Below are 224,209 nucleotides of genomic sequence, written 5' to 3'. Positions count from 1 at the left end.
CGGCTCGCACGTGTTGCTGTGATGCCTGCCTTATCCCATGGGCAACTCACCTTGCGCAATCGCTGGGCTAGCATGGAATATGGCCGCTGTGATTCCTGCGAGATGCCCGTGACCTACCTGATCTATGCCCTTGCCGCCCTCTTCGAAATTGCAGGCTGCTTTGCCTTCTGGGCCTGGCTGCGGCTGGCAAAGCCCGTCTGGTGGCTGGCGCCCGGCATGGTGTCGCTGGCGCTGTTTGCCTGGCTGCTGACGCTGGTGCCGAGCGAGGCCGCCGGACACACCTTCGCCGCCTATGGAGGCATTTACATTGTTGCCTCGCTGTTGTGGCTCTGGCTGGCGGAGAACCGCGTTCCCGACCGCTGGGATATCGGCGGCGCGCTGATCTGCCTTGCCGGCACGGCGGTCATCCTCTTCGCACCACGCAGTTAGAGCCTTTCTGCGAAAGATGTGCAGCGGCTCTCCATTGGGAATTGCTTGTGGACAAAGCGCCTTGACCGATGCGGGGCAGGGTGCAAAGACATTCGCATGTGTGGACGTTTTGCCCTGACAGAAGTGGTCAAGGATATAGCCGAAGCTTTCAGCCTTGCCGAGCTGGAAGGCTTTCCGGCACGTTACAACATCGCGCCGACGCAGCCGATTCTCGTCGTCATATCAGGCGAAGGGCAGGAGCCGGGCAGCAACCTGCCGGATCGCCGCGCCCTGCTGGTGCGCTGGGGCTTCACGCCCGGCTGGGTCAAGGATCCCAAGGAATTCCCACTGCTGATCAATGCGCGCTCTGAAACCGCAATCGGCAAGGCATCCTTCCGCGCCGCCATGCGCCATCGCCGCATCCTCATCCCGGCTTCCGGCTTCTACGAATGGCATCGCCCGTCGAAGGAAAGCGGAGAGAAGGCGCAGGCCTATTGGATCCGGCCGCGCCGCGGCGGCGTCATCGCCTTTGCCGGGCTCATGGAAACATGGTCCTCAGCCGATGGTTCGGAAGTAGATACCGGCGCCATCCTGACGACCAGGGCCAACAGCGCGATCTCCTCGATCCATGACCGCATGCCGGTCGTCATCCAGCCGGAGGATTTTCCCCGCTGGCTCGACTGCAAGACGCAGGAGCCGCGCGAGGTCGTCGGCCTCATGCAGCCGGTCCAGGAGGATTTCTTCGAGGCGATCCCAGTTTCCGACAAGGTCAACAAGGTTGCAAACATGGGACCGGATCTTCAAGATCCGGTACCGCTCGAGAAGGTGTCGAAGCCGCCCCAGAAGAAAACGCCTGACAATGGCCAGCTCAGTTTCTTTTGAAACCCGAACCCGCCGTCCTGCAACTTCAGCAGGACGTGTACCATGTTCTCTCCAATCGAGATTCATGCCTCCGAACCAAGTTAAAAACAGGTTGAAGGGCGCTGATTGCTTTCCGTACGAAGCGATTTTTTTGTGCGGCAGAGACAACTGGTTGACGCGAGAAAGCAGGCACGACCCACGACACATATTAACGAGGTAATCGAGATGGACGCCAGCCATTCAATTCTCCTCAAGCTGGTTATAGCTTTGCTGCTCGGAACGCTGATCGGCGCCGAGAGACATTTGAAGCAGCGCAACTCAAATCTCGTCACACACGCGCTGGTTTCCCTCGGCGCCGCGTCCTATGCGTCGCTTCCAAGTGCTATGGGTTTGGAGTTTGATTTACGTATGGGCGCTCAAGTGATCACAGGCATCGGCTTCCTAGGCGCTGGCCTCATTATCCGCGACGGCACCAACATCAAAGGATTGAGCACGGCTGCGACGGTCTGGAGCACTGGCGCGGTGGGCGTCTTTGCTGGCTACGGGCAACTTCTGCTGGCCGTCGAGGCGGCGTTGTTTATCGTTGCCTTCAACTTTACGCTTCCCAAGCTTGGACGATATATTGAAACTTGGTCTGTGGTCGCGTCAGAACAGGACCGTATATATGACATAAGGCTGACGTGCCCGCTGGAGGACGAGGTCGCAATCCGGGCGGCGCTCCTGCAATCACTAAACGCCAACAAACTCCAGTTCCGATCGATTAAAAGCCGCCTTGACGAAGGCGACGGCAGCATGGAGATCGAAGCGATCGTTTTCAGCAAGAGTGATGAAGACAGCGTTGTCGAACAACTCGTGGCCCAGTTGAGCTTGAGATCGCAAGTGGCAAAAACCAGCTGGTCGAAAATTATCGACGACACTCAATGAACATGCAAGCGGCGGGCGGTGCTCAGTCTGTGATCGATGGATTATTGAGGATAACAGCCTCTGATTGCAAATGTTGCCTACCGAGCGAGCAGCCATCCTTCTGATCAGCGGGGCGGCCTAAAAAGCATTTCCTGCGGATCCGACGAAGTGCGCGTGACCTGACGGCTTGCCGCCGCCCAGTCAAGGGCATGAAACGACAGGCGGCGCTTTTTTGAAAGACGCATCCGAAACGGTCACGCAGGTGTAGTCCAGACTTCCGGTATCCGGCCCACATCTGCAAAAGATCCAGCTGTAACAAGAGTACTATCACTGACGGCTTGCCGATTTTAACGACTAGCAGTAGTATTTGAGCATATACGAATTTGCCGCTGTAGACTGCTTCCATACGTTTTGACTTGAGAAATTATCTCGGCTCTGATGGAGACTGGTCGATGAAATTGGGACGTCGAGTTCCGTCGGCATGCCTCATAATATTGTCGGCAACGTTAATGTCCGCACCGGAGAACGCCGCGGCGCAGGCTGAGCCTTCCGTCGGCGTCTTCAGCATACCGGTTCAAGATGTCTCGCCGAAGCACGAATTCGTCGGTCGCGTGGAGGCGGTCAATGCCGTCGATATCCGTTCGCGGATCGAAGGCTTTCTGGACGAACGCCTTTTTGACGAGGGCCAACTGGTCAAGAAGGATCAGGATCTTTTCCTGATCGACAAACGATCCCTTCAGATATCGTTAGCGGATGCCAAGGCAGCGCTTGCGAGCGCCCAGGCGAGCTTGGATGATGCCCAACGCCGCGTTGCGCGAAATCAGTCGCTGACCGGCCAGACCGTATCGCGCGCGACGCTGGAGGAAAGCCAAGCGGCGCTGGAGACCGGACAGGCAAACCTGTTGTCGGCGCAAGCACGCGTGGCCCAGGCCGAGCTCAATCTCAGCTACACGAGGATTACCTCGCCGATTGACGGCCGCATCGGGGCAGCGGAACTGTCTGTGGGAAGCTTCGTCAGCGGCAGTTCGATGGCGCTTGCACGCGTCGTGGAAATGGATCCAATCCGCGTGGTATTCTCCGTGAGCGACCGATCCATCCTCGAACTACGCGCAGCCGCCGGCGATATCGGCAAGGAAGAACTCGCCAGGCGCTACCAGCCCAGCCTGCGGCTCTCAAACGACCAAGCATACAGGGAGCCTGGAAAGATCGAATTCTTCGGCAACGAAATCGACCCGGCGACCGGGACGCTGGCGGTTCGAACACTGTTTTCCAATCCCGATGGCCTGCTAATTCCAGGGCAGTTCGTCACGGTCGTCATATCGGGAACGGAAAAGACACTACGCCCAGTTGTGCCCTTGGGGTCGGTGCAGCAGGACCGCGAAGGCAAGTTCGTCCTGCTGGTCAACGAGCAGAACGCTGTCGAGCTGCGGCGAATAAAGACCTCCCGGCAGATCAATGGCAACTGGGTGGTCGACGATGGTCTGAAAGGCGGCGAAAAACTCGTTGTCGAGGGGCTGCAGAACATCTCCGAAGGCGCGGCCGTCAGTCCCACGGAGGTCTCTCCAACCGATAGTAGCGTGATCTCGCTCGCTCCTGCCGCATCACAATCAGGGTCCGCGCAATGAACATATCGGCGCACTTCATCGCGAGACCGAGGTTCGCGATGGTCATCGCGATCGTGATGATGATCGCCGGAGGGGTCTCCCTCCTCTTGATACCCGTCGCGCAGTTTCCTCAAATCACACCGCCCGAAGTGCAGGTGACGGCAAGCTATCCGGGCGCGAATGCAAGCGTCATGACCGATAGTGTAGCAGCGCCGATCGAGGACCAGGTGAACGGCGTCGACGACATGCTCTACATGTCGTCATCGAGCACCAACAACGGTACCTATAGCCTGACCGTTACGTTCGCGGCCGGGACGGACCCGGCAATTGCCCAGGTCAACGTGCAAAATCGGGTGGCGATGGCAACGCCGCGGCTTCCTGCCGCCGTCACGCAGACAGGCGTCTCGGTCAGGACGCGTTCATCGAGCATGCTGCTGGGCTTTGCGGTCTACTCGCCGAAAGGCACCAGGGACGATGTGTTCATCAGCAACTACGCGATGATCAATATCCGCGATGCGATCGCCCGCCTGCCGGGCGTTGGCGAGGCGAGCGTGTTCGGTCCCGCCTACAGCATGCGCATATGGATGAACCCCGATCGCATGCAGGCCCTTGGGGTAACCGCCGCCGACCTGGCCGCCGCGATCCAGGCCCAGAACGCCCAGGCGTCCGCCGGCCAGCTCGGCTCTCCTCCCGCACCCACCGGCCAGCAGCTGCAATTGACCGTCATGGCGAGAGGAAGGCTCGCGGATGCGGACGAGTTCGGCGACATCATCATCCGCACCAACAAGGATGGCGCGATCGTCCATCTCCGCGACATCGCCCGGGTCGAACTCGGAGCAGAATCCTACGATACGGCATCGACCCTGAACGGCAAGCCCAGCGCGACCGTTGTCGTCTATCAGTCGGCGGACGCCAATGCGCTGGCGGTATCGAACGCCGTTCTGGGCGAGCTGCAGACGTTGTCGAAACAGTTTCCCGATGACATCGCATACACGGTCGTTTTCGACACCACCGCTTTCGTTCGCCAGACCATCCACGAGATTTTCGTCACGCTGGCGATCACCTTCGCGCTCGTCGTGGCCGTCGTGTTCCTTTTCCTGCAGGACTGGCGCGCGACCATCATCCCGACGCTGACAATACCGGTTTCGCTGATCGGTGGCTTTGCCGTGCTTTATCTCATGGGCTATTCGGCGAATACGATCACGCTTTTCGCGATGATACTGGCGATCAGCCTGGTCGTGGACGACGCCATCATCGTGGTGGAAAACGTCCAACGCATCATGAGCGAGGCCGGCGTTGACGTGCGCGAGGCGACGTTGCGTACTATGAGCCAGGTCACCGGTCCGATCGTCGCCACGACCTTGGTGCTGGCCGCCCTCTTCGTACCGGTTGCGTTTCTCGCCGGCATAACCGGTGAACTTTACCGGCAGTTTGCGGTGACCATCCTGGTGACGATCACCTTCTCGACGATCAATGCCCTGACGCTCAGCCCGGCGCTGTGTGTCCTGATCCTGCGCCCGGCACAGGAGAGCCGCTCGCGGATTTTCAGCAGGATAAACGGGGCGCTCGATGCGTCGAGACGATTTTACCTGCGATTGCTGGCGGTCTTTGCGCGTAAGATCGCCCTCAGCTTGCTCGTTTTTGCTGTTGTCGTGGTCGGCATCTACGGCTGCTATCGCATTTTGCCGGTTGGTTTCGTGCCCTCGGAAGACCAGGGCTACTTGTTCATGAATGTGCAATTGCCGGACTCCGCATCCCTCGAGCGCACGCAGGAAACAATCGCGACGGTGACTTCAGTGCTTCAGCGGACGCCGGGTATTGCAAACACCATTGCCATCGCTGGAACGAGCATGATCGGCGGCGGCGGCTCCAATTCAGCAATGGTCATCTCGGCACTGACGCCCTGGAGCGATCGCGGATCGGATCAAAGCGCTTTTGCGCTGATGAACCGGCTTCGCGGGGAGTTCAGCAGAATTTCGATGGCATCAGTGGTGCCGTTCAATCCGCCGGCGATACCCGGTCTCGGCACGACCGGCGGATTTGATTTCCGCCTTCAGGCTCGTGCCGGGCAAAGCCAGGAAGAACTCGCCGAAGTGATGCGCGGGCTGATCATCGCAGCAAACCGGACGAAGCAGCTGACCAGCGTCTTCAGCACGTTTTCGGCGGACGCGCCGCAAATCTATCTCACCATCGATCGGCGGCGCGCCGAGATTTTCGGCGTTTCGCCTGCTGCGATCTTCAGCACGCTGCAAGCGCATCTCGGATCGGCCTATGTCGATGACTTCAACATATTTTCCCGCGTATACCAGGTTCGCATCCAGGACGAGCCGAACTTCCGCTCCCGCATCGAGGACATCCAGCGCCTGAGGGTGCGAAGCCAATCGGGCGATCTGGTCCCGTTGCAGGGAATGCTTTCGATCTCAACCATCTATGGGCCGAACTCTGTCAACCGCTACAATCTTTTCCCGTCCGCCGCAATCAACGGACAGGCGGCGGCGGGCGCAAGTACCGGGGACGCCTTGAACGCCATGGAAGCGCTTGCCGCAGAGAAGCTGCCGCCAGGCTTCGGATACGAATGGACGGGACTGGCTCTCCAGGAAAAGCAGGCCGGCGGGCAGACGGTCATCATCCTGATCATGGGGATCATATTCACCTATCTCTTCCTCGTCGCCCAATATGAAAGCTGGAGCGTCCCGCTGGCGGTGATGATGTCCGTGACCATCGCGGTTCTTGGGGCCCTGGCGGGGCTGGTGATCGGTGGCATCGACCTTAATATCTACGCGCAGATCGGCCTGCTGCTTTTGATCGGGTTAGCGGCCAAGAACGCTATCCTCATTGTGGAGTTCGCCAAGGAGCGCCGGGAGGAAGGTTTCAGCATCACGGAAGCGGCAACCGAGGGGACCTCTCAGCGCTTCAGGCCTGTGTTGATGACAGCGATGGCGTCCATCTTGGGGGTTGTGCCGCTGGTTGTAGCATCGGGGGCCGGAGCGGGCAGCCGCCAGGCGATCGGCGTGACGGTCCTGGGTGGGCTGTTGGTCGGAACGGTTGCAGGCCTCCTCATCATTCCGTTGCTCTATGTATTCGTTCAGACAGTGAGGGAGGCCGTCAAACGACGAATGTTCAGCGGTACGCATGCAAATGGCGGCTCATCTGCGGCCGCCACTCCGGATTAGAAATACGTTCGCTCGGAACGACGCTGGGGTTGGTGAAGGCAAGTTGGTCCACGACCGTATCGATGTCTTCGGACAAATGCTGCCATTTCACTGGATCAATGGCCCGGCCGGGCGCGAGCTTGGAACCGGCGCAACCGCAGTACCGAAGCTTCTGCCAGCCCCCGACTATCCGGTTGGAATCATCGCCGGCGACATAGGTGTCAATCCAGTTTTCAGTTCCATCATAGAGGGGCCGAACGACGGGAAGGTGTCGGTCGCATCGACGAGATTGCAGGGTGCCGCCGAACATCTCGTGCTGCACACCACGCACACCTTCATGATGTTCAACCCGCGTCATCGTGCAGATCGTCAACTTCCTCGAAAGAGGCGAGTTTCTCCACGGCCTGACAATGCAGGAAGCGAGTGACACTATCGGCATCGTCACGAGCCTGCCGGCGGTCAGCCTGCTCGCGCGGTTCTTTACGCCCGCTTAGGCGAGCTTCTTGACCGGTGCCGGCTTTGCCATCATCGAAGCCGCAGCGACGGCCTTGAGGCCGAGCGGGCGGTAGTTGGTCGTGAGATCCGGCTTGGCTGTCTGCTGCTGTTCCGTTGTCTTCTTCGAGGTCACGATACTCTCCTTACGTGTTTCCTAGAATTTTATCTGTCTTGTTCTTTTGTCTTTAATAGCGACAAAAGAGAGGCATCGCCTATCAGGAAATGTAACCACGGAGCATAATTCGCGAGGCTTAACCGAAGCCTGCGTTCGTTAATACTTACTTAATAAAGTGGATGCTCAGATGTGACGACCGATGTCGTCCTCGCCGATACCGGGTTCCTCGATGGTCAGCGTGCCATATTTGCGTTTCCACTTCCGCGCTCCGAAGGGCAGCGAAATGAGGTAGGCGCAGACCGTGAAGACCATCACTTCCCAGGTAAAGCTCATCAGCATCGCGACGTAGATCACCACACCGAGCATGGCAGGCAGCACGAGATCACGGCGCATGCGGCTCTCGGATTTACCGGACCAGACAGGCAGGCGGCTGATGAGCAGGAAAGCGATGAGGACCGTGTAGCCCGAGGAGAGAAAGGCGAAGGTCCGGTCGGTGGTGAGGCCGAGAAAGCCGAGATAGACGGGCAGGAGCACCAGCATCGCGCCGGCCGGCGCCGGCACGCCGACGAAATATTCCGATTGCCAGGGCGCGCGGTTGTCGCGTTCCGACATCACATTGAAGCGTGCCAGCCTGAGGCCGGCGGCGATCGTGTAGATGAGCGCGGCGATCCAGCCTAGCGAGCGCGCCTGGTCTAGCGCATACACATAGACCACGAGGGCAGGGGCGACGCCGAAATTGACGATGTCGGCAAGCGAATCCATCTGCGCGCCGAATTTCGACGTGGCTTTCATGAGGCGCGCCACACGACCGTCGATACCGTCGAGGAAGGCGGCGACGAGCACCATGGCGACAGCCAGCTCATAGCGGCTTTCGAAGGCGAGCCGGATGCCGGTCAGGCCGGCGCAGATGGCAAGGATGGTGATGAGGTTCGGAACGACGAGCCGGATCGGAATCTCGCGCAGGCGCGGCCCGCGCGCCGAATCGTCGCTCGGGCCGTTCGGTTCGAAGGGCGGAAAGGGTGTTTCCATATCGCGCTCTCCTGAAAATTAGCTGCGGCGGCTGATGACCGGACCCTTTGCCGAGGCGAATTCCGCAATGACGGTCTCGCCGGCAACCGCCGTCTGACCGAGCGAGACGCGCGGCGCGGTATCAGCAGGCAGGAACACGTCGAGCCGCGAACCGAAGCGGATGAGGCCGATACGTTCGCCGGCATCGACAGGTTCGTTGGCATGCGAAAAGCAGAGGATGCGCCGTGCGACGAGGCCGGCAATCTGCACGACGCCGATCTGCCCGTGGCGGGTCTCGATGACGAGGCCGTTGCGCTCGTTCTCCTCGCTCGCCTTGTCGAGCTCGGCATTCACGAAGCTGCCCTTGCGATAGTTGATGCTGACGATGCGGCCGCGCATCGGGGCGCGGTTCACATGGCAGTTGAACACGTTCATGAAGACGGAGATGCGCAGCATCGGCTCGCTGCCGAGGTTCAGTTCGGCCGGCGGCGTCACCATCTGGATCGAGGAGACCTTGCCATCCGCAGGCGAGATGACGAGATCGTCGTCCTGCGGGGTGACGCGCTCGGGATCACGGAAGAAATAGGCGCACCAGAGCGTCAGGATAAGGCCGATCCAGAAGAGCGGCTTGAAGATCCAGCCCAATACGAGCGACGCGACGAAGAAGGCGGCGACGAAGGGATAACCTTCCTTGTGCACCGGGACAATCGTGTTGCGAACCGTATCGAACAAGCTCATGAATGCCGGCCTCCTGTCGTTTTTCGTATCCGCTGGTTACAGAAAAACGACCTGAGGAGCAATGGCATGGACCGCAGGCCGCTTTCGATGCGTTGGTTCTATACAACAAAACGAGCGGTTTTGCCCGTTTCCGGCGTTAGGTCGCAGGCGCCAGACGGTTGACGATGCCCAGTTCGTCGCTCTCGCGAACCTGCTTCAGGTGCTCTTCGGCCTGTGTCGCCTCGCGCTGGCGGCTCCACATCGAGGCATAGAGTCCGTTCTGTTCGAGAAGAGCGGCATGCGTGCCGCGCTCGGCGATCTCGCCGCTCTTCAAGACGATGATCTCATCGGCGCTGATGACGGTAGACAGGCGGTGGGCGATAACCAGCGTCGTGCGGTTTTTGGAAACGACGTCGAGCGCCGTCTGGATTTCCCGCTCCGTCGTCGTGTCGAGCGCCGAGGTCGCCTCGTCGAGGATGAGGATGGGCGGGGCCTTCAGGATGGTGCGGGCGATTGCCACGCGCTGCTTCTCTCCACCCGAAAGCTTCAATCCGCGCTCGCCCACCTTGGTTTCGAAACCCTCCGGCAGCGTCTCGATAAAATGCCCGATCTGGGCGATTTCGGCGGCCTGCTTCACGTCGGCTTCGCTGGCCGAAGGCCGCCCGTAGCGGATATTGTAGGCCACCGTGTCGTTGAACAGCACCGTATCCTGCGGCACCATGCCGATGACCGAGCGCAAGCTCTTCTGCGTGATGCCGCGTATATCCTGCCCATCGACAGTGATCGCGCCGCTCTGGATATCGTAGAAGCGATAGAGCAGCCGCGACAGTGTAGACTTGCCGGCTCCTGAGGGACCGACGACGGCAACCGTCTTGCCAGCGGGCACCTCGAAGGAAATGCCTTTCAGGATCGGTCGGGCCGGATCATAGAAAAAATGCACGTCCTTGAAGGAGATGGCGCCCTGGCCGATGGCAAGATCCTTCGCGTCCGGCGCGTCCAGCACCTCTGCCTTTACTTCCAGGAGATCGAACATCTGCTCAATGTCGATCAATCCCTGGCGGATTTCGCGATAGACGAAACCGATGAAGTTCAGCGGAACCGAAAGCTGCAGCAGCATGGAATTGATGAAGACGAAATCGCCGACCGTGTGCTCGCCGCTCTGCACCGACCAGGCCGAGAGAACGAGCATGATCGTCGTGCCGATGCCGAAGATCACACCCTGGCCGAAGTTCAGCCAGCCGAGTGAAGTCCAGACGTCGGTCGCCGCCTTCTCATAGCGTTCCATCGAAGTGTCGAAGCGCTTGGCCTCCATCTCCTCATTGCCGAAATATTTGACGGTTTCGAAGTTGAGGAGCGAGTCGATCGCCTTGGTGTTGGCGTCCGTATCGCTATCGTTCATCGTGCGGCGGATGGAGATGCGCCAGTCGGAAGCGCGGATTGTGAACCAGATATAGGCCCAGACGGTAAAGGCGGTGACGGCAAGATAGGAGAAGCCGTAGCCCCACCAGAAGATCGCTGCCGTCAAAAGGAATTCGATGACGGTCGGGACGGAGTTCAGGATCGTGAAGCGCACGATCGTTTCGATGCCCTTGGTGCCGCGTTCGATGATGCGCGAAAGCCCGCCTGTCTTGCGCTCCAGATGAAAGCGCAGGGAAAGCTCGTGCATATGCACGAAGGTGCGGTAGGCAAGCTGGCGCACGGCATACTGGCCGACGCTGGCAAACAGCGAATCCCGCAGCTGGTTGAGGCCGAGCTGGATGAGGCGCGTCAGGTTGTAGGCGATGACGAGTGCGGTTGCGCCGATCAGCAGCGGCGGCAGCGTGCCTTGCAGGTCCATCCTGCCGTTCAAAGCGTCGGTGGACCACTTGAAGAAATAGGGCACCAGGAGCAGGACGAATTTCGAGATCAGCAGGAAGACCGAGGCCCACACCACCCGCATCCTCAAATCCGGCCGGTCCGCCGGCCACATGTAGGGCCAGAGATTGTAGAGCGTTCCCAGCAGGTTGGTATCTGAAACTGTCTTGCCGTTAGCCATGCCTATCTCCAGCCCGGCGGGCCGCTGCTGTCGCGACCTGTCGCCGTTCCCGCGAGATATGCCACTGGCTGGCCGAATACAACATTGATGCGGATTTTATGGGCGATAGTTGCGCGTCGGCTCTAACGAAAACGGCGGCCGATGGGCCGCCGTTTCGAAGTTTTAGAGGTGGCCGCCGGAGAGCCGCTTGCGGTGCAGCTCCTCGGCATTCGGCAGCGCATCCTTCGGCAGGCCGAAGACCTGGCCCGGACGGATATGGTCCGGATTGATGATCTTGTCCTCGTTGGCGATGTAGATCGTCGTATAGCGCACACCGAGGCCATAGGTGCGGCGCGAGATCTGCCACAACGTATCGCCACGGCGGATGATGACGGCGTTGTTGTTTGCCGTCAGCGGCGCCTGCTCGATCGTCTTCGGCTGGCTGGCATCGGACACCTCGTTCGCCCGGGGAACCGTCAGCTCGGCAATGATCGCGCCGAGATTGTCGAGCGCACTGCCGACGGACTTGGCGTCCTTCGGCAGGCCCTGCAATATCCTGAGCGCGTTGCCGGCGATCTGCGATGCGGAAGCCGATGCCTGCTTGAAGGCGTCGGTCGCATCGATGCCCGGACGGAAGTCGACGAGCGAGCGCAGAGAGAATTCCGTGGCCGAGCGGGCAGCCGCTAGCTGTTCGACACCCGGCACCTTGCCGTCTGCAAACAGGCCCTTCAGCAGGCCGAACGCCTTCGCCGCGTCGCCCTTGAGCTTGCCGAGCTGGCCTTCGTCGAGTGGGAGTGCGGCTTGATTGGCATTGCTGCCGGACTGGGCGGCAACCGTGACCTGATCGCCCGCCGGGCGATTGAAATTGACGGTGGCGCGCACCAGCACCTTGCCGGCGGCATCGACGACATCGACGCGGATCTTGTGGTCGCCGACCGAAAGATCCTTCACCCCATCAATGACGAAGTGACCGTCCGGCCCTGCGGTATCCTGGCCGATCAGCGCATCATCGGCATAGCCAATGACCTTGGCGTTGGCGTGCGTCGTGCCGGCGATGAAGATCTTGTTGCCCTCGATCTCAACCGCGCTGACCATCACGTCAGCCGTGCTGGCGCCACCCAGCTGGGTGCCGGGAACCGCCGGTGCCGTCTTGGCATTGTCGCCGGCGCCGGCAGGCATATCCGGGGTCTGCATGGCGACCTGATCCTTTGCCGCGCCATCGGGAGCAGGGGCGCCGTTGCCGGCAGACGCTGCGGATGCATCATTGGCGGAAGGCGGCTGGGCGCTGGCGACCTCAGCCTTCGGCGCCGTGATGATGCGGCTTGCGGTGCCGGGCTTGGAGACCATGGCGAGCAATTCGCTGCCGCTGCCGTCCTTTGGCACGGAAACGGTCGCAACTTCTTCCGAGAGCGTGGTCTTGCCGTCCTTGCCCGTCACTTTCAGCACGAGCTGATGGTCGCCGGCGGGAAGCGGATTGTCGAGAACGACGGCAAAATCGCCGGTTCCATCGACATCGGTCGTCACGACCACCTTGTCGCCGTCAAGCACTTCCAGCTTGCCATGCGGCTCGGCCGAGCCGGCAATGACGGTCGAACCATCGGGCTCGACGCGCAGAACGTCGAAAGCAGGCACCTTCGGGCCGGTGCTGGAAGCGGTATCGGCAGCGGGAGGCGTCTGGCCATTGGCAGCAGCCGGCTGGCCGGCTGGCTCCGACGCACCGGCCAATGCGATTTCGGCCCGTGCGAGTGCAGCCAGCGCATCGGCGGCATTTTCAGGGAGATTCTGGATAATGTCGCGCGCCTTGCCCGCACCGTCCTTGGCCTTGGAGACGAGGCCTGCGGTTGTGGTGTCGAGACCTTCGGGAGCGGCGAAATCGACGATCGCGGTCAGCGCGTTCACGGCTGTAGTTTTGACGCCTGCAAGCGCATCGGCGGCTGGCACCTTGCCATCGACGAACAGCGCCTTAAGTCCCGAGAGAGATTTGCCGGCATCGGCGGTGAGGCTGCCGATCTTCTGGACGACGGGTGCTGCATCCACAACGGCGGAGCGGGAGGTCTTGGACGTTTCGTTAACCGTGTTGTGGACCTCAGTGCCGGCCTGGTTGATGGCATCACCAACCTTCGCCACATCGGAACCGAGACGAGGCATGACGAAAAACACCATCAGTATGATTGCAATTATAAGCACTGCGAGGGCCAGCAAGCCGGCACGGTTTTTCATCATTACGTCTCCCAAGGCGGCAAATTGCCGTAGTATTCAGAAATTGCTAGCGATTCCCGTTGCTTTTCACAAGCATTCAAAGCAATTACGCAAGCGCTGCACGCCGCTTTTCAGTCAATTTTCTTGACTGCATTGAAATGGAATAGTTGTTTTTCCCCTATGACCGAACAATCTGTATCGATTCGATCCATCTGCGTTTACTGCGGCTCTCGGCCGGGACGCGATCCTTCCCATATGGCTGCCGGCCGCGCACTCGGAAAGGAGATCGCGGAATATGGCCTTCGCCTCATCTACGGCGGTGGCACGAAAGGCATCATGGGTGCTGTGGCCAGCGGGACCCTATCCAACGGTGGTCAGGTGACGGGCATCATTCCCGAGTTCCTGATCGACATGGAGGCGACTCGCCATTCCCTGGGCCAACTCAACGAGCTTATTGTAACCCCTGACATGCATGCGCGCAAACACACGATGTTCGAGCGCTCTGATGCTTTCGTCGCGCTGCCCGGAGGCATCGGCACACTGGAGGAGATCGTCGAGATCATGACCTGGGCACAGCTCGGCCGTCATGAAAAGCCGATGGTCTTCGCCAACATCAATGGTTTCTGGGATCCGATGATGGAGCTCTTGCGCCACATGACGGGCGAAGGTTTCCTGCACACCGCCCACCGTGTCCAGCCGCTCGTCGTCGACGAGATCTCGGGCATCATCCCGGCCATCATGGCGCAGGCGGCAGAGCTTGCCGCCGATCGTGACGGCGAGGACGAGGTCATCTCGAAGATGTAGGTTCTCAAGCAATTCCAGCAAAGCTGTGCTACGGTTTGCGTCCGGAATTGCGTGAAAAAGGCTGCGCTCAGCGCCCGCGCGCCGTCTTCAGCATCGACCAGCTGTAGAAGAAGAGACCCGCCCAGATCAGCGGGAAGGCGATCATGCGCGCCGTGTTCATCTCTTCGTGGAAGATGAAGACGGCGATGAGGAAGATCATCGTCGGCGCGATATACTGCATGATGCCGATGGTCGACAGCTTGAGCAGCTTGGCGCCGTTGGCGTAGATCATCAAGGGCACGGCAGTAATCAGTCCGCAGCCGAGCAGCAGGGCGGTATCGGAAAGGCCCGTGCGGTATAAGTGCCCTTCGCCGCTGACGAATTCCAGGTAGAGGATGTAAAGCAGCGCCGGCAGGCTGAGAATCAGCACTTCCAGGAAGAAGCCCTGGTTGGGGCCAAGCGGCAGCGTCTTGCGAAACAGCGCATAGAAGCCCCAACTGATGGCGAGCGTCAGCGCCACCCAGGGAATGCCGCCGCTGTCGAAGGCGAGTACCACGACCGCAAGGCCGGCAAGGCAGATCGCCGCGATCTGCATCGGCTGCAGCTTTTCCTTCAGGAGCACTGCACCGAGAAAGATGCTGAAGAGCGGATTGATGAAATAGCCCATGGCCGCATCGAGCGAATGGCCGGCGCCGATCGCCCAGACATAGGTGCCCCAGTTTACGGTGATCAGCGCCGCGGTCATCATTGCCATGGCGAGCATGCGGGGAGAGCGCAGAGCAACCGCAATATCCTGCGTGCGCCCCAGCACCAGGAGCACGATGCCGGCGAGCGGCAGCGACCACAGAATGCGGTGGGCGATAACTTCGGCCGGCGAGATATGCGCCACTGCCTTCATGTAGATCGGCAGGAAGCCCCACAGAAGATAGGCCGTCAGCGCAAAGGCAAAGCCGCGTGGACTGTCTTCGTTCTTGATGAGGGGGGCGCTTGCATCGGCAGACATCCGGTGTTTCCATCTTTGTTCTGTTTCTGATCCGGATTAGCTTAAGCGGCGTGAATAAGCCAATTCATTTCGGTGAATAGACGGTCATGGCTCAGGCAGGGCTGGGGAGGCTGGATATGGGTGAAACGGAACTGGTGATCTGCCGAAAGGCCTATGCCGCCCAGATGCTGGCGAAGATGGGTATCGTGGGCGACGAGCGGCTGCGACAGACCTTTGCCACAGTTCCGCGGGAGGATTTCCTCGAACCGTCGCCGTGGCGCATGGCGAACGGGACCGGTTATCAGGACATGCCGTCCACCGATCCCGTCGTCCTTTATCAGGATGTTCTGATTGCGCTGCAGGAGGGGCGGCAGGTCAACAACGGCAGTCCCTCGCTGCATGCGCTCGGCCTTCACTGGCTGGCGCCGCAACCCGGCGATACGGCCTGCCATATCGGCGCCGGCGGTGGCTACTATACCGCCATGCTGTCCCATCTGGTTGAAAGCGGCGGCCATGTCGTGGCGATCGAATATGACCGGGAACTCGCCGCCCGCGCTAGTGCCAATCTCGCCCCCTACGGCAATGTCGAGGTCAACTGCGGCAATGGTCTGGAATGGCCGCAATCGCCGTCCGACGCGATCTACGTCAATTTCGCGGCTCACAGGCCAGCCGAAGCCTGGATCGACAATCTTGCTGTTGGCGGCAGGCTGATCTTTCCGCTCTGCGCGCCCGCGCGTGACGGCAATGACAATCTGCGGCCGCGCAGCGCCCGCGGCGGCTTCTTCCTGATCCGGCGCACGCCGGAGGACTATCGCGCCCGCCATCTCAGCCCCACCTTCTTCGTCTGGGGCCATGGCGCGACCGGTACGATCGAAACCTACAGGGCGCTGGAGTCCACTTTCCGGCAGGGTGGCATGGAGAAGGTCACGCGGCTGCGCTGGAAGGTGCCGAAGCAAGAGGACGAATGGTATTCGGAGGAGGACTGGGGCCTCCTATAGAGCATTTCCGCTTTTTCTTCGAATGACGGAAATGCTCTATATCTCTTTGTTTCCACGCAATTCCGGACGCAAAACCGCTGCATACTTTTGCTGGAAGTGCTTTAGCATTCACTCGGCGGCGATCTTGCCGGCAAGTTGCCGGTTCTTCATCAGCTTGTAGATGACCGAATCCATCAGCGCCTGGAACGAGGCGTCAATGATGTTCTCGGACACGCCGACCGTCCACCAGCGCACGCCGCTGGAATCGGTGGATTCGATGAGAACGCGGGTGATGGCCTCGGTGCCGCCATTGAGGATACGCACCTTGAAGTCGGCGAGCACGAGATCGTCGATCTCATGCTGATACTTGCCGAAATCCTTGCGCAACGCGAGATCGAGCGCGTTGACCGGGCCTTCCGCCTCCGCGACGGACATCAGCGTCTGGCCGTCGATGGCGATCTTCACCACGGCTTCGGAGACGATCTTGATGCGGCCGTGGGAATCGAAACGCCGTTCGATCATCACCCGGAAACCGTCGATCGTGAAGAAGTTCGGAATGGTGCCCATGGTGCGCCGCGCCAGAAGTTCGAAGCTCGCATCCGCACCCTCGTAGGCATAGCCGGATGCTTCGCGTTCCTTGACGATGGAGATCAGGAGGTCGAGCTTCGGATCGTCCTTGGCGACATCGATGCCGCGCCGCCTCAACGCATTGATGAAGTTTGCCTTGCCGCCCTGATCCGAGACCATGACCTTGCGGAAGTTGCCGACACTTTCCGGCGGCACGTGCTCGTAGGTGCGCGGGTCCTTCAGCAGGGCGGAGGCGTGGATGCCAGCCTTGGTGGCGAAGGCAGACGCGCCGACATAGGGCATCTGATGATCCGGCGAGCGGTTCAGCAGTTCGTCGAAAGCATGCGACAGACGGGTGAGGTTGGTCAGCCGCTCCGCGTCGATCGCCGTTTCGAAACGCGTATTATAGGTGCTTTTCAGCGCCAGCGTCGGGATCAGCGTCACCAGATTGGCGTTGCCGCAGCGCTCGCCGACACCGTTGAGCGTGCCCTGGATCTGGCGCACGCCGGCCTCGACGGCGACCAGAGAATTGGCGACTGCCTGGCCGGTATCGTTATGTGCATGGATACCGAGACAGTGGCCCGGCACGCCTGCGGCGATCGCTGCTTCGACGATGGCGCGTACTTCCGGCGGCTGCGCGCCGCCATTTGTGTCGCAGAGCACCACCCAGCGCGCGCCGTTCTCATAGGCGGTCTTGGCGCAGGCAAGCGCATATTCCGGATTGGCCTTGTAGCCGTCGAAGAAATGCTCGCAATCGACCATCGCCTCCTTGCCGGCGGCAACGGCAGCCTTGACGCTTTCGGCGATGCATTCGAGGTTTTCCTCGTTGGTGCAGCCGAGTGCGACCTGCACATGATAATCCCAGCTCTTGGCGACGAAACAGATCGCGTCGCTGCGCGCCTGCAGCAGGCCGGCAATGCCCGGATCGTTGGAGGCGGAAACACCCGGCCGCTTCGTCATGCCGAAGGCGACGAAGGAGGCCTGGTTCGTGCGTTTCTCAGCAAAGAAGGCGGTATCGGTCGGGTTCGCACCCGGATAGCCGCCCTCGACATAGTCCAGCCCGAACTCGTCCAGCATGCTCGCAATCGCAATCTTGTCCTCGACGGAAAAGTCGATGCCGGGCGTCTGCTGCCCGTCCCGGAGCGTCGTATCGAAGAGGTAGATTCTTTCGCGTGTCATGGTGGTGTTTCCTGTCGCCGCCTGCGGCTCTTATAGTTTCCCTGCAAACTTATCCGTCGCCCGGATGAGCTGGTCGAGAATCCCGGGTTCCGAGAAGGCATGACCTGCACCCTCGATCAGGTGGAAATCGGCCTTCGGCCATGCCTTATGCAGCTTCCAGGCATATTTGGCCGGGCAGGGCATGTCGTAGCGCCCATGCACGATGACACCCGGAATATCCTTGAGCTTGTGGGCATCGCGCAGCAGCTGGCCCTCGTCCATCCAGCCGGCATGGACGAAGAAGTGGTTCTCGATACGCGCGAAGGCATAGGCGAACTCGGCTTCCTCGAACTTGCCGCTGGTCGACTTCTCGGGCAGCAGCGTGATCGTCTCGCCTTCCCAGATGCTCCAGGCCTGCGCCGCTTTCAGCGCGACAGCCCTGTCCGAACCGGTGAGCCGGCGGTTATAGGCAAGCATCATCTCGTGGCGCTCTTCCGGCGGGATGGGTGCTACGAAGTGCTCCCACTTGTCCGGGAACATTTCGGAGACGCCGAACTGGTAGTACCAGTCGAGTTCGGCCCGCGTCAGCGTATAGATACCGCGCACGATGATTTCGGAAACATGTTCCGGATGCTTCTCGGCATAGGCGAGCGCCAGCGTGGAGCCCCAGGAGCCGCCGAAGACCTGCCATTTGTCGACGCCGGCCATCTCGCGCAGCCGCTCGATATCGGCAACGAGATGCCAGGTCGTGTTAGCCTCCAGGCTCGCATGCGGGGTCGACTTGCCGCAGCCGCGCTGGTCGAACAGTAGGACGTCATAAAGCTTGGGGTCGAAGACCCGGCGATGCGCCGGCGAAATGCCGCCGCCCGGGCCGCCATGTAGGAAGACCGCCGGCTTGGCGCCCGGTGTGCCACAGCGTTCCCAATAGATTACATGGCCATCGCCGACATCGAGATGGCCCGACGCATAGGGTTCGATTTCCGGATAGAGCGTGCGCAGCACTTCGGTCATATCTTCACGCCTTTTGCGGGCCAGATGGGTGTGTCATGGTCGGGATGCTGGAAGGAGATGATCGCCTCCTGCCGGGCGTAAAAATCCGGGTCCTTGTGGACAGGTGCGTCGAAGATCGTCTCGACCCAGGGCAGGCGGGCATCGTAGTTGACCTGGACCTGCGGAGCCAGATCGCTCCGGTCGTCGAACGTGCCGATTGCAAGCTCCAGGCCGCCCGGATGACGGTAGGTCATCGGCGTACCGCAATCCTGGCAGAAGCCGCGCTCGATATTGATCGAGGACTGGAAATAGGCGGGCTCGCCGCGGCTCCACTCCATGCCTTCCTCAGGCGCCGTCACCAGCGCCGAAAAAAAGCCGCCGAACTGCTTCTGGCACATGCGGCAATGGCAGATGGACGGGCGTCCGAGCTTACCTGAAATGCGGAAGCGCACGGCACCGCACTGGCAGCCGCCTGTTCTTATCGTCTCGGTCATGGATCTGCTCCGGGTGGCCAGTGGGATGTATCGTGGTCGGGATGCTGGCGATTGCTCGCCGCGATCCGGTCCTCGCGATCGGTTGTTTCCGGTTCGGGCTCGATCGGCAAGCCGTCAAGCGCATGGAACCAGACCATTTTGCTGTCGAGATTGGATTGCATGACCGGCTTTACGGCCTGCGGATCGTCAAGTGAGCCGAGCGTGATGTTGACGGAGTCGGCATCGGGAATATCGTAGAAGAGCGGCGTGCCGCATTCGCCGCAGAAGCCGCGCCGCACGAGACCCGAGGAGGAAAACCATTTTGGCTCCCCGCGCGTCAGCTCGAAATCCTTACGCATCACGCCTGCAAGCGGCAGGAAATAGTTGCCGGCGGCTTTCTGGCACATGCGGCAGTGGCAGATATGCGGATAGCCGAGTTCGCCGCGCGCCCGATAACGAACCGCGCCGCACTGGCATCCGCCGGTCTGCTCCGCCGTTTCCATCAAGCGTGATCCTCCGGCGGCCAGACCGGGGTATCATGGTCCGGATGCTGGTATGAAACGATCTCGTGGAGGAAGGAACCGGCCGCGAGATCCTCCTCGGTCCGCTCTCCGGGTAGTTCGTGCAGATGATCGACGAAGCCGATCTTGCCTTCCACGCCCCACTGAATGGTCGGCGGCAGCAGCGATGGGTCGTCGAACGCGCCCGTCGCAACCGCCATGCCGTCCGGCGCCTCGTAGGTCAAGGGCGTGCCGCAATCGCCGCAGAAGCCGCGGCTGACGAAATTCGAAGACCGAAAGGTCTTGCGCTGCCCTCTGGTCCACTCGAACTCCATCCCGCGCATGGAAACCAGCGGCGCATAGTAGGCACCGAATGCCTTCTGGCACATGCGGCAATGACAGATCGACGAATCCTGTGGGACGCCTGTGGCACGGAAGCGGATCGCCCCGCACTGGCAGCCGCCGGTATAGGTGTTCATTTCTTCACCTCCCACGTCGTCACCCGCTCGCCTGTTGCCGGGTCCTTGCCATCCTTGAGCTGGATGCCTTCGGCGGCAAGCGTATCGCGGATTTGGTCGGCTTCGGCGAAATTCTTCGCCTTCAAGAGTTCCAGCCGCGCCTTGACCCGCGCATCGATTTCCGTGGCGACAGCTTCGTCGATCTCGGTCTTCTTCGGCAGCACGCCGAGCAGCGCCGCGCTGGCGGCGAAGACGGCGGCGTTGCCGGATTGTGCTAGCGCATGCAGCGCCTGGACGGCTGCGACCGTATTGAGATCGTCGGCCAGCGCATTCAGCACCGTCGCATCTGGCTTGGCATCGCCGGGTTCGGCAGCCGGCCATTTGGCAAGCAACCGCTCGGCTTCCTCCAACCGCTTGACGGAGAAGTCGATCGGCTCGCGATAATGCGTCATCAGCATTGCAAGACGCAGCACTTCGCCCGGCCACTGGCGACCGGCGAATGTCTCCGTGTGCAACAGCTCATAGATGGTTACGAAATTGCCTTCGGATTTCGACATCTTGCGGCCTTCGACCTGCAGGAAGCCGTTATGCATCCAGACATTCGCCATCACGTCAGTACCGTGGGCGCACCGTGACTGGGCAATCTCGTTCTCGTGATGCGGGAAAATCAGGTCCAGCCCGCCGCCATGAATATCGAAGACATCGCCGAGATAACGCCCGCTCATGGCCGAGCACTCGATGTGCCAGCCAGGACGACCGCGGCCCCACGGGCTTTCCCAGCCGGGCTCGTTGTCGTCCGACAGCTTCCAGAGCACGAAGTCGCCGGGGGTCTTCTTGTGCGCATCGACGGCAACGCGGGCGCCGGCCTGCTGCTCATCGAGATTGCGCTTCGAAAGCTGGCCGTATTCGGCCATCGACTTCGTGTCGAACAGTACCTCGCCTGATGCCTGGTAGGCATGGCCCTTCGCGATCAGCCGTTCGATGATCTCGATCATCTCTGCGATATTATCGGTGGCACGCGGCTGCACCGTCGGCTCGAGCGAGCCGAGTGCCAAGGCATCGTCAAGAAACTGCGTCTCGGTCTTCTCCGTCACCGCCCGGATCGCCACATTCAGCGGCAGACCCGGATAATCCCGCAGCGCCCGGGCGTTGATCTTGTCATCGACGTCGGTGATGTTGCGGACATAGGTGACATGGCTCTCGCCATAGAGATGGCGCAGCAGGCGGAACAGCACGTCGAAGACGATGACCGGCCGCGCATTGCCGATATGGGCGTAATCGTAGACTGTCGGGCCGCACACATACATGCGGACGTTTTCGGCATCGATCGGCTTGAAGACCGATTTCTCCCGCGTCAGCGTATTGTACAGCTTCAGTTCCGGCGTGCCGCCCATTCCACTCTCCCAAGATGCATAAGCAAAAAAAACATCGCCACCGGCGGGCCGGGGCGTTTCTCATCTTGGACATTTGGGAGACGAAAACGGCCAGGCCAGCTTTGGGCTAGCGAATAATCTTCCGGCAGTTAATGCAGATAACCGTTTTCATGACGCGTTTTATGGCGTGGGATCGAAGTTTGGTCAAGGAGAATAAAGCGATCTGAATCAGCGAATTCGACCCCGCGTCACGGTGAGGCCGCTATCGATTGTTGAGATCCTGCGTCTCGGAGAAGATCGGTTGAGAACGCAATTTTTGAGTGAAGCTGGTTGCCGAAAAGCAGATCGCACCCTTGTCCAATTCGATCTCGTAATCCCAGACGAATAGTTCGCCGCTCGGAGTCGGGCGCATGTTTTTGCGCGTGACGTCCGATATGATTGTTGGAATAGTATTCTCGGGCTCGATTGCAATCTTCAAGTCGGAAACATTGTGAAAGGTTAGGTCGCATTCCGACACCCAAAAACCGGCGAAGAGATCGCCTCGTCTTTGCCATTTGAAGATGTAGTCGATATCGATTTTGAACTCGAAGTTCTCATTTGGAAGCGAGATCGAATAGAGGCGGCAATCGTGCCAGCCCATCACATCAAAATCCTCGTTGCTCCAAATCTCCCTCTCGATCACCGGATCATCCCGGCAGCTGGTAATCTACCAGCTTGTTTTCGCGCACGATGAACAGCTTGCCGGTCTCGGTCACCCCGGGGCCGAGCAAGGGAAGGATTGCCTTCGCCACCTCGGAAGGATGCGGCAGCGTCGCGGGATCCTCGCCCGGCACGGCCTGCGCGCGCATGGCGGTCCGCGTGGCGCCCGGATCGACGCTGGTGATGCGCAGTGGCGTTGTCTGCGTCTCGCCGGCCCAGGTGCGCGCCAGCGCTTCGACTGCGGCCTTGGAGGCGGAATAAGCGCTCCAGAAAGGGCGGCACTTGTGGGCGGCACCCGAGGACATGATGACGGCTCGGCCGGCATCCGAGCGCGTCAGCAGCGGATCGACCGAGCGGATGAGACGCCAGGTGGCGTTTACATTGATGTTCATCACCTTCTCGAAGACCTTGGCTTCGATATGGCCGATCGGCGAGATGACGCCGAGCACGCCGGCATTGGCGACGAGGATGTCGAGCTTGCCCCAGCGCTCGAAGATCGAGCCGCCGAGACGATCGATCGCTTCCATGTCGGCGAGATCGAAGGGGACGAGGGTCGCAGAGCCGCCCACAGCCTTGATGGCATCGTCAAGCTCTTCCAGGCCGCCGACGGTGCGGGCGCAAGCGATCACATGCGCGCCGGCCTTGGCGAGTTCGAGTGCCGTGAAATAACCGATGCCACGCGATGCGCCCGTGACCAGCGCGATCCTGCCTTCAAGATTGATGTTCATCTGTCCCGGTTCCGGATGTGCTTGAAAAGGTAAGGGGCGCAATAAGCGCCCCAGATAGGAAAGTCAAAGTGGAAGCGGCTCAGCCGTTGCTGGCAAGCATGGAAATCTTGCTGCCCATCGACTCGCCGTTCTTGTCGAGCAATCGGGTCGGATAGTCACCAGTGAAGTAGTGGTCGGTGAACTGCGGGCGTGCATTGTTGCGGTCTTCGCCGCCGACGGCGCGATAGAGCCCGTCGATCGACAGGAAGGCGAGCGAATCTGCGCCGATATATTTGGCCATGGCGTCGACATCGGCATACTGGTTTGCCAAGAGCTTGTCGGCATCAGGCGTATCGATGCCGTAGAAATCCGGGAAGAAGATCATTGGGCTGGCGACGCGGATATGCACTTCCTTGGCGCCGGCCTCACGGATCATCTGCACGATCTTCAGCGAGGTCGTGCCGCGCACGATGGAATCGTCGACCAGCACCACGCGCTTGCCTTCGATCATCGCCCGGTTGGCGGAATGCTTGAGCTTCACGCCGAAGGCGCGGATCTGCTGGGTCGGCTCGATGAAGGTGCGGCCGACATAATGGTTGCGGATGATGCCGTATTCGAAGGGAATGCCGCTCTGCTGGGCATAGCCGAGAGCAGCCGGCGTGCCACCGTCAGGCACCGGCACGATCACGTCGGCATCGATGGGCGATTCCTTGGCGAGGTTCATGCCCATGTTCTTGCGCGTCGTATAGACGTTGCGGCCGCCGACGACCGAGTCCGGTCTGGCGAAATAGACATATTCGAACAGGCAGAGGCGCTCCGGCTGCGGCTTGCTGGGCTTGCGGGCGTCGATGCTGATCGAGCCGTCAGGCTGGATTTCGCAGATGACGACCTCGCCGTTTTCCACGTCGCGGATGAACTTGGCGCCGATAATGTCGAGTGCGCAGGTTTCCGAGCAGAAGATCGGCTTGCCGTCGAGTTCGCCCATCACGAGCGGGCGGATGCCCGTGGGATCGCGCGCGGCAATCAGCTTCGTGCGCGTCATTGCGAGCATCGAATAGCCGCCTTCCATCTGGCGGATGGCGTCGATGAAGCGGTCGGATGTGGAAGCGTGGCGCGAGCGGGCGATGAGGTGAAGGACGACTTCGGTATCTGACGTCGACTGACAGATCGCGCCGGTTGCAATGATCTGGCGGCGTAGCGTCAGGCCGTTGGTGAAGTTGCCGTTATGGGCAATGGCGATGCCGCCTTCTTCCAGTTCGGCGAAGAGCGGCTGGACATTGCGCATCGCCACTTCGCCAGTTGTCGAATAGCGTGTGTGTCCCATAGATATGCTGCCGGGCAGGCGGGCGAGTGTCATCGGATTGGTATAATGGTCGCCGACGAGGCCCATATGGCGCTCTTGGTGGAAGCGCTTGCCGTCGAAGGAGACGATACCGGCCGCTTCCTGCCCTCGATGCTGCAGGGCATGGAGACCGAGCGCCGTCAGCGCCGCAGCATCGTCATGTCCCAGAATTCCGAAAACGCCGCATTCTTCATGCAGCGTATCTCCGTCGAGCGGATCGTCAATCGGGAAGGAATGGGACTGGTTCATTTCTGCGGGCCTCTGCTCTCACAAGAATGGATCGGCATTTCCAGGTGCATGATAGCGGAAAAAACGCTGCTTTCCGATAACATCATGCTGAACGGCAATTGCTTTCAGAACCAGCTTGCCGGCTCTGAAACGGCTGAGGCCCGGCAGAGCGGAATGCCCGGCCGGACCTTTGGCCTTACGTCCCGCTCAAATGGCAATTGCCAGGCCGCGGGTCAAGCTAGTGAACACTGCGTCAATTCGATGGCTGCTGTGCGCCATTGTTAGGCGCGGGTGCTGCGTCTTCCGCCGGAGCCTGATCGTTGGCCGGCGCATTTTCTTCCGTCGTGCGCGCGCCACCAAGCTTCTCGGTGATGCTCTTCTGGATCATCTGCGCGAATTCATCCGGCAAGACCGCCTGCAGGCGAACGACGAGAGAATCCAGGAACGGCTTCGATTTCGCGTTATTGACCCAGCCCGGGCGGTGATCGGTATCGACCAGCCAGTTCCAGAAGGCAACGGCGACGACAAGCAGAAGTATGCCGCGCGCAGCACCGAAGAGGAAGCCCAAAGTACGGTCGAGCGCACCGATGCGGCTGTCGATGATGAAATCGGCGACCTTCATCGTGATGAAGGAAATGACGATCAGCGCGATGAGGAAGACGACGGCGGCCGAGCCGACGATCGCGATGCGGTCGTCATCCGTGTATCGCTTCGCATAAGGCACGAGATAGGGGTAGAGGTAATAAGCGGCAGCTGCCGAGCCGCCCCAGCTCGCGATCGAGAGGATTTCACGCGAAAAGCCGCGGACCATTGCCAATACGGCGGAGAAGAGCACGACGCCGATGACAATACCGTCGAAAATCGTAATGGGCATGTAAATTCCACTCCAGACTGCCGCCTTGCGGGCCGCGTCGCGCCTTGTTTGGCTGATCCTATAGCATTCCCGTTATCGGTGATGAAGGATCAAACGTCTTCTTCCACACGCTGCAATGCCCCTTTCGACCCCGCAATGCGCGCGACCAGATCCGGCAGGCTCTCGATCTCGCTCCAGCGGCCGCTGCCCTTCGGCAGATCGACGGAACCGGACGGTAGCAGAGCCGCCGAAAACCCCAGCTTTTCGGCTTCTTTAAGGCGCTGAGCGGTTTGCGCAACAGGCCGGACGGCGCCCGACAGGCTGACTTCGCCGAAATAGACGCAATCGGCCGGAAGGGCAATACCGGCAAGCGACGAAACAAGGGCCGATGCGACGGCAAGATCCGCCGCCGGTTCCGAGATGCGAAAGCCGCCGGCAATGTTGAGATAGACGTCGTGCTGGCCGAGCCGGACGCCGCAATGCGCCTCCAGAACCGCAAGGATCATCGACAGCCGGGCGGAGTCCCAGCCGACGACCGCGCGCCGCGGCGTGCCGAGCGAAGTTGGGGCGACGAGCGCCTGCACCTCTACGAGCACGGGCCGCGTGCCCTCCATGCCGGCAAACACCGCCGCTCCCGGCGATTTCGAATTGCGCTCGCCGAGGAAGAGTTCGGATGGGTTGGCGACTTCGCGCAGGCCCTTGTCCGACATTTCGAAGACGCCGATCTCGTCGGTCGGCCCGAAGCGGTTCTTCACCGTGCGCAGGATGCGATAGTGGTGGCCGCGGTCGCCTTCGAAATAGAGGACGGCATCCACCATATGCTCGACGACACGTGGACCGGCGATCTGCCCGTCCTTGGTCACATGGCCGACGAGCACCATGGCGGCACCAGTCTGCTTGGCAAAGCGGATCATCGCCTGCACGCCGGTGCGTACCTGCGTCACCGTCCCCGGCGCGGATTCGGCCAGTTCGCTCCAGAGCGTCTGAATGGAGTCGATGATGACGAGATCGGCGCGCTTGCCCTCTGCCAGCGTCGCCAGAATATCCTCGACATTGGTTTCGGCCGCCAACATAACATCCGTATCGGCGGCGCTTAGTCGCTGGGCGCGCAGCCGCACCTGCGCCACCGCCTCTTCGCCCGAGACGTAGATGATCTTGTGGCCGCGCCGTGCAAGCGCCGCCGCCCCCTGCATCAGCAGCGTTGACTTGCCGATACCGGGATCGCCGCCGACGAGTACGGCCGAACCACGCACGAAGCCGCCGCCGGTCACCCGGTCGAGTTCGGAAATACCTGTCTGGATGCGCGGCGCTTCCTCGATCTCGCCTGAGAGGGCCGTCAATGCCACAGGCCGGCCTTTCTTCGGCGTCTTGGCAGGGCCGCCACCGATGCCGCCCATCGGGTCTTCCTCGACGATGGTGTTCCATTCGCCGCAATTTTCGCATTTGCCGGCCCAACGGTTGTGTACCGCGCCGCAGCTCTGGCAGATGAATTGTGTTCTGGCCTTGGCCATCAATGACTGCTTTCGGATAAAGGGACGCAGCAAGCGCCCGAATCGGAGTTTTGCCCTAGATAATGGCTTCCAGCACCGATCAAAACTAATGATTTTCCTATCAGCGGCCGGGCTGGCAGCATCGGCACCTGTTAAAAGGATGCCTCATGCTCGATTATTCGCTCGCTCACTGGGTCGGTTTCTTCACCGCGGCGGTTCTTTTGAACATCTCGCCCGGTCCTGACATGGCCTTCATCCTCGGCCATACGATGAAGAGCGGCACTCGGGCCGGCTTCTCGGCCGTCTTCGGCATCTGGACCGGTGCTTGCATCCATGTGCTTCTCGCCGCCTTCGGCCTGTCGGCGATCCTTGCTGCCTCGGCAATCGCCTTCTCTACCGTCAAATGGGTGGGCGCGATCTATCTCGTCTGGCTCGGCATACAGGCGCTGCGCTCGAAGGGTGAGGGCGGCTTCATGCGTGCGGCCAGCGAGACGCACGGCTGGCGGCGCATCTATCGGCAGGGCGTGCTGGTCTCGTTGCTCAATCCGAAGGTGGCGATTTTCTTCCTCGCCTTCCTGCCGCAATTCGTCGTCGAGGGTGCCGGCCCGGCATGGCTGCAGCTCTCCGTCCATGGAGGACTCATCATCGTCGTCGCCGTCTTCATCGAACCGCCGCTGATCCTCGCCGGCGGCCGACTTGCCGGTCTTTTCAAGAACAATGGGAAGATCGGCCTGTGGCTCGATCGCGGCCTCGGTGCGCTGCTCGTGGCGCTTGGCGTCCGCCTCGCGCTCACGACACGCTGAGTCCTATCCTTCTTCTTCCATCTCGTATTTGCGCTCGTGGCGCAGGCCGATGCTGGTCAATATCTCGTAGCCGATCGTGCCTGCGGCCCGTGCCGCGTCGTCTACGAGGATGTTCTTGCCGAACAGCTCGATATAGTCGCCGGCGCGCACTGCGCCCTCCGGCAGTTCGGTCACGTCAAAGATTGTCTGATCCATGGTGATGCGGCCGGCAATCGGCACCTTGTGACCGGCAACGAAGCCCTGTCCGCCCTGGGGCACCGCCTGGCGCAGCGGCACGCCGCCGCTCGACTGGCTACGCATATAGCCATCGGCATAACCGGCCGAAACGATCGCCAGCCGGCTGTCGCGTGTCAGCTGCAGCGCCTGACCATAGCTGACGGATTCGCCGGCCTTGGCCGCGCGGATCTGGATAATGCGCGCCTCGGCGGTCGCAACCGGTCGCATCGGGTTTGCCATGCCGTTGACGGCCTGCCCCCCATAGAGCGCGATGCCCGGCCGGGTGAGATCGAAGTGATAATCGTCGCCGAGGAAAATGCCGCCGGAGGCCACGAGGCTTGAATCGATACCTTCATAGGCGGCGCTAACCGTGCGGAATGATTCAAGCTGTTGCTTGTTCATGGCGGAAGAATGGTCGTCGCCGCAGGCCAGATGGCTCATGACGAGCACCGGCGCAAAGCTTGCCGGTCGCGAAACGTCGTTGGCAAGCGCAATCGCCTCGTCCATCGTCAGGCCAAGCCGGTTGAAGCCGGTGTCGACGTGGAGCGCACAAGGGTAGTCGCCATAGTCGGCAAGCACCGCCATCCAGAAGGCAAGCTGCTCTTCCGAAGAGATGATCGGCACCAGATCGTTTTCGAAGAAGCGCCGCTCGGTGCCGGGCCAGATGCCGGCAAGCACGAAGATGCGCGCCTCCGGCGCAAACATGCGCAGCGTGACACCTTCATCGACGGTAGCAACGAAGAAATCCCGCGCGCCGGCAAGGTAGAGCGCCTCTCCGGCATCTTCGATCCCCATCCCATAGGCATCCGCCTTGACGACGGCGGCCGTTCGCGCCTTTCCGGAGCGGCGCGCCATATCCCGCCAATTGTCGGTCAGCGCCGTCAGATCGACGGTCAGCCGCAGGCCGGCGGAAGCGAAAAGGTCGTCGTCTTCGAAGGGAATGGAAAAATCTGTCATGAATCGCCGCGCTGAAAGGGAAAGGAAAATCGCTGCAAATACTCTAGAGAGCATTGTGGCAAAGAGAAAGCACAGCGGGCGACATACCAGCCTTTCCCACATACGATCACTTTTGTTCAAGACGGACGGTTGGCGGCGCGCTAATCTGACCGGATGCAGAACGTTTCGCAGAAAGAGGCGGCAGACGCCATGCCGCTCGCCAAGGTGGAATCGGCCCGCTTCTGGCGGGATAGCCGCTTTCGCGACATGGAATGCCTGAGCGCCAGCTTCCTGACGCATGAATATGCCCCGCATGCGCATGACACATTCAGCATTGGCGCGATCGAAAGCGGCAGCCAGATCGCCACGCTGCGCGGAAGACGGGAGGAGACCGGTCCGGGCGACCTCTATCTGATCGATCCCGGAGTGGTGCACGATGGCACTCCTGGCGGCGAGGGGTATCGCTACCGGATGATCTATCCGGATACGAAGCTCTTCATCGATATTCTGGAGGATGTCACCGGCAAAGCCTTCAACGCAACGCCATCCTTTGCTGGGGCTCTGCCGCGCGATCCGCAGCTTGCGAAAGCCTTCCACACCGCGCACAGCACGCTTGAAAGTGGCGCCGGCGCGCTGGAATCCGATGAAAGCATGTTCTCGGTGCTGGCTGCGATCTTCGCGCGTTATGGCAGCACGGTCGTCCTGCCGGTCGATACAAAGGAGCGCGGCGCTGTGGCTCGTGCCCGCGACTACCTCATCGAGAATTTCGACAGCGATCTAGGATTGGAGGAACTGGCCAAGGTAGCGGGACTAAGCCGCGCCCATCTGATCCGCGCCTTCCGCAGGGAATATCACATCACACCGCATGCCTTCCTCACCGACCGGCGTGTGCTTGTGGCCCGGCGCTTGCTCAGGGAAGGCCGCATGCCGGCCGATGTCGCCGTTGAATGCGGCTTTGCCGACCAGGCGCACTTCACCCGCCACTTCAAATCGCGCACCGGCGTCACGCCCGGTCAGTTCCGCGTCGGCTGATCACTTTCGTTCAATACAGGCTGCCATGGCTCGGCTACCTCTCCGCCATCTTGATGTGGAGATTGCCAATGTTGCAGCGAAGCCGGCCAGCCGGCGAATTTCTTGCCGGAACCCGCGCCATTTTTCCGCTGATCGTCGCGGTCCTGCCGATCGGCCTCGTCTTCGGCGCAGTCTCGGCCACCAAGGGCCTCTCGGCCCTGGAAACGACGCTGATGAGCGCGCTCGTCTTTGCCGGCGGATCGCAATTCGTGGCGATGGATATCTGGACACATCCGGCAAGCTGGATCGGCGTCGGTTTTGCGGCCTTGCTCGTCAACATCCGTCACGTGCTGATGAGCGCCTCGATCGGCACGAAGATGCAGTCCTTCTCCAGCATCAAACGTTATATCGCCATGCTCTTCCTCGCCGATGAACTCTGGGCCATGGCGGAATTCCGCGCCGGCACGGCACGGCTCACGCCCGCATGGTACGCCGGCATCGTCACGCCTTTCTATCTCACCTGGGTCGGCTCGTCGCTGACAGGTGCGCTGCTCGGCGCCTTTCTCGGCGATCCCGCGGTCATCGGTCTCGACTTCGCGTTTCCGGCCGTTTTCATCGTGCTGGTCACGGGCTTCTGGAAGGGATCGGAAACCGGCGCTGTGCTCGTCGCAAGCGGAATTGCAGCTGTCGCGGTCCACCAGTTCGTGCCGGGTGTCTGGTATATCGCAGCCGGCGCGTTGGCCGGGCTGGCAATGGCTCTCTGGAGAGGCAGGGCGAGGGAGCAGGCGGCATGACGCTCGATGTCACGACACTGCTCGCCATTTTCGCGATGGCCGCCGCAACGATCTTCACCCGTATCAGCGGCCTCGTGCTGATCCGCTACGTGGAGATTGACGAGAACAGGAGAACGGCAATCGAAGCCATTCCGCCGGCCGTGCTGATGGCTGTCATTGCCCCGACCGCTTTTGCAACCGGCTGGGCGGAAACGCTGGCATGTGTGGTGACCGCAATCGCCGCCACCCGCTTGCCGATGCTGGCCAGCGTTGTTGTCGGCGTTGCAGCAGTGGCTTTGCTGCGAGCAGCAGGGCTCTAGAAGAAATTGACGCGGAAACCCGCGTCAATGTTCCTCATACTGCGTGAAGGATGGATCGGCGAGATCGGCAAAGCGGGTGAATTCCGCCTGGAAGGCGAGCTTGACCGTACCCGTCGGTCCGTGACGCTGCTTGGCGATGATGACGTCTGCCGTGCCCTTCACCTTGTCGAACAACGCTTCCCATTCCGGATATTTCGGATCGTGGATATCGCGCGGTTCCATGTTCTTCACGTAATATTCCTCGCGGAACACGAAGAGCACGACGTCGGCGTCCTGCTCGATCGAGCCGGATTCGCGAAGGTCGGAAAGCTGCGGGCGCTTGTCTTCGCGGCTTTCAACGGCACGGGAGAGCTGGGACAGCGCGATGATCGGTACGTTCAGTTCCTTGCCGAGCGCCTTGAGGCCGGTGGTGATCTGGGTGATTTCCTGTACACGGTTCTCGTTGGATTTGCCGGAGCCGGTCATCAGCTGCACGTAGTCGACGACAAGCACGTCGAGACCGCGCTGGCGCTTGAGGCGGCGGGCGCGCGCGGCAAGCTGGGCGATCGAGATACCACCTGTCTGGTCGATGAAGAGCGGCACTTTCTGCATCATCATCGAGCAGGCGACGAGCTTTTCGAAATCGGCATCGTTGATGTCGCCGCGGCGGATCTTCGAGGAGGAGACTTCCGTCTGCTCGGAGATGATACGCGTGGCGAGCTGTTCGGACGACATTTCGAGCGAGTAGAAGCCGACAACGCCGCCGTTCTTCGCCTTCATGCCGCCATCGGACTGCACTTCACCCTCATAGGCGGCAGCGATGTTGTAGGCGATATTGGTGGCAAGCGAGGTCTTGCCCATGCCGGGACGACCGGCGAGCACGATCAAGTCCGAACGCTGCAGGCCACCCATCTTGGAATCGAGTGAATGAATGCCTGTGGAAATGCCGGAGAGGCCGCCGTCGCGTTCCTTGGCGACTGCCGCCATGTCGATGGCGAGTGCCACTGCATCGTTGAAGGCCTGGAAGCCGCCATCGTAGCGGCCGTTTTCGGCAAGCTCGAACAGGCGGCGTTCGGTGTCTTCGATCTGTGCCTGCGGCGGCATGTCGAGCGGCGCGTCATAGGCGATGTTGACGACATCCTCGCCGATGGTGATCAGCGCGCGGCGGATCGCCAGATCGTAGATCGCCCGGCCATAATCTTCCGCGTTGATGATCGTCACCGCGCCGGTAACAAGGCTTGCGAGATACTGTGAGACGGTAATGTCGCCGACCTTCTCGTCGGCCGGCAGGAAGGTCTTGACCGTGACCGGGTTGGCGATCTTGCCCATGCGGATGATGTCGCCGGCGACCTCGTAGATCTTCCGGTGCAGCGGTTCGTAAAGATGTATGGGCTTGAGGAAATCGGATACCCGGTAATAGGCGTCGTTGTTCATCAGGATGGCGCCGAGCAGCGCCTGTTCGGCCTCGATGTTGTTCGGTGCTTCGCGATAGTGCTGCTCTGCGGGAGCAACGGCGGCAATCTTTCGTGCAGCTTCGTTCATCGTCATCCGTACTGTCTTTTCCAAAACTCGGATTTGCAGGGCGGGCCGCATAAAATCAAGTGTCGCGCGGCAATAGCTTTCAAGCGGTCGTCAAATCGGCTGCGCTTTGCACGTTGTTCGACTTCTCCACAGTCGGCGGATCCGCTGAGGAGAAAATATTCTGACTGTCACTTGCGGGACACGCCACCCGCGACGACTCACTTCGTCATTCCAGCATCCGGTTATTTTAGCGTCCTTGATTAAAAGGCGCAGCAGAAAAGCCGACTTTCTTCTCAAATCTCACAAGAACAAAAAAGCCCGGCGAGAGCCGGGCTTTCGTTCTGCATGAATACAGAAATTATGCTTCGTCTTCGTCAACGCCGTCGGCTTCCGGATCGAAGAAGTCTTCCGGACGCAGGGCATCTTCGTCAACGCCGTAGATGGCGTCGACAGAAGTGAGCTCTTCGCCCTTGGACTGACGTTCGGCTTCTTCGGCCGAACGGGCAACGTTCAGCTCGACGTTGATTTCAACTTCAGCATGGAGCTGCAGCTCGACCTTGTGCAGGCCGATCGCCTTGATCGGCGTGTTGAGGTGAACCTGGTTGCGACCAACGTTGAAGCCTTCGGCAGCAAGAACGTCGATGACGTCACGGGCAGCGACAGAGCCGTAGAGCTGGCCGGTTTCGCCGGCCGAGCGTACGACGATGAAGGACTTGCCGTCGAGAACGTCGGCAACCTTCTGGGCTTCGGACTTGCGCTCCAGGTTACGGGCTTCAAGCGTTGCACGCTCGGATTCGAAACGGGCCTTGTTGGCAGCGTTGGCGCGCAGTGCCTTGCCGAGCGGCAGGAGGTAGTTGCGTGCAAAGCCGTCGCGAACCTTCACGGTTTCGCCCATCTGGCCGAGCTTCGAGATGCGTTCGAGAAGAATGACGTCCATGGTATTTTCCTTTCTTGTTCTCAGATTTCGCTATCGGGTTGTTTGGGGGCATCAGCATCCTTGGTCGGGGTCAGGGCGATCGCCTTGCGGGTATCGGCCAGACCGAGCACGAGGATGAAAAGAGCTGGCAGCATCATGGTGGATGCCAGGTAGCAGAGGATCAGGGCCGGCAAGCGCCAGTCCTTGCCGCGGGTACGGAAATGCAGCGCGGCGAAGCCGGACATCAGGAAGCCGGCGCCGAAGGCTCCGACGACAGTGGCGCCGATCATCGCCGGAATGCCGCCCATGAAGGTGGCGGCGAGGCCGGCGAGGAAGATGAAGATCGAATTCCGGTTCATGCGCAGCGAGGAGGGAATGTCCTCGCGCGGCCGCAGGCCCTTTCCGGAAGCGGTAACGATGCGCGTCGCGATATAATAGGCGGCAAACAGCATCACCACCCAGATGCCGCCCTGCAGCGCCGGCAGCATCAGCACGACGAGCGACTTGGTCTGCGCGGTCGCGGCCGGGTCCGGAACGAATGACGGCTGCTGCTCCTGCAGCGAGCTCATCAGTACATCGACCATCTGGTCGGTGATCTCAGGCCCGTAGCCGATCATGATGCCGGTCACGATGACGGCGAAGGTGACGAGACCGCACAGATGCAGCAGGATATCCGAGAGCGGATACCAGGCGAGCAGATTGTCGGGGCCGCCGAGCTCCGAGGCCGGGCGCGCGAGATTGGCGAGATGGCTCAGCCAGCCGGCGGGCAGCAGCGTTACCAGCGTCATGACGAGCGCGAAGGATGGGGAGATGACGATCGCGCCGAGTGCGGCGGCGGTGACGACGGCCGAGATCGCGGCTGCATTGCCCCAGCCGAGGCCGACGAGCAGGATGGGAAGCGCGGAAGCGGCATAAAGCACGGCGCTGAACGACGGCTGCATGCTCGCTCCAAGCACCAGCAAGGCGGCGGTCAATCCGGCGAGTGCGCCGATCGCAAGCGTTTTTGGGTCCGGTCGTGTCAATTCGCTGTCCTGCTTCATTTAAGCAGTTAGAGGATTTCCCTGAATCACTTCGGGAGATGCCTCAACATGGGTTTTAAGGTTCCGATCCGCGCCCATCGCGGAAGGGAGGAAGCCCCGGATCCGAGGATCCGGGGCTCCGATATCAAATTAAGCTACGACGTACGGCAGCAGGCCGAGGAAGCGGGCGCGCTTGATCGCCTGGGCGAGTTCGCGCTGCTTCTTCTGGGAAACGGCGGTGATGCGGGACGGAACGATCTTGCCGCGCTCGGAAATGTAGCGCTGCAGGAGACGGACGTCTTTGTAGTCGATGCGCGGAGCGTTTGCACCGGAGAACGGGCAGGTCTTGCGACGACGATGGAACGGACGACGGACCGGAGCGGAGGAAGATTCAGACATTCTTAGATCTCCTTATACACGGTCTTCGCGGGGAGCGCGGTCAGGGCGCGGGCCACGCTGGAAGTCGCCGTCACGGCGCGGCGGACGATCGCCGAATTCGCGGCGCGGGCCACGGTCGCCGCCTTCACGCGGGCCGCGATCGTCGCGGTCGCGCTTCTGCATCATGGCAGACGGGCCGTCTTCGTGCTTTTCGACAGCGATGGTCATGTAGCGAAGAACGTCTTCGCTGATGCGCATCTGGCGTTCCATTTCCTGGATCGCAGCTGCTGGTGCATCAATGTCCATCAGGGCGTAATGAGCCTTGCGGTTCTTCTTGATGCGATAGGTGAGGGACTTGAGGCCCCAGTTTTCGATACGCCCGACTTTACCGCCGTTTGCTTCGATCACGCCCTTGTACTGTTCTACGAGGGCATCGACCTGCTGCGACGTGATATCCTGTCGGGCAAGGAATACATGTTCATAAAGAGCCATGACAGCTTTGCCTTTCTTGCGTTTGATCAGAACCCGGCATTCGGCGGCTAAGCCTCAACGACTGCTCCTGAGAGGCGACAGGCGCCTGGCAAGAAAAGCGTTTCCGAGACGGTCGAGAGCGGAGACACGGGAGGCTGGAACGCTTCCGTTCCGAACGATTTGCAAAATGCAAACCGGCCCTCCGTTCAGCCACCAGCCAGAAGACCGGGTTAACGAACAGGCGCGCTTATACGGACTTTTGAGCGAAAGGCAAGCGCATATGGCAGAAAAGCCGGTCATGCGCTTGCGAGCCAGAAGCGTCAAGACGCGGAGCGCTCACGTGATGACGCCTTTAAAGCGGCATCGGATACTGCCGGTGCACCTTCTCGATTTCGTCAAGCACATCACTGCTGAGCGCCACGTTCGTCGATCCGATATCCGTTCTCAGCTGCGCCATCGAGGTTGCGCCAATAATAACAGAAGTCATGAAGCGGCGGGTCAGGCAGAAGGCGAGCGCCATCTGGGCCGGGTCGAGGCCGTGGCGGGCGGCAATCTCCAGATAGGCCTTAGTCGGTGCTTCTTGAAGCGGCTGCAGGCGGCCGCCGAGGTCGCCGTTGATCGAGGCGCGTGTGCCCTCGGGCTTCGCACCGTTGATGTACTTGCCGCTGAGAATACCCGCAGCGAGTGGCGAATAGGCGAGCAACCCGACGTCTTCGTGATGGGATAGTTCCGCCATGTCGAGATCGAAGTGACGATAGAGGAGATTGTATTCGTTCTGGACGCTGGCGACGCGCGGCAGGTTCAGTTGCTCGGACAGCGTCACATATTTCTGCGTGCCCCAGGTCGTCTCGTTGGAGAGGCCGAAGGCGCGGATCTTGCCTTCCTTCACCAATCCGCCCACCGTTTCCAGGATATCGGTCATGTTGGCGACGGCTTTGGCGCGGTCCTGCTTAAAAGGATCGTAGTGCCAGCTCTGGCGGAAATGGAAATGGCCGCGGTTCGGCCAGTGGATCTGGTAGAGATCGACATAGTCGGTCTTCAGCCGCTTCAGACTGGCCTCAAGCGCCATACGAATGTTCTTGGCATCGGCGCCTTCGCCGCCGCGCAAATAGGAGCGGCCAGTTCCTGCAACCTTGGTGGCAAGCACGATATCCTTCCGCTTGCCGGTCTTCTCGAACCAGCTGCCGATATAGTCTTCCGTCCGGCCCTGCGTTTCGGCCGAAACCGGCGTGGTCGGATAAAGCTCGGCAGTATCGAAGAAATTGACGCCCTCCTGGACGGCGTAGTCCATCTGCTCATGGGCTTCCGCTTCGCTGTTCTGTGTGCCCCAGGTCATGGTGCCAAGGCAAATCTCGGAAACGGAAATATCTGTGCGGCCTAATTTATTGTATTTCATTGGGAACCTTGGGGGTGGGCTTGAAAAGGAAAGGCTTGGAAAGAGCTGCGCAAACTTAGGCTGGATTTGATGAAGCGCAAGAGGAAAAACCGGGCTTTAGCGCTGGTGCGAAAGGCTTTGGAGAGAATGGGCCGCCACTTGACTCTGAAAGAAAGAATGTCAATTGGAGGCGAAATGGCCCGATGGGCACTATCGAGGGACAGAATATGACCATTGCTTTCACTTTTCCCGGCCAGGGCAGCCAGGCCGTCGGCATGGGCAAAGATCTCGCCGAGAATTTCGCGGAAGCCCGCGCCGTGTTTGACGAAGTCGATGAAGCGCTCGGTGAAAAGCTTTCGGACGTGATGTTCAACGGTCCCGAGGACAAGCTGACGCTGACGGCGAATGCCCAGCCGGCGCTGATGGCCGTCTCCATGGCCGTCATCCGTGTTCTGGAAGCCAAGGGCCTCGATCTGAAGGCGAAGGTCACCTACGTCGCCGGCCATTCGCTCGGCGAATATTCCGCCCTCTGTGCCGCCGGCACTTTCTCGATATCAGACACAGCCCGCCTTCTGCGCATCCGCGGCAATGCTATGCAGGCAGCCGTACCTGTCGGCGTCGGCGCCATGGCCGCCATCATCGGCCTCCAACATGCCGACGTTCAGGCCCTCTGCGAGGAAGCTTCAGCCATCGGCTCCTGTCAGATCGCCAATGACAATGGCGGCGGTCAGCTCGTCATATCAGGCGAGAAGTCGGCTGTCGAAAAGGCCGCGGGCCTTGCGACCGACAAGGGCGCCAAGCGCGCCATCCTGCTGCCGGTCTCCGCTCCCTTCCATTCGAAGCTGATGGCGCCTGCCGCAGACGCCATGCGCGAGGCACTCGCCGGTGTGAAGAAGACCAATCCGGTCGTGCCCGTCATCGCTAATGTCCGCGCCGCTCCCGTCACTGACGCTGAGGAGATCGCCGCACTTCTCGTCGAGCAGGTCACCGGACAGGTGCGCTGGCGCGAAACGGTGGAATGGTTCGCCGCAAATGGCGTCACCACGCTCTATGAACTCGGTGCCGGCAAGGTGCTGACCGGCCTTGCGCGCCGCATCGACAAGAATATCAATGGTGTTTCTGTAAACGGCCCTGCCGATATCGACGCTGCCATTGCCGCTCTCACGGCCTGATTGCCCCACTTCATATAAGGAACGTTCCCATGTTCGATCTTTCCGGCCGCAAGGCTCTCGTCACCGGCGCATCGGGCGGCATTGGCGAAGAAATCGCCCGCCTTCTCCATAAGCAGGGCGCCATTGTCGGCCTGCACGGTACCCGCGTCGAAAAGCTCGAGGCTTTGGCAAACGAACTCGGTGACCGCGTGAAGATCTTCCCGGCGAACCTGTCGGATCGCGACGAGGTCAAGGCTCTCGGCCAGAAGGCGGAAGCCGATCTCGAAGGTGTCGATATCCTGGTCAACAACGCCGGCATCACCAAGGACGGTCTCTTCGTGCGCATGAGCGACGAGGACTGGGATGCCGTTCTCGAAGTGAACCTGACGGCGACCTTCCGCCTGACGCGAGAGCTCACCCATCCGATGATGCGCCGCCGTTACGGCCGCATCATCAACATCACCTCAATCGTTGGCGTGACCGGCAATCCGGGACAGGCGAACTACTGCGCTTCCAAGGCCGGCATGATCGGTTTCTCTAAGTCGCTGGCCCAGGAAATCGCCACCCGCAACGTGACAGTCAACTGCGTCGCTCCGGGCTTTATCGAAAGCGCCATGACCGGCAAGCTGAACGATAAGCAGAAGGAAACGATCATGGGTGCGATCCCCATGAAGCGCATGGGAACCGGCGCCGAAGTGGCCTCTGCCGTCGTCTATCTGGCCTCCTCGGAAGCGGCCTATATGACGGGCCAGACGCTGCACGTAAACGGCGGCATGGCCATGATCTGAAACGATTAGCTGCCGCGGCCGCCAATTTCACCCAATAGCGTGTTGAGCAATCACGAACGGTTGATTTTCTGGCTTTGCGGCAGACTTAAAGCATGTTAAGCGGGCCATGACTGTCAACAGTCGTCCCGAAAAAAGCAGACGGACCGGCGGGCTTTTCGCAAGCCTGGGACTTCTCTAAAGCCGGGTAAACGAGTTTGCCGAGGATGTCTGAAAGCATCGCAGGCTGAAACAGGGTGGGGTGTCAGAAAGACATTCCGATCAGGACATAAGGTCGAGGAAACCGACATGAGCGATATCGCAGAACGCGTAAAGAAAATTGTTATTGATCATCTTGGCGTCGATGCCGACAAGGTTGTCGAGAGCGCCAGCTTTATCGACGATCTGGGCGCTGACTCGCTCGACACGGTCGAACTGGTCATGGCTTTCGAAGAAGAATTCGGCGTCGAAATTCCCGACGATGCCGCTGACTCGATCCTGACGGTCGGCGATGCCGTGAAGTTTATTGAGAAGGCTCAGGCCTGATTCTGTGCATTCGAGAAAGGGCGGGCCAAGAGTCCGCCCTTTTCTTTTGAGCATGTTTCTCCATAAAACATAATAGACGGGGGAAAGCAGTCGATGAGAAGGGTCGTCATTACAGGTACCGGCATGGTATCGCCCTTGGGGTGCGGAACGGAAATTACCTGGTCCCGCCTGCTTGCGAGCGTAAACGGTGCCCGCCTCGTGACCGAGTTCGAGGTCGAAGATCTCCCCGCAAAGATTGCTTGCCGCATTCCCGTCGGTGACGGTTCCGAAGGCACGTTCAATGCCGACGACTGGATGGAGCCGAAGGAACAGCGCAAGGTCGATCCCTTCATCATTTACGGCATGGCAGCAGCCGAAATGGCGCTGAACGACGCAAATTGGCACCCTGAGGCAGATGAAGATCAGATCGCCACCGGCGTGCTGATCGGCTCGGGCATCGGCGGCATCGAAGGCATTGTCGAAGCCGGCTATACGCTGCGCGACAAGGGCCCGCGCCGCATCTCTCCATTCTTCATTCCTGGCCGTCTGATCAATCTCGTGTCCGGGCAGGTTTCCATTCGCCACAAGCTGCGCGGTCCCAATCATTCGGTCGTCACTGCCTGTTCTACCGGCGCGCATGCGATCGGCGATGCAGCTCGGCTGATCGCACTCGGCGATGCCGATGTCATGGTTGCCGGGGGCACGGAATCGCCCGTCAGCCGCATCTCGCTTGCCGGTTTTGCCGCCTGCAAGGCGTTATCGACGCAGCACAATGACGACCCGCAGAAGGCGTCGCGCCCCTACGACAAGGACCGTGACGGTTTCGTCATGGGCGAGGGCGCCGGCATCGTGGTTCTCGAAGAGCTGGACCATGCGCTGGCACGCGGCGCCAAGATCTACGCCGAAGTGGTCGGCTACGGCCTTTCCGGCGATGCCTTCCACATCACCGCGCCGTCGGAAGACGGCGACGGCGCGTTCCGCTGCATGACCATGGCACTTAAGCGCGCCGGCTTGACGCCTGCCGATGTCGACTACATCAACGCCCATGGCACTTCGACCATGGCTGACACGATCGAACTTGGTGCTGTCGAGCGTCTCGTCGGCAATGCGGCGTCAAAGATCTCCATGTCGTCGACCAAATCTGCGACCGGCCATCTCTTGGGTGCTGCCGGTGCCATCGAGGCGATCTTCACGACCCTCGCAATCCGGGATAACATCGCCCCTCCGACGCTCAATCTCGACAATCCTGAGCGGGAGACCGCAATCGATCTTGTTCCGCACAAGGCTCGTGAGCGAGAAATTAACGTGGCGCTATCCAACTCGTTCGGATTCGGCGGCACGAATGCATCGCTCGTGCTGCGCCGCTACGTCGGGTAACAGGCGGTTCACGAGCACGGGCGAACGTCAAACGGCGCCATGACGCGCGGCAGAACCTGTTTTTGCCGCATTACTTCGCGAAATAGCGAAGCGGGGGCCAAGTTTTAGAGGATTGCCGGTGAGCGATACGACCAACCAGAGCAGCGACAACGGCCAGCCGGCGCAGAAGGGACCGATCATCCCGAAGTCGCCGAGCGAAGCCCTGCGGCCGGAACGTGTTCCCGAGCCGCCGAAGCGCTCCAGGAATGCCCGCAGCCAGGTCATCCTCTTCCTGAATTTCGTGATGACCATGGCCGTGGTCGTCTGCATCGCCGGCCTCATCGGCTTCTACTACGCCATCACGGCTTATCAGAGCCCCGGTCCGCTGCAGACGAACACCAACTTCATCATCCGCAACGGCGCAGGCCTTGCGGAAATCGCCACGAACCTCGAGCGCAATCTCATCATTTCGGATGCCCGCGTCTTTCGTTATCTGACGGCGACCCATCTCAACGCCGGCGAGAGCCTCAAGGCCGGTGAATACGAGATCAAGGCGCATGCATCCATGAACGAGATCATGGAGCTCCTGAAATCTGGAAAATCCATCCTCTATTCCGTCTCCTTCCCCGAGGGGCTGACGGTGCGGCAGATGTTCGATCGCATGCTGGATGATCCGGTCCTCGAAGGCGACCTGCCGGCGGCTCTTCCTTCGGAAGGCAGCCTGCGGCCCGATACCTACAAGTTCTCGCGCGGCACCAAGCGTTCCGAGATCATCGACCAGATGGCCGCCGCCCAGCAGAAGCTGGTCGACCAGATTTGGGAACGGCGCGATCCTTCCCCGCTCCTGAAGAGCAAGGAAGAATTCGTCACCCTCGCCTCGATCGTCGAGAAGGAGACAGGTGTGCCGGATGAGCGCGCCCATGTCGCTTCCGTCTTCCTGAACCGTCTCGGCAAGGGCATGCGCCTGCAGTCCGATCCGACGATCATCTATGGTCTCTTCGGCGGCGAGGGCAAACCTTCCGACCGGCCGATTTACCAATCCGATCTGAAGAAAGAGACGCCGTACAACACTTACGTCATCAAGGGCCTGCCGCCGACGCCGATCGCTAATCCAGGCAAGGACGCGCTGGAAGCCGTCGCCAATCCCTGGAAGACGCAGGACCTCTATTTCGTCGCCGATGGCACCGGCGGTCACGTTTTCGCGGCGACGCTCGATGATCACAACGCCAACGTCAAGCGCTGGCGCAAGCTGGAGGCGGACAAGGGCGCGGATCCCGAAATTGCCGTTGACGGTCAGCCGGAAGACCAGCCTGCGGACAATACATCGGTGGTTCCGCCGAAGAAAAAGAAGATCAACTGATATCGGGAGGCCCTTCGATGGCATTGCAGTCCATGACCGGTTTTGCGCGGCGCGAGGGAACGACCGGCCGCTGGCGCTGGGCATGGGAACTGCGTTCGGTCAACGGCAAGGGGCTCGATCTCCGCCTTCGTCTGCCACCCGGCCTGGAGCGCCTCGAACCGGATGTTCGCCGCATTGCAGGCGAGAATTTCAGCCGCGGCAATCTGCAGGCCACACTGTCCCTGAATTCAGGTGAAGGCCAGCTTGAAGCCGTGCTCAATCAGGACGCCTTTGCTGCCGTTCTCGCCATGCGCGACAAGCTGGAGGGTCTGATCGATCCGGCGCCGCTGAGGCTCGACACGCTGCTTTCCATCCGTGGTCTTGTCGATTTCCGCGAGACGCAGGACAGCGAAGAGACGGTTGCCGCCCGCGACGCCGATATCCTGGCAGGAGTGACGGCTGCTCTTGCCGATCTCAAGACCATGCGTGAGCAGGAGGGAGCAGCACTCACACGCGTGCTTCTCGGCCATATCGCGACGATCGAAGGGCTGACGAGCACGATCGAGGCCGATCCCTCCCGCTCGCCGCAGGAGATCGCGGCAAGGCTCTCCGCACAGGTCGCGCTGCTCATGGAAGGCACCGGCGCGCTTGACCGCGACCGACTGCACGCCGAAGCAGCGCTGCTCGCCACCAAGGCGGATCTGCGCGAAGAGATCGACCGGCTGAAGGCTCATGTCGCCGCCGCCCGCGATCTTTTGGCGAAGGGCGGCCCCGTCGGACGAAAGCTCGATTTCCTTGCACAGGAATTTAACCGAGAATCGAATACCATCTGCTCGAAGTCGAACGCTTCGGCCGTCACCGCGGCAGGAATTGAGCTGAAGGTGGTGATCGATCAGTTCCGCGAGCAGGTCCAGAATTTGGAGTAGGACATGAGCCCGGCGAAAACCTCGCCCATCCAGATCGCCCGTCGCGGTCTGATGCTGGTCATCTCGTCGCCTTCGGGTGCCGGTAAATCCACCATCGCGCGTACGCTCTTGGAAACGGACAGGCAGATCGGTCTTTCCGTCAGCGTCACGACCCGCCAGCGTCGTCCGAGCGAAGTGGAAGGCGTGCACTATCATTTCAAGAGCGTGCGTGAATTCGAGCGGCTGCGCGATTCTGATTCCCTGCTGGAATGGGCCGAGGTTCACGGCAATTTCTACGGCACGCCTCGCGAGCCCGTCGAGCAGGCCATGTCCGAAGGCCGCGATATGCTGTTCGATATCGACTGGCAGGGTGCCCAACAATTGCAGCAGAAGATGCAGGCTGACGTCGTGTCGATATTCGTGCTGCCGCCGACTATGACCGAGTTGCAGTCTCGCCTTCATCGCCGCGCTGAGGATTCCGAGGAGGTCATCCAGACGCGCCTCGCAAACTCCCGCGCTGAGATCGCCCACTGGCGCGAATATGACTACGTCATCATCAATGACGACCTGAACGCCGCATTCGACGCTGTGCAGTCGATCGTCAAGGCCGAGCGGCTGCGCCGCGACCGCCGCCATGGCATGTTCGATTTCGTCCGCGAATTGCTGGAAGAGACGCCGGTTCTTTAGAGCAATCCCAGCAAAAGTGTGAAGCGGTTTTGCGTCCGGAATTGCGTGAAATGCTCTAAAGACTGTTCGCCAAGCGGCAGAATTCTTCCACGGATAGGGTCTCCGCGCGTCGAGCCGGATCGATACCAGCTTTGTTAAGCAGAGTTTCGCCGCCGATCGGCTTCAGGCTCTGGCGCAGCATCTTGCGGCGCTGGCCGAAGGCGGCTTGCGTCACCTTCTCCAGATTGGCGACAGAGCAGGGGATGGGTTTCTCGATCGGCGTCAGGTGGACCACCGTCGACGTGACCTTCGGCGGCGGCGTGAAAGCCTGTGGCGGAATATCGAATGCCATACGGGCATCGGTGCGCCAGCCCGCGAGCACGCCGAGACGGCCATAGTGATCGTCGTCCTCCGAAGCGACGATCCGCTCGCCGACTTCTTTCTGGAACATCAGTGTCAGAGATTGCCAGAAGGGCGGCCATGCCTTCGGCAGCAGCCAGTTCACAAGCAATTGCGTACCGACATTGTAGGGCAGGTTAGAGATGATCTTGACGGGGCCTTCCGGCGCCATTCCTTCGAAATCCGTCTTCAGCGCATCGCCTTCGATGACCTCCAGCCGACCGGGATAATGGTCGGCGATCTCAGCGAGAGCCGGCAGGCAGCGTGCATCGCGCTCGACCGCGATGACCTTCTTCGCACCGAGCGCCAGGATGGCGCGCGTCAAGCCACCGGGCCCGGGGCCGACTTCGAAGACGGTCGTATTTTCAAGCGCACCTGCAGTGCGAGCGACCTTCTGCGTCAGGTTGAGATCAAGCAGGAAGTTCTGCCCGAGCGCCTTGCGCGCATCGAGCCCATGACGCTGGATAACCTCGCGAAGCGGCGGCAGACCGTCGAGTGCAGCCATCAAAGATGGCTTTCCGCAGTACGTCCAAGCTGAGCGCCGAGCTTGAGCGCAGCAACGAGGCTCGTCTCGCGTGCAAGCCCCTTGCCGGCAACGCCGAAGGCGGTGCCGTGGTCGGGAGAGCTGCGCACGAAAGGAAGGCCGAGCGTCACATTTACGGAATCGTCGAAGCCGAGCGCCTTGGCCGGGATCAGCGCCTGATCGTGATACATGCAGACGGCAACGTCATAACGCGTGCGCGCCTCGTCATGGAACATCGTGTCGGCGGGGAGGGGCCCAATCGCATCGATACCTTCGTCACGAAGGACCTGAACCGCCGGATGGATGATGGTCTCATCCTCGTTGCCGATCGCACCGCCTTCGCCCGCATGCGGATTGAGCCCAGCAATGGCCAGGCGTGGAGAGTCGATTCCGAACCGCTGCTTCAGATCCCTGTCTGCGATCCGGCAGGTTTCAACGATCAGGCCGAGCGTCAACGCCTGTGGCACATCCTTGAGCGGAATGTGGATCGTGACAGGAATAGCGCGCAGTTTCGGTCCGGCGAGCATCATGACCGGCATGATCGACTGACCGGTCGCATGCATGGCGAGATCGGCAAGAAATTCCGTATGACCTGGAAACTTGAACCCCGCCTCGTAGAGCACCGACTTGGCGATTGGATTGGTGACGACCGCAAGCGCCTCGCCCTGCATGACGAGCGCTACAGCGGCTTCGATCGAGGCGATCGTGCCCTTTGCCGTTGCGACATGCGGCTCTCCGGCGGCAACATCGATGCCAGCCGGTATCGGTATGACCGGTAGCGCGTCCACAAATGCACCGAGACTTTCGGCTGTGTTGTCGATGCTGCGCAGGGGAACATCAAGGCCGAGTTTTCGTGCCCGAATCGCAAGCACATCGGGATCGCCGATCAGGAAGAATGGCGGCAATCCAAGCTCGCGTCTGCGAAGCCAGGCCATGAGGGTGATATCAGGCCCAACGCCGGCGGGGTCGCCCTGCGTCAGTGCAAGCGGTCGCGAAAACGGTGTCGCCATGAAAAGATCAACGGTAGATGATCTGCGCGTTTTTACGCAGTTCATCCAGATACTTGGAGGCGTTTTCATTTTCCGGCGCCGCGGATTTGTCCGATTTGGCCTTGTCCAGGTCTTCCTGACGGAACACCATTTCGGCCGCCTGGTCGTCCGAAACCTGGCGCTGGCTGCAGATCGCGAGATATTCCACGCCCTTGTCGGTCACACGCGTAGCCGTGGTATTGCCTTTGGCCCCTATGACCAGATCCTTCCAGTCCGCCGGAATTTCCGGGGCCAGCATGCGGCCGAGATCGCGGATCGAAACGTCCCGCATTGTGGCGGCGAAAGTCTTTGCCTGATCGCAGCCCGGATATTTGGAGCGTGACGCTTCGGCCTCGCTCTTGCGCTTGCCGGTGATCGCGTTGCGCTTGGATGCGGGAACAACGAAGATGACCTGCTGCAGCATATATTCTGTCGTCACCGGCTTCTGCTTGTTGTTCTGCATCATGCGGTTGACCAGGTCGAAATTCGATAGGCGCGCACTGGAGCCGTAACGCGCGTTGACGACGCGCGGCCAGCTCATCTGCACGGCAATGAAGCTCTTGAAATGATCGACACCGACGCCGGCACGGTCGAGGATCTGCCCCATCTGCTCGACGGAAAGCTTGTTGCTGGAGGCAAACCGGGCGAAGGAAGCGTTGACGTCGTCCTGCGAGACGGACATGCGCACGCGGGAGACTTCCTGCCGCTTTAACGCCTCGTCGACAAGCTGTTCTTCCGCGGCCTTCGCATCGGGTTTCTGGCGCTGCAGGCGCATGAAGGCCTGTCGCTTGGCAACGTCGCCGCTGGTGATGGCGGTACCGTTTACCACCGCCTTAACTTCGCTGGCGGCGAAGACAGGGGTGCTGAAGGCAGCAAGCATGAAGGCTGCGCCTGCAATAAGCGTGGTTACGGTTTTCTTCGCGTCAATCATCTGTTGACCTCCCGATAGCGCCGCACGGTCCAGCGCGCGGCGTTCTTACCATATACACTGAGACCAGCGGAAATCGCATCTCTTGCTCCGCGACTCCCTATGCCTCACATAACGACTGGTCGCAATGTCCTGCACAGGCTTACGGCGAAAGAATGGCCCGGCCGGAGATTTCCGGCCGTCCATCTTTCATCAGAGGCTGTTTGCAGAGTCACCGGTGCCAAGCCTGATATCGCCGAGCGTGCGGAAGGTCAGGCGGGCAGCGATTGTCCAGTCGCTTGCCGTTTGATCCGTCGTATCACGCCTATCCACATAGGCGATCGTGAAGATCGTGCACTCGTCCTCATAGGAAATGCCGAGCGTACGTCTGGTGACGACATCATTGTTCAGATCCCAGGCAATGCCGCCGAAGATCGACCAGTAATCCTTGAACTTGACCCTGGCGCTTGTCTGAATCTCGTCATTGTCTTCGGCAAAGCCATATTCCGGCTGGGCGGTAACGTGCGTATAGGTGACCTGGCCCGAGAAGGTATCGTTCTGATAGGCCGTGGTCAGATCGCCGCGATTGAACGAGAAATCCTTCTCGTCCAACCGGTAAGATGCCGCAACGGAAAGACCGAAAGGCATTTCGATGCCGCCGAGGCCGACATAGTCGGAACGGTCGGTCTCAAGGCCCGACTCGGCTCCGACATTCACGAGGTCGTCGGTCGCAAACGAGTTCTGACCCGCGAGCTGATAGGACTGTCCGAAGATGCCGTGCAGCTTATAGCCGCTGTCGAAGGTGCCGGTGTACTGGAAGCCGAGATTCGCTCGCGTCCCGCCTTCGATACGGTCGTAGCCGGAGAATCGGTCGCGGTCGAAAAGATTGGTCGCATCGAAAACGAAGCTTTGGGCGTCTTCGTTCGGCAGGCGGCCGGCGAGCGGTTCATCCGGTCGTGCATAGATCTGGGCGATCGGCTCCAGAACATGCGTGCTGTTGCTGGTTGTGAACAGGATCGGATAGCGCATTTCCAGCCCAGCCGTGACCATTCCGCGCGTTGCCGCATTATCGTCGAGATAATTGCCGGCATACGGAATGCCGTTGGCGTCGACAGGACTGTCCATGTTGAGCGCGAAGGCATCGCCGCGTGCTGCGAGCAACGGTGTGATCAACAGGCCGGTCGGCGTAACGTAGGTGCGCTTCCACTGCACTTCCGTGGTCAAGCGGGTCGTCTGACCCTCCAGGCCGCGGAAGCGGTCGAAACCTGCGACATTATAAAAGTCGTCGTGGGTGCGCGAAATGTTGGTGAGATTGACATCCGCGGAAAGCTCGCCGCCTGCAAGTGGCTGCGGCGCGACATAGTGATAGTCGAGCGTCGGGTAGACGATCGCCTGCTGCTTTTCCGCCGTGTCGTGGCGATCGGCATCCTGTACGTCGAAATAGAAGGCTCTCAGGTCGAAGTAGTTCCGTTTACCGAGACCCGTTAAGTACACGTTATTCGCGTAGGGCGTCCCGGAATAACCCTGGATCCTGTAAGTGCGCGAGAAGTTGTTGTCGCTCTGCGCCATCACATCCCAGCCGAATGTCCAGCGGGGATTGATGCTGAAGTTTGCTCTCGAGGCGACCATGCCGCGCTGTTCGGCTTCGGCATCACTTGTGCCGGTGCTGAAGTTGCCGGGGTTCATCTGGTCGATGCCGGCAATGTGCATGGTCAGCGTGCCGTTTTCAAAGCGCCGGCGATATTCACCCTCAAGCATGAAGCCCTGAGACGTATAGCCGGTGCCCGTAACGGTGAAATCCGAGCTCGGAGAAATGACGTAATAGTATGGAACGGAAAGACCGTAGCCGAGATTTTGCGAAACGCTCATGGACGGGAACAGAAAGCCCGACTTGCGCTTCACGGTATTGTCAGGGACCGTGATCCACGGAACGTAGGCGATCGGCTGTCCGAGCAGTTCGAAACGGGCATGTTCCAGCCGGATCGTGTGCTTCTCGCCGTCCTGAATGACGCGCTTTGCCTTGACCTGCCAGAAGGGCGCGCGATCGGGCTTTTCGGCGCAAGGCAAACAGGCGGTATAGACGCCTTTGTTCAGAATCATCTGCGTGCCGCCGACTCTCTGGCCGGTTTCGGCAACAAGCCGCGTATTGTCGCTCGTCTCGATTCGCAGCGCGTTCATGAAGCCGTCTGCGAAATTGTCGGTCACATCGAGGCTGTCGGCATAGATACGGTTACCGTCAGGGGTCGCCAGTTCGATGTTACCGGTCGCCATCATGCGGCCGGTCTTCTGGTTATAGTCGACCTTCTGGGCTACCATCCGGTAACCACCGTAATTGATCTGCACGCCGCCGATGACAGAGACGATCTCCTGGTCCTTGTCATAGACCAGTTCGTTTGCCGACAGCATCAGTTTTGCGTCCGGCGAGATATTCTGGCCGATCGCAGGCATACCTGTAGTGTTCTCCTGGGCATACGCCAGAGGAGCGCTCTCAAAATAGGAACACAGAGCCGCACCTAGAAGCAGGGCAACCAACTGTTTACTAAACTGCTTGCGGTCGCCTACCGCCACTAGCCATCCTCCTGATGAAGCAGGATCGTCGCTCCTAAAGCGAGCGCCACGATCACTGGTATCCAAGTCGCCACAAACGGCGGCACGACACCGCTGCTTCCGAATGCTTTCACAAGCACGGTGACGACATAAAGCATGAAGCCTGAAAGGATTCCACCCAGAATCACTGAGCGTGATTGGTTGAACCGGCTAAATTTTAAAGACACTGTTGCAGCAATGAGAGTCATGGCCACCAAGAGCAGCGGCTGCGACAGCAGAGAGTTGAATTGAGTCTCAAGCGCCTTCGTGGATATCCCGAAGGATTTGGCAGCAGCGATACGGTTGGAAAGGTCAAAAAAACCAATTGTTTCCGGCGCTGTCAGCCGCTCCTTGATGAAGTCCTGCTTCAGATTGGTACGAAGCCGCTCCGTAGCCTTACGCACCGGGATTTCCCCAGGCTTGCGTTCCACGACGTTGTTAAGCTGCCAGTAACCATCTTCCAATTTGGCGGACGTGGCGTCCTGCCTCAGAATGACCTGACCGGTGGAATCGAAGTGGACAAGCACCGCGTCCACGAGCAGCGTGCCGTTCTCCAGAACGGTCTTGGCGCCGATGATGACATCGTCCCGGCCGCTGATCTGGCGCAGCCACGGAACCTGCAGCGCCTTGATCATGGCATTGTCCTGACCGCGCCAGGCCGTTTCGAATTGCGTTGCCTGCCTCTGCCCCCAGGCGGCGAGCGGATTGAGCGCGACCACCGTCAGCACGCCGAGAATCAGCGAGCCGACGATAAAGGGCAGCATGAACTGCCAGACCGAGATGCCGGCCGCACGGGTGACGACGAGTTCATATTTCCGGTTGAGCCCGATCAGCACGGTAATACCGACGAACAGCGCCACGAAGGGGATCGTTTGCTGCAGGATCAGTGGCAGTCGAACGGCGGTGAGGAGCACAGCACCACCCAGCGTGTAGCCGGGAAAGTTGGAGATGCGGCTTGCCGTCTCGCTGAAGTCGAGCAGAAAAGTGATGGCGCTCATGCCGAGCAGGAACCACATGGTGGTCACGACATACCGGCGGAAAAAATAGCGCGACAATGTCCCGAAAATCATCGCGCCGTACCTCCGCCGGTCCGGCTCGTCGCGGCAAGTACCCGCTTCTGCGCGCGCTTCCAGATCGTTGAGGTGCGATTTCTGACGACAAGCGGCATGGCGAGCCGCTTATGCATGTTCAGGAAAATAATCGAAACAAGGCTGGTCACGATCGGAATCGCATAGAGGATCGGGATATAGATCGTGCTCTTGTCGATCTGGTTGGCAACGTAAAATGCGGCCCAGCGCAATACGAATGCGAGGCCTAGAGCGCCGATCATTGGATGCATGCGTGCCTCGCGATGCGATCGCGCATCCCCGGCGATGGCAAGCGAGAACAGCGCGAAAACGAAAGGAAGCATCCAGTCGGTCAGGCGGCGATGCAGCTCGGCGGTATAGCTGTCGGGCTTGGCGATGTAGTCAGGGTCTTTCGGATCGGGGTTGAGCAGGAAGGCGAGATCGCGATCGCTGGCGCGAAGCGTCGCCTGTCCATTATTTCCCGTCATGTCCGAAAGGTCGAAGGAATAGGAATCGAACTTGATGACCGAGACGTTGCCATCGGGCGTTTTGCGATGGACTTCGCCGTCATGCATGATCAGCGACGTGCCAATATCATCCACGGCGCCCTCTCGCGCATAGTAGATGAGCTCGTAATTCGGGTCGCGCTCGTCGGCGACGAAGAGGCCTTTGAGCATGCGGCCGGCGAGCCGCTGCGAGATCTGCACATAGAGGCCTTCGTCGATCTTGCGGAAGGTCTTTTCCTCGATCACGGATGAAAGAAGATCGGCATAGGTCGCGGCGATCATCTGCCGCACAACCGTTTTCGCACGCGGCTCGACGACATTGTCGACGAAGAACGAGAAGACGCTGACGAGGATTGCGAGCAGCAGGATCGGCCGCGCCAGGATGCTCCGGCGGGCGCCTGCCGCATCGATCACGGTCAGCTCGGAATCGTTGTTCATCGTCGTCAGCGTCTGGGTAATACCGATGACAAGGGCGAAAGGCAGCACGATGGGAATGATCGATGGCAGGATCAGCGTCGCAAGCGTGGCGAAGGAGCCGATCGACTGGCCGCTATCGGTCACCAGGTTGATTCGCTGCAGAACCTGGGTGGTCCAGATGATCGCGAGCACCGGGAGCAGGGCCACAAGAAACATCTGGCCAACACGCCGCAATATATATGTCTCAAGTAGTTTCATGCCCGCCCTTGAACGCACCTGCAGGCCGATTTGGCCGACAGGAGATTCCCTCTACGCTGTTTGTCTCGGTTTTGCGACAAGTCAGTGTCAAAAATTCATTCAAATTTCAGAATTTTTTTTGGCGCTGTGGCGACTCAGCGAGTGCCATCAACGCTGCGAATATAACGACTGAGGACAGCCACCCCAGCACGACGTCGGAAAGATAATGTGCGCCGAATGAAAGCCGCATCGCCGGGGTCAGGATCGAAACGGCGGCAACGGGCGCCACAAGCGCATAACGTACCGATTTCGGAACGAAGATCAGCAGGCAGAACAACCAGCCCGCGCTAGCAGCCTCGCCGGAAATGAAGGAACAGTTCGAGACGCACTTGCCGGCCAATGAACCGGCCTCGGCAAAGTGCAGCGTACCGCCGAAAAAATCCGTCTGGACTGGCCGTGGCCTTCCCCAATGTTCCTTGAGGATCACATTGACGAGGAGAACGGGACCGATCAGCAGCGTGCCAAGCGCAACCTTCAGATCACGGGCGCGGGGCGCGTTGAACGTCGCGCCATGCTGCTGGTAGCACTCCGCCAGTTTCCACAGCATCACCGCGGTCACGACATATGGAACGTAGAAGAAGAGCGTGCGCAAGAGGCCGAGGATAGCCTCGCTCCGGTAGGGGAAGGAGCCGCAGATCTCGGTTGCGGGGGCCGATGCATCACAGACCGCCTGCACGAAAAAAAGCTGGGAAAAATAAATGTCTATCTCGGGAAAGGCGCGGAAGAGAGCAAGCAGCAGCCACCACACCCAGAAGAGCAGCACGAACACGCCGAATGCCGTTTGCGGCAGGCGAACTGCCAGGCCCCGCCATCGATTTTTCGAAAAAACTGTCAACGCAAACATCTACGAAACTGACGAAAACCATTTGGCCGGGTGGCCGCGCGGAACATAACAACTGTCGCCGGCCATTGACAGACCCGGCAAACGCGAAATTATCCCTCTGGAACGGATTTCATGAATCCCATCGGAGAACACATGTCTGCAAAATTCGAAATTTCATTCTCAAAATCGGCAAAGCTGAGTGGCGGCCTCGCGATTCTTCTGAAGACTTCCGAAGCGGAGACAGCGGCCGGAGCTGAGATCGCCGATCCGGCGGGTGTGATCGCCAAGGCGTCGAAGATTGCGCGTTTCTCGGCAAAATCGATGGCCGCTCTCGACCTGGTGGCGCCGGAAGGCGCGCCCGTCGAACGCATCATCGTCATCGGTCTCGGCAAAGGAGCCGAGCTTACCGGTCATGACTGGCTGAAGGCCGGCGGCAGTGCGGCCTCGCGGATCAAGAATACCGAGAAGGCGACGGTTTTCATCGATGCGCCAGGCGTGGAAGTCAGCACCAAGGCTGCGGCGGATTTCGCTCTCGGCATGCTGCTGCGCGCCTACAGCTTCGATACCTATAAGACGAAGAAGAATGACGACGAGGAGAAGCAGGGCAAGTCGGTCAAGGTGACGATCGTCACGGCCGACGCGGCTGCGGTCAAGAAGGCCTTTGCAGATGCCGAGGCTGTCGCCGACGGCGTCAATCTCGCCCGCGACCTGGTCAACGAACCGCCGAATGTTCTCGGCCCTGTTGAATTTGCTGCCAAGGCCAAGGAGTTGGAAAAGCTGGGCGTCGAGGTGGAAATCCTGACCGAGCGCGAAATGCGCCGTCTGGGCATGGGCGCGCTGCTCGGCGTTGCCCAAGGTTCCGTCCGTCCGCCGCGCCTTGCGGTCATGCAGTGGAAGGGCGGTAAGAGCAAGGATCGGCCGATCGCCTTCATCGGCAAGGGCGTGGTCTTCGATACAGGCGGCATCTCGATCAAGCCGGCCGCCAACATGGAGGACATGAAGGGCGACATGGGCGGTGCGGCAGCCGTCACCGGCCTGATGCACACGCTTGCCGCTCGTAAAGCAGCGGTCAATGCTGTCGGCATCATCGGCCTTGTGGAAAACATGCCCGATGGCAACGCCCAGCGTCCGGGCGACATCGTCACTTCGATGTCCGGCCAGACAATCGAGGTGATCAACACCGATGCCGAAGGCCGTCTGGTGCTTTGCGATGCGCTCTGGTACTGCAACGACCGCTTCAAGCCGCAATTCATGATCAATCTCGCGACGCTGACAGGCGCGATCCTGGTCGCCCTCGGCAATAGCCATGCGGGCCTCTTCTCAAATGACGATCCTTTGTCGGCGCAACTGACCTCGGCCGGTCTCGTGACGAACGAGAAGCTGTGGCGCATGCCGCTCGGCAAGGAATATGACAAGATGATCGACAGCAAGTTCGCCGACATGAAGAATACCGGCGGCCGCCTTGCCGGCTCCATCACCGCAGCGCATTTCCTCAAGCGATTCGTGCAGGATACGCCCTGGGCGCATCTCGATATCGCCGGCACGGCCATGGGCTCGGTGCAGGACGAGATCAACCAGTCCTGGGGCTCCGGCTATGGCGTACGCCTGCTCGACGAGCTGGTCCGCACCAGCTACGAAGCACGATGACGGAAATCCTCTTCTACCATCTGACCGAATCGAAACTGGAAGACGCGCTTCCGCCGTTGCTCGACAAGAGTGTCGAGCGCGGCTGGCGCGTTGCCGTCCAGATGAAGGAGGCCGCGCGGCGTGACACGCTGGATGCGCATCTGTGGACCTATCGGGAGGACAGTTTCCTGCCGCATGGTACGGACGAGGCCGATTTCGCCGAGGATCAGCCCGTTCTCCTGACCGTTTCGCCTGACAATCCGAATGCCGCCACCGTCCGCTTCATCGTCGACGGTGCCGAGCCGCCGGCCGTCGCGGATTATGAGCGCATCGTCTTCATGTTCGACGGTTACGATCCGGAGCAACTTGAAGGCGCGCGCGCCCAGTGGAAGAAGCTGAAAGGCGAGGGGCATAACCTCACCTATTGGCAGCAGACGCCGGAAGGGCGGTGGGAGAAGAAGGCCTGACTAGAGCATGTCGCGCAAAAGTGTGCCGCGGTTTTGCGATAACGACATGCAAAAACAAAGGCCTGAAGCGTGGCAAGCGCGTCTGAAAGATCGCGACACGCTTTAGGCCCTCAGGCGAGGCCCGCTTCCGCCAGAACCCTGTCGATGAAATCCTTCTTCGCTCCGGTATAGGCGGCGCGGCTCTCGGCATATTTCTGCGCCAGGCCGATCTTCAACTCCTCATAGGCAAGCGCGAGAGCCGGATCCTTTTGCAGCCTGTCGCGGAAGAAGACGTTCCGCCTCCAGTTGAAGCCCCGATATTCGACGACATGGGCGAGATGCGTGCGCGTCTCGCCTGTGATGCCGCGGCCGAAGAGATGGTCGTCGGGCACGATGTCGGCACCGGCATAGTCGTAGCCGATCGCTTCCATAGGCTTGATGCAGGCAAGCCCGTCATCAAGGCGCCGAACGCCGATCAGGATATCGATGATCGGTTTCGCCTTGATGCCTGGAATGGCGGTGCTGCCGAAGTGCTGGATGTCGATTGCCAGAGGGCCAAGCGCGTCGCGAATCCTGGCCTCCTCCAGCAGATAGGCCTCCCGCCACTTGGCATTGGGGTCGGCAAGCCTCACCGCCAGATGCGGGACGCCCAACCCAAACGATTCATCCTGCTCCTGCTGCATGGAAAACGTCCCTCACGTTTCGTTTTCCTATCCTAGCATTCTGCAGGCGCAATGGCATCTGCCTGCGAAATCCGATCAGTCGCGGAACGCCTCGACGAATTTGCGCTTGCCGAGCATGAAGGCATCGGCGACATGGCGCAGCGGCGCCAGATCGACATCCGACTTGCCGGCCTTGATGAGTTCGGCAAAACGGCGGTAGAGCGAAGGATATTCGGCTTCAGGTGCTGAGAATGTTAGCACGCCATTGACCGAGAGCTTCGAGCCGCCTTCGGAAAGAACCATCTGTCCGGCCGCCGTTTCGGCGATGATGTCCCAGCTCTGCTTGCCCGTCTGGCGCCAGTCGAATTCGGCATGAACGGGAACGTAGTCGACATTGCGGAAATGCAGATCGGCAGCAATCGGCGAGTCGCGGTTTTCAGGGAATTCCAGCGTGCCGGCGCTGAGGAACATTGCCTTGGGCAGAATATGCGTGACGATCGAGAGCGCATTGATACCTGGATCGAAAACGCCGAGGCCTCCGGCCTGCCAGATCCATTCCTGGTTCGGATGCCAGTGACGCACGTCTTCCTTCCAGATGACGTGCATGCTCTTTATCTCGGTCGAGGCAAGGAACGACTTTGCGGCTTCGACGGCGGCTGCATAACGCGAATGCCAGCTTGCAAACAGCGTCGCACCCTGCTTGGTCGCGAGGTCTTCCAGATCTGCGACTTCGCTCAGTGTTGCGCCCGGCGGCTTTTCGAGGAAAACGTGCTTCCCGGCGGCCAGCGCCTTGTAGGCAGCTTCGTAGCGATACTGCGGCGGCATGCAGAGCGAAACGGCATCGATCGAAGGTTCCGCTGCCAGCATGTCTTCGATCGACGTGTAGGCGGCAACGCCGTCTACCGTGCCGTTGCGGCTTGCCGTCGCCACCAGCTTGAAGTCGGCATTGGCGGCAATGGAGGGGAGATGCTGGTCGCGGACGATCTTGCCGACGCCGACGATGGCGAGGTTGATGGCTGACATGGTGAAGCTCGCGTTCGGTGTTTCGCTAAAAGTATGACTTATTGCGCGCCGTTTTATCAGAAAGCGGTCCGTGGGCAAGTCATCGCAATCAGAGCGAAGCCATTTCCACCGGCGCGGAGCTCTTCCTGAATTTCAGCGTCACTACCTTGTAACCCTCCGCCTCGAGTTTCGAAAGCAGTGTTGGCAATATCGTGGCGGTGCGTTTGTGAATGTCATGCATCAGGATGATGCCGCGGCCGCGCTTGTGCAGAAGGTCCATCGTCAGTTTGATGACAGCAACCGGCGTCGTATTGAAATAATTCTTGCTGTCGATTTCCACATCCATGACCACCATGTCGCGCATGGCAACGGCAGCCCGGAGCTTGTGGTTCTCGGCGAGATAAGGGAAGCGGAAGAAGTTCAGGTTGCCTTCGGCCGACCCGGCTTCAAAAATGGTGGTCGGGAGATGACGCCTCAGTTGGCCATCGCTTCCTCATATTCGGCGGAAAGTTCCAGCCATTGCTCTTCGGCGGCGGCGAGCTTCGCGGCAGCTTCGCCGCGCTGCTTGGCTTTTTCGGCGGCTTTGGCGGGCGCTTTTTCGTACAGCACTGGGTCTGCAAGCTCCACATCAAGTCCCTGAATCAGTTTCTCCAGCTTGCCCGTCAAGGATTCGATTTCGTTGATCTTTTTCTTGAGAGGGGCAAGCGAGGCGCGCTTGTCGGCATTCAGCTTGCGCTGATCGGCCCTCGATGCCTGGTCTTCAGACTGTTTCTGCTTTTCGTCGTCTTTTTTTTTGCCCGAAGCGACGATCAGGTCGCGATATTCTTCCATATCGCCTTCGAAACTCGTCACCGTGCCGTTGTTGACCAGCCAGAGGCGGTCGACGGTTGCCTCGATCAGGTGCCGGTCGTGCGAGATCAGGATGACCGCGCCGTCATAATCGTTCAGCGCTTCGATCAGCGCGCGGCGACTGTCGATGTCGAGATGGTTGGTCGGCTCGTCGAGGATCAGGAGGTTCGGCGCATGGAAGGCAGCAAGCCCCATCAGCAGGCGTGCCTTTTCGCCGCCCGAGAGATCCTTGGCCGCCGTCGCCATCTTTTCGGTCGCAAGGCCCATCTGTGCCACGCGGGAGCGCACCTTGGCTTCCGGCTCGGTTGGCATCAGCCGGCGCACATGCTCGACAGGTGTTTCGTTGGGCACGAGGTCGTCGAGTTGGTGTTGGGCAAAGAAGCCGATCTTCAGGCTCGGCGCCAGGCGTAAGTCGCCGCTCTCCGGCGCCAGCCGTCCCGAAATGAATTTCGCGAAAGTCGACTTGCCGTTGCCGTTCGAACCAAGAAGAGCGATGCGGTCGTCATTGTCGATACGCAGGTTAAGCCCCTTGAGGATCGGCTTGCCCGGCTCGTAGCCGACGGCGCCGCCGCTGATCGCGACGATCGGTGAGGCCGGTTGCTTTTCCGGCTCCGGGAAGGTGATCGGCTGGACGTGATCCTCGATGACGGCCGCAACCGTGCCCATGCGCTCCAGCGCCTTGACGCGCGACTGGGCCTGCTTTGCCTTAGAGGCCTTGGCCTTGAAGCGGTCGATGAAGCTCTGCAGGTGCTTGCGTGCGGCGTCGTTCTTCGCCTTGGCCTTCATCTGCAGCTCGTCGGCTTCCGCCTTCTGCCGTTCGAACTGGTCGTAATTGCCGCGGTAGAAGGTCAGTTTCTTCTGGTCGAGGTGAACGATCGAATTGACCGCGTTATTGAGCATATCCCGGTCATGGCTGATGATGATGACAGTATGCGGATAGCGGCGGATATACTCCTCCAGCCACATCGTGCCTTCGAGGTCGAGATAGTTGGTCGGCTCGTCGAGCAGCAGCAGGTCCGGCTCGGTGAAGAGCACGGAGGCGAGCGCCACGCGCATGCGCCAGCCACCGGAGAAGGACGAGGCGGGCCGTGCCTGCGCTTCCTGATCGAAGCCGAGGCCCGAAAGAATGCTGGCGGCGCGTGCCTCCGCCGAATGGGCGTCGATATCGACGAGGCGCATCTGGATCTCGGCGATACGATGCGGATCGGTTGCGGTCTCCGCCTCGGCAAGCAGTGCCGCGCGCTCCTTGTCGGCAGAAAGCACGATCGTGATCAGCGAATCCTCTGTTCCCGGCGCTTCCTGCTTCACCTGACCCATGCGCGCATTCTTCGGGATCGATATTGTCCCGCTTTCCGCTCCCAGATCGCCGGTTATGACGCGAAAGAGAGTGGACTTGCCGGCGCCATTGCGCCCCACGAGCCCGGCTTTCGTGCCTGACGGCAGCGAGACGCTGGCATGGTCGAGAAGCAGGCGGCCGGCGATGCGGGCAGAAATATCTGAAATCGTGATCATGGGCGCGGTTTTGGCCGAAAGCCGCCGCCAAGGCAAGATGGGAGCGACGAGCTTTGATGATCGGCCCATCCGCTGCGCCAGATGCCGCGTGGTTGTTGCTTCAGAGCGTCAGCGCCCGAAAGCCTGCACCGGCTGGCGCGGATTGGTCCGGGCGGCGAGCAGCGCCACGCGGGCATTGGCCTGGAGCTGGCCTGATGTTGCGGCATCGCCGCTCAGCGCCACGCCGACCGAAATCGTCAGGCCGCCCGCTTCCGACGTGTCGGACGCCGCGAAGATGAGATTGTCTTCGACCGAACTGCGCAGACGCTCGGCGATCGCCAGCGCATCCTGCATGCCGACATTGGCGAAGAGGCAGGCGAATTCGTCGGCTTCCGTGCGGGCAATGAAATCGTTCTTCTTCACCGTCTTGCGGAAGAGGCTGGCGAGCTTCTTCAGAAGCTTGTTGCCGGTCTGCGTGCCGTAGCGGGCATTCAGCCCCTTGAAATCGTTGATGTCGATCATGACCAGCGCGCTGCCGGCAGCCCCTTCTTCCTGGCCATAGAGATTATCGAGCGCCCGATTGAGGCCGATGCGGTTCGGCAGGCCGGTGATCTTGTCGGTGACAGCAGCAGCCTGTACCGCCGAAATGCCGCGCTCCAGTGTCGTCAGCCGCTCGATATCCTCTTCCAGCCTGGTGCCGATCGTCTGTTCTGCTGCAAGGACGGCGGAAAGCGAGGAGGCGAGATATTCGACCTCTGCCATGAAATCGGCAAGGCTCTGGTGATCCTGCTGACCCGAGACGGACCTGAGGACGGTTTCGCAGGCACGCGTGAAGGCCCGGTGATGCAGGCGACCCTCGGCCAGCCGTTCCGCCGTCTCCTTGAGTATTCGGCTCGCCTCGTTACGCGAGCGGTCGCCCGCCAGCCCGTAGTGGCCGACGAGCCGGTAACGCAGGCCGAGTTCGTCCAAGGCCTCCTGCTGCGGATGCGGGCCAAGGGCGGCGATATCCTGCGCCAGCCCGGCATTCAGGCCGATCAGCGCTTCGTAGAACAATTCGTAATTGCGTGGCAGGCCCGCCACATTGAGCCGCATCATGTGCTGAGCGACTTTCTGGATATCGGTCACCGACGCCGGTCGGGCGGTCTCGCGTGCATTCAACGCATTTGCAACGGCAGTCGGCATGACGATCCCCTCATTGCCATCGGCTCCTATACTTCCGCTATGCAGGTAAGCTTTTAAGAGACATTGAATTTTCAAACTTTCTCGGGCGGGAAGCAGCAAAACCGGTTAACGCGGTCTTGCTGTGTTCCGGTCGGGAGTGGCCGAATCCATTTCAGCAGCGGACGCGATGGGCGCCATGAAAATTCCTGATTTGATCGCATCGGCTTTTGGGCGTGGAATGAAACAATTGCGATTGCGAAAGGACGGTCATGACCAGAGCTCTCTATTCCCTGTGCGGCGCCGATGAGCGTCACTTCTTCTCGCCGCATTGCTGGAAGGCGGTGATGGCGTTGGCCCACAAGGGCCTCGATTTCGAGGAAGTTCCAACGACATACGGCCGCATTGCCGATATCGGCGGCGGCTTCTCCAAGACCGTACCTGTCCTTGATGACAATGGCCGTCTGATTTCCGACAGCTTCGATATCGCCCTTTATCTGGAGGAGGCCTATCCGGACCGTCCGTCGCTTTTCGGCGGCGAGGGCGGCAAGGCCCTGTCGCGCATGGTCGAGGGCTATTCGCAGATGGTCGTCCACCCGGCGATCATGCGGATTGCGCTTCTTGATATTCATTCGATCCTCGATGAGGGCGACAAGGTCTATTTCCGCCTCAGTCGCGAAGACCGCCTGGGCAAGCCGCTGGAGGAATTCGCTGCCGGCCGCGAGACGGAGAGGGAGGTTTTTGCCGCCAAGCTGGAGCCGATGCGTCACATGCTCCGGTTCCAGCCCTTCATCGGCGGCGCCAGCCCGCTCTTTGCCGATTACATCGTCTTCGGTGCGCTGCAATGGCTGCGCATCGCCGCCGGCCTTGCCATGCTGGCTTCCGACGACCCCGTCATGGGCTGGTTCGAACGCTGCCTCGATCTTCATGAGAGCCGGGGCCGGACTGTGACAGCGGCGTGAAATTGCCGGAGACCCCTTGTTTTCGGGCGGTGAGGCGGTTAAAGACCGCCCACTTTTCCCCGATGAGTATGAGGATCCGACATATGGCGATTGAACGCACCTTCTCGATGATCAAGCCGGACGCAACGAAGCGCAACCTGACGGGCGCTATCACCAAGATGCTCGAAGATGCCGGCCTGCGCGTCGTCGCCTCCAAGCGCGTCTGGATGAGCAAGCGCGAAGCCGAAGGCTTCTACGCCGTTCACAAGGAACGTCCTTTCTTCGGCGAACTCGTCGAAGGCATGACCTCCGGCCCGACCATCGTTCAGGTTCTGGAAGGCGAAGGTGCCATCCTGAAGAACCGCGAAATCATGGGCGCAACCAACCCGGCAAACGCTGACGAAGGCACGATCCGCAAGGTCCATGCTCTCTCGATCGGTGAAAACTCGGTTCATGGTTCCGACGCTCCGGAAACGGCTGCCCAGGAAATCAAGTACTGGTTCTCCGACACCGAAATCGTCGGCTGATTCAGCCGCAGAGCATTTCCTCGGAATGCATTGAATTAACTTATGAAAGCCGGGCTTCGTCCCGGCTTTTTATTTTCAGTCCGGACATTTGTCAGTGTTCGAAAAATCCGTGGTCCCGTCCGGTTTGAAAACTTCAGGGTTTTTCTCATAACCCGCCCCGAGTACCAGCGGCTTGCTCGGCAGCACGGTCTGGTCGAGATCGGATTTGAACTGCGTCTTCAGTTCCTGCAGCAGCTTGCCGTCCTTGTCGACCAGCTTGACGGTGACCGCATAGGGCCTGTCCTTGTGTACGCAATGCAGGTTCTCGCTTTGGACCGAGATTTTGTCCTCCATCGGAAACACCTTCTGGTTCAGCACCAGCGGCGCGCCGCCCTGGGGGTTTTCGAATTCAGCGACGATGGTCGAGCCGTCGGGAATGGGCGCCGTCTTCTTCAGCGTCAGCAGATAGGTGGCGCTGGCGACGCGGTAGTTGAAGACGAACAGATGCCCTGTCACTTCCAGCATGCTTTCGGCCTCGCGCTGGCAGGCGGAGAGCAGAAGCCCTGTTGTGGCTAGAGCCGTGATGATCGAGCGCCGCTTCATTTCGTCTCCTCCTCCTTTTTCCGCCGGTAGTGCCTGTTAGCCTTGGCGCGGTTGCCACAGACGGCCATGTCGCACCAGGCCCGACTCTTGTTCTTGCTGCGGTCGATGAACAGCCAGCCGCAATTGCCGCAAATCTTCATCCGCTCCGGATCGGACATGGCGATCAGCCGCAGAACCGAATGGGCCGTCGCCGCATCGAGACCCTTTTCCGCAGCACCCCGCAGCGTGCGCGCCAGCGCTTCCAGCAGTTCGGCAAGAAGCCGGTCGTCATTGCCCCCGACCACGCGCTGGCGGAAATAACGGTCAGTCGCTTCGCGCAGTTCGATGAAGTTCGCTCTATTCTGCGCTCCAACCGGCACTATGTCGCCGAAAAGTGCCCGTTCGGCGCAGAATTCCTGCGCCGCCTCGGGGAAACGCTCCATTTGCTCTTCGGCCGCGAAGCGGTCGATGCGGCGCGCAGTATCGTGACGCAGGATGACGCTGTTGGCGACATCAAGCGCCAGTGCGCCGCCGGAAAAACGGTGAGAGGTCCAGGAAAAGCTCATGGGAAAAATATAACTGGTAAAACACATTTTGCCAGTTATTATTTTAAGTCGATCTGGAGTGACGGAATGGCCTATCTTCTGCAGCAACTGGCGAATGCGGTGCCGCTCGCAGCGCTCTACGCTGCGCTTGCCTTCGGCTATTCGATCGCCTTCGGTGTCACGAAGCGGGCCGACATCACCTATGGGGCGATCATCGCCTTCGCCGGCCAGATGCTGCTCTTGTTCACGGACATGGCCTACAATCGCCTGTGGCTGGTGCTGCCGGCAGCAATATCGATCGGCATCTGCGCCTCGCTGATCTATTCGGTGGGCGCAGGGGTCTGGATTGGCCGCTTCGTCATGCAACCGCTCGCCAGCAAATCGCCGAACACGGTCATCGTCGCCGCACTCGGCATGATGATCGTGCTGATGGAGACGGCGCGCCTTGCCGCCAACACCCGCGCCATCTGGTTACCACCGCTCCTGAATGACAACGTCACCTTCTGGAGCAATGGCACCTTCAGAGTGACGCTCACCTATATCCAGCTGCTGAATACGATCTTGATGTGCGCGATCATCGTGATCGGCGCGCTGATCCTGAAGCGCACGGCCTGGGGCCGCCTGTGGCGCGCCGTCATCGACGATCCGCTCGCCGCCGAGCTCTGCGGCACCAGCGCCAGTCGCGTCTTCCTGGTGTCTTATGGGGCCGCGGCACTCGTCGCCACCTGCTGCGGCATCCTCGCGACCTTCTATTATGGCTCGATGGATTTCGGTGCCGGGTTGATGTTTGGCCTCAAGGTGCTGATGATATCAGCCGTCGGCGGCTATTCCGATCCGCTGCGTTCGGCGGGCGGCGCTGCCGGCCTGGCACTCGTCGAGACGCTCTGGGGCGCCTACGGCTCCTTCATCTGGCGCGATCTTGCCATCTTCTCGCTGCTGGTTTTCCTGCTGGTGTTGAGCCGGCGGGAGCGCGTCGTGCTCTGATTATTTCCAGCGGTCGCGCGCCGTGTCGTCGGCATCCTTCGCCGCGATCCAGTCGCCGGTGCGACCGTCCTTGCCGTGTTCCTTCTTCCAGAAGGGAGCCGATGTTTTCAGGAAATCCATGACGAAGCTCGCACCGTCGAAAGCTGCCTGCCGGTGCGGTGCAGCGGCGGCGACCAGCACGATATTCTCGCCGGCGGCGATCTTGCCGAAGCGGTGGATGGCCGTGAGGCCGCTGAGCCCGAAGCGCTCTACGGCGAGTTCGCCGATGCGGGTCATCTCGGCCTCGGCCATGCCGGGATAATGTTCGAGTTCCAGCGCCGAGAGGATGCCGCCTTCATCGCGGCAGAGGCCGGAGAAGGTCACGACCGCGCCGATGCCGGGTTTGCCCTTGGAGAGCCGGTTGACTTCCGCCTGAAGGTCGAAATCGTCGCGCTGGACGCGGATTGTGGGGGTAATGGTCACAGCAGGCTCCTCGGCCCGATGGTACGGCTGTTCTCAGCCGCCCGTCATCGGCGGGAAGATACCGATCTCTTTGGCGCCGCCGATCGGCTCGTCATGTTCCACATGTTCCTGGTCGATCGCCACGCGGATCACATCGGGGTATTGAAGGGCCATCTCATATTCTTCGCCCAGGCCCTTCAAATGATTCAGAAGATCGGAAACGCTGACGACGGAGGAGGGGAGTTCGATCTCCTCCTCGCCCTTGCCGATGCGCTCGCGTACCCAGGCGAAATAGACAAGCCGTGTCATTCTTCGTCGTCCACCACGTGTTTCAGTCCGGCGCGGAAATAATCGTAGCCGGTATAGATCGTCAGAAGTGCGGCGATCCAAAGCAGCGCAATCCCCGTCCAGGTCGTGTAGGGGAAAATGGTGTCGCCCGCCGGGCCGGCAAGCAGGAACGCGATGGCTACGAGTTGCAACGTCGTCTTCCACTTGGCGATGCGCGTTACCGGCACGCTGACCTTCAGTCCCGCCAGATATTCGCGCAGCCCCGAAACCAGGATTTCGCGGCAAAGAATGATGATCGCCGCCCAGAGCGACCAGCCGGCGATCGTTCCGTCGGCAGCGACCAAAAGCAGGATGGCGGAAACCAGCAGCTTGTCGGCGATCGGGTCCAGCATGCGGCCGATATTCGACGTCTGGTTCCAGATGCGCGCGAGATAACCGTCGAGGAAATCGGTAAGCGACGCAATGACGAAGATCCACAGCGCCACCCAGCGCGCCGTATCGCTGCTGTTTAGCCGTCCTTCGATGAAAAAGCAGACGACGATCAGCGGTACCGCCAGGATGCGGCCGTAGGTGAGGAGATTGGGGATACTATACGCACGCGATGCCATGATGCGGTTCTCTTTGATAATGCGGCGGTAGATGACGGCTTTGCTCCTCGACCGTCAACATTCTTTCTGTTTTTTCGCTGCCTTTGCGTGGAATTTGCGACCGGCACCGCTTATTTCGCGGCGTCGTCGTGAAAATGATTATAGACTTGCTTTGCGACGGTCTCGGAAATCCCTTCCACCGCCATGAGATCGGAAAGGGCGGCGCGCGACACCGCCTTTGCCGTTCCGAAGTGCTGCAGCAATGCTCTTTTGCGCGAAGGCCCGATGCCGCCGATCTCGTCGAGCGGGTTCTTGACCATCTCTTTCTTGCGACGTGCCCGGTGCGAGCCGATCGCGAACCGGTGCGCCTCGTCGCGCATGCGCTGGATGAAGTAGAGAACCGGATCGCGCGGCGGCAGCGTGAAGCTTCCCTTGCCGGGCGCAAAGAAACGCTCGCGGCCGGCCTCGCGATCCACACCCTTGGCGACGCCGATGGCGATTACGCTGTCGGTTATGCCGAGCTCTTTGAGGATTGCCCGCACCGCCGTCATCTGGCCCTGGCCGCCGTCGATGAGGATCACGTCCGGCCAGGCAGGGAAGGGCAGGTCGGCCGCGTCTGCGACGGAGACCTGCGCGCTGCGATCCGGAATGCCTTCTTCCTTCAGCAGCCGGGAGAAGCGCCGCGTCATCACCTCGCGCATCATGCCGAAGTCGTCGCCCGGGGTGATCTCGGTCGATTTGATGTTGAACTTGCGATACTGGTTCTTCACGAAGCCTTCCGGCCCTGCAACGACCATGCCGCCGACCGCATTCGTGCCCATGATATGCGAGTTGTCGTAGATCTCGACACGCTGCGGCACATAGGGCAGGGCGAATGTGTCCTTGAAGCCTTCGAGCAGGCGCGATTGCGAGGCGGTTTCTGCGAGCTTGCGCCCATGCGCCTCGCGAGCGTTGGCGATGACGTGCTCGACGAGATCGCGCTTTTCACCCCGCTGCGGAACGAGGATCGAAACCTTGTGCCCGGCCTTTTCGCCGAGTGCGGCGGCCAGCAGTTCGAGTTCCTCCACCGTTTCCGACAGCATGATCTGCCGCGGCACCGGCTTGTCGTCGTAGAACTGCGCGAGGAACGCGTTCAGCACCTCGGCGCCGGAAAGCTGCGGGTCGGCCTTCGGGAAATAGGCGCGGTTGCCCCAGTTCTGCCCGGTGCGGAAGAAGAAGACCTGGATGCAGGAAATCCCGCCTTCGTGATGAATGGCGAAAACGTCCGCCTCTTCGACGCCGGCCGGATTGATGCCCTGATGGCTTTGCACGTGCGAAAGCGCGGCGAGCCGGTCGCGGTAGATGGCGGCCCGTTCGAAATCGAGATCTTCGGCGGCAGCGTTCATCGCCTCCGCTATATGCGCCTTCACGTTCTGGCTCTTGCCGGAGAGGAAGTCCTTGGCCTCCTGCACCAGCTCTGCATAGCCTGCGTCGCTGACCTCATGAGTGCAAGGCCCGGAACAGCGCTTGATCTGGTAGAGCAGGCATGGCCGCGTGCGGGTTTCGAAGACGCTGTCCGTACAGGTGCGGATCAGGAAGGCGCGCTGCAGCGAATTGATGGTGCGGCCGACGGCGCCGGCCGAGGCGAAGGGGCCGAAATAATCGCCCTTGCGGGCGCGGGCGCCGCGATGTTTGAAGATGGCGGGCGCGCGGTGGTCGCCTGTTATGAGAATATAGGGAAACGACTTGTCGTCGCGCAGCAGCACGTTAAAGCGCGGTCGCAAGCGCTTGATCAGATTGGCTTCCAGCAGCAGCGCCTCGGTCTCCGTCCGCGTCGTGACGAATTCCATATTGGCTGTCTGGCGAACCATCTGGGCGATGCGGTTGGAGTGCACGCGGCCGACAGCATAGTTGCCGACGCGCTTCTTCAGGCTGCGGGCCTTGCCGACATAGAGCACGTCGCCCGCCTCGTTGAACATGCGGTAGACGCCGGGGCTGTTCGGCAGGCGCTTGACGAATTCGGCGATCAGCTCTGCGCCGATGAGGCCGGTTTCGTTGATGCTGCCGGCATTCCAGTCGACCGACGCAGAAATCGGCGCGGCAGAGGCGTCGCCTTCCACCTCGACGATGTCATCGTCATTTTCATCGGTCTCGTCGTAAAGAACACCACCATCAGGCAGCTTCTTGGCATTCATTCCTTGATCTCCAGCACGTCAGGCGTCTGCCACGCAAGATGCTGGCCGCCGTCGAGTGCAATCATCTGACCCGTAATCGAAGGGGTCTCGAACAGAAAACGAATCGTTCGGCCGAATTCATCGAGCTCAGGTCCCCGCTTCAAGATAAGGGCTGCGACCTGCGCTTGGAAGTCTTCCTGCAATTGCCGTTCGCTCGGCATCGAAGGGCCGGGGCCGATCGCATTGACGCGGATGCGCGGCGCTAAGGCCTGCGCCATGGTCTGCGTCGCCGTCCACAGTGCCGATTTCGAAAGGGTATAGGAATAGAAGCTCGGCCGCAGCGCCCAGACGCGCTGGTCGATGATGTTGACAACCAGTCCTTCGGCCGTCTCCGGCAACTGTTCCGCAAATTTGGCAGTCAGTATCGAAGGCGCCCGCACATGGACGGCGAAATGCCGATCCCACACCTGCGCATCGAACTTGCGCACAGAGTCCTCAAGAAAAATCGACGCGTTGTTGACGAGCAGGTCGATCGGCCCCAGCGCTTCGCAGGCCTTCCCGACAAGGCCGCCGACCTCATCGAATTTGGCAAGATCGGCCTTGATCGCAACTGCTCGGTGGCCCTTTTGCCGCAATTCCGCCACAAAATCTTCAGCCTCGGCCAGCGCGCCGTTGGCGTGGATTGCAACCGAAAATCCATCAGCAACAAGGTCTTCGGCGATTGCCCGGCCTATTCTTTTGGCGGCACCAGTCACGAGCGCCGCGCGAAGTCTTTTCTGGGTCAAGATCCTGCCTTTTGGTCCTTCGAGTCTGGTGCTGACTATATAAGGGCAGGTCCCGATTATATAAATAGGCCGAAAGCATTGCCTGTGAGGCTCGGATATTCTATGTATTATTTGCGATCGCGATTTATTAAAATAGGTATTGTAAGTTTAACTGAATATTATCCTTAATAAATGGTATGTTGCAGTCAAGCAACATCGAATTTTCGCCGCTGCAGAGCCACAATGATATCACAATTTGGCTCTTTCAAATCCGCATTTGCATTCCAATTTCACTCTCGAACCGGAAGGGACATTTAGTAATCCCCCGTGAATGCTTCGCCGAAGTTTAAGTTGACGAGCGCGCGGGACTGAAAGGAGACAAGTATGCGTATACTCTTTGCTGGCCTCATGGCTTCCGCTCTCGCCGTTGGCGGTTTCTCGGTAGCCCAGGCAGCCGATGCCGTGGATCAGATCCCGCAGGCACCGGTCGCTGAGGACACCCCAGCTCCGGTCAACAACTGGCAGGGCTTCTACCTCGGTGGCGCCGCGACCTATAACGCGGGCAGCTTCGGTTCCGACCGCAACACCTATGATTGGGGCGGTCAGCTCTTCACCGGTTACAATTTCCAGCAGGGTCAGATCGTTTACGGCGCTGAAGCCGATCTCGGTTATGGCGATGCAGACGTCACCCAGGGCGGCATCAAGAACAAGACCGGCTGGAACGGCTCCGTCCGCGGCCGCGTCGGTTATGACCTGAACCCGTTCCTGCTCTATGGTACCGCAGGTCTCGCGCTCGCCGATACCAAAGTTTCCGACGGCACATCTTCCGACAGCAAGACAGCCTATGGCTATACGGTCGGCGCCGGTGTGGAAGCCTTCGTGACCAACAACATCACGACGCGCCTCGAATACCGCTACACCGACTATCAGGACAAGGACTACAACCTCAACTCCGGTAGCGTTTCGCGCGGTTTCGACGAAAACAGCGTCAAGGTCGGTATCGGCGTCAAGTTCTGATACGGACATACCGAACACGAAAAAAGCCGGGCACAAAGCCCGGCTTTTTGTCTGGGTCGATCGCAGGCCTCTCAGGTCCTGCAGATTTCTCAGCTGTGCGGCTTCAGCTGTTCGTAGCCGTCGAACTTCTTTTCGAATTCTCTCAGCCAGCCGATCAGCTCGGCATGGTCTTCTTCCCACTGGCCCTTGAAGCGCAGGTCGAGGTAGCCGACCGTGGCGGCGAGCGCGAAATGCCCGCCATGCAGCCTCTTGCCAAGCTTCGGCGTATTGGCCGCCAGGTAGTTCAGCGCAGTAGCGACCTTCTTCCATTGACGGTCGATCCAGGGCTGATGCACCTTTTCTTCATCGCGGAAGCGACGTTCGTAGACGATCGCCAGCAGGCAGTCGCAGACGCCGTCGCATAGCGCTTCCAGCACTTCGGCATCGGTGCGCTTGCCCTTCTTGGAAGGATAGAGCGCGCCCTTCGTCAGCCGGTCGAAATAATGCATGATGGCGATGCTGTCGAAGATGGAAACGCCGTCATCCGTCAGCAGTGTCGGGATCTTGCCGAGCGGATTGTTGTCCACGAGAATCGCCGGTCCCGCATTCGTATCAACCCGGATCTCCGTAATCCCAAGGTCGAGATGGCGCGCTGCCATGCACACCTTGCTGGAGAAAGGGGAGGTCGGGGAGCAGAGAAGCTTCATGAGGCACCTTTTGGAAATGCAGATGGCGCCGGACTATCCCGAGCGCCGGGGAACGGGTCAGTCGGCCTTGGCGGGCTTCGTTTCACCGCGCAGCCAGAAGGCACGCTGCGAGGCGAAACGGTCCTGCGCCAGATGGTCTTTCAGGGCCGGCAGCAACTGGTGCAGCTCGTCCTTCAGCGTGAATGGCGGATTGACGACGATGAGGCCCGATCCGGTCAAGCCCGTCGTCTCGCGATCACTGCGCACGGCAAGTTCGGCGCAGAGGATCTTCGGAATGTCTGTCGCCTGCAGAGCCTCGTGGAATTCCTTGATCGGCGCGCCCTTCTTCAGCGGATACCAGAGGCAATAGGTGCCGCCAGGAAAACGCCGGTAGGCCCTGGCGAAGCCATCCACCAGTCGTTCATATTCGCCATCCTCCTCGAAAGGGGGATCGACGAGCACGATGCCGCGCTTTTCCTTGGGCGGCAGATGCGCGCCGAGCGCCAGCCAGCCGTCGAGTTCGGTGATGCGCGCATGATGATCGCCTTCGAAGACGCGATGCAGCCGGACAAAATCTTCCGGGTGTAGCTCCATCGCCGAAAGCCGGTCCTGCGGGCGAAAGAGCATGCGCGCGAGCTTCGGCGAGCCGGGGTAGAAGCGCAGGCCACCCTGCGGGTTCAGTTCGCGGACTGCAGAGAGATAGGGCTCCAGAAGCTCCGAGACCTGCGGCCCGAGATCGGTTTCCAGGAGCTTGCCGATGCCATCATGCCATTCGCCTGTCTTCTGCGCTTCCTCGGAGGAGAGATCGTAGAGGCCGATGCCGGCATGCGTGTCGAGCACCCGGAAGCCAGCGTCCTTTTTCTGCATGTAACGGATCAGCCGCGCCAGCACTGCATGCTTCAGGACATCGGCAAAATTGCCTGCATGGTAGATGTGGCGATAGTTCATTTTCGCTGATGCCTGTTATGAATTCGGATCATTGGGAGTTTTTGTGCCTTTTGGGCGGTCGAGCCTTGGCATATAGAAATCGCATGAACATTGCGACCCCCATCCACGCCAAATCCCGGATCGGTCACACGGCCTGTCCGCACGACTGTCCCTCCACCTGCGCACTGGAGATAGACCTTACGGAAGACGGCCGCATCGGCCGTATCAGGGGCGCCAACGATCATTCTTATACGTCAGGTGTCATCTGCGCCAAGGTCGCCCGTTACGCCGAGCGGCTCTACCATCCGGATCGTCTCATGCATCCGCTGCGGCGCACCGGCGCCAAGGGGGCAGGGCAGTGGCAGCAGATCTCCTGGGACGACGCGCTGGACGAGATTGCCGAAGCCTTCGTGAAGTCCGAGGCGAAGGACGGCAGCGAAGCCATCTGGCCCTATTTCTATGCCGGCACCATGGGCTGGGTGCAGCGCGACTCGATCGAGCGCCTGCGCCACGCCAAGCGCTATTCCGGCTTCTTCTCCTCGATCTGCACCAACCCCGCCTGGACCGGCTTCACCATGGCGACCGGCATGTTGCGTGGGCCCGACCCTCGCGAGATGGCGCGCACCGACTGCGTGGTCATCTGGGGCACCAATGCGGTCGCCACGCAGGTCAATGTGATGACCCACGCAATCAAATCGCGCAAGGAACGCGGCGCGAAGATCGTCGTCATCGACATCTACGACAATCCGACGATGAAACAGGCCGACATGGCCCTGATCGTCAAGCCCGGTACCGATGCAGCACTTGCCTGCGCCGTCATGCACATTGCCTTCCGCGACGGTTATGCCGACCGCGATTACATGGCGAAATATGCCGACGATCCCGCCGGCCTCGAAGCGCATCTGCAAACAAAGACGCCGGAATGGGCGGCCGCGATAACAGGTCTTTCGGTCGATGAAATCGAAGTCTTCGCCAAGCTCGTCGGCACGACCAAGAAGACGTTTTTCCGTCTCGGCTACGGATTCACCCGCCAGCGCAATGGCGCGGTCGCCATGCATGCGGCTGCCTCCGTCGCCACAGTGCTCGGCTCCTGGCAATATGAGGGCGGCGGCGCCTTCCATTCCAACAGCGATATCTTCCGCATGAACAATGCGGAGCTGACCGGCAAGTCGATGAAGGATGCCGATATCCGCATGATCGACCAGTCGCAGATCGGCCGTGCGCTGACCGGCGATGCCGTCGCACTCCGCCATCGCGGACCGGTGACGGCCATGCTGATCCAGAACACCAATCCCGTGAATATCGCCCCGGAACAGCGGCTGGTAAAGCGCGGTTTTGCGCGCGACGACCTCTTCGTCGCCGTCCACGAGCAGTTCATGACCGAGACGGCCGAAATGGCCGATATCGTCATTCCCGCCACCATGTTCGTCGAGCATGACGACATCTACCGCGCCGGCGGCCAGAACCACATCCTGCTCGGCCCCAAACTCGTCGAACCGCCACCGACCGTGCGCACCAACCTCTTCGTCATCGAGGAACTGGCAAAACGCCTCGGTGTCGCCGATCGCCCCGGCTTCGGCTTCACGGCGCGCGAGATGGTCGACCGCGTCCTGGCCGCGAGCAACCTGCCGGACTACGACCATTTCCTCGAACATAAATGGTTCGACCGCCAGCCGGCCTTCGAGGAAGCACACTATCTTGATGGTTTCGCTCATCCCGACGGCAAGTTTCATTTCCGGCCGGACTGGGTGAACGGTCCCGCCCCGAACAAGCCGCCGGCTTCCGTCGGTACGCTCGGCCCCTATGCAGAGCTCCCGCCGTTCCCGGATCAGGTCGACGTCATCGAGCTCGCCGATCCCGAGCATCCTTTCCGCCTGGCGACTTCGCCGGCGCGCAACTTCCTGAATTCAAGCTTTTCGGAAACCAAGACGTCGCGCCAGAAGGAAGGTCGCCCGGAAGTGATGATCAATCCCGCCGATGCCGAAGCCAATGGCATCGACAATGGCGATCTCGTCCATATCGGCAATGTGCGCGGCGACCTGCGCATTCATGCCCGCGTGACAACAGAGGTTAAACCTGGCGTCCTGATTGCCGAGGGTCTCTGGCCCAACAAGGCGCATGTCGATGGCGAAGGCATCAACGTTCTCACCGGCGCCGATCCCGTGGCGCCCTATGGCGGCGCTGCCGTCCACGACAACAAGGTCTGGCTTCGCAAGGACGTCATATGACGCAATCTAAGGCAAAAGTGGAAATCGTCGGCAAGGAAATCCTGTCCGACGGCTGGACGAAGCTGGTCGGCTATCAGCTCGACTATACCGACCGGAAGGGTGAGACCCATCGCCTTCCGCGTGAGGTCTATCACCGCACGCCGGCCGCCTGCATCCTGCTCTACGATCCCAAGCGCGATATCGTCGTTCTGGTGAAGCAGTTTCGCCTGCCGGCCCACGTGAATGGCGACCCAGCGTGGATGATCGAAGTCCCGGCCGGCCTGCTCGACGGAGACGAACCCGAAGCCGCCATCCGCCGCGAGGCGATGGAAGAGACCGGCTATACGATTCGTGACGTCCGCTTCCTGTTCAAATCTTACACGGCTCCAGGCTCCATCACCGAGGTCGTGCATTTCTTTGCAGCGGCAATCGATACCGCCGACCGCACATCCGACGGCGGCGGTTTGGCGGAGGAGCACGAGGATATCGAGGTGTTGGAAATACCGCTGCCGGAGGCTGTCGCGATGATCGAAAAGGGCGAGATCATCGATCTCAAGACGATCATGCTGCTGCAGTGGATTCTGTCGAACAAGGGCCTGCTTTCCGGCTGATCGCTCGGCGTGCAACGCGATGTCTGCCCGTCCATTCGCCTTGGCTGAGTTTCTGGGAATTCTTCATGCAATTGTCATGATGCGGGACTAAGCGCTGCCCTTTAACAATCATCGGATGCGGTCAGGAGAAAGCCCATGTGGCTCGGTAATTTCACCCTCGTTTTGCCCAGCGAGGTTGTGAGCGAAGGTTCTGTGCGGATCGAAGACGGTGTGATCGTCGAGATCCGGCCAGAGCCGGTCACCGATGCCGTGATCGACGGCGGCGGACGTCTGCTGATGCCGGGTTTCGTCGATCTGCACGGCGACATGATCGAGCGCGAGATTGCGCCGCGCCCGAACGCCCATATGCCGATCGATTTCGGCATCCACGAACTGGACAAGAAGCTCGCGGCTGCCGGCGTGACCACGGCCTTCGCCGCCGTCTCCTTTGCGACGGAAAGCGTCTACGGCCACGTCCGCTCGCTGGAGACGACATCGGCCGTCATCGAAGGCATCAACACGCTACGCGACAATCTGCTGATCGATCACCGCGTCCATGCCCGCTACGAGATTACCAATATCGGTGCGGCGCCGACTCTGGAGCGCCTGCTGGAAGCCGGCCATATCGACATGGTCTCGCTGACCGACCACACGCCGGGGCAGGGCCAGTACAATGACATCAAGAGCTATATCCAGAGCATTTCCGAGCGCCGCGCCATATCCGAGGAAATGGCCGCCGAAGTTGTCGCCAAGCGCATCGCCATGCGTGACAATCCCGAGATCGACGCCAAGCTGAAGGACATCGTCGCGCTTGCGAAGAAGCATGGCCTCTCGCTCGCCTCGCACGACGATGACAGCGTCGAGAAGGTCATCGAAATGTTCGATCTCGGCGTCACGATCAGCGAATTCCCGGTAACGCTGCCGGCGGCCGAGGAAGCCCGCCGCCGTGGTCTCTGGACGCTGATGGGTGCGCCGAACGCACTGCGCGGCAAGTCCATGTCCGGCAATCTGAGCGCGCTCGATGCCGCAAAGGCCGGTCTGTTGACCGTGATTGCCGCCGACTATCATCCAGCGGCTTTCGTGCCCGGCATCTTCAAGCTGGCAGAAACCGTCGAGGGCGGTCTTCCGGCCGCGGTCGCGATGGCGACATCAAACGCGGCGCGTTCCGCCGGCCTGATGGATCGCGGCGAGATCGCCATCGGCCAGCGCGCCGATATGGTTGTGATCGAGCCGGGCGACGTGCATCGCATCCGCGCCACGTTCCGCGGCGGCCAGTTCGTCTACAGCGACGGCACCCTGCATCCGCTTCAGGCCCTCGCGGCCTGAAGTTGAAGCGTCAGTCGGCGATCAGCGAAATGAGCTGGGATTTGGGGGCGGCGGCGGAAGCTGTCGCCCCGATTGCTTTGCCGCCTTCCATCTTCACTTTGCCTTCGGCAAAGAGCTTGAGCGCCTGCGGATAAAGCTGGTGCTCGATGGTCAGCACGCGTCCGGCCAGCGCATCGGCGGTATCGCCTGTCAGTATCGGTACGGCCGCCTGGCCGATGACAGGGCCTTCATCCATGCCTTCGGTGACGAAATGCACGGTGCAGCCGGCGATCCGCATGCCGGCGTCGATCGCCCGCTGATGCGTATGCAGTCCCGGAAAAAGCGGCAGCAGGGAAGGGTGGATATTGATGATCCGGCCTTCATGACGCTGGATGAAGGCGCCAGTAAGCAGCCGCATATAACCGGCAAGGCAGATGATGTCGGGCGAAAGCGCGTCGAGCGCGGCAAGGATCGCCGCCTCGTGTTCGTCCTTGCTCGCATAGTCCTTGCGCACGAAGGCGAAGGTGGGAATACCCTCGGCGGCCGCCTTGGCAAGCCCGCCCGCATCTGCCTTATCGGAGATCACGCCAACGATCTCGGCCGGATAATCGGCCGATTTTGCCGCCTGCACCAGCGCCATCATGTTGGAGCCGCTGCCGGAAATGAAGACGACAGTGCGTTTGCGCGGCGAACTCATAGGGCGAGCGTGCCCTTGTAGATCGTGCCGGCTGCGCCCTCGGCCCGGGCGACCATGCGGCCGAGCGTGACGACCGTCTCGCCTTCGGCTTCAAGCGCCTTGGAAACGGCGGCAATATTCTCTTCGGCAACGACGACGATCATACCGATGCCACAGTTGAAAGTTCGCAGCATTTCCGTGGCCTCGACGCCACCGGTCTTGGCAAGCCATGAGAAGACGGCGGGCGCCTTGACGGCCGAGAGATCGATTTCGGCTGCAAGATGCTTCGGCAGCACGCGCGGAATATTCTCCGGGAAGCCGCCGCCGGTGATATGCGCCAGCGCCTTCAGCGCGCCCGTCTCACGGATCGCCTTCAGAAGCGGCTTCACATAGATGCGGGTCGGCGTCAGCAGTGCTTCGCCGAGCTTCTTGCCTTCGGCAAACGGTGCCGGTGCATCCCAGCCGAGGCCGGAAAGCGAAACGATCTTGCGCACCAGCGAGAAGCCGTTGGAGTGGACGCCGGATGAGGAAAGGCCAAGAATGACGTCGCCCTCGTCGATATCGCCCGACGGCAACAGCTTGCCGCGTTCGGCCGCACCCACTGCAAAGCCGGCGAGATCATAATCGCCCGAGGAATACATGCCCGGCATTTCGGCCGTCTCGCCGCCGATCAGCGCGCAGCCCGCCTCGCGGCAGCCGGCAGCAATGCCACCGACGATCGCGGCACCCTGATCGGGATCGAGCTTGCCGGTCGCGAAATAGTCGAGGAAGAACAGCGGCTCTGCGCCCTGCACGACGAGATCGTTGACGCACATGGCGACGAGATCGATGCCAACAGTGTCATGATAGTCGGCATCGATGGCGATTTTCAGTTTCGTGCCGACGCCGTCATTGGCGGCGACCAGCACGGGATCCGTGAAACCGGCAGCCTTGAGGTCGAAGAGACCGCCGAAGCCGCCGATCTCTCCGTCTGCGCCCGGCCGGCGCGTCGAGCGCACGGCTGGCTTGATCTTTTCCACCATCAAGTTGCCGGCATCGATGTCGACGCCTGCGTCGCTATAGGTCAGGCCGTTTTTTCCAGACTGGCTCATGCTGATCTCCGGAGGGTTTTTAACGCTGCGGACGAGACCGCGTCACATGCCGGTCGCAATTGCATGAGAGGGCGCTTTATGCAAGCGTTGCATGGGAAAAGCCCCCAATTTCCAGTTCTTCCCAGCACGCTTTCCGGATTCGGTGCAATAGGGTTGACCATCTTTGCGCCTCCATCCTATGTGCTGGAGCGGCCAGGGTCGTTCTAAAGCGGCATGGGCAGGGGCGAGCGAGCAGCGGGGAAGCGATGCCACAACAGGTCAGCGGAACGATATTGAAGCGCCAGGTCATCTTCTGGGCGACGGTTCTGCTCTTCTTCGTCGCCTTCCTTTACATCTTCAGCTCGATCCTGCTGCCCTTCATTGCCGGCATGACGATCGCCTATTTTCTCGATCCGGTGGCCGACAGGCTGGAGCGGCTGGGCTTGAGCCGCCTGATGGCGACCATCGTCATCCTGGTAGCCTTCGTCATCGTCTTTGCGTTGGCGCTGATGATCCTCATTCCCGTGCTCATCAACCAGTTCAACGATTTCGCCCAGCGCCTGCCGGGCTACATCACCCAGTTGCAGCAATTCATCGCGGACTATCAGGATTCTGTGTTGCCCGGCTGGATCAAAAGCCAGCTTGGCACCATCAAGAATAATTTCTCGACCATCCTGTCGGAAGGCATGGGTTTCCTGACGGGGCTCTTCGGCCAGATATGGAATTCCGGCAAGGCGATCGTCGACGTCATCTCGCTGCTCGTCATCACCCCGGTTGTCGCCTTCTATATATTGCTCGATTGGGACCGCATGGTCTCCAAGGTCGATGAATGGGTTCCGCGCAATTATGTGAAAGACGTCCGCCAGATCGCCAGGGAGATGGATCAGGCGATTGCCGGCTTTATCAGAGGGCAGGGTTCGCTCTGCCTCATCCTCGGCATCTATTACGCTGCTGGCCTCTCGATCGTCGGCCTGAATTTCGGCCTGCTTATCGGCCTTTTCGTCGGCATGATAAGCTTCATCCCTTATGTTGGTTCGATGGTTGGGCTTGTGCTGGCAATCGGTGTGGCGATCGTCCAGTTCTGGCCGGATTATATCTGGATCATCGCTGTTCTTGCCGTCTTCTTCAGCGGCCAGTTCCTGGAAGGTAACATCCTCCAGCCGAAGCTCGTCGGCTCGAGCGTCGGCCTGCATCCCGTCTGGCTGATGTTCGCGCTCTTTGCCTTCGGCGCGCTCTTTGGTTTCGTCGGCCTGCTGATCGCGGTGCCGGCCGCTGCTGCCGTCGGCGTTCTTGTCCGCTTTGCGCTTTCGCGCTACCTTCAAAGCGATCTCTACTATGGCAGGTTGCCGAGCGGCCGGGCCGGGAAGACGAACTCTGTTTCCGATGAATGACGTGAAGAACGCTGATCCGAAGCGCAAGGCCGGAGAACAGCTTCCCTTGGCCTTTTCGCATGACGCTGCTACCGGCCGCGACGACCTCCTGATGTCGGAGCGCCTCGCTGCCGCGATTTCGATCGTCGATGCCTGGCCGAACTGGCCATCGCCGGTCGTCATCCTTGCGGGTCCCGTCGGCTCCGGCAAATCGCATCTCGCCGGCATCTGGAGGGAACTGAGCGGGGCAGAACTCATCCATCCCACCGCTGGTTCCGAAGCAGCAGTTGCGGCCGCCAACGGCCCCGTGTTGTTCGAGGATGTCGACCGGACAGGCTTCGATGACGCCTCGCTCTTCCATGTCATCAACAGCGTGCGGGAAAACGGCACCAGCCTTTTGATGACAAGCCGCCTCTGGCCCATGTCCTGGTCGGTCACGCTGCCCGATCTGCGCTCGCGCCTGAAGGCCGCGACGGTCGTGGAGATCGGCGAACCCGACGAAGAATTGCTGTCGCAGGTCATCGTCAAGCTCTTTGCCGACCGGCAGCTTTATATAGATGACAAACTCGTCCTTTATATCGTCAATCGCATGGAGCGGTCGCTCAACGCCGCCCAGACGATTGTCGAAAGGCTCGATCGGCTGGCGCTTTCCAGAGGCACAAGAATTACCCGTACTCTCGCTGCCGAAGTATTGAATGAATTGGGTAATTCCGGCTCCGGCGATTGACTGTCACAGTTCCGTCGTGAAACTGATATATTCGCCAAAAGCGATTGCAAGCGGGGTGAGTGGACCATGGACAGCGCATATCAGGAACATCAGGAACCCACTCCGGACAACAATGCAGACCTGCCGCCGCTGGAGCAGCTTCTCTCCAGCCCCGAGCGCTTCATCAACAGAGAATTCTCTTGGCTGCAGTTCAACCGACGTGTCCTTGAAGAGACGCTGAATACTGAGCATCCGCTCCTTGAGCGCGTGCGCTTCCTGTCGATCTCGGCCGCCAACCTTGACGAATTTTTCATGGTGCGCGTTGCCGGCCTCGAAGGCCAGGTGCGCCAGAGCATCGTCGTCAAGAGCCCGGATGGCCGTACGCCCGCAGAGCAGCTCGACTCGATCCTCAGCGAAATCGACCATCTGCAGATGGAGCAGCAGGCCTCGCTTGCCGTCCTGCAACAATACCTCGCCAAGGAAGACATCCTGATCGTGCGTCCCGGTGCGTTGAGCGATGCCGATCGCCAGTGGCTGGCAAACGAGTTCGAGCAATCGATCTTCCCGGTGCTGACGCCGCTGTCCATCGATCCGGCCCATCCGTTCCCGTTCATTCCGAACCTCGGCTTCTCGATCGGCCTGCAACTCATCAGCCGAAGCGGCCGTGAGCCGATGACGGCGCTGCTGCGCCTGCCGCCGGCGCTCGATCGCTTCGTTCGCCTGCCCGATGACCGCAACACGATCCGCTATATTACGTTGGAAGACGTCGCCAACATCTTCATCCACCGGCTCTATCCAGGTTACGAGGTGCAGGGCTCGGGCACCTTCCGCGTTATCAGAGACAGCGATATCGAAGTCGAAGAAGAGGCCGAAGATCTCGTCCGCTTCTTTGAAACCGCACTGAAGCGCCGCCGTCGCGGCAAGGTCATCCGCATCGAGACGGATTCCGAAATGCCGGCCTCGCTGCGCCAGTTCGTGGTCCAGGCGCTCAGCATTCCGGACAATCGCGTTGCCGTTCTGCCGGGCTTGCTGGCGCTGAACACGCTCTCTGAAATCACCAAGGCGCCGCGCGACGATCTGCGTTTTCCGCCTTATAACGCCCGATTTCCGGAACGCGTCCGTGAACACGCCGGTGATTGCTTCGCCGCCATCCGAGAAAAGGACATGGTGGTCCACCATCCCTACGAATCTTTCGACGTGGTGGTGCAGTTCCTTATCCAGGCTGCGCATGATCCTGACGTCCTGGCGATAAAACAGACGCTTTACCGTACATCGAACGACAGTCCGATCGTGCGTGCTCTTGTCGATGCCGCAGAGGCCGGAAAGTCGGTGACGGCGCTGGTCGAGCTCAAGGCGCGTTTCGACGAAGAGGCCAATATCCGCTGGGCGCGCGACCTTGAACGGGCCGGCGTGCAGGTCGTCTTCGGCTTTATCGAGCTCAAGACCCACGCCAAGATGTCGCTTGTGGTGCGCCGTGAAGAAGGCAAGCTGCGAACCTACTGCCACCTTGGCACCGGCAACTACCATCCGATCACAGCGAAGATCTATACCGACCTGTCCTTCTTCACCTGCAACCCTGTCATCGCCCACGACATGGCGAACATCTTCAACTTCATCACCGGTTACGGTGAGCCGGAAGAGGGGATGCAGCTTGCCGTGTCGCCTTACACGCTGCGTTCGCGCATCATTCGACACATCAATGAAGAGATCGAACATGCCCGCAGCGGTCGCCCGGCGGCGATCTGGATGAAGATGAATTCGCTTGTCGACCCCGATATCATCGACGCGCTCTATACGGCTAGCCGTGCCGGCGTCGAGATCGATCTCGTCGTGCGCGGTATCTGCTGCCTGCGCCCTCTGGTGCCTGGTCTTTCCGACAGGATCCGCGTGAAATCGATCATCGGTCGTTTCCTCGAGCATAGCCGCATCTTCTGCTTCGGCAATGGTTATGGCCTGCCGTCCGATAAGGCTCTGGTCTATATCGGCTCGGCGGACATGATGCCGAGAAACCTCGATCGCCGTGTCGAAACGCTCGTTCCGCTGACGAATCCGACCGTTCACGAGCAGGTTTTGTCACAGATTATGCTCGGCAACGTGATTGACAATCAACAAAGCTACGAGATATTGCCCGACGGTACGTCACGGCGCATGGAAGTGCGTAAGGGCGAAGAACCGTTTAATGCGCAGCAGTATTTCATGACCAATCCCAGCCTGTCCGGCCGTGGTGAAGCTCTGAAATCGAGTGCGCCGAAGCTGATCGCCGGTCTGCTTGAAGGCCGGAACAACAAGTAAACTGGACCTAATGGTTGAATCTGAAGCCCAGGGGCGACTTCCGGGTATCGCCCCGGTCTCCGTTGTCGATATCGGATCGAACTCCATCCGTCTGGTCGTCTACGAAGGCTTGTCTCGTTCGCCGACCATTCTCTTCAATGAAAAGGTTCTCTGCGGTCTCGGCAAGGGCATAGCCCTCACGGGCAAGATGGATGAGGAAAGCGTCGCACGGGCGCTTCAGGCCCTTCATCGTTTCAAGGCTCTCTCCGATCAGGCGCGCGCCGCCACCATGTATGTGTTGGCGACGGCTGCCGCGCGCGAGGCGAGCAACGGGCCTGATTTTATCCATCAGGCCGAAACGATCCTGCAGCGGCACATCCGTATACTATCCGGCGAGGAAGAAGCACGTTTCGCTTCGCTCGGCATTATCAGCGGTTTCTACAAAGCCGATGGCATTGCTGGCGACCTCGGCGGCGGCTCTCTGGAACTGATAGATATCAGGGGCAAGGATGTCAGCGGCGGTATTACCCTGCCGCTTGGCGGCCTGCGCCTGTCCGAATATGCCGGTGGCTCGCTCGCCAAGGCGCGCGCTTTTGCCCGCAAGCAGGTCAAGACTGCCAAGCTTCTCTCCAAGGGGGAAGGGCGAACCTTCTATGCTGTCGGCGGCACCTGGCGAAATATCGCCAAGCTGCACATGGAGATTACCCGTTATCCACTGCACATGATGCAGGGCTACGAGGTCTCCCTCGAGGGCATGACGCAATTCCTGGATCAGGTCGTCATGGCCAAGGATTCCAAGGAACCGGCTCTGCAGGCCGTTTCCAAGCACCGCCGTTCGCTGCTGCCCTTCGGCGCCATCGCCATGAAGGAAGTGCTGAATGCCATGAAGCCTTCGGTGATCTCCTTCTCCGCGCAGGGTGTGCGCGAAGGTTATCTCTATTCGTTGCTGTCCGAATCCGAACGCCGCACCGATCCGTTGCTGGCCGCTGCGGGCGAGCTTGCCATCCTGCGCGCCCGCTCTCCGGAACATGCCCGCGAGCTGGCCGATTGGACCGGCCGTATGATGCCGTTCTTCGGCGTTCAGGAAACCGACGAGGAAAGCCGCTACCGTCAGGCAGCCTGCCTGCTTGCCGATATCAGCTGGCGCGCCCATCCCGACTATCGCGGCGCTCAGGCGCTGAACGTCATTGCCCACTCGTCCTTCGTCGGCATCAGCCACCCCGGCCGTGCCTTCATTGCCCTGACTAATTACTATCGCTTCGAAGGCCTGCACGACGATGGCTCCACGGCGCCGCTCGCTTCGATCGCCGGTCCGCAATTTGTCGATCGCGCCAAGCTGCTCGGCGGCATACTGCGCGTCGTCTACCTGTTCTCGGCCTCCATGCCGGGCATCGTGCGCAACCTGACCTTCCGCAAGGCTTTGTCATCTGATCTCGATCTGGAATTCGTGGTGCCGCACGAGTACCACGACTTCGCCGGCGAGCGGCTGGATGGCCGCCTGCAGCAATTGTCGAAGCTGACAAACAAGCGGCTGGCGTTCCGGTTCGAATAGGCCTTCTCTGGCATCGGGAAACAAAAAAGGGCGGCGCTTTCGCACCACCCTCTCAATCTCACACCAAAACCGAATTACTTCGCGTTCAGGAACTCGCCAACTTCGAGGATGCTGAACTCGTTGTTGTCGGCCTTGTTGACGGTGCGGCCGGCCGAGAACGGCAGGTTGTTGTCGTTGCCGATGATGATGTGGGTGGCGTCGACGCGGTCGACGTTTTCGATCGTCACGAACGGCATGTTGTAAACGCCAGCGATATCGCCGGCCTTTTTCTTGTTGTCCGGATCCTGGATGTTCAGGAGGTCGATATAGCCGATCTTGCGGACTGCCTTGCCGACGTTGGCGTCGTTGAACTCGATCTTGTAGACGCGCTTCAGCTCGGCCGGAGCTTCGAAGCAATCCGGCTTCGGCTGCTTGGGATCGGCGCAAGCCTTGTCCTTCGTACCGGCGCCGTTGTCGCGCTCGATGACGAGAGCGGTGGATTCGTCGAGCATATTGAAGTCGCCGATCGAAGCACCCTTGTCTTCAAACGGATAGAGCCAGCTGCGGCCCGTCCACTTCTTGGAGGCGACGTCGAATTCGATGACGCGGATGGCAGTGTGGCCGTCAACTGTTTCCATCTGGCCGTCATTGTAGATGGCGCCTTCGAGCAGGCCGTAGAGCTTGGAGCCGTCCTTCGACATGGCCAGGCCCTCGAAGCCGCCGGAGCGCTTCAGGTTGAAGACCGGGTTCTTGGCGGCCGGATTGCCCGGGAGCTGGATCAGCGGATTGTCGGGGGACAGGACCGGCTTGCCATCGAGCGTGGTGGGGATCACGTCGGTCAGGCGGCCTTCGGTATCGATCTTCAGCAAATAGGGACCGAATTCGTCGCCGAGCCAGAAGCCGTCGGCAACCGGCTGTACGGATTCGATGTCGAAGTCAGCGCCGGTGAGATAACGGGTGTCGGAGGCTTCCGTGACGATCGGGAACGGAGCGATCTTGTTCGGGTCGGACAGGAAGATGTTCTTGACGACGTCAACCTTGTTGGCGTTCCAGTCGAACTTCAGCTGATGCAGGAACAGCATGGAGTCGGAGGAAGTGAACTTCGAGCCGAAGCCGTTGTCGGAGAGCGTCCAGAAGGTGCCGTCGGGCATGGTCTTGATGCCGGAAAAGCCCTGGATCGGCTGACCGTCGAGCGGCAGCTTGACGTCGGTGACGCGGGCGCCGTCCTTGCCGTCGACAGTGCCAAGCTTTTCGGTGCGCTTGCGGTCGGGAGTGGTGAACTTGCCCGAGGTCTTCAGGAAGGCCGGTGCATCGGCCGGAGCCGGGGTCAGCGTGTTGGCAGGCAGGATGGCCTGGCCGGCGAGCTTCGCCGGGAAAAGCTGCTGGTCGGCGGAGGCAGAGCCTGCGGCGAGCATGAAAAGTGATACGGAAGCAAAAAGAACGTTCTTCATGATGTCCCCATAGAACGGAGTGCAAAAGCGCCATCCGCTTAGCAGGGCATTCATGTCGGCACATTGACGATTGGGTGAAGCTTTGGTGACGGGTGAATAAAGCCCGGGCTCAACCGCGCCTGAGGGTGGCAGGCTGCTTGAGGACGGTCACCGCGCGAGAGGAAAGCGCAACTACATCCAGCCCCTGGCCGCGGCCGCGCACGGCGTGATTGCCGAGGTTTTCGCCGACGATCTCCTCAGGCAGCGTCATGCGCTGGGCAAGCTCGGCGGAGATCAGCACCGGCCGGTTCAGCGTCCGGCAGAGCGACTCCAGCCGCGAGGTAGTGTTCACCGTATCGCCGAAGAAGCTGATCTTGTGATGATCGACGCCGACTTCGGCTGTAATGATGAAGCCGCCGTGAAGTGCCGCCCTCAGTTTCGGCACATGGCCATAGCTCTTCTTCCAGCTTGCCGCATTGGCTTCGATGTCGGCGAGAATATCGAAGAGGCAGCGTACGCAGCGCGCATCCTTGACGCCGCGCGCTAAGGGCCAGGTGATAATCGCAGCATCGCCGACATAATCGTTGATCAGGCCCTTGTGACGCCGCACCGGCTCGGCGAAGGCGGCAAACAGCGAACTTAGAAGCTGCTGCGCGCGCAGGTCACCATACTTTTCCGCAAAGGCGGTGGACTCGGCGAGATCGATGAACAGGAAGACGCGTTCTTCCTTCACCGGTCTGCGGTAGCGGCTGATCAGCATGCTGACGAAGACTTCGCGCCCCAGCAATTCGCGCACCCTGAGCAGGAAGATCAGCGTGGCGCAGACGGCAAGTGCGTAGAGGAAAACATCGAACGGCATGATCAGCACGTCGATCATTTTCGGCGGCTTCAGCACGCCGAGCACTGCGAGGAGGAAACCGGCCGCCGCAAAGCCGATGCTCATCAGGATTTCATAGATCACGAGCTCGGAGATAATGAAGAGAAGGGTCGGCAGCCTCTGAATGCGCCGATAGAGGCCGCGTAGAAACACCTTACGCTCGAAGGTGAGGATCGGCATGCCGATGAAAAGCGCGAAGATCGCTCCGATAACGGGTGTCTGTCCCGTAAAGAAGTACAAATCATAGACCACGCCGCTGAGTGCCAGGACGAGTGTAATCAGGATCCAGTTCTGCGCCGAGGATATCTCTCTCATTCCGCCCTTTCGCAGAAGCACTTCATTCGGCTATTGTTTCCGGCGCGGGGCGGTGGTCAAGAGATTTCGGATTCACTCCTGCAGAGCGACGGTCTCGACCTTGCGGCCGGCAAAGCGCAGGGCGATCTCGCCGCGGATGAGCTGCAGCGCCGGCTCGCCGAAAAGATCGCGCCGCCAACCGTTCATGGCCGCGACATCGGCCGTTTCGCCCTCAGCCGCAATCCTGTCCAGGTCGTCGCTGTTGGCGATCACCTTGGGCGCTACGCCGTGCTTTTCGGAAATCAGCTTGAGCAGCACCTTGAGAAGCTCGACGGCCGCCGCAGCGCCTTCCGGCGGTTGCGCCTGGCGCGGCACATGCGGCATTTCGGAGCGTGGCAGGGCAAGCGCGGTATTGACCGCTTCGAGCACCGCCCCTCCGGTAGCCGAACGCTCCCAGCCCTTCGGGATCGTGCGCAGGCGACCGAGCGCCTCGGTATCCTTCGGCTGCTGCTGGGCGATCTCGTAGATCGCATCGTCCTTCAGCACCCGCGAGCGCGGCACGTTGCGCGACCGCGCCTCGCGCTCCCTCCAGGCGGCGACATATTTCAGGATCGCCAGTTCCTGGGGCTTGCGCAGCCGCAGCTTCAGCCGCTGCCAGGCGTCGTCGGGATGGATGTCGTAGGTCTCGCGCGATTCCAGAACGTCCATTTCCTCGCGCAGCCAGGAGGCGCGGCCCTCGCGCTCCAGTTCCGCCTTGAGGTAGAGATAGGCGTCGCGCAGATGGGTGACGTCGGCCAGCGCATATTCGAGCTGCTTGTCGGACAGCGGCCGGCGGCTCCAGTCGGTAAAGCGCGAAGACTTGTCGATATGGACGTTCTTGGTGCGGCTGATCAGCTGATCGTAGGAAACGCTGTCGCCGAAACCGCAGACCATGGCGGCGACCTGCGTATCGAAGATCGGGTGAGGGATCAGGTTTCCGCGATTGAAGATGATTTCAATGTCCTGTCGCGCAGCATGAAATACCTTCAGCACATCAGGATTGGCCATCAGCTCGAAGAAGGGCGCAAGATCGATATCCTTCGCCAGCGGATCGACCAGCACTTCCACCGTCGGGCTCGCCATCTGGATCAGGCACAGCTCCGGCCAGAAGGTCGTCTCACGCAGGAATTCCGTATCGATGGTAATGAAATCGGACTTGGCCAGCTCTTTGCAGGCGGCCGCCAGATCGGCGGTGGTTTCGATCATATCAATTCATTCGCAAGGAAGAGGTCGGTTAGTCTTCCTTCCCCTTTCGAACGGAGATGTCAATACGGCGAGCGAGCTTAGCCTTCGTCAAGCTTGCTCATGCGACGTCAAACTACTCGCACATAGCTCGTCATGCCGGTCTTCTGGTGCTCGATGATATGGCAATGCAGCATCCAGTCGCCGGGATTGTCGGCGACGAAGGCAAGCTGCACCTTTTCATCCGGCTGGATGAGGTAGGTGTCCGAAACGAGCGGCATCACCTCGCGCGTCGAGGATGAAATGACGGTGAAGCTCATGCCGTGCAGATGGATCGGGTGCGTGTGAGGTGTGACGTTTTCCAGGTTGAAGACGTAGCTCTTGCCGAGCTTCAATTCGGCGAGCGGCGCCGTCGGGTCGGGCGTATCGCCCGGCCACGGCACCTTGTTGATGGCCCAGAAACTGTAGCCGAGCGTGCCGCATATGCTTTCGACGGCGGCGTTCTCTGCGGTGGCGGACAACATGAGCGGGATTGTTTCCGCAGAAGAGAGATCGGCCTTGGGCACCGGATTTTCCGCGAGCGCGCCGAGATCGCCGATATTGCGCTTCAACGATTGCCCGGTGGCGCTGAGGCTAGCGACCACCTTCGGCGTCGTGCCGCGAATGTCTTCCAGCGTTGCAACCGCGCCTTCGCTGTCCGGCATTCGAACGGCGAGGTCGAGCCGCTGCCCCGGTCCGATCTGCAGGAGATCCAGCGGGAAGCGCTTCGGCACCGGATTGCCGTCGATGGCGATGACTGTCGCATCGGCGCCTTCCATCTTCAGCTGGAGGATGCGGGTCACATCGGTGACGGCGATGCGAAGGCGGATCAGCCCGCCCGCAGGCGCATCATATTTCGGCTCCTGATGCCAGTTTGCGGTGCGCACCGTGCCATATGTGCCGGCCTTTGCCGCATCGCGTGGCCGGAAGGGAGCGATGAATTGCCCGTCACCGCCGAGCCGCCAGTCGCGCAGGTTGAGCACGACTTCCGCATCGAAGACGGGATCGGACGGGTCTTCGACGACAAGCACACCCGTCATGCCGTGGCCCATCTGGGTCAGCGTGTTGCAGTGCGGGTGATACCAGAAGGTGCCGGCATCGGGCGGCGTGAAGAGATAGTCGAAATTGTCGCCCGTATAGACATAGGGCTGCGTCATGAAGGGCACGCCGTCCATCTTGTTGTCGATGCGCAGTCCATGCCAGTGGATTGTCGTCGGCTCATCGAGGCTGTTGGTCAACCGCGCCGCATAGGGCTTGCCGCGCGGCATGCGCAGCACCGGCGGCAGGCCGTCATCGCCCCATGTCATGATGTCCCGCGTTGGCGCGCCATCAATGATCTGCGCCCCGGTCTTCCGCGCCGTCAGCACACGCAGCTCCGGTGCTGCTTCCGCCAGTCCGAACCGCCCGGCAATCGCCATGCCCGCGCCATAGGCACCGGCGACGGCGGAAGCTTTGAGCAGATTGCGGCGTGTGAGGAGGGGCATCGGCAGGCTCCGTCTTGGATGATGTCCCCTTTTAAAGTTGACTATCGTCTTCATCAATATGCCGCGTTCGGCCAAACTGCCGCAGCGGGAGCCCCCAACTCCTTCGGAAACGAGGGAGCAAACGGCCCGTAGGCTGCGCCAAGCCTTGACAAATCAGAGCGTCCATGCGCTTTTCCGCCCGATTTTCTTGTCGGCGCTGCAGGTCTTCGGCCATGCCGCCGTCTTAAGCCAAATGCCAGGAATTGAGATCATGCACCGCTACCGCAGCCACACATGCGCCGCTCTTCGCAAGTCGGACGTCGGCTCGAATGTCCGTATTTCCGGCTGGGTCCATCGTGTTCGAGATCATGGCGGCTTGCTGTTCATCGACCTTCGCGACCACTACGGCACGACGCAGATCGTTGCCGACCCGGATTCGCCTGCCTTCAAACAGGCAGAGACCGTTCGCGGCGAATGGGTCATCCGCATCGACGGCCTCGTGAAGGCCCGCACAGAAGATACCGTCAACAAGAACATGCCGACCGGCGAAATCGAGCTATACGCGCAGGAGATCGAAGTCCTCTCCGCCGCCAAGGAACTGCCGCTGCCGGTCTTCGGCGAGCCGGACTATCCGGAAGACGTTCGCCTCAAGTACCGCTTCCTCGATCTTCGCCGCGAAACGCTGCACAAGAACATCGTCAAGCGCACGCAGGTGATTTCCGCCATGCGCCGCGAAATGGGCAATGTCGGCTTCACCGAATATACGACACCGATCCTGACAGCGTCTTCGCCGGAAGGCGCGCGCGACTTCCTCGTGCCGAGCCGCATTCATCCCGGCACCTTCTACGCGCTGCCGCAGGCTCCGCAGCAGTACAAGCAGCTGCTGATGGTCGCCGGCTTCGACCGCTACTTCCAGATCGCGCCCTGCTTCCGCGACGAAGACCCGCGCGCAGACCGCCTGCCGGGCGAATTCTACCAGCTCGACCTCGAAATGAGCTTCGTAGAGCAGGAGGACGTCTGGAACACGATGGGTCCGCTGATGACCTCGATCTTCGAGGAGTTCGCGGAAGGCAAGCCAGTCACCAAGGAATGGCCGCGCATCCCCTATGACGAAGCGATCCGTAAGTACGGCTCCGACAAACCGGACCTGCGCAACCCGATCGTCATGCAGGCCGTGACCGAGCATTTCGCCGGCTCCGGCTTCAAGGTTTTCGCAGGCATGATCGCCTCCAACCCAAAGGTCGAGATCTGGGCTATTCCGGCCAAGACCGGCGGCTCCAGAGCCTTCTGCGACCGTATGAACGCCTGGGCGCAATCGACGGGCCAGCCAGGCCTCGGCTACATCTTCTGGCGCAAAGAAGGCGAAAAGCTCGAGGGCGCAGGTCCGCTTGCCAAGAACATTGGCGAGGAGCGTACCGACGCGATCCGCACGCAGCTCGGCCTCGATGACGGCGACGCCTGCTTCTTCGTTGCCGGCGATCCCGCCAAATTCTACAAGTTTGCCGGTGAAGCCCGCACCAAGGCTGGCGAGGAGCTTAACCTTGTCGACCGCGACCGCTTCGAACTGTGCTGGATCGTCGACTTCCCGTTCTTCGAATGGAGCGAGGAAGAGAAGAAGGTCGATTTCGCCCACAACCCGTTCTCGATGCCGCAGGGCGGCCTCGATGCGCTCACGAACCAGGATCCGTTGACGATCAAGGCGTTCCAGTACGATGCCGTCTGCAACGGTTTCGAAATCGCCTCGGGCTCGATCCGTAACCAGTCGCCGGAAACCATGGTCGCCGCTTTCGAAAAGGTGGGCTTGAGCCAGCAGGACGTCGAGGACCGTTTCGGTGGCCTCTACCGCGCCTTCCAGTATGGAGCGCCTCCGCATGGCGGTGCAGCCTTCGGTATCGACCGTATTGTCATGCTGCTCGTCGGCGCAAAGAACCTGCGCGAGATTTCGCTCTTCCCGATGAACCAGCAGGCTCAGGACCTCTTGATGGGCGCACCGACCCCGGCAACGCCCGCTCAGCTGCGCGAACTGGCGATCCGCCCGATCCCGCCGCAGAAGAAAGACTGAGGCGGAAGTCACTCAACAAAAAAGCCCGGCGATATCTCGCCGGGCTTTTTTGTTGGCTGGAACCGAATTTAGTCGTTCGCCGAAACTTTCACGCCGAGCATCTGCGGCACCGTGTTCGGTGCGCCCATGGCCGCGCCGACGATCATCGGGAAGGCGACTGGCTTGTCGGGTGTGGCCTTCACGGTCAGGCTCTTCGGATTGTCGAGGAAGCTGCTGACGGCAGCTGCGATCGCATTCTGCAGTTCCGGAATGTTGAGTTGCGCGAGCATGATCGGCGCCATGGCCTTCAGCGAATCCGCCATCTGCTGTCCGGAGACGTTCTGCTTCGAGCCGGCATAATCCAGCGCGCGCTTGGTAATCGATGCATCCTCGAAACGGATCTGGGCGGAATCGAAGGTTAGCTGCTGGGCAAGGCCGAGCATTGCGAGGCCGAGCGCCTGCTGTGCTTCTTCCTTGTTCGGGTTGGCTTCGGACTGAGTAATTGCGTCTTGCATCGACTTTACGAACGCCATCGTATAGCCGGAGATTTTGAAGCCAAAATTCAGCTTGCCGATATTGGTGAAGTCGAACGAAAGTTCGGAGAGATCGATCGTGCCAGGCTCGAGATCCCAGCCGCCCTTCATGGAGACGTCACCCTGGACATGCTGAAGGGCGAGCTTCTCGATAGCTTCCTTGCTCGCCGGATCATCGCCGGCCTGGCTGAGATCGGCCTTCAGGCTCTTGAAGGCGCCGTCGAAATCGAAGCCGGATTCATCTTCTCGCAGAACAGCGTTCATGTCGCTTTCGAGCACGGAGAACACTTCTGTGCCATCCTTGACCACCTTGATCGCGCCGGTATGGCCGCTCTCGGCAAACAGCATCGAATTGATGGTATCGCCGGGTTGGGCGGGAACGGAAATGCCGCCAAGCGTTAGTTCCACGGCGCTCACCGTTACGCCGTCCTTGGACGAGTTGATGTCGGGGAATGCTGCCTCTTCGATATAGTAGCTGCCGTCATCCTGCTCTTCCACGCCTGACAGCGTGACCTCGCCGATGGAGACCGCTTCGCCGCCGGCCGGCTTGACGCTGAAGTTCTTGAGCGTGACGGTCGTGCCGTCGATATCGACGCCGTCTGCGGCGATGACCATCCCGCCCTGTTGGCTATAGGCAGCATTGATCTTTTTCAGGAGGTCGTCGCCGTCGAGCGCGAAAGCGGAGCTCGCGAATGAAAGGATGGCTGCGCTCGACAGCATCAGCCGCGTTGTGCGGTAAAAAGTCATGAGAAGGCCCCCTGATGGCGTGCGCCGTTGAATATTGCAATGAAGCTACTGCGTAACGGTCGGCTTATATTTGCAGACCCCTAAATTTCTGTTGAAAGGATCAGCAAACAAAGTCCAAATTCAGGCGATACTTTTGTTGCTTTTCATGTCAGCAGGAAGACGTCATCCACAGCCGGAATGCCCGGATTCCTTGCCCCTCAAGGGTTTCTGAGCTAGTCAGGACCTATGGGACAAGAGATTTTACCGCCTTCTGGCGGAGACGGCGACAATATTCAACCGGTCGACCTGAAGGCGGCACTCGAAGAGCGCTACCTTCGCTATGCATTGTCGACCATCATGCACCGGGCGCTGCCGGATGTGCGTGACGGCCTGAAGCCGGTCCATCGCCGCATCGTCTATGCGATGCACGACATGGGCCTGCGGCCGAATGCGGCCTTCAGGAAATGCGCAAAGATCGTCGGCGAAGTGATGGGTAATTACCACCCGCACGGAGACCAGTCGATTTATGATGCGCTGGCACGCTTGGCGCAGGATTTTTCGCAGCGCTACACGCTGGTGAACGGGCAGGGCAACTTCGGCAATATCGACGGCGATAGTCCCGCCGCCATGCGATACACCGAATCGAAGATGACCGCGGTCTCCGAGCTGCTGCTCGAAGGTATCGACCAGGATGCCGTCGATTTCCGTGATACCTACGACGAGTCCAATTCCGAGCCGATCGTTCTTCCCGGCGCCTTCCCGAACCTTCTGGCGAACGGTTCCTCGGGCATCGCAGTCGGCATGGCGACATCCATTCCCTCGCACAATGTGCATGAGATCTGCGATGCCGCACTGCACCTGATCAAGCATCCCGATGCCACGATCGAGAAGCTCGTCGAATTCATCCCCGGCCCGGATTTCCCGACGGGCGGCATCATCATCGATAATAAAGAAAGCATCATCGAGAGCTACCGCACCGGCCGCGGCGGTTTTCGCGTGCGTGCGAAATGGGAGACGGAAGATCTCGGCCGCGGTGGCTACCAGATCATCGTCACCGAAATTCCTTTCCAGGTGCAGAAGTCGCGCCTGATCGAAAAGATCGCCGAGCTCCTGATCGCCCGCAAGCTGCCGCTGCTGGAAGATATCAGGGACGAATCGGCCGAGGACATCCGCGTCGTCCTAGTGCCGAAGAGCCGCACCGTCGATCCGACCATTCTCATGGAATCCATGTTCAAGCTGACTGAGCTTGAAAGCCGTTTCCCGCTGAACATGAACGTCCTGTCGATGGGCGTGATCCCGCGCGTCATGGCGCTGAACGAAGTGCTCAAGGAATGGCTGGCGCACCGCCGCGAGGTCCTGCAGCGCCGCTCGCGCTTCCGTCTTGCGGCCATCGACCGGCGCCTCGAAATCCTCGGCGGTTTGCTGATTGCTTACCTCAACATCGATGAGGTGATCCGCATCATCCGCGAGGAGGATGAGCCCAAGCCGGTGATGATGGCCCGCTGGGACCTGACGGACAATCAGGTCGAGGCGATCCTCAACATGCGGCTGCGTGCCCTGCGCAAGCTCGAAGAATTCGAGATCCGCAAGGAGCACGACGAACTCACCAGGGAAAAGACCGATATCGAAGCGCTGCTCGCCTCCGACGAGAAGCAGTGGCAGACGGTCGCCTGGGAAATCGGTGAGGTGAAGAAGAAATTCGCCAAGGCCACAGAGGTCGGCCGTCGCCGCACGCAGTTTGCCGAAGCCCCTGATGCTGACGAGGAAGCCATTCAGCACGCGATGATCGAGAAGGAACCGATCACCGTCGTCGTCTCGGACAAGGGCTGGATCCGCGCTCTGAAAGGCCACATCTCTGATACTTCGACCCTGACCTTCAAGGAAGGTGACGGCCTGAAGGTGGCCTTCCCGGCACAGACGACGGACAAGATCCTGATCGTCACGACCGGTGGCAAGGTCTTCACGCTCGGCGGCGACAAGCTGCCCGGCGGCCGCGGCCACGGCGAACCATTGCGTATCATGATCGACATGGAAAACGATCAGGATGTTCTGACCGCCTTCGTCCACGATCAGACGCGCAAGATGCTGATCGTCTCCACGGAAGGAAATGGTTTCGTGGTTCCGGAAACGGAAATGGTCGCCAATACCCGCAAGGGCAAGCAGATCATGAACGTCTCGATGCCTCACGAGACCAAGCTTCTCGTTCCGGTGAGCGGCGATCATGTCGCGGTCGTCGGCGAAAACCGCAAGATGCTGGTCTTCCCGCTGAGCCAAGTGCCGGAAATGACGCGTGGCAAGGGCGTGCGCCTGCAGCGCTACAAGGACGGCGGCATTTCTGACGTTCGCTGCTTTGCCATCGCCGATGGCCTGAACTGGGAAGATAGCGCAGGCCGCACTTTCACGAAGAACAAGGACGAGCTTGCCGAATGGCTGGCCGACCGCGCCACCGCCGGCCGCACCGTGCCGAAGGGCTTCCCACGCAGCGGTAAATTCGCCGGCTGATCCCGGAATTTTGATGCTCCGCCCTTGGCAGGCGGAGCAATTCCGCTATCTCAGTCCTGTCACCAAAAAGAAGGGCCAACAAGAAGGGCAACGTCGTTCCGCGGGCGGGCGGGATGGCCATAGCCGTACGCTTGTGAGCGCGCGCGAACAATGGAGGCCCCGACAACGGAGGCCCACCACCGGAGGAACGCCGATGCCTGCCGCCAATACCATCAAACTGCACGTAGCCCACAGTTACAGGGCGCCGCCTGCCACGGTCTATGATGCCTGGCTCAATCCCGAAATCGCCCGCCGCTTTTTATTTGCGACCGATGACGGCCACGTCATTCGCGCCGATATCGATCCGCGCGTCGGCGGCCGCTTCTTCATCGTCGACCGCCGCCCGACCGGCGACGCCTTTCATCACGGCGTATTCCTGGAGTTGAAGCGCCCCAGACACATCGTCTTCTGCTTTTCGGTCGAGGAGCACGACCACAATTGCGATCGCGTCGAGATCGATATCGAACCGCTCGGCAGCGGCAGTCGCCTGACCATCACGCATGAAATGTGCGCCGAATGGGCGGAATATGAGGAAAAGACCCGCCAGGGCTGGACGCATATTGTCGAAGGGCTGGATCGAGAACTGGAGCTTTCCACTGGTTCGAAGCGATCGAACTCCGAGGTAGGTCAGTCCGCCGGTGCTATGATGTGAGGGGGCCGATCAAGCGGACTGAGCGCTCTTGCCTCTCGCCATCCAGACGGAATGCGCGGCAATCGCTGCAACCAGTATCGCGCCGCCGATGAGCGTCATGGTAGCGGGCGTTTCGGCGAAGATCATCCAGACCCAGATCGGCGCAAGCACTGTCTCCAAGAGATAAAACATGCCGACCTCGGGCGCGGAGAGGTAACGCGGTCCCGTCGCCAGGCACCAGAAGGCGACCGGCATCAGGATGGCACCATTGAAGAGGATCCAGCCGGGATGGGTGATTGACAGCCCGGATGGCAGGATCTGTGTTAGGCCGAGTGCTGCCGGCAGGATGGCGGCAAGCAGTGGCACGAAGCCCATCTCCCGGCGCGAGGCACGCCCAACTGTGATGGCCGCGGCGAGGATAAGCGCGCTGAGCAGCGCCATGACGTCCCCGAAGACGTGGCCGCTCGAAAGCCCTTCGTTCACGATCAGTCCGACGCCGAAGATCATGAACAGCATGGCGATTAGCGTCGCTGGCTGTGGCCTCTCCTTTAGGAACAGCCAGGAAAGTAATGCCCCGAACATCGGGTTGAAAGCGACGATGAAGACAACATTGGCCGTGGCTGTATTGAAGACCGCCAGCACGAAGGTGAGGGAGGAGATGCCGTAGAGCAGACCGGCCACCACACCGGGCCGTCCCAGAATGAGCACCGGCCACTTGCCGGAGAAAAGGCGGATACCGATCAGGATGATGAGTGCGGCGAGAACCGTGGCCACGCTTCGCATGCCGAGGATCGACCATATATCGCCCTCGGCAAGACGGACGAGCGGAATGTCCATGGAAAGTGCCAGACCGCCGATTGCCGTCAGCAGCAGGCCTTTCCGGTGATCGGAAAGGTGGGCAAGGGGCATCAGTCCTGCGGATCGTCCTCGAGAGAAGAGGGATCGAAGCGTTCCCAACCGCGCGGGGTCAGATGCTCCTGCGGCTGGAAGCGTGTCTTGTAATCCATCTTCCGCGACCCTTGAACCCAGTAGCCGAGATAGACATGCGGCAGGCCGAGCGCTCTCGTGCGGCGCACGTGATCGAGGATCATGAAGGTTCCGAGCGAGCGCCGGTCGAGATCCGGATTGAAGTAGGAATAGACCATCGAAAGGCCGTCGCTCATCGTATCGGTCAGGGCGGCGGCGAGCAGTTCACCCTTCGGTCGCGTCTCCAGCCCTGAACCTTCCTCGCGTCGGCGATACTCGATGATCTTGGTGTTTACATGCGTGTCTTCCACCATGATCGCATAGTCGAGCACGGTCATGTCGGACATGCCGCCCTGCTGGTGGCGAAAATCGAGATAACGGCGGAACAGGGAATATTGCTCGCTCGACGGCTGAGCCGGAAATTCCGTGGCGATGATATCGGAATTGCCAGTCAGTACCCGCTTCATTGATTTGGTGGGCTCGAATTCCTGCGCCAGGATACGTACAGACACGCAGGCGCGGCAGGCCTCGCAGGCGGGACGATAAGCGATGTTCTGCGAGCGGCGGAAACCGCCCTGGGTCAGGATATCGTTCATCTCCGCCGCACGGGGGCCGACGAGATGAGTGAAGACCTTGCGCTCCATCTCATGCGGCAGATACGGACAGGTAGCCGGAGCCGTCAGATAAAACTGAGGGGATGGCGTGGTCTGCGTATTCATCTCTCGCGGAGATTTCCTTTCGGGGCGCCTGTCGATGCGGACAGCATGACGCAAGAATAAAAAACGTCAACCGCACGGCATTCAGTGCCGCGCAATCGAATATTCGATTTCTTGGATATGGCGTCCTTTTATGGCCGGCAAAGGGCGGGCGGAGACTTTATTTCGTCCCCGCCGGGACTGAATCAGTTGGTGCGGACAGTCGCCGTGCCGACGAGGAAATCGTGCAGCAGGCGCGAGCGCTCTGTGAACAGGCCGACCAGCAGAATGAGCGGCGTCAGCACCGAGTTCAGGATCCAGAATAGCGCCAGGTGAACGATCGCCGTCAGGAAGTCCATCTGCCGCCCGTCGACGCGCACGATCGCGATGCCCATCGCGCGCATGCCGAGGGAGGCTTGTAACGGACCGCCGACACTCAGGCCGAAGTAGATGCCCGCGACGATGACGAACAGCGCCGGATAAAGAAAGAAGCCGAGCCCCAGTGTCACGATTCCCAGGAAGAACACCACGATCGCCGCCGGAATGCAGAGCAGGGCGACGATGACATAGTCGAGGATGAAAGCGAGGACGCGACGGCTCAGCACACCGCTATAGGCGCGCCAGTCCTCCGGTGCGGCATAAAGCGGGTTGGGATCGTAGCTCATCCATATCTCCCTTCGAAAAACGATGCCGCTGATATGGTATCGTCAGGGGGAAATACAATAATTCGCCCCAAAATCACCTTTTGGCGAGGATTTTCGCCACTTCCGGCGCAAAATAAGTGAGGATGCCGTCGCAGCCCGCGCGCTTGAAGGCGAGCAGCGTCTCCATCATGATCCGCTCGCCGTCGATCCAGCCGTTCATCGCCGCAGCCTTGATCTGCGAATATTCGCCCGAGACCTGATAGGCGAAAGTCGGCAGGCCGAACGCCTCCTTCACCCGCCAGCAGATATCGATATAGGCAAGGCCCGGCTTGACCATCAGCATGTCGGCGCCTTCCTCGACATCGAGGGCGGCATCGCGGATCGCTTCGGTGCCGTTGGCCGGATTGATATAGTAGCTGTTCTTGTCGCCCTTCAGCAGGCCCTTGGTGTTGATCGCCTCGCGATAGGGACCGTAGAAGCCGGAGGAGAACTTCGTCGCATAGGACATGATGCCGACGCTCTGATGCCCGGCGGCATCGAGCCCGCGGCGGATCGCGCCGATGCGCCCGTCCATCATTTCCGAGGGGGCGATGATGTCGGCGCCGGCATCGGCCTGCAGGATCGCGGCCCGGACGACCTGATCGACCGTCTCGTCATTGACGATCTCACCGTCGCGCAGGATGCCGTCATGCCCGTGGCTGGTGAATGGGTCGAGCGCCACATCGGTAATAATGCCGATATTAGGCACCGCCTTTTTGATGGCCGCCGTCGTCTGATTGATGAGGTTATTGGCAACCAGGCTGTTGGAGCCCGTTTCGTCGCGCAATTCCATCTCGATATCAGGGAAGGTGGCAAGCGCCGGGATGCCGAGATCGGCCGCTTCCCTGGCCGCCTCGACCGCCTTGTCGACGCTCATGCGGTTCACGCCGGGCATCGCCGCGATCGGATCGACGATGCCGGTTCCCGGAACGATGAAGATCGGCCAGATCAGATCGTCAACCGTCAGGCGGTTTTCCTGCACCAGCCGGCGCGTCCAGTCCGCCTTGCGGTTGCGCCGCATGCGGCGGTGACCGGTGATTTCATCGACGAGATGCGTCTTGTCCTGCATGATATCTGTCCCTGGGCCATTCCATTTATCGGAGCGGTCATTATCATGCGCCCCGGGAAATCCAAACCGGACGATTGGCCGCGGCGGATGAAACCCGAAAAATCGAAGCCGCGACTTGGAACGTGAGGTCTCGCCATGGAAACCGATTCTCCGACGATACCGAAACGGACGCTGACGGATATCCTCTTTATCTTCTTCCTGCGGCTCGTCGCCGTTTCCTGTTTCTGGTTCGGCCTGCAATATTGGGCGATGCTCGTCGGCTACTCGCTGGTCGGCGCCGGCCGCTTCGATCTGTTGAGCCTGCCATGGAAGGTCGCAAGCACCTGCCTTGCCGTTCTTTTCCCTGTCGCCTCGCTCGGCCTTTGGCTTACAGTTTCCTGGGGACCGGTGATCTGGGTGCTTGCCGCCGGCGGCCAGATCCTCATGTACGGCCTGCTTCCGCAGACCTTCGGGGCCAACCAGCTGATCATCCTGCTCCATGTGATCGTGGCCGTCATCTACTGGATTTTCAGGCTTTCCCTGTGGCTGGAGCGACGCCGCCAGCGTCGCCAGGTAAGCGTTGATTTACCCTGATACAGCAAGAGGTTTTCGTAAGCCTCTGTTAAGCCTGCGGTTTAAGTCGAATTTTATATGTATTCGATAGGGTCTCACTCAAGGCGGGAAGAAAACGACACCGCCAAACAAAACAGTGAGGCAGTCAAATGAACACGAAAATCAAGCCGCAGGCGGTATCGACTTTCCATGCACACGAACAGGGCATCCGTGATCTTTACATGGAATCCCTTCACCTTGTTGAACGTCTTCATCGTCGTCTTCTCGACGTGATCAAGGACGAGTTCGACCGTCAGGGCCGCAGCGACGTCAACGCCATCCAGGCGCTCCTGCTTTTCAACATCGGCAATTCCGAGCTGACCGCCGGCGAACTGCGTTCCCGCGGCTACTACCTCGGCTCGAACGTCTCCTACAACGTCAAGAAACTGGTCGACCTTGGTTTCATCAACCACCAGCGCTCGCGCATCGACCGCCGCTCGGTCCGCATCAGCCTGACCGAAACCGGCCAGGACATCGCCGAAACGGTCGCCAAACTCTACGAACGCCACATCGCCTCGATCGACAAGGTCGGCGGCATCGGCACCGACGAGTTTACGCAGATGAACAAGCTCCTGCAGCGTCTCGATCGCTTCTGGAACGATCAGATTTTGTACCGTCTGTAATCCAGTACGACGCTGTAACTGGTTCAATATTAGAATACTCCAACTGGCGCGCAAGTGCACTAAAAGGCACGAGATGGTACAGGGTGGCGCTCGTTTGCGTGCCACTTGCATGCCAGTAAATCCGACCTCCAATCGGCAATTGAACGCATCACGGCTTCCCTCCGTGGTGCGCTTTTCGTTAGAAGGGAATGTCGTCGTCCAAATCCCGTGAGAAGTTGCCTTCGGAAGGGCCGGTAATCTGCTTCGGGGGAGGCGGCAGCTTCCTGCGCTCGGGAGGGGGCGGCAGCTGATTCTGCTCGGGCTCTTCATCCTTGGCGTTGCCCATGATGGCCTGAATACGCCGCAGAAGCTCATTGATGGGCTTGAGGGTGTTCGTCCCTTTGTCCACGACGCCGACAATGTCGATTGCCATTAGGGTGGCGTTCTCGAATCTTGTCCGTACCCTGTCCACATCCGCTTCGAACGCGTTAAGCTTGCTGAACAGCGAATTGCGTTTGCGGTCCTGCAGGTCGGCAGTCGTCAGAACGTCCCGGATCTCTCGAATGAGATTGTGGATGCGCTCCTTGTCCTCTGGGCTGAGCTGGACCGAATAGACCTTTGTGACGCGAGACTTCCGGACCTTCACTTCCATCACGTAGCGCTTCAGCGCGCGGTCGAAGTTTGTGAAAACGGGGTAGATGTCGTCCCAGTCCTCGGGAATAGTCCAGTTCTCAAATCCGAGGATTTCGAGACCCTGTGCGACGCCCAGCATGGTGTTCATGAACTCGACGGCCGCTGAGCGGGTGTCTTGCACGCCGTGGGTCTGCTCCTGATATTCTTGGTTATGCCGCTCGTACAGTCGGACGAACGCAACTTCGGGGTCGTCCGGAAGGTCATCATATTCAGGAAAGTCGTTCATCTTACCCCTCTTGCTGGAGAGAAAGTAAGTAACGGAAGTTGTGCGCACAATACCGTAAACCGCAAACCCACAGGGCAACTGAAGCCTCCGGGCTGGGTGCTCGATTGTGAAAGCATAGTTGCGGGGAGAATTAAGTGGCTGGCAGCACCTCGATGGGGAGGGCGCGGATGGTGACGTGACAGCTTGCGGAAACTCGCCTTTCCGGCCTTTGATTTAACTGTGTGAGCGTGATTCGGGGAGGCAGGAATGGACCAAGGGCTCTGGAGGAGATCGTTCTCGTCGTTTCCCGGCTACGGTTGCCCGAGATGCACGCGGGGCTCTCTCGGGCTGGTCTCTAAGACCATGAGTACTGTACAGGCCACCTATGCCGATCGCCAGCATAGGGAGGAAGGCTACCATCCATACAACGACGTGACGCGGTTCGCCTGCCTGTTGCAATGTGACGCGTTTTCCTGCGGAGAAGTTGTCGCAGTCAGCGGTGACATCACGCATGATGTCGATATCCAATACGATGAGGATGGTGCTCAAGAGCATTACCGGCCCGAGTACCTTCCCCGGAGCATGTTCCCGGCACCTCCAGTGTTTCGCCTGTCCGACCAGTTACCGAAACATTGCGCTGAGCATTTGAGCGCGGCTTTCGGTTTGATGTGGGGCGATACCGGCGCCTGCGCAAATCGCATCCGCGTCTTCGTTGAGGCGCTGCTTGACCACTACGGCATTCCGAGAGAGGGAATGACCAAGAAATCCAAGCCGACGCGTTACGATCTTAGCAAGCGGATCGACCTGTTCGAGGACCAAAAGCCGGGCCATAAAACGCTTTTTGATGCTCTCCGATGGGTCGGGAATCTCGGCAGTCATGCAGGCCCGATGAAATGGGACACCATTCTCAAGTGCTTCCAGATCGTTGAGCACCTAATTGAAATCCTGATTGATGACAAAGCGGGGGCTATCAAGGCGCTTGCACAGGAAATTGTGGACAAGAAGGGCAAAATCTAGCACTTGCAATTCGCGAGCATATGATGAACGGACGGCGTCATGTCCAGCCGTAAAGGCGAGCCCACACCGGCCGAAATAGACCGGACCCACCCCATCAAATTGCGCTGCTGGCTGAGTGTCCCTCGGTAAGTTAGGCGCCGAGCAGGCGGCGTTCTGCCACGGAAGCCGGCTGCTCATCTGCTCACGCGGCCATCAGGTTAGATGTTGACGAAAACCGGCTGCGTTCTCAGCGCGCCCAGTTTGGCCATTCACCTCTGCGTGGCATCTTTGCAACGCACGGCAACCAAGCACAAAGCCCGGTATTCAAGCCGTTTTTTAGTCGTTATTAACCGGCACGGTTTACCCGTCTTATGGTTCGTGGCATGCGGTTCCCGGCAACCGGCAGTCTGTCTTCCGGCCCGGCAACACGAATTGGCCATATTGATGTGACAGCGGAATATTCGATAGCCGGCGTCCTCGATGGACCATTGGCACCATCCAGGTTGCTCGCAATCTTGTGATGGGACTGGCGGAATTTCCTGCTGCGCCGGAAGAACGAACGGATAGGGATCTGCGTTAAAGCGCGGTGATATCGCAAATGGCTGCGGCTTCCTCCACCGCGGCATTGAGTGGTTGGGACGAATGTCTAAGAAGAACGGAATTGAAGCTCTCTCCCGCCGCGCCTTCTTGGCGTCGGCGGCAACGGTTGGTGCCGGCGCGCTTGCCGGACCCGCATTCGCGCAATCGGCGCTGGATGGGCTCCTGAATGCCCCCAAGCGCGGTAACTGGGACGACCAGTTCGATGCCAAGGCCGCCTCGCGCACGGCGACTGCCGTTCTCTCCAATACTCCGATCCTCAGCCCGCAGTCGGTGCCGAGCACCCAGCAGGCGATCATGCAGTATCAGCAGATCGCTTCCGCCGGCGGCTGGCCTGAGGTCAATCCTGGCGATCAGCGCCTGCAGCTCGGTGTTAGCTCCCCCACCGTCCAGGCGCTGCGCCAGCGTCTCGCGATCACCGGCGATCTGCCGCGTGAAGCCGGCCTGTCCAACGCCTTCGATTCCTATGTCGACGGCGCCGTCAAGCGCTTCCAGGCCCGTCACGGCTTGCCCGCCGATGGTGTGCTCGGCGAATTCACGCTGAAGGCGATGAACATTCCCGCCGATGTGCGCCTGCAGCAGTTGAACACCAACCTCATCCGCCTGCAGACCTTCCCGGAAGACCTGGGACGCCGCCACCTGATGGTCAACATTCCGGCTGCCTATGTGGAAGCCGTTGAAGACGGCAGCGTTGCGACGCGCCATACCGCGGTTGTCGGCCGCCTGAGCCGCCCGACGCATCTCGTCAACTCGAAGGTCTACGAGGTCATCCTCAACCCCTACTGGACGGCACCCCGCTCGATCGTCGAGAAGGACATCGTGCCGCTGATGCGCAAGGATCCGACCTATCTCGAAAAGAACGCGATCCGCCTGATCGACGGCAAGGGCAACGAAGTCCCCCCCGAGACCGTCGACTGGAACGGCGAGGCGCCGAACCTGATGTTCCGTCAGGACCCCGGCAAGATCAACGCCATGGCGTCCACGAAAATCAACTTCTACAACAAGAACGGCGAGTACATGCACGACACGCCGCAGCAGGGCCTGTTCAACAAGCTCATGCGCTTCGAATCGTCGGGCTGCGTGCGCGTCCAGAACGTCCGCGACCTGTCGAACTGGCTGCTGCGCGAAACGCCCGGCTGGAACCGCCAGCAGATGGAGCAGGTGATCGCAAGCGGCACCAACACGCCGATCAAGCTCGCGACCGAAGTTCCCGTTTATTTCGTCTATATCTCGGCCTGGGGCATGCCCGACGGCGTCGTTCAGTTCCGCGACGACATCTACGAGATGGATGGCAATGCCGAACTGGCGCTCGACACTACCTCGGGTATGGAGCAGCCGGTCCAGTAATCCGGACATCAAACGATCCTCAAAAGCCGCGCCATTTGCGCGGCTTTTTTGTTTCTGCGGCCCCCACTTCAATCAAAGTGATCGGCCCGCGCGCTTAGCCCAGCAAATGTCGTTCTTCGTATTGCCCTCGCATCGGCGGAAGGCTAATACCTTGCCGCATTCCACCGTAGGAGCCCGCCATGACCAATGCTTCCACCGAATCCTTCTTCAATCGCTCGCTTGCGGACGTCGATCCGGAAATCTTTGGCGCGATCGGAAAGGAACTCGGTCGTCAACGGCATGAGATCGAATTGATCGCATCCGAGAACATCGTTTCCCGCGCCGTTCTGGAAGCCCAGGGCTCCATCATGACCAACAAATATGCCGAGGGTTATCCGGGCAAGCGCTACTACGGTGGCTGCCAGTTCGTCGATATCGCCGAGGAATTGGCCATCGAGCGCGCCAAGAAGCTCTTCGGCGTCAATTTTGCCAACGTTCAGCCGAACTCCGGTTCGCAGATGAACCAGGCGGTATTCCTGGCGCTGCTGCAGCCGGGCGATACCTTCATGGGCCTCGACCTGAACTCCGGCGGTCACCTGACGCACGGTTCGCCGGTCAACATGTCCGGCAAGTGGTTCAACGTCGTGTCTTACGGTGTGCGCGAAGGCGACAACCTGCTCGATATGGATGAAGTCGAGCGCAAGGCCAAGGAAACCAAGCCGAAGCTGATCATCGCCGGTGGCACCGCCTATTCGCGTATCTGGGACTGGAAGCGCTTCCGCGAGATCGCTGACAGCGTCGGCGCTTACCTCATGGTCGACATGGCCCACATTGCCGGTCTCGTTGCCGGTGGCGTACATCCGTCGCCGTTCCCGCACTGCCATGTTGCGACGACGACGACCCACAAATCTCTGCGTGGTCCGCGCGGCGGCGTCATCCTGACGAATGACGAGGATCTGGCCAAGAAGTTCAACTCGGCTGTCTTCCCCGGTCTCCAGGGCGGCCCGCTGATGCACATCATCGCCGCCAAGGCTGTCGCATTCGGCGAAGCCCTGCAGCCGGAATTCAAGGATTATGCTGCGCAGATCGTCAAGAACGCCAAGGCGCTCTCCGAAACGCTCATCGCTGGCGGCCTCGATGTCGTCTCCGGCGGCACGGACAACCACCTGATGCTGGTTGACCTGCGCAAGAAGAACGCCACCGGCAAGCGCGCCGAAGCAGCGCTCGGCCGCGCCTACGTCACCTGCAACAAGAATGGGATTCCCTTCGATCCTGAAAAGCCCTTTGTCACCTCGGGTGTGCGCCTCGGCGCTCCGGCCGGCACGACGCGCGGCTTCAAGGAAGCGGAATTCCGCGAAATCGGTAACCTCATCGTCGAGGTTCTCGATGGCCTGAAGGTTGCTAATTCCGACGAGGGCAATGCCGCCGTCGAGGCTGCCGTCCGCGGCAAGGTGGTGAACCTGACCGATCGCTTTCCCATGTATGATTACATGGGCTAGAGCGCCATGCGCCCGTTCGGGCGCACGAAGGACGCTCTAACTCTTTGAATCTACGCATCAGGCTTTCCGAAAATCGATTTCGATTTTCGGGCCGATGCTAAGGAGAAGGCATGCGCTGCCCCTATTGCGGTTCGGAAGACACTCAGGTCAAGGATTCACGCCCGGCGGAGGATAACACCTCCATCCGCCGGCGCCGCATCTGCCCGGATTGCGGCGGCCGCTTCACGACCTTCGAGCGCGTGCAGTTGCGCGAACTGATGGTCACCAAGAAGACCGGCAGGAAAGTTCCCTTCGATCGTGACAAGCTGGTCCGTTCCTTCGACGTGGCGCTGCGCAAGCGCCCTGTCGATCGCGACCGCATCGAGCGCGCCGTTTCCGGCATCGTGCGCCGGCTGGAAAGCTCGGGCGAGACGGAAATCTCCTCCGAACAGATAGGCTTGCAGGTTCTCGAAGCCATGAAGAGCCTCGATGATGTCGGCTTCGTCCGCTACGCTTCGGTCTATCGCGATTTCTCGCATGCCGAGGATTTCGAAAAACTGATCGCCGAGATCAACGCCAAGATCGGCCGCGATCCGCTGGACGTCTGACCATGGGCGAGGGGATCGCGCAGCCTGAGGATGAACGCTTCATGGCAGCCGCGATCCGCCTGTCGCGCTGGCATACGGGCCAGACTTCCACGAACCCATCCGTCGGCTGCGTCATCGTCCGTGATGGTGTGATCGTCGGCCGTGCCGTGACCGCGCTCGTCGGCCGCCCGCATGCCGAGCCGCAGGCGCTGGCCGAAGCCGGTGAACTCGCCCGCGGTGCGACGGCCTATGTCACGCTTGAACCGTGCTCGCATCACGGCAAGACACCGCCCTGCGCCGAGGCTCTGATCGCTTATGGCGTCGGCCGCGTCGTCATCAGCGTCACCGATCCTGATGTCAGAGTGTCCGGCCGCGGCATTGCCATGCTGCGCGATGCCGGCATCGAGGTGACGTCGGGCGTGCTGGAGGAGGAGGGCAGGCAGTCCCTGTCAGGCTATCTCACCCGCCAGACGAAGAACCGCCCCTATGTGACTCTCAAACTTGCCGTTTCAGCCGATGGCATGATCGGCCGCGAGGGGGTAGGGCAGGTGGCGATCACTGGCCCGGAAGCCCGCGCCCAGGTGCAGGCGCTGCGCGCCGAAACCGATGCGATCCTCGTTGGCATCGGCACCGCGATTGCTGACGATCCGTTGCTGACGGTGCGTGCGCCCGGGCTTGAAACGCAATCGCCTGTTCGTATCGTGCTTGATCCCACTCTTTCGCTGCCGCTGACGAGCAAGCTTGTCGAGACGGCGCGGGAGGTGCCGGTCATCGTTGTGGCGAGTGAAGAGGTTTCACCGCTAGGGTCGGAGGCGGATGGGACACCCCCCTCTGTCCTGCCGGACATCTCCTCCACAAGCGGGGAGATCGGCAAGGCGCTCGCTCCGAATTCCCAAGATGGTCGCTCGTCACCCGCAGCGGAAAATGTGGTGCAGGGAGCTGGCCTCCAGCCAATCTCCCCCCTTGTGGGGGAGATGTCCGGCAGGACAGAGGGGGGTAACACACCCACTGACCCAACCGAGATGGACTCCCGCCGCGCAGCACTCGAAGCCGCCGGCGTCGAAATCCTTTACTGCAATCCCTATCATCCCGAAGTCCTGCTGCCGGCCCTTGCCACACGCGGCATCTCCTCGCTCCTGGTCGAAGGCGGCGCGAAAACCGCGAGGCTTTTCCTCGAAGCCGGTCTCGTCGATCGTATCCAGCTTTATCAGGCGCCTCTCGTCATCGGCGAGGGCGGTATTGAATCTCCGTTGCAGGCAACCGACATACCATCCGGCTTCGCCCACAGGGGCACTTATATATTCGGCGCGGATCGCCTGGACGAATACGAAAGAGAGAATTGATGTTCACCGGAATTGTTACCGATATCGGCACGATCGAATCCGTTTCGCCGTTGAAGGAAGGCATCAAGCTTCGCGTCGCGACGAATTACGATCCGGCGACCATCGATATGGGCGCTTCCATCTCCCATTCCGGCATCTGCCTCACCGTGACCGGCCTGCCGCAGGACGGCAGCAACGGCCGCTGGTTCGAGGTCGAAGCATGGGAGGAGGCGCTGCGGCTTACCACCGTTTCCACCTGGCAGGCGGGCAACCATATCAATCTTGAGCGTTCGCTGAAGATCGGCGACGAGCTGGGCGGCCACATCGTCTCCGGCCATGTCGATGGCAAGGCCGAGATCCTGTCGGTCACGGAGGAAGGCGATGCTACGCGCTTCCGTCTGCGCGCGCCTTTCCATCTCGCGAAATTCGTGGCACCCAAGGGTTCGATTGCGCTCGACGGCACGTCGCTGACCGTGAATGCCGTCGATGGTACGGATTTCGACGTGCTGTTGATCCGCCACACGCTTGAGGTCACCACCTGGGGCGAACGCAGGGCAGGCGACTTCGTCAACTTCGAGGTCGACACGATGGCGCGTTATGCCGCCCGTCTTGCCGAATTCCCTAGCGCAAAAACTGAATGACCGGACCGCTATAGTCCGTCCGCGCTGTTTCCCTGAAGCCGAGCTTCTCGGCTACTTTCAGGGAAGGGGAATTGTCCGGGCTGATGATGCAGCTCATCGGTCGTCCCGGAAACTGCTTCTCGCCCCAGCCGATGATTGCCTTCAGCGCTTCTGTGGCATAACCCTTGCCGTGCGCGGAAGGCAGCAACGCCCAACCCACCTCCATCGTGCCTTCGATCGACGGCTGCATGTCCCGTTTGGCTTCGAGAAAACCCGCTTCGCCGATGAAACGGCCGCTTTCTTTCGCCTCGATCGCGAAGAAGCCGAAGCCCATATAGTGCCACATGCCGGCAAGGCGCAGCATGCGCGACCAGCTCTGCTCGCGGGTGGAAGGTACGCCGCTGATGAAGCGCACGACGTCCTCGTTTCGCCAGAGATCGTAATGAGCATCGAAATCATCGATGTGGTGAGGGCGTAACACGAGCCGCTCGGTCTCCAAGGTCGGAATATCGATCATGATGAGAATGCTTTAAACAAATTGTCGAGAGGTGGCCGAGGTTCAGAGGCCGGGTTCGCCGTCCCAGTAATCGAGCGCATTTTCTCCCCGGCCGATATGGTCGAAGGAGCTTCCTTCGCGGTTGGTCTTGGCGAGAAACTTGCCGGAATCGGGATATTCGCAGATCTCGGTCTTCGCCTTGGTCGACAGGCCGAAATAGATGAGCGGCGTTGATCCGGTGTTGATGATCTGATGCGCCGTTTCCGGCCCGCCTGCGGGCGCGCCCAGCACGTCGCCCTTCTTGATCGCATAGCGCTGGTCGCCGAAACGATATTCGCCCGTGCCCTCGATGATATAGAAGAGCTCGTCCTCGACATGATGATTATGGAAGGGGCAACCGGATTTGCCGGGCGGCACTTCGCTGTAGCTGATGCCGAGATTGGTGAGACCCAGGTGTTTTCCGAACGAAGTGTCGCGGCTTTCGAAAAGCCGTCCTCTCGTCCAGTGCTCAAGGGGTAGGTCGGCCGTATTGATGACCGGCTTTGCATTCATCGCCATAGGGTCCTCCGCTTTGGCGAGAAGACAACCCTATCCGGCGGAAAATGCAACAGCGATTTCGGGAAAAGGCGGCATGGGCGGTGAGGAGATCAGCCGCCCATGCCCGCCTTCCGTGGCAGCCTCAGCGAACGTAGAACGTAATGCTGCCGTCGGCTGCCTGTTCGGCGTTCACGACATTGCGGATATTGACACCATCACTGTTCAGCCTGTGTGCTAGCGACCTGTTGGCGTCGATGGAGGCCTGTATGGCGTGGACAGCACTCTGGGAGCGCTGGAGGACGGAGCGCGGACCGGTGCTTTCGTCGTCGAGGTTGTGCCAGTCGTAGACGGGCTGGATGTCGAAGTCGTTGCCCTGGAAGGTGCGAAGGGTCTGTTCGATACCTTGGGCGGTATTCATGCCGAGGCTTTCAGCCCGGCTGACGCCGGCAAATGCAAGGGAGGAGAAAGCGGCGGCAATAGCGATTTTAGCAACGCGGTTCATGATAGTATCCTTTCGTCAGCTGGGACGGTCGGCTGTCGTTGCAGGGGATCGTCGGCGTTACGACAGGGATTTGGCGCTGCAGCATCGGCGTTTCAATGGCCTAAGCTACTGAAAACAAATTACAAATTGTTCATGAAATCTGCCTTGGAATTGCCGTTATTCCGGCACCCGGCTAAGCATGTTTTTTGCGTCGTTGCGCCTGACAATGCCTGCCTCTGCTATCCCATTGCAGATATTTCGTCTTTCCTTTAGAGCGCCACCCGAATTTGCTTGCCATTCGGACGAAGGCATGTTTTGACCGCGGCCTGCCCGAGTGGAAAATGCCCCTCCAAACGAAGGTGAACCATGCCGAAAGAGACCGCTCCCCATATTTTGATCGTCGAAGCACGCTTCTATGACGACATGGCTGATGCTCTTCTGGAAGGCGCGACCTTCGCGCTGGAAGAGGCGGGCGCTACTTGCGACGTCGTCACCGTGCCCGGCGCGCTGGAAATTCCGGCGGCGATTGCCATGGCGCTCGATGGCGCGGATAATGACGGCACGCAGTATGATGGTTTCGTTGCCCTCGGCATGGTCATCCGCGGCGAGACCTATCATTTCGACATCGTGTCGAACGAGTCCTCGCGCGCTCTTATGGATCTCGCTGTCAGCGAGTCCCTTGCCATTGGCAACGGTATCCTGACCGTCGAGAATGATGAACAGGCCTGGGTGCGCGTGCGCCGCTCGGAAAAGGACAAGGGCGGTTTCGCTGCCCGTGCAGCTCTCACCATGATCGAGCTGAAGAAGAAGTTGGGTGCATAAGAATGACTGACGAAAATACCGAACGACCGGTCAAGGCTGCCAATCAGCGGGGCGCTGCGCGTCTTGCGGCTGTGCAGGCGCTTTATCAGATGGATATCGGCGGCACCGGCGTTCTGGAAATCGTGGCGGAATACGAGGCCCACCGCCTTGGACAGGAAATCGACGGCGCAACCTATCTGAAGGCTGACGCCGGCTGGTTCCGCTCGATCGTTTCTGGCGTCGTGCGCGACCAGCTTCGTCTGGATCCGCTGATCGCCTCCGCCTTGCAGGACGACTGGGCGCTATCGCGTCTGGACAGCACCGTCCGCGCCATCCTGCGCGCCGGCGTCTTCGAACTCGTCGACCGCAAGGACGTGCCCGTCGCTGTCATCGTTACCGAATATGTCGAGATCGCCCGGGCCTTCTTCGACGATGATGAGCCGAAGCTCGTCAATGCTGTTCTGGACCGCATCGCCAAGCAGGTGCGCGGCGACCAGAAGAAATAGGCACTTAGCCGCCAAACGATCCCTCCCTTTGTTTCTGCGGAACTGCAAGGCTTTTGAAGTTTTGCAGTCTTGACGCGACGTTATCGACCACGCAATCTCCGCTCGCCTGCTGGGCGTTTCTATGGAGAGGAGTCGATTCAGCAGCATTCGTCGCCGGAGAAGGAGTGAGCTCCGGCTTATGGGAGGAAAGAGCGAATGACCATTCTTTTATTGGTAATCGCATGTGGCCTGCTCTCGGTGGTCTATGCCATCTGGGCAACCCGGTCGGTACTTGCTGCCGACCAGGGCAACAGCCGCATGCAGGAGATCGCGGGCTATATCCGCGAGGGCGCACAGGCTTATCTGACGCGTCAGTATAGAACCATTGCCATTGTAGGCATTGTTGTTTTCATTGCAGCATGGCTGCTCCTTTCCGCCACGGCCGCGATCGGTTTCCTGATCGGCGCCGTCCTCTCGGGTGCCGCCGGCTTCATCGGCATGCACGTCTCCGTCCGCGCCAACGTGCGCACCGCCCAGGCAGCATCCACCAGCCTCTCGGCCGGCCTGGACATCGCCTTCAAGTCGGGCGCGATTACCGGCCTTCTGGTTGCCGGCCTCGCGCTGCTTGGTGTTTCCATCTATTATTATGTGCTGACTATCGTGCTCGGCCATGAGGCCGGCTCGCGTGAAGTCATCGACGCCCTTGTGTCGCTCGGCTTCGGCGCCTCGCTGATCTCGATCTTCGCCCGTCTCGGTGGCGGCATCTTCACCAAGGGTGCCGACGTCGGCGGCGATCTCGTCGGCAAGGTCGAAGCCGGTATTCCGGAAGACGATCCGCGCAACCCGGCAACCATTGCTGACAACGTCGGTGACAATGTCGGCGATTGCGCCGGCATGGCGGCCGACCTGTTCGAGACCTATGCAGTCTCCGTCGTCGCCACAATGGTTCTCGCGGCAATCTTCTTTGCCGGTGCACCCATACTGCAGTCGGCTATGATCTATCCGCTGGCAATCTGCGGCGCCTGCATCATCACGTCGATCATCGGCACCTTCTTCGTCAAGCTCGGCTCGAACGGCTCGATCATGGGCGCCCTGTACAAGGGCCTTATCGTGACGGGCCTCTTGTCGATCATTGGTCTCGGCGCAGCAACCTCGCTGACAGTCGGTTGGGGTTCGCTTGGCCAGGTAGCAGGTTTCGACATTACCGGAACGAAGCTCTTCTTCTGCGGTCTCGTCGGCCTCGTCGTCACAGCGCTGATCGTCGTCATCACTGAATACTATACCGGCACCGGCAAGCGCCCGGTCGTCTCGATCGCCCAGGCATCGGTCACCGGCCACGGCACCAACGTCATCCAGGGCCTTGCGGTATCCCTGGAATCGACGGCCCTGCCGGCAATCGTCATCGTCGGCGGCATTATCGCCACCTATCAGCTCGGCGGCCTGTTCGGCACCGGCATTGCGGTCACCGCCATGCTCGGCATTGCCGGCATGATCGTCGCACTCGATGCCTTCGGTCCGGTCACTGATAATGCCGGTGGTATCGCCGAAATGGCCCATCTGCCGCCGGAAGTGCGCAAGTCCACGGATGCGCTCGATGCCGTCGGCAACACGACGAAGGCCGTCACCAAGGGTTACGCGATCGGTTCGGCCGGTCTCGGTGCGCTGGTGCTCTTTGCCGCATACGCGAACGACCTGCAATATTTTGCAGCGCATCCTGACCAGTATCCCTATTTCCAGAATATCGGCCCGATCTCGTTTGATCTGTCGAACCCTTACGTGGTTGCCGGTCTGCTGTTCGGCGGACTGATTCCTTATCTCTTCGGTGGCATCGCGATGACCGCCGTCGGGCGTGCTGCCAGCGCGATCGTCGAGGAAGTGCGTCGGCAGTTCAAGGAAAAGCCCGGCATCATGCAGGGCACGGAGAAGCCTGATTACGGCAGAGCCGTCGATCTTCTGACCAAGGCAGCGATCCGCGAGATGATCATACCGTCGCTGCTGCCGGTGCTGGCACCTATCGTTGTCTATTTCGGCGTGCTCGTCATCTCCGGCTCGAAGGCCTCAGCCTTTGCAGCACTTGGCGCATCGCTGCTTGGCGTCATCATCAACGGTCTCTTCGTGGCGATCTCGATGACGTCGGGAGGCGGCGCATGGGACAATGCTAAGAAGAGCTTCGAGGACGGCTTCGTCGACAAGGACGGCGTGCGCCACATGAAGGGCTCGGAGGCTCACAAGGCGTCGGTGACAGGCGACACCGTCGGCGATCCCTACAAGGATACGGCCGGTCCCGCCGTCAATCCGGCGATCAAGATCACCAACATCGTGGCGCTGCTGCTGCTGGCGGTTCTCGCAAGCTGACGCATGTCGCGCAAAACTGTTCAGCAGTTTTGCGATGACGACATGCGGAAAACGAGGACTTGAAACGTGGCAAGTGAATCTTAAAGATCGCGACGTGCTTCAAGACGCTTCAAGCGAATGAAATAAAACCCGCCGGATCGCTCCGGCGGGTTTTTTGTGTGGAAAACAGTTTGCGTCAGCGCAGGCTGGACGGGTTCTGCGGCGTGCCGCCGGCACCGCCACCGAACAGGCTCTTGGCCGCATTCGCCGCGCTGCCGCCGGACAGCATCTGCTGCAGGAAGGTGAGTTCGCGGCCACCGGTCGGCGTGACGCGGGCAATCGTGTCGAATACCTTGCCGTCCTGCAGAGTATAGTTGGCGCGGCGGGTCACGACGCCGTCCTTGTCGAAATAGATGGCGAGAATGCTCTGCTCGGTGACGCGCAGCTTCTGGTAGGCCATCGAGCGCTGTCGGCGCTGCGAGATGTAATAGAAGACTTCGCCGTCGAAGGTTGCCGTCGTGGATGGCGTACCGAGCGACAGCAGCACCTGCTCGCGGCTGGAACCCTCGGGCACCAGCGCCAGCGACTGCTCATCGACAATATAGCCCCCGTTCAGCACGGTGCTCGTCTGGCAGCTTGAGAGGGCGGTGGCGGAGGCGATTACGATGGCAATGGCCGCATTGCTGAAGAATTTCACGTCTGACTTGAAATACCGTTTCTTCAACGACATCTACTCCCTTGAGTATCGATAGCAGCCATTCCAAACACTGCGTGCTTCCTCCTGCAAAACCATTGTGGCCATTCCGGGGTCGAATTTTCCCGATCCGCCTCTTTGTCCACCGAAGCGCAGCTGTCCCGAAACCAGCCACGAACAGCATTGCAATTCGCGCCTGCTTCGGTAAACCAGCTTTCGAAATCATGCAACAAGGCCCGGTGCCGCTCGGCGCCAAGAATGCGGCATTTCCGGAAAAAACAAATGATCTTCGGGCTCTTCGGTAAGAGAAACAGCAACCAGGCCATCGTCGAGCGGCAATACGCGGCTCTGACGGCCGCTGCCCGCATGCCGGAGCTCTATGAACGCCTTGACGTGCCCGATACCGTCATGGGCCGCTTCGAGATGCTGTCGATTGCCATGATCCTGTTTTTCCGCCGCACCCGCGCATCGGGGACGAGCGGCCAGGAGATCGCCCAGGAAATCGTCGATGCATTCTTTCAGGATATCGACTATTCGATTCGCGAACTCGGTATCGGCGACAATAGCGTGCCGAAGCGCATGAAGAAGCTCGCGGGCATGTTCTATGGCCGGCTTGAAGCCTATTCGAAGGCGATGGATGCCGGTGATGTCGCGGCTCTTTCCGCGGCACTCCAGCGCAATATCTATCCCGAAACCGCTGGGGCTGCCGACATGAGCGGGCTGGCGCATTGGATGATGGCGGCGGAAGCCCACCTGTCGGCCATTCCCGAAGAGGCGATCTCCACCGGCTCGGCGACGATTCCGCAGGTCGCCTGAGGAGCAAGACCATGAAGAACGATCACAACGAGATTCCTTTTTCCTATCCTGTAAAGGTCGGCCACATTTCCGCTAACCCGGTTGAGGTCCGCGTGAGCGCCGACAAGGACGAGCTGAAGGCCTTGGCCGAAAGCTGGAACGTCGTGTCGGTGGACGATCTCCACGCGGATCTGCAGATCAACAGGTGGAAGCGCGACGGCATACGCGTCAAGGGACGCGTGCAGGCGAAGATCGTTCAGTCCTGCATCGTTACCCTCGAGCCGGTCGAATCCAGGATCGATGAGACGTTTGAGCAGATCTTCGTTCCGGAAAATTCCAAGCTCGCGCGCCATCCGGCCAATGATGCCGGTGAAATGATACTGGATCCTGACGGTCCGGATCTTCCGCAGACCTTCGTCGGCGATACGATCGATGTCGGCGAGATCGTTGCGGAATTCGCCGCACTCGCCATCGATCCTTATCCGCGCAAGGAAGGCGTGGAGTTCGAGGGTCATATCGAGGACACCGGTGAAAATGACCGGAAGCCTTCCGCATTTGCCGCGCTTAAGGACTGGAAAAAGGACTGAAGCATCCCCGGCATTTGCCACAATTCAGTTGTAAGCGACGCCAAAACCGGTATTTTGGCCGAAATTTCGTCCTGGAGGCGAAAGAGAAGGATCAGGGACGCGTGATCAGAATATCTCTCGACCTCATGGGTGGCGACTTTGGTCCCCAGGTTGTCATCCCTGGCGCCGCCAAGGCGCTGGACAGGCACCCGGATATTTCCTTCGTCTTCTACGGTATCAAGGAACAGTGCGAGCCGGTTCTGGCGAAGTTTCCCAAGCTCAGGGAAAAGTCGACTTTTCATGATTGCGAGCTTGCCGTCAGCATGGAGGAGAAGCCCAGCCAGGCGCTTCGCCGCGGCCGCTATATCTCCAGCATGTGGCGCACTATCGAAGCGGTGAAGTCGGGCGAGGCCGATGTCGCCGTTTCCGCCGGCAACACCGGCGCGCTCATGGCCATGGCAAAGTTTTGTCTTCGCACGATGGCCAATATAGAACGCCCGGCGATCGCCGCCATCTGGCCGACGATGAAGGGCGAAAGCATCGTGCTCGACGTTGGCGCCACGATCGGCGCCGATTCGCAGCAGTTGATGGATTTCGCGCTCATGGGCGGCGCGATGGCACGCGCGCTCTTCGAGTTGGAGCGCCCGACCGTCGGCCTGCTGAATGTCGGCGTCGAGGAAATCAAGGGCCAGGAAGAGGTCAAGGAGGCCGGTCGCCTGCTGCGCGAAGCCAATCTCGATTCGCTCGAATATTCCGGCTTCGTCGAAGGTGACGATCTTGGCAAGGGCACAGTCGACGTCGTGGTGGTGGAAGGCTTTTCGGGCAATATCGCGCTGAAGGCCGCCGAAGGCACAGCCCGGCAGATTGGCGCCTATCTGCGTGCTGCAATGTCGCGCACGCTGCTTGCCCGCATCGGCTATCTCTTCGCCAAGAGCGCTTTCGACATGCTGCGCGAGAAGCTCGATCCGAGCAAGGTCAACGGCGGCGTCTTCCTTGGCCTGAACGGCATCGTCATCAAGAGCCATGGCGGAGCGAATGCCGAAGGCATAGCCGCGGCCATCGAAGTCGGCTATGACATGGCCAAGAATGGCCTGACCCAGAAAATAGAAAACGATCTCAAAAAATATCATGCCAAGCGGCTGCCCCCTATGGGGCCGGAAGCCGCGTGAGCGACGGGGTTCAAGCAATATGATCCGATCAGTGGTTCGTGGCTTCGGAGCTGCACTGCCGAAACGCGTGATGACCAATCGCGAAATGGAAGGTGTCGTCGACACGTCGGACGAATGGATCGTCCAGCGTACCGGCATCCGGCAGCGTTACATTGCCGGAGATGACGAAACGACGGCGTCGCTCGGCGAGGCGGCAGCGCGTGCCGCGCTCGCAAATGGCGGGCTGACGCCTGGTGATATCGATATGATCATCTGTGCCACCTCGACGCCTGATAACACCTTCCCGGCGACATCAGTCAACATCCAGAATCGTCTCGGCATGGCGCATGGCTTTGCCTTCGACGTTCAGGCCGTCTGCACGGGTTTCGTCTATGCGGTGACGACGGCCGACGCCTATATCCGTGGCGGTCTTGCCAAGCGCGTACTCGTCATCGGTGCTGAGACCTTCTCCCGCATCCTCGACTGGAATGACCGCACGACATGCGTGCTTTTCGGAGACGGCGCAGGCGCGATCGTGCTGGAAGCAGCCGAAGGCGAGGGGACGACGGCAGACCGCGGCGTGCTGACCGCGCATCTGCGCTCCGACGGTTCGCATAAGGAAAAACTCTACGTCGATGGCGGTCCTTCCTCGACGGGTACGGTCGGCAAGCTGCGCATGGAGGGCCGCGAGGTCTTCAAATATGCCGTGGGCATGATTACCGACGTCATCCAGGCGGCCTTCGATTCGACCGGAACGACCTCTGATGATCTCGACTGGCTGGTCCCCCACCAGGCCAATCGCCGCATCATCGACGGTTCGGCGAAGAAGCTGAACATTGCCCCGGAAAAGGTTGTCATTACCGTCGATCTTCACGGCAATACGTCCGCTGCCTCCATTCCGCTGGCGCTTGCGACGGCTGCAGGCGACGGACGCATCAAGAAGGGCGACCTCGTGATGCTGGAAGCCATGGGCGGCGGTTTCACCTGGGGCGCCGTTTTGCTGCGCTGGTAGGCACAAATCCTAAAAAACTGGCGGCGAACAAGAGCTTGACCGTAAGGCGCAAGACAAATACTCTTTGCTCGCTTTCACAAAATAATTTCTATTGGGCGGGGAAACCATGACCGGAAAGACAGTGACGCGAGCAGACCTGGCGGAATCCGTTTTTCGCAAGGTCGGTCTCTCCCGGACAGAATCTGCTGAGCTGGTCGAAACGGTTATCGACGAGATTTGCAACGCCATCGTGCGCGGCGAAACCGTCAAACTTTCCTCCTTCGCGACCTTCCAGGTGCGTGACAAGAACGAGCGTATCGGGCGCAACCCGAAGACCGGCGAGGAAGTTCCGATTTCGCCCCGCCGCGTCATGACCTTCAAGGCTTCGAATGTGCTTAAGACGCGCATTCTCAAGTCCCATGTTGCCCGGAAGGGCAAAACCAAGCCGCAGAACCCGGCTGCCTGATCATCTTTTCCCGCCGAACGGAACCTTTTTTTGCCGCGTAGCTCCTCCTGCTGTGCGCAACGCGAAGACGTGACTTGAATTCTCGGCTCCAAACCGTTGAAATGTGATGAGTCGCCGTTTGGATCGATCCGCGAGGTCGCGTAGCAGTATGACGTTGGACAAGAGCCCGGATGCCTTTCGCACCATCAGCGAAGTTGCTGATGATCTCGACTTGCCGCAGCATGTGCTGCGCTTTTGGGAAACCCGCTTTCCACAGATAAAGCCGATGAAGCGTGGCGGTGGCCGGCGTTATTACCGGCCGGAGGATGTCGATCTTTTGAAAGGCATCCGCCATCTGCTCTACGATCACGGTTATACGATCAAGGGTGTACAGAAGCTCTTAAAGACCAACGGCAACAAGTTTGTCGTTGCGGTCGGTCACGGCGATCTTGCAAGCGTCGAATCACTCTCGGCCGGCGTGAACGATACCGCCGCAGGGGAACCGCGCATCGCCATGGCGGAAGAGGACCAGATCGTTGGCCGCGCCAAGCCGCCGATCACGCGCCGCTTCTTCAATTTCGTCAGCGGCGAGGACGATCAGCCGGAAATCTCGGTCGGCAAGTCGAGTGTCGGCAAGGAGGATCGTGCGCTTCTCCAGGAGGCGCTTTACGATCTTCTGGAATGCAAGCGTCTGCTCGATCAGGTGCGTTAGAGCCTTTCCTGGTCAGAATGCTTGAGGCTGGCTCTGGCAGCCGCTAGGCCTGCATGCCTTTCAGCGCTTTTTCGAGATCGGAGAGCCGGAACGGTTTTTGCAGGACAGGCTGGCTTGAATTGCTGCCTTCGGGCGCGCTGCCATATCCCGTCGCAAAGACATAGGGCTTGCCGAGCGCCTCAAGCAGCTTTGCGATCGGTAGCGAGCTCTTTCCAGCCAACGAGACGTCGAGGATAGCCGCGTCGAATTCCTTGTTCTGGACCGCATCGAGCGCCTGCTCCAGATCCGGAACGCTGGCGCTGACGCGGTAGCCGAGATCCTCAAGCATCTCCTCAAGCAGCATGGCGATCAGCGCGTCGTCTTCGACGATGAATATGTCTTTCATGGTCCCGTCCACCCTTTACCCTTGCGTAGGCCCGTGTCAGGCCCCTTGCGGGGGATCACGGCTTATCTGTCCCGAGCCGGCTGCTCGTCAAGGCTGGGGAGCCAGCGATGCGAGAAACAGCGTATTGCCCGGCCGGATTCGATATGCAAAAGCTGGAGTACCGTTTTCGTAACGGAGGGGAAGAGGCTGGAAAATGGATTTGTTGAGCACCACGGACTGGCTGCGTCAAAGGCCGGGCTTGACCTATCCGCTCGCCGTCGCCGTTGTCGCGCTCACCTTCCTGACGCGTCTTGCCGCCGGCGATTATCTCTCCGGCTTTCCCTTTCTAAGCTTCCTGCCGGCCGTCCTGATCGCAAGCTTCATCGGCGGCGCCGGGCCAGGTGCGGTTGCTGCTGTCCTGGCGGGCTTCCTTGTCCAGCAGTTCTTCGTCGTGCCGCATAACGTCTTCTGGCCCGTCACCTTTGGCCAATGGATCGGTCTGTCCACCTTCATCGTCAACGCATTCATCATCGTCGGACTGATGCAGGCGATCATCGTCTCGCATGGCCGGCAGGGGCATCTGCGGGAAGCGCTCAACAATTTCAATACAAGGCTGGAAGAGACAGTCACTCAGCGCACCGCCGAACTCAAGCGCGAGATGGAGGAGCATGCCGCTGCCCAGGCGCAAGTGCGCCAGTTGCAGAAGATGGAAACTATCGGCCAGCTGACCGGCGGCGTTGCCCACGATTTCAACAACATGCTGGCGATCATCATCGGCAGCCTCGATCTTGCTCAGCGCCGGTTGAACGGCAAGGAGGATCCACGCCTCCTGAATTCGATCCAGAGTGCCAGGGACGGCGCGCAGCGGGCGGCGGTGCTGACCGCGCGCCTGCTCGCCTTTTCGCGCCGGCAGCCGCTGGCCCCCGAGGTGACAGACGCCAATAAGCTGGTCGGTGGCATGTCGGAACTGCTGCGCCCGACGCTGGGCGAGCAGATCAGGATTGAGACGGTTCTAGCCGGTGGCCTCTGGCCGACATTTGCGGATTTGAGCCAGCTCGAAAACGCCATCCTCACTCTCTCGGTCAATGCCCGCGACGCCATGTCTGATGGCGGACATCTGACGATCGAAACGGCCAATACCGAACTGGACGACCGCTACGCCCGTACGCACCACGAGGTCGAGGCCGGCCAATATGTGATGATCAGCATCACCGATACCGGCACCGGCATGTCGCCCGAGGTCCTGGAACGCGCCTTCGATCCCTTCTACACGACGAAAGGTCCGGGAAAAGGGACTGGGCTCGGCCTCAGCCAAGTCTATGGCTACGTCAAGCAGAGCAAGGGACACATCAAGATCTATTCCGAGATCGATCGCGGCACGACGGTGAAGATCTATCTCCCGCGCTATGTCGGTTCCGGTGACGCACGTTTTGCGGCGACATCGATGGCGCCGATCCCGCAGGGAAGCGTCGAGGATACCGTCCTTGTCGTGGAGGATGACGAGAGCGTGCGGGAGATGACGGCCGAAAGCCTGCGCGAGCTCGGTTATAGCGTGCTGCAGGCTGCCGGCGGCCCCGAGGCGTTGGAGATTCTGGAGACCGAGCGCGTCGATCTCATCTTCACCGATATCGTGATGCCGCAGATGAACGGCCGCCAGCTTGCCGATACCGTCATGGAAAAGTGGCCGGATATCCGGATACTCTACACGACCGGCTATACCCGCAACGCCATTGTTCATAATGGTGTACTGGACCATGGCGTCTCGCTGCTTGCCAAACCCTTCAGCCTGGAGCAGCTCGCGCACAAGGTACGCGAGGTGCTGAACAGCAAGCCTCCCGCAGAACAGGCGTGAGGCCCGGGAAGAACCTCACGCCTTGCCGATAGCCTATTCCAGAACCTGAATGATACGGTGTGTCTGCGGCTCGACGATCACCCGGCGTTCGTTGATGACGGTATAGCCATAGCCGTCGATATTCGGCACGGTGTGGACTTCCACGGTGTTGGGAAGCGTCGCGCCGACGGCTATGTCGCCGTCATAGACGACGGAGGGAGCGCTCTGTTCCATCACATAGGTGCGTACTTCGCCCGGAAGAACGACGGTCGAACCGGTCGGCGCCGGATCGGTTACGATGACGCTGCTCTGCGCGAAGGCGGCAGAGCTTACGGTTAGCATGAGGGCGGCCGCGGCCAGCGTGGTTTTGCGCATGGATATTCTCCTTTTCCTACCCAGACATCGGAGAGAACGCCTACCATGCTTCATGGTTCCGACCGCGAAACGCGGCGCGTAGAGGCGGGGCAAGGTCGAAGTTACGCTCGCAGAGGTAGAGTTTTCGTAAGCTCTACCCGACAAAACTGTTGGCGAGCTGTTGACCATTTGTTAACCATAAGCATCGTTTATTCCTAATGAACGACATAGGGGTTGTTGATTCGCAAATTCGTCGCGCTTTGTCCCTTCAGACAAAGATTAAAAATACGATAGCAACGGCCAGGACATGCATTTTCCGAAGACGATATCGGTGGTGGCCATTGCGGCCATGATAGCCGGCTGCACGTCGACAGGTGGAGTGCGTCGGCCGGCCGGGCCTGAGACCGTGGAGCCGGAAAAGGCACTTGTCCTGCCGCCTCCTGGCGGTCCGTCGATCGTCAGCGTCGTTGAGCGAAAGCGCGGAAATGGCGTGGAGCAGACGATATCGCTCTTCACCTCGTCGTCGGTTCAGGGCCAGAATTTCCTGAAAGCGCAGTTTCTCGGCGCGTCCGGCGCCAATCCCGGCGTCAGCAGCGATTCCTACCGGATGATCCGGGAGGGGGATATCGCCCGTGAGACGGCGCGCTCGGTTCCCGGCGTTCCGATGGCAACGTCAGCCACCTTCCTGCAGAACAGCTACGGCCCCTTCGGTTACGCCTCTGGTCAGAGTCGCGGCGGCGATACCTGCATTTACGCCTGGCAGCAGATCCGCTCAAGCCAGGCGGCGCACACGCAGGCGCGCAACTTCGGCATGATCCAGCTCCGCCTGCGACTTTGTGATGCGCGCGCCACCGAGCGCCAGCTTCTCGCAATCGTCTACGGCTACACCGTTACCGGCACTTTCGATGGTGATATCTGGAATCCCTACGGCGCTCCGCCGCCGGCCAATCCGGCACTCGGTCAGACCGGCGCGCCGATCTATCCGGACGAGGGTGGTTATCGCCCGAACTCCATGCCGATCGGCTACGAGCCCGCTCCGGCCGCGATCCGCCAGCCACGGGCCGTAACCGTACGCCGCGTGCAGGGCCAGCCATCACATGCCGCCCCGGTTCTGCAGCCGCCCGTTGGTCCCCGCGTGCCGCTGCCGACTGACGACACGCAAACGAATGCGATAGAGCCGCCGGCAGAGGCGCCGGCACCGATCGAACAAACGGCAAGGCCGATCGGTGTGACCGTGCCTTCGCCTGATTGTATAGGCGATGCGGCCATGACGGTCGCCTGCCGGAAATAGCAACATGCCCGATGCGCCGATGCGCAGCGGTCGTGTCATTTCGAAGGAACGTCCATGCGTAAGGCTGGCAGTATTGTCATATGGGCTGTGGTGTCGCTTTGTGTGATCGCCTTGGTCACATTGCCCGTCAATCTGCAGACCCAGCTCATCGCCAGCATCACCGTCGTCACGGTCATGGCGCTCATCAAGGTGTTGAAGGGGGAGGGCACATGGCGCCTCGTGGCGCTTGCCTTCGGTACGTCCATCGTGCTGCGCTATGTCTACTGGCGCACGACCAATACGCTGCCGCCGGTCAACCAGCTCGCAAACTTCATTCCCGGTCTGCTGCTCTATCTCGCTGAAATGTACAGCGTGATGATGTTGGCGCTGTCGCTCTTCATTGTCGCGACCCCGCTGCCGTCGCGTCCCTCGCGCGCCGGCAAGCTCGAGCGCTTCCCCCATGTCGATGTCTTCGTACCGTCCTATAACGAGGATGCCGGCCTGCTTGCCAATACACTTGCCGCCGCCAAGGCGATGGATTATCCGGCCGATAAGCTGCACGTCTGGTTGCTGGACGACGGCGGCACACTGCAGAAGCGCAATTCCGGCAAGCTGATCGAAGCCCAGGCCGCTGCGGCCCGCCATTCCGAGCTCAAGCAGCTCTGCATCGATCTCGACGTCAATTACCTGACGCGCGACCGCAACGAACACGCCAAGGCCGGCAACCTCAACAACGGCATGCAGCATTCGAACGGCGAGCTGATCGCCGTTTTCGACGCCGACCATGCGCCGGCGCGCGACTTCCTGCTGGAGACGGTCGGCTATTTCGACGACGACCCGAAGCTTTTCCTCGTCCAGACGCCGCACTTCTTCATCAATCCGGACCCGCTGGAACGCAATCTGCGCACCTTCGACAAGATGCCGAGCGAGAATGAGATGTTCTACGGCATCATCCAGCGCGGCCTCGACAAATGGAACGCCGCCTTCTTCTGCGGCTCGGCAGCGGTATTGAGCCGCCGCGCACTGCAATCCACCAACGGCTTCAGCGGCATCAGCATCACCGAGGATTGCGAAACAGCACTTGCCCTTCACGGCGCCGGCTGGAACAGCATCTATCTCGACAAGCCGCTGATCGCCGGCCTGCAGCCGGCAACCTTCGCAAGCTTCATCGGCCAGCGCAGTCGCTGGGCGCAGGGCATGATGCAGATCCTGCGCTTCCGCTTCCCGCTGCTCAAGCGCGGTCTCACCCTGCCGCAGCGCTTCTGCTACATGTCCTCGTCGCTGTTCTGGCTGTTCCCGTTCCCGCGCACGATCTTCCTCTTCGCGCCGCTCTTCTATCTCTTCTTCGACCTGGAAATCTTCACGGCTTCCGGTGGCGAGTTCCTGGCCTATACGCTCGCTTACATGATCGTGAACCTGATGATGCAGAACTATCTCTATGGATCGTTCCGCTGGCCGTGGATTTCCGAACTCTACGAATATGTGCAGACGGTGCACCTGTTGCCGGCCGTCGTCTCGGTCATGCTCAATCCGCGCAAGCCCACTTTCAAGGTTACCGCCAAGGACGAATCCATCGCCGTCAGCCGCCTGTCGGAAATCAGCAGGCCCTTCTTCGTCATCTTTGCAGTGCAGATCATCGCCGTCGCGATCACCATCTACAAGATCTATGCCGAGCCCTATAAGGCGGACGTCACCCTCGTCGTCGGCGGCTGGAACATCATCAACCTCATCCTTGCCGGCTGCGCGCTCGGTGTGGTCTCGGAGCGCGGGGAGAGGGCATCTTCCCGTCGCGTGCGCGTCAATCGCCGCTGCGAATTCGGCGTCAACGACCAGTGGTACCCGGCCTCCATCGAGGACGTCTCTGTCCATGGCGCGCGCCTGCACATCTTCAACAAGCATTTCGATGCGGTGCAGGTCGGTGCGCTTGGCGAGATCCGCTTCCGGCCCTATAGCGGTGCCGATCTCGAAACCCTGCCGCTCATCGTGCGCAACATCGAACCGTCGGGCGATATCACCAATCTCGGCTGTCAGTACCAGCCGAAGAGCGCGCTGGATCACCGCCTGATCGCAGACCTGATCTTCGCCAACTCCGATCAGTGGACGCAGTTCCAGGCTTCTCGCCGTCGCAATCCCGGCCTCATCAGGGGCACCATCTGGTTCCTCGGCCTCTCGCTCTACCAGACGAGCCGTGGTCTGGTTTATTTCTTCCGAAGCATGCGGCCGGAGCGTGAAGAGCATCGACAGCAGCAGGCGGCAAAGGTGAACGCCGGATGAGAAAGCTCCTCGCCGCTTCCTTTCTTCTGGTCGGCACGTCTGTTCTCGCCTATGCGCAGACCGCGCCCTTCGATATGTCCGGCGAGCGTCCGGCGGGCACGGCGCCGGTCGTTCCGCGCCTGACCCTGCCTGCTCATCCTGTTCAACCGGCGCCGCCTCCCGCGCAGACGCAGCCACCTGCGCCGGCAACGCCTTCCGTCCCGGCGCAGGCCCAGCCGCAACCCTCCACGCCGCCTGCCGTCCGTCCCGTCGCGGCGGCTCCGCAGACCGGCGATTTCAAGCGCTATATCGTGCCCTTCTCCGAACTCGGCCTGAGTGGGGAATACGACCGCAGATCGTGGTCGATCTATCTGACGACGGAGGAGGCGGCGGCGAAAGCGCGGTTCACCTTCACCTATCAGAATGCCATCGTCGTCGCTCCCGAGGCGTCGCAGCTGACCGTGTTCATCAATAACCGTGCCATCGGCCAGCAGCAGGTTGGTTCGCCCGATAGCCCGTCGGCCGTCAGCTTCGAGGTTCCTGCGGACCTGCTGCAGCCCGGCGCCAACCTCATCACCTTCGAGGCCAACCAGCGCCACCGCACGGATTGCAGCGTCGATTCCACCTATGAGCTCTGGTCGAACATCGATCCGGCCGGCACCTATCTGAGCTTTGCCGGCCGCGATGCCAGCCAGCTTTCCGGCACCGATGCTATCCGCGCCATCGGCGTCGATGGCACCGGGAAGACGCAATTCGATCTGGTGGTTCCGGCGATGGAACAGCCCGGTACCACCAAACCGCTTCTGCGTCTGGCGCAGGGCCTGTCGCTTCTGAGCGGCATGCCGAATCAGATCTTTGCCTTCAGCACCGGTGCGCTGCCGGCAGGCGGTCCCGGCAAAATGTCGGTGCTCGTCGGCACCGCGGCGGAGCTGCGGCCGATCTTCCCCGGCCTTCCCCAGAGCGCTGAAAGCGCGCCATTTGCCGCCTTTGTGACCGACCCGGGCAGTGGTTCGCCTGTCCTGCTGATCAGCGGTCCATCCTGGCAGGCGGTTTCGACAGCGATCGATACCATCGTTTCTCCAACCGACCGTGCCCCTGAAATACGCCGCGACGTGCTGACCACGCAGCGCTGGACGGCGCCCGACGCGCCGCTGCTCTTTGCCGACACGCGCATTCCGCTTTCGCAGCTTGGAATACGCACCGTCGACTTTTCCGGCCGCCGCTTCCGCACCGGCTTCAATATCGCCGTGCCGGCCGATTTCTATGCCAATGCCTATGGCGAGGCGAAAATCCTGCTCGATGCCGCCTATTCCAGCAAAGTGCTCCCCGGCAGCCATATCGACATCTATGTGAACGGCAACATCGCCTCCACCGTGCCGATCGCCACGACCAACGGCGGCATTTTCCGCCAGCTTCCGATCCGCGTAACCATGCGGCACTTCAAGCCTGGCCTGAATTCCATCGCCATCGAGGCAGTTTTGATGACCGAGGACGATGCCGCCTGCGTCCCCGGCGCGACGGCCTCGCAGGCGCCGCGCTTTGCACTTTTTGACACGTCCGAATTTCATATGCCGGATTTCGCCCGCGTCGGGCAGCGTCCGAATCTGGCGGCCATGACCGGCACCTCCTATCCCTACGGGCGCAATCCCGATCCGACGCCACTGTTTATCGACCGTACCGATGCCGACACGCTCTCGGCCGCGGCGACCCTGCTTGGTCAGCTCGCCATCATGGCCGGCCACCCGATCGCAATCGAAACCGTCGCCTCGCCGAGCGTGATCGGCGATCGCAACGCCATTTTCATCGGCTCGATTTCGCAGATGCCGGCAACGGCGCTCACGCAGGTCAATGTCGCAACGGCCAGCCAGGCTTCGTGGCGGCCGGTCACCGACCCGCAGCCGACCGAAATCGATAACGGCACGGCGCTGGAGGAATGGCGCTCACGCATCACCGGCGGCGCGCTGCAGGGCCACATAGAGGCGTTCCGCGAATGGCTGCGCCGCAACTTCGACATCACTGGCAGCTCACTGCAATTCATCCCAAATGCCGAACAGGTATTCACGCCGTCGGATGCGGCTACCTTGATGATCGCCCAGGGCAAGAGCCCGGACGGCGGCGGCGCCTGGACCGTCGTCACGGCGCCCTCGGCCAAAGATCTGCGCGAGGGGCTGAATGCGCTCACCGCCCAGATAAACTGGCCGCAGATATCGGGCCATATCACCACTTATTCCAGCCGCACCGGCAAGATCGAGAGCGTGCCGGTTACGCGCTTCGATTTCGTACCCACTGGGGGTTTGTCGATCGCCAACTATCGCCTGATCGCTGCCAACTGGTTGTCGACGAACATTCTTTCCTATTCCTTCCTGCTGGTGGTCCTGTCGCTTCTGATCGGCCTGGTCACATCAAGAATGCTCTTCAGGCTCGGCAGGTCGAAATGAGGGGCTGGGTCGTCACATTGCTGGCAGGCACGATGATGCTGGCGCTCGCCGGTGAACGGGCCTTTGCCCAGCAGCCGCGGATCAGCGGTGAGGCGTGGGCCGCCTACAAGGCGAAGTTCCTCGATCCGAGCGGCCGCATCGTCGATAACGGCAACGGCAATATCAGCCATAGTGAAGGGCAGGGCTACGGCCTGCTGCTTGCCTATCTGGCCGGTAGCCCCGCCGATTTCGAGCAGATCTGGTACTTCACCCGTACCGAGCTGCTGCTGCGCGATGACGGCCTTGCCGTGTGGAAATGGGATCCGTCCGCCACGCCGCACGTGACAGACACCAACAATGCTTCTGATGGCGACATATTGATCGCCTATGCGCTTGCGCTGGCGGGTTCGGCCTGGAACCGGAGCGATTATATCACTGCCGCTACCCGTATGGCACAATCGACGCTATCAGAAACCGTGGTCGATTTTGCCGGTCGCACGCTGCTGATGCCCGGTGCGGAAGGCTTCTCCGGCGCGGATCGCGACGACGGCCCCGTCATCAATCCGTCCTATTGGGTCTATGAAGCACTTCCCGTCATGGCAGCGCTTGCGCCGTCCGATCAATGGCAGAAACTCGCGGATGATGGCCTCTCGCTGCTCAAGTCCATGCAGTTTGGCCCGCGCAAGCTGCCCGCCGAATGGGTGAGCCTGAAGCGCCAGCCGCAGCCGGCCGAAGGTTTCGACGCCGATTTCGGCTACAACGCGATCCGCATCCCGCTCTATCTCGCACGAGGCGGCGTGACGGACAGGGCGCTGCTGACGCGCCTCAAAGAAGGCATTACCGTAAACGGTGTGCCCGCCACTATCGACCTGACCACCGGGCGGCCGAAGACGTCGCTCTCTGATCCTGGTTATGAAATTGTTAACCACGTTGTGGCCTGTGTATTAGACGGAACGAAACTTCCTGCCGAAGCGCTGCAGTTTGCGCCCGCCTATTATTATCCATCAACGCTTCAGCTTCTGGGGCTGGCCTATGTCGGGGAGAAGCATCCAGAGTGTCTGTGAAATCTTCTCTCGTAGCGATCACGGCAGCAGCTTTGGTAGCGACACTGATCGCGGGGCTGAAAGACCGCGAAGCATTGCAGGAGCGTTTCGGCTTCGGTGGCAAAACCCCCCAACTCATGATGATGGGTCGCATCAAAGGGCCGGATACCCCCTCCAATCCTCCGATCGACGTGCAGACCGTGGCGGAGCGAATCCAGGCCGCGACACAGGATAATTCCGCCGATCAGCCCCAGAGCTCATCCCAGACAAACCTGGCCCAAACGGCTCCGTCGCAGACAGCCCCGGCCCAGCAGCCGGCTCCGGTTCCGGTGGTCCCGCAGACCGCACCACCCGCAGCCCCTGCCAGTGCCACACCGGCCAATCCGCCGCCGACAGGCACGGCAGCAAGCCAGCAGCCGGTCGTCGATGAAAGCGCCCTTCGTTATTTTGCAAGCCGCGGCGACAAGGTTCGCCTGCAGGCGGAAATCTCCCGCCTTCAGGCGCTCTATCCGAACTGGGTGCCGCCCGCCGATCCGCTCGCCATTCCGCAAAATGGCGACCGGCAGCTCGAAAATATGTGGCAGCTCTATTCGGAAGGCCGCTACGCCGAGCTGCGCAGGGCGATTGCCGATCGTCAGACCACCGAAAGCGGCTGGCAGCCGCCCGCCGACCTGCTTGACCGCCTCGATGTCGCCGAATCCCGCGCCCGGCTGGTCAATGCCTCCGATCTCAAACAATATGCGACGGTCATCGATATCGCTGCCCAAACGCCGAGCCTGCTGACCTGCGCCGAGATAGACATGCTCTGGCGCGTTGCCGAAGCGTTCGTTGAGACAAACAGGCAGCAGCGTGGGCAGGATGCCTATACCTACATCCTGAAGAACTGCACCGACCCGGCCGAACGTGTGGCGACTATCCAGAAGGCTGCCGCTCTTTTGCCATACGGTTCGATGCAGGCGCTGCTTTCCCTCGAAAAACCTGCGGATGCCAATGGTGTCAGAGAATTCGACAGCCTGCGTGACGATCTTGCCCGCCGCTTTGTTGCCGATGGCAACGACGATGCCAAGCTGGAAGTCGCTGCCGATTATGTCTCCCGCGTCGAGAAGCTTGCCGGGCAACAAGGGCTGGCCTCGGACGCACTGCTGCTCGGCTGGTATCACCTTCGCCGTAACAATGAGGCGGATGCCGAAAAATGGTTCCGCATGGCCCATGATAAACAGGATTCGGCCGTCGCTTCGCAGGGTCTGGCGCTGGCGCTCATCGCCCGCAAGTCACCGCAGGAAGCCGAGGACGTCATGTACAAATGGCGTGACGATTCCAAGGATGCGACCGCCACTTATCTAGCCGCAACCGCCAACCTGATGGCTTTGCAGCCGCCGGCCGATCTGAGCGAGGACGTGCTCGGCCGTATCGCTGCTGCGATCATCGAGCAGAAATATGTGCCGACGGCACAGCAGTTCGGCTGGTATGCCCGCTCTCTGAACCAGTTCCAGACGGCCGCTCGCTGGTTCGAGACGGGGCTGCGCTGGAAGCCGGATGACGAACCCTCAGCCTACGGCCTTGCCGTTACCCGCCAGCAGTTGAACGATCGTGCCGGCGTTGCCGAGATCCAGCGTCTCTGGGCCGGTCGTTCGACCCGTATCGCCACGCTGAACGATACGTCTGACGTCCCCCGTAGCAACGCTCCGTTACCGGCTCCTGGCTCTGCGACCGAGCCGGCGCCTGCAGTTCTGCCTGCTGCACCGCAGGTCCAGTCCGCGCCGAGCGAACGCAACATGGCCCTCCAGCCGCAGACCGTTGCGCCGGCAAGGTCGACGCGAGTCATGCAGACGGTAGCGGTTGAGCGTGGTCCTCGCCAGCTACGCGGTTGCTCCACGACCATTGATCCGACCCGCCTCAGCCCCGGCGACGCGCTGACACGCGGCTGGTGCCTGATGGACATCAACAGGCCGATGGAAGCGGTGAAGGCTTTCGAAGCAGCGCTGGCAAGCCCTGTGCGCAAGGAGCGTGAGGATGCCGCTTACGGCCAGAGCCTTGCCTATCTGCGCGCCGGCCTTTCCAACAGTGCTGCAGTCGCGGCGACCAAGGCGCCGCAGAACCGCGACCGCGCTTCCGAACTGCAGGTGGCGATCCTTGCCGATCGCGCGCTTGCGGCCTTCGAAGGCCGCCGCTATCGCGAAGCGCTCATTTTTCTCGACCAGCGCGCCCAGTTGCAGCAGGAGCGCGTCGATCTCATGGTACTGCGTGGCTACAGCTACATGAACCTGAAGATGTATGGTGACGCCACGCGGATTTTCGAGGCTGCGGCTGCCACCGGCAATCGCGATGCCACACGCGGCCTTGCGGATGTGAGGAGCATTACCCATCCCGAAGTCAACGACTAAGGCGCGTCACGACCTTTTTCGATTCGCTTGCCCCGCTTTACGTCCTTGTTTTCCGCATGTCGTTGTCGCAAAACCGCTGCATACTTTTGCGCGGCATGCTTTAGGTTGACGCCGCTCCTGCGCTCGGCTAGTCGCGGGGCAACCGACGGCTTTCCGCATCGCAAGGAAACTTCCTTTGTCCACTTCCCATCGCGTTCTCGACAAGACCTACGATGCCTTCCTCTTCGATATGGACGGCACGGTGCTGAACTCCATCGCGGTCGTCGAGCGCGTCTGGAGCGAGTGGGCTCTCCGCCACGGCTTTGAGCCCGAAGTCCTCCTCAAGACCATCCACGGTGTTCGGGCATCCGACGCCATCCGCCAGCTCGGCCTTCCCGGTGTCGATCCTGTTGCTGAGGCCAAGCAGCTTCTGAAGGAGGAGATGGAGGATTTCGGGGGCATCGTCGAGATCCCGGGCTCCATCCGTTTCCTGAATGCACTGCCTGGGGATCGTTGGGGGATCGTCACCTCGGCGCCGATCGAGCTTGCTCGCCGCCGCATGGCAGCTGCAGGCATTCCCATGCCGAAAATGATCGTCAGCGGCGAGGAAGTCTCGTCAGGCAAGCCGAGCCCGGAATGCTATCTGCTCGGCGCAAGTCGCCTCGGCGTCGATCCCGCCCGCTGCCTGGTATTTGAGGATGCCGTGGCAGGCATTCTCGCCGGCGAGGGCGCCGGAGCCGATGTCACTGTTATCACCGAAACCCATGCGACGCCCTTCGAGACACCGCACCTCACCATCGCCAACTATGCCGCGTGGCAGCCGCGTGTGACGGCGGACGACAAGCTCGCGCTCTCGGCCATATAGTCTTGCAGTCTGAATAGTCTTGAAGGCAGAGGGCTTCAGAATTTGTAGCCCACGCCGATCATCACGACATGCTGGTCGATGTCGCCGTCGAGTCCGAGAAGATCGGCGCTACCGTAGTCATTGTAGCGATATTCCAGCCGGCCGAAGACATTTTTGGTGAAGGCGTAGTCGACACCTGCGCCGATCGTCCAGCCTGACAGCGTATCGCTGTCGTCGCCTGCAGGACCGTCGATATGGGCCTGCGCACCCGTCCAGCCTGCTGCGCCATAGATCAGCGCACGATCGATTGCATAGCCGAGCCGGGCGCGGACGGAGCCGGCGGTCTCGAGGCCGACTTCAAACGGACCGACATCGGCCTTGTCCCAGTTATAGGAAACGTCACCTTCGATACCGAAGACGAAATTATTGTCGAGCTGCCAGTTGTAGCCGACGAAGCCGGTGATCAGGCCGCCATTCATGTCTTCGGAAAAGACGTCAAAATCGCCATTGGCCCAGGTCGGCCCGCCGCCGAGACCGGCATAGAAGCCCGTCCATGTGAAGACCGGAGCGATCTCGGCTGCCGGTGCAGCCGGAACCTCATCGACGGCGTCAGCCGCCATGGCTGAGCCGGCGACAAGGCCGGCAATAATGAAGGTGGCGGCTCTGGCGGATACGAAACGAAGTTTCATGACTTCCCTTTGCCGAAAAGCCCGGCCAAAGCTCGTTTAAGATCCGACTGCTTCGGACTGAAACCGCATCGGCACACAGCACATCGCAGCTGCGGGCGAGCGACCCGCAAATCACGCTTTTCTAACGCCGCTTCGGGGGGAAGGTTCCGTGGGGAGAAATCGCAGCCAGACCGGATGGAATCCGGCCGCCCGGTAGGACCAGAGGCAGGCGAGGCTCAGAGCCTGATGCGATTGCCCTTGTTGTCGATCATCTGCAGCACATCGCCATCCGTCTTGATCGAGATGCAGTCCGTCTGCTTGTTGGGGAAAAGAACGCAGATCTGGCCGTCTGAAATCTTGTAGCCGTTCTGATTGCCCTTACGGTATTCGTAACCATTCGGGGCCTTCCGCAAATCGCCGGCGCCCTTCAGAAGCTGCCGGATTTCTTTTTCCTTGGCGTTCCGGAACTGGACGTTTTCTGCCAATGCGATATGCGAGGAGGCCAGCGTCACGATCACGCCGATGAGAAGTGAGCGGCTTGGCAGCATGTGATAAACTCCAGGCAATGGTCTGCAGGAAAATGAAGAGAGTGAAATGATCAGGATCGTTCTTGCCTTAGCTTTAGCAATGCTTGCCGGTAATGCAATGGCTGTCGATCCGAGAAATCCGCGCGTCGACCGGCAAACCTACCAGGATTGCCGCCGCTTTCCCGAGCGTTGCGCCGGCGACGACCGCAACCGCAATCGCCGCGACTATTACCGTGACAATACCCGCCAAGGCTCGGGCCAGTACATCTACCGCGGCCAGCGCCGCATATGGACGGATCAATCGCGCTAGAGCGCCGTGCGTCCATTCGGACGTACAAAGGACGCTCTAACTCTTTGAATCTACGCATCAGGCTTGCCGAAAGTTGATTCCGATTTTCGCGCCGATGCTGTAGGCACGCGCCGCGCCCTCACTCTTGTGAGTGTGAAAAGACTGAGATTTCAAGGGATTAAATGGTCGGGGCGACTGGACTCGAACCAGCGACCCCTTGACCCCCAGTCAAGTGCGCTACCGGGCTGCGCTACGCCCCGACCTGCCGAAACGGCTTGCTCCTGTTAGACTTTTCGGTTTTTGGACGCAAGGGAAAAATGCCGCCACGATCATAAAACGGAACTTGTCCAAGGGAATGTCTGCCGGGGAGCTTCTGGCCCGCCTCTTCAGCACCGCCTGGAGGCCTCTCAACCTGCCGATGAATGCCGAAAAAAGTCTGCGCAAAGCAGCAAAAATCCTTACATATGCCTGTGTGGCATGGAAATCCTCCCGCCCGTGAGCAATATCGTACCAAGCTGGTCCGGGACTTTATCGAAATAATATACAGTTTCGGTTGTATTTTTTTGGCACTAAATTTTCAGTAAAATATTTCATCAATATTTCTGTCAATATCCCCGCTTAGGAGATGTAATTTATTTTGCGTTCAGCTGAATATGCCTGTGATCGAAGCTGATATGTGCGCTCTTTCCAATTTTTGATTGTTTGAAATTGAAATTTATTCGCAATTTTGCTGCTAAGCGTGTAAAGAAGAGAAATCGTGGAAAAGCATAGTTTGGGCTTATGACGATCGACAATAACAGGCAGGATTGCCGGCAGACCCTCGCCGCCGCATTTAAGGCCCTTTCCGATGACGCTGTGAAAGCCGGCTGGTCGGAGTGCGACGTTGCCCTTGCGCTTGCGGAGCTTGCCGAAGCGCACGTGGCCGAGGTCGGCGCCAAGGTGATCGTCGAAGGCTTTAGCCAGTCGCAGCTTTATGCAGCGAGCGCCCGGCTGAAATTCTGAGCTGAAAGTCTGACTGGCCCTCAATCCTCATATCAATAGCCCGGCTGTCCTGGCAGCCATTACGAAAGATGCCTGCGCTGCGCGCGGGCTTCTCAGCCCATCCATTGCATCAAGGCAGTGCTGGAGCGCGACACGGTATTCGCGTCCCGGTTTCGCCGGCCAGCGTTTGAGATATTCCACGGCTTCCCAGACGGTTGCGACAATGAAGCTGCTGCTTGGAGACTTGACCCTTACAGACGAGGGGAAGCGTTTTTCGCTCACGGCTCTCTCATTCCAATGTTCCAAACGGCCCCGTAACGCACGAGACACGACATTGTTCCCGAGATTTTGATTGCACGGTTGCTAAAATTTTGGGCTACGCGCATAATGCGAATAAAGCTGGCAGGGAGGGCGTCGGCTGCGCAGCGATGATGCGTTGTGCCCTCTAAGGGAAATGTGGCGCGATGTTGAAATCGTCAGTTCACCCCCAGGATTTACCGCTCTTTTCGGAAGATATCGACTTGTTGTCGCAGGTTCTGAGCCAGGTTTGCGATGACAGCGGCATCGCTCCTCGCACGCCGGAGGCAGACCGCATCGGGGCGGCCCTCATCCAGCTTTACAGGCAGGGCGTGAAGGACAGCGGCAAGCTGACCGTTCTCGCAAAGACCTATCTCTGAAACTCAGTTCTCCTCGATCGAGACACCGTTCTTGCCGATGCTCATCTCGATGCCTTCGGGTTTGCTTTCCTCATGGAAGATATACGCGCCGAGGCCGATGACCACGACGACAAGCGCACCGATGACAAGATAAAGACCGTTGTTCCGATTCAAGACAGGCCACCCCAACACGTTGACAGGACAGCCGAAACGCCTGGGGCGACGCTTGGTTCCGTCAATCGTCGTTGGCGGCGTTGAGGTTTTCCGGCCTGATGCCGTCATCGCTGGAACTGCGGGCGCGCAAGCGTATGCCAGGGCCGCCTTCATCCTGATTGCCGCTGGCGATGAAGATGATGCCGTGGGCTTCCAGCGTGTTGCGCACGTCGATCGTGGCTCGCGTCTCGCCCGCCCATTCACCGTTTTCCAGCGCCTGGACTGTTTCGATGGAAAGCCCTGCATGAGCGGCGAGGTCCTCGATGCTCATGCCGATCATGGCGCGTGCGCCGCGTATCTGTGTCCCTGTAATCATGCCGGAAATCTAACGCTTTTGTCGAACTTCTCAAGTGTTTGTGAGCGGACTGAACGCTTGTGGCGAACTTCAAGCGCCGCGCAGCCCCAGACGATGCCGAACAACAGGTAAACGTGCCGCCAATGGTCGATGTCGATCACGTTGCCGATCGCTGCATGGCCGAGAACGGAGATCCAGGCGACCATGAGGAAAGGCTGCCATGGCCGGTCGAGCAGCATGTTTCGGAAGCCGAGATAGAGTGTCCAGCACAGCATGCCGATGTAGCTGATGAAGCCCAGCCAGCCGTAGGTGGTCAGCGATTTCAGCCAGATATTGTGCTCGTCTTCCGGAAACATGGTGCCGAAGACCAGCGGCCCTATGCCGAGCGGCCTTTCCATCATCATCTGGAAGCCGATGCGATGGCGGTCGAAACGGCCGAGATGCTCGCCGTCATATTGTTGCACGAGCTGGGCGCGGGCGGAAAAGAGCTGGCTGACCTTGGGAACCTGCAGCGCGACCAGCAGCGAGGCCGCCATCAGGATGACAGCGCCCAGCGAGAGGATCAGCACCCGCAGCCGGAAGGCGCCGCTTCGTTCCTTCAGCAGCATGACGAAGATCAACACCGCCACGGCAAAGGCGAAGAGACCCCAAGCCGCGCGCGAGAAGGAGAGGAAGATGCCGAGCGCCAGGCTGAGCAGCGCTCCCGCCTTGATCGGCGAGCTTCTGAGATTCCCGGCGAGAATGCCGTGGACGAGGTAAAGCGCCGGCGGCACGAGGAAGGGGCCGAAAACGTTCGGATCCTGGAAGGCGCCCTTGGCGCGGTCGTAAAGCGTGAAGACTTCAGAGCCCGGAAAGGCATGGAAATAGCCGAGAATGCCGAGCAGGGACGTGATAACAGCCGCAAAGCTCCAGGCATTGAAGATCAGCGGCAGCCGCTTGTGGCTGTCTTCGATGATCGCGGCATAGAAGATGGAGGTCAGCGCCAGGAAAGTGGAGACGGCAACATACATTGGACCGGTTGCCAGGTCCCGCATCTGGGTGAGCGACAGCATTCCGCCGATGTTGAAGGTCAGGAGCAATGCCATCAGCGGCGCGGTGGTGCGGGATATTTTCAGGCCGAGGATGAACCAGAGGCCGATCAGCCCTGCCATCCACAATTCATAAGGCGCAGGCTCGTCGATGACGAAGCCGGAGAGAAAGACCCCGAATGCGACCGCCGCCGAGCCGATGAGGCGCAGCGTCAGCCGTTGCGGCTGGGCCACGCGCACACGGGTGGCGTCGATCGCGCTCAATAGGCGTTTTCCGTGTTGAGCAGCCGGACCGGCGTCAGGAACAGGATCTTGAGGTCGAACCAGAGCGACCAGTTCTCAATGTAATAGAGGTCGTAGGCCGTGCGGAACTTGATCTTCTCATCATTGTCCACTTCGCCGCGCCAGCCATTGATCTGCGCCCATCCGGTGACGCCGGGCTTGACGCGGTGGCGTGCGAAATAGCCATCGACAATATCGGCAAAAGCGCGGTCGTGCGCCTGGGCAAGCACGGCGTGCGGACGCGGGCCGACCAGCGAAAGCTCGCCCTTCAGCACGTTGAAGAGCTGTGGCAACTCGTCGATCGAGGTCTTGCGGATGAAACGGCCGACGCGGGTGACGCGCGGATCGCCCTTGGTGACGGCTGCCTTTGCCGTCGGATCACTCATGTTGGTGTACATGGAGCGGAACTTGAAGACATTGATGACTTCATTGTTGAAGCCGTGACGCTTCTGCTTGAAGAAGACCGGTCCTTCCGAAGTCGCCTTCACGGCAATCGCTGTCGCCACCATGACAGGCCAGAGCAGGCAGAGCGCGACGATGGTGAAGAAGATATCGAACACGCGCTTGGCGACGGAATCCCAGTCGCGGATCGGCTTCTTGAAGATGTCGAGCATCGGTACCGAGCCGACATGTGAATAGGCACGCGGGCGAAAACGCAGGCGATTGGCATGTGCGGCAAGGCGGATGTCGACCGGCAGCACCCAGAGCTTCTTCAAAAGCGCGAAGATGCGCGCTTCGGCAGAGAGCGGCAGTGCGATGATCAGCATGTCGATGCGCGTCATCCGCACGAATTCCACGAGTTCGCTCACCGTGCCGAGCTTCGGATAGCCGGCGACCATGATCGGCGAGCGCTTCTCGCCACGGTCGTCGAAGATGCCGCAGATACGGATGTCGTTATCCGCCTGCTGCTCCAGCATCCGGATAAGTTCCTTGGCCGGCTCGCCGCCGCCGACGATGACGGCGCGGCGCTCCATGATGCCGTTGCGTGCCCAGTTGCGCACGCCCTGCGCCACGAGGAAACGCTCGATGACCAGGAAGAGCGCGCCCACAATAAACCAGATGCCGTAGGATTCCGCGGTCGCGGCGCTCAGACCGCGCAAGAGCGAGCAAGCGCCTGTTATCAGCACGAAGACGATGGCGAATGCTGCGAAGGCGCGCGGCAAATACCGCACGCGGGCTCTGAGAGCCGGAATGGAGTAGGTATCGGCCACCTGAAGCGCTACCACGGTCAATGCCGAAATGATCGCCGCCATGACAGCCCGCATCAGGATACTGTCGCTGCCGTCGCCGGGTGCGAAATAAAAGGCGACAAGGCCGATGACGAACTGTGTCAGGAATTCCAGCAGCCGCAACTGGCCGATGATGATGACAGGCGAATAGGTTCCATCACGGAACTGCTCTGCGATCTGACGGGCATAGGAATTGATGGGCGGCGTCTCGCCGTCCGCATGCGTAGAGGCGTCGCCGCGCGTCTCCGTATCAGAGACCTGCTTGCGCAGGGCTTCCACGTCGAACTGTCCGCTCTTTTCCAGCTTGTTCATGGGGCTTCATCGCTCGTTGATGTGAGCGGGATAACAGAAAGCCCCTAAGAAACTTTTACGAGGCGGCCTTAATTGCCTGTCCCGCAGCGGGATTGACGAGCTCGCTATAGAGTTTCAGCACCTCATGGGCCATGACCGGTGCGGAAAAGACGGACTTGACCGTGTCGGGAGAAGGCATGACCTTGTCGTGCCAGTCGGGCACTGTCAGTGCTTCCGCCATCACCCGCGCCAGATCGTCGGAATCTCCGGGTGTAACCAGTGCGGGACTGTCTGCGCCAAGCACCTCTGGAATGCCGCCGACGCGCGAGGCGATGACCGTCTTGCCGGCGCCGAGCCCTTCCAGAACGATGTAGGGCATGGCTTCGGCGCGGGAGGGAACGACGAGATTCTGCGCCATGGAGAAGGCGTCCTTGACGCGCATCGCCGGCAGCATGCCGATGCGCTTGCCGAGGCCACGCTCCACCATCATCTCGCGGTAGCGGTCGCGCTCCGGCCCGTCGCCGATCATCAGCGCCGAAAGTGGCCGGCCGAGCAGGCGCTCGGTCTTGGCGAAGGCATCGATGAAGAGATCCGGACCTTTGAGGTCGCGCAGCATGCCGACATAGATGAAGTGAACCGCATCGGAGCGGGTCGGAATGTCGGAAAAATCCCGCACGCCGATGCCGTTGTAGATCAGCCGGTTCTTGACTCTCGGCCGACCCACCTTGCTCGCATAGGTTTGCCGCTCGTATTCGCAGATGAAGACCAGCGCATCGGTGAAATATTCCTGCAGCCGCTCCATGCGCAGCACGAACTGGCCGAGCAGGGAGGCGCGGGAATAATGCAGGCTTCCGCCATGCGCGGTATAGAGGCGGGCTACGCGATACCTGTTGACCCGCAGGGCTGAGCCGGCAAGCCGCGCGAGCACACCGCCCTTGGCGCCGTGCCCGTGCAGCACATCCGGCCGCAAGCTCCTGATTTCCTTGAATGTGTTCCAGAGCACCATGGCATCGGACGGGCTGATGGAGCGCCGTATCGGAACGCGCGTCAGACCGAGCGAAAGATAAGGACGGATATCGTCGAAGAGACGGTCCTCATATTCGCCGCCGGTCGAGCTGTCGCAGATGATGCCGATTTCGTGACCCGCCCGGCTATGTTCCTCCACGAGATCGCGGACATGACGGAAAATTCCGCCGACTGGCGATCTGAAGCAATGGAGGATACGGAGAGGCCTCTGCTCTGCCATCGACTAGAAGAGCCGTTCGCGGACATAGATCGTGTCGCCAGCGATGATCGGGCCTGAAATATTGACGCGGCCCGTCAGCACCTGCCCGTTGATCTTGCGCGTAACGTCGACCATGCTCTGGTTAGCGCGGTTGGTAAAGCCGCCGGCGACTGCGATGGCGTTCTGCACGGTCATGCCGGGCACATAGGCATACTGGCCGGGCTGGCCGACTTCGCCCATGATGAAGACGGAGCGATAGCGGTCGACATCGATGGTGACATCAGGGTCGCGAAGATAGCCCTGCTGCAGCTTCTGCGCGATCTGGCCGGAGAGCTGTTGCAGGGTGCGGCCGCGGGCAGGGACCTGGCCGATAAGGGGGAATGCGATATAGCCGGCCTGATCCACCGTATAGGTATTGGTCAGGGTTGCCTGATCGAAGACGGTGATGCGCAACCGGTCGCCACTGTCGAGCGAATAGGGCTGGATCGTCGCTTGGTTGAAGGCCTTTGGCGCCGGCCGATAGGTGGTGCAGCCCGCCAACGCAGCCATCACGGCGGCGAGGCTCATAGCCATCAAGGTCTTGGGCTGGACGAAGGGCATCCGCTCGCTCACAGGAAGATAATTCGGTCGAGCCGTTATCGATCTATTAGGGTTAATGCCCGGTAAAAAAACCGCCGATTTCCGCAATTCCTTTGTCAGGAGCGTGTTGTTTGCGCGGGAATTGCCATTAACCGTTGAGTTACCATGGTCGTTTACGCTTGGGGCAGTTCGTATTGGAGTAATGAGTATGTCCCGCGTAGCGAGTGATCAGGATGTGGACATCGACCTCGGCCAGCTTGTGCGCGCGGTCTGGGCCCGTCGTCTGAGAATATTGACGATCACCGCATTGGGTGCGGCTGTAGCTTTTGCCGGCGCCAAGATGGTTTCGCCGCAATATCGCAGCGAGACGCGCGTCCTCATCGAACCTCGCGCTCCGGCCTTTGCCAGCACCCAGACGAACGACGCCAGTGCCGGGCCGCTGCTCGACGAGCTGAATATCGCCAGCCAGGTGCAGATCCTGCAGTCGGCGGATCTCATCAAACAGGTCATCAACAATCTGAAGCTCTACAATCTGCCGGAATTCGATGCAGCCGCGAACGGCTCCGCGCTCACCGATATTCTGGTGTCGCTGCATCTGAAGAAGAATCCGCTGGAAAATCCGCCGGAAGAGCGTGTCATCGACGCCTTCACCCAGCGCCTGCAGGTTTACCAGGTGCCGGGCTCGCGCGTTATCGGCATTACCTTTACCTCCAAGGATCCGAAGCTCGCTGCCAGCATTCCGAACGCCATGGCGCAAGTCTATCTGGCGATCCAGAGCGGCGCCAAGCTCGACTCCAACACGGAAGCCACGCGCTGGCTCGAGCCGGAGATCGACAGCCTGCGCGAGAAGGTGAGCGAGGCCGAGAGGAAGGTCGCCGATTACCGCACCACCCATGGCCTGCTGCAGACCAACGGCACGACGACCTTCACTGCGCAGCAACTCAACGACATCTCCGTCGAGCTGACCCGCGTGCGCACGGACAAGGCGAATGCCGAGGCGAGAGCGCAGGCCGTGCGCAACGCGCTCTCTTCCGGCGAAGCCTCCGACACGCTGAGCGATATTATGTCGTCGCAGTCGATCCAGCGGCTGAAGGCGACGGAGTCCGGCCTCCAATCGCAGATATCAGACCTGCAGACGAGCCTGCTCAACAACCATCCGAGGCTGAAGAGCCTGCGCGCTCAGCTTGCCGATATCCGCACGCAAATCCGCCAGGAAACGCAGAAGATTCTCGCCAGCATCGAGAACGAGACGAAGGTTGCCGATCTGCGCGAACAGGAATTGGAACAGCAGTCCGATCAGCTGCAGGCCAACAGTGCGAAGGCGGGCGAGGACGGAGTGGGTCTCAACGCATTGGAGCGGGAGGCGAACGCCCAGCGCCAGCTTCTGGAGACCTACCTCGTTCGCTACCGCGAAGCCGCTTCCCGTGCCGACCGGAATTCCAGCCCCGCGGATGCCCGCATTGTTTCGAAAGCGATCGAGCAGGTCGATCCCTATTTCCCGAAAGTCGTGCCGATTGTCATCGTTGCCGCGGTCGCAATACTCATCATGAGCGCGATCGTCATCATGCTCTCCGAACTCTTCAGCGGCCGCGCGCTGCGCCCGGTCGAATCTGTGGGTGCCGAACCCCGCATCATCGAAGACAGGGCCGAGGAGGGGGGGCCGGATGAAGGGCAGGACGAAGTGCGGCCCATTTCCCCGGCGAAGATTGCCAGGCCCAGCATGCTGACGGCAGCCGTCGAAGACGACGAGGAGCCAGAAGCCGAGCCTGTCACGGAAGCACCCGCCGACGACAATGAATTCTCCGTATCGTCAGTCGCGAGCTATCTCATCGACTGCCGCGCACCGCTTGCCGTTTCGATATCTCCGACCGGTGACAATGGCTCCGCCGCAACCGTTGCCCTGGCGCGCAGACTGGCCGACGACGGACGCCGCGTGATCGTGATCGACATGACAGGCTCGGGCTATCCGACCGAACTGATGGCCGAAAACCCCGAGGCATTGGGCGTTACCGACCTTCTCTGCGGCGAGGCTGCCTTTGGCGAAACGATCCACGGCGACCGGATGTCAGATGCGCATCTGATCCCGCAGGGTGCGAGCGATGTGCGCCGCGCCATGCGGGGCGTCGACAGGCTTTCGCTGCTGCTCGATGCCCTGTCATCGGCCTATGATATCGTCCTGGTGGAATGCGGCGCAGCCGATGTCGCCGGCGTTTCGCGGCTGACGCGCAGCAAGGAAATCGAGATTATCTTGTCGCTGCCGGAGATAGATGAGGCTGCTTTCGTCGGCCTGATGCAGGATTTCCAGAGCGCCGGCTATGAGCGCGTCGTCCTGATGTCGGGCGGCGAAGAGGCTGCCATGTACACCCCCGCGCGGCACGCGGCCTGATCTTTAAAGCGTGTCACTTTAAATCTTTGTTTTACGCATGTCGCTGTCGCAAAACCGCTGGGCACTTTTGCGCGACATGCTTACCCAATCTTGGCCCGAATGCTCTGGGCGAATTTATACAGACCGGGGCGGGCCTTGATGAAGGCCTTGCCGCGGGTGATCGCCCGATGCGCCGTGCCGGCCGCGATGCCGATGCCGGAGATCGGCAGAACCACATCATAATGGTCCGTTTCGACGGGCGCCCAGGAGCGCTTGTAGGTCTGGTCGCCGAGACCGAAATCGAAGAGAGCGACTCCCTTGCCGTGCAGACCCGATATCATCTGCCAGAAGAGGAATTCACCGGGGCTTGCATCCGCAATGAGATCCTCGTCGATCGCGCCGAACTGGCAGATGACGTGGTCACCCTTGCGGGAAATGCCTGATAGGGCAGCGATGCGCCCGTCATATTCGCCCTTCAGGCGCAGGCCCCGCATCTGCAGGCAGAAGCTGTCGCCACTCCGCCTGTCGATCAGCCCGTGCAGGAACGTTTTGGTCTCGGTATCCGCGAAGACATCGGGCAGGCCCAGCGAGGCGAAACGCGCGCTTTTCAAGCGGAAGAAAGTGTCGAGCAGTTCGTGCTGTTCGGTCAGGTCGTCCGGCGCGATATAGTCGAAACCACCAACCGCCTCCAGCCGCCGGCTCTGCACACGGAATTTCTTGCGCCGGTTCTTGGCATTCAACTGCTGCAGCGTCTTGTCGAATGTATCGAAGAGCGGAAGCTGATAGGCGTGGTTCTGGTTCTGGACCATGGGCAGGCCGGCAAGCATGCTGCGGCGGCTGCGCCATTCCAGCGGGATATTCTGCAAGAGAAGCAGATCGGCCTTGCCGGCGAGCGCTGCACGAAGGCGAGCGGCAAGGTGATGGCTATCAACCGTATCGCTGTCTTCGGCAAAAGCCGGCGAAAACAGGCCGGTATTGATGTTGCTGTGGTCGGCGCCGATGAATTTGGCGATCCGCATGCCGCGCGAGGCGAAGATTTCCACCGGCAGGATGAAGGCGGTATGGCCACCACTCCTGCCACGCAGGATGGCGAGCGGCCGGCGAAAGGCCGTTACCCAGGCCGCGCACCAATCGTAGCTCTGATGCAGCGAGGAAAGGTTATCGCGCTCCAGCGCGCGCCATTCCTCCTCCAAAGGCTCCATCCTGTCGAAAAGCTGGATGTCGAGTTCGGCCATTGCGAGTTTCACGCTGAGCTGCCGCAGCCGGGAAATGCCGGCATCGGCTTGCGCCGCAGCGTCGAACTTTTGTTCAGGAACATCGAGCCTCTGCGTCTGCACTTTCTTTCTCCGGTCGAGAGATCGCTGCAGAGGAAGGTAGAGCGGGCAGACGTATATTTGGTTTAACCGCCGCGCCGGAGCGAGGTTTTCCGCAGATCAGGGTTATCCCGCCGTTAATCGGGCCCTACTGCTGTTTCGGACCGGCCATCCACTTGATGATCACCATCGCCGGCAGCACCCAGAGCAGGCCGGTGAGCGCGAAGTAAAGCAGGTGTCCCCACCAGGGCGCATTGCCGAGCGTCGCGACCGCGATCGTATTCGCCACAATCGCATAGAAAAGCACGAGGATGATGATCAGGATCGTGCCGATGAATTTGCGAAGGCGGATGGGCATCGTATAACTTTCGAACGGATGGGACTGAGCCGGCGCGACGGCATGCCGCAAAGGTTCGGGGCTTGTTTTGCATCAGCCGGTGGGGCAAATCAACTGCCGGATAAAAGGAGAGATCATGGCCGTCGCGAACCTGAACCCGGAGCAGGCGATCCGCACCGAAGTACGCAGGCAGGACAACAACCGCCGCGCCGTGCGTATCTGGCTGGGTTTCGTGTTGCTGGCGCTCTTCTGTCTTGTGCTCGTCGGCGGCGCGACGCGGCTCACCAATTCCGGCCTCTCCATCACCGAATGGAAACCGATCCATGGCGTCATCCCGCCACTGAATGCCGCCGAGTGGGAAGAGGAATTCAAGCTCTACCAGCGCATTCCCGAGTTCCAGCAATTGAACAGCGACATGACGGTCGATCAGTTCAAGGGCATCTTCTGGTGGGAATGGGCGCACCGGCTGATCGCGCGCGGCATCGGCGTGATCTTCGCGCTGCCGCTCATCTTTTTCTGGGCGACGGGCAGGATCGAGAAGCGCCTGCGCTGGCCACTTGCCGGCATCCTGGCGCTGGGCGGCCTGCAGGGCTTCATCGGCTGGTGGATGGTCTCCTCCGGCCTGTCTGCGCGCACGGATGTCAGCCAGTACCGACTTGCCACCCATCTCGTCATGGCCTGTCTGATCTTCGCCTCCTGCATGTGGATCATGCGCGGGCTCTCGCCGCATTCCGAGGATGCGGCTCCGACGAGGAATTCCCACCGCTGGGCGGCGGTGATCGCCATCTTCTCGCTCTTCCAGATCTATCTCGGCGCGCTGGTCGCCGGCCTCGATGCCGGCTTCACCTATAATACCTGGCCGCTGATGGATGGCGCCGTCGTGCCCTCCGACCTCTTCATTCAGCAGCCCTTCTGGATCAATCTCTTCGAAAACCCGAAGACGGTGCAGTTCATCCACCGCTTCGGCGCCTACACGCTCTTCGCTCTGGCGCTCGTCAATATGGTGATCGCATTGCGCGCCGCATCCTGGACCACCCATGCGCGCCGGGCCGTGGTACTCTTCGCCCTCATCACGATCCAGGCGGCAATCGGCATCACCACGCTCTTGCTTGAAGTGCCGCTGCACTGGGGCCTGCTGCATCAGGCAGGTGCGTTGGTGGTATTCGGTTTCGCCGTCGCCAACTGGCGCGGCTATTACGGCGAATATCCCCGCGCAACTGTTATCGCCGAACGCGATTGAGCAGTGTAGCGACGTCTTTCTCCCCCTAGCTCGCGGAAGAGTGAATGGGATCAATGCGATAAGTCCTCGCATGGATTTGCCGTGACATGCTAGATTGTCAGCTTGGCGTTTGGGCGATCCTATGAAGGGGGATGTTCACATGAACAGATTTCGCACATTCGTGATGGCCGGCGCTCTGATCACGCTTTCGGCGATCGCTTCGGGCTGTACATCGACGGGGAGATACGACTATGGCGAGGATACATCCCTGAATCCGGCCTGTGCCGGCGGTTTCCGTCCCAGCGATAATCGGCCCTGCTCTTATTGAGCCAAAGCCAATAGGGCTCACCAAGTTCCGGTAAGCGCAGAGGCCGCAAGCAATAGCCCGGTCAGAATATTTGCCAGGAACAGACGATAATTCACCTCCGGACGAGAAAGGTCGATCCGCCGGGTTTGCCAGGCAAGGTGCGCGGCTATAGCGAGCATTCCAAACGCATAGGGCAGAGACATGCCCAACAGCCAGCCTCCGACAGACCACGCAACGATCGTCAAGGCGTAAAACAGGCCGATGATCAGCTTGCCATGCCGGCCGAACAGGATTGCCGTCGATTTCAGGCCGAGGCTTCTGTCGTCTTTCGCATCGACATAGGCATAGACGGTATCGTAGCCGATCTGCCAGGAGATGGCTCCCGCCCACATGAGGACGGCACCGGCAGGAATATGGCCGGCTATTTCGGCCCAGGCCATGAGCATGCCCCAGTTGAAGGCCGCGCCCAGCACCGCCTGCGGCCAATGGGTGAAGCGTTTGCAGAGCGGATAGATGAACACAAGGGGCAGGACGCATAGGGCGACGAGCCGCGTGTAGGGCGTCAGAAACAACAGGAGAGACGCCGCCAGGGCGAGTTCGATGCCCAGAAAGGTCAACGCCTGGCCTACGCCGATCTGCCCGCTCGCCAGAGGCCGAAAACGGGTTCGCTCGACATGGCCGTCAAATTTCCGGTCCGCGATATCGTTGATCGTGGAACCGGCGCTTCTCATCAGCAGGGCGCCGAGCGTGAAGACGACCATTTGTTTGATATCGGGCAGGCCATGAGACGCCTGAAACAGCGCCGCCCAGCATGGAAAAAGCGTCAGCCATATTCCGACAGGACGATCCAGCCGTGCTAGCCTCGTGTAAGGCCGCCACGTGATTGGCAACCAACGATCCACCCAGTCACCCCGGTGAATATCGCTCAAATCCGGGCGGCTTAACGCGCTCATGGCATGATCCAAAATTCTTAATGAAAGCAGTTATTTCGTATCTGGGATTAGCGGCTGCAGAATAGGGGCTTTCGCAGTCATTGCAATGATCGCCCTGCGCCAATGACCCATTCAGCCTGTGTGGGAGAGAACATTCAGCAGCTTTCCGCTGGGGTCGCGAATATAGAAGCGACGAACGCCCCAAGGCTCGTCTGCTGGCCCATAGAGGATCGCATGACCGACCTTCGTCACGCGTCGATAGACCTCGTCCACATCGTCGACCTCGATCGAAATGTCAGGCACTGCGGTTCCCGAACCGCCTTCCGTCGCAATCCCGATCTGAGTGATTACTCGCCTGTCGGAGGCAAGGGTGACGATCCAGCCATGGTCCATGACGACATCAAGGTCGAACAGCTCGGAATAGAAGTTTCGCACCTCTTCAATGGAAGGGGTGGCGATATTCGGGACGATGCGCAGCACTGTCATGGTGTTCCTCCCTGCAGCATCGGCCCGAACACCGAAATCGATTTTCGGAAAGCCTGACGCGTAGAGTTAAAGAGTTAGAGCATCCTTTGTGCGTCCGAATGGACACACGGCGCTCTTCGCGTGAAAGGGAAATAGCATTTGGTCGATCAGCGGAACAGTTCAGGCTCTGTCTGCCGAACTGTTCCGCATGTCGTCGTCAGCGGACCTCAGATGCTCGCCTGCAGTCCATAGAGATTGGCATAGATGCCACCGCTTGCCATCAGCCTGTCATGATTGCCTTCTTCGACGATGCCGTCGCCGGTGAGCACCAGAATGCGGTCGGCATGGCGGATCGTCGAAAGGCGATGGGCGATGACGAGCGTCGTACGCCCCCTGGCAAGTGTCAGGAAGGCCTGCTGCACGGCCCGCTCGCTTTCATTGTCGAGCGCGCTCGTCGCCTCATCGAAGATGAGGATGGCAGGGTTCTTGAGGAAAGCGCGAGCGATCGTCAGCCGCTGGCGCTGTCCGCCCGACAGTTTTACGCCGCGCTGGCCGATGTCGGTCTGATAGCCCTGCGGCAATGCCATGATGAAATCATGCGCATGGGCAGCGCGTGCGGCGGCTTCCACCTCCTCGTCTGTCGCATCCGGGCGACCGTAACGCAGGTTGTCCGCCACGGTGCCGGCGAAGAGATAGACATCCTGCTGCACGACGCCGAGATGCCGGCGCAGCGAGGCGAGCGTCACATCGCGGATATCGGTGCCATCGATTTCGATCGATCCATCCGTGACATCATAGAAACGGGGAAGCAGCGCGCAGAGCGTGCTTTTCCCCACGCCGGATGGGCCGACGAGCGCCACGAATTCTCCAGGCTGGATGGTGAGCGACAGGTTGCTGAGCACGTCCGTCCCGTCGTCATAGCTGAAATCGACATTCGAAAGCCGGATCTCACCCTTCGGGGTGCTCAACGCACGGGCCGAGGGGCGATCCACAACGTCGGGGTCGATCTCCAATATCTCCATCGCCCGCACGAAGCCCGTATAACCCTCCTGCCAAAGCCGGGCGAGGTTCGCCATCCGCTTGACCGGATCAACGAGTACCCCGACGCACAGCAGGAAGGTCAGGAGATCGGCAATGGTGAGTTCCGCCGCAAGGATGCGCAATCCGCCGAGGATGACGACCAGAAGCGTAATGATCTGGGCGAATGTCTCGGCACCGGCGGAAAACCAGGCCTCGCTGCGATATCCATCGGCGCGGCTTTCGAGGAAGCGTCTGTTCAGCGCCGCAAAGCGTTTCCGCTCCAGGTCTTCATTGGCAAAGGACTGGACGACCCGAATGCCCGCCAACGCGTCTTCCACCCTTTCGTTGACGGCGGCGATCTCCTGCTTGCTCGCCTCAAGCGCACGGTTCATACGCCGGTTGAAGTGCAGCGCGTAAGCTACTGCAAACGGTGTCAGAAAAAGGATCAGAAAGGCTAGCTGCGGATCGATGAAGAACAGCACTGCCATCGCCCCGCTATATTTGAGGATGGCGATCAGCAGGTCTTCCGGACCGTGATGGAAAAGTTCACCCAGCCAGAAGGAGTCGCCGACGATGCGGCTCATCAACTGGCCGGTGCGGTGCCGGTCGTAGAAGCCGAAGGATAGCTTCTGGCAGTGATCGAACAATTCCTGCCGGATATGCGCCTCGATATGCGCGCCCATCATGTGGCCGCGATAATCGACGAAGAAGATGGCAGCCGTCTCGACCGCCACGATCGCCAACATGACGCCGCCAATGCCGAGAATCTGCCAATAGGCCGAAGCCGTGTCGGTGAGCTCGATGAGATGGTTCATGACGATGTTGGCGCAGAGCGGAAGGGCTACTGCGGCGGCAGCGACGACGACTGCACAGGCGATGTCCGCCATGAGCAGGGGAAGATGCGGCCGGAAATAGGACAGGAACTTGCGCAGGCGCATCTGGCGCCAGTCGCGGGTTTTCGATGCGGTTGAGAAGGTGCGATTATGACGCTGCGGTTTTTTCTCCGCGCGTGGAAGCAAACTGGACATGAAGACGGATATCCTGAGTGTTGATCTTGTTGTTCTGGTTGATCAGGATCGTTTTCATAGGTGCCTCCCATCGGCGTGAAACAGGGGCTGCGCACCTTTCAGGCAGCGCGGCCTTGCTGATAGCGTGCCGCTTTTAACGCAAAACGCCGCGAAAGGCGACTGTCTTTTGCTTTGGCGCATGACGGCGGCAGGTTTGTGCAGGAGCTCCGGACCATTTCCGCTTACGGATCCGGCCCGCTGATCTCTTCCTGCAAGCGCTCGAAAGCCGTTGGAAACAACGTGGCAGGTGGGCTGTAAGGATTGGAGAAGGCGTAGATGAAGAAGAGAATGATGCCGGTAAAAACGCCGAAGATCGACAGCAGCAGCAAGTTGCGGCCGTCAGGCGGGTAGGGGTAATAACCGATGGCGGTAAAGATAACGCCGGAAACCGCGGCAAACCAGAAGATCAGGCTGATGGAGTCGGTGCCGCTGTTTTCCCTCCGGTCGCGGGATTCCGAAATCATATGGATTTCTTCGAGCATGTGGCCGCGCAGGCTCTCCTGCTTGGCATTGACGGGAGCCAGTTCGAGAATTCTGAGATAAGCGTTGTTCCATTGATCCCAGGCCGCCGAAGAGAGTTCGCCGGTGCGCCCGAGTTCGCCCCATTCCTGCTCGATGACGATGCGGACATAATCTTTCAGCGCCTTCTGGATTGGCGCCTGTGCTTCCGGGCCATAGCGTTCAGCATCATAGAAGACATCGCCGACCGCATTGCTTTCCACTGTGCTTTCCGTTCGCAGCGCTTGGTATTCGATCATTTCCTGCGCAAAAACGAGGGCGAGGATGAGAGCATGCAGGCTGGCGATGCGAGTGATGACTGAACTTGCCAGTTCCCTGTCGCGCCCGCCCGGGTCACCGCCCATAAGCAGATGCATGAAATAATAGGCCGCAAGCACCGTTGCGGTCGTGCCTCCAATGATGGCAATGCCGATCAGAACCGACGCCATTTAGCTCCCCTCACATGGGAGAGTGTAAGGCTTTCATAGCAGGCGGGCAATCGTATTGGGTACTAACGAAGCAGACTGTCGAAGACAGGCATGCCGCCGATCGCCGAGGCTGCGATCAGAATGTAGCAGGTCATGCGGAAGGTGCTTTCCTTGGCGAACCCGAACAGCTTCGAGCCACCGTAGAGGCCGAGCGCATAGGCGGGCAGCGTGACGATGGTGAGCGCAAAGACCGTGGAGACGAACAGCCCACCGAAATAATAGCTGACGAAGCTGAAGACCGTGGAGATCGAAAAGTACAGGATGACGTTCGAGCGCACACGCGTGAAGTTACTGCTGCCGCCTAGCCAGTAGGCGACAACAGGCGGCCCGCCGAGTTGTGCCGCGCCGCTGAAGAGACCGGCAATAAGGCCGATCGCCGCGCTGAGCGGAGCGACCGGCTTGCCATGATAGCGCCAGCCGGAGACAAGCAGCGCCAGCAGGCAGATGGCGATCGCCGAGATGATCCAGCGCAGCAAAAGCGGGTCCATGAGCGCCAAAACCGCCGTTCCGGCTGGAACACCGAGGGCGGCACCTGCTGCCATCGTGAAGACCTCGCGCCTGTCCGCCCCGCGCCATGCGGCCGGGATCATGCCGAGCGTCGCGAGCCCGTCGATGACGAGCAGTACAGGCGAGGTGAGCTTCGGCCCGATGACGGCGCCGGCAAGCGGGATGAAGATGAGCGCTGCGCCGAAACCGGAAAAGCCGCGGGCAAGCCCGGCGACCAAGGCAAAGACGATAAGCGCGTAAATGCCGTGATCGGGCAGCGCGGCATCAAACCAGGCCCGCAGGCCGGTCACCAGCGCTTCCAGCGTCATCGATCAGGCTCCATAATTTGGATTGGGAGACAGGGCGGAGGCCCTGTCGTCGCACTCATCTGACAACAGGCAAATGCCCGATGTCACGCGCCCAGCATCAGATCCATGTTCTGGACAGCGGCACCCGATGCGCCCTTGCCGAGATTGTCGTAGACGGCGACGAGAAGCGCCTGGGCCGTATCGTCATTGGCAAAGACGTGCAGGCGCATACGGTTGGTGTCGTTGTAGATTTCGGGGTTGAGCTCCGCAGTGCGCTCTGTCGTCTCGAAGGCAGCGACTTCGACGAAGCCCCTGATACCGGCATAATAGTCGGCGATCGCGGCATGCAGCTCGGCACCCTTCGGCACCTTGGGCAGATGCGAGAGCTGAAGCGGTACGGTCACGACCATGCCCTGCGCGAAATTGCCCACCACCGGCTGGAAAAACGGCACGCCCGAGAGCTTGGCGTAGCGCTGCAGTTCCGGCAGGTGCTTGTGCTTGAAGCTCAGGCCGTAGGGCATGTACTCAGGCGCATCCTCGCCCCTGGCGACATAATCCTCGATCATGGAGCGGCCGCCGCCGGTATAACCGGAGATGCCGTTGACCGTGACCGGGAAATCGGCCGGGACGAGGCCTGCCTCGATCAACGGGCGTAGCGTGGCGATCGGTCCCTGCGGCCAGCAGCCGGGATTGGCGACACGCTTTGCCGAGGCGATGATGCCGGCCTGCTCCTTGCTCATTTCCGGGAAACCATAGGCCCAGCCTTCGGCGACGCGATGCGCCGTCGAAGCGTCGATCACCTTGGTGCGGTCGTTCTCGATCAGGCTGACGCTTTCCTTGGCGGCATCGTCGGGCAGGCACAGGATGGCGATATCGGCCTCGTTGAGGAGGGCGGCGCGCACCGACTTGTCCTTGCGGCTCTCGGTCGGGATGGACAGCAGTTCAATATCGCGGCGCTCGGCCAGACGTTCGCGGATCTGCAGACCCGTCGTTCCAGCCTCGCCATCGATGAAGATCTTTGCTGCCATGATTATCCTGCACTTTCAGTGGTTTGTAATTGCTTCCGGAATCAGTTTGCCATGAAGTTGATTCAGTTTGATAACGGCATTCATCCTGCCGTCGCGCGCCGTTCGGCGTGGAGGCCCAGCATATACATCGCGACCGTCGCCCCCGCAATGGCGGTGATATCGGCGTGGTCATAGGCCGGAGAGACTTCGACGACGTCGGCGCCTCTGACATCGAGCTGCTTCAGCCGCTGCAGCACGGAGAGGATCTTCGCGCTGGAGGGGCCGCCCGCAACCGGCGTCCCGGTGCCCGGCGCAAAGGCCGGGTCCAGGCAGTCGATATCGAAGGTGAGATAAACGGGCGAACCTTTCGTATGGCTGATGATCGCGGAAGCGACTTCCGTCGCGCTCATCTCCTCGACCTGATGGCCGTAGAGCAGATGGATGCCGAAATCGTCAGGCGCATGCGTGCGGATGCCGATCTGGATCGAGCGATCAGGATCGATGAGGCCGGCCCGGACTGCGCGCGCCACGAAGGAGCCGTGGTCGATGCGGCGCTCGTCGTCCAACCAGGTGTCCTGATGCGCGTCGAACTGCACGAGCGCCAGCGGGCCATGACGTTCGACATGCGCCTTCAGCAATGGCCAGGTGACATAGTGGTCACCGCCGAGGGTCAGCAGGAAGGCGCCGCTGTCGAGGATGGCGCTTGCCTGCCGCTCGATGGCTGCGGGCGTGTCCTGATGATTGCCGTAGTCGAGCAGGCAGTCGCCATAGTCGATGACGGCCATTTCGGCGAAGAGATCGCGCTGGAATGGATATTGCGGATCATTGTCGAAGATCGCCGATGCGCGGCGGATCGCCTGTGGCCCGAAGCGCGTACCCGGCCGGTTGGAGGTCGCAGCATCGAAGGGAATGCCCCAGACGACGGCATCGGCTCCGGTCAGATCCTTGGTGAAGCGGCGGCGCATGAAGGAAAGCGCGCCGGCAAAGGTCGGGTCGGAGGCAGCCGATGTCAGGCTCTGTGCCGTGAAGGCATGGTCGATGGTTCTATTCGCCATGGGAGGCTCCTTCCTCGGCGGTAAAGTCATAGGCGCGTTCTACCCGCGCAATGCGAACCTTATATTGCTTGTACCAGCGCTTACGGCCGAGGTGCTGGGCGGCGAGATGGTTTGCCACCTGTTTCCATGCCTTCAGGCTGTCTTCGTCGGCCCAGTAGGAATTGGTGATGCCGAAGCCATCGGCATCCCGCGCGCTTTCGGCCCCAAGACAGCCCGGCTGCTGCAGCGCCAGTTCCGCCATTCGGTCTGCCATCGCGCCGTAACCATCGTCGCCGTCGGTACGAACAGAGGAGAAGGTCACGACGTAATAGGGCGGCTCGGGCGTGGTGGCGAAGGGTGAGGGCTGGGTGGAGGACATGATCGGGTTCCTTGTCTCTAAAGGAAGGGGTAGGCGAGCTTCCGCCAGATTTCAAGGAAACCCATTTCAAGCTAGGGGGCGGATCTTGTCCGCCGCCCCTTTGATCTTAGCCGCGAGCGCGGATATGGCGCAGCGCAAGCAGGGTGATGATACCCATCACCGTGCAATAGCCGGCGAGCGGCCATGCCGTATTGCCGTCCAGCAGCAGCACGAAGAGCGTGCCGATGCAGCCGACAACAAGGCTTTCGACGCAGAAATAGAGCGCAACCGCCGTTCCGGCTGTTTGGCCAAAGGCCGCCAGCGCACCGTTCGCTGTGACGGCGGTCGTCAGCACGATACCGACGGCAATCACCCACATCGGCAGGACGAAGCTGGCGAATGAGGGGGCAAACAACACCTCGCCCACGCCGAGGAGCAATGCGCCCACAAGAAGCAGGCCCATACCGCGGGCAAGGCTGCCGGCCATTCCCCATCGCACGACGAAACGGCCGGCGAAGCGTGCGGATATGATCATCACCGCTGCCGCCGTCGCGAAGGAAAGGCTGAATGCGAAGCCCGAAAAGCCTGCATGATCGATCAGAACACGAGGTGCGGTGGAAAAGAATACGAAGAAGGCTCCCATCGCCGCGCTGAAGCCCATCGTGTAGGTCCAGAAATGCGCATTCGCTAGGATTGCGCGCATGCTGATCGTTGTATTGGCTGATGCCGCAGGTCTCGTTTCGTGCCAGCCCCGCAGCGCATTGAGGATCGCCGCAATCATCAGTCCGCCGAGCAGCAGGAAGATGGCACGCCATCCGGCATGATCGGCCATCAGTGTGCCGGCGATCGGTCCGAGCGCCGGCACGAAGGAGAGGATCGCGCCAAGCAGGCTGTAGATGACTGCGCCTTCCGGCCTCACGGCATAAACATCGCGCACCGTTGCAAACGTCGCCACAAGTGCCGCCGACGCGCCGGCCGCCTGGAGCAGACGCAGCACGACGAACAATGTGGCCGATGAAGTGGCTGCGAGCAGCAGCGAAGAGGCCGCAAACAGCAGCGCGCCGCCAAGCAGCACCGGGCGCCGGCCGATCCGGTCCGACAGAGGGCCGAAGAGCATCTGTCCGGCGCCGAGTATCAGCATATAGAGGCTCAGCGTCAGTTGAACGACTGTCGCCGATGTGCCGAGGGCTTCAGGCATCGTCGGAACGACGGGGAGGTAGATGTCCATGGCAAGCGAGGCCAGGATATCGAAGGGTGCCAGAAGCAGCATCGCTGCCGGCAGGGAGCAAGTCCAGTTCCTGTTTTGGGAAGGCATAGGTATTCATCCGCTCGAATGAGTTCATCCGGTGGCGATCTGCCTTCTCATCGCAGTCTGGATTGATCGGACAGATGCCGCAACAACATCAAAAGGTTGCTGCGGCCTATCTGTCTGCGGACGGGGTGGCTCCCATGTCAGGTCCTGTCTTGTCCGGTTTGAAACCTGGCGTCGATTTAGCAGCCGGGTTCTGCGCCGGCAATAGATGAATGCTGCGCGTTGACTTCACAAATCGCTTCCAAGAAGCTGCGGCACCAAACAGCAAGGAGCTACATCCAATGTTCGATCACGTATCAATCGGCGTCAAAAGCCTGGACAGATCACGCCAGTTTTACGATGCGGCGCTGGCGCCGCTGGGTTACGAGCGGCTGTCGAATTTCGACGGGACGATGGGGTATGGCGCCGAACGCCCTGCTTTTTGGGTCAGCGAAGTTGAGCGGCCGGTGCCCGCCGATCGCGGGTCGGGGCTGCATTTCTGCTTCGTCGCCACGAGCGAAGAAGCCGTCGATGCCTTCTATGCTGCCGCTTTGGCCAATGGCGGCGAGGATAATGGTCCGCCCGGCATCCGTCCGGATTACAGCCAGTTCTATTATGCCGCCTTCATCATCGATCCTGATGGATATCGGCTGGAAGCCTTCTTCAACAAGCCCGAATAAACGAAAAGGCCGGGCGCGAGCCCGGCCTTTCCATGAAAGCATATCCAGAAAGCGATTAGCGCTTCGAGAACTGGAACGAACGGCGGGCCTTGGCCTTACCGTACTTCTTACGTTCGACGACGCGGCTGTCGCGGGTCAGGAAGCCACCCTTCTTCAGGACCGGGCGCAGGCCCGGTTCGAAGTAGGTGAGGGCCTTCGACAGACCGTGGCGAACGGCACCGGCCTGGCCGGAAAGACCGCCGCCGGCAACCGTAGCGATGATGTCGAACTGGCCGTCGCGGGCAACAGCTACGATCGGCTGGCGCAGGATCATCTGCAGAACCGGACGTGCGAAATATTCCGCGAATTCCTTGCCGTTGACGATGATCTTGCCGGAGCCCGGCTTGACCCACACGCGGGCAACAGCGTTCTTGCGCTTGCCGGTCGCGTAGGAACGGCCAAGCGAGTCGACCTTGCGGACGTGAGCGGGAGCAGCAGCGGCTACTTCCGACGACGTGCCGAGATCCTTCAGGGAAGAGAGGTCAGCCACTATCAGGCGCTCCTTACGTTCTTCTTGTTCAGCGAGGCGACGTCGAGGACGGACGGCTGCTGGGCTTCATGGGGATGGTTCGGGCCGGAATAGACGCGCAGGTTCTTCATCTGGCGACGGCCGAGCGGCCCGCGCGGAACCATGCGCTCAACAGCCTTCTCGAGGACGCGCTCCGGGAAGCGGCCTTCGATGATCTGGCGAGCGGTACGCTCCTTGATGCCGCCGGCATAACCGGTGTGCCAGTAGTAAACCTTGTCGGAATACTTCTTGCCGGTGAAAACGACCTTGTCAGCATTGATGACGATGACATTGTCGCCGTCGTCAACGTGAGGCGTAAAGGTTGCCTTGTGCTTGCCGCGCAGGCGCATGGCGATGACGGAAGCGAGACGGCCAACGACGAGCCCTTCGGCGTCGATGACAACCCACTTCTTCTCCACCTCTGCAGGCTTCTGGGAGAAGGTTACCATAATTGTTACTCTCTCTTGGATCCCCGTGCCCGAAGGCGAGGGGCGTTTCTTGTTGCTTGGTTTGGCTGGCTGAAAGACAGGCCAAAAAGAAAACGGCCCCGAAAGGCTGCATTTCCGGCGCGGCTTATAGCGGCAATCGAATAGCCGGTCAATATAAGCCGTTCCGAGCGCTGGAAAAATAAGGCAATGAAAACAACGGTTTATCTGTGTGGTATATAAATACCTCACATTAACAGGTCTGGAAAGGCCGAAGTTTTGCACTTTGGCCCGTGGCGGCGCCGTATTCGGCTCGAAATTGCCCCACCCTTGTGGCAAAAGGGCAGGACATAGACAGCACACAGGAATATCCCATGGCCGAGATCGTATCCTTCCGCAAGGACAACAACAATTCGGGCGATGGCGCCCTTGTGCTCCGCCAGCTGTCCGGCGGGATATTGCGCCTGACGCTCAACAACCCGCCGGCCAATGCCCTGTCGATATCGACAATGGAAACGCTGATGGGCGAGCTGCAGGGGGCGGCCGACGACGAGGACGTGCGCATCGTCGTCATCGCTTCGAACGGCAATGTCTTTTCCGCCGGTCACGACCTCAAGGAACTGACCGCTCATCGCGCCGACGAGGACGATGGCGTCGCCTTCTTCGAGGAGACCTTTGCGCTGGCCGCCGACCTGATGCTGGAGATCACGCGCCTTCCGAAACCAGTCATCGCCGAGATCGACGGGCTCGCGACCGCAGCGGGCTGCCAGCTCGTCGCAAGCTGCGATCTTGCTATCTGTACGGATACGTCCACCTTCTGTACGCCGGGCGTCAATATCGGCCTTTTCTGCTCGACACCGGCTGTCGCCGTCTCCCGCGCCGCCCACCGCAAGCAGGCAATGGAAATGCTGCTGACGGGCGAGACGATCGACGCCTCGACTGCCAAGGATTTCGGCCTGATCAACCGTATCGTACCGAAACAATACCTCACGCAGGTCGTCAGCAAATACGCTTCCGTCATCGCCTCGAAGTCGCCTCAGGCATTGAAGATCGGCAAGGAAGCCTTCTACCGGCAATTGGAGATGCCCATTGTGGAAGCCTACGACTATGCCGCAAACGTGATGGTCGACAGCATGCTGACCGGCGATGCGCACGAGGGCATCGGCGCCTTCCTCGGCAAACGCACGCCCGAATGGAAGGGCGAGTGATCAGGCGAGCTTCAGGATCAGGCCGCCGAGCGCGATGATGATGCCGGCGAGGTAACGCCAGACGCTGGCCTTTTCCTTCAGCACCACAACCGAGATGACAAGCGCAAACAGGATGGCGGTTTCCCGTAGTGCTGCCACCGTCGCAACCGGCGCCTTCGTCATCGCCCAGAGCGCCAGCCCGTAGGAGGCGATCGAACCGGCGCCGCCGATCAGCCCGCGCGCCCAGTTGCGCTTGACGTGAGTGGCGACAGCCACCAGACCGCGCTGCGACAGCGCCCAGGCGAAGAGCAGAACCGGCGGCAGAAGCGACATCCACAAAGTGTAGGAAACCGCATTGCCGGAAAGCCGGGCGCCGATGCCGTCCACATAGGTATAGGTGGCGATGACGCAGGCGTTGATGAGCGCCAGCATGATCGCGCGGCGGCTTCCGTGGCGGGCTTCGAAGGCGAGCGTAAGGATACCAGCGCAGATCGTCATAGTGCCGGCAAGCGCCCCGCCCGTCAGGTTCTCTCCCAGGATGAAGCCGCTGGTGGCGACGATGAGCAGGGGGGCGGCGCCACGCATCAACGGATAGACCAGACCGATATCGCCGGCCCTATAGGCGGCGGCGACCAGCTGGAAATAGGCAAATTGCAGGATGGCGGAGGCCCCGATGAAGGGCCAGGCCTGCGGCTGCGGCAGGGGAAGCAGGGGAAGGAAGGGCAGTGAGGCGACCGCGCCGCCGGCAGAGATCAGCGCCGCATCGAGCGACTTATCCGTGCCGGCTTTGATGATGGCATTCCATGTCGCATGCAGAAGAGCACCGAAAAGGACGAGGAGAACGACGTCGAGGGGCAAGATGGCTGATCCGGGAGCAGTGCAACAAAATATGGGAAAACGTCACAGCTTTCCCGTTTAAACCTGCTGTGAAATAACAACCTGCGTTTGTTCTGTTTGATCTGAAGGTGTGTTCCGCATGTCCGAATTTTCAATAGCATGGATTGACCAGCTGAACAATTGCCCACCGTTGTAGCAATTTTTGCGTGCGCTCGAAATACGTTCAATTATGCTCACCTTACTCAACTATGAGATGTTCCTAATGGACGCGTGAACATATAGTGATCAAATTATGCATGAAAGGTGAAGCTCTTCCGAAGCAGGAGATTGTCGACAATCCTATGATGCTGAAATGTAGATATTATTCTATAACTTTGAAATGATTATAAATTTGCAACTTAAGAAAATAAGCCTGGAATTTTTGTATCCTTGAATTGAACATCGATCCTTTCGCGCATGCGAAAGGATCGATAATATTCAAAATTCCGAATGAACGCGGGTTAGAGACTATAGTGTGGGATGAAGAGCATCCCGTCCTGGTTGTCTATGTTCTGGCAGTTCAGCACCTTGCACTTGGGGTTGTCCTTGGAGGGAATGCTCGTCCATTCCGCATAATCGGTCGCATCGCAGTAGTTGCTGTTGCGGACATAGCGGTCGTAGAGGGGAAGACCGCGCGGCGAGGTGTAGCGAAAGATGACGGCGCCTTCACTGTGGATCGCCGCCCGCACGCTCTGGCAGGTCATGGCAAGCGGATTGTAGCGCGAGATCGCAAGCGCCGGCGAGGCGGTCAGCACGAGCGCGAGGGCAAGGGCGATTTTTTTCATGGCACAATTTCTCCCTGATATTCCGGCACCTATATATACGTCCAAAACTGGCCGACGGTTTCAATGAATCGCGACTGTGAAATCCGCCCCTGGTGACACCAGACTGGAGAACCCTGATGAACTATGATTCCTATGCCGACGACTATCTCTCCGGCATTCTGAAATCCGTGAGAACCATCGCTCTGACAGGGGCTTCGCCCAATCCGGCCCGACCGAGCAATGGTGTCATGGGCTACCTCCTGTCGCGTGGCTATAAGGTCATTCCCGTCAATCCGGGGCAGGCGGGCAAGCAGATCCATGGGCAGACCGTTTATGCCCGCCTTGCCGACATTCCCGAACCGGTCGACATGGTCGATGTGTTCCGCGCATCCGAATATCTTGATGGAGTGGTGGATGAGGCCCTGGCACTCGATCCCCGCCCGCAGGTTGTGTGGGCGCAACTCGGCGTCAGCGACGATGCGGCCGCCGCCAAGGCAGAGGCCGGCGGCATCAAGGTCGTCATGAACCGATGCCCGGCGATCGAATATCCGCGTCTTTTCGGCTGACGCCATCAGGCAGGACGGATTTTCCCCGGAACGTGCTGCGGTTGAAAAAGATCGCGGTTAACTTTCGCAGTCGAGCGGCTATGATCGCGCCCGTCAACAACAGTACGGGAGGACGAAATGGCCAAAAACGATCCGGGATTCAACACGCTGGCGATCCATGCGGGCGCTCAGCCCGATCCGGCGACCGGCGCGCGGATAACACCGATCTACCAGACGACGGCCTTCGTCTTCAACGATTCCGATCATGCCGCAGCCCTGTTTGGCCTGCAGCAGTTCGGCAATATCTACTCGCGCATCATGAACCCTACCCAGGCGGTTCTGGAGGAGCGTGTCGCGGCGCTTGAGGGCGGCACGGCAGCACTCGCCGTCGCCTCCGGCCATGCGGCGCAGATGATCGTCTTCCACACGCTGATGCGCCCCGGCGAGAATTTCGTCGCCGCCCGCCGCCTCTACGGTGGTTCGATCAACCAGTTCGGCCATGCTTTCGAGAATTTCGGCTGGCAGGTGCGCTGGGCCGATTCCGACGACCCGGATGATTTCGAGAGCAAGATCGATGACAAGACGCGGGCGATCTTCATCGAGAGTCTTGCCAATCCCGGCGGTACCTTTGTCGATATTGCCGCGATCGCCGAAATCGCCCATCGCCACGATCTGCCGCTGATCGTCGACAACACCATGGCAACACCCTATCTCATCCGGCCGATCGAGCACGGCGCCGATATCGTCGTCCACTCGCTGACCAAGTTCCTCGGCGGTCATGGCAATTCCATGGGCGGCATCATCGTCGATGGCGGCACATTCGACTGGTCGAAGACCGGCAACTATCCGATGCTGTCCAGCCCGCGGCCGGAATATAATGGCGTCGTCCTGCACCAGACCTTCGGTAATTTCGCCTTCGCCATCGCCTGCCGCGTGCTCGGCCTGCGCGACCTCGGCCCGGCAATCTCGCCCTTCAATTCCTTCCTGATCCTGACCGGCATCGAGACGCTGCCGCTGCGCATGCAGCGCCATAGTGACAATGCGCTCGCCGTTGCCAAATGGTTGAAGGCTCATTCCAAGATCGCCTGGGTGAACTATGCCGGCCTGGAGGATGACCCCAACTACGCCTTGCAGCAGCGGTATTCTCCGAAGGGGGCGGGCTCCGTCTTCACCTTCGGTGTCAAAGGCGGCTATGAGGCGGGCAAGGCGCTGGTCGAAGGACTGGAACTCTTTTCGCATCTCGCCAATATCGGCGATACGCGCTCGCTGGTGATCCATCCGGCTTCTACCACGCACCGGCAGCTGACCGACGAGCAGAGGGTCGCAGCAGGCGCTGGACCTGACGTGGTGCGCCTCTCCGTTGGCATCGAGGATGTGAAGGACATCATCGCCGATCTCGAACAGTCGCTGTCGAAGATCTGATGCAGTTCGGGAAAGACAGGGGCTCTTTCGAGCCCCTGTAACCTCATGACGACGCATTGCCACAAAGGTCAATGTCGATGCCATGGGTGTCGAACCACCATTCTTTCGATTTGTCCGGATGCTTGTGGCGGAGGCGTTCGAACTTTTCGGCAATCCGCTTCTGTCGATCGGCTTCCTCGGCAAAGAAATGATGATCCACCTTGCCGCCCATAATCTGGATGCGTCTCAGCAATTTGCGCAGGACGTAACCCTGTTCCTTGTTGCCCGGAACATAGCCAGAGCGGATGATCATCATCGCCGTCGAAACCAGCGTTTCAAGCGCGGACTCCGGTGGCGTTCCATTGATCAACATGTCGAGGCGTTCGAGGCCAAACCCCACGTCGATACAAGTCCCGAGCGGGTTGACGATGTTCCCGATCTCGATTCCGTCCCTGTAGAATTCGGTACAGTATCCCGTCACATTGCCGTCGCTCCAGGTGCATTCCGGGTCAGAGATGATCGGTACCCGTCCGCTATAGAGCGGGGACCACTCGTCGACCTTGTCGGGATGAATGGTGGCGTGATCCGGCGTCAGGCCGAGCGATCCGAGAAAGCCCAGCCAAAAGTCGATAGCCTCGCCGACCGTCATCTCGCGAAACGAGAACAGCCCAAGCATGGTGAAGTAGAGGAAGTGCGTCCCGTCTCCGATCTCTTCCAAGTCGCCCATGCGCAGGCAAGCCTGGCTGTTTGCGACGGTTCCCATGTGGGATGGACTGGAGAAGAGGGGCTTGTACTGCTGCATTCCAGCGCTGCAGAAGAGCGTGGTATCGTCGTGCGGCCGTACGGATTCAATGCGTGAGAATGCAATGCCTCTGGAGAGGCAGTAGTTCTGGTATTCCTGGTTCAGGCGTCCCGCTGTGACATAGGCAACCTCCTTTGCTGTTGTTTGCCTGCGATTCATATACGGTCATGTGCAGCGTCAAACAATATGCGGCTGCCAGAGACCGGCCAGTTCATTGCGCAGATGCGCGGTGCGTGCCACCTTCGGATCATGGAAAACGAACAACATGATCCGCCCCATGGAGCGGAAATCCACCTCTCTCCCAATGAAGCGCTGGTTCTTTTCGAACTTTTGTCACGCTGGTGCGAACAGAGCAGTGCTGCGACTCCCAACGCGGAGTGCTTCGAAAGCACCGCTGAGGGGGCGGTGCTGCACAGGCTGTTGGCAGACCTTGAAAAGCAATTGGTATCGCCATTCAGGGCGGACTATGTTGCTCTCCTAAAAGAAGCTCGCGGCCGTCTGGCTGGAGGGTGGGATTATCCTACTCTCAGGGGGTGATTGCCCCAGTGTCGGATGTCTGCTTAGACGTCGGCGCTGCCGTGTGAAAAGGCGGACGATTTTATTGCGGTTCGTGCAGAGGTTTGCTGCAAAGAATAGAAAGGCTTTCATGTTCCTGCTTTCCGTTGCAGCCATCTGGGCGGTGGCCGCCATTACGCCGGGTCCGAACTTTTTCATTGTCGTCAGAACGGCGCTGGAGGGGTCGCGAAGCGCGGCGGTTGCCGTCATCGCCGGTGTCATCCTCGGTACTTTCTGCTGGGGGCTGGCCGGCTGGCTCGGCATCAGCGCGCTCTTTGCCGCTGTGCCCTTCGCCTATCTGTTCCTGAAGGTCGCAGGCGGGCTTTATCTTTGCTTCCTCGGCGCGAAGCTCGTCTGGAACAGCTGGCGCAAGGTAAGCGGCAGTGAGCCGAATGCCGCGCCGGCAGGGATTGGTCCGAAGCAGGCCTTCTATTCGGGGCTCGCGACCAATCTCGCCAATCCGAAATCGGCCTTTTTCGTCGCCTCCCTCTTTGCAGCGACACTTCCGGTCGAGCACAGCTGGATACAGGGTGCTTCGGCTGTCGCCACGATGGTTCTGGTCTCCTCGCTCTGGTACTCCTTCGTGTTGACGGTGCTGCGCAATCCGGCCGTTGCCGGCGCCTATGCGCGCGGCCGCAAGACACTCGATGCCGCGGCCGGCGTCATCTTCATGGGCTTCGGCCTGAAACTTCTGACCTCGGCGCGGTGACCATGGCAAACGTTATCCCCTTCGATATCGACAGCATCGAACCGGAAGTCGGCGCTCCCGCCGCCGAACGCATTATCTCCGGCGATCCGCAATTCCGCACCTGGAACCTGGAGGAGGCCGAGGGCGGCCTTTATGCCGGCATCTGGGAGGCGACGCCAGGCAAGTGGCGTATCGTCTATGAGGAATGGGAATATTTCAGCATCCTCTCCGGCCATTCCATCGTGACCGAAGACGGCGGCGAGGCCATTCACCTCAAAGCCGGCGACCGCCTCATCCTCAGACCGGGCTTCAACGGAACCTGGGAAGTGATTGAAACGACTCGCAAGGATTATGTGATCCGCCTCTGACGTCGCGGATCAGCCTTTGTTTTCGCCAGCCCGGAAGCGGCTGGCGAAATCCTTCGAGGCAATCAGGTTCAGCGTGTCGCGCAGGGCCTTTGCCTGTTCTTGGCCCAAGAGATGCTCGAAGCGTTGATGCGCTTCCCGCCAGAGTCGGGTCGCTTCCTGCCATTTGTCGATGCCGGCTTCCGTCAGCCTGGTGCGCTTGACGCGGCGGTCCTTCTCGTCGGGCACGAGTTCCACCAGCCCGTCCCGGATCAGCGGCTTGAGCGTGTGGCCGAGCGCTGAAAGATCCATCACCATGTTTTCGGCCAGAACCTTCAGCGATGAGCCGGAATTCATATGGATCTGCGTCATCAGCGTATATTGCGTGCCTCTGAGGCCGCTCGCATCGATGACGTCATCATAGAGCTGGCCGAGCTGGCGAGTCGCTCTCTTCAGCGCGCTGTTGCTGCAGATCTGCCAGCCCTCGAAGAGCTTCGCCCGTTCATTCATCATCATTCTCCTGCGGCGGATGTCTCTAGCATATTGATGACGCGCCAAACGCCGCTACGTTTATTTTTCGTCGCGCCCCTTGCGTAAATTCGGGTTCGCTCCTCATATGGTGGCATATACCTCTAATTTCCAATCACGAAAGGATGGAACCATGTCTGCCTCCACTCTCGGAACTGCTCTCGTCACCGGCGCCTCTTCGGGCATCGGCGCAACCTATGCCGACCGGCTTGCCAAGCGCGGCTACGATCTTCTGCTCGTCGCCCGTGACGCCAGTCGCCTGAATGCGCTCTCGGAAAAGCTCTCGGCAGAGCAGGGCATCAAGGTGGACGTGCTGCCCGCTGACCTCACCAAGCGCGAGGACGTGCGCAAGGTCGAGCAGCGCCTGCGCGACGACAAGGCCATCACGCTCCTCGTCAACAATGCCGGCATCGGCCCGAAGGGCACGCTGCTCGAAGATGACATCGACTATCTCGAAACCATGATCGAACTGAACGTCGTCGCAGCAAACCGGCTTGCCGTTGCCGCCGCCCAGACTTTCGCCGAACGCGGCAAGGGCGCAGTCATCAACATCGCCTCCGTCGTCGCCTTCATCCCCGAGCGTTTCAACGGCACTTACAGCGCCACCAAGGCTTTCGTGTTGAACCTCACCCATGCGCTGAATGCCGAAGCCGGTCCGAAGGGCGTCAAGATCCAGGCTGTGTTGCCGGGCCTGACCCGCACCGAGATCTTCGAGCGTGTCGGCGGTTCCTTCGACAGCTTCCCACCATCCATGGTGATGGACGTGGCCGACATGGTGGATGCCGCTCTCGCGGGTTTCGATCAGGGCGAGGTGATCACCATCCCTTCGCTGCCTGATATCACCGATTTTGACGCCTATACGGCCGCTCGTCATGGGCTTGGCCCGAACCTTTCTCTCGACAGGCCTGCCGCGCGCTACGGGATTTCCAAGGTCTGATTGCGACATTTTCGAACTGGGCTGCGGCAATCGACCGCAGCCCTGCGGCAATAGGGCCGCACCTCCTTCGCTAGGGCTTTGTTGATGCGCGATTTATTAGGAAAGTCAGTGGCTTCAGTGGCTTATGCACAGCTTTGCATTTCATGTCACCCGTCACAAACTGTCATCAAACTGTAATAATAGACGCCTAGCCGCCTTCCCGTGACGAGGAAATTCAGCGCCCCTGACAGTGGACACCCCCTCCATGGCGCCGAGCCTCGTCGTCCTCTAGTTCCATCAGGGAAGAGTCGCAAATGCTCACCAAGAAACTCCTTTCGGCCTGCCTCGGCGCCGGCCTGGTTGCCGCTCTGGCAGTCTCGGCTTCCGCTGCCGACATTACCGGCGCTGGCTCCACCTTCGTCTACCCGGTTCTTTCGAAGTGGTCGGCAGACTACAACAAGGAAACCGGCGACAAGCTGAATTACCAGTCGATCGGTTCGGGCGGTGGTATCGCCCAGATCAAGGCTGCAACGGTTGACTTCGGCGCTTCTGACGCCCCGCTCAAGCCGGAAGATCTGACGGCTGGCGGCTTTGGCCAGTTTCCGCTCGTTGTCGGCGGCATCGTTCCCGTCATCAACGTCAAGGGCATCAAATCAGGCGAACTGAAGCTCTCGGGCAAGGTTCTCGCCGACATCTACCTCGGCAACGTCACCAAGTGGAACGACAAGGCCATCGCCGATCTGAACCCGGGCCTGAAGCTGCCCGACAGCCAGATCGCCGTCGTTCACCGTTCGGACGGTTCGGGCACCTCTTTCAACTGGACGAACTTCTTCTCCAAGGTAAACCCGGACTGGAAGTCGAAGGTCGGTGAAGGCACTGCCGTCAATTGGCCGGTCGGCATCGGCGGCAAAGGCAACGAAGGCGTTGCTGCTTACGTCACCCGCGTCAAGGACTCGATCGGCTACGTCGAATACGCCTACGCCCTGCAGAACAAGCTGCCCTACGTTCTCATCCAGAACGCTTCCGGCCAGTATCCGAAGCCGAATGCTGAAAGCTTCTCGGCTGCCGCTGCAAGCGCAGAATGGGGCAAGGCTCAGGACTTCTACCTGATCATGACCAACGCTCCGGGCGAAAAGGCCTGGCCGATCACGGCGACCACCTGGGCAATCATGTACAAGGAGCCAAAGGACGCTGCTCGCTCCAAGGCTGCTTTTGCCTTCTTCAAGTGGGCTCTCGAAAAGGGCCAGAAGGAAGCTTCCTCGCTCGACTACGTTCCGCTTCCGGACACGCTCGTGAAGCAGATCGAAGGTTACTGGACGGCCTCCTTCAAGGGCTGATCCTGACGAAACTGCAGTCGGGGCGGAAAGCCAAGCTTTCCGCCCCTGATACCTTTGATACCCCCTCAAAGCAGCAGAGCGTACGGATATGAGCGAAGCATTGGCATCGCTGCCCGCCGACACCGCGGGCGTGAAGCGCCGCGACGGCGCCGCAGGCGATCGTATTTTTTACTGGATAGTTTTGGGCTGTGGCCTGTTCGTTCTCGCCGCCCTGCTGGCCGCGGCGATCTCCATGGCCCTGAGCGGGCTTCTCGCGTTCCGGACCTTCGGCTTCGGCTTCCTGACCGGCACGGAATGGGATCCGGTTGCCGAGAAATTCGCAGGCCTTGTGCCGATCTACGGTACGCTGGTCACCTCGGCGCTCGCCATGATCATCGGCGTTCCCGTCAGCCTCGGTATTGCGGTTTTCATCACCGAAGTTGCGCCGCGCTCCATTCGCGGGCCGATCGGCGGCGCAGTCGAGCTTCTCGCCGGCATCCCCTCGATCATTTACGGCATGTGGGGTCTCTTTACGTTTGCTCCCTTCATGTCGGATTACATCCAGCCGGTTCTGATCGACTGGCTCGGCCCGATCCCGGTGATCGGCGCGCTGTTCTCGGGCGCTCCGCTCGGCATCGGCATGCTGACGTCAGGCATCGTGCTGGCGATCATGATCATCCCTTTCATCTCCTCGGTCATGCGCGACGTCTTCTTGGTCGTCCCTGCGCAGCTCAAGGAATCGGCCTATGCGCTGGGTTCGACCAAGTGGGAAGTGGTGCGTGACATCGTCATCCCGCACACGCGCACTGCTGTCGTCGGCGGCATCTTCCTGGGTCTCGGCCGTGCGCTCGGTGAGACCATGGCGGTGACATTCGTCCTCGGCAACACCCACAATATCGCGGTGTCGCTGATGGAGCCCGGCACTTCGATCGCGGCGACCCTCGCCAACGAGTTTGCCGAGGCTTCGGACGACCTCTACAGGTCGTCGCTCGCAGCCCTCGGCCTCATCCTCTTCGTCGTCACCTTCATCGTTCTGGCCGCCGCCAAGCTCATGCTCGCGCGCATGGCAAAGCAGAGGGGAGAGTAATCGTGGCTACCTATTCGGGTTCCCTCTACCGCCGTCGCCAGATCGGCAGCACGATCGCGCTGACGCTTTGCGGCCTCGCGACCATGCTCGGCCTGTTCTTCCTGGTGTGGATCCTCTGGACGACGCTGATCCACGGCTTGTCCGCGCTCAGCCCCAGCCTTCTTACGGAAATGACGCCGCCGCCCGGCGAAGACGGAGGCGGTCTCGCCAATGCCTTCATGGGCAGCCTGCTGATGGTCGTTCTGGCCGTTATCATCGGCACGCCGATCGGCGTGCTGGCCGGCACCTACCTGTCGGAATTCGCGCGCGGCAAGAAACTCGGCGAGGCCATCCGATTCGTCAACGACATCCTGCTCTCGGCGCCGTCAATCATCATCGGTCTGTTCGTCTATGAAGTGGTCGTCCGCCCGACGTCACGCTTCTCGGGTTTCGCAGGCGGCATCGCGCTCGCCTTCATCTTCCTGCCGGTCGTGGTTCGCACGACCGACGAGATGCTGCGGCTGGTTCCCGATGTCATGCGTGAGGCAGCCCTTTCGCTCGGCATCCCGCGCTGGAAGGTCACGGTCAATGTCCTCTATCGCGCCGCCTCCACGGGCATCCTCACCGGTATCCTGCTCGCCATCGCCCGCATTTCGGGCGAAACCGCGCCGCTCCTCTTCACCGCTCTGAACAACCAGTATTGGAGCTTGAACATGTCCCAGCCGATGGCGAACATTCCGGTCGTCATCTTCCAGTTCGCCATGAGCCCCTATGAGCAATGGCAGAATCTTGCATGGGCCGGTGCCTTCGTGATGACGGCCTTCGTTCTAATCCTGAGCGTCGTATCGCGCTCCGTCCTGAACCGAAAAGGTGGGAAATGATGCTTCAGTCCCCAGACACTTTCGACACCACCAGCACGTCGCGAAAGCCGATGGCCAAAGACAAGATCTCCCTCGAGAAAGTCAATTTCTATTATGGCGATTCTCATGCGATCAAGGATGTGAGCCTGAGCTTCCCGGAACGTCAGGTCTCCGCCCTGATCGGTCCCTCCGGCTGCGGCAAGTCCACGCTGCTGCGCATCCTGAACCGCATCTACATGCTGTATCCGAAGATGCGCGCCAGCGGCTCGATCAAGCTTGACGGGAAGAACATTCTCGACCCGAGCTTCTCGATGAACGAGCTGCGCGCCCGAGTCGGCATGGTGTTCCAAAAGCCGGTGCCGTTCCCGATGTCGATCTATGACAACATTGCCTACGGCATTCGCCACCATGAGCGCCTCAACAAGGCCGACATGGATGTCCGCGTCGAGCAGGCGCTCCGGCAGGCTGCCCTCTGGGATGAGGTCAAGGACAAGCTGAAGGGCAGCGGCCTTGGCCTTTCCGGCGGCCAGCAGCAGCGTCTCTGCATCGCCCGCGGCGTGGCGCTGCGCCCGGAAGTCCTGCTTCTCGATGAGCCGACCTCGGCCCTTGACCCGATCTCGACCGCCAAGGTCGAAGAACTGATCTCGCAGTTGAAGGGCGAGTTCACGATCGTCATCGTCACCCACAACATGCAGCAGGCAAGCCGCATCTCCGACAACACCGCCTTCATGTATCTCGGTGAGCTGATCGAATACGGCCCGACCGCGCAGATCTTCCAGTCGCCGAAGGTCAAGCGCACGGAAGACTACATCACCGGCCGTTACGGCTGATACGACATTCTTTTGCTGAAAAGGACGGCCGGCGTGCGATGAGCATGCCGGCCGTTTTCGGTTCCGGATTTCGGAAAGATGGCTTAGCAGACGAGATCCAGGCGATCGAGGCCGTGGAAGTGGTAGACGTCCTTGACGACGGGCGTCTTCGCAAGCTTGAGCCCCGGCAGGCGTCTGAAAAGGATCGGAAGCACGACATTGAGCTCCAGCCGCGCCAGCGGTGCGCCGATGCAGAAATGGATGCCGGCGCCGAAGGAGAGATTGGGCGCCTCGTTGCGGTCGGGCTTGAAGGTGAGGGGATCGGAAAACTTCGCCGGATCGAGATTGGCGGCGGCGAGGAGCATGCTGACCTTGTCGCCGCGCTTGAACTCTACGCCGTCGATCTCGGCGGGCTCGAGCGCCCAGCGCTGGAAGATGTGGACGGGCGCGCAGATGCGCAGCGTCTCCTCGACCGTCCGCTCGGTGGCGGTCTCGTCGCGGAAGAGATCGGCGGGATCGTAGCCGCTATCCAGAATGATGCGCACCGAATTGCCGATCTGGTGGACCGTCGCCTCATGGCCGGCATTGAGCAGCACGATGGTCGTCGAAACGAGCTCATCTTCCGTCAGGTACTGGCCCTTGTGTTCGGTATGGATCATGTGCGTCAGCAGGTCGTCACGCGGCTCTGCCCGGCGCTCGGTAATGACTGTTTTCACGTAATCGGAAAATTCCCTGGCAGCCTGCTCGGCGGCATCCTCGTCCGCACGGGTGCGGCCGAACATATACATGCGCACATAGGCATGCGACCATTTCAGCAGCTGCGGCCCCATCTCCTCGGGAATGCCGATCATGCGGGCGATCATCGTCACCGGGATGACATCGGCAAAGGCCGAAAGAAGCTCGACTTCGCCCTTGTCGGCAAAGCCGTCGATCAGTCTATTTGCGAGCTCTTCCAGCTCCGGCTTCATCTTCTCGACATGGCGAGACACGAAGGCGCGGTTGACGAGGGTACGCAGCCGCGTGTGTTCCGGCGGCTCCAACTCCAGCAGCGAATAGCGTTCGGCGAGATCGAAGGCGGCGATATGCGGCTCCGGTTCGGGCAGGCCAAGCTCCTCGCGGCTGGCAATATGCAGGATCTGCCGGCCGAAGCGGCGGTCGCGCAGCAGTCCGTTCACATGATCATAGCCGGTGACGAACCACTGCTTCTGCTGTTCCCAATAGAAGGTGGGACAATGGGCATGAAGCGCGGCATAGACCGCGTTCGGATCGCCGTAGAAGGCCGGGTCGCTGCCATCGAGCGACACGCGGCGGGTTGCTGGATCGATCTTGAGGAAGGGCGGTATCATCATGGGCAGAGGCTTAGCGGATTTGCCAAGCCTCGAAAAGATGGTCGCTTGAAGCAGTTCGAGCAAAACTGTGCAGCGGTTTTGCGTCCGGAATTGCGTAAAAACAAAAGGCTAGAGCTTTTCCGTTGCTTGAAGAAGCGGAAATGCTCTAGCCGGCGCGAGAGAGCACACCCATGCGGCGCAGTGCTTCCACCTGATCGTCGACGGTCGGCACGAGTTCGCCTGCATTGGTGTTCGGTTCGCCAGGCGCTGGTGCTGCAGCCTCCTCCTCGCCGAAGACGACCGTGCAGTTGCGGCCGGCAGCCTTCGCCGAATAGAGCGCCCGGTCGGCGGCCGACACCAGCCGGTCGATATTGGCCTCGATCGCCGAGGATAGTGCGATGCCGACGCTGACGGTGGCGGGAACCAGTGCCTCGCCTGTGTTGACCGGCAGGCGGCAGAATTCGGCGCGGATCGATTCCGCCAGCGCTTCTGCTTCGGTCTGGTCTCGGACGGTGACGAAGGCTGCGAATTCCTCGCCGCCCATGCGGCCGAAGATATTGTTCGGGATATATTGGCGGGCGAGGCGGGCAAAGGCGGTCAGGACCGCATCGCCAGACTGATGGCCGAAGCGGTCGTTGACGCGCTTGAAATGGTCGAGGTCGAAGAGGATGACGCCGACCTGATGCTGATCGTCATGCGCTTTCTCTTGGATCTTGCCGAAATAGCCGAGCAGGCCGCGGCGGTTCAGCACGCCCGTCAGCGAATCCGTGAGCGTCAGGAGGCGCAGATGGCGTTCCGATCGCTCCATGATGAGGCGGCAGGTGAGCGCGAAGGCGATGGTGAGCAGGAAGGCGCTGGCCATGGCGGCCGCTCCGCTGAAATTCGTCGCTTCCCCATCCGAAGGCAGAATAAGCGCCATTGCCAGCGCCACGCCGAAGCAGAGGAAGGCCTGCAGCACGAAGATCGCCATCAGCTTGATGCGGGTACGCTCGCGATGGATGTCGCCGGCGGCGACCGCCATGGCAAGCGCAGTGGCGCCAGTCGCAGAGGAGAGATTGTAGAGAATGACGCGGTTGGAATAATCCTCGTTGATCCATGGAAGGAAAACGCCCGCAAGCCAGATTGCCGGCGGCAGCAGCGCCCACCATTCCATCTTCTTGCGGTCGAGCGCCAGGAAGCCGGCGACCCAGGCGCTCTGGCCGAGCAGGGCAATGGCATTGCCGATTTCGATGGAAAGCAGGTCGGGGATTCCGCCGCGGGCCGCAACGAGCGCAAAGCCGATGCCACTGAACAGGAAGCCGAGCGCCCAATAAAGGTAGGCGCCGCTCTTCTGGTTGTGGCGCCAGGCCACGCACAGAACCAGAGCGAGCGTAAGGGCTTCGGAGCACCAGATGGACAGACCTGTAGTGACATTGAACACGGCATCAACCCCTTGAGTGTTGGCCGCATCCTTGCCGAAGAAGCTCGCTGTTTGATTAATGGCACAAATCTGGGACCGGCAATTTCGGCGATATCTGCCGATAAGCTTTCCGCCCGGTAAATACCCGTGAGATCCGTCGAGCCCGGTAAGCCTTCCTTCATCTTGTCACAGAGAAAAACTGTGAGAGGCAAAGGTAAGGCCTCGCCGTTAACAGGCGTTTGGGAGAAACGGAATAGTGAAATGCCAAAGTCATATGCCGCGCACCCTTCTTAACGTTATCCTTATGCGTGTCTTGAAGAGGGGGGCGGGGACACTCTATGTAGGGACAAGGCATTTTTCTTTGATTCCCGGCTTTCGCCGGAAAGACGTTAAAAGGACGCACATGAGAAACCCAGTCGATACCGCTATGGCACTCGTGCCGATGGTTGTGGAACAGACCAATCGCGGTGAACGCTCCTACGACATCTATTCCCGCCTGCTCAAGGAACGCATCATCTTCCTGACAGGCCCTGTCGAGGATCATATGGCGACGCTCGTCTGCGCCCAGCTTCTCTTCCTCGAGGCGGAAAACCCGAAGAAGGAAATCGCGCTCTATATCAATTCGCCGGGCGGCGTCGTCACTGCCGGCATGGCGATCTACGACACCATGCAGTTCATCAAGCCGGCTGTCTCGACGCTTTGCATCGGCCAGGCCGCTTCCATGGGCTCGCTGCTCCTGGCTGCCGGTCACAAGGACATGCGTTTCGCCACGCCGAATTCCCGCATCATGGTTCATCAGCCCTCGGGCGGTTTCCAGGGCCAGGCTTCGGACATCGAACGCCATGCCCGCGACATCATCAAGATGAAGCGCCGCCTCAACGAGGTCTACGTGAAGCACACGGGCCGTACCCTCGAAGAAGTTGAAAAGACCCTCGACCGTGACCATTTCATGGATGCGGACGAGGCCCAGACCTGGGGCGTCATCGACAAGGTTCTGACATCGCGCGTCGAAATGGAAGGCGAGCAGGCCTAGTAATTAATAGGGATGGTGTTTTCGCCGCCACAGTTCTATCCCATTTGTGATTGAACAAGGGGTTTCATCTGGCGGCGGAGACGCTAATAGTAACTATTAATGCTATGTTGAATTTTTATGACATAGCATTCGGCATTCGAAGGGGAATTCGTTGCCGCCGGTACCCGGACATGATTGATTGGGCCCGGTTCGTACCCCCTGAAGCCCTTGTCGGCAGGAACTCCGGGTAGGGAGTGCTGCCAGGGAGCTGATTGAGTGGACCGCGATTTCGCGTTCGAAATGCGGCGTGCTGGAAGGAAAGTGATATGAGCAAGGTCAGCGGCAGCAACGGCGGCGACAGTAAGAACACCCTCTATTGTTCTTTCTGCGGAAAGAGCCAGCATGAAGTCCGGAAGCTTATTGCCGGACCGACCGTGTTCATCTGCGATGAATGCGTCGAATTGTGCATGGACATCATCCGTGAGGAGAACAAGTCCTCGATGGTCAAGTCCCGTGACGGCGTTCCCACGCCCCAGGACATCATCAAGGTTCTCGACGAATATGTCATCGGCCAGCGTCAGGCGAAGAAGATCCTGTCGGTCGCCGTTCACAATCACTACAAGCGTCTCGCGCACGCCTCCAAGAACGGCGATGTCGAACTGGCGAAGTCGAACATCATGCTGGTTGGCCCGACCGGCTGCGGCAAGACCTATCTCGCCCAGACGCTCGCCCGCATCATCGACGTTCCCTTCACGATGGCCGACGCGACCACGCTGACGGAAGCCGGCTATGTCGGCGAAGACGTCGAAAACATCATTCTGAAGCTTCTTCAGGCTGCGGATTACAATGTCGAGCGCGCCCAGCGCGGCATCGTCTACATCGACGAAGTCGACAAGATCTCCCGGAAGTCCGACAACCCGTCCATAACCCGCGACGTGTCGGGTGAGGGCGTGCAGCAGGCGCTTCTGAAGATCATGGAAGGCACGGTTGCTTCCGTACCGCCGCAGGGCGGCCGCAAGCATCCGCAGCAGGAATTCCTGCAGGTCGACACGACGAACATCCTGTTCATCTGCGGCGGCGCCTTCGCTGGTCTCGACAAGATCATTTCGGCCCGTGGCGAGAAGACCTCGATCGGCTTCGGCGCGAGTGTCAAGGCGCAGGACGACCGCCGCGTCGGCGAAGTGCTGCGCGAACTGGAGCCGGAAGATCTGGTCAAGTTCGGCCTCATCCCGGAATTCATCGGCCGTCTGCCGGTCCTGGCAACGCTGGAAGACCTCGATGAGGATGCGCTGATCCAGATCCTGTCCGAGCCGAAAAACGCGCTCATCAAGCAGTATCAACGCTTGTTCGAGATGGAAGACGTAGAGCTGAGCTTCCACGAGGATGCACTGCGCGAAATCGCCCGCAAGGCGATTGTCCGCAAGACCGGCGCCCGCGGCCTGCGTTCGATCATGGAAAAGATCCTGCTCGACACGATGTTCGAATTGCCGGCTCTGGAAGGTGTGCGCGAAGTCGTCATCTCCGAAGAGGTCGCGCGCGGCTCGGCTCGTCCGCTCTATATCTACGCCGACCGCCAGGACGAGAAGGCAAACGTTTCGGCCTGAAGCTCGAATTGAGAACCGTTATTTTAAGGGGCTTGCCTTGTGCAGGCCCCTTTCTATTTGAAAACAGGTGCCGCGCCCTGATAATAGTTGCGGGCAAGGTTGAAAACAGCCGTTGCCGATGTTGCGCAAACGATGACCCTTGGCAATGATGCTGTGATTCCGTAGCGTGTTGCTGGCGTTGTTATTTTAGGCGGATCGGAAATGGTAAGCGTCGCTCCAGTCAGGCGCTTCATTGTGGTGGCGTTCCAGTGTAATAAAGCTGTCACAACCGTGGAACGCGGGCGTTAACGTGGCTTGAAAAGCGTAGTCAGAACCTCCACTTGTAACAACAAGTGAGAGTGCCGGCCGGTTCCCAAGCGGCCGCGCCAAAGAGCCCGGTAACGGGACGATGGAAAGGAATAAAAATGACGAAGAAAACGTCTGTAGCGAGCAGCACCGCCTATCCTGTTCTGCCTCTGCGCGACATCGTGGTTTTCCCCCATATGATCGTGCCGCTGTTCGTCGGGCGGGAAAAGTCTATCCGCGCGCTCGAAGAGGTCATGGGTTCCGACAAGCAGATCATGCTGGTCACCCAGATCAACGCCAGCGACGACGATCCGGACCCGTCGGCGATCCACCGCGTTGGTACGGTCGCGAATGTGCTGCAACTCTTGAAGCTGCCTGACGGCACCGTCAAGGTTTTGGTCGAAGGCCGCGCCCGCGCCGAGATCGACAGCTACACAGGCCGCGAAGATTTCTACGAGGCCCTTGGCCATGTGCTCGAAGAGCCGCATGACGATCCGGTCGAGCTGGAAGCGCTCTCCCGCTCCGTCGTGTCGGAATTCGAGAGCTACGTGAAGCTCAACAAGAAGATTTCGCCCGAGGTTGTCGGTGCGGCCAGCCAGATCGACGACTATTCCAAGCTCGCCGATACGGTCGCCTCGCATCTGTCGATCAAGATCACCGAGAAGCAGGAGATGCTGGAAACCACCAGCGTCAAGGGCCGCCTCGAAAAGGCCCTCGGCTTCATGGAAGGCGAGATCTCGGTCCTGCAGGTCGAAAAGCGCATCCGCTCTCGCGTCAAGCGTCAGATGGAGAAGACCCAGCGCGAATACTATCTGAATGAGCAGATGAAGGCGATCCAGAAGGAACTCGGCGATGGCGAGGAAGGCCGCGACGAGATGAGCGAACTGGAAGAGCGCATCGCCAAGACGAAGCTCTCCAAGGAAGCCCGTGAGAAGGCTGACGCTGAACTGAAGAAGCTGCGCCAGATGAGCCCGATGTCGGCTGAAGCCACCGTCGTGCGCAATTATCTGGACTGGCTGCTCGGTATACCCTGGGGCAAGAAGTCGAAAATCAAGTCCGATCTCAATAATGCCGAGAAGATCCTCGAAGCCGATCACTTCGGTCTCGACAAGGTCAAGGAGCGCATCGTCGAGTATCTGGCGGTTCAGGCTCGCGCTACCAAGATCAAGGGCCCGATCCTGTGCCTCGTCGGCCCTCCGGGTGTCGGCAAGACCTCGCTTGCCCAGTCGATCGCCAAGGCGACCGGCCGCGAGTACATTCGCATGGCTCTCGGCGGCGTTCGTGACGAAGCTGAAATCCGCGGTCACCGCCGTACCTATATCGGCTCGATGCCCGGCAAGGTCATCCAGTCGATGAAGAAGGCGAAGAAGTCGAACCCACTCTTCCTTCTGGATGAGATCGACAAGCTTGGCCAGGACTATCGCGGCGATCCGTCTTCCGCTCTGCTCGAGGTGCTGGACCCGGCTCAGAACTCGACCTTCATGGACCACTACCTGGAAGTCGAATACGACCTGTCTGACGTGATGTTCATCACCACGGCGAATACGCTGAACATTCCGGCTCCGCTGATGGACCGCATGGAAGTCATCCGTATCGCCGGCTACACCGAAGACGAAAAGCGCGAGATCGCCAAGCGACATCTGCTGCCGAAGGCCATCAAGGAACATGCGCTGCAGCCGAACGAATTCTCGGTCAGCGACGATGCCCTGATGGCGATCAGCCAGCAGTACACCCGCGAAGCCGGTGTCCGTAACTTCGAACGCGAACTGATGAAGCTCGCCCGCAAGGCGGTCACCGAGATCATCAAGGGCAAGACGAAGGCGGTTCATGTCACGGCGGCGAACATCGACGACTATCTCGGCGTTCCGCGCTTCCGCCACGGCGAAGCCGAACGCGAAGATCAGGTTGGTGTTGTCACGGGTCTTGCCTGGACGGAAGTCGGCGGCGAACTGCTGACGATCGAAGGCGTCATGATGCCCGGCAAGGGCCGCATGACCGTCACCGGCAACCTGAAGGAAGTGATGAAGGAATCGATCTCGGCAGCGGCATCTTATGTCCGCTCGCGCGCCGTCGATTTCGGCATCGAGCCGCCGCGCTTCGACAAGAGCGACATTCACGTGCACGTGCCGGAAGGCGCGACGCCGAAGGATGGTCCGTCGGCCGGTGTCGCCATGGCAACCGCGATCGTCTCGATCATGACTGGCATTCCGGTCAACAAGGATGTGGCAATGACGGGTGAAATCACCCTGCGCGGTCGCATTCTGCCGATCGGCGGCCTGAAGGAAAAGCTGCTCGCTGCGCTTCGCGGCGGCATCAAGAAGGTGCTGATTCCGGAAGAGAATGCCAAGGATCTGGCCGAGATTCCGGACAATGTGAAGAACAACATGGAGATCATTCCGGTCTCCCGCATGGGCGAAGTGATCAAGCATGCGCTGCTGCGTCGTCCCGAGCCGATCGAGTGGGATGGCACGGTGGAAACGCCCGTCATTGCGACGGTCGAAGGGCTTGATGATGCAGGTGCGACCATAGCTCATTGAGCCTTGGCCGCCACATTTATGCCCAATTGTTACAAATCTTGAAAAAGGCCGGCGGTAACGCCGGCCTTTTTTTGTGAAAACGTCATGTAGGCGCTTGCTTTTCCTTGATTTGCAGGGTTTTTGGGTTCCCGGCGGGCCTGATAAAAGCGATTTCTGCGCCTAGCTTACAGATTGAGTTGTTTCAAACCATAGAGAAAGGGGTGGAAACATGAACAAGAATGAACTCGTGTCCGCAGTAGCCGAAAAGGCTGGACTCACGAAGTCTGACGCAGCATCTGCCGTCGACGCAGTTTTTGATGTTGTGCAGGCTGAACTGAAGAACAAGGGCGACATCCGTCTTGCTGGCTTCGGCAGCTTCACGGTTTCTCATCGCGCTGCCACGAAGGGTCGCAACCCGTCGACCGGCGCCGAAGTCGACATCCCGGCACGCAACGTGCCGAAGTTCACGCCCGGCAAGGGCCTGAAGGACGCCGTCAACGGCTGATACGAGATTGTCCGCTGGCCGTAAACGAGAACGGCCGTGCAGGATTTTGAGGGGGTTCGGCATCGCCGGACCCCTTTTTGTTTTCGCCGCTTGCGGCACTCGGTACTTTGTCTTACGACGACAATGTTCTCAGGGCGGGGTGAAAGTCCCCACCGGCGGTAAGGGCTAAGGCCTGAGCCCGCGAGCGCCTTCTCAAGCCTCGGCTTGGAAAGGGTCAGCAGATCCGGTGTGATTCCGGAGCCGACGGTTAAAGTCCGGATGAAAGAGAATGAGCATGGCCGCGCGCGGGCAGGGATCTGCAGGCGTCTGCGTGCCGTCGCCTCATGCGTCCTGATTTATGTTTGGTCTCCTGCATAATTCCCCAAGTCGGAATCGATTTAGGGGCGAAATTATGCAGCAATTCAAAGTTCGACAGCGTCCTTTGCGCGTCTGAAAAGACGCGCGGCGCTGTAGTCCGGATGGAAGACATGAATCAGAATTCCCTTGCAGTCTCGCATTCCCGCGCCGTTGCCGGTGCAGCCTTCATGGTGCTTGGAGGCGTCGTCTTCTCGCTCCTCAATGTCGTCACCCAGTGGCTCACGATGACGCTTGCCTTCCCGGCGACTTCCGCAGCCTTCTGGCAATACGGCTTCGCCTTTCTTTTTTCGTTGCCCTTCCTGCGCAAGGTCGGTCTTTCCGCCATGCGCACGGACTATCCCTGGCGGCATGTCGTGCGCGTCGTCTTTGCCGCGCTCGGCGTCGAGGCCTGGGTTTCCGGCCTTGCCTCGGTGCCGATCTGGCAGGCGATCGCGCTCGTCATGACCTCGCCCTTCTTCATCATTCTCGGCGCGCGCCTGTTCCTCGGCGAACGGGTCGGACCTGCTCGCTGGATGGCGACGGGAACAGGCTTTGTCGGAGCGATGATCATCCTTCAGCCTTGGTCGGACAGCTTCACCTGGGCGGCACTTCTACCTGTTATCTCGGCCCCGCTTTGGGGCGCCTCCTCGCTCATCACCAAGAGCCTGACCGGCATCGAGAAGCCGGAGACGATCACCGTCTGGCTGCTAGTGCTGCTGACGCCGATCAATGGCGGCCTGGCGCTCGCAGCGGGCTTCGCAGTGCCGACGGGCGCAGCGCTTGCGCTTTTCCTTCTGGCAGGCCTCCTGACGGTCGTGGCGCAATATCTGCTGACCCTTGCCTATGCGAGTGCCGACGCCGCCTATGTGCAGCCCTTCGATGACCTGAAGCTGCCGTTGAACGTGCTCGCGGGTTGGCTTTTCTTCGGCTATGCGCCGGCTGGTTATCTGTGGCTCGGGGCAGCGCTCATTCTCGCCGCGTCGCTCTTCATCATGCGCATCGAGATGCTTCGCGAACGGCAGGCGGCCTGACGCGAACTGTACAAATGTCGCAGGCTGTCATGTGTCTGTCATGGCAGTCCCGCAAAAAACCTCTGTTCGATTTTTTCGGCATTGGGGGATTTTCAATGACATCGTCTTCGCGCAAGGCAGCGATTGCTGCCGTGCTTTTCGCGTCCGTTGCCTTCCCGGCAGCGGCTGAGCCGGTTTTCAACCGCATCGCCTCTTTCCCGGTCGCGACCAACCTGCCGGCCGACAAGGACAAGCTTTCGACCACCTCGGCCGAAATCATCACCGCCTCGCAGGATGGCAACACGCTGATCTACAGCGATAGCCCGCTCGGCGCGATCGGCTTCATCGACATCACAGATGCCAAGGCACCCAAGGCCGGCGGCGCGCTGATGATGGACGGCGAGCCGACCTCGGTCACATCAGCAGCCGGCAAGGCGCTCGTCGCAGTCAACACCAGCGAGAGCAAGCAGAAGCCGTCCGGTCGTCTGGCGATCGTCGATATCGCCAGCAAGAAGATCGACGCGACCTGCGATCTCGGCGGTCAGCCTGATTCGATCGCCCTCAACAAGGACAGGACGCTCGGCACCATTGCCATCGAAAATGAGCGCGACGAAGAGGTCAACGACGGCAAGATCCCGCAGATGCCGGCTGGCGACCTCGTCGTCTTCCAGGTCAAGACCGACGGCACCGTCGATTGCGGCACGATCAAGCATGTCGCCCTGACCGGTCTCACAGGCGTTGCCCCGGAAGATCCGGAGCCGGAATTCGTTGCCTTCAACAGCCAGAACGAAATTGCGCTCACGCTGCAGGAAAACAACGAGATCATCATTCTCGACGGCACGACCGGCACGGTGAAGACACACTTCACCGCCGGCAGCACCGATCTTTCGGGCATCGACACCAAGCGTGACGGCGCCTTGAAGTTCACCGGCGAGAAGAAGGGCGTCCTGCGCGAGCCGGACGCCGTGAAGTGGCTGGACGACAACCGTCTCGTCGTCGCCAACGAAGGCGACTATGAAGGCGGCTCGCGCGGCTTCACCATCTTCGACAAGACCGGCAAGGTTCTCTACGAATCGGGTAGCTCTTTCGAGCGCGCCGTAGCGGCCCTCGGCCATTATCCGGAAAGCCGCTCCTCGTCGAAGGGCGTCGAACCGGAGGGTCTCGAAGCCGCCAAGTTCGGCGATGACAATCTGTTCTTCGTGCTCGCCGAGCGCGCTTCCGTCGTCGGCGTCTACAAGGATACGGGTGCTGATCCGGAACTGCTGCAGATTTTGCCGTCAGGCATTTCCCCGGAAGGCGCGATTGCCATTCCGCAGCGTAACCTGTTTGCCACCGCCAACGAACTCGACCTCGGCAAAGATGGGGGCACGCGTTCGCACGTCATGATCTATGAGCGCGGCGAAGGCGAAAAGGCCTATCCGCACATCGTCTCCGCCGAGAAAGACGGCAACCCGATCGGCTTTGCAGCCCTTTCGGGACTCGCCGCCGTCCCGGGCAAGCCGGGCATGCTCTACGCCGTCAGCGACAGCGTCCTGGGCTCGCAGCCGACGATCTACACGATCGATGCCACCAAGAAGCCGGCCGTCATCACCGATGCACTTGTCGTCAAGCGTGACGGTGCTCCGGCTCAGAAGCTCGATATCGAAGGCATCGCTGTTGCTGCCGACGGTTCCTTCTGGCTGGCTTCGGAAGGCTATACCGAGCGTCTCGTGCCGCACGCCCTCTACAACGTGACCGCCAAGGGCGACATCAAGACCGAGATCGCCCTGCCGAAGGAACTGCTCGCCAACGAAATCCGCTATGGCTTCGAAGGTGTAACGATCATCGGCACTGGCGACGATGCAACGCTCTGGATGGCCGTTCAGCGCGAGTGGAACGACGATCAGAAGGGCTTCGTGAAGCTTCTCTCCTATAACCCGAAGAAGAAGGAATGGGGCGGCGTTCGCTACCCGCTCGACAAGAGCGAAGGCGGCTGGGTCGGCCTCTCCGAAATTACCGCCCAGGGCGACAGCGTCTACATCATCGAACGCGACAACCTCGTCGGCGATGCAGCCAAGCTGAAGAAGCTCTACAAGGTCGCAATCTCCGACCTGAAGCCGGGCAAGCTCGGCGGCGAACTGCCTGTCGTCAAGAAAACGGAAGCCCATGACTTCATCGGCGACCTGAAGTCGGCCACCAACGGCTATGTTCTCGACAAGCTGGAAGGCTTCGCCTTCGACGCATCGGGCAAGGCCTTTGCCGTGACCGACAACGACGGCGTCAGCGATTCTTCGGGCGAGACCCTCTTCTTCCCTGTCAACCTGACCGCCACGAACTGAGTTCGCATTTCCACGAGATGGAAAGGCCGGGTTTTCGCCCGGCCTTTTTTCTTTGGTCCAATCGTGTCGGGCGATCTGGCGTGCCTAGGTCATGAATCTGGGAAGGGCAGCCGCCAAGGCGTCGAAGGCAAGGCGGACTTTGAGCGGCAAATGCGGTGTCTGTAGCCAAAGGGCATGGCAGTCGTAGAGAAACGCCGGCTGCTCCGACAGCAGCACGTCGAGCGTTCCTGCCTGTACGCGGTCGCGAATCAGCCAATAGGGTAGCCAGGCAAGCCCCATGCCGGCCACCGCCGCGTCGGCAATCGCATCGAGATCATCGAGCCGCAGCCGGCTGTTCGGCCGGATTTCCAGGGGAGGGTGGTCGATGCGCGGAAAGAGCCAGGGGCGAAAGCGAGCCGAGCGCGCGTAAATTATCGCGTCATGCCTGCCGAGATCCTCCAGTTGCTGCGGCCTGCCGTGTACCTCGAGATAGGCCCGCGAGGCGCAGACCACCATGCGCTGACGCGCCAGGCGACGAGCGATGACGTGCGACCGGTCCTCGAGTTCTCCGGTGCGGATCGCGAGATCATAGCCGTCTTCTGCAAGATCGACGATGGGATCGCCGAGCGACAGGTTGAGTTCTAGATTTGGATATCGCCGGGCGAGTTCGAGCAGAACCGGGAGCACGCAGTGCCGGCCGAAATGCGCTGGCATGGCGACACGCAGCTTTCCGCAGGGTTCGGAAAGGTGATCGATTGCGAGTGCGTCTGCCGCCTCCGTCTCGGCAAGGATCATCCGGCAGCGTTCGTAATAGGCACGCCCAAAATCCGTCAGGCTCTGGCGGCGCGTCGTGCGATTGAGCAAGCTGACACCCAGCCGCTCCTCTAGAAACCGAATGTGCTTGCCGACCATCGGCCCGGACAGGCCAAGCGCGGTCGCCGCTGCGGCAAAGGAGCCGAGATCGACGGCCTTCACAAAAACGGTCATGCTGGTGAGGTGATCCATATTACAAACTCATGGTTTCTTCTGTCTTGCTCTTCGGCCAATTTATCTTCAACTGCTCAGTCGTCATAGCTCATTCGTTTCAATCGTTTTGGAGTTGATGGCAAATGGCACGCATAATCCGCTTTCACGAACTCGGCGGTCCCGAGGTTCTTCGCATTGAACATGTTGATGTGACACCACCCGGGCCGGGGCAGGTTCAAATCCGGGTCAAGGCGCTGGGCATCAACAGGGCCGAGGCGCTGCTGCGGTCCGGCGCCTACATCGAGATGGCACCTCTGCCGTCTGGCCTGGGTCTGGAGGCGGCCGGCATCGTCGAAGCGGTAGGCGAGGGCGTGGAGAGTGTTGCGCCGGGTGACGGCGTCAGCATCATTCCGCCGACCTCCATGGTGCGCACGCCCGCTTATGGTGAACTCGTCACATTCAACGCCGAATCCGTCGTCAGGCATCCGCCGTCTCTCTCCTGGGTGACGGCGGCCGCGACCTGGATGCAGTATCTCACCGCCTATGGCGCGCTCATCGATATTGCTCGGCTGCAGAAGGGGGATTTCATTGCGGTTACTGCGGCATCGAGCAGCGTGGGGATTGCCGCGATCCAGATCGCCAACATGGTGGGCGCCACGCCGATCGCGATCACCAGGACCGGGAAAAAACGTCAGTCACTACAGGATGTCGGTGCTGCGCACGTGATTGCATCGCAGGAAGAGGACATTGAGGCAAGACTGAGTGAAATCGCCGGGCCGGAAGGCGTCCGCGTCGTCTTCGATGCCGTGGCAGGCCCGATCTTCGGACCGCTGACGGCAGCAATGTCCTTGGGCGGCATTCTGATCGAATATGGTGGACTGAGCACGGCGCCAACACCTTTTCCGCTGCCCGCCGTACTCGGCAAATTCCTGACGCTGCGGGGCTATCTCGTTCATGAGATCACGCGCGATCCGGCCCGACTGGAAGCGGCAAAGCGCTTCATACTGGAAGGGCTAGAATCCGGGGCTCTCGAACCCGTCATAGCGAGGACATTCCCGTTCGAGCAGATCGTTGAGGCGCATCGCTTCCTGGAATCGAACGAGCAGTTCGGCAAGATTGTCCTGACGGTTTGATCCGGTTCGCGCCGAACGAATATCTCAGGCCCGGCCGATTCAGCCGGTCGGGCCTGAAGAGCAGTCAGTGCCTACCAGCGCTGATGCACATGCGGTGCGATCAGACGCTCGTAGATCTCGCGCGTCGCGGCCATGACATCGGCAGAGAGCGGCGCAAGATCGGCAGCGCCTGCGTTCGCCTTGGCCTGCTCGGCATTGCGTGCACCAGGGATGACGACGGTGACGGCTTCCGCCATCAGGATCCAGCGCAGCGCAAAGGCGGCCATGCTGGCACCTGCCGGCACGAGCTTGCGCACTTCCTCGACTGCCCGCAGGCCGACCTCGAAAGGCACGCCCGAGAAGGTCTCACCGACATCGAAGGCCTCGCCGTTGCGGTTGAAGTTGCGATGGTCATCGCTTGCGAACTTCGTGTCGCGGGTGATCTTGCCGGAGAGCAGGCCGCTTGCAAGCGGCACGCGCGCGATGATCGCCACGTTCTTGCGACGGGCTTCACCGAAGAACAGGTGATCGGGACGCTGGCGGAAGATATTGTAGATGATCTGGATGCTGACGACGCCGGGATATTCGATCGCCTTCAGCGCTTCCTCGACCTTTTCGACACTGACGCCGTAGCCCCGGATCTTGCCGGCCTTCTGCAACTCGTCCAGACCTGCGAAGGCCTCGGGGCGATAGAGCACCTCCGTCGGCGGGCAGTGAAGCTGTACGAGGTCGAGGCTGTCCACCTGCAGGTTTTTCAGGCTGCGATCGATGAAGCCTTCCAGATTGGCTTTGGTGTAGCCCTCAGTGACGTGCGGATTGAGACGGCGGCCGGCTTTGGTCGCGACCATCGGGCGTTCGCCACCGCGCGCCGTCAGCACGTCGGCGATGATCTTTTCGGAGCGGCCGTCGCCGTAGACATCGGCGGTGTCGATAAACGTCATGCCGGCGTCGAGCGCGGCATTCAGAGCGGCGCGGCCGTCCGCTTCGCTGACATCGCCCCAGGAGCCACCGATCTGCCAGGCGCCGAAGCCGACATCAGTGACGGTGAAGGGCAGGCGGCCGAAAGCATGATGTTTCATGGAAATCCTCCGTTCGTGATGAAAGGCCTTCGCAGTAGCAGCCGCCGGGTGGGGCGGCAATTGCCGATGCCGCTTGGATCGCCTGCTGCGATCAAATATCCTTGTCCACGACGGCTTTAATCGCAGACGACGGAAGAACAGGAGAGATCATGGATATCAAGACCGCAGGCTCACGCCCCTCCACAAAAGGTCAGGCCGATTATTTCACCGGCTCCGTCCGCCTCGATCCGCTCGTCGAGGCGCCGGAGCCGGCGCGCGTGCGGGCATCTCACGTAACCTTCGAGCCTGGCGCGCGCACCGCCTGGCATACCCATCCCCTGGGTCAGACGCTGATCGTTACGTCAGGCAGAGGTCTCGCCCAGACATGGGGTGGGGAAATCAGGGAAATCCGCCCGGGTGATGTCGTGTGGTTCCCGCCGGGCGAGAAACATTGGCATGGCGCAAGCCCCGAGAGCGCGGTGAGCCATATCGCCATCCAGGAGGCATTGAATGGCAGCGTTGCGGACTGGCTAGAGCAGGTCAGCAACGAAGAATATGCCGGCAAGGCCTGATGTGCGTTTAGCCTCTAAGAGACACGTGCATGCTATCCGGACATCCGTTTCGGATATTTGTCGCAGGAGAGGAGGGTGTTTCAGGCGCCTGCGCTCTATCCGCGCTGACCGATTGTGGAAAACGCGGCGCAGCGGATCAGCGTGAGGGGTGACACGGAACGCATGGCCAAGCGCTTCGGCGGCAAGCTCGTGCGGGCAAAGCGGAATTGCCGACTTGCCGGGGATCGGCGCAACTTTCCGAAACAATTTCAGGACTGTCATGGTTTTGTCTCCAAACCTGCTTGACACTAAAAGGCGAACCCCTTAGTTAGCCGCTCATCCCAACGGCCAGCCCGTTCGGAGAGGGTGCTCAGGCACCGGATTGCTTGAAAGAATGCGGGTGTAGCTCAGTCGGTTAGAGTGCCGGCCTGTCACGCCGGAGGTCGCGGGTTCGAGCCCCGTCACTCGCGCCATTTCAAGCAGGCGGCAAATCGTCGCCTCTGTCCGGTTTCGTGGTATCTTCACGGTCCGAAAGGTCCAATGCGCGGGTGTAGCTCAGTCGGTTAGAGTGCCGGCCTGTCACGCCGGAGGTCGCGGGTTCGAGCCCCGTCACTCGCGCCATTTTCTTCCTGAAAGCCATGCAGTTTCCGAGGGTCAGCCATGCGGCCTTCCGCAACTTTTACGGATTTGTCGCGACATCGTTGCATCTGCTTGATAATGTCCTTCTCACGCTGTTCGAATAGCTTCTGTAAAAGTCTTGCGCCGGGGCTCCGGCTGCGCTAACCACGGCTTGTTGCAACGCACGTTCGCTTGCCGGGCATTTGCCCAGTTGCGCCGCCAGGCGCCGCCCGCAAGCAGGGATGAACATGATGACTGAACTGCTCAGTTCCTATATTCCGATCGCTATTTTCATCGGCATCGCGCTCGTAATTGGCCTGGCGCTTCTCATTGCGCCGTTTGCCGTTGCCTTCAAGGCGCCCGATTCGGAAAAGCTTTCGGCTTACGAATGCGGCTTCAACGCATTCGACGACGCTCGTATGAAGTTCGATATCCGCTTCTACCTCGTGTCGATTCTCTTCATCATCTTCGACCTTGAGGTCGCCTTCCTCTTTCCGTGGGCCGTTTCCTTCGGCGCCATCGGCTGGTTCGGCTTCTGGTCCATGATGGTCTTCCTCCTCGTGCTGACCATCGGCTTTATCTATGAATGGAAGAAGGGAGCCCTGGAATGGGAGTAGCCCCCGCTGGCAATCAGACGCTTGTCGCGCAGCAGCCGAAGGGGATCATTGATCCCTCGACCGGTAAGCCGATCGGCAGCAACGACGCATTCTTCGGTGAGATCAACAATGAGCTCGCCGACAAGGGTTTCCTCGTCACCTCGACCGATGAGCTGATCAACTGGGCTCGTACCGGCTCGCTGATGTGGATGACCTTCGGTCTCGCATGCTGCGCCGTCGAGATGATGCAGCTCTCCATGCCGCGTTACGACGTCGAGCGCTTCGGTTTTGCGCCGCGCGCCTCGCCGCGCCAGTCGGACGTCATGATCGTCGCCGGCACGTTGACCAACAAGATGGCCCCCGCGCTCCGCAAGGTCTACGACCAGATGCCCGAGCCGCGTTACGTTATCTCGATGGGCTCCTGCGCCAATGGCGGCGGCTACTATCACTATTCCTATTCGGTGGTTCGTGGTTGCGACCGCGTCGTGCCGATCGACATCTACGTGCCGGGCTGTCCCCCCACGGCGGAAGCACTGCTTTACGGCGTGCTACTGCTGCAGAAGAAGATCCGCCGCACCGGCACGATCGAACGCTAAGGGCAAGGACAGGAAATTATGAGCGAAGCCCTCACTGAGCTTTCGTCCTACGTTTCGGAAGCGCGCGGCAATCTGATTGCCGCCTCGCAGCTCAAATACGGCGAGCTGACGCTGACGACGACTGGCGACAATTTGATTCCGTTGCTGACCTTCCTGCGCGATGATGCCAAATGTGGCTTCATCAACATGATTGACATTTGTGGTGTCGACTGGCCGCAGCGCGAGCTGCGCTTCGATGTCGTTTATCATCTCTTGTCTCCGAAGCAGAACCTGCGCATCCGGGTGAAGGTGGCGACCGACGAGGATACGCCGGTTCCGTCCGCTTGCGCCGTCTATCCGGGCGCCGACTGGTTCGAGCGCGAGACCTGGGACATGTACGGCGTCCTCTTCACCGGCCATCCGGACCTGCGCCGCATCCTGACCGACTACGGTTTCGAGGGTCATCCGCTGCGCAAGGACTTCCCGACGACCGGTTTCGTCGAGGTTCGCTACGACGATGCGGCAAAGCGCGTCGTTTACGAACCTGTCGAACTGAAGCAGGAATTCCGCAATTTCGATTTCTTGTCCCCCTGGGAAGGCACGGAATACGTGCTGCCGGGCGACGAAAAGGCGAAGCAGTAAGTTTGAGGCGTGTGGCGGGCTTTCGCCCGCTGTTCACTGACTACCTGAAAAAGCGAGCCCATCGCCATGACCGAACATAACGTCCGTAACTTCAACATCAATTTCGGGCCGCAGCATCCGGCAGCACACGGCGTTCTGCGTCTTGTGCTGGAGCTTGACGGCGAAATCGTGGAGCGCGTCGATCCGCATATCGGCCTGCTGCACCGCGGTACCGAAAAGCTGATCGAGACCAAGACCTACCTGCAGGCCGTTCCCTATTTCGACCGCCTCGACTACGTGGCGCCGATGAACCAGGAACATGCCTATGCGATGGCGGTCGAAAAGCTGCTGGGCATCGAAATCCCGATTCGCGGCCAGCTCATCCGCGTTCTCTATTCGGAAATCGGCCGTATCCTGTCGCATCTTCTGAACGTCACGACGCAGGCCATGGACGTCGGCGCGTTGACGCCGCCGCTCTGGGGCTTCGAAGAGCGCGAAAAGCTGATGGTGTTCTACGAGCGTGCTTCCGGCTCCCGCATGCATGCCGCCTATTTCCGTCCGGGTGGCGTCCACCAGGACCTGCCGGAAGATCTGGTGCAGGATATCGGCAAGTGGTGCGACCAATTCCCGGGCAAGCTCGATGATATCGACGATCTTCTGACCGGCAACCGCATCTTCAAGCAGCGTAACGTCGATATCGGCGTGGTTTCGCTGGAGGATTGCTGGGCCTGGGGCTTCTCTGGCGTGATGGTACGCGGTTCGGGCGCCGCCTGGGACCTGCGTCGCGCGCAGCCCTATGAATGCTATTCGGATCTTGAGTTCGACATTCCGATCGGCAAGAACGGCGACAACTACGATCGTTACCTGATCCGCATGATCGAGATGCGCGAATCGGTGAAGATCATGAAGCAGTGCGTCAATCGCCTGCTCGGTGATGCCAAGGCAGGGCCCTTCTCCTCCATAGACGGGAAGGTCGTTCCGCCGAAGCGCGGCGAGATGAAGCGCTCGATGGAAGCGTTGATCCACCACTTCAAGCTCTACACCGAAGGCTATCACGTTCCGGCCGGCGAAGTTTACGCTGCCGTCGAGGCGCCGAAGGGCGAGTTCGGCGTCTACCTCGTCTCCGACGGTACCAACAAGCCTTACCGTTGCAAGATCCGCGCCCCGGGTTATGCGCACCTGCAGGCAATGGACTTCATGTGCCGTGGCCACCAGCTTGCCGACGTCGCGGCCGTTCTCGGCTCGCTCGACATCGTGTTCGGCGAGGTGGATCGCTGATGCAGGCTCTGCCGCTCGCAGCTGCACTTCTTCTTTCGGCTTCCTCCGCCTTTGCGCAGGAGGCCGGAAAGCTCGGCACGCCGCTGGGCCACGAGGAAGCACAGCCGCCGGCGGAGCAATCGTCCATGGGCGAGCTTTTGTCCAAGGGCTATCAAATCAAGGCCGCCGTGCCGAATGGCGGCAAGTTCGTGGTATTTATGCAAAAAGACCAGTCGGCCTATGCCTGTGAAATGCAGTCTTTGACTGCTTCGCGGTGTGGAACGCTAAACTGACAAGGCGTGAGGAAGAATGTCCGTTCGTCGATTAGCCGAAGATCAATTCCAGCCGGCCGCATTCGCTTTCAGCGATGAAAATGCGGTCTGGGCGGAAAAGACGATTCAGAAATATCCCGCAGGCCGTCAGCAGTCAGCGGTCATTCCGCTGTTGATGCGTGCGCAGGAGCAGGATGGTTGGGTCACCCGTCCGGCGATCGAAAAGATCGCCGACATGCTGGACATGGCCTATATCCGTGTTCTCGAGGTAGCGACCTTCTACACCCAGTTCCAGCTTCATCCTGTCGGCACCCGCGCTCACGTGCAGGTTTGCGGCACGACGCCCTGCATGCTGCGCGGCTCGGAAAAGCTGATGGGCGTCTGCCGCAGCAAGATCCACCAGCATCCCTTCGAACGTAACGCCGAAGGCACGCTCTCTTGGGAAGAGGTCGAATGTCTCGGGGCTTGCGTCAACGCGCCCATGGTGATGATCGGCAAGGACACCTATGAGGATCTGACGCCGGAGCGCCTGGAAGAGATCATCGATACATTCGGGGCTGGCAACGGCGCGAGCATCAAGGTCGGTCCGCAGATCGATCGTCATCTGTCCTCGCCTGAGGGCGGTCCGACGACGCTTCTGGACGCCGTCGCCGTCAGCCGCACCCGGATCGAAGATACCCCGGCAATCGCCCCCGCCGACGGTGCGCCGGTTCCGCCCTCCGAGGCCGCTCGCCCAAAGAGCACCGATGCCGAGACCAATGCGTCGCTGAAGACGCCTGCGACGGCGCCGAAGGCGTCGGCGAAGAATGCGAAGGCTGCCGAAGTTCAGCCTCTTTCCGGAACGGCTGCTTCCGAGCCGGCTCCGGTGGTCGCAGTTACAGCTGCAGCGGCTGCAAAGCCATTGCTGACGGACAAGAATCGCCCGGCCGGCATCGAAAAGCCCGCCGCTCCCGACGATCTCAAGATGATCTCCGGCGTCGGTCCGAAGATCGAAGCAACGTTGAACGAAATCGGCATCTTCACTTTCTCGCAGATCGCGGGCTGGAAGAAGGCCGAACGCGAATGGGTCGATGGTTTCCTGAATTTCCGCGGCCGCATCGAGCGCGACGACTGGGTCAAGCAGGCCAAGGCGCTCGCCAAGGGCGGCGAAGCGGAATATATCAAGGTCTTCGGCAAGAAGCCGCGGTAAGAGGTGTGAAGCATGTTACAAGATAAGGACCGCATCTTTACCAACATCTACGGCCTCAAGGACAAATCCCTGAAGGGCGCGATGAGCCGCGGCAACTGGGATGGCACCAAGCAGATCCTGGAAAAGGGCCGTGACTGGATCATCGACGAGATGAAGGCTTCCGGCCTTCGGGGTCGCGGCGGTGCAGGCTTCCCGACGGGTCTCAAATGGTCGTTCATGCCGAAGCAGAGCGACGGCCGTCCGCATTACCTCGTCGTCAACGCCGACGAATCGGAGCCCGGCACCTGCAAGGACCGCGACATCATGCGCAACGATCCGCATACGCTGATCGAGGGCTGCGTGATCGCGAGCTTCGCCATGGGTGCGAATGCTGCCTATATCTATGTACGCGGCGAATATATCCGCGAGCGCGAAGCCCTGCAGGCTGCGATCGACGAATGTTATGATGCCGGCCTGCTTGGCAAGAACAACAAGCTCGGCTGGGATATCGAAATCTTCGTTCATCACGGTGCCGGCGCCTACATTTGCGGCGAAGAAACCGCGCTGCTCGAAAGCCTTGAAGGCAAGAAGGGCCAGCCGCGCCTGAAGCCGCCGTTCCCGGCAAACATGGGTCTCTACGGCTGCCCGACGACGGTCAACAACGTCGAATCGATCGCCGTCGCCCCGACGATCCTGCGCCGCGGTGCCGGCTGGTTCTCGGCCATCGGTCGGCCGAACAATGTCGGCACCAAGCTGTTCATGCTCTCCGGCCACGTCAACAAACCGTGCACCGTCGAAGAAGAAATGGGCATCACCTTCCGCGAACTGGTCGATAGGCACGCCGGCGGCATCCGCGGCGGCTGGGATAACCTGCTCGCCGTCATTCCAGGCGGCGCGTCGTGCCCGATCGTTCCGGCCAAGGACATCATCGACTGCCCAATGGATTTCGACGGCCTGCGCGCGGTCGGCTCCTCCTTCGGTACGGCTGCCTCGATCGTCATGGATAAGTCCACCGACGTCATCAAGGCGATCGCCCGTATCTCGGCCTTCTTCAAGCATGAGAGCTGCGGCCAGTGCACGCCGTGCCGTGAAGGCACGGGCTGGATGTGGCGCGTGATGGAGCGTATGGCGCGCGGCAACGCGCAGAAGCGCGAAATCGACATGCTGTTCCAGGTCACCAAGCAGATCGAAGGCCACACCATCTGCGCGCTCGGCGATGCCGCCGCATGGCCGGTGCAGGGTCTGATCCGTAACTTCCGTCCGGAAATCGAAGCCCGCATCGACCAGTATACGGCCAATGCCCTTGATCACGGTGCGGTTCTGGAGGCGGCTGAGTAAGCGATGACATCAAAGACATCCGACAGCAAGGTGAGGGAAGGGGCAGCCGATTTTGCGGCCGACTTCGGGCGTCTTGCTGCCGATGTTCTGGAGAACGCGCGTGCCATGCCTGTTCACCCGATGATGCTACATCCGGCCGCGGCTTTCGCCGCTGCCACAGCGATCGGTTTCGGTCTTTCCACACATATGGCCGGCGTCATCTTCGGTGCTTGGCAAGGTGTCCTCGAAACGGCGAACAAGGCGGCAGCGGCGCTCGACGAGACGCCGCCGGATGAGAAGACGCCCGAGATGGACATTCGTCCGGAGAATATTCGCCCGCCTGTTCAAAAGACCGAGTCGGTTCGCAGGGTGGCCAGGCCGAAACTGACGGTGGTTTCCGCCGAGGCTCCGGCGGAAGAAGCCGTAAAGCTGGTCGCGCCCAAGGCGAAACCAGCCGCAAGGTCCAGGAAGGTTGACGACCTCAAGCTGGTGGCTGGCATCGGCCCGAAGCTCGAGCAGGTGCTGAAACAAAAAGGCATCCGAACATTTGCCGATGTCGCGGCATGGAGCGAGGACGATGTCGCTCGCTTCGACGCCGAACTCGGGGTCGATGGCCGTATCCTGCGTGACGACTGGGTCGGTCAGGCCAAGGTGCTGGCGACGCGGGGCCGCAGGAAGAAATAAATTTCCAGCCGAATGCGATGGCTGGAGGACGGGCGGATCGATCGACGGGGCAGGGGGCTCCGGGTCGGGATGCCGATGGCAGGTTCCGGGTCTCGGAGCTTGCGCAAGAGAATTTGGGCAATGCCGCCGCCAGAACGGACGAAATATCCGGCTTGGCAATATGGATGTTGCAAAAATAGGTTTGTTTGCCGGTGCCCGGCGAATGGGAAACAGGACTGAGTGACGATGGCAAAACTGAAGATTGACGGTAACGAGATCGAAGTTCCGGATCATTACACGCTGATTCAGGCGTGCGAAGAGGCCGGTGCTGAAGTTCCGCGCTTCTGCTTCCATGAGCGTCTGTCGGTTGCCGGCAATTGCCGTATGTGCCTCGTCGAGGTCAAGGGCGGTCCGCCGAAGCCGCAGGCTTCTTGCGCCATGGGCGTGCGCGATATCCGCGGCGGCCCGAACGGCGAACTGCCTGAAGTCTTCACCAACACGCCGATGGTCAAGAAGGCCCGCGAAGGCGTGATGGAATTCCTCCTGATCAACCATCCGCTCGATTGCCCGATCTGCGACCAGGGCGGCGAATGCGACCTGCAGGACCAGGCCATGGCCTTCGGTATCGACACCTCGCGCTATCAGGAAGACAAGCGCGCCGTCGAAGACAAGTACATTGGCCCGCTCGTCAAGACGGTCATGAACCGCTGCATTCACTGCACGCGCTGCGTCCGGTTCACGACAGAAGTCGCCGGCATTTCCGAGCTCGGCCTGATCGGCCGCGGCGAGGATGCCGAGATCACCACCTATCTCGAGCAGGCAATGACCTCCGAGCTGCAGGGCAACGTCGTTGACCTCTGCCCGGTCGGCGCTCTGACCTCCAAGCCCTTCGCCTTCACGGCTCGTCCGTGGGAATTGAACAAGACCGAATCGATCGACGTCATGGACGCCGTCGGCTCCGCGATCCGCGTCGATACCCGCGGCCGCGAAGTCATGCGCATCCTGCCTCGCGTCAATGAAGCCGTGAACGAGGAGTGGATCTCCGACAAGACCCGCCACGTCTGGGACGGCCTGAAGACGCAGCGCCTCGACCGCCCTTACGTCCGCAAGGACGGTCGCCTGCAGCCGGCGAGCTGGGGCGAAGCCTTCGGCGCCATCAAGGCTGCCGTATCGGCGACATCGGGCGACAAGATCGGTGCGATCGCCGGGGATCTCGCTTCTGTCGAAGAAATGTATGCGCTGTCCGAACTGGTGAAATCGCTTGGTTCCGAGAACCTGGACTGTCGCCAGGATGGGACGGCACTTGATCCGTCGCTCGGCCGCGCAAGTTACCTCTTCAACCCGACCATATCAGGTATTGAACAGGCCGACGCGCTGCTCATCGTCGGCGCGAACCCGCGCTTCGAAGCCGCGATCCTCAACGCCCGCATCCGCAAGCGCTTCCGCCGCGGCGGCTTCCCGATCGGCGTGATCGGTGAAGGCGGCGAACTGCGCTACAAGTATGACTATCTCGGCTCGGGTCCGGATACGCTGAAGGACATCCTCGACGGCGGCCACGCCTTCGCCGAAGTCCTTTCCAAGGCGTCCAAGCCGATGATCATTATCGGTCAGGGCGCTCTGACCCGTACGGATGGCGCTGGCGTTCTCGCAACGGCTGCCAAGCTCGCCGTCAATGTCGGCGCAATCGCTGAAGGCTGGAACGGCTTTGCCGTGCTGCACACAGCAGCATCACGCGTCGGCGGCCTCGACCTCGGCTTCGTGCCGGGCGCCAAGGGCGCCAATGCTGCAGAGATGCTGAAGGCCATGGACGTGCTCTTCCTGCTCGGAGCCGACGAGTTCGATGTCTCCGCCAAGACGGCGAAGTTCACGGTCTATATCGGTTCGCATGGCGATAACGGCGCACATGGTGCTGACGTCATTCTGCCGGCTGCCGCCTATACGGAAAAGTCGGGCACCTGGGTCAACACCGAAGGCCGCGTCCAGATCGGCAACCGCGCCGGCTTCGCGCCGGGCGACGCTCGCGAAGACTGGGCGATCATTCGCGCTCTTTCCGACGTGCTCGGCAAGAAGCTTCCCTTTGATTCGCTCGGTGAATTGCGCAGCAAGCTCTATGCGGCGTTCCCGCATTTCGCGGCCGTTGACGAGATCGCCGCAGGTGAAAGCGCCCAAATTGCCGCACTGGCGAAAAAAGCCGGTAAGATGAACAAATCCGGGTTTGCGTCGCCGGTCAAAGACTTCTATTTGACGAACCCGATAGCGCGCGCCTCGGCTGTCATGGCCGAGTGCTCGGCATTGGCCCGCAACAATTTTAAAGTCGCGGCAGAGTAAGGGCAGGAACTCATGGATTCTTTCTTCTCGACCTATGTCTGGCCGGCGATCATCATGATCGGTCAGTCGTTGCTGCTGCTCGTCTGCCTGCTGGTCTTCATCGCTTACGTTCTTCTTGCCGACCGCAAGATCTGGGCTGCCGTCCAGCTTCGCCGCGGCCCGAACGTCGTCGGCCCCTTTGGCCTGTTCCAGTCCTTCGCCGACCTTCTGAAGTTCGTCTTCAAGGAGCCGGTCATTCCGGCTGGCGCCAACAAGGCTGTCTTCCTGCTGGCTCCGCTCGTCACCGTGCTTCTGGCGCTGTCGACCTGGGCGGTCGTGCCGCTCGCCGATGGCTGGGTGATTGCTAACATCAATGTCGGCATCCTCTACATTCTGGCGATCTCCTCGCTCGAAGTTTACGGCATCATCATGGGCGGCTGGGCTTCGAACTCGAAGTATCCGTTCCTCGGCGCACTGCGCTCCGCCGCGCAGATGGTGTCCTACGAAGTCTCGATCGGCTTCGTCATCGTCACCGTTCTTCTCTGCGTCGGTTCGCTGAACCTGACGGATATCGTCAACGCCCAGCGCACCGGTCTCGGTACGATGATCGGCCTGCCGAACTCGTTCCTCGACTGGCACTGGCTGGCGCTGTTCCCGATGTTCGTCATCTTCTTCATCTCGGCGCTCGCCGAGACGAACCGCCCGCCCTTCGACCTTCCGGAAGCGGAATCGGAACTCGTCGCCGGCTTCATGGTCGAGTACGGCTCGGCTCCGTACATGATGTTCATGCTCGGCGAATATGCGGCCGTCGTGCTGATGTGCTCGCTGACGACGATCCTCTTCCTCGGTGGCTGGCTGCCGCCGGTCGATTTCTGGCTCATCAACTGGGTGCCGGGCATTATCTGGTTCCTGCTGAAGTCCTGCCTGGTGTTCTTCATGTTCGCCATGGTCAAGGCTTTCGTGCCGCGCTACCGCTACGACCAGCTCATGCGTCTCGGCTGGAAGGTTTTCCTTCCGCTGTCGCTCGCCATGGTCGTCATCGTTGCATTCGTGCTGAAACTGATGGGATGGGCCTGATGTCCAACCTCGTTTCCGGCAAAATTGGAGATTGAAGATGGCAAGCCTGTCCGCCTCCATCAACTCGCTGTTCCTCAAGGAATTCGTCGGCGCGTTCTTCCTGTCGATGCGTTACTTCTTCAAGCAGAAGGCAACGATCAACTACCCCTTCGAAAAGGGTCCGGTCAGCCCGCGCTTCCGCGGCGAACATGCGCTACGCCGTTATCCGAACGGTGAAGAGCGGTGCATCGCCTGCAAGCTGTGCGAGGCGATCTGTCCTGCCCAGGCGATCACCATCGAAGCCGGCCCGCGCCGCAACGACGGCACGCGCCGCACGGTGCGTTACGACATCGACATGGTGAAGTGCATCTATTGCGGCTTCTGCCAGGAAGCTTGCCCTGTTGATGCGATCGTCGAAGGTCCGAATTTCGAATTCGCCACCGAAACCCGTGAAGAGCTCTATTTCGACAAGCAGAGGCTCCTCGAAAACGGCGACCGGTGGGAGCGTGAAATCGCCCGCAACATGGCGATCGACGCGCCGTACCGCTGATTGAGATTTGAAATGCCGCGGGAAGGGTACTCTTGCCCGCCGCGGTCAACATGCACCGGGGCTTTGCCGGCGAAAGCTGCGCCAGGTCCTATCGGGCAGGGAAACTCCCGGCTGCCCGGGGGAAGATGAAAAAGGCACCAACATGGGTCTGCAGGCTCTATTTTTCTATCTTTTCGCCTTTATCGCGATAGCGTCGGCGTTCATGGTCATCTGGGCGAAGAACCCGGTTCACTCGGTTCTGTTCCTGATCCTGGTGTTCTTCAATGCAGCTGGTCTCTTCCTGCTGCTGGGTGCCGAATTCCTGGCGATGATCCTGCTCGTCGTCTATGTCGGCGCGGTCGCTGTTCTCTTCCTCTTCGTGGTGATGATGCTCGATATCGACTTCACCGAGCTTCGAGCCGGTGTTCTCGAATATGCGCCGATCGGCGCGCTGATCGGCCTGATCCTCGCCGCCGAACTGATCGTCGTGGTCGGCGGCAGCGTGATCTCGCCCGAGATCGCCAAGACCGTCGCCATGCCGATCCCGGCTCCGACCGTGCGCACCAACACGGCCGCCCTCGGCGACGTGCTCTATACGAACTACGTCTATTTCTTCGAGATCGCTGGTTTGATCCTGCTGGTCGCCATGATCGGCGCAATCGTGCTGACGCTGAAGCATCGCACCCACATCAAGCGGCAGAATATTTCCCGCCAGGTTGCCCGCACGCCCGCGACTGCCGTCGAGGTGATCAAGGTCAAGCCGGGGCAGGGCGTGAACTGAACCGAGAGGTCAAGGAACAAAGAACATGGTCATCGGACTTTCCCACTATCTCACGGTCAGCGCCATCCTCTTCACCATCGGCGTCTTCGGCATCTTCCTGAACCGGAAGAACATCATCGTCATCCTGATGTCCGTCGAATTGATCCTGCTGTCGGTCAATATCAATATGGTCGCCTTCTCGTCGTTCCTCAACGACATCGTCGGCCAGGTCTTCGCACTGTTCATTCTGACCGTTGCTGCTGCCGAAGCGGCGATCGGTCTCGCAATTCTCGTTGTCTTCTACCGCAACCGCGGTTCGATCGCGGTCGAAGACGTCAATATGATGAAGGGCTGAGCGGCTCATGTTCCTCTACAAGGCTATCGTCTTCCTTCCCCTGATCGGCGCGATCATTGCCGGCCTCTTCGGCCGCGCGATCGGCGCCAAGGCGTCGGAATATGTCACCAGCGGCCTGATGATCATCGCCGCCGTCCTGTCCTGGGTCGTCTTCTTCACGGTTGCGCTCGGCCATCCGGAAGGCGCGATCAAGGTCGAAGTTCTGCGCTGGATCCAGTCCGGCGGCATCGATGTATCCTGGTCGCTGCGTGTCGATACGCTGACCTCGGTCATGCTGATCGTCGTCAACACGGTCTCGACCCTGGTGCATGTCTATTCGATCGGTTACATGCATACCGATCCGCACCGCCCGCGCTTCTTCGCCTATCTCTCGCTCTTTACCTTCGCCATGCTCATGCTGGTGACGTCCGACAACCTGGCCCAGATGTTCTTCGGCTGGGAAGGCGTCGGTCTGGCCTCGTATCTGCTGATCGGCTTCTGGTACAAGAAGCCGTCTGCGTCGGCAGCCGCGATGAAGGCCTTTATCGTCAACCGTGTCGGCGACTTCGGCTTCGTGCTCGGCATCGCCACGGTCTTCGTGCTGTTCGGCTCGATCAACCTCGACACGATCTTCGCCAATGCTTCGACCTTCGCTCCGGCTGAAGGCGGCGGCGAGGCTGGTGAAGTGATCCTGAACCTTTTCGGCATGCATCTCGACAAGGCGCATGCGCTGACCGGCGCCTGCCTGCTGCTCTTCATGGGCGCTATGGGCAAGTCGGCGCAGTTCCTGCTGCACACCTGGCTGCCGGACGCCATGGAAGGCCCGACGCCGGTTTCGGCCCTCATCCATGCTGCGACCATGGTGACCGCCGGCGTCTTTCTCGTCGCCCGTATGTCGCCGATCTTCGAACACTCGCCGGATGCGCTCGTCGTCGTCACCGTGATCGGCGCGATTACCGCCTTCTTCGCGGCCACTGTCGGCCTCGTGCAGAACGACATCAAGCGTGTCATCGCCTACTCGACCTGCTCGCAGCTCGGCTACATGTTCGTGGCGCTCGGCGTCGGTGCCTATGGCGCGGCAATCTTCCACCTCTTCACGCACGCCTTTTTCAAGGCTCTGCTCTTCCTCTGCGCCGGCTCGGTCATCCACGCCGTCGATGGCGAGCAGGACATGCGCTACATGGGTGGTCTGCGTCCGCACATCAAGTGGACGTTCCGTATGATGATCATTGGCACGCTGGCGATCACCGGTGTCGGCATTCCCTTTACCCCGTTCGGCTTAGCCGGCTTCTTCTCGAAGGACGTCATCATCGAGGCTGCCTATGCGTCGCATTCGCCGGTCGCGGGCTTCGCCTTCACACTGCTGGTCATTGCCGCTCTCTTCACGAGCTTCTATTCCTGGCGCCTGATCTTCATGACCTTCTACGGCAAGCCACGTGCTTCGCACGAAGTCATGCATCACGTCCATGAATCGCCGCAGGTCATGCTGGTGCCGCTCTATCTCCTCGCGCTCGGCGCGGTATTTGCCGGCTACTTCTTCGAGGGCCGCTTCTACGGCGAGGAATATGCCGAGTTCTGGAAGGGTGCGCTCTTTACCGGCGCCGAAAACGAACTGGTGGAAGAATTCCATCACGTTCCGGTCTGGGTTGGCCTCAGCCCATTCATCGCCATGCTGCTCGGCTTCGTGATTGCCTGGTATATGTACATCAGGTCGCCGTCGACGCCGCGCAAACTCGCTCAGCAGCACCGCGTTCTGTACCAGTTCCTGCTCAACAAGTGGTACTTCGACGAACTCTACGACTTCCTCTTCGTCCGGAGCGCCAAGGCTCTTGGCAACTTCCTGTGGAAGAAGGGTGATGTCGGCGTTATCGATACCTACGGTCCGAACGGCATTGCCGCCCGCGTGGTCAGCGTGACCGACCGCGTCGTGCGCCTGCAGACCGGCTACCTCTATCACTATGCCTTCGCGATGCTGATCGGCGTTGCGGCGCTCGTTACCTGGATGATGCTCGGGAGTTCCTTCTGATGACCGATTGGCCTATTCTTTCAACGGTCACCTTCCTGCCGCTCGTCGGCGTGGTGCTCCTGTTGCTGATGAACGGCGAAACCGAGAACGGCCGCAAGAACGTGCTGTGGATCTCCTTGATCACCACGGTCTTCACCTTCATCCTTTCGCTTTTCATCTGGATCGGCTTCGACAACGCCAATCCGGGCTTCCAGATGATCGAGCAGCATAGCTGGCTCGGCACGGGCATCGGCTACCATGTCGGCGTCGACGGCATCTCGATGCTGTTCATCATCCTCTCGACCTTCCTGATGCCCTTCTGTGTGCTCGCAAGCTGGCTTTCGGTCGAGAAGCGCCTGAAGGAATACATGATCGCCTTCCTCATCCTCGAAGTGATGATGGTCGGTGTCTTCGTCTCGCTCGATATCGTTCTCTTCTACGTCTTCTTCGAAGGCGGCCTCATCCCGATGTTCCTCATCATCGGTGTCTGGGGTGGCGCGAACCGCGTCTATGCGAGCTACAAGTTCTTCCTCTATACGCTGCTCGGCTCGGTGCTGATGTTGCTCGCCATCATGGCCATGTACTGGCAGGCCGGCACGACCGATATCGCCCAGCTTCTGAACTACCAGTTCCCGCCGGCGATGCAGACCTGGCTGTGGCTTGCCTTCTTTGCCTCCTTTGCGGTGAAGATGCCGATGTGGCCGGTCCACACCTGGCTCCCGGACGCACACGTCCAGGCGCCGACGGCCGGTTCCGTCATCTTGGCAGGCGTGCTCCTGAAGCTCGGCGGCTACGGCCTGATCCGCTTCTCGATCGGCATGTTCCCGGTCGCTTCGGACTATTTCGCGCCGCTCGTCTTCGCGATGTCCGTGATCGCCATCATCTACACCTCGCTGGTCGCGATGATGCAGGACGACATCAAGAAGCTGATTGCCTATTCCTCGGTTGCCCACATGGGCTACGTGACGATGGGCATCTTCGCGGCGAACGCGCAGGGCCTGCAGGGTTCGATCTTCCAGATGCTGTCACACGGCATCGTCTCCGGCGCGCTCTTCCTCTGCGTCGGCGTCATCTATGATCGCACCCACACCCGCGAGATCGCGGCCTATGGCGGCCTGGTCAATAACATGCCGAAATATGCGGTCGCCTTCATGGTCTTCACCATGGCCAATGTCGGCCTGCCGGGCACCTCCGGCTTCATCGGCGAGTTCCTGACGCTGATCGGCGTCTTCCGTGCCAACACCTGGGTTGCGCTCTTTGCCGCCACCGGTGTCATCCTCTCGGCCGCCTATGCGCTCTGGCTCTATCGCAGGGTCATCTTCGGCGCGCTGGAGAAGGAAAAGCTGAAGGCTCTGCTCGACCTTTCGCCGCGTGAAAAGGTCATCCTTTATCCGCTGGTCGCACTTACCATCTTCTTCGGCGTCTACCCGGCTCCGGTCTTCGATGCGACCGCTGCTTCAGTAGACCATCTGATCAACAGCTATTCGGCCGCAGTGCAGGCAGCGCAGAATGTTGCGCTGTCGATGAAATGACGGGACTTTAGGACATGACCGCTGAAACAATCTCCCTAAGCCTGTACCTGTCCGCGCCGGAAATTATCCTCGCGATCGGTGCCCTAGTGCTGCTCATGATCGGCGTCTTCTCGGGCGAGCGGTCGGGTCCGCTCGTCAGCGTGCTGGCGATGATCTTGATTGCCATCTCCGGCCTCTGGCTGATCTTCGTTCCTGGTGACGGCCTTGCCTATGGCGGCGTCTACCTCGCGGATGGCTTCGCACGCTTCATGAAGGTGCTGGCGCTGATCGGTTCTCTGGTTGCACTGTTCATGTCGATTGGTCATGCGCGGGAAAACCAGCTCGACAAGTTCGAGTTTCCGGTTCTCCTGGTACTGTGCACGCTCGGTATCATGCTGATGATTTCGGCAAACGACCTGATCGCGCTCTATCTCGGCCTCGAGCTGCAGTCGCTGGCGATTTACGTCATCGCTGCGATCAACCGCGACAGCCTGAAGTCGACGGAAGCCGGCCTGAAGTATTTTGTCCTCGGTGCACTTTCCTCGGGCATGCTGCTCTATGGCATGTCGCTGGTCTACGGCTTTACGGGTCACACGCACTTTGCCGAGGTTGCCCAGGCTCTGACAGTCGAGGGCGCTCGCTCGCTCGGCCTGATCTTCGGCCTCGTGTTCATCCTCGCCGGCATTGCCTTCAAGATCTCGGCCGTTCCGTTCCACATGTGGACGCCGGATGTTTATGAAGGCGCACCGACTCCGGTCACTGCCTTCCTTGCGAGCGCACCGAAGGTTGCCGCCATGGCGATGATGACCCGTATCGTCATCACCGCCTTCGAGCCGGTGCTATCAGACTGGCAGCAGGTCATCGTCTTCATCTCGATCGCCTCCATGCTGCTCGGCTCGTTTGCGGCTATCGGCCAGAAGAACATCAAGCGACTGATGGCCTATTCCTCGATCGGTCACATGGGTTATGCGCTGGTTGGTCTGGCAGCCGGTAGTCAGACTGGTGTCACCGGCGTCATACTCTACATGGCGATCTACATGGTCATGACGCTCGGCTCCTTCGCGATCATCATGTCGATGCGCCGCAAGGACGGCACGGTTGTCGAGAACGTCAACGATCTCGCTGGCCTGTCGACGACGAACCCCTTCATGGCTGTCGTGTTGACCGCGCTGATGTTCTCTCTCGCCGGCATTCCGCCGCTTGCCGGCTTCTTCGCGAAGTACTTCGTCTTCGTCGCCGCCATCGAGGCAAAGCTCTATGCGCTTGCCGTCATCGGTGTTTTGGCTTCGGTCGTCGGCGCTTATTACTACCTGCGTGTCATCAAGCTGATGTGGTTCGATGAGGCGACCGGCGAATTCGCCCGCGTCTCCGGCTCGCTGCGTCTCGTCTTCGGTCTCTCCGGCCTCTTCGTCGCCGCCTATGTTCTCATCGGCGGTCCGATCGGCGGCGCGGCTGAACTCGCTGCGGCGACGCTGTTCTGATGGCTTCCGACAAGCGGCGCCGGATATCGCTCGGCGATATCAGGCACGAGGCTTTGTCGGATACGTCGTCGACCAACACGGAATGCCTTGCCCGGGCTCGGGCAGGGGATAGCGGTCTGCTCTGGGTGACCGCGGAACGACAGACCGGCGGCCGCGGCCGTCGGGGCCGTCCGTGGGTTTCCGAGCGTGGCAACCTCTACGCCTCCCTTCTTCTGATCGATCCGGCGCCGATGGAGCGCCTTGCCTCGCTGCCACTGGCAATTGCCGTCGCCGTGCATCAGGCGATCCGAAGCGTGTTGCCGCCGGGCGCGGAGCCGCTGGAGGTGAAGTGGCCAAACGATATCTTGATCGGCCGCAAGAAGACCTGTGGCATCCTCGTGGAAGGCGAACGGCTGGCGGACGGACGCCACGCGGTGGTGATCGGCATCGGCATCAATGTGTCCGTCATGCCGGACAACCCCATCTATCCGGTCACCTGCCTGCGTGATCAGGGAAGTGCTGCTTCGCCCGAAGAACTCTTCGCCCATCTCTTTGCGTCGATGGCCGAGGTGCTGGATATCTGGAACGAAGGGCTGGGCATAAGCGAGGTCACGGCGCTATGGCGTGCGGTTGCCTGCGGCATTGGCGAAAAGATAACTGTGAATCTGCCCGACAGGTCGATTTCCGGATATTTCGCCGGGATTGATGATAATGGCCTGTTGATGCTCGATATCGGCACAGGCAGGATGATGCCGATTGCGGCCGGCGATGTATTCTTTAGATAGTGGAAAAAACAAACATTATGGCGAAACAGGACGAACTGGTATTTCTGCCTCTGGGCGGGGTCGGCGAGATCGGCATGAATCTCGCGCTGTACGGCTACGGCCCGGCGGACCATCGCCAGTGGATCATGGTGGATTGCGGCGTCACCTTTCCGGGACCGGATCTGCCGGGTGTCGATCTCGTCCTGCCGGATATCCGCTTCCTCGCCAACGAGCGCAAGAACCTCAAGGCTATCATCATCACCCACGCCCATGAGGACCATTACGGCGCGCTCGCCGACCTCTGGCCGGGTCTGAACGTGCCGGTTTATGCCTCGCCCTTCACGGCCGGCCTGCTGGAAGCCAAGCGTAGTTTCGAGAAGGATGCGATCGGCGAAGTACCGATAACGATCTTCAAGGCGGGCGATAGGATCAATGTCGGCCCCTTCAGCATCGAGGGTGTTGCCGTCAATCACTCCATCCCCGAGCCGATGTCGCTGATGATCCGCACGCCGCTCGGCAATGTCATCCACACCGGTGACTGGAAGATCGATCACGAGCCGTCGCTCGGGCCGCTGACCGACGAGACGCGCTTCCGCCAACTGGGCGATGAGGGTGTGCTGGCGCTGCTCTGCGACTCCACCAACGCATTGCGCGACGGCGTCTCGCCCTCGGAAAAGGATGTCTCCGAAAGCCTGCGCAAGATCATCGAGAATGCAGAGGGACGTGTGGCGATCACCACCTTCTCCTCGAATGTCGGCCGTATCCGTACCGTCGCAGAAGCCGCCGAAGCCGCGGGTCGTGAAGTGCTGCTGCTCGGAAGCTCGTTGAAGCGCGTCTGCGACGTCGCTCAGGATATCGGCCTGCTGGAAGGCGTAAAGCCGTTCATCTCCGAAGAGGATTACGGCTTCATTCCGCGCGACAAGGTCGTGGTCATCCTGACCGGCAGCCAGGGCGAGCCGCGCGCTGCCCTTGCCAAGCTCTCCCGTGACGAGATGCGCAACGTGGCGTTTGCCGCCGGCGATATCGTCGTCTTCTCCTCGCGTGCCATCCCCGGTAACGAGAAGGCGATCCAGGACATCAAGAATGGTCTCGTCGAGCAGGGTGTCCACATCATCACCGACACCGAGGCGCTGGTGCATGTCTCCGGCCATCCCCGCCGTAACGAGTTGCAGAAGATGTACGAGTGGACACGGCCGAAGGTCGTCGTGCCCGTGCATGGTGAGGCAACGCATCTGACGGCACACAAGGAGCTTGCCGAGCAGTCCGGCATTCCGACGGTGCCGCGTGTGCGCAATGGTGATGTGCTGCGGCTCGCTCCGGGTCCGGTCGAGGTCATCGACGAGGCGCCGCATGGCCGCATCTACAAGGACGGGTCACTGATCGGTGACTTCGACGAGATGGGCATCGGCGAGCGCAAGAAGCTTTCCTATGTCGGCCATGTCGCCGTCAGTATCGTGCTCGACAGCCGCTATGACATCATCGGCGAACCTGATCTCGTGGCGATCGGCCTGCCGGTCTATGACGACGAGGGCGAGGATATGGAGGATGGGCTGTTCGACGCCGCGATCGGCGCCTTCGAGAGCATTCCACGCGCCCGCCGCAAGGATATCGACATGGTACAGGAGGCCCTGCGCCGCGCCGTGCGCGCTGCCGCCAATCATACCTGGGGCAAGAAGCCTCTCGTCACGGTCTTCATCACCAGGGTCTGATGATGCTTGGCCGGGTGAACCATATCGCCATCGCCGTGCCTGATCTGGCTGCCGCAGTCGCGAGCTATCGCGATACTCTGGGGGCCGCGGTCTCGCAGCCGCAAGCCCTGCCGGCGCATGGCGTCACGGTCGTTTTCGTGGAACTGCCGAACACCAAGGTTGAGTTGCTGGAGCCGCTTGGCGAGGCGTCGCCGATTGCGGCCTTTCTTGAAAAGAATCCCGCTGGCGGCATGCACCACATCTGCTACGAGGTCGATGATATCCTTGCAGTTCGAGACCGGCTGACGGCATCTGGGGCAAGGGTGCTTGGCAATGGTGAGCCGAAGATTGGTGCCCATGGAAAGCCGGTGCTTTTCCTCCATCCGAAGGACTTCTTCGGTACGCTGATCGAGCTGGAGCAGGTCTGATCGCGGTGCGTCAGAGTGACCTAAACTGTCCACCGCCTTTGAACTGGCCGCCATTCCGGCTTATAAGCACCCAAAACCAGCCGCCAAGGCGCTAATCGACGGGAACCAAGATGTTTCAGGCCTTCCTCCAGGGATTTGCAGTCTATTTCATCATCTGGTGGATCACGCTTTTCGCCGTGTTGCCGATCGGCCTGCGCACTCAAGCCGAAGATAATGACATCGTGCTTGGCACGGTGCCGAGCGCGCCGAGCCGTTTCCGCCCGCTTTTCGTCTTCTCGCTGACGACGTGCATCTCCGGCGCCATCTACGGTATCTGGTACATCGGCTCGACCTATTTCGGCCTCGGCTTCGACGCGCTTCCACAAATAGGGCCTAGCTTCTATTAAGGATGGCTTTTGCTCAAACTTTGAGCAGATGTAAATGCAACCGCGAAAAACCTGTCATACGCGCGTCATGCAAGTGAGGCAAAGAGCTTTCGTAACGGAAAGCGGGCTCACCTAGCGAAAGGGAGGTTTGGTTTTTCGGTGTAATTGGGAGCCGAAAAGCAAAAAAAAACAAGGCTAAAAGCCTTGTTTTAAGTATCGCGTGATCCTTAACCGTTACCGGGGCAGCGACAAGCGCGCCTAAGATCTGATCCTCCCAAGACTTGACCGCGAATTCGGCAAGAATTTAACCTTCTTGCCTGTTTTGTGAGCTAAAGCTAGCTCAAAGATTGTGCTTTGTCATTAGCTTTTTTTGCATTTTTGCTACACTCGCGCAAAATTTTTCTGTTGACAAGATTTACCTTCAAACCCTTATAAACACGCGTTTTTTCACGCCTGCTGAATTTGTAGGCGCTAACATGCGTCTGCGGGAGGCTGCTCGCACCGGTCGCGGGTTTCTTTCCTGCTGCGAAGCGGCTATGAACGCTCCCATCTTTAACAAATACCGTCGATTCCGCTTGGGTAAGCGGCATCTCAACTGTACCGGAATCCGCCATGCGTCTGTCCCGCTTTTTCATACCCATCCTGAAGGAAAACCCCAAGGAGGCGGAAATCGTCTCTCATCGGCTGATGCTGCGCTCCGGCATGGTCCGTCAGCAGTCGCAGGGCATCTATTCCTGGCTGCCGCTCGGCAAGAAGGTGCTGGACAAGGTCAACAACATCATCCGCGAGGAGCAGAACCGCGCCGGCGCCATCGAGCTTCTGATGCCGACCCTGCAGTCGGCCGAGCTCTGGCAGGAAAGCGGCCGTTATGACGCCTATGGCAAGGAGATGCTGCGCATCAAGGACCGCCAGGATCGGCCCATGCTCTACGGTCCGACCAACGAAGAAATGGTGACGGATATCTTCCGCTCCTTCGTGAAGTCCTACAAGGACCTGCCGCTCAATCTCTATCACATCCAGCTGAAGTTCCGTGACGAGATCCGTCCGCGCTTCGGCACGATGCGCTCGCGCGAGTTCATGATGAAGGATGCCTATTCCTTCGATCTCACGCGCGAAGGGGCGGAGCATTCCTACAACAAGATGTTCACAGCCTATCTGCGCACCTTCGATCGTCTCGGCCTGCGCGCCATTCCGATGCGCGCCGATACCGGCCCCATTGGCGGGAATCTGAGCCATGAGTTCATCATTCTCGCTGATACCGGTGAGTCCGAAGTCTTCTGCCACAAGGATTTCGTCAATTTCGACATCCCCGCCGAAAGCACGGATTTCGACAGTGTCGACGGTCTGAAGGGGATCTTCGACAAGTGGACGTCGCTCTATGCCGCGACATCCGAAATGCACGACGAGGCAGCTTTCAACGCGGTTCCGGAAGGCGAGCGTCTTTCTGCGCGCGGCATCGAAGTCGGCCATATTTTCTACTTCGGTACGAAGTATTCCGAACCGATGGGTGCAAAGGTGCAGGGTCCTGACGGTAAGGAACACTTCGTTCACATGGGTTCCTACGGTATCGGCCCGACACGCCTTGTTCCCGCCATCATCGAAGCATCGCATGATGAGAACGGAATCATCTGGCCGGAGTCGGTCGCGCCCTTCGATGTCGTGGTCATCAACATGAAGGCCGGCGACGAAGCCTGCGACGGCACTTGCGAGCTGATCTACGCAGCGCTGACCAAGGCCGGCAAGGACGTGCTCTATGACGACACGGACGACCGCGCAGGCACCAAGTTTGCGACCGCCGACCTGATCGGCGTGCCGTACCAGATCATTGCCGGTCCGCGCGCGGTCGCGAATGGCGAAGTGGAAGTGAAGGACCGCAGGACCGGCGCCCGCGAGACGATGACAATCGAGGCGGCGATCAACAGGTTCGTGGCTTAAAGAAAGACGGAGGCGAAATGGCAGAGGCAGCATTGGACCGGAGTTCCAAATCCGGCTTGGGTCCGGCTGGCAAGCCATTTTCTACCTTCGAACGCCTGGTGGCGTGGCGCTATCTGCGCGCCCGCCGAAAGGAGGCGTTCATCTCCGTCATTGCCGGCTTCTCATTCGTCGGCATCATGCTGGGCGTCGCGACGCTGATTATCGTCATGGCCGTGATGAACGGGTTCCGCACGGAACTCGTCTCCCGCATCCTCGGCATCAACGGCCACATGATCATCCAGCCGATCGATGGTCCCTTTACCGACTATGCCGACCTCGTGAAGAAATTCGAGGCGGTGCCCGGTATCAAGATGGCGCTGCCGCTGGTCGAAGGCCAGGTGCTCGCTTCCTCGCGGACGGGCGGCAGTACAGGCGCGCTGGTGCGTGGCACGCGGGCCGAAGACCTGACCAAGCTCAAGGCCGTCTCCGACAACATCAAGTCCGGCGATATGGTGGGTTTTGCTGCAGGCGACAGCGTATTGATGGGCACGCGCATGGCCGACCAGCTTGGCCTGCGAGTTGGTGACCTGATTACGATGACGTCACCGGAGGGTGACGTGACGCCGATGGGCGTCAATCCGCGCATCAAATCCTACAAGATTTCCGGCCTCTTCGAGATCGGCATGTCGGAATACGATTCCTCGATCATCTATATGCCGCTGGAGGAATCTCAGCTTTATTTCAATGCCGACGGGCTGGTGCAGTCGATTGAGCTCTTCGTCGACAACCCCGACGATATAGACAATCTGAGGCCCAAGGTCGAAGAGGCGGCCGGACGGCAGATCGCCATCACCGACTGGCGCCAGCGCAACCAGACCTTCTTCTCCGCCCTGGAGGTGGAGCGCAACGTCATGTTCATGATCCTGACACTGATCGTGCTGGTCGCCGCGCTCAACATCATCTCCGGCCTCATCATGCTGGTGAAGGACAAGGGCAGCGATATCGCCATCCTGCGCACCATGGGTGCGAGCGCCGGCGCCATCATGCGCATCTTCTTCATGACCGGGGCGGCGATCGGTATTGTCGGCACGATCGCCGGCGTGCTGCTCGGCGTGCTCGTCTGCGTTAACATCGAGTCGATCCGCCAGTTCTTCTCCTGGGTATTGGGCACGGTGCTTTTCGATCCGGAGCTTTATTTCCTGAGCCAGCTGCCGGCGAAAATGGATGTGAGCGAAACGGTGTCCGTCGTCATCATGGCGCTGACGCTCTCCTTCATCGCGACGATCTTCCCCGCCTGGCGCGCCTCCCGCCTCGACCCCGTCCAGGCCCTTCGTTACGAATAAGGCTGAGATTCAAGGTCATGCATGATCCAAGGCCCAATCCAAGGAATGCCGCATTCATGAAACGCAATGTCGTTCTCAAGCTTTCGGGCGTCGAGCGCCACTATGGCCAGGGCGAAACGCTGCTGACCATCCTCAAGGGTGCGGATTTCACCCTGTCGAGCGGTGAGATGGTGGCGCTGGTGGCGCCGTCGGGCACCGGCAAGTCGACGCTGCTGCATGTGGCAGGGCTGCTGGAGCATCCTGACGGCGGCGAGGTAATGGTCAACGGTCGCCCATGTGATGGCCTCTCCGATGACAAGCGCACGGCTATCCGCCGCGGCGAGATCGGCTTCGTTTATCAGTTTCATCACCTGCTGCCGGAATTCTCTGCGCAGGAAAATATCATGATGCCACAGCTCATCGCCGGCCTCTCATGGAAAGAAGCGGGCGAGCGGGCAAAGATGCTTCTGGATTACATGCGCATCGGCCACCGCGGTACGCATCGCCCGGGCGAGCTTTCCGGCGGCGAGCAGCAGCGCGTGGCAATCGCTCGCGCCGTTGCCAATGCGCCGAGCCTGCTTCTGGCCGACGAGCCCACCGGCAATCTCGACCCGGAAACCGCCAGCTATGTCTTCGATGCTCTGGAGGCTCTGGTGCGCCAGTCGGGCCTTGCCGCGCTGATCGCCACACACAACCACGAGCTTGCCCGGCGCATGGACCGGCGCGTAACGATCTCCGACGGCAAGGTCGTGGATTTCTGATTATCAGGGGATAATCAGCCCGCCGCGATAATCGAGCTCATAGGCCCTTTGACCATCGACAAGGATGAATTCGTGGCCGCGGAAATGCGTGCAGTCGCCTTCGCTCGTATCGACATAGCGCCCCAGCGAATGATCGAAGACCATGCCGCCGAGGAAGCGGCCTTGTTTGTAAAGCTGTGACAGCGCGGCGCTAATGATCGTGCCGGCGACAGTTCCGTCGATGATCCCGGGCTCGATGATCCGCCCAAAATAGTTCATCGCCCACACCGGCTTTTCCTCCAGCCAGACCACTTCCTGACCGGCAAAATCCGTGCCGCCGAAATAGCTGTCGAGGTAGCGCCAGATCCCGCGCTTGTAGCCGATATCATGGGCGCCGATCCGATAAGAGGGCTGCGGCTTCGCGCCGGCGACATAAGTCTGCGATTTGGCTTCGACAATGAAGCCGTTGAGTTCCTGCGTGTCCATCGTCCCGCTGCTCCGACGTTAACCATGTCCCGCGAGAGCGGGAGGGAATCCTGTTGACAACAGAACATACATGGAACAAATTAAAAACATAAGAGCACAGGAGAGCCAAATGACTGACATGATCCGTGATATCGCAGCATTCACCTCCATCGCAATGTTCATTGCCAGCTTTTCGCTGATTGTCATGGCAATGTAAGAATTCAGGGGATCGCATGGCTGCCATGCGGTCCCGAAGCGGGACTTTTTCTGGACAGAATCGCCTTGATTGCCGACAATGCGCGCTCTTCAGTGAGGCGGTTCGAAAGGCAGATCATGGCGGATGCGGAAAAAGGTGCTGCTGGCGCAGTCGTCGGCGGAAAACCGGGCTTCGTCCATCTGAGGGTCCACTCCGCCTATTCGTTGCTCGAAGGCGCGTTGCCCCTCAAAAAGATCCTCTACAAGGCGTCGGGCGACAGCCAGCCGGCGATCGCCATTACCGATACCAACAATCTCTTCGTCGCTCTGGAGTTTTCCCAGAAGGCGATGGAAGACGGTCTGCAGCCGATCATCGGCTGCCAGGTATCGATCGACATGGAAGACGGCCTCGAAACCGAAAAGCGGGGCGGACACCAGACGCTGGTCAAGTTGCCCTCGATCGTACTTTTGTCCGCCACGGACGCAGGCTATGAACGGCTGGTCGATCTCGTCAGCCGCGCCTATCTCGGCGGCGAGAACAATCAGGCCATCAATATCCGCTCCTCCTGGCTGGAGGAAATCGGCACCGAAGGGCTGATCGCATTGACGGGTGCCTCGACCGGCCCCGTCGACATGCCGCTCAAGGACGGCCATACCACCCAGGCGGAGACTCGTCTGCTGGCGCTGAAGCGCATCTTCGGTGACAGGCTCTATGTCGAACTGCAGCGGCACGGCACCTACGACAAGCGGCACGAACAGAAGATTATCGGCCTTGCTTATAAGCACGACCTGCCGCTGGTGGCGACCAACGAAGCCTTCTTCCCGACGCGCGACGATTACGATGCGCATGACGCGCTGATGGCGGTGGCCCACAACGCCATCGTTTCCGACGACAGCCGCTTCCGCCTCTCCCCGGATCATTATTTGAAAAGCCGCGCGGAGATGGAAAAGCTCTTCGCCGATCTGCCCGAGGCGCTGGAGAATACCGTCGAGATCGCAAGGCGCTGCTCCTTCGTGCTGAAGACCCGCAAGCCGATCCTGCCGCGCTTCACGGGTGCGACTGACGATGCCGAAGAGGCCGAGCGCGCAGAATCGCTCGAACTTCGCCGCCAGGCGGAGGAGGGGCTGGATATGCGCCTTGCCGAGCTTGGAATGTCCGCCGGCTACGAGGAGAAGGATTACCGCGAGCGGCTGGAATTCGAGCTCAGTGTTATCGAGCGAATGAAGTTCCCCGGCTACTTCCTGATCGTTGCGGACTTCATCAAATGGGCCAAGCAGCATGATATCCCGGTTGGCCCAGGCCGCGGTTCGGGCGCAGGCTCGCTGGTCGCCTATGCGCTGACGATCACCGACGTCGATCCGCTGCGCTTCTCGCTTCTCTTCGAACGCTTCCTCAATCCCGAACGCGTCTCGATGCCCGACTTCGATATCGACTTCTGCCAGGACCGCCGTGAAGAGGTGATCCGCTATGTGCAGCAGAAATACGGTCGCGAGCAGGTGGCGCAGATTATCACCTTCGGTTCGCTGCAGGCGCGCGCCGCATTGCGCGACGTTGGCCGCGTGTTGGAAATGCCTTACGGCCAGGTCGACAAGATCTGCAAGCTGGTGCCGAACAATCCCGCAAACCCGACGCCGCTTTCGAAGGCGATCGAGGAAGAGCCGAAGCTGCAGGAGGAGGCCGCCAAGGAACCCGTCGTCGCGCGCCTCCTGGATATCGCCCAGAAGATCGAAGGCCTCTACCGCCACGCCTCAACCCACGCCGCCGGTATCGTGATCGGCGATCGCCCGCTGTCGAAACTGGTGCCGATGTATCGCGATCCGCGATCCGACATGCCGGTCACCCAGTTCAACATGAAGTGGGTAGAGCAGGCCGGCCTCGTCAAGTTCGACTTCCTCGGCCTGAAGACGCTGACCGTGCTCAAGGTGGCCGTCGATTTCTGCAGGAAGCGCGGCATCGAGGTCGATCTTCCGAAGATCCCGCTCGACGACAAGAAGACCTACGAGATGCTTTCGCGCGGCGAAACGGTCGGCGTGTTCCAGGTTGAAAGTGCCGGCATGCGCAAGGCGCTGATCGGCATGAAGCCTGACTGCATCGAGGATATCATCGCACTGGTGGCGCTCTATCGTCCCGGCCCGATGGAAAACATCCCGACCTACAATGCCCGCAAGCACGGCGAAGAAGAGCTTGAATCGATCCATCCGACGATCGACCATCTGCTCAAGGAAACGCAGGGCGTTATCGTTTACCAGGAACAGGTGATGCAGATCGCCCAGGTCCTGTCAGGCTATTCGCTCGGCGAAGCCGATCTTCTGCGCCGTGCCATGGGTAAGAAGATCAAGGCTGAGATGGATCAGCAGCGCGAGCGCTTCGTCGATGGCGCGGTCAAGAACGGCGTGTCGAAGCCGCAGGCCGATAACATTTTCGAACTCCTGGCGAAGTTCGCAAACTACGGCTTCAACAAGTCGCATGCGGCCGCCTACGCCATCGTCTCCTATCAGACGGCCTTTATGAAGGCGCACTATCCGGTCGAATTCCTGGCTGCTTCGATGACGCTCGATATGTCGAACACCGAAAAGGTCAATGACTTCCGCCAGGATGCGAAGCGTCTCGGCATCGAAGTCATCGCGCCCTCCGTCCAGACCTCCTTCCGACAGTTCGAGACCGGCGACAACCGCATCTATTATGCGCTCGCGGCCCTCAAAGGGGTCGGCGAATCCGCCGTCGATCACATCGTCGACATGCGCGGCGACAAGCCCTTCGCCAGCATCGAGGATTTCTGCCTGCGCATCGATCCACGCCAGGTAAACCGCCGTGTGCTGGAAAGCCTGATCTATGCGGGCGCTTTCGATTGCTTCAATCTGGACCGTGCCCAGCTTTCAGCCGGCCTCGACCGTGTGCTCGGCTATGCGCAGCGCGCGCAGGAAAACAAGCTGAGCGGCCAGTCGGATATTTTCGGTGGTGCGCTGTCGTCAGGCCCGGAAAAGATCGCCCTGCCACCATTCTCGCCCTGGCTTGCCTCTGAGCGGCTGCTCAAGGAATTCCAGGTGCTGGGCTTCTATCTCACCGCCCATCCGCTCGACAGCTACAACAACCTCCTCCAGAAGATGCGCGTGCAAACCTTCCAGGATTTCTCGACGGCGGTGAAGCAGGGCGCTGCAAACGGGCGGCTGGCCGGCACGGTCATTTCCAAGCAGGAGCGCAAGACGCGCACCGGTAACAAGATGGGCATCATCGTCTTCTCGGATTCCTCCGGCCAGTACGAAGCCGTGCTCTTCTCCGAAATGCTGAACCAGTATCGCGACGTGCTGGAGCCCGGAAAATCCTTCGTCATCACCGCGATCGGCGAAGAGCGGCCGGAAGGTGTGAGCCTGCGGCTGCAGACCATTCAGTCGCTGGAGGAAAAGTCGCTGCAGATGCAGAAGGCTCTGCGTGTCTATGTCCGCGACTCCGGCCCGTTGCGCGCCGTCGCAGCACACCTGAATGCCAGGGGCGATGGCCTCGTCTCCTTTATCGTCATCAAGGAAGAGGGCAAGCGCGAAGTCGAGGTCGTTTTATCGGACAAATACCGGATCACGCCCGAGATCGCAGCCGCCTTGCGGGCTGCTCCCGGCGTCGTCGACGTCGAACTCGTCTGAAGAAAAGAGCGGCCGGCGTTGCGCCGGCCGCATTTGTTTTTCAGCCCGCCTGCAGCCGGCAGGATGCATCCGTGCAGCGGCCCCTGCCGAAGCCCATAATGAACGTGCCGATCAGCGTGGCCATGACAGGCACCAGCAAGGCGGCACGCAACGCCTCCAGCCGTTCGGACGGGCTTTCTCCGTCGCCGAGAGCAAGTGTGCCGACGGCACTGACGGCGGAGAGGCCTAGTGCTGCGCCGAACTGGAACGACGTATTCACCAGCCCGCTCGCCAGCCCCTGTTCGTTGTCGGCAATACCATCAGTCGCAATAATCGTCAGCGGGCCGTAGCCGAGGGAAAAGGCAAGGCCGAGCAGGATCGTCGACGGCAGCATCGCCGCATAGGTCCAGTCGAGCCCCATGCCCAGGAAGAGCACATAGCCAGCGGCAGCGAGTGCAAAACCGCCAAGCACCACGCGTCCATTGCCGAAGCGCTCGACGAGCAGGGGCGTCAGCAGCGGTGCCAGAATGGCGTCCATGCCGATGACGATCAGGGCAAGGCTGGTTTCGAACGAGGACCAGCCCAGCAGTTCCTGCAGATAGAGCGAGACGATGAACTGGAAGCCGAAGAACGCGCCGGTGAAAAGCATCGCTCCGAGGTTCGATTGTACCAGTCCGGCAGACCGGAATATCCCGAGACGCACGAGCGGTGCACGTGACTTGCGTTCTATGAGTATGAAGGCAAGCCAGAGAACCGCGCTCGCCCCAGCCGCCGCGATTGTCCAGGTCAGGTCGTTGGTCATATGCTCCAGCCGTGTCAGCGCATAGACGGCAAGCAGCATGGCACCCGTCAGGGTCAGTGCGCCGGCAATGTCGAATTTCTGGCGTGGGGCGGCGTCTTCCTTGTTTTCCACGATCAGCTTCATACCGGCAAGCAGTAGGATGGCCGAAAAGATGACCGGCGCGAAGAACACCCAGCGCCAATCGATGGCGGACAGAAGCCCGCCGATGACGAGGCCGAGCGAAAAGCCCGCCGATGCCGTGCCGGCATAGATCAGGACAGCCCTGTTGCGCTGCGGCCCCTCGGGAAAGCTGCCATTGATAAGAGCAAGACCGGCTGGCGTCATGAAGGCGGCCGCTGCTCCGGTGACGAAGCGGGCCGTCAGCAGCATCCAGCCTTCGGTTGCAAAGCCGCCGAGACCGGAGAAAAGCAGGAATACGGTCAGCGCCGTCAGGAAGACTTTGCGCTTGCCATACATGTCGGCGACGCGGCCGCCGAGCAACATCAGCCCGGCATAGGCAAGCACATAGGCCGAGACGACGGCGCTGAGCGTCGTGGTCGAAAGGCCGAGTTCAGCGCGGATAGAGGGGAGAGCGATGTTGAGCATGGCTGCATCGACGCCTTCGAGAAAGATCGCGCCGCAGAGAACGGCGAGCATGCCGGCAGCACTGCGGCTCATTCTTCCGCTACCCAGTGCCAGAGGAGGACTTGTAGACATTCTGATTTCCTTGTCAGTGAAGCAGGGAAGAGCGAGAATGGTTATATTTTGATCCTCGGTTCCCTATTGTAACCAAGGCTGACATAAGGCATGGTTCCAACCCATGGAAGAAGGCACTTCAAACTCACCGAGTGACTGCTGCAGCACCGACCGCGATTACGATATCCACCAGTGGGATGCGCGGGAGGACTGCGAGGTGCGCCAGATCCTCGATCGCATCGCCGACAAGTGGTCGCTGCTGGTCATTGCCCTGCTCGAAAAACGCACGTTACGCTTTACTGAGTTGCGCAAGAGCATCGATGGCATCAGCCAGCGCATGCTGACGACGACGTTGCGCCAGCTCGAGCGTGACGGGCTGATCGAGCGGACAGTCTATCCAGTGGTGCCGCCAAGGGTCGATTATGCTCTGACGGAGCTCGGCTGCACGTTGCATGAGACCATCAAGGCGCTCGTCGTCTGGACCGAGACGAACCAGGCAAAGATCATCTCCGCCCGCCGAAGTTACGACGAGCGTGCCAGCGAGAAGCTTTGGTAGGCCTCAGCTCTCGCGAGTGATGGTAATGAATTCCGTGCCTTCGCCGGTTTCGGAACCGAGACCGGTATCTGTGATCGTCAGCGTCGAGCCGGGCGAGATCAGCGCATCAATCCGGTGACGGGTTTCTTCTGACATCGAGATACGGCTGAGCGCTCTGGCGATTGGACGGCCGCTGATGATGGAGCTTTCCTGATTGGCGATGCCGAGCCGCTTCACCGTCTCGCGGGAGAGATTGTTCTCCAGCGTGACGCCCAGCCAATCCGCCGTGCCGGCCGCCTCATCAACTGCGTGCAGCGAGAAGAAGTGTGTGCCGAGCGCAAGTCCTGGATCGGCAATCGTGATCGGCGCCTCGAAGAGCGGCCTGAAATCCTTGCGTACCATGATGACGCCATTCGGAGGCTCGCCTCTGCCTGCTGCAGCGTAAACTTCCCTTAGGAGAGTATCCGTGATCAGACCCTTGTCACGGGCAAATTCCGTTGGCCGCAGCGCCTTGAAGGCATTGATGGCCTGAACGGTCGCAGGACCGGCCAGCCCGTCAGGTTCGCCGGCGGCAAAGCCGAGCTGGTTTAGCAGGGTCTGAATATCGATGACGTTTTCACGCAGCGTCCGGCGCGTAATCAGCATGCTGATCGGCGCGGTATCCGCAGCGGGCGCTTGCAGCTGGAACTGCGGCATCGGCAGGGCAGCCGTCGTCTCGTTCATGGCGACCTGCACCTGCGTCTTCGCATCGCCGATGGATGGTCGCAGCTCGACGTCCGAGAGCAGTGGCGACGGCTCGGGCCGCTCCGGGTGGAACAGGGTCGGATGGTCGATCGGCTGCGGTGTCAGCTCGCTGTCGGTAATAATGACGGGCACGCCCATCTCGGTCATTTTGTAGAGTGATTTCGCAAAGGCGTCGGGCATGCGCACGCAGCCGTGCGACGCCGGATAGCGCGGTACGGAATTGGACTCGTGCAACGCGATGCCGGACCAGGTCAGCCGCTGCATGAAGGGCATCGGCGCATTCGAATAGATGTTGGATTCGTGGTACTTCTGCTTCTCGATGACGGAGAAGATGCCGCTCGGCGTCGTATGACCGTCCTTGCCGCTCGAGATCTTGGAGGTCGCCACGACCTCCGTACCGTCATAGACGGCCAGCGACTGCTGGTCCTTGGACACGAATATCTGCAGCGTACGCGCATCGGCTGCAAAAGCCGGATCGACAAGAGCGGTCGCCGACAGCAACCCGATAAGGACACCTACACGCACAGACATGACGCAATACACCACATGCACAAAAACGACGCGAGTTAAGCACGCGAAGTTTAACGAAGGCTTGAATACGCCGGTGCGCTTTGATCACGAGATTGTGGGATATTCAATTTTATGCAAATCTAAAAAAGGAGAAGTCTTGGGGGAGACTTGGAAATGCATGTCGATATTGTTTCTGCGTTCGATGATCTGCATGCCCTGAAAGATAACTGGAACGAGGTCTATGCCGCCGATCCGGAAGGGCACTATTTCCTTTCCTGGCACTGGATCGCCCGATGGCTGGAGCGGCGGACATTATGGTTCGTTCTGGCCGCCAGACGGCAGGGGGACGAGCGCTATGTGGCTTTCCTTCCCATTCAGCTTCATGTGGATTTCGAGGAATGGCAGGGCCTTGGCAATGTCGTACGCCTAGGTGGCACGCCCTATGCCGGCTGCAACGGTGTTCTGACGCGTCCCGAGGATGCAGAGGCGGCGCTGAGCGCTTTCGCCGATTGCCTGCAAAGCTTCAACTGGAAGCATCTCGATCTCGACGATATCTATATGCCCGAGGCGAGGCTGAAGACGTTTCTGGCCGCCTTTCAGCCTTCCGAGTTCTCAAGGAGGAAGGTTCCGCGCCGGCCGCATATCACCGCTGACGGCGAAAATATTGACCACGACGTCTATGTTTACATCCCCCTCGGCGAGGATTTCGAAACTTTCCTGCATGAGCGCATCGGCGCCAAGACGCGGCGCAACGCCCGCAAGGCGCTGCGCGATCTCGTCGACCCGGAAAACGAGTTGCGCATCACGCATGTGACGCCGGAGACGATGGAGCGCGATCTCGAGATCTTCTACGAGATGTGGAACGTGCAGTGGGGTAAGCGTCAGCCGCGCTACGGCAAGTTCATCCTCGACAACAGCCGGCACATGCTGCCGGCCTGCATAAAGGATGGCACGGTCTTCATGCCGATCCTCTGGGACAAGGACAAGCCGGTCGGCACCTTCATCGTCTTCCTGGATCCCTATCGCAAGTCGATGGTGTGCTTCCTTGGAAGCCGCGACTTGACCTTCCGCCGCTCGATCAGCCCAGGCTTCATGCTGCATTGCTACAACATGCGCTGGGGCATCGAGAACGGCTATCGGACCTACGACCTCGGCACTGGCAACTATGGCTACAAGGACCTCTTTGGCTCAAAACACCATATCGTGGAGAAGCTGCAGATATCCACGCTCTCCGGCCGCAATATCGGCGATCGCCTCGATCCGCGCTCGCTGGATATCGCCATGCATCAGGCGGTGCATTTCTTCAGGAGCGGAAACCCGGACGCTGCAGAACTCTGCTGCCGGCAGATCCTTGTCGTCGATGATGCGCGTGCACCCGCAATCTCGCTGCTGGCGGAAATCGAAGCAGCGCAGCGGCCGAGGCTGGTAAGCGATCCCGCAGCCCATTTCAGTGCCGCCACCGAACGGCACCGCGCCGGCGATCTTGCCGCAGCGGAATCGGGCTACCGCGAGGTGATCTCGGTCGTGCCGGAGCATTTCGATGCCCTGCAGCATCTGGCGTTGCTACTGTTGCAGAAGGGCGATTTCAGCGCAGCCAGAGACTGTGTCGACAAGGCGATCGGGGTGAAACCGGCCTCCGCCTCGGCCTATTGCAATCGCGGCAATATTCTCGCGCGGCTTTCAAATTTCGAAGAGGCGCTTGGAAGTTACGACCGAGCCATCGCGCTGGACGCCGGCCATGCCATCGCCTTCAACAATCGTGGCAACGTACTGCGAAGGCTGGGCCGCCATGACGAGGCGGTAGAGAGCTACGACCGCGCCATCGCGCTCGATCCGGGTTATGCCCAGGCGCTGAAGAACCGCGATGCCGCTTTGCAGGAAGTGGCCACGGTGCAAGCCTAGCCTACCGGTCGCCCTTGCCGCCGAACGTATAGCCGGTTTCGACTGTGCCCTTGCCGAACTTGTCGCGCAGCTTGTCCATCGCTGCCTCCGCCGCCGCACGCCGGCCGGACTGCTGATCGATGAGATCGGGCGGATCGGCCCGGCCGGCATCGCCGAGATCGGTGACGCCGATGCCGATCAGGCGGAATTTCGTGCCGTCCGTTTCCTTCTCCAGAAGGTCGAGGCCGGTACGGAAGATCTTGTCGGCAAGCTGTGTCGAATCCTCGAGCCGCCGGTTGCGGGTTCGTGATTTGAAATCGGCTGTCTTCATCTTCAGCACGACCGTCTGGCCGGCAATGCCGTTCTTCTTCAGTCGCCAGGAAACTTTCTCCGAGAGATTGCGCAGGATCGGTACCAGATCGTCATGGCGCGAAATATCGTCGAAGAAAGTGGTCTCAGCCGAAACGCTCTTGGCGGCATCGTTGAGATGCACCTCCCGGTCGTCGATGCCGCGCGACAGGCGAGAAAGCCGTTGGCCGATGCTGCCATAGCGGCGCATCAGGTCGTTCTCCTGCATTTCCTGGAGTTGGCCGATCGTGCGGATGCCATCGGCTTCGAGCGTCGCAGCGAAGGCCTTGCCGACGCCCCAGATGGTCGTTACCGGGCGAGGCGCCAGGAACTCGACAGCTTCCTCCCGCCCGATAACCGAAAAGCCGCGCGGCTTCTGTAAATCGGAGGCGACCTTGGCGAGGAACTTGCAGTAGGAGAGCCCGACCGAGACGGTGATGCCGATCTCCTTTTCGATGCGACGGGCGAACTTTGCCAGCGTGCGGGCTGGCGGATCGTGATGCAGCCGTTCGGTGCCTTCGAGTTCCAGGAAGGCCTCGTCGATAGACAGGGGCTGCACGAGTGGCGTCAGCTCCTGCATCAGCGCGCGGACCTGCCGCCCGACTTGAACATATTTCTCCATATCAGGGCGGATGACGATCGCCTGCGGGCAGGCCTCGAGCGCCTTGAACATCGGCATGGCCGAGCGTACGCCGTGGATGCGTGCGATATAGCAGGCGGTGGAGACCACGCCTCGCTTGCCACCGCCGATAATCACAGGCTTGTCGGCGAGTTCCGGATTGTCGCGCTTCTCGACTGCGGCATAGAAAGCGTCGCAATCGATATGCGCGAGCGTCAGGTCATAGAGTTCTTTGTGACGTACGAGACGCGGGCTGCCGCAGGCATGGCAGCGGCGCACGTCTCCCTTCTGCTCGGCAAGGCAGTCGCGACAGAAGCCGGGTGTCTTGTCAGATGCAGGCGCCATGGTGGGAACAAAGGTTGAACATCGCAACATTACGCCCTAAGCTTTCGAGTCTCAAGAGAGGAGGAGAGCTTGGCCGTGGATATCGATCTTCGTTTCGACCCTGTCACGGCCGAACGCTGGGGCGACTTTGAAAAGCTGTTCGGCCCACAGGGTGCCTTTTATAATTGCTGGTGTGTGGCGCTACGCCTGCCGCATGCCGTCCGCACGAAGATGGAGTCTTTGGAGCGCAAGGCCCATATGCAGGGTCGAATCGCGGCCGGACCGCCGCCGGGCATCCTCTGTTATGTCGAAGGCGAGCCGGTGGCCTGGGTGCAGGTCGGACCGCGCCATGATGTGCCGCAGTTCAATTCGCCGCGCACGGTCTCGCGGCCGTTGGAGGAGGACGATGCGCATGATCCCTCTATCTGGGCAGTCAGCTGTTTCTTCCTGCTGCCGAAGCTGCGCGGCAAAGGGCTGAGCCACAGATTGCTTGCCGGAGCCATCGATTATGCCCGCAGCCAGGGCGCGCGATTGCTGGAGGCCTGTCCGATCGACCATGTGAAGCAGTCGAAATCCGTCACGCTTTGCATCGGTTCGACGGCGATTTTCGATACGGCCGGTTTCGAGACGATCGCGCGGCGCAAGGACGGCCGGCCGCTCATGCGGCTGGATTTGTGCGTTTGACGAGGCCTGCCGCGAGATGCTGGTCGATGAGTTCTGAGGCATGCGGCCAGTCTCGCGCCCGCATAATATCCTCGGCGGCCACCGGCGCGAAGCGGTGGACGGGCGAGTCCGGCATGAGATGGATGAGCAGACAATCGGCCACATGCTCCTTCACGGAATGCAGGTTCCGCGCCATATCGTCGATAAAGATGACAGGAAGGTCGCGGCCGCCATGCAGTGCCTGCACAATCGGTCCCTTCGGCTGCTCGCTGGCCAACAGCGGGAAGTTCAGACCGGTGCTGTCGAGAAGGCGGCGGCGATGCGCGGAAAATTGCGGCGGCATCGCGGTGAGGAACAGGACGTCGGCGTCATCAGACAGGCGTTCGAGTGTCGAAACGACCGGATCGAACGGCGTCTGCCAGCTTTCCTGGGCCTCGAAGAATTCGAGGATCAGCCGGCTGACATGCTGATCCTCGAGCGCAAGCCCGTCGGCGAGCGAGACGATGTTGCCGTGGAGGCGGAAGGAACGCGGCAGGAATTCGTGGCCGAGGCTTTTGAGGTACTGTTGAAAAGGATCGATGAATTGCAGCACCACATCATCGACATCGCAGACGATGAGCGGCCTGTCGCCAAGGCGGATATGCGAGATGTCGAGTTCGGCGCTCACCATCAGTATTCTCCGGAATCGAGACCGGGCGGCGAGAAGTGGCGCCATGCCGCCGTCAGCGCCTCCGGTGTCGTGCCTGTCGCCTCGCAGAAGGCGATCGCCGTCGGCTCGTGGTTCATGAGGAAATCGAGCATGCCGGCCAAAAAGCCGGGATCGTTGATGGCACTACGCACCTGCTGCGGCTCGACGCCGGTCAGTGCCAGGAAGCGGCCGAAGAGATCTGGGTCGTTCGCCAGCCAGCCGAGCACGGCAATGGCCGTTTCTTGCGGAGCGGCTGCCGCCGCAAGTTGTTTCGAAGTCTTGAAGTTGCTTTGCATTGCGGCGGTCAAGTTACCTTTTTTTCAACCAAATACCGGTAGTTTGCGCTATCGGTTTCATGGAGCCATTTGTCAGCTAATGTCTTTTCAAGAGACATCTGGCTTCAAGAACGGACGTAAGGACAGCTTGTCATGCCCAAACAGGTGATGATTGTAGAAGATAACGAGCTCAACATGAAGCTCTTTCGCGACCTCATCGAGGCCTCGGGCTATACCACGATACAGACCCGTAATGGCATGGAAGCGCTTGATCTTGCTCGCAAACATCGCCCTGATCTTATTCTTATGGATATTCAGCTTCCGGAAGTGTCCGGTCTTGAAGTGACAAAATGGCTGAAGGAAGACGACGAACTCCACGTGATCCCGGTCATTGCCGTCACCGCATTCGCCATGAAGGGCGACGAGGAACGGATTCGTCAGGGCGGCTGTGAGGCCTATGTCTCAAAGCCGATCTCCGTTCCAAAATTCATTGAAACGATCAAAACTTATTTGGGCGACGCCTGAGGCATCGGAAAAGATTCATGACTGCGCGAATACTGGTGGTTGACGATATTCCGGCGAATGTGAAGCTGCTCGAAGCGCGGCTGCTGGCCGAATATTTCGACGTACTGACCGCAGCCGACGGCCACGAGGCGCTGGCGATCTGCGACCGCAACCAGGTCGATCTCATCCTGCTCGACATCATGATGCCCGGCATCGACGGCTTCGAAGTCTGCGAGCGGCTGAAGGCCAATCCGAAGACTGCCCATATTCCCGTCGTCATGGTCACCGCGCTGGACCAGCCGGCCGACCGTGTGCGTGGCCTGAAGGTCGGCGCCGACGACTTCCTGACCAAGCCGGTCAACGACCTGCAGCTGATCTCCCGGGTGAAGAGCCTGCTGCGCCTGAAGACGTTGAGCGACGAACTTCGTATGCGCGCCGAGACGGCCCATACGATGGGCTTGGATGAACTGATGCGAGCCGGCGACGGTCGCTACGACGAGGCGGGACAGATATTATTGGTCGACAGCCGCGCCAACTCGCAGGAACGCATTATCAGGGCGCTGAAGCCCGTCGCCGATGTTGTCGCCATTTCCGATCCGCAGGCTGCCCTTTTCGAAGCGGCCGAGAGCGCCTTCGAACTTGTCATCGTCAACGCCAATTTCGATGACTACGACCCGCTGCGACTCTGCTCGCAATTTCGCTCGCTGGAGCGGACCCGTTTCCTGCCGATCCTGATCATCACGGAGCAGGGCTCCGATGAAATGGTGATCCGCGCGCTCGATCTCGGCGTTAACGACTATATCGTCCGCCCCGTCGATCCGAACGAGCTGGTCGCCCGCAGCCTGACGCAGATCCGCCGCAAGCGCTACAACGACCGCCTGCGCGCCAGCGTCAAGCAGACGATCGAGCTCGCCGTCACCGATCCGCTGACCGGCCTCAACAACCGCCGTTATCTCGACAACCATCTCAACGTGCTCTTCAACCGTTCGATGGCCCGCGGCCGGCCGCTCTCGGTGCTGATCACCGATATCGACAGGTTCAAGCACGTCAACGATACCTATGGCCATGACGGTGGCGACCAGGTGCTGAAGGAATTTGCAAACCGCGTGCGCTCGACCGTTCGTGGCGCTGATCTCGCCTGCCGTTATGGCGGGGAGGAATTTGTCGTTGTCATGCCGGACACCTCGCCGGAAGTCGCCGCGGCCGTTGCCGAGCGGCTGCGCGCGGCGATCGAAAGCACGCCGTTCCTGCTGAGGTCGTCGGGCGAAACGCTGAGTATTACGGCCTCTTTCGGCATATCCTCGCGTATCGCCTCGGTCATAACGCCCGACCAGCTCATGAAGCAGGCAGACCTTGCGCTCTATGAGGCGAAGAACACCGGGCGCAACCGCGTCGTGGCCTCAGCCGCCTGACGATACGGCGCTCCGTAACGCGTCGCTTTCGATTATCCACTGGGGGTAGCTGGACCTTACGAATATTTAATGTTGATGGCTGCAACGAGGAGGCTTGCTTTTCAAGCCGATAGCGAAAAAATGAACTTTAAAGCCTGTTTCTTCCGATGACGTACCTCGCCTGCGCCCGAAAGATAGAGGCAATGAATGAAGAAAGAAGAGCGAACTATAACCACCTCATGGACAGCTTGTCCGCGTAAGTCGTATTTCGGAACACGTAACGCCGGCGCCTTACGTAAGGGTAGGGGCGACCGTGTTATTGTGATATATTTATCGAATTCTTGGCAGGGGCAAATATTGTCCTTTTGGTAAAAGAGAACTGGATGTTTCTTTACATGTACCAAAACTGGACTTTTAACCATAGAATCATGCCTTGAAATTTTACCATTAAGAATTTGTTGATTTTCTTTCATTTTTGCGCAAATTATCGACTTAGAACAGAAAACGCTCCCATGGAGGAGCCGTCGATACCCCATGATGCTCAGGTCCGCCGCATCTCCTGGGTCGTGGGGTCGGTCGGCTGGTACGCAATTTAAACGGTTCCTCGTGCCGTTTTGCATGCTGGCCGACCCCCTTTTCGTAAAAACGCCGTCACTTCCCGAAGATGGAAGGGCGGCGTTTTTCTTGTTTGCGCTAACATTGCCTCATGCGAGCCCAGTACAAACAAAAAGCGCGCAACCCGAGGGCGCGCGCTTTTTTGAAAAAACCGTGAGATCAGGTAAATTACTTGATCTTGGTTTCCTTGAACTCGACATGCTTCTTAGCAACCGGGTCGTACTTGGTCTTCGTCATCTTGTCCGTCATCGTACGGCTGTTCTTCGTCGTGACGTAGAAGAAACCAGTGTCGGCCGTCGACAGAAGCTTGATCTTGATAGTGGTAGCCTTGGCCATGGTCGTCCTGCCTTTAAGAAAATGAAAGCCGTGGAAAGCCGGATAGGCTCCACGGCAAATTCTGGCGCGAAACTACGAATCTAGCCCGAAAAGTCAAGCCCGCTTTCCGAGGAAAAGCAGTCTTATGCCGGCGAGCAGGGCATAAAGCCCGAAGAAGCAGGCAATTGCCCAGGCAAAACCGTTGTTTCCGGCAACATCGATGGCCGCGCCGATCGCCTGCGGACCGGCAACGGTGCCGACCGCATAACAGAAAACGAAGGCCGCATTGGCTGCCGCAAGGTCCGAGCCTGTCAGTCGCGAGCCGAGATGGCTGAGTCCGACTGTGTAGAGACCGGAGACGCAACCGCCCCAGAAAACCAGAAGCCCGGCCATGAGAAGCCAGTTATCGACGAGGATCGGCAGCATCATCGTGCCGATGAAACCGGTGAACGCCATCAGAACGAGCAGGGGACGCTTGTCCTTGATGCGGTCCGAAAGCAACCCGAGCGGGATCTGGAAGATGACGTTGCCGACACCCATCATGGTGAGCAGCAGGGCCGCCTGCGATTCCGTGAAATGTGCACGCACCGCGAAGATCGGAAAGAGCGAGAGGCCGCCGGCTTCGACCGCACCGAAAATGAAGACGGCTGCGGTCGCGGTCGGCACCAGGAAGACGTAGCGCATGAAATGCAGCTCCGGCTTCTCGTCCAGGACAGGGCTTTCATGTCGGGCGATGAAAATCGGGATCGCAGCCAAGAGGATCGCAAAGGCACCGACCAGGAAGGGCAGGATGCCGTCGCTGCCGAGCAGCGAGAAGATCAGCGGGCCGGCTGCAAAACCGAGTGAAAGGACGGTCGCGTAGATGCCGAGCACGAAGCCGCGTTTGGAAGGTGGCGAGGCCGCGTTGATCCAGAATTCAGAGAGGATGAAGAGTGTGGTCGTGGCGCCGTGGAAGGCGAAGCGCAGCGGAAACCACATCCAGAAGTCCTGCGCGTAGTAGAAGCCGAGCGCGCTGAATGCCGAGATCAGCACCGCCCACAGCATGGTGGGCGCCACCCCGTATTTATGCGCCAGCTTGGTGGTGATCGGCGCTGCTACCATCGCTGCTACGCCGGCCATGGCCGTATTGAGACCGATAAGGGTGGAGGAGATGCCGCGCTTTTCGAGAATGATGCTCAGAAGAGGAAGTCCCAGGCCGATCGCGATGCCAACGGCGGAAATGGACGAGACGGCTGCCACCAGAGAAGGCCAATGGATTTCCTCGACATCGCCCGGTGTGCCGTTTCTCGGCTGAGACATTTATCCATCCTTAGAGAAGTACGCGGACGAATCGTCCGTCTGGTGTCACATAGAAAGACATAGACATGCCAAATCCGAGTGACGGGCAGGGTTCATAATATTTCGGGCGTTCGTCGGCAATTCCTGGAGTGTAAGCCTTCCCCGCACAAGAAATGATTACCGCTTCGATCTGCTGCAGATAGTCGGCTACAGGCCGTGGCGCTTAGGTCGCTGCCACTACACGCGAAATATGTCTGTAAGGTGAAGGTGTTCAAGCTTGCCGGCCGGGTATGTCGTATTCATCATGTTCGTCGTCGCCGCCGCCGAAACCATGCATCCTCAGCGCCCACTGCAGGCCTATGACGCCGCCCTTGATCGGCTGGATCGAGACGAGTGCGGTGATGATGGTGATCGGCGCCCAGATGGCGAGATGTGCCCAGACCGGTAGCACGAAGGCCATGTCCGTCAGCATGAAGCCACCGATCACGACGTGGCCGATCACGAAGATGACAAGATAAGGCGGCAGGTCGTCGGCGCGCTGGTGGTACATAGCCTCGCCGCAGGCGGCGCAATGATCGACGGGTTTGAGGAAGGCTCTGAACAGCTTGCCGACGCCGCAGGCCGGACAGCGGTTGAGCATGCCGCGCATGATGGAGCGTCCGAGCGGGCGCTCTGCATCGGGCGTATCCCCGTAGCGGACGACCTCGTCTGTCGGTGTGCTCATAGGTCTTTCCTTTCCGGAACTAGCGCCGCCCGCGCGGCGGCCTTGTTCCGACCTTCTTGCGTGCGCGATTTGCATCGCGTCGTCCGGCCTTGTGGAAGGAGCGCACCGCCGTCGGCATGTTGCGTCCCTCGCTCAGCATTTCAAAACGCAGGGCGCCTGCAAGCGGTATCGCCTCTGCCAGCCGCACCGTCACATTATCGCCGAGACGATAGCCAAGGCCGGTTTTTTCACCGCTTAGGGCCTGATGAGCCTCGTCATAGATGAAGTAGTCGGTGCCGAGCGTAGATATAGGGATGAAACCATCAGCGCCATAGTCCGGCAGCATGATAAACAGGCCGGATTTGGTGACACCCGAAACGCGCCCTTCGAATTCCTGGCCGATACGGCCGGCAAGATGATGGGCAATGAGACGGTCGACTGTCTCGCGCTCGGCGGCCATGGCGCGTCGCTCGAAGGTCGAGATTTCGGCGGCGATATCGTCGAGTGTTGCCTCTTCATCCGGCGTGATGCCGCCTTCGCCGAAGCCGAGCGAGCCGACCAGCGCGCGATGCACGATGAGGTCGGCATAACGGCGGATCGGCGAGGTGAAGTGTGCGTACTTCATCAGGTTCAGGCCGAAATGGCCGATGTTTTCAGGACTGTAGATTGCCTGGCTCTGCGACCGCAACACCATCTCGTTGACCATGGTCTGATGCGCCGTGCCGTCCGCCTTGGCGAGAATGCCGTTGAAATTGTTGGCCCGCATATTGCCGCCTTTGGCAAGCGAGATGCCGAGCGTGGCGAGGAATTCGCGCAGGATTTCCTGCTTGGCGAGCGTCGGTCCATCGTGAATGCGATAGATCAGCGGCTGGCGTTTCTTTTCGAGTGTCTCGGCGGCGCAGACA

The 224,209-nt window shown here is 60.2% G+C and carries 213 protein-coding genes, 3 tRNA genes, 4 pseudogenes and 1 riboswitch; of the genes and pseudogenes, 114 read left to right on the top strand and 106 right to left on the bottom strand.

Annotated elements, in window-relative coordinates:
* Positions 1–108 precede the first annotated feature (108 nt).
* From AC1DNW_RS02795 to AC1DNW_RS02775, 5 genes are all read left to right on the top strand, one after another.
* Positions 109–429 (top strand): YnfA family protein, encoded by a 321-nt coding sequence (locus tag AC1DNW_RS02795; RefSeq protein ID WP_113311501.1) that lies wholly within the window; start codon positions 109–111, stop codon positions 427–429.
* Between the two features lie 96 nt (positions 430–525).
* Positions 526–1,290, top strand: a complete 765-nt coding sequence (locus AC1DNW_RS02790; protein WP_477851836.1) for an SOS response-associated peptidase — start codon at positions 526–528, stop codon at positions 1,288–1,290.
* Between the two features lie 204 nt (positions 1,291–1,494).
* Positions 1,495–2,193 (top strand): MgtC/SapB family protein, encoded by a 699-nt coding sequence (locus tag AC1DNW_RS02785; protein ID WP_113311500.1) that lies wholly within the window; start codon positions 1,495–1,497, stop codon positions 2,191–2,193.
* A 431-nt stretch (positions 2,194–2,624) separates the two neighbouring features.
* Positions 2,625–3,797: an efflux RND transporter periplasmic adaptor subunit gene (locus tag AC1DNW_RS02780; RefSeq protein WP_477851835.1), complete on the top strand. Its 1,173-nt coding sequence runs from the start codon at positions 2,625–2,627 to the stop codon at positions 3,795–3,797.
* Complete coding sequence (locus tag AC1DNW_RS02775; RefSeq protein WP_477851834.1) at positions 3,794–6,949, top strand: efflux RND transporter permease subunit; 3,156 nt, start codon at positions 3,794–3,796, stop codon at positions 6,947–6,949. The genes AC1DNW_RS02780 and AC1DNW_RS02775 overlap by 4 nt, the downstream gene beginning before the upstream one ends.
* Here the strand turns inward: AC1DNW_RS02775 and AC1DNW_RS02770 are convergent.
* On the bottom strand, positions 6,897–7,286 hold the full coding sequence (locus AC1DNW_RS02770) for a hypothetical protein (RefSeq protein ID WP_477851833.1): 390 nt from the start codon (positions 7,284–7,286) through the stop codon (positions 6,897–6,899). The genes AC1DNW_RS02775 and AC1DNW_RS02770 overlap by 53 nt on opposite strands.
* Before the next feature lies 1 nt (position 7,287).
* On the opposite strand from AC1DNW_RS02770, the gene AC1DNW_RS02765 reads away from it, so the two are divergent.
* The gene (locus tag AC1DNW_RS02765) at positions 7,288–7,422 is read left to right on the top strand and encodes a hypothetical protein (RefSeq protein ID WP_477851831.1); all 135 of its coding nucleotides are present in this window, start codon (positions 7,288–7,290) and stop codon (positions 7,420–7,422) included.
* Here the strand turns inward: AC1DNW_RS02765 and AC1DNW_RS02760 are convergent.
* From AC1DNW_RS02760 to AC1DNW_RS02740, 5 genes and pseudogenes are all read right to left on the bottom strand, one after another.
* Positions 7,419–7,556 carry a hypothetical protein gene (locus tag AC1DNW_RS02760; RefSeq protein WP_477832832.1) on the bottom strand — a complete coding sequence of 46 codons (138 nt, stop codon included), beginning with the start codon at positions 7,554–7,556 and terminating at the stop codon, positions 7,419–7,421. The two genes, AC1DNW_RS02765 and AC1DNW_RS02760, sit on opposite strands and share 4 nt — an antisense overlap.
* Positions 7,557–7,721: 165 nt before the next feature.
* Complete coding sequence (pssA, locus tag AC1DNW_RS02755; protein WP_113311445.1) at positions 7,722–8,567, bottom strand: CDP-diacylglycerol--serine O-phosphatidyltransferase; 846 nt, start codon at positions 8,565–8,567, stop codon at positions 7,722–7,724.
* An 18-nt stretch (positions 8,568–8,585) separates the two neighbouring features.
* Positions 8,586–9,287, bottom strand: a pseudogene (locus AC1DNW_RS02750) (phosphatidylserine decarboxylase); the annotation flags it as partial.
* Between the two features lie 133 nt (positions 9,288–9,420).
* Positions 9,421–11,298, bottom strand: a complete 1,878-nt coding sequence (locus AC1DNW_RS02745) for an ABCB family ABC transporter ATP-binding protein/permease (protein WP_477851830.1) — start codon at positions 11,296–11,298, stop codon at positions 9,421–9,423.
* Between the two features lie 162 nt (positions 11,299–11,460).
* Positions 11,461–13,500 carry a LysM peptidoglycan-binding domain-containing protein gene (locus AC1DNW_RS02740; RefSeq protein WP_113311442.1) on the bottom strand — a complete coding sequence of 680 codons (2,040 nt, stop codon included), beginning with the start codon at positions 13,498–13,500 and terminating at the stop codon, positions 11,461–11,463.
* 156 nt (positions 13,501–13,656) lie between these two features.
* Between AC1DNW_RS02740 and AC1DNW_RS02735 the strand changes: the two genes are divergently transcribed.
* Entirely contained in the window at positions 13,657–14,280 is a 624-nt protein-coding gene (locus tag AC1DNW_RS02735; RefSeq protein ID WP_113295216.1) for an LOG family protein, read from the top strand.
* A gap of 67 nt (positions 14,281–14,347) precedes the next feature.
* Here the strand turns inward: AC1DNW_RS02735 and rarD are convergent, their stop codons facing one another.
* Positions 14,348–15,262 (bottom strand): EamA family transporter RarD, encoded by a 915-nt coding sequence (gene rarD, locus AC1DNW_RS02730; protein WP_477832830.1) that lies wholly within the window; start codon positions 15,260–15,262, stop codon positions 14,348–14,350.
* 116 nt (positions 15,263–15,378) lie between these two features.
* Here rarD and AC1DNW_RS02725 point away from each other — a divergent pair, with 116 nt between their 5' ends.
* Complete coding sequence (locus AC1DNW_RS02725; protein ID WP_113312262.1) at positions 15,379–16,239, top strand: protein-L-isoaspartate carboxylmethyltransferase; 861 nt, start codon at positions 15,379–15,381, stop codon at positions 16,237–16,239.
* A gap of 108 nt (positions 16,240–16,347) precedes the next feature.
* Here the strand turns inward: AC1DNW_RS02725 and cimA are convergent, their stop codons facing one another.
* From cimA to radA, 11 genes are all read right to left on the bottom strand, one after another.
* Positions 16,348–17,964 (bottom strand): citramalate synthase, encoded by a 1,617-nt coding sequence (gene cimA / locus AC1DNW_RS02720; RefSeq protein ID WP_113312263.1) that lies wholly within the window; start codon positions 17,962–17,964, stop codon positions 16,348–16,350.
* Positions 17,965–17,994: 30 nt separating this feature from the next.
* Entirely contained in the window at positions 17,995–18,954 is a 960-nt protein-coding gene (gene pip, locus AC1DNW_RS02715; RefSeq protein ID WP_115035401.1) for a prolyl aminopeptidase, read from the bottom strand.
* Positions 18,951–19,427, bottom strand: coding sequence for a GFA family protein (locus AC1DNW_RS02710; protein WP_113295221.1), 477 nt, complete (start codon positions 19,425–19,427; stop codon positions 18,951–18,953). Before AC1DNW_RS02710 ends, pip begins: the two co-directional genes overlap by 4 nt.
* Positions 19,424–19,909, bottom strand: a complete 486-nt coding sequence (locus tag AC1DNW_RS02705; RefSeq protein WP_477851829.1) for a GFA family protein — start codon at positions 19,907–19,909, stop codon at positions 19,424–19,426. Before AC1DNW_RS02705 ends, AC1DNW_RS02710 begins: the two co-directional genes overlap by 4 nt.
* Positions 19,909–20,385, bottom strand: coding sequence for a GFA family protein (locus tag AC1DNW_RS02700; protein ID WP_113311649.1), 477 nt, complete (start codon positions 20,383–20,385; stop codon positions 19,909–19,911). The genes AC1DNW_RS02705 and AC1DNW_RS02700 overlap by 1 nt, the downstream gene beginning before the upstream one ends.
* A complete protein-coding gene (cysS, locus tag AC1DNW_RS02695) occupies positions 20,382–21,758 on the bottom strand; it encodes a cysteine--tRNA ligase (protein WP_113311648.1) in 1,377 nt (458 codons plus the stop codon). Before cysS ends, AC1DNW_RS02700 begins: the two co-directional genes overlap by 4 nt.
* A gap of 241 nt (positions 21,759–21,999) precedes the next feature.
* Positions 22,000–22,419 carry a hypothetical protein gene (locus AC1DNW_RS02690; RefSeq protein WP_113311647.1) on the bottom strand — a complete coding sequence of 140 codons (420 nt, stop codon included), beginning with the start codon at positions 22,417–22,419 and terminating at the stop codon, positions 22,000–22,002.
* Positions 22,420–22,423: 4 nt separating this feature from the next.
* Entirely contained in the window at positions 22,424–23,164 is a 741-nt protein-coding gene (locus AC1DNW_RS02685; RefSeq protein WP_113311646.1) for an SDR family NAD(P)-dependent oxidoreductase, read from the bottom strand.
* Positions 23,165–23,243: 79 nt separating this feature from the next.
* Positions 23,244–24,734, bottom strand: coding sequence for an amidophosphoribosyltransferase (gene purF, locus AC1DNW_RS02680; RefSeq protein ID WP_113311645.1), 1,491 nt, complete (start codon positions 24,732–24,734; stop codon positions 23,244–23,246).
* 232 nt (positions 24,735–24,966) lie between these two features.
* The gene (locus tag AC1DNW_RS02675) at positions 24,967–25,587 is read right to left on the bottom strand and encodes a CvpA family protein (RefSeq protein WP_113295228.1); all 621 of its coding nucleotides are present in this window, start codon (positions 25,585–25,587) and stop codon (positions 24,967–24,969) included.
* An 89-nt stretch (positions 25,588–25,676) separates the two neighbouring features.
* Entirely contained in the window at positions 25,677–27,077 is a 1,401-nt protein-coding gene (radA, locus tag AC1DNW_RS02670) for a DNA repair protein RadA (RefSeq protein WP_113295229.1), read from the bottom strand.
* 146 nt (positions 27,078–27,223) lie between these two features.
* Here radA and AC1DNW_RS02665 point away from each other — a divergent pair, with 146 nt between their 5' ends.
* On the top strand, positions 27,224–27,859 hold the full coding sequence (locus AC1DNW_RS02665) for a LysE family translocator (RefSeq protein ID WP_113311644.1): 636 nt from the start codon (positions 27,224–27,226) through the stop codon (positions 27,857–27,859).
* Positions 27,860–27,862: 3 nt separating this feature from the next.
* Here the strand turns inward: AC1DNW_RS02665 and alr are convergent, their stop codons facing one another.
* Entirely contained in the window at positions 27,863–29,032 is a 1,170-nt protein-coding gene (gene alr, locus AC1DNW_RS02660; RefSeq protein ID WP_477851826.1) for an alanine racemase, read from the bottom strand.
* A gap of 189 nt (positions 29,033–29,221) precedes the next feature.
* Here alr and AC1DNW_RS02655 point away from each other — a divergent pair, with 189 nt between their 5' ends.
* The 3 genes from AC1DNW_RS02655 (at position 29,222) to AC1DNW_RS02645 (ending at position 31,115) form a co-directional block, all read left to right on the top strand.
* Positions 29,222–30,043 carry an AraC family transcriptional regulator gene (locus AC1DNW_RS02655; RefSeq protein ID WP_113311656.1) on the top strand — a complete coding sequence of 274 codons (822 nt, stop codon included), beginning with the start codon at positions 29,222–29,224 and terminating at the stop codon, positions 30,041–30,043.
* A 68-nt stretch (positions 30,044–30,111) separates the two neighbouring features.
* Entirely contained in the window at positions 30,112–30,816 is a 705-nt protein-coding gene (locus AC1DNW_RS02650; protein ID WP_113311643.1) for an AzlC family ABC transporter permease, read from the top strand.
* Entirely contained in the window at positions 30,813–31,115 is a 303-nt protein-coding gene (locus AC1DNW_RS02645) for an AzlD domain-containing protein (protein WP_113311642.1), read from the top strand. The genes AC1DNW_RS02650 and AC1DNW_RS02645 overlap by 4 nt, the downstream gene beginning before the upstream one ends.
* 24 nt (positions 31,116–31,139) lie before the next feature.
* On the opposite strand, the gene AC1DNW_RS02640 is transcribed toward AC1DNW_RS02645, so the two are convergent.
* The 6 genes from AC1DNW_RS02640 to AC1DNW_RS02615 form a co-directional block, all read right to left on the bottom strand.
* On the bottom strand, positions 31,140–32,636 hold the full coding sequence (locus AC1DNW_RS02640; RefSeq protein ID WP_113295337.1) for a replicative DNA helicase: 1,497 nt from the start codon (positions 32,634–32,636) through the stop codon (positions 31,140–31,142).
* 337 nt (positions 32,637–32,973) lie between these two features.
* Positions 32,974–33,552 carry a 50S ribosomal protein L9 gene (rplI, locus tag AC1DNW_RS02635; protein WP_113311641.1) on the bottom strand — a complete coding sequence of 193 codons (579 nt, stop codon included), beginning with the start codon at positions 33,550–33,552 and terminating at the stop codon, positions 32,974–32,976.
* Positions 33,553–33,572: 20 nt separating this feature from the next.
* Positions 33,573–34,553, bottom strand: coding sequence for a DUF2232 domain-containing protein (locus tag AC1DNW_RS02630; RefSeq protein WP_113509187.1), 981 nt, complete (start codon positions 34,551–34,553; stop codon positions 33,573–33,575).
* Positions 34,554–34,700: 147 nt separating this feature from the next.
* Complete coding sequence (gene rpsR / locus AC1DNW_RS02625) at positions 34,701–34,949, bottom strand: 30S ribosomal protein S18 (protein ID WP_007531286.1); 249 nt, start codon at positions 34,947–34,949, stop codon at positions 34,701–34,703.
* Between the two features lie 12 nt (positions 34,950–34,961).
* Positions 34,962–35,420, bottom strand: a complete 459-nt coding sequence (rpsF, locus tag AC1DNW_RS02620; RefSeq protein ID WP_113295235.1) for a 30S ribosomal protein S6 — start codon at positions 35,418–35,420, stop codon at positions 34,962–34,964.
* A 331-nt stretch (positions 35,421–35,751) separates the two neighbouring features.
* Positions 35,752–36,795, bottom strand: coding sequence for an aldo/keto reductase (locus AC1DNW_RS02615; RefSeq protein ID WP_477851822.1), 1,044 nt, complete (start codon positions 36,793–36,795; stop codon positions 35,752–35,754).
* A 206-nt stretch (positions 36,796–37,001) separates the two neighbouring features.
* Between AC1DNW_RS02615 and fabD the strand changes: the two genes are divergently transcribed.
* The 7 genes from fabD to gmk all read left to right on the top strand — a co-directional run bounded on the left by fabD (position 37,002) and on the right by gmk (position 43,501).
* Positions 37,002–37,946: an ACP S-malonyltransferase gene (fabD, locus tag AC1DNW_RS02610; RefSeq protein ID WP_113311653.1), complete on the top strand. Its 945-nt coding sequence runs from the start codon at positions 37,002–37,004 to the stop codon at positions 37,944–37,946.
* A 29-nt stretch (positions 37,947–37,975) separates the two neighbouring features.
* Positions 37,976–38,713, top strand: coding sequence for a 3-oxoacyl-[acyl-carrier-protein] reductase (gene fabG, locus AC1DNW_RS02605; protein WP_113311640.1), 738 nt, complete (start codon positions 37,976–37,978; stop codon positions 38,711–38,713).
* Between the two features lie 285 nt (positions 38,714–38,998).
* A complete protein-coding gene (locus AC1DNW_RS02600) occupies positions 38,999–39,235 on the top strand; it encodes an acyl carrier protein (RefSeq protein WP_003547058.1) in 237 nt (78 codons plus the stop codon).
* 93 nt (positions 39,236–39,328) lie between these two features.
* Positions 39,329–40,591 (top strand): beta-ketoacyl-ACP synthase II, encoded by a 1,263-nt coding sequence (gene fabF, locus AC1DNW_RS02595; protein ID WP_113509083.1) that lies wholly within the window; start codon positions 39,329–39,331, stop codon positions 40,589–40,591.
* A 118-nt stretch (positions 40,592–40,709) separates the two neighbouring features.
* Positions 40,710–41,930: an endolytic transglycosylase MltG gene (gene mltG / locus AC1DNW_RS02590; protein WP_113311652.1), complete on the top strand. Its 1,221-nt coding sequence runs from the start codon at positions 40,710–40,712 to the stop codon at positions 41,928–41,930.
* 17 nt (positions 41,931–41,947) lie between these two features.
* A complete protein-coding gene (locus AC1DNW_RS02585; RefSeq protein WP_113311639.1) occupies positions 41,948–42,835 on the top strand; it encodes a YicC/YloC family endoribonuclease in 888 nt (295 codons plus the stop codon).
* 3 nt (positions 42,836–42,838) lie between these two features.
* Positions 42,839–43,501: a guanylate kinase gene (gene gmk / locus AC1DNW_RS02580; RefSeq protein ID WP_113295241.1), complete on the top strand. Its 663-nt coding sequence runs from the start codon at positions 42,839–42,841 to the stop codon at positions 43,499–43,501.
* A 55-nt stretch (positions 43,502–43,556) separates the two neighbouring features.
* Here the strand turns inward: gmk and rsmA are convergent, their stop codons facing one another.
* From rsmA to AC1DNW_RS02545, 7 genes and pseudogenes are all read right to left on the bottom strand, one after another.
* Positions 43,557–44,384: a 16S rRNA (adenine(1518)-N(6)/adenine(1519)-N(6))-dimethyltransferase RsmA gene (gene rsmA / locus AC1DNW_RS02575; RefSeq protein WP_113311638.1), complete on the bottom strand. Its 828-nt coding sequence runs from the start codon at positions 44,382–44,384 to the stop codon at positions 43,557–43,559.
* Positions 44,384–45,412, bottom strand: coding sequence for a 4-hydroxythreonine-4-phosphate dehydrogenase PdxA (pdxA, locus tag AC1DNW_RS02570; RefSeq protein WP_113311637.1), 1,029 nt, complete (start codon positions 45,410–45,412; stop codon positions 44,384–44,386). The genes rsmA and pdxA overlap by 1 nt, the downstream gene beginning before the upstream one ends.
* A gap of 7 nt (positions 45,413–45,419) precedes the next feature.
* Entirely contained in the window at positions 45,420–46,361 is a 942-nt protein-coding gene (locus AC1DNW_RS02565) for a peptidylprolyl isomerase (RefSeq protein ID WP_113295244.1), read from the bottom strand.
* A 189-nt stretch (positions 46,362–46,550) separates the two neighbouring features.
* Entirely contained in the window at positions 46,551–48,905 is a 2,355-nt protein-coding gene (locus AC1DNW_RS02560) for an LPS-assembly protein LptD (RefSeq protein WP_113311636.1), read from the bottom strand.
* Entirely contained in the window at positions 48,905–49,993 is a 1,089-nt protein-coding gene (gene lptG, locus AC1DNW_RS02555; RefSeq protein ID WP_113311635.1) for an LPS export ABC transporter permease LptG, read from the bottom strand. Before lptG ends, AC1DNW_RS02560 begins: the two co-directional genes overlap by 1 nt.
* The gene (locus AC1DNW_RS02550; RefSeq protein WP_113311634.1) at positions 49,990–51,171 is read right to left on the bottom strand and encodes an LptF/LptG family permease; all 1,182 of its coding nucleotides are present in this window, start codon (positions 51,169–51,171) and stop codon (positions 49,990–49,992) included. Before AC1DNW_RS02550 ends, lptG begins: the two co-directional genes overlap by 4 nt.
* Positions 51,172–51,270: 99 nt before the next feature.
* Positions 51,271–52,045: pseudogene (locus tag AC1DNW_RS02545) on the bottom strand (phosphatase PAP2 family protein).
* Positions 52,046–52,186: 141 nt separating this feature from the next.
* On the opposite strand from AC1DNW_RS02545, the gene AC1DNW_RS02540 reads away from it, so the two are divergent.
* Together AC1DNW_RS02540 and AC1DNW_RS02535 are read left to right on the top strand one after the other, a co-directional pair.
* Entirely contained in the window at positions 52,187–53,680 is a 1,494-nt protein-coding gene (locus AC1DNW_RS02540; protein ID WP_113311632.1) for a leucyl aminopeptidase, read from the top strand.
* Positions 53,677–54,126 carry a DNA polymerase III subunit chi gene (locus AC1DNW_RS02535; RefSeq protein ID WP_113311631.1) on the top strand — a complete coding sequence of 150 codons (450 nt, stop codon included), beginning with the start codon at positions 53,677–53,679 and terminating at the stop codon, positions 54,124–54,126. Before AC1DNW_RS02540 ends, AC1DNW_RS02535 begins: the two co-directional genes overlap by 4 nt.
* A 110-nt stretch (positions 54,127–54,236) precedes the next feature.
* Here AC1DNW_RS02535 and AC1DNW_RS02530 read toward each other — a convergent pair whose 3' ends face one another.
* The 5 genes and pseudogenes from AC1DNW_RS02530 to AC1DNW_RS02510 all read right to left on the bottom strand — a co-directional run bounded on the left by AC1DNW_RS02530 (position 54,237) and on the right by AC1DNW_RS02510 (position 59,291).
* On the bottom strand, positions 54,237–54,788 hold the full coding sequence (locus AC1DNW_RS02530; RefSeq protein ID WP_113311630.1) for a GrpB family protein: 552 nt from the start codon (positions 54,786–54,788) through the stop codon (positions 54,237–54,239).
* Between the two features lie 75 nt (positions 54,789–54,863).
* The gene (locus AC1DNW_RS02525) at positions 54,864–55,790 is read right to left on the bottom strand and encodes a Gfo/Idh/MocA family protein (RefSeq protein ID WP_477851821.1); all 927 of its coding nucleotides are present in this window, start codon (positions 55,788–55,790) and stop codon (positions 54,864–54,866) included.
* A gap of 88 nt (positions 55,791–55,878) precedes the next feature.
* A pseudogene (locus AC1DNW_RS02520) lies at positions 55,879–56,196 on the bottom strand (polysaccharide deacetylase family protein); the annotation flags it as partial.
* A 47-nt stretch (positions 56,197–56,243) separates the two neighbouring features.
* Positions 56,244–58,130 carry an ABC-F family ATP-binding cassette domain-containing protein gene (locus tag AC1DNW_RS02515; RefSeq protein WP_113509190.1) on the bottom strand — a complete coding sequence of 629 codons (1,887 nt, stop codon included), beginning with the start codon at positions 58,128–58,130 and terminating at the stop codon, positions 56,244–56,246.
* A gap of 108 nt (positions 58,131–58,238) precedes the next feature.
* Positions 58,239–59,291 (bottom strand): GGDEF domain-containing protein, encoded by a 1,053-nt coding sequence (locus AC1DNW_RS02510; protein WP_477851820.1) that lies wholly within the window; start codon positions 59,289–59,291, stop codon positions 58,239–58,241.
* 248 nt (positions 59,292–59,539) lie between these two features.
* Here AC1DNW_RS02510 and AC1DNW_RS02505 point away from each other — a divergent pair, with 248 nt between their 5' ends.
* Positions 59,540–60,229, top strand: a complete 690-nt coding sequence (locus tag AC1DNW_RS02505) for a glutathione S-transferase family protein (RefSeq protein WP_113295255.1) — start codon at positions 59,540–59,542, stop codon at positions 60,227–60,229.
* An 83-nt stretch (positions 60,230–60,312) separates the two neighbouring features.
* Positions 60,313–60,735 (top strand): nucleoside-diphosphate kinase, encoded by a 423-nt coding sequence (gene ndk / locus AC1DNW_RS02500; RefSeq protein ID WP_016553456.1) that lies wholly within the window; start codon positions 60,313–60,315, stop codon positions 60,733–60,735.
* 75 nt (positions 60,736–60,810) lie between these two features.
* Here the strand turns inward: ndk and AC1DNW_RS02495 are convergent, their stop codons facing one another.
* Positions 60,811–61,317: a hypothetical protein gene (locus AC1DNW_RS02495; protein WP_113312283.1), complete on the bottom strand. Its 507-nt coding sequence runs from the start codon at positions 61,315–61,317 to the stop codon at positions 60,811–60,813.
* Complete coding sequence (locus tag AC1DNW_RS02490; protein WP_113312282.1) at positions 61,314–61,862, bottom strand: CGNR zinc finger domain-containing protein; 549 nt, start codon at positions 61,860–61,862, stop codon at positions 61,314–61,316. The genes AC1DNW_RS02495 and AC1DNW_RS02490 overlap by 4 nt, the downstream gene beginning before the upstream one ends.
* 66 nt (positions 61,863–61,928) lie before the next feature.
* Here AC1DNW_RS02490 and AC1DNW_RS02485 point away from each other — a divergent pair, with 66 nt between their 5' ends.
* Complete coding sequence (locus tag AC1DNW_RS02485; RefSeq protein ID WP_115035379.1) at positions 61,929–62,825, top strand: branched-chain amino acid ABC transporter permease; 897 nt, start codon at positions 61,929–61,931, stop codon at positions 62,823–62,825.
* Here the strand turns inward: AC1DNW_RS02485 and AC1DNW_RS02480 are convergent, their stop codons facing one another.
* The 5 genes from AC1DNW_RS02480 to AC1DNW_RS02460 all read right to left on the bottom strand — a co-directional run bounded on the left by AC1DNW_RS02480 (position 62,826) and on the right by AC1DNW_RS02460 (position 67,079).
* Entirely contained in the window at positions 62,826–63,287 is a 462-nt protein-coding gene (locus AC1DNW_RS02480; protein WP_113312281.1) for a molybdenum cofactor biosynthesis protein MoaE, read from the bottom strand.
* Between the two features lie 33 nt (positions 63,288–63,320).
* The gene (gene moaD / locus AC1DNW_RS02475; RefSeq protein WP_113295260.1) at positions 63,321–63,575 is read right to left on the bottom strand and encodes a molybdopterin converting factor subunit 1; all 255 of its coding nucleotides are present in this window, start codon (positions 63,573–63,575) and stop codon (positions 63,321–63,323) included.
* Complete coding sequence (gene pgsA, locus AC1DNW_RS02470) at positions 63,572–64,162, bottom strand: CDP-diacylglycerol--glycerol-3-phosphate 3-phosphatidyltransferase (protein WP_113295261.1); 591 nt, start codon at positions 64,160–64,162, stop codon at positions 63,572–63,574. The genes moaD and pgsA overlap by 4 nt, the downstream gene beginning before the upstream one ends.
* 110 nt (positions 64,163–64,272) lie before the next feature.
* Positions 64,273–66,315: an excinuclease ABC subunit UvrC gene (gene uvrC, locus AC1DNW_RS02465; protein ID WP_477851817.1), complete on the bottom strand. Its 2,043-nt coding sequence runs from the start codon at positions 66,313–66,315 to the stop codon at positions 64,273–64,275.
* Entirely contained in the window at positions 66,312–67,079 is a 768-nt protein-coding gene (locus AC1DNW_RS02460; RefSeq protein ID WP_113308413.1) for an SDR family oxidoreductase, read from the bottom strand. The genes uvrC and AC1DNW_RS02460 overlap by 4 nt, the downstream gene beginning before the upstream one ends.
* Before the next feature lie 363 nt (positions 67,080–67,442).
* Between AC1DNW_RS02460 and AC1DNW_RS02455 the strand changes: the two genes are divergently transcribed.
* A complete protein-coding gene (locus tag AC1DNW_RS02455) occupies positions 67,443–68,075 on the top strand; it encodes an outer membrane protein (protein ID WP_113308414.1) in 633 nt (210 codons plus the stop codon).
* Between the two features lie 89 nt (positions 68,076–68,164).
* Here AC1DNW_RS02455 and AC1DNW_RS02450 read toward each other — a convergent pair whose 3' ends face one another.
* Positions 68,165–68,761 (bottom strand): glutathione S-transferase, encoded by a 597-nt coding sequence (locus AC1DNW_RS02450; protein WP_113308415.1) that lies wholly within the window; start codon positions 68,759–68,761, stop codon positions 68,165–68,167.
* Between the two features lie 57 nt (positions 68,762–68,818).
* Entirely contained in the window at positions 68,819–69,688 is an 870-nt protein-coding gene (locus AC1DNW_RS02445) for a 23S rRNA (adenine(2030)-N(6))-methyltransferase RlmJ (protein ID WP_113308416.1), read from the bottom strand.
* A gap of 17 nt (positions 69,689–69,705) precedes the next feature.
* Here AC1DNW_RS02445 and AC1DNW_RS02440 point away from each other — a divergent pair, with 17 nt between their 5' ends.
* The 3 genes from AC1DNW_RS02440 to AC1DNW_RS02430 all read left to right on the top strand — a co-directional run bounded on the left by AC1DNW_RS02440 (position 69,706) and on the right by AC1DNW_RS02430 (position 73,790).
* A complete protein-coding gene (locus AC1DNW_RS02440) occupies positions 69,706–71,895 on the top strand; it encodes a molybdopterin oxidoreductase family protein (protein ID WP_113308417.1) in 2,190 nt (729 codons plus the stop codon).
* Entirely contained in the window at positions 71,892–72,485 is a 594-nt protein-coding gene (locus AC1DNW_RS02435) for an NUDIX domain-containing protein (RefSeq protein ID WP_113308418.1), read from the top strand. The genes AC1DNW_RS02440 and AC1DNW_RS02435 overlap by 4 nt, the downstream gene beginning before the upstream one ends.
* Positions 72,486–72,620: 135 nt before the next feature.
* Positions 72,621–73,790, top strand: coding sequence for an alpha-D-ribose 1-methylphosphonate 5-triphosphate diphosphatase (locus AC1DNW_RS02430; protein WP_113308419.1), 1,170 nt, complete (start codon positions 72,621–72,623; stop codon positions 73,788–73,790).
* Positions 73,791–73,800: 10 nt separating this feature from the next.
* Here AC1DNW_RS02430 and purN read toward each other — a convergent pair whose 3' ends face one another.
* Together purN and purM are read right to left on the bottom strand one after the other, a co-directional pair.
* Positions 73,801–74,466, bottom strand: a complete 666-nt coding sequence (gene purN / locus AC1DNW_RS02425; RefSeq protein WP_113308420.1) for a phosphoribosylglycinamide formyltransferase — start codon at positions 74,464–74,466, stop codon at positions 73,801–73,803.
* A complete protein-coding gene (purM, locus tag AC1DNW_RS02420; protein ID WP_113308421.1) occupies positions 74,463–75,536 on the bottom strand; it encodes a phosphoribosylformylglycinamidine cyclo-ligase in 1,074 nt (357 codons plus the stop codon). Before purM ends, purN begins: the two co-directional genes overlap by 4 nt.
* A 245-nt stretch (positions 75,537–75,781) precedes the next feature.
* On the opposite strand from purM, the gene AC1DNW_RS02415 reads away from it, so the two are divergent.
* From AC1DNW_RS02415 to ppx, 4 genes are all read left to right on the top strand, one after another.
* Positions 75,782–76,906, top strand: a complete 1,125-nt coding sequence (locus AC1DNW_RS02415) for an AI-2E family transporter (protein WP_113295271.1) — start codon at positions 75,782–75,784, stop codon at positions 76,904–76,906.
* On the top strand, positions 76,899–77,612 hold the full coding sequence (gene hdaA / locus AC1DNW_RS02410) for a DnaA regulatory inactivator HdaA (RefSeq protein ID WP_113308422.1): 714 nt from the start codon (positions 76,899–76,901) through the stop codon (positions 77,610–77,612). Before AC1DNW_RS02415 ends, hdaA begins: the two co-directional genes overlap by 8 nt.
* Before the next feature lie 66 nt (positions 77,613–77,678).
* A complete protein-coding gene (locus AC1DNW_RS02405; RefSeq protein WP_113295273.1) occupies positions 77,679–79,883 on the top strand; it encodes an RNA degradosome polyphosphate kinase in 2,205 nt (734 codons plus the stop codon).
* A gap of 10 nt (positions 79,884–79,893) precedes the next feature.
* The gene (gene ppx / locus AC1DNW_RS02400; protein ID WP_113295274.1) at positions 79,894–81,414 is read left to right on the top strand and encodes an exopolyphosphatase; all 1,521 of its coding nucleotides are present in this window, start codon (positions 79,894–79,896) and stop codon (positions 81,412–81,414) included.
* A gap of 74 nt (positions 81,415–81,488) precedes the next feature.
* On the opposite strand, the gene AC1DNW_RS02395 is transcribed toward ppx, so the two are convergent.
* The 4 genes from AC1DNW_RS02395 to AC1DNW_RS02380 all read right to left on the bottom strand — a co-directional run bounded on the left by AC1DNW_RS02395 (position 81,489) and on the right by AC1DNW_RS02380 (position 86,738).
* Complete coding sequence (locus AC1DNW_RS02395) at positions 81,489–82,844, bottom strand: esterase-like activity of phytase family protein (RefSeq protein ID WP_113308423.1); 1,356 nt, start codon at positions 82,842–82,844, stop codon at positions 81,489–81,491.
* Positions 82,845–82,953: 109 nt separating this feature from the next.
* Entirely contained in the window at positions 82,954–84,015 is a 1,062-nt protein-coding gene (locus AC1DNW_RS02390; RefSeq protein WP_113308424.1) for an adenylate/guanylate cyclase domain-containing protein, read from the bottom strand.
* A 72-nt stretch (positions 84,016–84,087) separates the two neighbouring features.
* A complete protein-coding gene (rnd, locus tag AC1DNW_RS02385; protein ID WP_113295277.1) occupies positions 84,088–85,239 on the bottom strand; it encodes a ribonuclease D in 1,152 nt (383 codons plus the stop codon).
* A gap of 107 nt (positions 85,240–85,346) precedes the next feature.
* Positions 85,347–86,738 carry a multicopper oxidase family protein gene (locus tag AC1DNW_RS02380; protein ID WP_113308425.1) on the bottom strand — a complete coding sequence of 464 codons (1,392 nt, stop codon included), beginning with the start codon at positions 86,736–86,738 and terminating at the stop codon, positions 85,347–85,349.
* 250 nt (positions 86,739–86,988) lie between these two features.
* On the opposite strand from AC1DNW_RS02380, the gene aspS reads away from it, so the two are divergent.
* Complete coding sequence (gene aspS, locus AC1DNW_RS02375) at positions 86,989–88,779, top strand: aspartate--tRNA ligase (protein WP_113308426.1); 1,791 nt, start codon at positions 86,989–86,991, stop codon at positions 88,777–88,779.
* Between the two features lie 68 nt (positions 88,780–88,847).
* Here the strand turns inward: aspS and AC1DNW_RS02370 are convergent, their stop codons facing one another.
* A complete protein-coding gene (locus AC1DNW_RS02370; RefSeq protein ID WP_113308427.1) occupies positions 88,848–90,038 on the bottom strand; it encodes a hypothetical protein in 1,191 nt (396 codons plus the stop codon).
* 225 nt (positions 90,039–90,263) lie between these two features.
* Here AC1DNW_RS02370 and parC point away from each other — a divergent pair, with 225 nt between their 5' ends.
* Both parC and AC1DNW_RS02360 read left to right on the top strand, forming a co-directional pair.
* On the top strand, positions 90,264–92,519 hold the full coding sequence (gene parC, locus AC1DNW_RS02365; RefSeq protein ID WP_113308428.1) for a DNA topoisomerase IV subunit A: 2,256 nt from the start codon (positions 90,264–90,266) through the stop codon (positions 92,517–92,519).
* A gap of 193 nt (positions 92,520–92,712) precedes the next feature.
* The gene (locus tag AC1DNW_RS02360) at positions 92,713–93,210 is read left to right on the top strand and encodes an SRPBCC family protein (RefSeq protein ID WP_113308429.1); all 498 of its coding nucleotides are present in this window, start codon (positions 92,713–92,715) and stop codon (positions 93,208–93,210) included.
* Between the two features lie 9 nt (positions 93,211–93,219).
* On the opposite strand, the gene AC1DNW_RS02355 is transcribed toward AC1DNW_RS02360, so the two are convergent.
* The 4 genes from AC1DNW_RS02355 to hemB form a co-directional block, all read right to left on the bottom strand.
* Complete coding sequence (locus tag AC1DNW_RS02355) at positions 93,220–94,098, bottom strand: DMT family transporter (protein ID WP_113308430.1); 879 nt, start codon at positions 94,096–94,098, stop codon at positions 93,220–93,222.
* Positions 94,098–94,874, bottom strand: a complete 777-nt coding sequence (locus tag AC1DNW_RS02350; RefSeq protein WP_113308431.1) for an arginyltransferase — start codon at positions 94,872–94,874, stop codon at positions 94,098–94,100. Before AC1DNW_RS02350 ends, AC1DNW_RS02355 begins: the two co-directional genes overlap by 1 nt.
* Positions 94,875–95,056: 182 nt before the next feature.
* Complete coding sequence (locus AC1DNW_RS02345; protein ID WP_113295286.1) at positions 95,057–95,515, bottom strand: RDD family protein; 459 nt, start codon at positions 95,513–95,515, stop codon at positions 95,057–95,059.
* Between the two features lie 73 nt (positions 95,516–95,588).
* Entirely contained in the window at positions 95,589–96,602 is a 1,014-nt protein-coding gene (hemB, locus tag AC1DNW_RS02340) for a porphobilinogen synthase (RefSeq protein WP_113295287.1), read from the bottom strand.
* A gap of 135 nt (positions 96,603–96,737) precedes the next feature.
* Here hemB and AC1DNW_RS02335 point away from each other — a divergent pair, with 135 nt between their 5' ends.
* Together AC1DNW_RS02335 and ldtR are read left to right on the top strand one after the other, a co-directional pair.
* On the top strand, positions 96,738–97,175 hold the full coding sequence (locus tag AC1DNW_RS02335) for a DUF6163 family protein (RefSeq protein WP_113308432.1): 438 nt from the start codon (positions 96,738–96,740) through the stop codon (positions 97,173–97,175).
* A gap of 128 nt (positions 97,176–97,303) precedes the next feature.
* A complete protein-coding gene (gene ldtR, locus AC1DNW_RS02330; protein WP_113295289.1) occupies positions 97,304–97,816 on the top strand; it encodes a transcriptional regulator LdtR in 513 nt (170 codons plus the stop codon).
* Positions 97,817–97,994: 178 nt separating this feature from the next.
* Here ldtR and AC1DNW_RS02325 read toward each other — a convergent pair whose 3' ends face one another.
* Positions 97,995–98,714: a hypothetical protein gene (locus tag AC1DNW_RS02325; RefSeq protein WP_113308433.1), complete on the bottom strand. Its 720-nt coding sequence runs from the start codon at positions 98,712–98,714 to the stop codon at positions 97,995–97,997.
* Between the two features lie 246 nt (positions 98,715–98,960).
* Between AC1DNW_RS02325 and AC1DNW_RS02320 the strand changes: the two genes are divergently transcribed.
* The 6 genes from AC1DNW_RS02320 (at position 98,961) to AC1DNW_RS02295 (ending at position 105,640) form a co-directional block, all read left to right on the top strand.
* A complete protein-coding gene (locus tag AC1DNW_RS02320; RefSeq protein ID WP_113308434.1) occupies positions 98,961–99,710 on the top strand; it encodes a DUF4145 domain-containing protein in 750 nt (249 codons plus the stop codon).
* A gap of 621 nt (positions 99,711–100,331) precedes the next feature.
* Positions 100,332–101,633, top strand: coding sequence for a L,D-transpeptidase family protein (locus tag AC1DNW_RS02315; RefSeq protein WP_113295292.1), 1,302 nt, complete (start codon positions 100,332–100,334; stop codon positions 101,631–101,633).
* Between the two features lie 179 nt (positions 101,634–101,812).
* Entirely contained in the window at positions 101,813–103,111 is a 1,299-nt protein-coding gene (gene glyA / locus AC1DNW_RS02310) for a serine hydroxymethyltransferase (protein ID WP_113308435.1), read from the top strand.
* A 110-nt stretch (positions 103,112–103,221) separates the two neighbouring features.
* Complete coding sequence (nrdR, locus tag AC1DNW_RS02305; RefSeq protein ID WP_113295294.1) at positions 103,222–103,698, top strand: transcriptional regulator NrdR; 477 nt, start codon at positions 103,222–103,224, stop codon at positions 103,696–103,698.
* A 2-nt stretch (positions 103,699–103,700) separates the two neighbouring features.
* Positions 103,701–105,020 (top strand): bifunctional diaminohydroxyphosphoribosylaminopyrimidine deaminase/5-amino-6-(5-phosphoribosylamino)uracil reductase RibD, encoded by a 1,320-nt coding sequence (ribD, locus tag AC1DNW_RS02300; protein WP_477851812.1) that lies wholly within the window; start codon positions 103,701–103,703, stop codon positions 105,018–105,020.
* Entirely contained in the window at positions 105,020–105,640 is a 621-nt protein-coding gene (locus AC1DNW_RS02295; protein WP_113295296.1) for a riboflavin synthase, read from the top strand. The genes ribD and AC1DNW_RS02295 overlap by 1 nt, the downstream gene beginning before the upstream one ends.
* Here AC1DNW_RS02295 and AC1DNW_RS02290 read toward each other — a convergent pair.
* The 3 genes from AC1DNW_RS02290 to AC1DNW_RS02280 all read right to left on the bottom strand — a co-directional run bounded on the left by AC1DNW_RS02290 (position 105,621) and on the right by AC1DNW_RS02280 (position 107,154).
* Entirely contained in the window at positions 105,621–106,136 is a 516-nt protein-coding gene (locus AC1DNW_RS02290) for a GNAT family N-acetyltransferase (RefSeq protein ID WP_113295297.1), read from the bottom strand. The genes AC1DNW_RS02295 and AC1DNW_RS02290 overlap by 20 nt on opposite strands.
* Before the next feature lie 42 nt (positions 106,137–106,178).
* A complete protein-coding gene (locus AC1DNW_RS02285) occupies positions 106,179–106,673 on the bottom strand; it encodes a cupin domain-containing protein (protein ID WP_113308437.1) in 495 nt (164 codons plus the stop codon).
* Between the two features lie 121 nt (positions 106,674–106,794).
* A complete protein-coding gene (locus AC1DNW_RS02280) occupies positions 106,795–107,154 on the bottom strand; it encodes a hypothetical protein (protein WP_113295299.1) in 360 nt (119 codons plus the stop codon).
* Between the two features lie 345 nt (positions 107,155–107,499).
* Between AC1DNW_RS02280 and ribH the strand changes: the two genes are divergently transcribed.
* From ribH to AC1DNW_RS02265, 3 genes are all read left to right on the top strand, one after another.
* On the top strand, positions 107,500–107,955 hold the full coding sequence (ribH, locus tag AC1DNW_RS02275) for a 6,7-dimethyl-8-ribityllumazine synthase (protein ID WP_113295300.1): 456 nt from the start codon (positions 107,500–107,502) through the stop codon (positions 107,953–107,955).
* Between the two features lie 2 nt (positions 107,956–107,957).
* Entirely contained in the window at positions 107,958–108,440 is a 483-nt protein-coding gene (gene nusB, locus AC1DNW_RS02270; RefSeq protein WP_113308438.1) for a transcription antitermination factor NusB, read from the top strand.
* 195 nt (positions 108,441–108,635) lie between these two features.
* Positions 108,636–110,774: a sodium-translocating pyrophosphatase gene (locus AC1DNW_RS02265; RefSeq protein ID WP_113308439.1), complete on the top strand. Its 2,139-nt coding sequence runs from the start codon at positions 108,636–108,638 to the stop codon at positions 110,772–110,774.
* Positions 110,775–110,949: 175 nt separating this feature from the next.
* On the opposite strand, the gene AC1DNW_RS02260 is transcribed toward AC1DNW_RS02265, so the two are convergent.
* Positions 110,950–111,483 (bottom strand): outer membrane protein assembly factor BamE, encoded by a 534-nt coding sequence (locus tag AC1DNW_RS02260; RefSeq protein WP_113295303.1) that lies wholly within the window; start codon positions 111,481–111,483, stop codon positions 110,950–110,952.
* A 188-nt stretch (positions 111,484–111,671) separates the two neighbouring features.
* Here AC1DNW_RS02260 and AC1DNW_RS02255 point away from each other — a divergent pair.
* From AC1DNW_RS02255 to AC1DNW_RS02230, 6 genes and pseudogenes are all read left to right on the top strand, one after another.
* Positions 111,672–112,263, top strand: a pseudogene (locus tag AC1DNW_RS02255) (ubiquinol-cytochrome C chaperone family protein).
* 11 nt (positions 112,264–112,274) lie between these two features.
* Positions 112,275–112,829 (top strand): DUF177 domain-containing protein, encoded by a 555-nt coding sequence (locus AC1DNW_RS02250; RefSeq protein ID WP_113308440.1) that lies wholly within the window; start codon positions 112,275–112,277, stop codon positions 112,827–112,829.
* Positions 112,830–112,930: 101 nt separating this feature from the next.
* Positions 112,931–113,977 (top strand): phosphate acyltransferase PlsX, encoded by a 1,047-nt coding sequence (gene plsX / locus AC1DNW_RS02245; RefSeq protein ID WP_113295306.1) that lies wholly within the window; start codon positions 112,931–112,933, stop codon positions 113,975–113,977.
* Between the two features lie 19 nt (positions 113,978–113,996).
* The gene (locus tag AC1DNW_RS02240; protein WP_113295307.1) at positions 113,997–114,968 is read left to right on the top strand and encodes a beta-ketoacyl-ACP synthase III; all 972 of its coding nucleotides are present in this window, start codon (positions 113,997–113,999) and stop codon (positions 114,966–114,968) included.
* 106 nt (positions 114,969–115,074) lie between these two features.
* Complete coding sequence (locus tag AC1DNW_RS02235) at positions 115,075–115,413, top strand: integration host factor subunit alpha (RefSeq protein ID WP_007819963.1); 339 nt, start codon at positions 115,075–115,077, stop codon at positions 115,411–115,413.
* Between the two features lie 148 nt (positions 115,414–115,561).
* Positions 115,562–116,104: a MerR family transcriptional regulator gene (locus AC1DNW_RS02230; protein WP_113295308.1), complete on the top strand. Its 543-nt coding sequence runs from the start codon at positions 115,562–115,564 to the stop codon at positions 116,102–116,104.
* A 43-nt stretch (positions 116,105–116,147) separates the two neighbouring features.
* Here AC1DNW_RS02230 and AC1DNW_RS02225 read toward each other — a convergent pair whose 3' ends face one another.
* Positions 116,148–116,489, bottom strand: a complete 342-nt coding sequence (locus AC1DNW_RS02225; RefSeq protein ID WP_113295309.1) for a response regulator — start codon at positions 116,487–116,489, stop codon at positions 116,148–116,150.
* A 193-nt stretch (positions 116,490–116,682) separates the two neighbouring features.
* Between AC1DNW_RS02225 and AC1DNW_RS02220 the strand changes: the two genes are divergently transcribed.
* Positions 116,683–118,320, top strand: a complete 1,638-nt coding sequence (locus AC1DNW_RS02220) for a response regulator (protein WP_113308441.1) — start codon at positions 116,683–116,685, stop codon at positions 118,318–118,320.
* A gap of 33 nt (positions 118,321–118,353) precedes the next feature.
* Here AC1DNW_RS02220 and AC1DNW_RS02215 read toward each other — a convergent pair whose 3' ends face one another.
* A complete protein-coding gene (locus AC1DNW_RS02215) occupies positions 118,354–118,674 on the bottom strand; it encodes a DUF1236 domain-containing protein (protein WP_113308442.1) in 321 nt (106 codons plus the stop codon).
* Positions 118,675–118,960: 286 nt separating this feature from the next.
* Here AC1DNW_RS02215 and bcsN point away from each other — a divergent pair, with 286 nt between their 5' ends.
* From bcsN to AC1DNW_RS02185, 6 genes are all read left to right on the top strand, one after another.
* A complete protein-coding gene (bcsN, locus tag AC1DNW_RS02210) occupies positions 118,961–119,944 on the top strand; it encodes a cellulose biosynthesis protein BcsN (RefSeq protein ID WP_113308443.1) in 984 nt (327 codons plus the stop codon).
* 54 nt (positions 119,945–119,998) lie between these two features.
* Positions 119,999–122,197 (top strand): UDP-forming cellulose synthase catalytic subunit, encoded by a 2,199-nt coding sequence (bcsA, locus tag AC1DNW_RS02205; protein ID WP_113295313.1) that lies wholly within the window; start codon positions 119,999–120,001, stop codon positions 122,195–122,197.
* Positions 122,194–124,614: a cellulose biosynthesis cyclic di-GMP-binding regulatory protein BcsB gene (locus AC1DNW_RS02200; RefSeq protein ID WP_113308444.1), complete on the top strand. Its 2,421-nt coding sequence runs from the start codon at positions 122,194–122,196 to the stop codon at positions 124,612–124,614. Before bcsA ends, AC1DNW_RS02200 begins: the two co-directional genes overlap by 4 nt.
* Positions 124,611–125,657, top strand: a complete 1,047-nt coding sequence (locus AC1DNW_RS02195) for a glycosyl hydrolase family 8 (RefSeq protein ID WP_113308445.1) — start codon at positions 124,611–124,613, stop codon at positions 125,655–125,657. Before AC1DNW_RS02200 ends, AC1DNW_RS02195 begins: the two co-directional genes overlap by 4 nt.
* Positions 125,654–128,020 carry a cellulose synthase gene (locus tag AC1DNW_RS02190; protein WP_113308446.1) on the top strand — a complete coding sequence of 789 codons (2,367 nt, stop codon included), beginning with the start codon at positions 125,654–125,656 and terminating at the stop codon, positions 128,018–128,020. Before AC1DNW_RS02195 ends, AC1DNW_RS02190 begins: the two co-directional genes overlap by 4 nt.
* Positions 128,021–128,195: 175 nt before the next feature.
* Positions 128,196–128,864, top strand: coding sequence for an HAD family hydrolase (locus AC1DNW_RS02185; RefSeq protein WP_477832779.1), 669 nt, complete (start codon positions 128,196–128,198; stop codon positions 128,862–128,864).
* Positions 128,865–128,899: 35 nt separating this feature from the next.
* Here AC1DNW_RS02185 and AC1DNW_RS02180 read toward each other — a convergent pair whose 3' ends face one another.
* Positions 128,900–129,532, bottom strand: a complete 633-nt coding sequence (locus tag AC1DNW_RS02180) for an outer membrane protein (RefSeq protein ID WP_113295317.1) — start codon at positions 129,530–129,532, stop codon at positions 128,900–128,902.
* A gap of 215 nt (positions 129,533–129,747) precedes the next feature.
* Positions 129,748–130,059: a hypothetical protein gene (locus AC1DNW_RS02175; protein WP_113295318.1), complete on the bottom strand. Its 312-nt coding sequence runs from the start codon at positions 130,057–130,059 to the stop codon at positions 129,748–129,750.
* 46 nt (positions 130,060–130,105) lie between these two features.
* On the opposite strand from AC1DNW_RS02175, the gene AC1DNW_RS02170 reads away from it, so the two are divergent.
* Entirely contained in the window at positions 130,106–130,348 is a 243-nt protein-coding gene (locus tag AC1DNW_RS02170; RefSeq protein ID WP_113295319.1) for a hypothetical protein, read from the top strand.
* Between the two features lie 162 nt (positions 130,349–130,510).
* On the opposite strand, the gene AC1DNW_RS02165 is transcribed toward AC1DNW_RS02170, so the two are convergent.
* A tRNA-Pro gene (locus tag AC1DNW_RS02165) sits at positions 130,511–130,587 on the bottom strand.
* Positions 130,588–131,107: 520 nt separating this feature from the next.
* Between AC1DNW_RS02165 and AC1DNW_RS02160 the strand changes: the two genes are divergently transcribed.
* Positions 131,108–131,329, top strand: a complete 222-nt coding sequence (locus AC1DNW_RS02160) for a hypothetical protein (RefSeq protein ID WP_113308447.1) — start codon at positions 131,108–131,110, stop codon at positions 131,327–131,329.
* 27 nt (positions 131,330–131,356) lie between these two features.
* Here AC1DNW_RS02160 and AC1DNW_RS02155 read toward each other — a convergent pair whose 3' ends face one another.
* The gene (locus AC1DNW_RS02155; RefSeq protein WP_113308448.1) at positions 131,357–131,590 is read right to left on the bottom strand and encodes a DUF982 domain-containing protein; all 234 of its coding nucleotides are present in this window, start codon (positions 131,588–131,590) and stop codon (positions 131,357–131,359) included.
* A 182-nt stretch (positions 131,591–131,772) separates the two neighbouring features.
* Between AC1DNW_RS02155 and AC1DNW_RS02150 the strand changes: the two genes are divergently transcribed.
* Positions 131,773–131,985 carry a hypothetical protein gene (locus tag AC1DNW_RS02150; RefSeq protein ID WP_113301191.1) on the top strand — a complete coding sequence of 71 codons (213 nt, stop codon included), beginning with the start codon at positions 131,773–131,775 and terminating at the stop codon, positions 131,983–131,985.
* A gap of 3 nt (positions 131,986–131,988) precedes the next feature.
* Here the strand turns inward: AC1DNW_RS02150 and AC1DNW_RS02145 are convergent, their stop codons facing one another.
* The 6 genes from AC1DNW_RS02145 to AC1DNW_RS02120 all read right to left on the bottom strand — a co-directional run bounded on the left by AC1DNW_RS02145 (position 131,989) and on the right by AC1DNW_RS02120 (position 137,127).
* Positions 131,989–132,138, bottom strand: a complete 150-nt coding sequence (locus tag AC1DNW_RS02145) for a hypothetical protein (protein ID WP_477851808.1) — start codon at positions 132,136–132,138, stop codon at positions 131,989–131,991.
* Between the two features lie 61 nt (positions 132,139–132,199).
* Complete coding sequence (locus AC1DNW_RS02140) at positions 132,200–132,493, bottom strand: DNA-binding protein (protein ID WP_113301192.1); 294 nt, start codon at positions 132,491–132,493, stop codon at positions 132,200–132,202.
* Positions 132,490–133,764: an O-antigen ligase family protein gene (locus tag AC1DNW_RS02135; RefSeq protein WP_113308449.1), complete on the bottom strand. Its 1,275-nt coding sequence runs from the start codon at positions 133,762–133,764 to the stop codon at positions 132,490–132,492. The genes AC1DNW_RS02140 and AC1DNW_RS02135 overlap by 4 nt, the downstream gene beginning before the upstream one ends.
* Entirely contained in the window at positions 133,761–135,323 is a 1,563-nt protein-coding gene (locus AC1DNW_RS02130) for an undecaprenyl-phosphate glucose phosphotransferase (protein WP_113308450.1), read from the bottom strand. The genes AC1DNW_RS02135 and AC1DNW_RS02130 overlap by 4 nt, the downstream gene beginning before the upstream one ends.
* A gap of 55 nt (positions 135,324–135,378) precedes the next feature.
* Entirely contained in the window at positions 135,379–136,548 is a 1,170-nt protein-coding gene (locus tag AC1DNW_RS02125) for a glycosyltransferase family 4 protein (protein ID WP_113308451.1), read from the bottom strand.
* Positions 136,549–136,551: 3 nt separating this feature from the next.
* Complete coding sequence (locus tag AC1DNW_RS02120; RefSeq protein ID WP_113308452.1) at positions 136,552–137,127, bottom strand: polysaccharide biosynthesis/export family protein; 576 nt, start codon at positions 137,125–137,127, stop codon at positions 136,552–136,554.
* Positions 137,128–137,314: 187 nt separating this feature from the next.
* On the opposite strand from AC1DNW_RS02120, the gene AC1DNW_RS02115 reads away from it, so the two are divergent.
* Complete coding sequence (locus AC1DNW_RS02115) at positions 137,315–139,492, top strand: GumC family protein (protein ID WP_477851807.1); 2,178 nt, start codon at positions 137,315–137,317, stop codon at positions 139,490–139,492.
* Positions 139,493–139,572: 80 nt separating this feature from the next.
* Here AC1DNW_RS02115 and AC1DNW_RS02110 read toward each other — a convergent pair whose 3' ends face one another.
* Both AC1DNW_RS02110 and AC1DNW_RS02105 read right to left on the bottom strand, forming a co-directional pair.
* The gene (locus AC1DNW_RS02110; RefSeq protein WP_113308454.1) at positions 139,573–140,808 is read right to left on the bottom strand and encodes a GNAT family N-acetyltransferase; all 1,236 of its coding nucleotides are present in this window, start codon (positions 140,806–140,808) and stop codon (positions 139,573–139,575) included.
* A 124-nt stretch (positions 140,809–140,932) separates the two neighbouring features.
* Positions 140,933–141,142, bottom strand: coding sequence for a DUF2842 domain-containing protein (locus AC1DNW_RS02105; RefSeq protein WP_029616260.1), 210 nt, complete (start codon positions 141,140–141,142; stop codon positions 140,933–140,935).
* Between the two features lie 115 nt (positions 141,143–141,257).
* Between AC1DNW_RS02105 and AC1DNW_RS02100 the strand changes: the two genes are divergently transcribed.
* The gene (locus tag AC1DNW_RS02100; RefSeq protein WP_113308455.1) at positions 141,258–142,361 is read left to right on the top strand and encodes a COX15/CtaA family protein; all 1,104 of its coding nucleotides are present in this window, start codon (positions 141,258–141,260) and stop codon (positions 142,359–142,361) included.
* A 324-nt stretch (positions 142,362–142,685) separates the two neighbouring features.
* Here the strand turns inward: AC1DNW_RS02100 and ubiA are convergent, their stop codons facing one another.
* From ubiA to cml, 9 genes are all read right to left on the bottom strand, one after another.
* Positions 142,686–143,600, bottom strand: coding sequence for a 4-hydroxybenzoate octaprenyltransferase (gene ubiA / locus AC1DNW_RS02095; protein WP_113308456.1), 915 nt, complete (start codon positions 143,598–143,600; stop codon positions 142,686–142,688).
* 111 nt (positions 143,601–143,711) lie between these two features.
* The gene (locus AC1DNW_RS02090) at positions 143,712–144,065 is read right to left on the bottom strand and encodes a VOC family protein (RefSeq protein WP_113308457.1); all 354 of its coding nucleotides are present in this window, start codon (positions 144,063–144,065) and stop codon (positions 143,712–143,714) included.
* Between the two features lie 206 nt (positions 144,066–144,271).
* Positions 144,272–146,092, bottom strand: coding sequence for an ABC transporter ATP-binding protein (locus AC1DNW_RS02085; RefSeq protein ID WP_113308458.1), 1,821 nt, complete (start codon positions 146,090–146,092; stop codon positions 144,272–144,274).
* Between the two features lie 221 nt (positions 146,093–146,313).
* Positions 146,314–147,078, bottom strand: a complete 765-nt coding sequence (locus AC1DNW_RS02080; protein WP_113308459.1) for a bestrophin-like domain — start codon at positions 147,076–147,078, stop codon at positions 146,314–146,316.
* Positions 147,079–147,140: 62 nt separating this feature from the next.
* Positions 147,141–147,932, bottom strand: a complete 792-nt coding sequence (locus AC1DNW_RS02075) for a sulfite exporter TauE/SafE family protein (protein ID WP_113308460.1) — start codon at positions 147,930–147,932, stop codon at positions 147,141–147,143.
* An 83-nt stretch (positions 147,933–148,015) separates the two neighbouring features.
* Positions 148,016–148,939, bottom strand: a complete 924-nt coding sequence (gene argC / locus AC1DNW_RS02070) for an N-acetyl-gamma-glutamyl-phosphate reductase (RefSeq protein ID WP_113308461.1) — start codon at positions 148,937–148,939, stop codon at positions 148,016–148,018.
* Between the two features lie 80 nt (positions 148,940–149,019).
* Positions 149,020–149,973 (bottom strand): agmatinase, encoded by a 954-nt coding sequence (gene speB / locus AC1DNW_RS02065; RefSeq protein ID WP_113308462.1) that lies wholly within the window; start codon positions 149,971–149,973, stop codon positions 149,020–149,022.
* On the bottom strand, positions 149,963–150,331 hold the full coding sequence (locus AC1DNW_RS02060; RefSeq protein ID WP_113301207.1) for an antibiotic biosynthesis monooxygenase family protein: 369 nt from the start codon (positions 150,329–150,331) through the stop codon (positions 149,963–149,965). Before AC1DNW_RS02060 ends, speB begins: the two co-directional genes overlap by 11 nt.
* A gap of 106 nt (positions 150,332–150,437) precedes the next feature.
* Positions 150,438–151,625 carry a CmlA/FloR family chloramphenicol efflux MFS transporter gene (cml, locus tag AC1DNW_RS02055; RefSeq protein WP_477851805.1) on the bottom strand — a complete coding sequence of 396 codons (1,188 nt, stop codon included), beginning with the start codon at positions 151,623–151,625 and terminating at the stop codon, positions 150,438–150,440.
* Positions 151,626–151,903: 278 nt separating this feature from the next.
* Between cml and AC1DNW_RS02050 the strand changes: the two genes are divergently transcribed.
* The gene (locus tag AC1DNW_RS02050; protein ID WP_113301279.1) at positions 151,904–152,281 is read left to right on the top strand and encodes a VOC family protein; all 378 of its coding nucleotides are present in this window, start codon (positions 151,904–151,906) and stop codon (positions 152,279–152,281) included.
* A gap of 55 nt (positions 152,282–152,336) precedes the next feature.
* On the opposite strand, the gene rpsI is transcribed toward AC1DNW_RS02050, so the two are convergent.
* Both rpsI and rplM read right to left on the bottom strand, forming a co-directional pair.
* A complete protein-coding gene (gene rpsI, locus AC1DNW_RS02045; RefSeq protein ID WP_113308464.1) occupies positions 152,337–152,810 on the bottom strand; it encodes a 30S ribosomal protein S9 in 474 nt (157 codons plus the stop codon).
* A 2-nt stretch (positions 152,811–152,812) separates the two neighbouring features.
* Positions 152,813–153,277 carry a 50S ribosomal protein L13 gene (gene rplM, locus AC1DNW_RS02040; protein WP_113301210.1) on the bottom strand — a complete coding sequence of 155 codons (465 nt, stop codon included), beginning with the start codon at positions 153,275–153,277 and terminating at the stop codon, positions 152,813–152,815.
* Between the two features lie 350 nt (positions 153,278–153,627).
* On the opposite strand from rplM, the gene AC1DNW_RS02035 reads away from it, so the two are divergent.
* A complete protein-coding gene (locus tag AC1DNW_RS02035) occupies positions 153,628–154,461 on the top strand; it encodes an enoyl-CoA hydratase (RefSeq protein WP_477851803.1) in 834 nt (277 codons plus the stop codon).
* On the opposite strand, the gene AC1DNW_RS02030 is transcribed toward AC1DNW_RS02035, so the two are convergent.
* Together AC1DNW_RS02030 and AC1DNW_RS02025 are read right to left on the bottom strand one after the other, a co-directional pair.
* Complete coding sequence (locus tag AC1DNW_RS02030) at positions 154,462–155,298, bottom strand: EamA family transporter (RefSeq protein WP_477851802.1); 837 nt, start codon at positions 155,296–155,298, stop codon at positions 154,462–154,464.
* A 479-nt stretch (positions 155,299–155,777) separates the two neighbouring features.
* The gene (locus AC1DNW_RS02025) at positions 155,778–156,101 is read right to left on the bottom strand and encodes a hypothetical protein (protein ID WP_113308466.1); all 324 of its coding nucleotides are present in this window, start codon (positions 156,099–156,101) and stop codon (positions 155,778–155,780) included.
* Between the two features lie 116 nt (positions 156,102–156,217).
* Here AC1DNW_RS02025 and AC1DNW_RS02020 point away from each other — a divergent pair, with 116 nt between their 5' ends.
* Both AC1DNW_RS02020 and AC1DNW_RS02015 read left to right on the top strand, forming a co-directional pair.
* Positions 156,218–156,646: a CoA-binding protein gene (locus tag AC1DNW_RS02020; protein ID WP_113510530.1), complete on the top strand. Its 429-nt coding sequence runs from the start codon at positions 156,218–156,220 to the stop codon at positions 156,644–156,646.
* Between the two features lie 117 nt (positions 156,647–156,763).
* Positions 156,764–158,047 carry an O-acetylhomoserine aminocarboxypropyltransferase gene (locus tag AC1DNW_RS02015; RefSeq protein WP_113301215.1) on the top strand — a complete coding sequence of 428 codons (1,284 nt, stop codon included), beginning with the start codon at positions 156,764–156,766 and terminating at the stop codon, positions 158,045–158,047.
* A 43-nt stretch (positions 158,048–158,090) separates the two neighbouring features.
* Here the strand turns inward: AC1DNW_RS02015 and AC1DNW_RS02010 are convergent, their stop codons facing one another.
* Positions 158,091–158,987, bottom strand: a complete 897-nt coding sequence (locus AC1DNW_RS02010) for an alanine--tRNA ligase-related protein (protein ID WP_477851800.1) — start codon at positions 158,985–158,987, stop codon at positions 158,091–158,093.
* A gap of 487 nt (positions 158,988–159,474) precedes the next feature.
* On the opposite strand from AC1DNW_RS02010, the gene AC1DNW_RS02005 reads away from it, so the two are divergent.
* Both AC1DNW_RS02005 and AC1DNW_RS02000 read left to right on the top strand, forming a co-directional pair.
* Positions 159,475–160,092 (top strand): LysE family transporter, encoded by a 618-nt coding sequence (locus tag AC1DNW_RS02005; RefSeq protein WP_477851799.1) that lies wholly within the window; start codon positions 159,475–159,477, stop codon positions 160,090–160,092.
* 2 nt (positions 160,093–160,094) lie between these two features.
* Positions 160,095–160,439, top strand: a complete 345-nt coding sequence (locus tag AC1DNW_RS02000) for a cupin domain-containing protein (protein ID WP_477851797.1) — start codon at positions 160,095–160,097, stop codon at positions 160,437–160,439.
* Between the two features lie 9 nt (positions 160,440–160,448).
* On the opposite strand, the gene AC1DNW_RS01995 is transcribed toward AC1DNW_RS02000, so the two are convergent.
* Complete coding sequence (locus tag AC1DNW_RS01995) at positions 160,449–160,931, bottom strand: MarR family winged helix-turn-helix transcriptional regulator (RefSeq protein WP_477851796.1); 483 nt, start codon at positions 160,929–160,931, stop codon at positions 160,449–160,451.
* A gap of 145 nt (positions 160,932–161,076) precedes the next feature.
* On the opposite strand from AC1DNW_RS01995, the gene AC1DNW_RS01990 reads away from it, so the two are divergent.
* From AC1DNW_RS01990 to pstB, 5 genes are all read left to right on the top strand, one after another.
* Positions 161,077–161,880, top strand: coding sequence for an SDR family NAD(P)-dependent oxidoreductase (locus tag AC1DNW_RS01990; RefSeq protein WP_477851795.1), 804 nt, complete (start codon positions 161,077–161,079; stop codon positions 161,878–161,880).
* Positions 161,881–162,173: 293 nt separating this feature from the next.
* On the top strand, positions 162,174–163,196 hold the full coding sequence (gene pstS / locus AC1DNW_RS01985) for a phosphate ABC transporter substrate-binding protein PstS (protein ID WP_113301219.1): 1,023 nt from the start codon (positions 162,174–162,176) through the stop codon (positions 163,194–163,196).
* 88 nt (positions 163,197–163,284) lie between these two features.
* Positions 163,285–164,262 carry a phosphate ABC transporter permease subunit PstC gene (gene pstC, locus AC1DNW_RS01980; protein ID WP_113308473.1) on the top strand — a complete coding sequence of 326 codons (978 nt, stop codon included), beginning with the start codon at positions 163,285–163,287 and terminating at the stop codon, positions 164,260–164,262.
* Between the two features lie 2 nt (positions 164,263–164,264).
* Positions 164,265–165,122: a phosphate ABC transporter permease PstA gene (gene pstA / locus AC1DNW_RS01975; protein WP_477851793.1), complete on the top strand. Its 858-nt coding sequence runs from the start codon at positions 164,265–164,267 to the stop codon at positions 165,120–165,122.
* 50 nt (positions 165,123–165,172) lie between these two features.
* Positions 165,173–165,931, top strand: a complete 759-nt coding sequence (pstB, locus tag AC1DNW_RS01970; RefSeq protein WP_477851857.1) for a phosphate ABC transporter ATP-binding protein PstB — start codon at positions 165,173–165,175, stop codon at positions 165,929–165,931.
* Between the two features lie 83 nt (positions 165,932–166,014).
* On the opposite strand, the gene AC1DNW_RS01965 is transcribed toward pstB, so the two are convergent.
* The gene (locus AC1DNW_RS01965; RefSeq protein ID WP_477851791.1) at positions 166,015–167,259 is read right to left on the bottom strand and encodes a cytochrome P450; all 1,245 of its coding nucleotides are present in this window, start codon (positions 167,257–167,259) and stop codon (positions 166,015–166,017) included.
* A 145-nt stretch (positions 167,260–167,404) separates the two neighbouring features.
* The gene (locus AC1DNW_RS01960) at positions 167,405–168,658 is read right to left on the bottom strand and encodes a GGDEF domain-containing protein (protein WP_113301222.1); all 1,254 of its coding nucleotides are present in this window, start codon (positions 168,656–168,658) and stop codon (positions 167,405–167,407) included.
* 382 nt (positions 168,659–169,040) lie between these two features.
* Between AC1DNW_RS01960 and clpP the strand changes: the two genes are divergently transcribed.
* The 6 genes from clpP to AC1DNW_RS01930 all read left to right on the top strand — a co-directional run bounded on the left by clpP (position 169,041) and on the right by AC1DNW_RS01930 (position 178,223).
* The gene (gene clpP / locus AC1DNW_RS01955) at positions 169,041–169,670 is read left to right on the top strand and encodes an ATP-dependent Clp endopeptidase proteolytic subunit ClpP (RefSeq protein ID WP_113301223.1); all 630 of its coding nucleotides are present in this window, start codon (positions 169,041–169,043) and stop codon (positions 169,668–169,670) included.
* A gap of 305 nt (positions 169,671–169,975) precedes the next feature.
* Positions 169,976–171,253, top strand: a complete 1,278-nt coding sequence (gene clpX, locus AC1DNW_RS01950) for an ATP-dependent Clp protease ATP-binding subunit ClpX (RefSeq protein WP_113301224.1) — start codon at positions 169,976–169,978, stop codon at positions 171,251–171,253.
* Between the two features lie 404 nt (positions 171,254–171,657).
* On the top strand, positions 171,658–174,075 hold the full coding sequence (gene lon, locus AC1DNW_RS01945) for an endopeptidase La (RefSeq protein WP_113311785.1): 2,418 nt from the start codon (positions 171,658–171,660) through the stop codon (positions 174,073–174,075).
* A 208-nt stretch (positions 174,076–174,283) separates the two neighbouring features.
* Complete coding sequence (gene hupB, locus AC1DNW_RS01940) at positions 174,284–174,559, top strand: DNA-binding protein HupB (protein WP_003558438.1); 276 nt, start codon at positions 174,284–174,286, stop codon at positions 174,557–174,559.
* A gap of 121 nt (positions 174,560–174,680) precedes the next feature.
* A riboswitch (FMN riboswitch) is annotated at positions 174,681–174,833 on the top strand.
* A 184-nt stretch (positions 174,834–175,017) separates the two neighbouring features.
* Entirely contained in the window at positions 175,018–175,926 is a 909-nt protein-coding gene (locus AC1DNW_RS01935; RefSeq protein WP_477851789.1) for a DMT family transporter, read from the top strand.
* 95 nt (positions 175,927–176,021) lie between these two features.
* Entirely contained in the window at positions 176,022–178,223 is a 2,202-nt protein-coding gene (locus AC1DNW_RS01930) for an esterase-like activity of phytase family protein (protein WP_113301285.1), read from the top strand.
* 84 nt (positions 178,224–178,307) lie between these two features.
* Here AC1DNW_RS01930 and AC1DNW_RS01925 read toward each other — a convergent pair whose 3' ends face one another.
* The gene (locus tag AC1DNW_RS01925) at positions 178,308–179,207 is read right to left on the bottom strand and encodes a LysR family transcriptional regulator (RefSeq protein ID WP_477851788.1); all 900 of its coding nucleotides are present in this window, start codon (positions 179,205–179,207) and stop codon (positions 178,308–178,310) included.
* A gap of 104 nt (positions 179,208–179,311) precedes the next feature.
* On the opposite strand from AC1DNW_RS01925, the gene AC1DNW_RS01920 reads away from it, so the two are divergent.
* Complete coding sequence (locus tag AC1DNW_RS01920; RefSeq protein ID WP_113311783.1) at positions 179,312–180,301, top strand: zinc-dependent alcohol dehydrogenase family protein; 990 nt, start codon at positions 179,312–179,314, stop codon at positions 180,299–180,301.
* A gap of 71 nt (positions 180,302–180,372) precedes the next feature.
* Here AC1DNW_RS01920 and AC1DNW_RS01915 read toward each other — a convergent pair whose 3' ends face one another.
* Positions 180,373–181,359 (bottom strand): aldo/keto reductase, encoded by a 987-nt coding sequence (locus tag AC1DNW_RS01915; protein ID WP_477851787.1) that lies wholly within the window; start codon positions 181,357–181,359, stop codon positions 180,373–180,375.
* 149 nt (positions 181,360–181,508) lie between these two features.
* On the opposite strand from AC1DNW_RS01915, the gene AC1DNW_RS01910 reads away from it, so the two are divergent.
* The 23 genes from AC1DNW_RS01910 (at position 181,509) to AC1DNW_RS01800 (ending at position 202,204) form a co-directional block, all read left to right on the top strand.
* Positions 181,509–181,910, top strand: a complete 402-nt coding sequence (locus tag AC1DNW_RS01910; RefSeq protein WP_113311782.1) for a (R)-mandelonitrile lyase — start codon at positions 181,509–181,511, stop codon at positions 181,908–181,910.
* A 375-nt stretch (positions 181,911–182,285) separates the two neighbouring features.
* Positions 182,286–182,362 (top strand) — tRNA-Asp (locus tag AC1DNW_RS01905).
* Between the two features lie 71 nt (positions 182,363–182,433).
* Positions 182,434–182,510: transfer RNA gene (locus tag AC1DNW_RS01900), tRNA-Asp, on the top strand.
* A 248-nt stretch (positions 182,511–182,758) separates the two neighbouring features.
* The gene (locus AC1DNW_RS01895; RefSeq protein WP_008521906.1) at positions 182,759–183,124 is read left to right on the top strand and encodes an NADH-quinone oxidoreductase subunit A; all 366 of its coding nucleotides are present in this window, start codon (positions 182,759–182,761) and stop codon (positions 183,122–183,124) included.
* Positions 183,115–183,699 carry a NuoB/complex I 20 kDa subunit family protein gene (locus AC1DNW_RS01890; RefSeq protein WP_113310752.1) on the top strand — a complete coding sequence of 195 codons (585 nt, stop codon included), beginning with the start codon at positions 183,115–183,117 and terminating at the stop codon, positions 183,697–183,699. The genes AC1DNW_RS01895 and AC1DNW_RS01890 overlap by 10 nt, the downstream gene beginning before the upstream one ends.
* Positions 183,700–183,717: 18 nt before the next feature.
* The gene (locus AC1DNW_RS01885) at positions 183,718–184,320 is read left to right on the top strand and encodes an NADH-quinone oxidoreductase subunit C (RefSeq protein WP_113301231.1); all 603 of its coding nucleotides are present in this window, start codon (positions 183,718–183,720) and stop codon (positions 184,318–184,320) included.
* A 66-nt stretch (positions 184,321–184,386) separates the two neighbouring features.
* On the top strand, positions 184,387–185,577 hold the full coding sequence (locus AC1DNW_RS01880; protein ID WP_113301232.1) for an NADH-quinone oxidoreductase subunit D: 1,191 nt from the start codon (positions 184,387–184,389) through the stop codon (positions 185,575–185,577).
* Positions 185,577–185,849 carry a hypothetical protein gene (locus AC1DNW_RS01875; RefSeq protein ID WP_113301233.1) on the top strand — a complete coding sequence of 91 codons (273 nt, stop codon included), beginning with the start codon at positions 185,577–185,579 and terminating at the stop codon, positions 185,847–185,849. The genes AC1DNW_RS01880 and AC1DNW_RS01875 overlap by 1 nt, the downstream gene beginning before the upstream one ends.
* A 16-nt stretch (positions 185,850–185,865) precedes the next feature.
* Positions 185,866–187,017 carry an NADH-quinone oxidoreductase subunit E gene (locus AC1DNW_RS01870; protein ID WP_113310753.1) on the top strand — a complete coding sequence of 384 codons (1,152 nt, stop codon included), beginning with the start codon at positions 185,866–185,868 and terminating at the stop codon, positions 187,015–187,017.
* A 12-nt stretch (positions 187,018–187,029) separates the two neighbouring features.
* Complete coding sequence (gene nuoF / locus AC1DNW_RS01865; protein ID WP_113301235.1) at positions 187,030–188,334, top strand: NADH-quinone oxidoreductase subunit NuoF; 1,305 nt, start codon at positions 187,030–187,032, stop codon at positions 188,332–188,334.
* Between the two features lie 3 nt (positions 188,335–188,337).
* On the top strand, positions 188,338–188,997 hold the full coding sequence (locus AC1DNW_RS01860) for a 5' DNA nuclease (protein WP_113310754.1): 660 nt from the start codon (positions 188,338–188,340) through the stop codon (positions 188,995–188,997).
* 225 nt (positions 188,998–189,222) lie between these two features.
* A complete protein-coding gene (gene nuoG, locus AC1DNW_RS01855) occupies positions 189,223–191,304 on the top strand; it encodes an NADH-quinone oxidoreductase subunit NuoG (RefSeq protein WP_113310755.1) in 2,082 nt (693 codons plus the stop codon).
* A 12-nt stretch (positions 191,305–191,316) separates the two neighbouring features.
* The gene (gene nuoH / locus AC1DNW_RS01850; RefSeq protein WP_113301238.1) at positions 191,317–192,360 is read left to right on the top strand and encodes an NADH-quinone oxidoreductase subunit NuoH; all 1,044 of its coding nucleotides are present in this window, start codon (positions 191,317–191,319) and stop codon (positions 192,358–192,360) included.
* A 37-nt stretch (positions 192,361–192,397) separates the two neighbouring features.
* Positions 192,398–192,889, top strand: coding sequence for an NADH-quinone oxidoreductase subunit NuoI (gene nuoI, locus AC1DNW_RS01845; RefSeq protein ID WP_113301239.1), 492 nt, complete (start codon positions 192,398–192,400; stop codon positions 192,887–192,889).
* 142 nt (positions 192,890–193,031) lie between these two features.
* Positions 193,032–193,649, top strand: a complete 618-nt coding sequence (locus tag AC1DNW_RS01840) for an NADH-quinone oxidoreductase subunit J (RefSeq protein WP_113301240.1) — start codon at positions 193,032–193,034, stop codon at positions 193,647–193,649.
* A gap of 25 nt (positions 193,650–193,674) precedes the next feature.
* Entirely contained in the window at positions 193,675–193,983 is a 309-nt protein-coding gene (gene nuoK, locus AC1DNW_RS01835; RefSeq protein WP_113301241.1) for an NADH-quinone oxidoreductase subunit NuoK, read from the top strand.
* 7 nt (positions 193,984–193,990) lie between these two features.
* Positions 193,991–195,988, top strand: a complete 1,998-nt coding sequence (gene nuoL, locus AC1DNW_RS01830; RefSeq protein ID WP_113301242.1) for an NADH-quinone oxidoreductase subunit L — start codon at positions 193,991–193,993, stop codon at positions 195,986–195,988.
* Entirely contained in the window at positions 195,988–197,499 is a 1,512-nt protein-coding gene (locus AC1DNW_RS01825; protein ID WP_113301243.1) for an NADH-quinone oxidoreductase subunit M, read from the top strand. The genes nuoL and AC1DNW_RS01825 overlap by 1 nt, the downstream gene beginning before the upstream one ends.
* A gap of 14 nt (positions 197,500–197,513) precedes the next feature.
* Positions 197,514–198,959: an NADH-quinone oxidoreductase subunit NuoN gene (gene nuoN / locus AC1DNW_RS01820; protein ID WP_113310756.1), complete on the top strand. Its 1,446-nt coding sequence runs from the start codon at positions 197,514–197,516 to the stop codon at positions 198,957–198,959.
* Complete coding sequence (locus AC1DNW_RS01815; RefSeq protein WP_113310757.1) at positions 198,959–199,723, top strand: biotin--[acetyl-CoA-carboxylase] ligase; 765 nt, start codon at positions 198,959–198,961, stop codon at positions 199,721–199,723. Before nuoN ends, AC1DNW_RS01815 begins: the two co-directional genes overlap by 1 nt.
* Positions 199,724–199,740: 17 nt before the next feature.
* Positions 199,741–201,411: a ribonuclease J gene (locus AC1DNW_RS01810; RefSeq protein ID WP_113310758.1), complete on the top strand. Its 1,671-nt coding sequence runs from the start codon at positions 199,741–199,743 to the stop codon at positions 201,409–201,411.
* A 2-nt stretch (positions 201,412–201,413) separates the two neighbouring features.
* Positions 201,414–201,818: a methylmalonyl-CoA epimerase gene (gene mce, locus AC1DNW_RS01805; protein WP_113301286.1), complete on the top strand. Its 405-nt coding sequence runs from the start codon at positions 201,414–201,416 to the stop codon at positions 201,816–201,818.
* Between the two features lie 110 nt (positions 201,819–201,928).
* The gene (locus AC1DNW_RS01800; protein ID WP_113310759.1) at positions 201,929–202,204 is read left to right on the top strand and encodes a DUF1467 family protein; all 276 of its coding nucleotides are present in this window, start codon (positions 201,929–201,931) and stop codon (positions 202,202–202,204) included.
* Positions 202,205–202,518: 314 nt separating this feature from the next.
* On the opposite strand, the gene AC1DNW_RS01795 is transcribed toward AC1DNW_RS01800, so the two are convergent.
* The gene (locus AC1DNW_RS01795) at positions 202,519–202,797 is read right to left on the bottom strand and encodes a hypothetical protein (RefSeq protein ID WP_477832750.1); all 279 of its coding nucleotides are present in this window, start codon (positions 202,795–202,797) and stop codon (positions 202,519–202,521) included.
* On the opposite strand from AC1DNW_RS01795, the gene proS reads away from it, so the two are divergent.
* Genes proS through AC1DNW_RS01780 form a run of 3 tightly spaced genes read left to right on the top strand, consistent with a single transcriptional unit; the run spans position 202,796 to position 206,180 of the window.
* Complete coding sequence (gene proS, locus AC1DNW_RS01790) at positions 202,796–204,118, top strand: proline--tRNA ligase (protein WP_113310760.1); 1,323 nt, start codon at positions 202,796–202,798, stop codon at positions 204,116–204,118. The genes AC1DNW_RS01795 and proS overlap by 2 nt on opposite strands.
* A 17-nt stretch (positions 204,119–204,135) precedes the next feature.
* Positions 204,136–205,440: a lipoprotein-releasing ABC transporter permease subunit gene (locus tag AC1DNW_RS01785; RefSeq protein ID WP_113310761.1), complete on the top strand. Its 1,305-nt coding sequence runs from the start codon at positions 204,136–204,138 to the stop codon at positions 205,438–205,440.
* Positions 205,441–205,496: 56 nt separating this feature from the next.
* Positions 205,497–206,180, top strand: coding sequence for an ABC transporter ATP-binding protein (locus tag AC1DNW_RS01780; protein WP_113301287.1), 684 nt, complete (start codon positions 205,497–205,499; stop codon positions 206,178–206,180).
* 3 nt (positions 206,181–206,183) lie between these two features.
* Here AC1DNW_RS01780 and AC1DNW_RS01775 read toward each other — a convergent pair whose 3' ends face one another.
* Positions 206,184–206,645: a DUF5680 domain-containing protein gene (locus tag AC1DNW_RS01775; RefSeq protein WP_113310762.1), complete on the bottom strand. Its 462-nt coding sequence runs from the start codon at positions 206,643–206,645 to the stop codon at positions 206,184–206,186.
* 312 nt (positions 206,646–206,957) lie between these two features.
* Between AC1DNW_RS01775 and dnaE the strand changes: the two genes are divergently transcribed.
* Positions 206,958–210,455, top strand: coding sequence for a DNA polymerase III subunit alpha (dnaE, locus tag AC1DNW_RS01770; RefSeq protein WP_113310763.1), 3,498 nt, complete (start codon positions 206,958–206,960; stop codon positions 210,453–210,455).
* Between the two features lie 40 nt (positions 210,456–210,495).
* Here dnaE and AC1DNW_RS01765 read toward each other — a convergent pair whose 3' ends face one another.
* Positions 210,496–211,932, bottom strand: coding sequence for an MFS transporter (locus AC1DNW_RS01765; protein ID WP_113310764.1), 1,437 nt, complete (start codon positions 211,930–211,932; stop codon positions 210,496–210,498).
* Positions 211,933–212,035: 103 nt separating this feature from the next.
* Here AC1DNW_RS01765 and AC1DNW_RS01760 point away from each other — a divergent pair, with 103 nt between their 5' ends.
* Complete coding sequence (locus tag AC1DNW_RS01760) at positions 212,036–212,467, top strand: winged helix-turn-helix transcriptional regulator (RefSeq protein ID WP_113301252.1); 432 nt, start codon at positions 212,036–212,038, stop codon at positions 212,465–212,467.
* A 3-nt stretch (positions 212,468–212,470) separates the two neighbouring features.
* Here the strand turns inward: AC1DNW_RS01760 and AC1DNW_RS01755 are convergent, their stop codons facing one another.
* Positions 212,471–213,721, bottom strand: a complete 1,251-nt coding sequence (locus AC1DNW_RS01755; RefSeq protein ID WP_113310765.1) for a L,D-transpeptidase family protein — start codon at positions 213,719–213,721, stop codon at positions 212,471–212,473.
* 153 nt (positions 213,722–213,874) lie between these two features.
* Here AC1DNW_RS01755 and AC1DNW_RS01750 point away from each other — a divergent pair, with 153 nt between their 5' ends.
* Entirely contained in the window at positions 213,875–215,602 is a 1,728-nt protein-coding gene (locus AC1DNW_RS01750) for a GNAT family N-acetyltransferase (RefSeq protein ID WP_113310766.1), read from the top strand.
* Position 215,603: 1 nt separating this feature from the next.
* Here the strand turns inward: AC1DNW_RS01750 and AC1DNW_RS01745 are convergent, their stop codons facing one another.
* Positions 215,604–216,893 (bottom strand): DNA polymerase IV, encoded by a 1,290-nt coding sequence (locus tag AC1DNW_RS01745; protein ID WP_113310767.1) that lies wholly within the window; start codon positions 216,891–216,893, stop codon positions 215,604–215,606.
* A gap of 75 nt (positions 216,894–216,968) precedes the next feature.
* Between AC1DNW_RS01745 and AC1DNW_RS01740 the strand changes: the two genes are divergently transcribed.
* Positions 216,969–217,556: a GNAT family N-acetyltransferase gene (locus AC1DNW_RS01740; RefSeq protein ID WP_113310787.1), complete on the top strand. Its 588-nt coding sequence runs from the start codon at positions 216,969–216,971 to the stop codon at positions 217,554–217,556.
* On the opposite strand, the gene AC1DNW_RS01735 is transcribed toward AC1DNW_RS01740, so the two are convergent.
* Both AC1DNW_RS01735 and AC1DNW_RS01730 read right to left on the bottom strand, forming a co-directional pair.
* Positions 217,531–218,205 (bottom strand): hypothetical protein, encoded by a 675-nt coding sequence (locus AC1DNW_RS01735; protein ID WP_113310768.1) that lies wholly within the window; start codon positions 218,203–218,205, stop codon positions 217,531–217,533. The two genes, AC1DNW_RS01740 and AC1DNW_RS01735, sit on opposite strands and share 26 nt — an antisense overlap.
* Positions 218,205–218,519, bottom strand: coding sequence for a DUF3572 domain-containing protein (locus tag AC1DNW_RS01730; RefSeq protein WP_113310769.1), 315 nt, complete (start codon positions 218,517–218,519; stop codon positions 218,205–218,207). Before AC1DNW_RS01730 ends, AC1DNW_RS01735 begins: the two co-directional genes overlap by 1 nt.
* A gap of 132 nt (positions 218,520–218,651) precedes the next feature.
* On the opposite strand from AC1DNW_RS01730, the gene AC1DNW_RS01725 reads away from it, so the two are divergent.
* A complete protein-coding gene (locus AC1DNW_RS01725) occupies positions 218,652–219,023 on the top strand; it encodes a response regulator (RefSeq protein ID WP_003547430.1) in 372 nt (123 codons plus the stop codon).
* A gap of 17 nt (positions 219,024–219,040) precedes the next feature.
* Positions 219,041–220,414 carry a PleD family two-component system response regulator gene (locus tag AC1DNW_RS01720; RefSeq protein ID WP_113301258.1) on the top strand — a complete coding sequence of 458 codons (1,374 nt, stop codon included), beginning with the start codon at positions 219,041–219,043 and terminating at the stop codon, positions 220,412–220,414.
* A gap of 762 nt (positions 220,415–221,176) precedes the next feature.
* Here the strand turns inward: AC1DNW_RS01720 and rpmG are convergent.
* The 4 genes from rpmG to AC1DNW_RS01700 form a co-directional block, all read right to left on the bottom strand.
* Positions 221,177–221,344, bottom strand: coding sequence for a 50S ribosomal protein L33 (rpmG, locus tag AC1DNW_RS01715; RefSeq protein WP_003547442.1), 168 nt, complete (start codon positions 221,342–221,344; stop codon positions 221,177–221,179).
* A 93-nt stretch (positions 221,345–221,437) separates the two neighbouring features.
* A complete protein-coding gene (locus AC1DNW_RS01710; RefSeq protein WP_113310770.1) occupies positions 221,438–222,622 on the bottom strand; it encodes an MFS transporter in 1,185 nt (394 codons plus the stop codon).
* Positions 222,623–222,872: 250 nt separating this feature from the next.
* Positions 222,873–223,325, bottom strand: a complete 453-nt coding sequence (locus tag AC1DNW_RS01705; protein WP_113310771.1) for a DUF983 domain-containing protein — start codon at positions 223,323–223,325, stop codon at positions 222,873–222,875.
* 19 nt (positions 223,326–223,344) lie between these two features.
* Positions 223,345–224,209 (bottom strand): RNB domain-containing ribonuclease (locus tag AC1DNW_RS01700; RefSeq protein WP_477851783.1); only part of this gene is annotated, 865 nt, incomplete at its 5' end.

Source organism: Rhizobium sp. 05L429, from assembly GCF_056397645.1.
Note: the sequence above shows the minus strand (reverse complement) of the source record. Positions and strands in the feature narration are given on the sequence as shown.

What these genes read in the sequence shown, in the direction of transcription:
- rpmG (WP_003547442.1), bottom strand. Translation starts at nt 221,344, where the DNA reads ATGGCCAAGGCTACCACTATCAAGATCAAGCTTCTGTCGACGGCCGAC.
- nrdR (WP_113295294.1), top strand. Translation starts at nt 103,222, where the DNA reads ATGCGCTGCCCCTATTGCGGTTCGGAAGACACTCAGGTCAAGGATTCA.
- pdxA (WP_113311637.1), bottom strand. Translation starts at nt 45,412, where the DNA reads ATGGCGACACCGTTTTCGCGACCGCTTGCACTGACGCAGGGCGACCCC.
- AC1DNW_RS02485 (WP_115035379.1), top strand. Translation starts at nt 61,929, where the DNA reads ATGGCCTATCTTCTGCAGCAACTGGCGAATGCGGTGCCGCTCGCAGCG.
- nuoK (WP_113301241.1), top strand. Translation starts at nt 193,675, where the DNA reads ATGGTCATCGGACTTTCCCACTATCTCACGGTCAGCGCCATCCTCTTC.
- AC1DNW_RS02785 (WP_113311500.1), top strand. Translation starts at nt 1,495, where the DNA reads ATGGACGCCAGCCATTCAATTCTCCTCAAGCTGGTTATAGCTTTGCTG.
- AC1DNW_RS01705 (WP_113310771.1), bottom strand. Translation starts at nt 223,325, where the DNA reads ATGAGCACACCGACAGACGAGGTCGTCCGCTACGGGGATACGCCCGAT.
- AC1DNW_RS02085 (WP_113308458.1), bottom strand. Translation starts at nt 146,092, where the DNA reads ATGTCCAGTTTGCTTCCACGCGCGGAGAAAAAACCGCAGCGTCATAAT.
- AC1DNW_RS02430 (WP_113308419.1), top strand. Translation starts at nt 72,621, where the DNA reads ATGTGGCTCGGTAATTTCACCCTCGTTTTGCCCAGCGAGGTTGTGAGC.
- AC1DNW_RS02345 (WP_113295286.1), bottom strand. Translation starts at nt 95,515, where the DNA reads ATGAGCTACGATCCCAACCCGCTTTATGCCGCACCGGAGGACTGGCGC.
- AC1DNW_RS02540 (WP_113311632.1), top strand. Translation starts at nt 52,187, where the DNA reads ATGTCTGCAAAATTCGAAATTTCATTCTCAAAATCGGCAAAGCTGAGT.
- nuoN (WP_113310756.1), top strand. Translation starts at nt 197,514, where the DNA reads ATGACCGCTGAAACAATCTCCCTAAGCCTGTACCTGTCCGCGCCGGAA.
- nusB (WP_113308438.1), top strand. Translation starts at nt 107,958, where the DNA reads ATGACTGACGAAAATACCGAACGACCGGTCAAGGCTGCCAATCAGCGG.
- AC1DNW_RS02220 (WP_113308441.1), top strand. Translation starts at nt 116,683, where the DNA reads ATGGATTTGTTGAGCACCACGGACTGGCTGCGTCAAAGGCCGGGCTTG.
- AC1DNW_RS01915 (WP_477851787.1), bottom strand. Translation starts at nt 181,359, where the DNA reads ATGAAACATCATGCTTTCGGCCGCCTGCCCTTCACCGTCACTGATGTC.
- AC1DNW_RS02350 (WP_113308431.1), bottom strand. Translation starts at nt 94,874, where the DNA reads ATGAATACGCAGACCACGCCATCCCCTCAGTTTTATCTGACGGCTCCG.
- AC1DNW_RS01935 (WP_477851789.1), top strand. Translation starts at nt 175,018, where the DNA reads ATGGAAGACATGAATCAGAATTCCCTTGCAGTCTCGCATTCCCGCGCC.
- AC1DNW_RS01780 (WP_113301287.1), top strand. Translation starts at nt 205,497, where the DNA reads ATGAAACGCAATGTCGTTCTCAAGCTTTCGGGCGTCGAGCGCCACTAT.
- gmk (WP_113295241.1), top strand. Translation starts at nt 42,839, where the DNA reads ATGAGCCCGGCGAAAACCTCGCCCATCCAGATCGCCCGTCGCGGTCTG.
- AC1DNW_RS02505 (WP_113295255.1), top strand. Translation starts at nt 59,540, where the DNA reads ATGACCAGAGCTCTCTATTCCCTGTGCGGCGCCGATGAGCGTCACTTC.
- AC1DNW_RS02435 (WP_113308418.1), top strand. Translation starts at nt 71,892, where the DNA reads ATGACGCAATCTAAGGCAAAAGTGGAAATCGTCGGCAAGGAAATCCTG.
- AC1DNW_RS02655 (WP_113311656.1), top strand. Translation starts at nt 29,222, where the DNA reads ATGCCGCTCGCCAAGGTGGAATCGGCCCGCTTCTGGCGGGATAGCCGC.
- AC1DNW_RS02440 (WP_113308417.1), top strand. Translation starts at nt 69,706, where the DNA reads ATGAATTCGGATCATTGGGAGTTTTTGTGCCTTTTGGGCGGTCGAGCC.
- rarD (WP_477832830.1), bottom strand. Translation starts at nt 15,262, where the DNA reads ATGTCTGCCGATGCAAGCGCCCCCCTCATCAAGAACGAAGACAGTCCA.
- parC (WP_113308428.1), top strand. Translation starts at nt 90,264, where the DNA reads ATGGGACAAGAGATTTTACCGCCTTCTGGCGGAGACGGCGACAATATT.
- AC1DNW_RS02090 (WP_113308457.1), bottom strand. Translation starts at nt 144,065, where the DNA reads ATGACAGTGCTGCGCATCGTCCCGAATATCGCCACCCCTTCCATTGAA.
- AC1DNW_RS02125 (WP_113308451.1), bottom strand. Translation starts at nt 136,548, where the DNA reads ATGGCAGAGCAGAGGCCTCTCCGTATCCTCCATTGCTTCAGATCGCCA.
- AC1DNW_RS02320 (WP_113308434.1), top strand. Translation starts at nt 98,961, where the DNA reads ATGGACCAAGGGCTCTGGAGGAGATCGTTCTCGTCGTTTCCCGGCTAC.
- ubiA (WP_113308456.1), bottom strand. Translation starts at nt 143,600, where the DNA reads ATGAGCGCGTTAAGCCGCCCGGATTTGAGCGATATTCACCGGGGTGAC.
- pstS (WP_113301219.1), top strand. Translation starts at nt 162,174, where the DNA reads ATGCTCACCAAGAAACTCCTTTCGGCCTGCCTCGGCGCCGGCCTGGTT.
- AC1DNW_RS01810 (WP_113310758.1), top strand. Translation starts at nt 199,741, where the DNA reads ATGGCGAAACAGGACGAACTGGTATTTCTGCCTCTGGGCGGGGTCGGC.
- AC1DNW_RS02705 (WP_477851829.1), bottom strand. Translation starts at nt 19,909, where the DNA reads ATGGAAACGGCGGAGCAGACCGGCGGATGCCAGTGCGGCGCGGTTCGT.
- radA (WP_113295229.1), bottom strand. Translation starts at nt 27,077, where the DNA reads ATGGCCAAGGCCAGAACACAATTCATCTGCCAGAGCTGCGGCGCGGTA.
- AC1DNW_RS02035 (WP_477851803.1), top strand. Translation starts at nt 153,628, where the DNA reads ATGGCCGAGATCGTATCCTTCCGCAAGGACAACAACAATTCGGGCGAT.
- AC1DNW_RS01765 (WP_113310764.1), bottom strand. Translation starts at nt 211,932, where the DNA reads ATGTCTACAAGTCCTCCTCTGGCACTGGGTAGCGGAAGAATGAGCCGC.
- AC1DNW_RS02645 (WP_113311642.1), top strand. Translation starts at nt 30,813, where the DNA reads ATGACGCTCGATGTCACGACACTGCTCGCCATTTTCGCGATGGCCGCC.
- AC1DNW_RS01995 (WP_477851796.1), bottom strand. Translation starts at nt 160,931, where the DNA reads ATGATGATGAATGAACGGGCGAAGCTCTTCGAGGGCTGGCAGATCTGC.
- AC1DNW_RS01800 (WP_113310759.1), top strand. Translation starts at nt 201,929, where the DNA reads ATGTTTCAGGCCTTCCTCCAGGGATTTGCAGTCTATTTCATCATCTGG.
- pssA (WP_113311445.1), bottom strand. Translation starts at nt 8,567, where the DNA reads ATGGAAACACCCTTTCCGCCCTTCGAACCGAACGGCCCGAGCGACGAT.
- AC1DNW_RS01840 (WP_113301240.1), top strand. Translation starts at nt 193,032, where the DNA reads ATGGGTCTGCAGGCTCTATTTTTCTATCTTTTCGCCTTTATCGCGATA.
- AC1DNW_RS02325 (WP_113308433.1), bottom strand. Translation starts at nt 98,714, where the DNA reads ATGAACGACTTTCCTGAATATGATGACCTTCCGGACGACCCCGAAGTT.
- AC1DNW_RS02020 (WP_113510530.1), top strand. Translation starts at nt 156,218, where the DNA reads ATGAACTATGATTCCTATGCCGACGACTATCTCTCCGGCATTCTGAAA.
- AC1DNW_RS01875 (WP_113301233.1), top strand. Translation starts at nt 185,577, where the DNA reads ATGCAGGCTCTGCCGCTCGCAGCTGCACTTCTTCTTTCGGCTTCCTCC.
- pip (WP_115035401.1), bottom strand. Translation starts at nt 18,954, where the DNA reads ATGACCGAAGTGCTGCGCACGCTCTATCCGGAAATCGAACCCTATGCG.
- AC1DNW_RS02390 (WP_113308424.1), bottom strand. Translation starts at nt 84,015, where the DNA reads ATGAGAGAGATATCCTCGGCGCAGAACTGGATCCTGATTACACTCGTC.
- AC1DNW_RS02370 (WP_113308427.1), bottom strand. Translation starts at nt 90,038, where the DNA reads ATGACTTTTTACCGCACAACGCGGCTGATGCTGTCGAGCGCAGCCATC.
- cysS (WP_113311648.1), bottom strand. Translation starts at nt 21,758, where the DNA reads ATGGGCGGCACGCCGGAACTGAAGCTGTACAATACGCTGACGCGGGAG.
- AC1DNW_RS02335 (WP_113308432.1), top strand. Translation starts at nt 96,738, where the DNA reads ATGGAAACCGATTCTCCGACGATACCGAAACGGACGCTGACGGATATC.
- AC1DNW_RS02105 (WP_029616260.1), bottom strand. Translation starts at nt 141,142, where the DNA reads ATGCCCATCCGCCTTCGCAAATTCATCGGCACGATCCTGATCATCATC.
- AC1DNW_RS02025 (WP_113308466.1), bottom strand. Translation starts at nt 156,101, where the DNA reads ATGAAAAAAATCGCCCTTGCCCTCGCGCTCGTGCTGACCGCCTCGCCG.
- AC1DNW_RS02450 (WP_113308415.1), bottom strand. Translation starts at nt 68,761, where the DNA reads ATGAAGCTTCTCTGCTCCCCGACCTCCCCTTTCTCCAGCAAGGTGTGC.
- rsmA (WP_113311638.1), bottom strand. Translation starts at nt 44,384, where the DNA reads ATGGCTGCACTCGACGGTCTGCCGCCGCTTCGCGAGGTTATCCAGCGT.
- AC1DNW_RS02600 (WP_003547058.1), top strand. Translation starts at nt 38,999, where the DNA reads ATGAGCGATATCGCAGAACGCGTAAAGAAAATTGTTATTGATCATCTT.
- cimA (WP_113312263.1), bottom strand. Translation starts at nt 17,964, where the DNA reads ATGACACGCGAAAGAATCTACCTCTTCGATACGACGCTCCGGGACGGG.
- ribD (WP_477851812.1), top strand. Translation starts at nt 103,701, where the DNA reads ATGGGCGAGGGGATCGCGCAGCCTGAGGATGAACGCTTCATGGCAGCC.
- hupB (WP_003558438.1), top strand. Translation starts at nt 174,284, where the DNA reads ATGAACAAGAATGAACTCGTGTCCGCAGTAGCCGAAAAGGCTGGACTC.
- pgsA (WP_113295261.1), bottom strand. Translation starts at nt 64,162, where the DNA reads ATGGCATCGCGTGCGTATAGTATCCCCAATCTCCTCACCTACGGCCGC.
- clpX (WP_113301224.1), top strand. Translation starts at nt 169,976, where the DNA reads ATGAGCAAGGTCAGCGGCAGCAACGGCGGCGACAGTAAGAACACCCTC.
- AC1DNW_RS02395 (WP_113308423.1), bottom strand. Translation starts at nt 82,844, where the DNA reads ATGAAGAACGTTCTTTTTGCTTCCGTATCACTTTTCATGCTCGCCGCA.
- nuoL (WP_113301242.1), top strand. Translation starts at nt 193,991, where the DNA reads ATGTTCCTCTACAAGGCTATCGTCTTCCTTCCCCTGATCGGCGCGATC.
- pstC (WP_113308473.1), top strand. Translation starts at nt 163,285, where the DNA reads ATGAGCGAAGCATTGGCATCGCTGCCCGCCGACACCGCGGGCGTGAAG.
- AC1DNW_RS01860 (WP_113310754.1), top strand. Translation starts at nt 188,338, where the DNA reads ATGACATCAAAGACATCCGACAGCAAGGTGAGGGAAGGGGCAGCCGAT.
- AC1DNW_RS02455 (WP_113308414.1), top strand. Translation starts at nt 67,443, where the DNA reads ATGCGTATACTCTTTGCTGGCCTCATGGCTTCCGCTCTCGCCGTTGGC.
- speB (WP_113308462.1), bottom strand. Translation starts at nt 149,973, where the DNA reads ATGGCGAATAGAACCATCGACCATGCCTTCACGGCACAGAGCCTGACA.
- AC1DNW_RS02535 (WP_113311631.1), top strand. Translation starts at nt 53,677, where the DNA reads ATGACGGAAATCCTCTTCTACCATCTGACCGAATCGAAACTGGAAGAC.
- AC1DNW_RS02735 (WP_113295216.1), top strand. Translation starts at nt 13,657, where the DNA reads ATGACCGAACAATCTGTATCGATTCGATCCATCTGCGTTTACTGCGGC.
- AC1DNW_RS02790 (WP_477851836.1), top strand. Translation starts at nt 526, where the DNA reads ATGTGTGGACGTTTTGCCCTGACAGAAGTGGTCAAGGATATAGCCGAA.
- AC1DNW_RS02015 (WP_113301215.1), top strand. Translation starts at nt 156,764, where the DNA reads ATGGCCAAAAACGATCCGGGATTCAACACGCTGGCGATCCATGCGGGC.
- AC1DNW_RS02290 (WP_113295297.1), bottom strand. Translation starts at nt 106,136, where the DNA reads ATGATCGATATTCCGACCTTGGAGACCGAGCGGCTCGTGTTACGCCCT.
- AC1DNW_RS02150 (WP_113301191.1), top strand. Translation starts at nt 131,773, where the DNA reads ATGTTGAAATCGTCAGTTCACCCCCAGGATTTACCGCTCTTTTCGGAA.
- fabF (WP_113509083.1), top strand. Translation starts at nt 39,329, where the DNA reads ATGAGAAGGGTCGTCATTACAGGTACCGGCATGGTATCGCCCTTGGGG.
- AC1DNW_RS02585 (WP_113311639.1), top strand. Translation starts at nt 41,948, where the DNA reads ATGGCATTGCAGTCCATGACCGGTTTTGCGCGGCGCGAGGGAACGACC.
- AC1DNW_RS01825 (WP_113301243.1), top strand. Translation starts at nt 195,988, where the DNA reads ATGACCGATTGGCCTATTCTTTCAACGGTCACCTTCCTGCCGCTCGTC.
- lptG (WP_113311635.1), bottom strand. Translation starts at nt 49,993, where the DNA reads ATGATTTTCGGGACATTGTCGCGCTATTTTTTCCGCCGGTATGTCGTG.
- moaD (WP_113295260.1), bottom strand. Translation starts at nt 63,575, where the DNA reads ATGACACGGCTTGTCTATTTCGCCTGGGTACGCGAGCGCATCGGCAAG.
- AC1DNW_RS02175 (WP_113295318.1), bottom strand. Translation starts at nt 130,059, where the DNA reads ATGCTGCCAAGCCGCTCACTTCTCATCGGCGTGATCGTGACGCTGGCC.
- AC1DNW_RS01720 (WP_113301258.1), top strand. Translation starts at nt 219,041, where the DNA reads ATGACTGCGCGAATACTGGTGGTTGACGATATTCCGGCGAATGTGAAG.
- AC1DNW_RS02780 (WP_477851835.1), top strand. Translation starts at nt 2,625, where the DNA reads ATGAAATTGGGACGTCGAGTTCCGTCGGCATGCCTCATAATATTGTCG.
- AC1DNW_RS02360 (WP_113308429.1), top strand. Translation starts at nt 92,713, where the DNA reads ATGCCTGCCGCCAATACCATCAAACTGCACGTAGCCCACAGTTACAGG.
- AC1DNW_RS01880 (WP_113301232.1), top strand. Translation starts at nt 184,387, where the DNA reads ATGACCGAACATAACGTCCGTAACTTCAACATCAATTTCGGGCCGCAG.
- AC1DNW_RS02515 (WP_113509190.1), bottom strand. Translation starts at nt 58,130, where the DNA reads ATGATCACGATTTCAGATATTTCTGCCCGCATCGCCGGCCGCCTGCTT.
- rpsF (WP_113295235.1), bottom strand. Translation starts at nt 35,420, where the DNA reads ATGGCTCTTTATGAACATGTATTCCTTGCCCGACAGGATATCACGTCG.
- proS (WP_113310760.1), top strand. Translation starts at nt 202,796, where the DNA reads ATGCGTCTGTCCCGCTTTTTCATACCCATCCTGAAGGAAAACCCCAAG.
- AC1DNW_RS02285 (WP_113308437.1), bottom strand. Translation starts at nt 106,673, where the DNA reads ATGGCGATGAATGCAAAGCCGGTCATCAATACGGCCGACCTACCCCTT.
- AC1DNW_RS01890 (WP_113310752.1), top strand. Translation starts at nt 183,115, where the DNA reads ATGGGAGTAGCCCCCGCTGGCAATCAGACGCTTGTCGCGCAGCAGCCG.
- AC1DNW_RS02140 (WP_113301192.1), bottom strand. Translation starts at nt 132,493, where the DNA reads ATGATTACAGGGACACAGATACGCGGCGCACGCGCCATGATCGGCATG.
- hdaA (WP_113308422.1), top strand. Translation starts at nt 76,899, where the DNA reads ATGAATGACGTGAAGAACGCTGATCCGAAGCGCAAGGCCGGAGAACAG.
- AC1DNW_RS02315 (WP_113295292.1), top strand. Translation starts at nt 100,332, where the DNA reads ATGTCTAAGAAGAACGGAATTGAAGCTCTCTCCCGCCGCGCCTTCTTG.
- nuoG (WP_113310755.1), top strand. Translation starts at nt 189,223, where the DNA reads ATGGCAAAACTGAAGATTGACGGTAACGAGATCGAAGTTCCGGATCAT.
- AC1DNW_RS02010 (WP_477851800.1), bottom strand. Translation starts at nt 158,987, where the DNA reads ATGAATCGCAGGCAAACAACAGCAAAGGAGGTTGCCTATGTCACAGCG.
- rplM (WP_113301210.1), bottom strand. Translation starts at nt 153,277, where the DNA reads ATGGTAACCTTCTCCCAGAAGCCTGCAGAGGTGGAGAAGAAGTGGGTT.
- AC1DNW_RS01895 (WP_008521906.1), top strand. Translation starts at nt 182,759, where the DNA reads ATGACTGAACTGCTCAGTTCCTATATTCCGATCGCTATTTTCATCGGC.
- AC1DNW_RS02195 (WP_113308445.1), top strand. Translation starts at nt 124,611, where the DNA reads ATGAGGGGCTGGGTCGTCACATTGCTGGCAGGCACGATGATGCTGGCG.
- AC1DNW_RS02775 (WP_477851834.1), top strand. Translation starts at nt 3,794, where the DNA reads ATGAACATATCGGCGCACTTCATCGCGAGACCGAGGTTCGCGATGGTC.
- AC1DNW_RS02265 (WP_113308439.1), top strand. Translation starts at nt 108,636, where the DNA reads ATGACCATTCTTTTATTGGTAATCGCATGTGGCCTGCTCTCGGTGGTC.
- AC1DNW_RS02415 (WP_113295271.1), top strand. Translation starts at nt 75,782, where the DNA reads ATGCCACAACAGGTCAGCGGAACGATATTGAAGCGCCAGGTCATCTTC.
- AC1DNW_RS01795 (WP_477832750.1), bottom strand. Translation starts at nt 202,797, where the DNA reads ATGGCGGATTCCGGTACAGTTGAGATGCCGCTTACCCAAGCGGAATCG.
- rplI (WP_113311641.1), bottom strand. Translation starts at nt 33,552, where the DNA reads ATGGACGTCATTCTTCTCGAACGCATCTCGAAGCTCGGCCAGATGGGC.
- AC1DNW_RS02230 (WP_113295308.1), top strand. Translation starts at nt 115,562, where the DNA reads ATGACGTTGGACAAGAGCCCGGATGCCTTTCGCACCATCAGCGAAGTT.
- AC1DNW_RS02295 (WP_113295296.1), top strand. Translation starts at nt 105,020, where the DNA reads ATGTTCACCGGAATTGTTACCGATATCGGCACGATCGAATCCGTTTCG.
- AC1DNW_RS01990 (WP_477851795.1), top strand. Translation starts at nt 161,077, where the DNA reads ATGTCTGCCTCCACTCTCGGAACTGCTCTCGTCACCGGCGCCTCTTCG.
- AC1DNW_RS01750 (WP_113310766.1), top strand. Translation starts at nt 213,875, where the DNA reads ATGCATGTCGATATTGTTTCTGCGTTCGATGATCTGCATGCCCTGAAA.
- lon (WP_113311785.1), top strand. Translation starts at nt 171,658, where the DNA reads ATGACGAAGAAAACGTCTGTAGCGAGCAGCACCGCCTATCCTGTTCTG.
- AC1DNW_RS02640 (WP_113295337.1), bottom strand. Translation starts at nt 32,636, where the DNA reads ATGAACGAAGCTGCACGAAAGATTGCCGCCGTTGCTCCCGCAGAGCAG.
- clpP (WP_113301223.1), top strand. Translation starts at nt 169,041, where the DNA reads ATGAGAAACCCAGTCGATACCGCTATGGCACTCGTGCCGATGGTTGTG.
- AC1DNW_RS02100 (WP_113308455.1), top strand. Translation starts at nt 141,258, where the DNA reads ATGGCCGTCGCGAACCTGAACCCGGAGCAGGCGATCCGCACCGAAGTA.
- uvrC (WP_477851817.1), bottom strand. Translation starts at nt 66,315, where the DNA reads ATGAATGCCAAGAAGCTGCCTGATGGTGGTGTTCTTTACGACGAGACC.
- AC1DNW_RS01965 (WP_477851791.1), bottom strand. Translation starts at nt 167,259, where the DNA reads ATGATGATACCGCCCTTCCTCAAGATCGATCCAGCAACCCGCCGCGTG.
- AC1DNW_RS02180 (WP_113295317.1), bottom strand. Translation starts at nt 129,532, where the DNA reads ATGAAACTTCGTTTCGTATCCGCCAGAGCCGCCACCTTCATTATTGCC.
- AC1DNW_RS01735 (WP_113310768.1), bottom strand. Translation starts at nt 218,205, where the DNA reads ATGGTGAGCGCCGAACTCGACATCTCGCATATCCGCCTTGGCGACAGG.
- AC1DNW_RS02115 (WP_477851807.1), top strand. Translation starts at nt 137,315, where the DNA reads ATGTCCCGCGTAGCGAGTGATCAGGATGTGGACATCGACCTCGGCCAG.
- AC1DNW_RS02355 (WP_113308430.1), bottom strand. Translation starts at nt 94,098, where the DNA reads ATGCCCCTTGCCCACCTTTCCGATCACCGGAAAGGCCTGCTGCTGACG.
- glyA (WP_113308435.1), top strand. Translation starts at nt 101,813, where the DNA reads ATGACCAATGCTTCCACCGAATCCTTCTTCAATCGCTCGCTTGCGGAC.
- nuoF (WP_113301235.1), top strand. Translation starts at nt 187,030, where the DNA reads ATGTTACAAGATAAGGACCGCATCTTTACCAACATCTACGGCCTCAAG.
- AC1DNW_RS02120 (WP_113308452.1), bottom strand. Translation starts at nt 137,127, where the DNA reads ATGCCCTTCGTCCAGCCCAAGACCTTGATGGCTATGAGCCTCGCCGCC.
- AC1DNW_RS01785 (WP_113310761.1), top strand. Translation starts at nt 204,136, where the DNA reads ATGGCAGAGGCAGCATTGGACCGGAGTTCCAAATCCGGCTTGGGTCCG.
- AC1DNW_RS02550 (WP_113311634.1), bottom strand. Translation starts at nt 51,171, where the DNA reads ATGAAACTACTTGAGACATATATATTGCGGCGTGTTGGCCAGATGTTT.
- AC1DNW_RS02075 (WP_113308460.1), bottom strand. Translation starts at nt 147,932, where the DNA reads ATGACGCTGGAAGCGCTGGTGACCGGCCTGCGGGCCTGGTTTGATGCC.
- AC1DNW_RS02280 (WP_113295299.1), bottom strand. Translation starts at nt 107,154, where the DNA reads ATGAACCGCGTTGCTAAAATCGCTATTGCCGCCGCTTTCTCCTCCCTT.
- AC1DNW_RS01760 (WP_113301252.1), top strand. Translation starts at nt 212,036, where the DNA reads ATGGAAGAAGGCACTTCAAACTCACCGAGTGACTGCTGCAGCACCGAC.
- aspS (WP_113308426.1), top strand. Translation starts at nt 86,989, where the DNA reads ATGCACCGCTACCGCAGCCACACATGCGCCGCTCTTCGCAAGTCGGAC.
- AC1DNW_RS01930 (WP_113301285.1), top strand. Translation starts at nt 176,022, where the DNA reads ATGACATCGTCTTCGCGCAAGGCAGCGATTGCTGCCGTGCTTTTCGCG.
- AC1DNW_RS01775 (WP_113310762.1), bottom strand. Translation starts at nt 206,645, where the DNA reads ATGGACACGCAGGAACTCAACGGCTTCATTGTCGAAGCCAAATCGCAG.
- AC1DNW_RS02700 (WP_113311649.1), bottom strand. Translation starts at nt 20,385, where the DNA reads ATGAACACCTATACCGGCGGCTGCCAGTGCGGGGCGATCCGCTTCCGT.
- AC1DNW_RS02675 (WP_113295228.1), bottom strand. Translation starts at nt 25,587, where the DNA reads ATGCCCATTACGATTTTCGACGGTATTGTCATCGGCGTCGTGCTCTTC.
- AC1DNW_RS02740 (WP_113311442.1), bottom strand. Translation starts at nt 13,500, where the DNA reads ATGATGAAAAACCGTGCCGGCTTGCTGGCCCTCGCAGTGCTTATAATT.
- purF (WP_113311645.1), bottom strand. Translation starts at nt 24,734, where the DNA reads ATGAACCAGTCCCATTCCTTCCCGATTGACGATCCGCTCGACGGAGAT.
- AC1DNW_RS02235 (WP_007819963.1), top strand. Translation starts at nt 115,075, where the DNA reads ATGACCGGAAAGACAGTGACGCGAGCAGACCTGGCGGAATCCGTTTTT.
- AC1DNW_RS01710 (WP_113310770.1), bottom strand. Translation starts at nt 222,622, where the DNA reads ATGTCTCAGCCGAGAAACGGCACACCGGGCGATGTCGAGGAAATCCAT.
- AC1DNW_RS02080 (WP_113308459.1), bottom strand. Translation starts at nt 147,078, where the DNA reads ATGGCGTCGGTTCTGATCGGCATTGCCATCATTGGAGGCACGACCGCA.
- ppx (WP_113295274.1), top strand. Translation starts at nt 79,894, where the DNA reads ATGGTTGAATCTGAAGCCCAGGGGCGACTTCCGGGTATCGCCCCGGTC.
- AC1DNW_RS02405 (WP_113295273.1), top strand. Translation starts at nt 77,679, where the DNA reads ATGGACAGCGCATATCAGGAACATCAGGAACCCACTCCGGACAACAAT.
- nuoH (WP_113301238.1), top strand. Translation starts at nt 191,317, where the DNA reads ATGGATTCTTTCTTCTCGACCTATGTCTGGCCGGCGATCATCATGATC.
- AC1DNW_RS02665 (WP_113311644.1), top strand. Translation starts at nt 27,224, where the DNA reads ATGCTCGATTATTCGCTCGCTCACTGGGTCGGTTTCTTCACCGCGGCG.
- AC1DNW_RS01725 (WP_003547430.1), top strand. Translation starts at nt 218,652, where the DNA reads ATGCCCAAACAGGTGATGATTGTAGAAGATAACGAGCTCAACATGAAG.
- AC1DNW_RS01730 (WP_113310769.1), bottom strand. Translation starts at nt 218,519, where the DNA reads ATGCAAAGCAACTTCAAGACTTCGAAACAACTTGCGGCGGCAGCCGCT.
- rpsR (WP_007531286.1), bottom strand. Translation starts at nt 34,949, where the DNA reads ATGTCTGAATCTTCCTCCGCTCCGGTCCGTCGTCCGTTCCATCGTCGT.
- cml (WP_477851805.1), bottom strand. Translation starts at nt 151,625, where the DNA reads ATGCCTTCCCAAAACAGGAACTGGACTTGCTCCCTGCCGGCAGCGATG.
- AC1DNW_RS02240 (WP_113295307.1), top strand. Translation starts at nt 113,997, where the DNA reads ATGATCCGATCAGTGGTTCGTGGCTTCGGAGCTGCACTGCCGAAACGC.
- fabD (WP_113311653.1), top strand. Translation starts at nt 37,002, where the DNA reads ATGACCATTGCTTTCACTTTTCCCGGCCAGGGCAGCCAGGCCGTCGGC.
- AC1DNW_RS02200 (WP_113308444.1), top strand. Translation starts at nt 122,194, where the DNA reads ATGAGAAAGCTCCTCGCCGCTTCCTTTCTTCTGGTCGGCACGTCTGTT.
- AC1DNW_RS01910 (WP_113311782.1), top strand. Translation starts at nt 181,509, where the DNA reads ATGGATATCAAGACCGCAGGCTCACGCCCCTCCACAAAAGGTCAGGCC.
- AC1DNW_RS02260 (WP_113295303.1), bottom strand. Translation starts at nt 111,483, where the DNA reads ATGTCGTTGAAGAAACGGTATTTCAAGTCAGACGTGAAATTCTTCAGC.
- AC1DNW_RS02130 (WP_113308450.1), bottom strand. Translation starts at nt 135,323, where the DNA reads ATGAACAAGCTGGAAAAGAGCGGACAGTTCGACGTGGAAGCCCTGCGC.
- AC1DNW_RS02380 (WP_113308425.1), bottom strand. Translation starts at nt 86,738, where the DNA reads ATGCCCCTCCTCACACGCCGCAATCTGCTCAAAGCTTCCGCCGTCGCC.
- AC1DNW_RS02160 (WP_113308447.1), top strand. Translation starts at nt 131,108, where the DNA reads ATGACGATCGACAATAACAGGCAGGATTGCCGGCAGACCCTCGCCGCC.
- AC1DNW_RS02170 (WP_113295319.1), top strand. Translation starts at nt 130,106, where the DNA reads ATGATCAGGATCGTTCTTGCCTTAGCTTTAGCAATGCTTGCCGGTAAT.
- purN (WP_113308420.1), bottom strand. Translation starts at nt 74,466, where the DNA reads ATGAGTTCGCCGCGCAAACGCACTGTCGTCTTCATTTCCGGCAGCGGC.
- AC1DNW_RS02000 (WP_477851797.1), top strand. Translation starts at nt 160,095, where the DNA reads ATGGCAAACGTTATCCCCTTCGATATCGACAGCATCGAACCGGAAGTC.
- AC1DNW_RS02005 (WP_477851799.1), top strand. Translation starts at nt 159,475, where the DNA reads ATGTTCCTGCTTTCCGTTGCAGCCATCTGGGCGGTGGCCGCCATTACG.
- AC1DNW_RS01885 (WP_113301231.1), top strand. Translation starts at nt 183,718, where the DNA reads ATGAGCGAAGCCCTCACTGAGCTTTCGTCCTACGTTTCGGAAGCGCGC.
- AC1DNW_RS02565 (WP_113295244.1), bottom strand. Translation starts at nt 46,361, where the DNA reads ATGATTGACGCGAAGAAAACCGTAACCACGCTTATTGCAGGCGCAGCC.
- AC1DNW_RS01815 (WP_113310757.1), top strand. Translation starts at nt 198,959, where the DNA reads ATGGCTTCCGACAAGCGGCGCCGGATATCGCTCGGCGATATCAGGCAC.
- AC1DNW_RS02725 (WP_113312262.1), top strand. Translation starts at nt 15,379, where the DNA reads ATGGGTGAAACGGAACTGGTGATCTGCCGAAAGGCCTATGCCGCCCAG.
- dnaE (WP_113310763.1), top strand. Translation starts at nt 206,958, where the DNA reads ATGGCGGATGCGGAAAAAGGTGCTGCTGGCGCAGTCGTCGGCGGAAAA.
- pstB (WP_477851857.1), top strand. Translation starts at nt 165,173, where the DNA reads ATGGCCAAAGACAAGATCTCCCTCGAGAAAGTCAATTTCTATTATGGC.
- AC1DNW_RS02495 (WP_113312283.1), bottom strand. Translation starts at nt 61,317, where the DNA reads ATGAAGCGGCGCTCGATCATCACGGCTCTAGCCACAACAGGGCTTCTG.
- AC1DNW_RS02615 (WP_477851822.1), bottom strand. Translation starts at nt 36,795, where the DNA reads ATGAAATACAATAAATTAGGCCGCACAGATATTTCCGTTTCCGAGATT.
- AC1DNW_RS02215 (WP_113308442.1), bottom strand. Translation starts at nt 118,674, where the DNA reads ATGCGCAAAACCACGCTGGCCGCGGCCGCCCTCATGCTAACCGTAAGC.
- rnd (WP_113295277.1), bottom strand. Translation starts at nt 85,239, where the DNA reads ATGATCGAAACCACCGCCGATCTGGCGGCCGCCTGCAAAGAGCTGGCC.
- nuoI (WP_113301239.1), top strand. Translation starts at nt 192,398, where the DNA reads ATGGCAAGCCTGTCCGCCTCCATCAACTCGCTGTTCCTCAAGGAATTC.
- bcsA (WP_113295313.1), top strand. Translation starts at nt 119,999, where the DNA reads ATGCGTAAGGCTGGCAGTATTGTCATATGGGCTGTGGTGTCGCTTTGT.
- AC1DNW_RS02650 (WP_113311643.1), top strand. Translation starts at nt 30,112, where the DNA reads ATGTTGCAGCGAAGCCGGCCAGCCGGCGAATTTCTTGCCGGAACCCGC.
- bcsN (WP_113308443.1), top strand. Translation starts at nt 118,961, where the DNA reads ATGCATTTTCCGAAGACGATATCGGTGGTGGCCATTGCGGCCATGATA.
- AC1DNW_RS02490 (WP_113312282.1), bottom strand. Translation starts at nt 61,862, where the DNA reads ATGAGCTTTTCCTGGACCTCTCACCGTTTTTCCGGCGGCGCACTGGCG.
- AC1DNW_RS02710 (WP_113295221.1), bottom strand. Translation starts at nt 19,427, where the DNA reads ATGACCGAGACGATAAGAACAGGCGGCTGCCAGTGCGGTGCCGTGCGC.
- AC1DNW_RS02510 (WP_477851820.1), bottom strand. Translation starts at nt 59,291, where the DNA reads ATGCCGACTGCCGTTGCAAATGCGTTGAATGCACGCGAGACCGCCCGA.
- AC1DNW_RS02745 (WP_477851830.1), bottom strand. Translation starts at nt 11,298, where the DNA reads ATGGCTAACGGCAAGACAGTTTCAGATACCAACCTGCTGGGAACGCTC.
- fabG (WP_113311640.1), top strand. Translation starts at nt 37,976, where the DNA reads ATGTTCGATCTTTCCGGCCGCAAGGCTCTCGTCACCGGCGCATCGGGC.
- AC1DNW_RS01745 (WP_113310767.1), bottom strand. Translation starts at nt 216,893, where the DNA reads ATGGCGCCTGCATCTGACAAGACACCCGGCTTCTGTCGCGACTGCCTT.
- AC1DNW_RS02225 (WP_113295309.1), bottom strand. Translation starts at nt 116,489, where the DNA reads ATGAAAGACATATTCATCGTCGAAGACGACGCGCTGATCGCCATGCTG.
- AC1DNW_RS02050 (WP_113301279.1), top strand. Translation starts at nt 151,904, where the DNA reads ATGTTCGATCACGTATCAATCGGCGTCAAAAGCCTGGACAGATCACGC.
- AC1DNW_RS02445 (WP_113308416.1), bottom strand. Translation starts at nt 69,688, where the DNA reads ATGAACTATCGCCACATCTACCATGCAGGCAATTTTGCCGATGTCCTG.
- alr (WP_477851826.1), bottom strand. Translation starts at nt 29,032, where the DNA reads ATGACAGATTTTTCCATTCCCTTCGAAGACGACGACCTTTTCGCTTCC.
- AC1DNW_RS02530 (WP_113311630.1), bottom strand. Translation starts at nt 54,788, where the DNA reads ATGCAGCAGGAGCAGGATGAATCGTTTGGGTTGGGCGTCCCGCATCTG.
- AC1DNW_RS02770 (WP_477851833.1), bottom strand. Translation starts at nt 7,286, where the DNA reads ATGACGCGGGTTGAACATCATGAAGGTGTGCGTGGTGTGCAGCACGAG.
- ribH (WP_113295300.1), top strand. Translation starts at nt 107,500, where the DNA reads ATGCCGAAAGAGACCGCTCCCCATATTTTGATCGTCGAAGCACGCTTC.
- AC1DNW_RS01920 (WP_113311783.1), top strand. Translation starts at nt 179,312, where the DNA reads ATGGCACGCATAATCCGCTTTCACGAACTCGGCGGTCCCGAGGTTCTT.
- AC1DNW_RS01870 (WP_113310753.1), top strand. Translation starts at nt 185,866, where the DNA reads ATGTCCGTTCGTCGATTAGCCGAAGATCAATTCCAGCCGGCCGCATTC.
- mce (WP_113301286.1), top strand. Translation starts at nt 201,414, where the DNA reads ATGCTTGGCCGGGTGAACCATATCGCCATCGCCGTGCCTGATCTGGCT.
- AC1DNW_RS02525 (WP_477851821.1), bottom strand. Translation starts at nt 55,790, where the DNA reads ATGTCAGCCATCAACCTCGCCATCGTCGGCGTCGGCAAGATCGTCCGC.
- AC1DNW_RS02685 (WP_113311646.1), bottom strand. Translation starts at nt 23,164, where the DNA reads ATGAACATCAATCTTGAAGGCAGGATCGCGCTGGTCACGGGCGCATCG.
- AC1DNW_RS01755 (WP_113310765.1), bottom strand. Translation starts at nt 213,721, where the DNA reads ATGTCTGTGCGTGTAGGTGTCCTTATCGGGTTGCTGTCGGCGACCGCT.
- AC1DNW_RS02060 (WP_113301207.1), bottom strand. Translation starts at nt 150,331, where the DNA reads ATGTCCTCCACCCAGCCCTCACCCTTCGCCACCACGCCCGAGCCGCCC.
- ndk (WP_016553456.1), top strand. Translation starts at nt 60,313, where the DNA reads ATGGCGATTGAACGCACCTTCTCGATGATCAAGCCGGACGCAACGAAG.
- AC1DNW_RS02250 (WP_113308440.1), top strand. Translation starts at nt 112,275, where the DNA reads ATGAAGAACGATCACAACGAGATTCCTTTTTCCTATCCTGTAAAGGTC.
- purM (WP_113308421.1), bottom strand. Translation starts at nt 75,536, where the DNA reads ATGAGCCAGTCTGGAAAAAACGGCCTGACCTATAGCGACGCAGGCGTC.
- hemB (WP_113295287.1), bottom strand. Translation starts at nt 96,602, where the DNA reads ATGCAGGACAAGACGCATCTCGTCGATGAAATCACCGGTCACCGCCGC.
- AC1DNW_RS01925 (WP_477851788.1), bottom strand. Translation starts at nt 179,207, where the DNA reads ATGGATCACCTCACCAGCATGACCGTTTTTGTGAAGGCCGTCGATCTC.
- argC (WP_113308461.1), bottom strand. Translation starts at nt 148,939, where the DNA reads ATGGCAGCAAAGATCTTCATCGATGGCGAGGCTGGAACGACGGGTCTG.
- ldtR (WP_113295289.1), top strand. Translation starts at nt 97,304, where the DNA reads ATGAACACGAAAATCAAGCCGCAGGCGGTATCGACTTTCCATGCACAC.